The organism is Paraburkholderia sp. J76, assembly GCF_905220295.1.
In the GTDB taxonomy this organism is placed as follows: Bacteria; Pseudomonadota; Gammaproteobacteria; order Burkholderiales; family Burkholderiaceae; genus Paraburkholderia.
Map to the genome: position 1 here is coordinate 228470 of NZ_CAJMZJ010000004.1, position 230686 is coordinate 459155.

Here is a 230686-nt window from a genome sequence, read left to right on the forward strand (position 1 = left end):
GTCGCGCTTCGTCGCGCTGCTCGAAGAGAACAAGGCGCCGCTCGAACCCGCCACATTCCGCGCGATGCTGGCCGCGATGCTCGCGAAGCTCGAATCGCAGGCGGGCCGTATCGAAGTCACGTTTCCGTATTTCGTGAAGAAAGTGGCGCCGGTGTCGGGCGTGGAAAGTCTGCTGGACTACGAAGTGACGCTCACGGGCGACGCGCGCAACGGTCAAACGCGCCTCTTCCTCGAGGTGCTCGTGCCGGTGACGAGCCTGTGCCCGTGCTCGAAGAAGATTTCGCAATACGGCGCGCACAACCAGCGTTCGCACGTGACGATGAACGTCGAGTTCGAAGGCGATCTGCCGGTTGAACACCTCATTCGCATTGCCGAAGAAGAAGCGTCGTGCGAACTGTGGGGCCTGCTCAAGCGCCCGGACGAGAAGTTCGTGACCGAGCGCGCGTACGAGAACCCGAAGTTCGTCGAAGACCTCGTGCGCGACGTGGCCGTGCGCCTGAACGCCGACGCGCGCGTGATCGCCTATACGCTCGAAGCCGAGAATTTCGAGTCGATCCACAATCACAGCGCTTACGCCGTGATCGAGCACGACAAGCGCGTGGGTTGAACCTGCGCGCCTCGTTGCGCCGTCAACAAAATAGCCGCCCGTGGGCGGCTATTTTGCTTTTGCGACGGCGGCGTCTTATTGCTGCGCGAGCGACGTCAGGTCCCAGCGCGGCTTCACCGTGAACGCGTAATCGCGCGTGGCTTGCTCGGGCCAGCGTTGGAGACGCAGCGCGCCCGCGAGCGCGATCATCGCGCCGTTGTCGGTGCACAGCGAGAGGTCGGGATAATGCACCTCGAAGCCGCGTTTTTGCGCCGCCGCCGAAAGCGTCTCGCGCAACTGCTTGTTCGCGCCCACGCCGCCCGCCACCACGAGGCGCTTCATCTTCGTGCGCTTGAGCGCCGCGAGCGACTTCGCGGCCAGCACCTCGACGGCGGCATCGACGAAACCGCGCGCGATATCGGCTTTGCCCTGCTCGCAGATGTTCGTGCCGAGCTTCTTCACTTGCGTGAGCACGGCCGTTTTCAGGCCGCTGAAGCTGAAGTCGAGATCGCCCGAATGCAGCATCGGGCGCGGCAGTTCCACCGCGCCTGGCGTGCCGAACTCCGCGAGACGCGAGACTTCCGGGCCGCCCGGGTAGCCAAGGCCAAGCAGCTTGGCCGTTTTGTCGAAGGCTTCGCCCGCGGCGTCGTCAAGTGTTTCGCCCAGGGTTTCGTACACGCCCACGTCGGTTACGCGCATCAGTTGCGTGTGGCCGCCCGACACCAGCAGCGCGACGAACGGAAACGGCGGCGGCGCGTCGACGAGCAGCGGCGACAGCAGGTGCCCTTCGAGGTGGTGAATCCCTACGGTCGGCCGATTCCAGGCCATGGCGAGCGCGTTGGCGATGCTCGCGCCCACGAGCAGCGCGCCCGCGAGACCGGGGCCTTGCGTGAACGCGATGGCGTCGATGTCGCTTTTCGCCGCGCCGCTCTTCGCGAGCACTTCCTCGAGCAACGGCAGCGCGCGGCGGATATGGTCGCGCGAGGCCAGTTCGGGCACGACGCCACCGTACTCGCGGTGCATGGCGATCTGCGAGTGCAGCGCGTGCGCGAGCAGGCCGCGCTCGCTGTCGTAGAGCGCGAGGCCGGTTTCGTCGCAGGAACTTTCGATGCCGAGAACGAGCATGGTGTGGAGCGCGGCGAGCTTTTTGTCGTGCCTGTCGAGCAGGAAGCGGCCAAAAACCGTCGCTAAATCAAGAATCAAGGGAACATAAAAGTATAGCAGCGCGCGTCGAGGCCGGCTGAAGGCGAAGGGCGCAGCCTCCCGCGGACAAGCCCCGCCGCCGCGCAGGTAGAATGCGCGCCATGGAATCTTTCGACATCGCCGTGATCGGCGCAGGGGCGGCCGGCATGATGTGCGCGGCGGTGGCGGGCCAGCAGGGCCGCCGCGTGGCGCTCATCGACCACGCGCCGCGCCTCGCGGAAAAAATCCGCATCTCGGGCGGCGGACGCTGCAACTTCACGAACCTGCACGCGAGCCCGGCCAACTATCTCTCGAACAACCCGCATTTCTGCCGCTCGGCGCTCGCGCGCTACACGCCGCGCGATTTTCTCGCGCTGCTGCGCCAGCATCGCGTGACCTGGCACGAAAAGCACAAGGGCCAGCTTTTCTGCGATCAATCGAGCGAAGCGATCATCGACGTCCTGCGCGCCGAATGCGACGCGGGCCAGGTGGCGTGGCGCCGCCCGCTGCCCGTGGAAGCGGTGAGCCATGCCGATGGCGCGGGCTTCACGCTCGGCACGCCGCAGGGCGAGATTCGCGCGAAAGCGCTCGTGATCGCGACGGGCGGCCTGTCGATCCCGAAGATCGGCGCCACCGACTTCGCGTATCGCGTGGCGAAGCAGTTCGGCCACAAGCTCATCGACACGCGCCCGGCGCTCGTCCCGCTCACGTTCGCGCAGGACGAGTGGGCGCCGTATGTGCCGCTCGCGGGCGTGTCGCTCGACGTGCACGTGGCGACGGGCGAGCGCAAGAGCGGCGGCGCCTTCGACGAAGACCTGCTTTTCACGCATCGCGGCCTTTCCGGCCCCGGCGTCCTGCAGATTTCGAGCTTCTGGCAGCCGGGGCAGCCGATCCGCGTGAACCTGCTGCCCGAACACGATCCGGCCGCGGCGCTGATCGAAGCCAAGGGCGCGACGAAACGGCAGATCGGCAATCTGCTCGCCGAATGGGTGCCGGCGCGCCTGGCGCACGTGTGGCTGGAGGCGCATGAGGTGAAGGCCGACGCGCGCATCGCCGATCTGCCCGACAAAACGCTGCGCAAGATCGGCGAAGGGCTCGCGCAATGGACGCTCACGCCCACGGGCACCGAAGGCTACAAGAAAGCCGAAGTCACGCGCGGCGGCGTGGACACGCGCGAGCTTTCCTCGGCGACGCTGATGAGCCAGCGCGTGCCGGGTCTGTATTTCGTGGGCGAAGCCGTGGACGTGACGGGCTGGCTGGGCGGCTACAACTTCCAGTGGGCCTGGGCCTCGGGCGTCGCGGCCGGCGAGGCCGCCGCTCACTATGCGGCGAGCGCGGGCTGATTTCCTGATCGATATGAACCGCCGAATCTCTCCCGGTTGACGCCAGTCATTGTTGGCCCGGCGCCCGAGGTTCACGCTTGAATGCCTGACCACGAGGAAAAGGTACGAAACGTGAATCAAGAGGAAAAGCTGCCCACGGGGCCGCTGCGGCGGGTCATGATTGCGGTGGACGATTCGAAGGCATCGACGCAGGCCCTGCGTTTTGCGTCGCGCGTGGTGCCGCGCGACGCCCACGTGCGCATCGCGTGCGCGGTCGAGCAGCCGCGCGCCTGGAATGCGGGCGGCGCATACACCGCGGGCGACGCGTGGATGACGGACGCGCTCAACGCGGCGCGCGGCGAGTATCTGGATGCCGCCAGGAGAACGCTCGAGCAGGCGATGACGGCGTTCAACGGACAAGCCGCCCAGGTCGAAGGGCAGGTGGTCGGCCTTTCCGCGGAGGCCGGCGCGGTCGTGCCGGCACTGGCCGATGCGGCGCGGGAGTGGCGGGCCGACCTGCTGATCGTCGGCACGCGGCACCAGGGGCGCATGAAGCGCTGGGTCGACGGTTCGGTTTCGGGCGCGCTCGCGGTTTGCGCGCCTTGTCCGCTGCTGGTAGTGCCCGTGGAATACGACGAAACGCGCGGTGACGCGCCGCTCGCTCGCATCCTGGCGGCGGCGGACGGCAGCCCGGCCTCGGCCCACGCGATCGGCGCGGCGGTGCGGCTGGCCGAACCGCAAACCGCGTTGCGCGCCGTGTATGTCGTGGACCGCAGCAGTGTGGCCGGCGACCCGGTGCCGGGCTCGGTGCTCGAAGACGCCCTCGCCGAGCTTGGCCGCAAGGCGCTGGCAGGCGCGCATGAGCAACTCGACGCGTCGGGTCACACCTATGAGACGGCGCTTGTGGCCACGGCGCGCTTGCGCGACGACATCGCGCACACCGTTTTGCGCGACGCGCAGGATTGGCAAGCCGACCTCGTCGCGCTCGGTACGCAGGGGCGGCGCGGCGTCGCGCGATGGCTGCTCGGCAGCGTGGCGCAGCGCGCCATCGAGATCACGCAGGTGCCGTTGCTGCTGGTCGGGCCAGGCGCTGCCGAGGCCGCTGTGTAATCCCGGCGTGGAAACTCCCGCAGCCCCGCCAGTGAAGGCTCCCGGCGCGGTCGGACCCGTTGCCGGGATTGGGGTTTCCCCGCCAGGCAGGCGGGCGATGCGCAAATCCGGAACTGCTATACTCAACTCTCTTTACCCCCGATCCGTTATTGGAAAATGACGACCATCCGCGTAAAAGAAAACGAACCCTTTGAAGTCGCCATGCGCCGCTTCAAGCGCACGATCGAGAAGAACGGTCTGTTGACCGAACTTCGCGCGCGCGAGTTCTACGAGAAGCCCACGGCTGAACGCAAGCGCAAGAAGGCGGCGGCGGTGAAGCGCCACTTCAAGCGGCTGCGCAGCCAGATGTTGCCGAAGAAGATGTACTGATTCCGGCGTCGCCGCGGTGCGTGGCCTCGCGGTTCCAGCGTGGTCCTCGCGTCGGTTTCGCGGCGACTTGGGCAGCCGGTTCGCGGCCTCTGGTTTTTTCGCGCAACGCGAACCGCCGCTGTCCTCTGGTGTGGCCGCAACCATGTCGAATTTGCGCCAACCCGCCTGGAAGCGTTTCCAGGCGGGTTTTTGCATTCCAGCAACCCCAACGTATTTCAGGTGAGTGATGAGTCTCAAAGACCAGATCAACGACGACATGAAAACCGCGATGCGCGCGCGCGAAAGCGAACGCCTCGCCACGATTCGTCTGCTGCTCGCCGCTATCAAGCAACGTGAAGTCGACGATCGCGTGACGCTCGACGACGCGGGCATCACGGCTGTGATCGACAAGATGATCAAGCAGCGCAAGGACTCGATCAGCCAGTTCGAAGCTGCGGGCCGCACCGATCTCGTCGAGAAGGAAGCCGCCGAGCTGACCGTCCTGACCGCCTACATGCCCGCACAGCTTTCGGACGCCGAGATCGCCGCCGAAGTGCAGGCCGCCGTCGCCCAGGTGGGCGCAGCCGGTCCGCAGGACATGGGCAAGGTGATGGGCGTGCTCAAGCCGAAGCTCGCGGGGCGCGCCGACATGACGGCCGTCTCGGGCCTCGTCAAAGCGGCGCTTTCGAAGTAAACGCATCCGGCTCGCACGCGGCGCCCGCCCGGCCGAGGGGCGACGCCGCGAGGCCCGCACGTCGCGCGCATGTGACGCGCGTACGCCACGGAGTAGGCCGCGCGAGCCCGGTTGACCAAGCACGTTCGCTCCGATGATTCCGCATTCGTTCCTGCAAGACCTGCTGAACCGCGTCGATATCGTCGACGTGGTGGGTCGCTACGTGCAGCTCAAAAAGGGCGGCGCGAACTTCATGGGCTTGTGTCCGTTCCACAACGAGAAGAGCCCTTCGTTCACGGTCAGCCCAACCAAGCAGTTCTATCACTGCTTCGGCTGCGGGGCGCACGGCACCGCCATCGGCTTCCTCATGGAGCACGCGGGACTGACGTTCCCCGAAGCCGTCGAGCAACTCGCGCAGTCGGTCGGCCTCGCCGTGCCGCAGGAGCCTTCGCCCCTGCGCGGCGGGGCTGGCGCCGCGGGCGGCTACGCCCCGGCGGTCTCCAAGGCCGTCTCCACCGCGCTTTCCGACGTCATGCAGACCGCTTGCGACTACTACCGCAAGCAGTTGCGCGGCGCGCCCAACGCCATTCAGTACCTCAAGAAGCGCGGCCTCACCGGCGAGATCGCCGCGCGGTTCGGCCTGGGCTACGCGCCCGATGGATGGCAGAACCTCGAAACCGCCTTTGCCAGCTATCGCGACGACGCGCTGGTCGAGGCGGGCCTCGTCATCGTCAGCGAAAAGCAGGACGCGCAAGGCCAGGCGCGCCGGTACGACCGGTTCCGCGACCGCGTGATGTTCCCGATCCGCAACGTGAAGGGCCAGGTCATCGGCTTTGGCGGCCGGGTGCTCGACGGCGGCGAACCCAAGTATTTGAATTCCCCGGAAACGCCGCTATTTAACAAGGGCAGCGAACTGTACGGGTTGTTCGAGGCGCGCCTCGCGATCCGGGAACAGCGCTATGTTCTGGTGGTCGAGGGATATATGGACGTCGTCGCGCTCGCGCAACTGGGTTTCCAGAACGCCGTGGCGACGCTCGGCACCGCGTGCACGCCGATCCACGTGCAGAAGCTCATGCGTCAGACCGACACCGTGATCTTCAGCTTCGACGGCGACTCGGCGGGCCGCCGCGCCGCGCGCCGCGCGCTCGATGCGTGCCTGCCGCACGCGGCCGACAACCGTACGATCCGCTTCCTGTTCCTGCCCCAGGAGCACGACCCGGACAGCTACGTGCGCGAATTCGGCGCCGAGGCGTTTTCGGAGCAGGTGGAGCGGGCCATGCCGCTGTCCCAGTTCATGCTCAACGAGGTGCTGGCGGACAAGGAGCTGGACCAGCCGGAAGGCCGCGCCCGGGCGCTGTTCGACGCGAAGCCGCTGCTTCAGGCACTGCCGGCGAACGCCCTGCGCGCGCAGATCATGCACATGTTCGCGGACCGTCTGGACGTGCCGTTCGAGGAAGTGGCGGCGCTGTGCGAAGTCGACGCGCGCATTGCCCAGGCGGCGCGCCACGCGCCCGCGCGCAAGGACCGGCACCTCGTGACCGGTATCGAGCGCAAGGCGCTGCGCAATCTCGTAATGCATCCGCGCATTGCGTCGCAACTCGACGAGGAGGCCGAAAAGGCGCTCATCGGAATGACACGCCACGGCGAGCTGTTCGAGGAAGTGACGACGCACGCGCGGGCGCTGGGCGACGCGGCGGAATTTCAGCTTCTTTCAGACCTGTTGAGAAATGGGGCCAATGCTCCAACCTTCGAGGAGATTTTTCGCGAAATTCTGGACTATGATGAAAACGTTCGGGATTTGCTGATGAAAAACCCGGAAGACGGCGCTGTAGCGGAGGAGCGTCGCGAGCAGGAGCGGCTTGTGAGCGAGGAATTGACAGCGGCCATTCTGAAGATGCGCTACGACGCCTGTTGCGATCGCCTGGACGCGCTTTCGCGGCAGTCGCGGCATACGCCTGAAGAACTTGCCGAATTGATGTCGTTGAATCAGACGCGCGCTGACATGAAACGTCAGCTCGGTTTGTAAGAGTAAGGGAAGGACCGCACAGGGGGATGAATGCCCTGCGTGGTAAAATAACAGGTTTTCAGCGGTTTGTTTTTGTTTTTTCCGGGCGGACATAATGGGTTGGGGTAACCCGTGAATGTCCAGTTTTCCAGCAAGGGGCGGAATGGCAATGGCAAAGACTACAGGCGGAAAAAAGGCAACCGGCAGGGGCTCGACGGAGCCGGCCAGCAAGGTCACAGAGGCCGCAGTTGCCCCTTCTTCCGCCCGGTCGTCGGGCAGTGAGTCCACTAACCGTTCTGAACCGGCTACCCGGAAGAGGTCGACGATTGTTTCGGCTGCGCGAGCAGCGCCTGCGCGTGCGGCGAAAGCCGCCACGCAGCCGGCAACGAAGCGGTCCGGTTCGAGAAGTGCAAGGGAAGTGCCTGCCGTCGAGGACGATGCGGCAGCGCGCGAGGCTCAAGCATCCACGGTTCAAGAGGCTGTTGTCCAGCAGCCGCGAGTCGAGACACTAGCCGGTACGGCGAACTCCATGACGAAAAAGCTGAATGAAGTACCCGTCGATGACGACGCAAACCAGAGCGAAGACAGCCCCCCCGCCGCAGGCAAGGTCGAAAAGACCACCCGCGCGCGCGACCGGCGAGCGAAGGAAAAGGCGCTGCTGAAAGACGCGTTCGCGTCGTCGCAGCCCGGCACCGTCGAAGAGCTGGAGGAGCGCCGCACGAAGCTGCGTGCGCTCATCAAGCTCGGCAAGGAGCGCGGCTTCCTCACCTATGCGGAAATCAACGATCACCTCCCGGACAACTTCACGGAAACCGAGGCGATCGAAGGCATCATCAGCACGTTCAACGACATGGGCGTGGCCGTCTACGAGCAGGCGCCCGACGCCGAAACGCTGCTGCTCAACGACAACGCGCCGAACGCTTCTTCGGACGACGAAGTAGAAGAAGAAGCGGAAGTCGCGCTCTCCACCGTCGATTCCGAATTTGGCCGCACGACCGACCCGGTGCGTATGTACATGCGCGAAATGGGCACGGTCGAACTCCTCACGCGCGAAGGCGAAATCGAAATCGCCAAGCGCATTGAAGACGGCCTCAAGCACATGGTCATGGCGATCTCCGCCTGCCCGACCACCATTGCCGACATCCTCGCCATGGCCGAGCGCGTGGCGAACGACGAGATTCGCGTGGACGAACTCGTCGACGGCCTGATCGATCCCAACGCCGAAGACACCGACGGCTTCAACGCCAAGGAAGCGGAAGAGATCGAAAACGAGGACGAAGAGGAAGAAGCCGAAGAGGAAGAAGAAGAGGAGGAGGAAGAGGACGACGGCGCGGCGCAGGCGACGGCCAACGCGGCGCAGCTCGAAGCCCTCAAGCGTGCCTCGCTCGAGAAGTTCGCGCTTATCAGCGAATGGTTCGACAAGATGCGCCGCGCGTTCGAGAAGGAAGGCTACAAGTCGAAGTCCTATCTCAAGGCGCAGGAAACCATCCAGAACGAGCTGATGTCGATCCGCTTCACGGCGCGCACGGTGGAGCGTTTGTGCGACACGCTGCGCGCGCAGGTGGACGAAGTGCGCCAGGTCGAACGCCAGATTCTTCACACGGTCGTGGACAAGTGCGGCATGCCGCGCTCGGAGTTCATCGCGCGCTTCCCGGGCAATGAAACCGACCTCGAATGGTCGGAGAAGATCGTCGGCGAAAGCCACGCGTATAGCGGCATTCTCTCGCGCAACATCCCGGCCATTCGCGAGCAGCAGCAGCGCCTGCTCGACCTGCAGGCGCGCGTGGTGCTGCCGCTCAAGGACCTGAAGGAAACCAACCGTCAGATGGCGGCCGGCGAACTGAAGGCGCGCCAGGCGAAGCGCGAGATGACCGAGGCCAACCTGCGTCTCGTGATCTCGATTGCGAAGAAGTACACGAACCGCGGCCTGCAATTCCTCGACCTGATCCAGGAAGGCAACATCGGCCTGATGAAGGCGGTGGACAAGTTCGAATATCGCCGCGGCTACAAGTTCTCGACCTACGCGACGTGGTGGATCCGTCAGGCCATCACGCGATCGATCGCGGACCAGGCGCGCACGATCCGCATTCCGGTTCACATGATCGAGACGATCAACAAGATGAACCGCATCTCGCGGCAGATTTTGCAGGAAACCGGACTCGAGCCGGATCCGGCAACGCTTGCCGAGAAGATGGAAATGCCGGAGGACAAGATCCGCAAGATCATGAAGATCGCGAAGGAACCGATCTCCATGGAAACGCCGATCGGCGACGACGACGATTCGCATCTGGGCGACTTCATCGAGGACAACAACACGGTGGCGCCCGCGGATGCGGCGCTCCACGCCTCGATGCGCGACGTCGTGAAGGACGTGCTCGACTCGCTCACGCCGCGCGAGGCGAAGGTGCTGCGCATGCGTTTCGGTATCGAGATGAGCACCGATCACACGCTCGAAGAAGTGGGCAAGCAGTTCGACGTGACGCGCGAGCGCATTCGCCAGATCGAAGCGAAGGCGCTGCGCAAGCTGCGCCACCCGAGCCGTTCGGACAAGCTCAAGTCTTTCCTTGAAGGGAATTGAGCCTGGTTAGTTTTAATGCACGGAAGTCACGTGCAAGATGGCCAGGCCGGCCTGCTTTCGTGTAGTATATCGGCCTGTCGTCGAAAAGCCCGGCCTTTGGGTAGACCGGGCTTTTTTGTTGACGCGCTGTTGACGCTTTATTGCTGCTGTTCTTCTGTTCTCGCTACGCTTCGTAGCTTCGTGGGCCGGACGCCGTGTTGGTTGCAGGCAGCGGACTCATAATCCGCCTCCGAAAGGACGTCGTCGGTTCGAACCCGACCCGGCCCACCATTCATCCCCTCTAGTGCGCAAGATCGAAGCCGCATTGGCTTTCTCGAATGCCGCACGAATCATCCACAACTTCCCGCAATCCAGCGCAAGCCGATCCTGGATCTTAGCGAGGACCCGACACGCGTCGGTGCCGTTGCATCTCGATGAATCGTGCGCAGAGCAGTTCGTAGAGGGCGCTGCGAACTCGGCTGATGGAGAACATGACGGGCTGCTCCGGGAAAAGGAGAAAGCCTTCTTGCAACAGCCATGCCATCCACATATGCGCCGTGTCTGCCTGTATTCGGCGCCTTTTCCGCACGCTTCCGCACGCACATAGTGCCGCCGCATTGCTTTGGGGCAGTGAGCGCCCCACGACCGGGCGAGAGCGCGCCTCGGTTGCAACGGCACCCCTCGTACTCGAGGCTCCGGTTAATCGCAGCCGCGCGGGCGGCCGCACGCTTTCCTTTGCTCCGAAACCTCCGTTACGCGTGGCTGGCACGACTCTCGCTTAGCCTTGTACCGAGAGGTGCGAAGCAATTTGCATCATCTTAGGATCGCTAGGGTTCCGGTCGGCGCAACGGCTATGTCCATGCCGTGCGTTCGATGCCTGGTCCGAGAGCAATCCGGTCTTGTCTCCCACCTTGCCAGCAAGGCGGCGACGAGGCTCCACGGAGGGATAAAAGCCCGGGAGGTCGCGATGTCGTTCGGTCGCCCTCTCACGTGCCATCCCTACGCAACCAGGAGCCTCCATGCCGTCCAGCTTCTCTTCAGCTACCGCGCAGCCTGACCTTCCGCATGTCGACGTGCTTTGGGAAACCGTGATTCCTGCGGGCACGCACTGGTCGGGCATCCTCCGCCGCGGCCTCGCGCTGCGTGTCATCGACCTCGAAGGCGGCGCGAACCTCGCCGCCGTATTTCATCGCCAGGAAGAACCCCTCGAACGCTACAACATGGCCGACACGCTCAAGGCTCAGCACACGGCCCATCTCACGCGCGGCCACGCGCTCTACACCGACATGGGCCGCGTGATCGCCTCGATCACGGCGGACACGCTCGGCTGGCACGATCCGCTCGGCGGCGTGGGCGACGCAGCGCTCTTTGCGCGCAAATACGGTGAGAAGCGCTATCAGGCCCACCGCAACGAAATGATCCGTAATGGCCGCGACAGCCTCGTGCTCGAACTCGCGAAGCACGGGCTCGGCGCGCGCGATCTCGTGGCCAACGTGAACTTCTTCAGCAAGGTGGCGGTGGGCGACGACGGCGCGCTCGAATTTGTGCCGCGCCATTCGCGCGCGGGAGCAGCGTTCGACCTGCGCTTCGAGATGAACACGCTCGCGGCGTTCTCCACGGCGCCGCATCCGCTCGATCCGCACGGCGAGTACGCGCCGAAGCCGGTGAAGCTCGTTGCCTGGCGCGCCTATGCGGCCGATGCCGCCGCTTGCGCCGACGACCTTTGCCGCACGGCGTGCGCCGAGAACGAGCGCGGCTTCATCAACACCGACCGTTTGTTCGCCTGAGCGCAAGGGGAGCCATCATGCCGATCATCGAAAGCGCGCTCGACGAGCGCAATGCCCATACCGATTTCACGTTGCCCGCGGGCGAGCCGTGGCTGCACGACATGAAGCGCGGCGAGACGCTGCGCATCGTCGACCTCGAAGGCAATCAGGCCGTGGACACGCTGTTCTACAGCAGCGCCGATCCCACCGAGCGGTATAGCGCGCAGGACACCATCCGCGCTCAGCGCAACCTCTACCTGAGCGCAGGCAGCGTGTTGATGTCGAACCGCGGCGCGCCGTTGCTCACCATCGTGGCCGATACCTGCGGCCGTCACGACACGCTCGGCGGCGCCTGCGCGGCCGAGAGCAACACGGTGCGCTACGCGCTCGAAAGGCGCTACATGCACAACTGCCGCGACAGCTACCTCAATGCGCTCGCCCAGTGCGGCTGCGGCGCGGGCGCGCTGCTGGGCAAGCGCGACATCGTCAGCAACATCAACTTCTTTATGAATGTGCCCGTTACGCCATCCGGCAAGCTGACGTTCGAAGACGGCATCTCAGCGCCCGGGAAATACGTGGAAGTGCGCGCGGAACAGGACGTGACGGTGCTGATCTCGAACTGCCCGCAACTGAACAATCCGTGCAACGGCTATAACCCGACGCCCGTGCGCCTGCTTGTCTGGGGAGCGTGACGATGGCGTTCAACAAGGTACTCATTGCCAACCGCGGCGAGATTGCGTGCCGCGTCATCCGTACGCTCAAGCGCCTTGGCATCGCATCGGTGGCCGTCTATTCGGAAGCGGACCGCCACGCCATGCATGTGACGCTCGCGGACGAAGCCGTATGCATCGGGCCGGCGCCCGTCGCGCAGAGCTATCTGAATGCCGACGCCATACTCGCGGCCGTGCGGAGCACGGGTGCGCAGGCCGTGCATCCGGGTTACGGTTTTCTCTCGGAGAACGCCGCGTTCGCTGGTGCCTGCGAGTGCGCCGGCATCGCCTTCATCGGGCCTCGCGCCGAACAGATGACGGCTTTTGGGCTCAAGCACACGGCTCGTGAAATCGCACGCGCCAACGAAGTCGCGCTGCTGCCCGGCACGGGCCTGTTGCCCGACGTGGCGGCGGCGCTCGAAGCGGCGACTGCGCTCGGTTATCCGGTGATGCTCAAGAGCACGGCGGGCGGAGGTGGCATCGGCATGTCGCTGTGCCAGGACGCCGCGCAACTCGAAGCCGCGTTTGCAACGGTGGTGCGCCTTGGCGAAAGCAACTTCGCGAATGCGGGCGTGTACCTGGAAAAGTTCGTCGAGCACGCGCGCCATATCGAAGTGCAGGTGTTCGGCGACGGCCGGGGCAACGTGATTTCGCTCGGCGAGCGCGACTGTTCGGTGCAGCGGCGCAACCAGAAGGTGATCGAGGAAACGCCCGCGCCGGGCCTGACCGACGAAGAACGCCGCGCGTTGCACGCCACCGCCGTGCGCCTTGCGAAAGCAGTGAGCTATGCGAGCGCGGGCACGGTGGAATTCGTGTTCGACACGCAAACGCGCGCGTTCTACTTCCTCGAAGTGAACACGCGGCTCCAGGTGGAGCACGGCGTGACGGAAGAGGTCTACGGCGTCGATCTCGTGGAATGGATGATCCGCCAGGCCGAAGGCACGCTGGCGCCGCTCGATACGCTTGCACCGGCCAATACGCTTGCGCCTCGCGCGGCGAGCATTCAGGTGCGCGTCTACGCCGAAGATCCAAACCGCCAGTTCCAGCCGAGTTCGGGCCTCCTCACGCACGTGGCGTTTCCGGCCGATGTCCGCGTGGACTCATGGATCGAAGCGGGCACCGAGGTCAGTGCGTTCTACGATCCGCTGCTCGCGAAGATCATCGCCACGGGCGCGACGCGCGATGCCGCGCTCGCGAAACTGGGCGACGCGCTTTCCCGCGCGCAACTCTACGGCATCGAAACGAATCTCGACTACCTGCGCGCGATCGTTGGCTCCGCAACGTTCGCCGCTGGTGAGCAGACCACGGGTTTTCTCGGTCGCTTCCTGTTCGCGCCGCACACGATCGACGTCCTGGACGGCGGCGTGCAGACCACCGTCCAGCAAACGCCGGGCCGCCTCGGCTACTGGGACGTGGGCGTGCCGCCCTCGGGCCCGATGGACGACCGCTCGTTCAATCTCGCCAACGAACTGCTCGGCAACGCAAGTGATGCGGCCGGGCTCGAATTCACGATGATGGGCGCGACGCTGCGCTTCAACACGGAAACGCTGTTCGTGCTGGGCGGCGCGCCGCTCGCCGCGACGCTCGACCGCGAGCCGGTGCCGTATTGGCAGGTGGTGCGCGCGAGCGCGGGCATGGTGCTCAAACTCGGCGGCGTGACGGATGCGGGCATGCGCGCGTGCCTCGCGGTGAAGGGCGGCCTGCAGGTGCCCGATTATCTCGGCAGCAAGGCGACTTTCACGCTCGGCCAATTCGGCGGCCATGCGGGCCGCGCACTGCGCAAGGGCGACGTGCTGCATCTCGCTCCGGGAGCGGGCAAAAGCGCGGCGTGCGAGGCGGGCGCGAGACTCGCGGTGGAGCGCCTGCCGGTGCTCACGCACGACTGGGAGCTGGCGGTGCTCGACGGCCCGCACGGCGCGCCCGACTTTCTCACGGCCGAAGACATTGCGATGCTCTACGACGTGCGCTGGACCGTGCACTACAACTCCAGCCGCACGGGGGTGCGCCTGATTGGCCCGAAGCCGCGCTGGGCGCGCGCGGACGGCGGCGAGGCAGGCCTGCATCCGTCGAATATTCACGACAACGCCTATGCGATCGGGGCCGTGGACTTCACGGGCGACATGCCCGTGATTCTCGGCCCGGACGGTCCGAGTCTGGGTGGTTTTGTGTGTCCGGTCACGGTGATCGGCGAGGAGTTGTGGAAACTCGGCCAACTGCGTCCAGGCGATACGGTACGGTTCGTGCCCGCTGCGGGCGCGCTCGCGAACGCGAGCGGGCACGAATGCGTGCTCTATCGCGACGAACAGACGAGCGAAGGCGCAGGCGTGGTCTACCGCCGCTCGGGCGACCGCAACCTGCTGATCGAATACGGACCGGCGGTGCTCGACCTGAAGCTGCGCTTGCGTGTGCACGCGCTGATGAGCTGGCTCGAAGCGCACCGTCTGCCCGGCATCATCGATCTCACGCCGGGCATCCGCTCGCTGCAGGTGCATTTCGATCCCGCGGTGCTCACGCTCGACGCGCTCGTTGCGCATCTTAAGGAAGCCGAAGCAATGCTGCCAGCCGTCGATGCGATACGCGTGCCGAATCGCATCGTGCATTTACCGCTTTCGTGGGACGATCCGTCCACCCGTGTGGCCATCGAGCGCTACATGCAGTCGGTACGCCCCGACGCGCCGTGGTGCCCGAGCAATATCGAATTCATCCGCCGCATCAACGGTCTTGCGAGCATCGACGACGTGAAGCGCATCGTATTCGACGCGCGCTATCTCGTGCTCGGCCTCGGCGACGTCTATCTCGGCGCACCCGTGGCCACGCCTGTCGATCCGCGCCACCGGCTCGTCACCACCAAGTACAACCCGGCGCGCACGTGGACGCCCGAGAACGCCGTGGGCATCGGCGGCGCTTACATGTGCGTGTACGGCATGGAAGGCCCCGGCGGCTATCAGTTCGTGGGCCGCACCGTGCAGATGTGGAACCGCTATCGCACGACGAAGGAGTTCGCGCCGGGCAAGCCGTGGCTGCTGCGCTTCTTCGACGAAATCCGCTTCTTCGAGGTGAGCGAGGCCGAACTCGCGGAGTGGCGCAGCGAATTTCTCGCGGGGCGCCGCAGCGTTCGTATCGAGGAGTCCGTGTTCGACCTCGGCGAATACGAGCGCTTCCTGCACGACGAAGCCGCGTCGATCGCCGCGTTCAAGCACACCCAGCAAGCCTCTTTCGAAGCCGAGCGGGAACGTTGGCGCGAGGCGGGCCAGGCCGAATACGTGGCTGAAGGCGCGGCGGACGAAGCGGCAAGCGCCGCGCGCGAGGCTGAAGCCCTCGCCGAGGACTGCCGTGCGATTGGCGCGGACGTTTCGGGCAGCGTGTGGAAGGTGCTGGTCGAAGCGGGCGAGCGCGTCGAGGAGGGCCAGGATCTTGCGATTCTCGAATCGATGAAGATGGAAGTAACCGTGAGCGCCAGCGCAAGCGGTGTGATCGAAATACTCGATTGCGCGCCTGGCGACGCCGTCACCGCGGGCCAGCGCCTGATGGTGATTCGTTTGGTATCCGAAGCATCGGGTGAGACCGCACAAGCCGCCGCCGTGAGCGGCGAGGAGGCCGCATGCCAATGAATCCGCGCAACGACGACCTGCCCATGACGATCGAGGCGCTGCGTGCGCGCTATCTGGAAGGCAGCCTCACGCCGGCGCAACTCGTCGAGCATATTGCCGCGCGTACCGCCGGCGACGATCCGCATCGCGTGTGGATCCATGCGCTCACGCGCGACGAGATGATGCGTTACGCCGATGCGCTGTCGCAACGCGACCCCGCGACGCTGCCGCTCTACGGCGTACCGTTCGCGATCAAGGACAACATCGATCTCGCGGGCGTGCCGACCACGGCCGGCTGTCCTGCTTACGCGTACACGCCGGCGCGCAGCGCGCCTGTGGTCGAGCGGTTGATCGCGGCGGGCGGGATTCCCGTGGGCAAAACCAACCTCGACCAGTTCGCCACGGGGCTCTCGGGGCAGCGCTCGCCCTATGGCGCGTGCCGCAACGCGCTCGATCCGGAATATGCCTCGGGCGGTTCCAGTTCGGGTTCGGCGGTGGCCGTGGCGCTCGGTCTCGCCGCGTTCTCGCTGGGCACGGACACCGCGGGTTCGGGGCGTGTGCCGGCGGCGTTTCACGGACTCGTCGGACTTAAGCCGACTAAAGGTGTGCTGAGCACGCTTGGCGTCGTGCCGGCTTGCCGTTCGCTCGATTGCGTCTCGATCTTCGCGCATTCGGCAAACGACGCGCGGCGCGTGTTCGAATGCGCGCGCGGCGTGACCGCAGGCGATCCGTACGCGCGCGCCTGGCAGCCGGGCGGCCGTGAATGCGCAACGCTTGCGGGCATGCGCTTTGGCGTGCCGCGCGCGGCGCAACTGAACTTCTACGGCGACGACTCGTACGCGGCCGCGTTCGACGCAGCGCTGGCGAAGCTGCGCGCGGCCGGTGCGCAGCTTGTGGAGATCGATTTCGAGCCGTTCCTCGCCACGGCGCGGCTGCTCTACGAAGGCCCGTTCGTGGCCGAGCGTCTCGCTGCGATCCGCCCGTTCTTCGAAGCGCAGCCTGAGGCGCTGCATGCCGTCACGCGCGAGATCATCGGCGGCGCGGCGCGCTGGAGCGCAGCCGACACCTTCGCCGCGTTCGACCGTCTCGCCGCGTTGCGCATGGAAAGCGAGCGCGTGTGGCCGCACATCGACGCGCTCGTCACGCCGACTTCGCCGACCACGTCCACGGTGGCCGAACTCGAAGCGGATCCTCTCGGCGTCAACGCGCGCTTCGGTTACTACACGAACTTCGTGAATCTGCTCGACCTCAGCGCGATTGCCGTGCCCGCCGGCGAATGCGCGGCGCTCCCGCACGCGGGCAAGCCGTTCGGCATCACGTTCGTTGCGCGCGCAAACGACGATGCGTTCCTGCTGGCGCTCGCCAGTGCCTGGCTCGGCGAACGCGGGCTCGACGCAACGGCGGGCGCGCCGGAAAGCGCCGAAAGCGACGAAAGCGCCGAAAGCGCCGAAAGCGCCGAAAGCGCCGTGCGCGTCGCCGTCGTGGGCGCGCATCTGAGCGGCGAGCCGCTCAACGCGCAATTGACGACGCGCGGTGCGCGCCTCATCGAAACCACGACGACCGCGAGCGCGTATCGCCTTTACGCGCTTGCGCAGACGCACGCGCAAGCGCTGGCCAAGCCCGGCCTCGCGCGAGTCAACGAGGGCGGCGCGGCGATCGAAGTCGAAGTCTGGGAGATGCCGATGGCTGCGTTCGGTTCGTTCGTCGCGGCCATTCCGGCGCCGCTTGGCATCGGCACGCTCGAACTCGCCAGCGGGCAAACGGTGCCCGGCTTTCTATGCGAGAGCGCCGCGCTCGCGAACGCGCGCGACATCAGCGCTTACGGCGGCTGGCGCGCGTATCGCGCGGCGCTGGCCCAGGCGGGTTCGCAAGGGAAAGCCGAGAGCACAGAAGCATGAAATCGCCGCTCATTACGTCACGAAAACCGTTGCACCTTTACTCCTGGAGATTCGCCATGAAGACGACGTCCGTTCCGTTCGCAATCGAGGCAGACGAGGCACACCGCGCCAAACCCTCCGCATCGCTGCCCGGCTGGGCGCTTCGCGCCGCCCGCGCGCTCGCGCTCGCCACCGGCCTCTTCGCAGCCGGCGCGCACGCCGCGAACGCCGCACCGCTGCGTATCGGCTATAGCGACTGGCCGGGCTGGGTGGCGTGGCAGGTTGCGATCGACAAGGGATGGTTCAAGGAAGCGGGCCTCGACGTGAAGTTCGACTGGTTCGACTACACGGCCTCGATGGACGCCTACGCTGCGAACAAGCTGGACGCCGTGCTCGTCACCAACGGCGACGCGCTCACGATGGGCGCGAATGGCGCGAAGAACGTGATGGCGCTCATCACCGACTATTCGAACGGCAACGACATGGTCATCGCCAAACCGCCCGCGCGCAAGATTCAGGATCTCAAAGGCAAGAAGATCGGCGTGGAGTTCGGCGTGGTCGATCACCTGCTGCTGCTCGACGCGCTCCAGCGCGCGGGCATGAAGGAGACCGACGTCACGCTCGTGAACGCGAAGACCAACGAAACGCCGCAGGTGCTGGCGTCTTCCGATGTCTCGGCTATCGCCGCATGGCAGCCAAACGCGGGTGAGGCGCAGCGCGCAGTGCCCGGCGCGCGCCCCGTGTTCACTTCCGCCGACGAGCCGGGCCTCATCTATGACGTGCTCGCGGTGAATCCTGTGAGCCTCGCCGCGCACAAGGCGGACTACGAAAAGCTCGCGCAGGTCTGGTATCGCGTGGTGAAGTACATCGACGACCCGGCCACGCAGCCCGACGCCGTGAAGATCATGGCCGCGCGCGTGGGCCTCACGCCGGCGCAGTATCTGCCGCTCCTCAAGGGCACGAAGCTGCTCACGCTGCCCGAGGCGCAGCAGGCCTACGTGAAGGCCGACGGCTTTCGCTCGCTGTACGGTTCGAGCCGCGCCGCCGACGCGTTCAACGTGAAGTACCAGGTCTACAAGACCTCGCAGGACGTGAGCGCCTATCTGGACCCGTCGCTCACCAGCACGCTGAAATAAGGCCGCATTTCGTCGACTGTCGTCATCAAGCAGGAGTACAACATGGCCGGAATCAGCCAGACCGGATGGTTGGCCGTACGTCGCGAGCTTTCGCCACGCGGCAAGTGGATGCTGGGTATCGGCTCGTTTCTGTTGCCGGTGCTCGTGTGGTGCGTGGTGAGTTACGTGCCGTTCGTCTGGCATCCGCAGGTGCTGATCGTGCAGCCGGGCAGCGTGGACTACTTCCAGCCCGGCATGCGGATCGACAAGGCCGTGTTTGCCGACGAGTTCGACCATGCGCGCGAGACCCGCGCCGCCTTGCCGGCGGGCGTGCCCGCGAACCCGGTGTATCTGCCCGCGCCGCACGAGGTGCTGCGCGCGTTCTACACCGCGTTCACGACGCCGCCCGCCGCGCAGGACGGCGTCTGGCTGCATCAGAGCCTCTGGCACAGCGTGCAGATCATTTTCTGGGGCTTCGTGGTCTCGTCGATCATAGGTGTGCCGCTTGGCATCGTGTGCGGCACGTATAGCGTGCTTGCGCGGCTGCAGGAGCCGTTCTTCGAGTTCTTTCGCTATTTGCCCGCGCCGGCGTTCGGCGCGCTGATGGTGGCCGTGCTCGGCATATACGATGCGCCCAAGATCGCCATCATTGTGATCGGCACGCTGTTCCAGCAGGTGCTCATCATCGCCAACACCACGCGCAAGCTCGAATACGGCCTGCTCGAAGCGGCGATGACGCTCGGCACCAGCCGCATGAGGCTGCTCACGCATGTGGTCGTGCCCGGCATCCTGCCCGACCTCTACCGCGACCAGCGCATCCTGCTGGGCTGGGCGTGGACCTACCTGATCGTCGCGGAACTGGTGGGCACGAGTTCGGGCATTACCTGGTACATCACGCAGCAGGCGCGCTACCAGCATTTCGACAACGTCTACGCGGCGATCATGATGATCGGCATCATCGGCCTCGGCACCGATCTCGTGCTCGCATACCTCGGGCGCAAGTTGTTTCCATGGGACCGCACGCTCAAAGCCTGAGGCGTTCGCCGCCCGGCATCATGCGCTCGTATCGCGCCGTAGTACACCGCACCTAAAGGATCGCATCATGTTCAATCCGCAAGCCGTTCCCGACTATCTCCTCCAGTCCGATGCGGTACGTGCGCGCTTCGAGCGCCTGAAAGCGCGCGAGCCGATTCTCGAAGTGCGCAATCTCACGAAGCGCTTCGTCACGCCGCAAGGCGCCCACACGGCGCTTGCCGACGTGAGCTTCACCACGCACCGGCGCGAGTTCGTCTGCGTGATCGGGCCTTCGGGCTGCGGCAAGTCCACGTTGATCCGTATTCTGGCAGGCCTCGAAGCGCAAACCTCGGGCGAGGTGCGCGTGAACGGCAAGACGGTGACAGGCCCCGGCGCCGACCGCGGCATGGTGTTCCAGGGCTATACGCTTTTTCCATGGCTTACGGTCAAGAAGAACGTGATGTTCGGACTCCGAATGAATGGCCAGGGCAACGCGCAGGCTGAGCGCGAGGCGTTGCAATGGCTTGACCTCGTGGGTCTCGAAAAATTCGCCGATGCGTATCCGCACCAGCTTTCGGGCGGCATGAAGCAGCGCGTGGCGATTGCGCGCGCGCTCGCAAACCGGCCCGGCATCTTGTTGATGGACGAGCCCTTCGGCGCGCTCGATGCGCAAACCCGGGCGAAGATGCAGGCGCATCTGCTCGACATCTGGCGCAACGTCGACGTCACGATCTTCTTCATCACGCACGATCTCGACGAGGCGATCTATCTCGCCGATCGTATCCTCGTGCTAAAGGCGCATCCCGGCGCGGTGCAGGAGTTGATCGAGGTGCCGGTGCCGAGGCCGCGCAGCTACGCACAGTTCAATTCGCCGGAATTTCTCGCGACGCGTGCGCGGCTGGATGCGCTCATTCACCCACCTGAACAGCGCTCCCAGGACGACGAAACGGTCCACCCGCATATGATTCGACTCACGGATGTCGACGATACGGTCGAGTAAACGAACGAATTCGGAGACCGGGTGTGTCGTCACCCGTGCGTGGTGCCGTTCAGGAAGCCTTTGAGCATGCCGAGCGTATCCGCGTCCTCGACTGACTTGTCGGTGCGCCATCTGAGCATTCGGGGAAAGCGCACCGCGATGCCCGACTTGTGCCGCGGGCTCGCCTGAATTCCCTCGAAGCCGATTTCGAATACCAGCGTCGGCGTGACGCTGTGCACGGGTCCGAACTTCTCGATCGTCGTTTTGCGCACGATTGCGTCGACTTTGCGGATTTCTTCGTCGGTGAGTCCCGAATAGGCCTTGGCGAACGGCACGAGGGTACGCGCGCCGTCTGCTTCGTCCCAGACCGCAAACGTGTAATCCGTGAAGAGACTTGCCCGCCGGCCGTGACCGCGTTGGGCGTAGAGCAGCACGGCGTCGATCGAATAGGGGTCGATCTTCCATTTCCACCACGTGCCCGATGCCTTGGTGCGTCCGACGCCGTACATCGACGCGCGCTGTTTCAGCATCAACCCTTCCACGCCGCGCGCGCGGCTTTCCTCGCGCAATTGCGCGATCGCGTTCCAGTCTTCGGCGACGACCACCGGCGACACGCGCAGCAATTCCGCCCCGGCCGTCTGCGATAACGGCTGAACGAGCGCATCGAGCCGCGCACGCCGTATCGCGAGCGGTTCCGTGCGCAGATCGCGGCCTTCGGCTTCGAGCAGGTCGTAGGCGACCATGGCAGCCGGCGACTCGCTGAGCACTTTTTTCGTGAGCGACTTGCGCGTGATGCGCGGCTGCAGACGCGCGAACGGCAGCGGCGCGCTGGCGCCAGGTTCCCAGGCGAGAATTTCCCCGTCGATGACGAGTCCGTCCGGCAAGGCAGCGCCCATCGCCGCCAGTTCCGGAAAACGCTCGGTCACGAGGTCTTCGCCGCGCGACCAGATCCAGACGCGTCCCGCGCGTTTGACGAATTGCGCGCGAATGCCGTCCCACTTCCATTCGACGATCCAGTCCGCGACCGGGCCGAGCGTCGCGGGGTCGGCCTGCAACGGATGCGCGAGAAAGAACGGATAGGGCAGGCCAACGTCGCTTGCGTGCGGCCTCTCTGCGTCGTCGGGCTGGTCTGCGTCGGCTGGCGGGGCGATCAGCCGAAGATAGCCGGCGGCGTCCGGCGATTTGCTCGAATGCGTCCAGCCGACGATGCGCTGCGCGATGCGTTTGTGGTCGATGCCCGCTACCTGCGCGAGCGCGCGCACGACGAGCTGCCGCGACACGCCTACGCGAAATCCGCCGCCGATGAGCTTGGTGAGCAAAAACCGCTCGCTCCAGTTCAGTTCGTCCCAGTAAGCGACCAGCCGCTCGCGCACGGCGTCGGGCTCGCTGCCCCGCAACGTCAACAGGCGCTGCTCGACCCATTGCGCCAGACCGAGTTCCGACTCGCGCAAAGCGGGCGGCAGCACGTGGGCGATCGTCTCCGCAAGATCCCCGACTGCCTCGTACGATTCGTCGAACAGCCATTGCGGCAGGCCGGCCCGATCGCGCGCGCATTCGATCAGCACGCGGGTAGGCACCGACTGGCGAGGCTTGCCGCCCGCGAGGAAGTACGAGGCCCACGCCGCGTCTTCGGGTTCCGCGGCGCGGAAATAGGCCACCAGGGCGTCGAGCTTGTCGTTGATGGACGTCGTCGCGTCCAGCGCTGCGTAGAGGGCCGCGAATCGTTTCATTTCTGCGCATTCTCCGCGGAGGGCGCTTCGGTGTCCGCCTCGATCGCGTCGCCGCCATATTCGGTCGCGAAGGTGCCGGCATCGTAGCCCTGTTCGCGGAGCCATCGCACCATCGGCTCGATCTGACCATGCGTGACGATCACGCGTTGCGCGCCCGTTGCTTCGATGGCTTGCTGGAGGCCCGGCCAGTCCGCATGATCCGACAAGACGAATCCGCGATCGACGCCGCGCCTGCGTCTCGCGCCGCGCAAGCGCATCCAGCCCGACGCCAATGCGTCGCGATACTCGCCGAAGCGCCGCATCCACGCACTGCCTTGCGCGGACGGCGGCGCGACGATGAGCGCGTTCCTGAACGCGGTCTTCTCGTGCGCGGGGATTTCGCCAGTGGGCCGCGTAGCGGGCAAGTCGACGACGGCGTCGCGATAGAGGCGATTCACTGCCTCCACCGCGCCGTGGCAGAAGATCGGGCCGATGCCCCGGTCCACGCCCGCGAGGACGCGCTGCGCCTTGCCGAGGGAATAGCAGAACAGCACCGAGGCGAGCCCCGCGGCCGCGTTGTGCCGCCACCACGCATTGATGCTGTCGAATATGGCCTGCGAGGGCTCCCAACGGTAGACAGGCAGGCCGAAAGTCGATTCCGTGATGAACGTCTGGCAACGCACGGGTTCGAACGGCGCGCAGGTCGGGTCGGGTTCGATCTTGTAATCGCCGGAAGCCACCCATACGCGCCCCGCGTGCTCGACCCGCACCTGCGCCGAACCGAGCACGTGCCCCGCCGGATGCAGCGACACGCGCACGCCGTTGATATCGATCCGTTCGCCATACGGCAAACCCTGCGCCGCGATGCCGGGCAATCGGGCCAGCAGCACGCCGAGTCCCGCCTGCGCCGTCAGGTAGTGGCCGTGGCCCATGCGTGCATGGTCGGAGTGCGCATGCGTAATGATTGCCCGCTCGACCGGCCGCCACGGATCGATGTAAAACGCGCCCGCCGGGCAGTACAGTCCCTCGGGAAGGGCAATGATCAGGTCGGAGGCGTTGTCCACGTGTCTGGCAAGGGTTGATCGTCGCGATTGGTCTGCGTGTCGTCCGTCAAGATGATCGAGCCGGTCTTGTTCGCTGTGTCGCCGAGCGCCGTGACGCTTCTGTTCAGGCAGCCCTCGGCCTCCCTCACAGTCGCGATCAGCGCGTCGACCAGGATCTCGTTGACATGCCCCCAGTATGCGGCAGCTTTCGCCGTGCCTGCGAGGGCGAAGCTCGCCTGAAGGCGCCAGGCGTCGAACGGGGATCGCTCGCCGGCCGTTTCCAGGGCCACCGCGCGTTGCTCGTCGAGGGTCGCGTCGATTGCGCGGCTATTGAGTTCGGTTATGCGCTGTGCCGCCCCCAGATAAATCTGCATGAGGTCGCTCGTTTCGGCGGGGAGCCGGAACGTCTGCAACGGGTCTTTGGCAGAGGCGGAGTAGGGCAAGGCGATGGTGCTTTCGGTCATGGTCGGCTCCTGTGCGGTTCGTGCTGGCTGACTGGCGCTGCGATGCGGATGCGAGGCGCTCCCCGTTGGGGCATCGTTCTGCTGCGTTGCCGCAACGGCCATTCCCGTGACCTCGCATTCGCTGTGGAACGGCGCTTGCGCTGCAACGGACCACTGCAACGGAGGCTCATATGGCGACGAAGGCGAAGGAACAAAAAAGCGCAACGCAAAAGTCGGAAACCAGAATAGACGACGCGGTCGAGGACACCTTTCCGGCGAGCGATCCCCCGGCAATCGGCGGCACGACGAGGGTGGAGCCGGCGTCCGCCGAAAACGACCGCGAACAGCGCATCCGCCAGCGCGCATACGAGTTGTGGGAAAAAGCGGGGGCGCCCGACGACCATACCGACGAATATTGGCATCAGGCGGAGGCAGAAATTGCCGGGGGCAATTCCGGGGAGGAGAAGTCGCCCGAGCGGTCTTAGGCCGCGCGCGGTGTGTCCCCGGGCGTTCGTTTGAACATCGAAATGAACGCGCTCGCGCTCCGAGAGCCGGATTCGGCAGCAATCGCCGTAACCGGCACGTCGAGCGCGAGCCTGGCCATCGCTGGGGCGTGCGGCGAGCGTGGATCCTGCTCCTTAATAGATTTAGAACATCACGCGCATGCCCACGTTGGCGCCGAAGGTCGTACCCGCCGGCAGGCCCGCGTTGCCGATCGGCTTCATGGCGCCCACGCCGCTGCCAAGACTCTCCACGGTGAGGCCGGAACCGAGGCACGTTCCATTGGCCGAACAGGTGTTGTGGACGAGTCCCACCTGCGCGTACAGCGCCGTGCGCCGCGAGAGCAAATACTGCGCTCCGAGCGCCGCCGTCAGCGAGTGAACCCCCGAATTCACCCGGTCATCCTGGTAGTACATGCCGAGGTTCACGTCGAGTTGCGGCAGAACGAAGTAGTCGGCGCCCGCGCTGTACAGGTTGACATTTGTGTTCGTACTACTGACGGTTGTCGGCTGGCCGCCTTCGTTGGCCCGGAAGTTCGTGAATGAAGCCTTCACCGTCAGGCTGCCGAACTTGTAGCTGCCGCCTGCCGTCCACGCGCGAACGTTGGCGAGGAGCAGTGGAAATATATCGGGCGGGAGGGTGGGGTTCAGCGCGTTGTTGACGCTGAGATACGCGGTTGTCAGCAGCACGGTGCCGTTCGTATAGCGCGCGCTGAGCGAGTACGAGCGGCCGTTCTGGAACGAGCCGGCCACGCCGCCCAGGCCGAACAGGCCGCTCGCTTCGAAGCCGCCGAGGTTGGGCGTGGTGTACGACACCGCATTGGGCATGATGATGGCCGCGACGAGGCTGTTGTCGAGCAGCGGCGTCAGCACGCTGCCGAACTGGGCCACGCCTCGCGGGTCGAGGTCGTACATCGCATTGAAGAACGGCGAATACTGCAGGCCCGCCGAAAGCGTGCCGAAGCCGCCTTTCAGGCCGACATAGGCGAGGCGGTTGAACAGGCTGTTGTTGGCCGGGCTGTCATGGCCGCCGTTGCCCACGCTGAAGCCGCTTTCCAGGTTGAAGACGGCTTTCATGCCGCCGCCAAGGTCCTCCTCGCCCTTGATGCCCCACAGCGAAGGCAGGTAGCCGCCATTGGTGAGCGAAACCTGGCTTTTGGTGCTGGTCGCCGTGCCGTTGAAACCCGGCGTGGAGCGGCTGAGATACATCAGCCCCGCGTCGACGATACCGTAGAGCGTCACGCTGCTCTGCGCATAAGCAGCGCCCACCTGGCACAGCATGGCCGCTGCCGCGCAAGCTCCGATAGAAAGCTTCTTCCTTGACATTCCGTAAGTCTCCTTTCCTTTTTTATTTCGATCAGGACTGCAAAAGTTATTTATGTAGTGGTCGCGGCGGCTCAGACGACGTTCGTCGTCGCAACGGACTCGATGCGCGCCGGCGCTGTTTCCCTGAGCGCGAGCACGATCAGCAGACCCGCGCCCATGGCCCCGATCGCCAGGTACGGGACGCATTGAATGCCGAAGTGCATGGCAAAATGGCCGCCGATTGCTGGGGCAACGCCGCCTCCGAAAATTTCGCCGATGCCGATTACCGAACCCGATGCGGCGGTCGCGAGATGCGGCGGCACGGACTCGGTGCTGGCCGGCCCCACGGTGAGCGTGGTCAGGCTCATGAGGCAGAACACCGCCGCGAACATCAAGCCGTACAGGAGCGTCACGTCGGCGCCCGAGCGGGCGAACACCACGAAAGCGGCCAGCGCGCCGAGCACGGACACGATCATTACGGGCCTGCGGCCGAACCGGTCGGAGAGCGCCGGCATCACGGCGGTTCCCAGCGCGCCGCCCGCGCCGATCGCCGAGAGCACGTAGCCGATCTGGGGAAGATCGAGATGCAGGTAGTCCGAAAGATAGTTCGGCAGGAAGGCGCCGATCACGGTGATGGCCATCATCCAGCAGAGCATGGCGAGCATGCCGAGGCGCACGTTACGGTAGCCAAGGACCTCCCGCCACGACGCCTCGCTCGCGCGGGTGGAAACCGGCTGCGGTTGTGGGGCACGGGTTTGCGGAGCGGCGTTGCGCAGCACTCGCCACATCAGGAATGCGAGCACGAATCCCGGTACGGACATGATCGCGAAGACCGCGTGCCACGGCACCCAGCGCAACAGTTGCATGACGGCAATGGGCGCGAGGCACAGACCGAACAGCGGTCCCGCCGCCTGCTGGAGGCCGATATTGAGGCCATGCCGGCTTGGGCGCGATGCGTTGAGGGTGGCGGTGATGGAGGCGGGCACATAGGCGCCTTCGGCGAACCCCATGAGGGCGCGGATCATGAGCAGGCTGGCCACGCCTCCCGCGAGTCCGCTCGTGCCGACGAGCAGCGAGAACGCGAGAAGCGCGGGAATGACGACCTTGCGATGCCCGTAACGATCCGAAAGGCGGCCGGTGAACATTGCGGAAAGTCCCCACGCCACCGAGAGGATGCCCGTGAGATAACCGAGGTCGCTGTAGTCGAGCCCCATGTCCTTCATCATCACCGGGAAGAGCGGCATGATCAGGAAGCGGTCGGCCGTGACGAGGCCGAAGCCGATCGCGAGCAGCGCGACGACGCGCCATTCGTACCGCGTGTCCCACCCGTCTTTCGAGTCCATCATCTTGTCTCCGTGAATTGTTGCGGTGTCCGTCTACGGCGGACGACGAAATTGCGTCATGCGTTATTGCTTAGTATTACTATTGATTGATGCGAGCATTGGGCCACGCGGTCGAACCGCGTGGCGGGGCGTCAGGTCGAGCGGTGCGCCGTGCCGGGCTGGAATCCCTGGAACGCGACCACGCGCCACGCGTCTGCCGCGCGCACCCAGACGACTTCGTAGTGACTTGCCACGCTAAGCGTGCGCTCGGGCGTCCTGACGCGGGCGGTCATGCTCCCTCGCAACAGCGCGAAGCGTTCGCGCACCGCGATTTCGACGACCTCGGTCGACAGTTCCTCATAGCGCACAGCCCCCTCGTCGAGCTTGCCGAGGTAGCTGGCGCGGCTATCGCGCGTTCCTGTCGAATGCACATAGACGAGGCCTTCGTCGAGCATATCGCGCAAGGCCGCCGTGTCCGCCGCGAGCATCGCAAGCCGGCGCCGTTCTTCCAGCGCCCGCAGTTCTTCGGCTACGCGCCGTGTATCGTTCATCGAACTCTCCGTCTTGCCTGGCGTTGCCGGATGCGAAGGCCCGGGGCGCGCAGCCCGGGACGCCCGGCCCCGGGCCTTCGTTCGGCGCGTTTAGAGTCGAACCTTGTCCCGGCCCTTGAGGCCAAGCATCTGGCGCGCTTCGTCGGGCGTGGCAATTTCAAAGCCGAGCCGCGTGAGGATGTCGCGAATCAGCGTGACCTGTTCGGCATTCGAGGTGGCGAGCCGACCCGGGCCGATTGTGAGGGAGTCCTCAAGACCCACGCGCACGTTGCCGCCCATCAGCGCCGCCTGGGTAATCAGCGGCAGTTGATGCTTGCCCGCGCCCAGCACCGACCACTGGTAGCCGTCGCCGAAAAGCTTGTCGGCAATGCGCTTCATATGGACGAGATTTTCGGGGTCCGCGCCCATTCCGCCGAGAATGCCGAAGATGAACTGCAGGAAGATCGGGCCTTTCACGAGCCCGCGATCGACGAAGTGCTTGAGGTTGTACAGGTGACCGACGTCGTAGCACTCGAATTCGAAGCGCGTGCCGTGCACCTGCCCGAGCCGCGTGAACACTTCCTCGATATCGGCAAACGTGTTGCGGAAAATCGCGTGGCGCGTGCCCTCGATGAATTGCCGCTCCCATTCGTGCTTGAACGTCTTGAGCTTGTCGAGCACAGGAAAGATCGCGAAGTTCATCGAGCCCATGTTGCACGAGGCCATTTCCGACGACACGTCGAGCGCGCCGGCGAGGCGCTCGTCGAGCGTCATGTTGACCGCGCCGCCCGTGGTGATGTTGATCACGGCGTCGGTTGCCGCGTGGATCTTCGGGAGGAATTGCCGGTAGGCCTCGGGAGAAAAAGCCGGGCGCCCGTCCTCGCCGTTGCGCGCATGCAGGTGCAGAATCGCCGCGCCGGCCTGCGCGGCGGCGATCGCTTCGCGCGCGATGTCCTCCGGCGTGGCGGGCAGATACGGCGACATGCTGGGCGTGTGGATCGAGCCCGTGATTGCGCAGGTAATGATGACTTTTCGTGCCACAGTGTTGCTCCTTGTTCAGACGGGTTCCGCGACGACGACGTTCTCGATGTGACCCACGCCGTCGATCTCGACGCGCATCACGTCGCCGATATTCAGGAAACGCGGCGGCTTGTGCGCGCCGCCGACACCCGAAGGCGTACCCGTTGCGAGCACGTCGCCCGGTTCGAGCGTCATCACGGTCGAAAGGCAGGCGATCTGCTGCCAGATGTTGTAGATCATCTCGCCGGTGCTCACTTCCTGCCGGCATTCGCCGTTCACCAGCATGCGCATCTTGAGCGCGTGCGGGTCGGCGATTTCGTCGGGGGTCACGAGCCAGGGGCCGAACGGGCCGTGCGTATTGAACGACTTGCCGAGCATCATCGTCGGCGAGCGCATCTGCCAGTCGCGCACGGAAACATCGTTGCAGACCACGTAGCCCGCAACGACCGAAGCTGCTTCGGCCTCCGAAACATGTCGGCAGCGGCGGCCGATCACGACCCCGAGTTCCGCTTCGTAATCGAGCTTGTCCGACACCTTCGGCATATGCACGGGATCGAACGGGCCGTTCACGCAGGACACTTGCTTGTTGAACCAGACCTGGCTGTCCGGCACCTGAATTCCGGCCGCCTTCGCTTCTTCCACGTGACGGCGATAGTTCATGCCGATCGCGAGAAATTTCGACGGATTCGGCACAGGCGCTTCGAGGCGCACGTCCGCGAGCGGGTAGGTCACGGCGTCGGCGAGGCGGATCGCTTTCGCGCGCTGCATCAGGGCCGCACCGCCCTGGAGCAGTTCGAGCATCGTGCCGGGCAGCGTGCGGTCGCTGGCCGGCAGGTCGATTACCTGGTCGCCTTCGATCTTGCCGATCGACTGGCGACCGCGACATTGAAATGTAACGAGCTTCATTGCAGTTTTCCTGGAAGGGTGAGAATGGCGATCGCCATGACGGCGCCTCAGGCGCCCTGTTCCGAGTTTTCGACGAAGATGGCGGGCAGGTCCGGGCCCCACAGGTACATGGAATCCTCCGGCGCGTGGTCCTGCGCGATCCAGTCCGCCGCGGCCGGGATGTAATCCATCGTCGCGCTGTATTCGGAGAAACTGCCCCACGGGTCCTGCACGTAATAGAAGTAGTTCGAGCCCAGCACGTGACGGCCGATGCCCCAGCCGTTCTGGTAGCCGGCCGCTTTCATCTGCATGTAGCCCAGGCCGACTTCCTCGACCGTCGGCACGTCCCAGCTCAGGTGATGCAGCGCGGGGCCGGAGCTTGCGGCAAGCGCGATCAGGTGATGATCGCCGCCGTGCGGCGCATGAATGAAGGCCACGCCGTCGCCGGAGCGGTCCGAGAGGCGCAGGCCCAGCACGCGCTCGCAGAAGTCGATTTGCGCGGGCACGCTCGACGTGGCGAACGCGATATGCGAAAGACGCGTGGGCCGCACCGCCTGCGTATTGCGCCGGTACGGTGCGCAGCGCACGCCGTCTACCGGCAGCGGCGGGTTCGCATGCGCCGCTTCGTCGAGCGTCGTCTTCACGCCGGCGCGAATCTGCAGCGGCATGCCATCGGGATTGCGAATCCAGAAGCCCGATGCATCCGCGCCGGGCGGCGGCGCGATCGTTTCCGCGCCGGCGGCAAGCGCCTGGGTGCGCAACGCTTCCAGCTCGTCTTCGAAACAGTGCAGCGTGAGCCATTCGAATTTCTTGCGCGCGCCCTCACGCAGACGGCCCCATACGTGAGGCGAGCCGAACGTGCGAATCAGCAGACCCGTTTCGCCGTCGGGCTGCACGTCCAGTCCGAATGCGGTATAGAAGCGGCTTGCCTCGTCGAGCGAAGGCACCGTCATGCGGAACTCGCCGATGGAGTGGATGCCGAGGCGGTCGCGCCGGCGATTTTGCGTCATGTCGTTCTCCTTATTGAATGCGAGGCCGCTCAGCATGCGGGTTCCATTGCGTGGCGCCACGCATCGACGAGCGGATTGAGATCCTCGACGGTGCGGGCCGCGCCATAGCTGTAAAAGTCGGGACGGGCGAGCACGGCGAGCGCGTTGTGTTGCGCGAAGTATTCGCCGTAAACGCCGTCGACATCGGTAAAGCCGTCCGCGCCGAACTGCGCGACGATCGCGCCGTGCTCGCTCAAGGCCTGCCGGTTCTCGCGGCTCAGGCCATCGAGTGTGGCCTGGTCGCGTGCGATCAGCGCAAAGCCATGTCCGAACACGTCGTCGAACAAACCCCGCTTGCCTTCGAACTCCACCACCCCCTGGGGCGTGAGCCACCCGCCGCCTGGCGCGCGCGGGTCGTAAAGTCCCGCGCCCAGGCGCGGCTGCGGCGCTTCGGGCGGCTGGAAGCCGGGCGTGGCCTGCGCGGCGAGCATCTCGCGGTCGCGTGCGGCGGCGGCCTCGGGATCGGTGATGCAGATCACCTTGCCGAGCCCGATCGAGAAGTCGATGATTTCGCGCACGTGATTCAGACGCTCTGGGCCGTAGCTTTCCAGCAGCCGGTCGCTGCCGTTGCCCCGCAGAATCGCGTTCAGGCGCCAGGCGAGCGAGGCCGCGTCGCGCAGCCCGCTGCACATGCCCTGGCCCGCGAACGGAGGCATCAGATGGGCGGCGTCGCCCGCGAGCAGCACCTTGCCCACACGCCACTGGCGCGCCCAGCGCCCGCGGAAGGTGTAGACGGCGTGGCGCTCGAGCGTAGCGTTACGGGGCGTGACGTCCCAGCGCGAGAGCAGGTCCCATGCTACGGAGTCCTGATTCATCTGCTCCGCGGTTTCGCCGGGCAGCAGCATGAACTCCCAGCGCCGGCGGCCCGGGCCGCCCGGAACGATGGTGGTGGGGCGCGCCGGATCGCAGAGCTGCCAGGTTTTGGGCAGCCATTCCCTCGGCTCGGTTGGCTGGACGTCCACCACGAGCCAGTCGAATGCAAAGCCCAGGTCCTCGAATTCGATGCCCGCCGCGCCGCGCACGACCGAATTCGCGCCATCGGCTCCGATTACATATCGCGCGTGGACTGCGCCGGTTTCGCCGGTCGCTGTCCATTTGCCGTTCTCGATGCGGCCCGCCTCGATCTGAAGCTGCACGCCTTCGGCGTCCTCGTGCAGCGCGGTGGCCGACCAGCCCTGGCGCACGCAGACGTTGGGCAGCTTCCTCACGTGCGTATCGAGCACGCGTTCGAGCTGCGGCTGGGAAAACATGCTGGAAGCGGGCCAGCCGCACAGGCCGCGGCCGCTCCAGTTGAAGTCCATGAGGACCTCGTGCCGCGCGTTGAGCCACTGATAGCGGTCGGCGATCTCGGCGATGAGCTTGATATCATCTATGACACCGGAGGCCTGAAACAGGCGGGCAATCTCATGGTCGTAGTGGACCGCGCGCGGCAGCGGGTACAGATCGGGCCAGCGTTCGATCACGGTAACGCTGTGCCCCGCACGTCCGAGCATCAGGGCGAGCAGTTGTCCCGTCGGGCCGTAACCGACGATCGCCACATCGACGCGTGTGCCTGCCTCCATTTCTTCTCCTTGATCGAGATTCTTTAAAATGACAAAGTCGTATAAATTGGATTGTATTGTCAACGTGACGAAGCAGTCCAGGCAAATGGGGGAAACCCGGGGAGGGGCGTTGGCGGCGAAGAATTCGAAGGCGCGGCACGCGGTGAGCGAGGCCGCGCCGGAAGATCACCGCGTGCGCACGGGCGCCGTGCGGCGGGAGGCGACGCGCCGCAAGCTGCTGAGCGCGGCGGTCGAGGTGTTCGCGCAGAAAGGGCCGGATGGCGTGTCGATCGACGATTTCCTGGCGGCGGCAGGTGTTGCCCGGGGCACGTTCTACAACTACTTCAAGACGACGAGCGAATTGCTCGATGCCGTGACCGCCGAACTCAACGACGAAGTCATCCTGGCGATCGAGCATTGCGTAGAGAAAATCGACAACCCCGTCGAGCGGGTCTGGACTGGCTGCCTGATTTTCGTCCACGTGGCGGTGATGCACCCGGCGTGGGGAGCGTTCATCACGCGTACGGGGGTGCGCGAGGCGGCAAGCGGGCGGCTGACGGACATTTATCTGCCGCGCGATCTGGCGACCGCGCAGGAGCGCGGAATGGCGAAATATACGAACGCGCGCGCCGCGAAGGACCTATTGCTCGGCGCGATTCACCAGAGCATCGAGACGGTGCTCTCCGGCGCGGCGTCTGCGGAGCATCCGCGCGCCGTCCTGCGGCTTGCGCTCGGTGCGCTGGGGGTCGCGCGCGCTACGCTCGACCGGCTTGGCAAACAACCGCTTCCGGCCATCGAGCTGCCTGAGGGGCTGAAGTCGCTCGAGGCCGCGGCGGGTCAGACGGGTTGACGGAGTGGTTCGCACGGCATGGAGCGCCTCACATTGCCGCGCTCACGGGCCGCGCAGGCGTTTCGCACTGCACACCAAAGGGCGCGCCGCATTCCGCGAGCAACGCTTCGAAGTGCGCCGGTTCGAGCGGCGAGGGCGGCCCGAGCCGCGGCTTCAACCGCGCGAGTGCATGACCGTATCGCTCGAACGTGGCGAAATCGCGCGGAAAGCGTTCGGTATCGACGCCCGCGAAACGCCCCTCGCGAACCGCGTGCGCCAGTAACGCCTGCCAGCGCGGGATCGGCGCAAGCCCGATGCTTTGCGTGCCGTGCGAGAACAATGTCATGTCGATGTACTCGAACGCGCTCGCGCTTTCCAGGAAGCGTTGCAGCGCGTCGGCCGAGGGCTCGACGCCGAACAGCAGCCAGAACGGTATGGCGTGAAGCTCGAGCGTCGTGAGCGGGTCGATCAGCATGAAAGAGCCGACCAGAAGACGTCGCGTTTCGATCACGTTTTCCTCATACCAGCGCAGATAAACAGCCGCGGTCGCGAAGCTCAATGCTTCGGGGTCCTGAAATCGGATCTCGACGATACGCCATTGCATGGGCCCGGCCAGTTCGGCGAGGTCGTCGCGCAAGGCCGGGTCGAAGCCCCACTCGGCTTCCGGGCACCGCGCATCGGGAGCGGGCGGCTCCCAGCGCGTACGCGCACTGCGGTACTGCGCGAGAAATGCGCGCACGCGCTCGCCGCCGTGCAGATATGCGTCCTCGGTCGCGCCGCCTGGGGCGCCGAACTGAAAGACCGAACGCTCGCTCGTGCGCGTGACCGCCCAATCGCGCGTGCAGTTCACCACGTAAAGCGTCCCGCCGCGCTCCAGATTGGCGAGCAGGAACCCACGAAAGGCGGGCGGCAGGCGTCGATGTTTCAGACGGAAATAGCGCATGCCGTGCAACATCAGCCGGTCCTGGTTGGGATCGTGCATATGGTGAACGGCAATGCGCGCGTCGGCGGCGAGCAGTGCGTCGACGATGCGCCGGCCCGTGTCGAAGGCGCGTTGGGCGTCGTCAGGATCGCTGAACGGCGCGCGCACGGGACACAGGAACGTTTGCGGCAGCCAGGGTGCGCGCAGCGCGGCCGCGAGGTGGATCATCGCGCCGTTCGACGCGCCCACGAACGCGCAGCGCCGCGGCACCCTCGGATAAAGGTCCGCTATCCACTGCGCGATGCGCTCGACGTCGAGGTTCTTCGCGCGGCGTGGATCGATGCCCTCGCTCATGCCGCCCAGAATATAGGCCCATTCGCGCTGACGTTTCGGCAGCGCATTGATGGCTGGCATGAAGCGGTCAAGGAGCGCCGACTGGCTCGGGCTTGAAAAACGCCTCCCATGCAACAGGCTTGCAAGCGCCTGGGCCATGGCGGCGGCGGAGTCGAAACGGGCGATGCCGGGCGGCGGCTTGTTCATTGAAGCGCTCCCTGCCAAACGCCAACGGCCCGGCCGTGAGAGAACAGTAGGATCGCGAAAGCGAAGGGCTCCATCCCGTCTCGAAAGCAACCGGGCCAGCCCGATTCGATGGGCGCAAATCGTGTGCCGTGGCTTCGTGCTGTTTTGAATGCGGCGGGCCGGTCTTACGAGTGGGATTTCCCACCGCTTCGGTTAGCGCTGCCGACGACTATCGTGTTTGGCTCAGCGCGGCCTGATTCGTGACGGCAAGTAAAAACCGCCTCGTGGCCGAGGCGGTTTTCGAAGCGAAGCACCGGACATCGATCAGATATCGGTCGGATTGTTGGGATTGGTCGGCGACACCACGCTGCCGGTGCCGAGCGGATCGGTCGCAGTCCTGCCTAGCGGATCACTCGCCGCGCCGGTGCCTGCCCAGTAGGGGCGGCGGTTGTAATAGCCGTGTAGCTGGGTTCCCCACGAGGCGTCCGCCATGGACGGCCAGTGGTCCTTGTCGAAGCCGGGGTCGTCCTTGATCCGTTGCGCGGGCAGATCGACGCGGAAGCATTTTTCCGCGGTGTCGAGCGTGAGCGCATTCCACGGAATGGCATGGAGCGTATTGCCCATGCCCAGAAAACCTCCTTCAGACAAAACGGCATAAGCGACGCGGCCGCTGCGGACGTCGATCATGATGTCGGAGATCTTGCCGACATGTTCGCCGTCCGACGAAACGACCTTGTTGCCGTCGAGCGTAGCGGCCGCCATGACCTCCGGTCCGGGACCGTCGCCGTAACCGCCGCCGGTGATCTGCGCACCCGAGGCGGGCGACTGGGGATCGAGCATAGTCATTTGATAGCTCCATTTGGTTGTGGGCAATCCACCTACAGCATTTGCCATGCCGTGCGGTGGGATGCCTCGCGCAAGCGCAGGGGAACGCCGCTTGCGCTCCCGCAGCCGTGAATGGAAGCGATGGGCCTACGGTGGGTGAATAGCGCTCATCGCGTACACGGGAGCGTGCAAGATGTCTCGCTACGACGAATGCACTGACGCGCCGGAGTCGGCGCAACGGCGCGCCGTGCTCACGGCAGCGGTCGCGGGCGGCGCGGCGATGTTTGCCACAGGCGCGGCGCCCGCCGTTGCGCAAACGGCGCAAACGCGGGATTCGCGCGGACAGCCCGCGGATCGCCAGCATCAACCGCAGTTCGATCCCGCAAGCGATGCGACGACCGCCGACGTCATTGTGGAAACACTGCTCGCATGGGATGTCGATTACGTGTTCGGCATTGTCGGCGACGGCATCAACCCGCTCATCGAAGCGCTGCGCAAGCGCCAGAACCAGATCCGCTTCATTGGCGTGCGGCACGAGGAAGCAGCGGCTTTCATGGCGTCGGGCTGGGCGAAGGCCACCGGGCGGCTGGGCGTGTGCCTCGCCACCACGGGCCCGGGCGCGGTTCACCTCATGAACGGCCTCTACGACGCGCACATGGACGGCGCGCCGGTGCTCGCCATTACCGGGCTCACGTTCCACGATCTGCTCGGCACGCGCTTTCAGCAAGGCGTGGAAACCACCGCGTTGATGCAGGACGTCGCGCTGTATAACGTGGCTGTGTCGGGGCCGCGCCATGCGTTGACGGTGACCGACATCGCCTGCCGTCATGCGCTCGGCCATCGCGGCGTGGCGCATCTCGCCGTGCCGAAGGACGTGCAGACCTACCGCCTCGCGGACGACAGGCCTTCGATGGAGAACCACGGCATCCGCACTTCAGCCGCCTGGAGCGCGGCGGCTCCGACGCCTTCGCGCGACGATCTGCGCGCCGCCGCCGACCTCATTAATGCCGGCAATCGCGTCGCGATTATCGCGGGGCAGGGGGCGCTCGGCGCGAGGGCCGAACTGCAGCAACTGGCGGCGCGCCTGAACGCGCCGGTCGCGAAGGCGCTGCTTGGGCGCGCGGTCATGCCAGACGATTCGCCGTATTGCACGGGCGGCATCGGGCATCTCGGCACGTTGCCCTCCGAAGAAGCGATGCAGCGCTGCGATACGGTGCTCATTGTCGGCACGACCATGCCTTGGGTCGATTCGTATCCGAAGCCCGGCGCGGCGCGTGGCGTGCAGATCGACATGAACGCGGGGCGAATCGGCTTGCGCTTTCCTGTCGAGGTCGGGCTTGTCGGCGACACGCAGCAAACGCTGGCAGCGCTGCTGCCGATGCTGCGCCCGAAGGACCCCGCTTTCCTGCACGACATCCAGGTACGCGTGACGCAATGGAATGCGCTCCTCGATCGTGTGGCGGCGGTGGAGCGCACGCCCTTGCGGCCACAATCCGTCATTCGCGCGGTCAACGACGCACTCGCGCCCAATGCGCTGATCTGTCTGGATTGCGGCGCGAACACGCACTTCGCCGCGCGTTTTCTCACGATACGCGAGGGCCAGCAACTGGTCGCCACAGGCATGCTTGCGACGATGGCGCCCGGGCTGCCGTTCGCCATCGCGGCGCAGCTTGCCTACCCGGGGCGGCAGGTGGTGGCGATCGTGGGCGACGGCGGCTTCGCCATGCTGATGGCGGAACTCTCCACCGCCGTACAGCACGCGCTGCCCGTGAAAGTCGTCGTGCTGCGCAACGACATGCTTGCCGAGGTCGTATTCGAACAGAAAGCGCTTGGGAATCCGCCGTACGGTTGCGAACTCGGCGGAATCGACTTCGCGCAGGTTGCCGTGGCATGCGGCGCGCAAGGCTTCCGGTGCGCGCAGCCCGCGGACTTGCGGCCCGCAATCGATTCGCTGCTGCGCGCGCCCGGCGCGGCCGTGCTCGAAGTCCGCGTCGATCCGAACGAGCCGATCACCACGCCGGACAAGCTCGTCGCGTAACGCCGCATCGCTCCCGCGCGACCGCCACCAAGGTGAACCTGGCGAGCCGCCGCGCCGCCGCAATCGCGCCCGCCCGGTGAAGTTGTCGTAATATATCCACCGATATAACGGAGAAAGGCCCGCGAGCGTGCGGCCCTCCGATTCCCGAGGCAAGCGATGTTCATCCGTCAACTCAGCTACCTGGTCACGCTGGCCAGGGAGCAGCATTTCGCGCGCGCCGCGGAGCTTTGCAACGTCACGCAGCCGGCGCTTTCGTCCGCGATACGCAGCCTCGAAAACGAACTGGGGCTCGTGATCGTCCGGCGCGGCCGCCGCTTTCTCGGCCTCACCGAGGAGGGCGAACGCGTGCTGGGTTGGGCGCGCCAGACCATTGCGGCGCTCGATCACATGAGGCAGGACGTGTCCGCTTCGAACCTGCTGACCGGCACGGTCAAAATCGGCGTGATTCCCACGACGATGCCCGTCGTGAGCGCGCTCATCGCGACCTGTCGCGAAGCGCATCCCATGCTCAGCTTCTCGGTGCGCTCGCTGAGTTCGGACGCCATCCTGCGCCAACTCGACGACTACGAACTGGACATCGGCTTCACTTATCTCGACGATCGCACCCAGGCCGGCTTCGAAGTGCTCCCGCTTTACCGCGAACGGTATGTCCTCGTTTCGCCGTCCGGATCGGGGCAGAGCGTGTGCTCCGGCGCGGGCCGCTGGGATGCGCTGGGCAATCTGCACTTTGGCCTGCTCGATTCGTCGATGCAGAACCGTCAGGTCATCAACGCCGCGTTCCGCCGCGCGGGCATTCAGCCCAAAGTCGTGCTCGAAGCCGACTCGTTGCTCACGTTGATGTCGAACGTGCAGCATGCGGGGCTTCACACGGTGTTGCCGCATAGCGTGCTGAGCGTCATGGACAGCGCGCGCCGGGATGCGGTCACGCCGCTCGAGCCCGAACTCACGCGTGAGATCGGCCTGATTGCGCGCGATCTTCCCTCTCGTCCGCCGCTGGTGGCTGCCTTGTGGAAGGCCGCGAAACATCTCGATCTGCAAACGCGTTTCGACGCGTTCCTCGATCGAACCGGCGCGCCGGTGGAGGCATCGACGGCCGCTTCATAAGCACGACTTATCAGGTAATTCGTCGAAACGATTGGATCTGCATCGAGCTTCTCGTCGACACTCTGTCCGTCGATCGGCCGCAACGGCGCGATCGTACAGCCGGCGGCTCCCCAAGGCGGCCGGATTCCCGAAAATCAGAGTGGAGACACATCGTGGCAAAAATTGTTTGTGTGCTGTACGACGATCCGGTCAACGGTATGCCGAAGCAGTACGCTCGCGACACGCTGCCTGAAATCACGCGCTATCCCGACGGGCAAACCACGCCGACGCCGAAGGCCATCGATTTCACGCCTGGCCATTTGCTAGGTTGTGTCTCGGGCGAACTGGGTCTGCGTAAATATCTGGAATCGAACGATCATCAACTGGTGGTCACGTCCAGCAAGGACGGCGCCGACAGCGTCCTCGACCGCGAACTGCACGACGCCGAAATCGTGATCTCGCAACCGTTCTGGCCGGCCTACATGACGGCCGAGCGGATCGCGAAGGCGCCGAAACTCAAGATGATCGTCACCGCGGGCATCGGTTCCGACCATACCGATTTGCAGGCCGCGATGGACCGCGGCATCACCGTGGCGGAAGTGACCTATTGCAACAGCAATAGCGTGGCGGAGCATGTCGTGATGACGACGTTGGCGCTCGTGCGCAACTATATTCCGTCGCACAACTGGGCCAACGAAGGCGGCTGGAACATCGCCGATTGCGTCGAGCGTTCGTATGACATCGAGGGCATGCACGTGGGCACCGTGGCCGCCGGCCGGATCGGTCTGCGCGTGCTGCGACTGCTCAAGCCGTTCGACATGAAGCTGCACTACCTCGATCGTCACCGTTTGCCCGAGTCGGTGGAGAAGGAACTGAATCTCACGCATCACACGAGCCTCGAAAGCCTGACCCGCGTATGCGACGTGGTGACGTTGAATTGTCCGCTGCATCCCGAAACCGAACACATGATCAACGCCCGGACGCTGAAGAACTTCAAGCGCGGCGCGTATCTGATCAACACCGCTCGCGGCAAGCTGTGCGACCGCGACGCCATTGTCGACGCGCTGAAAAGCGGCCAACTGGCGGGCTACGGCGGCGACGTGTGGTTCCCTCAGCCGGCGCCGGCGGATCATCCGTGGCGCAGCATGCCGCACCAGGGAATGACGCCTCACATCTCCGGCACGAGCCTCTCCGCGCAGGCCCGTTATGCCGCGGGAACGCGCGAAATCCTCGAGTGCTACTTCGAAGGGCGCCCGATCCGCGACGAATATCTCATCGTGCAGGGCGGCAAGCTCGCGGGCGTGGGCGCGCACTCGTACAGCGCGGGCAATGTGACCAAGGGTTCGGAAGAAGCGGCCCGCTTCAAGACGGCCTGACGGCCCCTTGCCCCGCTTCCGCTTGCGCTAACGGGCGGCATCGACGCGGCGTGCCCGGGCTTGCGGCATTCTGCTTGCCGGCCTGGGTGGGGATTCCCGGTTCATTCCGTGCCACCAGGGCTCCGCAACCCTGGTTTGCTAATGTTCAGGCGAGCAGCTTCGTGCGGCACGACGATTGCTGTCCCGGGTTACCGATGCACGAGGGCTTCGACGGAGCCGGAAGGCATGGCCGCAGGGTGCGGGAAAGCGCAGCAATGGGCCGGGAGAACACCATGTCAGTGCGTACGAAACTCGATAGCTGGCGCAACGTTGGGAGTTTCGCCGTACGTCGGCTGGCTGACTACGCGGAATTGTTGACGATTGAAATGGCGGAAACGCGCTCGCGCCTGCTGCGCGAGTTCATCGCGCTCGTTGCGTTGACGGTCTGCGCCCTGTTCACCGTGTCGTTCTTCTGCATTGCCGTGATCGCCTCCGCGTTGAACAAGCCATATTTTCTTTACGTGGTTTGGGGTGTCGCGATCGCCTGGCTGTTACTCTCGCTGATCGCGCTGCTGGCTTGTCGGGCGCTGCGTCCGATCCATTCGTTCGATGTCCTGAAAGACGAGTTGCAGGCCGATCTCCAGTCTTTGCGCGAGGCCCTCAAATGAGACACGAATTCGATCTTCGGCGCGCGCACGAAGCCGCTGTGCTGGAACGCATGCATATGACCCGGGAGCAGTTTCGCGCGGTAGACAGCGCGTTGCGAACCACGAGCGCCCGCCGCTCCGCCGCGCGGCGCGCCCCGAATCCGCAGGCGTTGACCCTGACGAACGTAGGCCGGGCGCTGTACGACGCTCCGCATGTGACGCTGCTGGGATCGATCGCACTGGCGGCGCTGGTGCTCGGCCCGAAGCGGGTCGTGCCCCTGGTCGTGCGCACGGGCCTCACCACCTGGGTTTCGCGCAACGTTCGCGCGGTCGTAGGGCGGCATTAGTGCAATCGAAGTGCGCTGGCGGTGCGCCGGGCCATGCCCGCGCCTCGGGAGCGACGCTTGCGCTCTCGCGGATTGCCTCAACACGAAGGCATCAATTGACGGGAGAGTGACGATGGGCAAGCCTCATTTTTTGATGGTCGCGGCGGTAGCCGCTCTTTCCATCGCGCTCGCGCCGGGAATGGCCGGCGCGCAAACGAGCGCGTCCGACGTTTCGGGTAGCGGCAGCATGTCGAAGGCGCAGCGCAAGGAAGCGCGCAAGGAAGCTCGCGACCAAAAGAACGCAGAACTAAAGAAACTCGAAAAGAACGGATATAACCCTGCGGCGGGAAACGATTCGAATTACCCCAATGATATTCAGAATGCCGAGAAAAAGGCGGCTTCGCCTGGCGCGGCGAGTCAGTAAGGAAAGCGGAATAGTTATCGCGCGCCCACTATCATGGCCATTCGACCGAGGCTAGCCGTGGCGAGAAATCAGACAAGTACAAAAAACGGGAACCGCGCGGCGGGAGCGAGCGGGGCATCCGCCACGGACTCCTTGCCGCCGGGACTGCGCTATGTCGACGACTCGCGGCGCGGCTACACGCGCGAGCGCACCGGCGCAGCGTTCGTCTACTTCAATACGCAAGGCGAGCGCATCAAGGACGAAGCGGAGATTTGCCGCATCAACGCCCTCGCGATTCCTCCCGCCTATACCGATGTGTGGATCTGCCCTGACGCGCGCGGCCATCTGCAGGCCACGGGCCGCGATGCGCGAGGGCGCAAGCAATATCGCTATCACCCGCGCTGGCGCGAAACGCGCGACGCCACGAAGTACGAGCGCATGCTCGCGTTCGGCACCGCGTTGCCGGGACTGCGCGCGCGGCTCACGCGCGATCTCGCGCTCGACGGCATGCCGCGGGACAAGGTATTGGCGACCGTCGTGCGCCTGCTCGACGTCACGCTGATTCGCGTCGGCAGCGAGGAGTACGCGCGGGAGAACCGCTCATATGGTCTGACGACGCTGCGCAAGCGGCATCTGAAAGTGTCGTCGGATGGGTTGCACTTCAAGTTTCGCGGCAAGAGCGGCGTCGAGCATGACGTTGCCGTGAACGATGCGCGCGTCGCGCGGATCGTGAGGCGCTGCATGGAACTGCCTGGCCAGGATCTCTTCCAGTATCTCGACGCCGACGGTACGAGGCATGCGGTCAATTCCTCCGACATCAACGATTATCTGCGCGAGGTCACCGGGGCCGATTTCACGGCGAAGGACTATCGCACGTGGGCGGGCAGTGTCTTCGCGCTGGCGGCGCTGCGCAAGCTGGAATGGGAGACGGTGACGCAGGCGCACAAGCATGTCGTCGGCACCATCAAGGAGATTTCGCAGCTACTGCGCAACACGCCGGCGGTGTGCCGCAAGTGCTACATCCATCCGGCCGTGATCGAGGCGTTCGAGGCGGGCGCCCTCGCGCAGGCGCTTCCCGCCGCGCGCCGCCGCGGACTCAAGGCCGACGAAACCGCCCTCGTGATCTTTTTGAAGAGCGATGCGAAGCGCCGGGCGCGCGAGGCGTCGCGCCGCGAGCGCGAAGGCACGACAGGCGATGCGCGCCTCATTCGCCTGCTCGCGCAATCCAGCCGCGACGCGCGTGCGAACGCAAGGAAGACCGCGGGGTCCGCTCGCACGTCCGCTGCGAAAAAATCCCGCGCTGCCGCCTGAGCCTGCCGCCTGAGCCGCCTGTTCGCCCCGATCCCGCGCTGAAACCCGCCGCTTGCGGCTGGCGGCCCATTCATTCTTCCGCTTCTCGCGTCACGATTTCGTGCGCGGCCCTTCCGTTACGGCGTCCCACGTCCGCTTGACGATACGCTGCACGTCGGCCTTGAAAGCTTTTTCGTCTTCCGCGCTATCGATGAGGAGCGCCGCCTCGCAAACCATGCGGCCGATCATCCGCGCCGCGAGCGCCACGTTCTTCGCCGCAGCGCTGCCGCGCGGCGCCTGCGCCTGGAGCGCGGTGGTCAGGAGACCGAACGTGCTCGCTTCCTCGATTTCGCGACAGCGGTCCGAGCCCAGCACCGCGGTTGCAGTTTCGAGCACGAGGTGCCGGTAGGCCGGCTCCGAGCACACGTCGAGGAACGCCGCGATGCCAGCGCTTACCCGCTGCGCCGGCGTCGCGGCTGCGGAAGCGGCGCGTACGCGCGCCGTGGCCTCGGCCTGCAGCGCGACGACGAGCGCATCCAGCAGTTCCGGTTTGCCGGAGAAGTGATGGTAGAACGCGCCGCGCGTCACGCGGGCCTTTTGCGCGATCGCCTCCAGACTGACCTGCGGATAGCCCTGAGACGTGAACAGTTCGCGCGCGGCAACAAGCAGCGCTTCGCGGGTGGCGTCCGCATATTCGGCGCGGCGGGTTTTGAATGCTTCTGTCATGAGACGAGGAAGGTTGACTTTTCACAGACGCATCGTAGTATACATACGCGATGTATGTGAAAGTCGCAATGTATGTCATCCCCTTTGTGGTGCAAATCAACCTTCACGAGGTGAGTCCATGACGGATTCCAGCCATGCAGAGATGAAGTACGTCCCGCCCACCGCCGAGCAGTTGCACGCGGCGCAAGATATCGTGCACCGCTTCGCGCAGCGGTGGCGGCGCCCGGTTGCGGAAGAGTTGCGCGACCTGATGCATCCGGACACGCAGAACCTGATTCCGCCGATGACCGTTCCCGCCAATCGCGAAGGCGTGATCGAGCATTTCCGGCAAGTCCTGCAACAGTTGCCCGATCTCGAAGTCGAGGTGATCCGCTGGGCGCCGACCGAGGATGCAGTGCTGATCGAATGGCGCGCACACGCCAGCGTCGCGGGAGAATCGCTCGAATGGCAAGGCGTCGATCGCTTCAACGTACGCGGCGACCGCATCTACCAGGGGCAGGTGTATTGGGACACGCGCGGCGTGGCGGAGCGGATCGCCGGCGCCGTGCAGCGCGCGCAAGCGGGGGCCGCCGCGCGGGGCTAGCGCCTGTGCGCGATCTGCACCTCACCGACCTGCGGGTCGTCCACCATCCTCCATAGCCAACCCAGCGTTGCCGCCGGTCGAGCCGGGAAAACCGTCCCGCCGTCGACACGCTGGCTCCCCGCACCAGGGACATTCCTGGGGCGGCTTTCTGGCTTCCGGCTTGACCTCTAGCATTCCTGTGTGTGAATATTCATTCATCACGGTGAATTTTACCCCGTGGCTCGCGTGAGCCGAGGCGGGACGACCCGAAGGTTCTCCGACAACAGAGACGTGTTGGCAGCGCATCCGCCGCCCCGGCGTCGCATGGGCGATTCTTTGGCGTTTCCAGTTCCCATCAGTCAGTACTGCATATCAAATGGACATTCCTTCACCTCACATGGCAGGATCGCTGCACGGCTTGCGCGTTGTGGACCTGTCCCGCGTGCTCGGCGGCCCGTACTGCACGCAGATTCTTGCCGACCACGGCGCGCAGGTCATCAAGATCGAACCGCCGGGCGGCGACGAGACGCGCGGCTGGGGGCCGCCGTTCGACGGCGAAACCGCTTCGTACTTCCAGGGCGTCAATCGCAACAAGCTGGGCGTCGTGCTGGATCTCACGCAGCCGGCGGAACGCGAGCGTCTGCTCGCGCTACTCGAAACGGCCGACGTACTGGTGGAGAACTTCAAGGTTGGCACGCTCGAGCGATGGGGGCTCGGTTACGACACCGTGCTGGCCGCGCGCTTTCCGCGGCTCGTGCATTGCCGCGTGTCCGGATTCGGCGCGGACGGCCCGCTCGGCGCGTTGCCCGGCTATGACGCGGCGATTCAGGCGATGACCGGCCTCATGAGTGTGAACGGGGAGGCGGGCGGTGCGCCGCTACGTATCGGCGTGCCGATCGTCGATCTCGTGACGGGACTCAATGCGGCCCTCGGCGTGCTGATGGCGATACGCGAGCGCGAGGTCAGCGGGCGCGGCCAGTTCGTCGAATCGACGCTGTTCGATTGCGCGCTCTCGATCCTCCACCCGCACACGCCCAATTATTTCTACTCGGGCAAGGAACCGCAGCGCACTGGCAACGCCCATCCGAACATTACGCCTTACGACATGTTCCACACCGGCAGCGGCGACATCTTTCTCGCGGTCGGCAACAACACGCAGTTCGCGGCGCTGTGCCGACTGATCGATGCGGCGCATCTCGCCGACGATCCGCGCTTTGCCGACAACCGCTCGCGCAGTCAGCACCGCGACGCACTGCGCGCGGCGCTCGAACAACGTTTCGCCGACTGGGACGGCCCGCAGCTTGCCGACAGGCTCGTGCGCCATGGCGTGCCATGCGCGCCGGTGCTCGGCGTGGGCGCGGCGCTCGCGCATCCTCACGTCGATCATCGCGCAATGAAGGTCGAGATGGGTTCCTACCGCGGAATCGCGTCGCCGATCAAGCTGGGTCGCACGCCGGCCACGTACCGAAGCGCGCCGCCCGCGCTCGGCGAACACGCGGCGCAGGTCTTCGGCGAACCGCCGCGCGAGGCGTAGCCGTCGCATCGAAAGCCATCCGGTAGAACCACAACAGCGGCCCACGCAGCGCCGCGCAGGAGACAGCAATGGCATCTGGCAACGAGGCAAGCAGCAGGGCGCACACGGAGACCGAATCATGCTCGCGCTAATCGGCACGCTCGCGATTATCGCCCTGTTCACGCTGATCATCACGAAGCGGCTTTCGCCGCTCGTCGCCCTGATCGCGGTGCCCATCGTCGCCGCGCTCGCTGCGGGATTCGGGCTCTCCACGGCGAAGTTCATCGTCCACGGCGTGCAGAACATCGGCCCGGTCGCGGGCATGTTCGTTTTTGCCATTCTTTTCTTCGGTATCCTGACTGATGCGGGGATGCTCGATCCGATCATCAACGGCGTGCTGCGCGTGGTGGGTTGCCATCCGCCGCGCATCGTCATGGGCTCCGCACTGCTTGCGCTGCTGATCCACCTGGACGGTTCGGGCGCGGTCACGTTCCTTGTCACGCTGCCCGCGATGATGCCGCTCTACACCCGCCTCGGTCTCGACCGCCGCATTCTGGCGTGCGTCGCCTCGATGGCGGCGGGCGTCAACTTTCTTCCGTGGGTCGGGCCGATGTTGCGCGCTTCGGCGGCACTGCATATTCCGGGCACCGTCATTTTCTATCCGATGATTCCCGTGCAGATCGTCGGCCTTGTTTTTGTGTTCGGCACGGCCTACCTGCTCGGAAAGCGCGAGGAAAAGCGCCTCGGTCTCACGCGCGAACATGCCGCGAGCATCGCCGCGACGCCGCGTGTACTCACGCCCGAGGAGCTGGCGCTGCGCCGGCCCCATCGCTTCTGGATCAACCTCGTGCTGACGCTCGTCGTGCTCGTGACGCTCGTTTCGGGCATTGTCGATCCCATGGTCATGTTCATGATCGGCACCGTGCTAGCGCTCGTCATCAACTATCCCGACGTGAACCAGCAGCGCGAACGCGTCGATGCCCATGCGAAGGCGGCGCTGATGATGGCGAGCGTGCTGCTTGCGGCGGGCGCTTTCACCGGCATCATGACCGGCACCGGCATGCTCAATGCCATGGCCGAGGTCGTCGTGCGTCACGTGCCCGCCGATCACGCGCGCCATATGCCGTTCGTGCTGGGGCTCTTTTCGATGCCGCTCAGCCTGCTTTTCGATCCCGATTCGTTTTACTTCGGCATCCTGCCTGTTCTGGCGAAGAGCGGGGAACTGCTCGGCGTGCCGCCCGTGCAGATGGCGCAGGCGGCGCTTCTCGGCCAGATGACGACGGGCTTTCCCGTTAGCCCGCTCACGCCGGCGACGTTCCTGATTGTCGGCTTGACCGGTGTGGAACTCGCCGAGCATCAAAAGTTCACGATTCCGTTTCTGTTCGCCGCCACGGTGCTGATGGTGTTTACGGCGGTGTTAGTGGGCGTGTTCCCGCTGTAATAGCGAATTCGTTTAGCCTCAAGAGGAAGTCCGTTATGAATTTCAACCTCAATGAAGACCAGCAGTCGATCGTCGCTGCCATCGAAAAGATCTGCGAGCGTTTCGACGATAGCTACTGGCTGGAACGCGACCGCGAAGGCGGCTTCCCGCACGACCTTCACCGCGCGCTTGCGGACGCCGGCTGGCTTGGCATTGCGATGTCGCCCGACTACGGCGGCTCCGGGCTCGGCATGACCGAGGCCGCGCTGATGATGCGCACGATCAGCGCATCCGGCGCCGGACTTTCGGGTGCATCGGCCGTGCATATGAACATCTTCGGACTCAATCCGGTGCAGGTGTTCGGCAGCGAAGCGCAGAAGCAGCGATTTCTTCCGCCGCTCATCGCGGGCCGCGACAAAGCGTGTTTCGCCGTGACCGAGCCCGACGCGGGACTCGACACGACGCACCTGAAAACGCAGGCCGTGCGCGATGGCGATCACTATGTGCTCACGGGCCGCAAGATCTGGATCTCGACGGCGCAGGTCGCGAACAAGATGCTCATCATCGCGCGCACCACGCCGCTGGACCAGGTGGCGAAGCCTACCGACGGCCTGAGTCTTTTCTATACCGACCTCGACCGCACGCGCGTGGAAGTTCGCGAAATCGAAAAGATGGGCCGCAAGGCGGTCGATTCGAACATGCTCTTTATCGACGGCCTGCGCGTGCCCGTCGAGGACCGCATTGGGGAGGAGGGCAAGGGCTTCCACTATCTGCTGCACGGGTTGAATCCGGAGCGCATCTTGATCGCGTCGGAAGCGGTGGGGCTCGGCCAGGCGGCGTTGCGGCACGCCACGCAGTACGCGAAGGACCGTGTCGTGTTCGGGCGTCCCATTGGGCAGAATCAGGCGATCCAGCATCCGCTCGCGCAGGCGTGGATGGCGCTCGAAGCCGCGAACCTGATGGTGATGAAGGCCGCCACGTTGTACGACGCGGGCGAGCCATGCGGCGCCGAAGCCAACGCCGGGAAATACCTCGCCGCCGAAGCCGCGTTCCAGGCGTGCCAGACGGCCATCGCCACGTTGGGCGGCATGGGCTACGCGAAGGAATACCACGTCGAACGCTATCTGCGGGAGTGTATGATTCCAAGGCTCGCGCCCGTCAGCCCGCAAATGATCATGTGCTTCATCGCGGAAAAGGTGCTCGGGCTGCCGAAGTCTTACTGAACACCGCAAGGGGCGTCGCGCCGCCTTGCGACCCACTGCCCGACTCATGGACGTCAAACTCGTAGCCCGCACACTCGACGTGTTCGAACTCTTCGCCGCCGAACAGAGGCCGCTGGCGCTCGCCGAAATGGCGCGGCTGCTGGATGTGCCCTCGTCGAGTTGCCTCGCGCTTGCCCGCACGCTCGTGAGCCGCGGCTATCTGTACGAGGTGCGCAAGCGCGGAGGCTACTATCCCACGCGACGTCTGCAACTGCTCGCCAACGCGATCAACGCAGTCGATCCGGTGGTCCAGATGTTGCACCCGCGCCTTGTCGAATTGCGCGACGCGACAGGCGAAACCATCGTGCTGGGCAAGATTCACGGCGTACAGGTCGTCTATCTCGACGTGGTCGAATCGGAGAAGGCGGTGCGTTATGCGTGCGCGCCCGGTTCGCTGCGCCCCTTGCATGCGAACTCGATTGGCAAGGTGATTTGCGGCGAACTCGATGCGCCGGCGCGCGACGCACTCTGCGCAAAGCTTGATTTCGAGCGATTCACGGGCGCGACCGTCGCGGATCGTGCCGCGTTCCTCGATCAGGTGAGCGCCGCGCATGAGCGAGGCTGGTACGCGAATATTGGCGAGAGCGCGCCCGAACTTTCGGCGGTGGCCGTCGCTCTCGATTTCGGCGGCGACCTTTACGGACTCTCGATTGGCGGCCCGACCGAGCGAATTCGCGAACAACTCAACGAGCACGTGGCGACATTGACCGCGGCAAAACAGCAGATTCTTCTGACCTGGCAAAAGAGCGAGACCGACTAAGCTTCGCTTTTCCCGCGCACCATCCTCTTCCCACGCTCGATCGTTCGATGCCAAAACCCTGGTTGACAAGGGTCGATCGTTTAATTAACGTACGTTAACTAAACGATCGTTCGCTACAGGAGACGGCATGCGGATCGACAATGGACAACCGAAAGTCGTGCTGGTGATTGGGGCAGGAGACGCCACCGGGGGCGCCATCGCGGCGCGTTTCGCGCGCGAAGGCTACATTGCCTGTGTGAGCCGCCGCTCGGCGGACAAGCTGGAGCCGCTGATTGCACGCATTCGCGAAGCCGGCGGCGAGGCTTATGGCTATGGCAGCGACGCGCGCAAGGAAGAGGATGTGGTGGCGTTGATCGAGCGTGTCGAGGCGGAGCACGGACCAATCGAGGTCATGGTGTTCAACATCGGCGCGAACGTGCCGTGCAGCATTCTCGACGAGACGGCGAAGAAGTATTTCAAGATCTGGGAGATGGCCTGCTTTAGTGCGTTTCTCAACGGCCGCGAGGTGGCGAAGCGAATGGTCGCGCGCGGGCGCGGCACGATTCTCTTCACGGGCGCAACCGCGAGCGTCCGCGGCTCGGCTAATTTCGGTGCGTTTGCCGGCGCCAAGCATGCGCTTCGGGCACTCGCGCAAAGCATGGCCCGCGAACTTGGGCCGCGCAACGTTCACGTTGCCCACGTTATTGTCGACGGCGCCATCGACACCGATTTCATTCGCACGACGTTCCCGGAGCGCTACGCCCTGAAGGAAAAGGACGGCATCCTGAACCCGGACCACATCGCCGAGAACTACTGGTATCTGCACCAGCAGCCGCGTGACGCGTGGACGTTCGAACTGGATCTGCGTCCGTATATGGAGCGCTGGTAAAGCGTTACTTCAAGGTCTCGATGTCGAGCGCTTCGCCGAGAAGTCGCCGGCTGGACGCGAGAATTTCGCGCCTCGTGCGCTCGCTTTCCACCGTGCGCGCGAGCAGAAGGGCGCCGACGCATTGCGCCATGACGGCCCACGCGGTGTCCTTGTCGTCGAGGTGGGCGCTCCAGCTCTTCTGGATGCGCTTGAGCGATTTTTCGACCTCGCCGCGTGCGTTGGGCGTGCTTCGCGCGATTTCCGGGCCGATCGCGGGCAGCGCACAACCCGATTCGGGATGCAGAACGTGATACGTGCTCAGGTAGCTTCTCAGGCGCTTGCCTAGATCGGCGCCGGGCGCGTCCTTGTCCACCGCCAGCAGATCGGCGCTGTTGGACGCCTCTTCGCCGACGAGGGCGTCGAAAAGCGCCTGCTTGGAGGGGAAATGATTGTAGAACGCGGCACCCGTGAGCCCGATCGACGCCATCAGCGCGTCGATTCCGGTGGAGGCAAAACCGCCTTCCTTCGCAATGGCGCGGCTGCTTTCGATAAGCCGGCGTCGCGTTTCTTCTTTGTGCGAGCTTGAATAGCGCATGGTCAAAAAGCTGGTCGGAATATTGAATGAGAATAGCATAACGGTCGTTCAGTGAACGACCGCTTATCAATCAGAACGTATCAGGAGAAAGAAATGGCGAAAACCGTAGAGTTCTATTTTGACTTCGGCAGCCCGGCGAGCTATCTCGCGTGGACACAGGTGCCGGCCATCGCTGCGCAAAGCGGGGCTGAACTCGTGTATCGGCCGGTCCTGCTGGGAGGCATTCACAAGGCGACGAACAATGTGTCGCCGGCGACCATTCCCGCGAAGGGCGCCTGGATGCAGATCGATCTCGCGCGTTTTGCCAGGCGCTATGGCGTCACGTACACGCATAATCCGCATTTTCCGATCAACACGCTGCTGCTCATGCGGGCCGCAACCGGTGCGCAGATGCATGACGAGCAACTGTTCCTGCGCTATGTCAGCACGGTGTTTCGCGCGATGTGGGAGCACCCTCGCAACATGGGCGATCTACCGACCGTGCAAGCCGTTCTGGAGGACGCCGGCCTGGATGGCGAGTTTCTGTTGCAGCGCGCCCAGGACCCGGCGGTGAAGGAGCGGCTCAAGCACGATACCGAAGCCGCCGTTGCGCGAGGTCTGTTTGGCGCGCCGACAATATTCGTGGGCGACGAGATGTTCTTCGGGCAAGACCGGCTCGATTTCGTCAAGGAAGCCTTGCGTTAGGCATATCGCTATCCCTTCGCCCGCTCCGCTGCCTGCGCGATACGATCGCGCACGACGCCGATTGCCTGCTTGAGCGCATAGACGTCCTGGAAATAGCGATAGGGAATTCGTATCCGGCTCGCATTCGCGTCGATGTTTTCGATTTCTTCGCGCCATTGTGCGATCTGCGAGTGAGTTGGCTCGCGGCTATTCCACACCTCGTCTTCCAGTGCCTTGATTTCTCGATACCAGACGACGAAGCGCTTTTTCATCCGCGCTTCGACGAGGCGCGGCAACGCCTGAATCAAACCGAAGAGAAGCGCCGCGAACGGCACGAGTATCAGCAGCCGCCGCTCAATCAGACTCGCAAGCCAGAATGGCAGATAGCGATAGAGAAACGGCTGGCCCGATTTGAAGTAGCGCGCGCTTTCGTCGGAGATGGGAAATTCTTCCGTCTTCAGGTTTGGAAACGTGCCGAGCGGCGTGAAGTAGTCCTCGCCGCCGTGAACGGCGTGGGCCGCTTCGAGCAGCAGATAGACGAGCGCCGGATGCATCGTGTCTTTCGATACGAGCAGCGCCGTCGCCGCGAGCAGTGTGACGTCGGTGCGCGGCAAATCGTCGGCGACGCTCGTGGATGCGCGCGGCAAGACGATCTTCGAAAGCGATGGAAATTTCTGCACCAGCGCATCGGCCTGCGAGAAACTCATCAGCTTGAGCTTGCTGTTGAGCAGCGTCTTTTGCATGTCCGCGTCGGGCCTGCCGATGAAAAACGCGGCGTCGATCTGGCCGCTTTCGAGTCCTTCATAGGCTGCGGGCGCATCCATTTGCAGCAGCGTGGAGTTCTGGCTCGTGATGCCGCTATAGCCGAGCAGCACCTGCGCCACGTTGAGCAGGCCGCTGCCGGGCACGCCCATCGAAATCCTCTTTCCGCGCAGTTGCGATAGCCGGTCGACCGTGGCGTCGCCGCGATAGAACACCCAGATCGGTTCGTACGACACGGCGGCGATCGTTTGCAGATGATCGGTTTCCTTCGGGCGGGTGGTGCCCGACTGGATGAAACCGACTTCGTAGGCGCTATTCGGGTCTCGCAGTCGCTCGTAATTTTCCACCGAGCCGGACGAACTGCGAATATCGAGCTTGATGCCCGCGCGCTTCAAAATGGGCGCATAGCGATCCGCGAACCCGCGATAAATGCCGTTGTCCGCGCCGCTGGTCATGACGATGGTGCGCTGGAACGCGGGTTGAACGACGATCGCGAGGAGCCAGCCGAGCGCGGCTAACAGAACGATTACGCCGATGAACAGCAGTCGCCGCTTCGCGCGGGTCATGGGCGCCTTCTGGCTGCGGTGCAGGGCGGGATTGTGTCTGGGCATCGTTATCGGCCGCTTGTATGAACTCACATGATAATGGATCGCTTTTAAGGAGATCGCCGATTACGCACCCGATTTGACGGCGCCGCAACGCGGCGGTTAGGCTCCTCCCATGCGCCCATCCAAAGTCGATCTCAATCTTTTCGTTGTTTTCGAAGCCGTCTATCGAACGCGCAATCTCACGCGCGCGGCGGAGATGCTTTTCATCACCCAACCCGCCGTGAGTAACGCGCTCGCACGCATGCGCAAGGCGTTCGACGATCCTTTGTTCGTTAGCACTCCAGCGGGCATGATGCCCACGCCCGTTTCCGAGAACATCATCGGGCGCGTGCGTGAGGCGCTTCAGTTGCTCGATTCGAGCACTCACGCGGGCGAGCGTTTCGATCCTGCCTCGTCGCAGCGAACCTTCCGGCTCAGCATGAACGACCTGACCGAGGCGCTGCTGCTGCCCGCGCTCGAAGACGTGCTGCAACGCCGCGCGCCCGGCATTCGCATTGAGAGCTACTTCACGACGCGCCGCGACGTTCCCGAAGCGCTCGCGAGCGGCGCCGTGCATCTCGCGATCGACGCACCGCTTATCGACGATCCGCACCTGGAGCAGGAGCCGCTGGGCCGCGACCGTTACGCGTGCATGGTGCGCCACGAGCATCCGTTTGCGAAGAAGAAACTCACCACCGGCGACTATCTGCGCTTCGGCCATATTCACGTGTCCAGCCGGCGGCAGGGGCCCGGTCTCGTCGATACGGAACTCAACAAGCTGGGCCTGCGGCGCACCATCCAGACACGCGTTCAGCATTATCTCGTCGCACCCTTGATCGCGATGCGCACCGATCTCGTCCTGACTGCGCCGCTCATGCTGCTCAAGCGCTACGACGCGCGCATTCTGGCGCTGCCGTTCGATCTCCCCGATCTGGAGACGCATGGCTACTGGCACCGCAGCGTGACGGCGGACCCCGCGCATCGCTGGCTGCGCGAGCAGATCGGGCGCCTCATGCGCAAGCAGCGGGGATAGCCCATGCGCATCACCGTTTGTTATGACGCGGTATCACGAGAATAAATTTCCTGAATACTGCGCGCGCCGGTATTGTTTCGGTCATGTTCAGACGAGGTTGGCATGGCGGAACTCTATCTGGTGAGGCATGGGCAGGCGTCGTTCGGCGCGGAAAACTATGACGAGCTTTCATCCTCAGGCAGCGTCCAGTCGCGCTGGCTGGGCGAATACTACGCGCAATCGGGCCTCACGTTCGACCGCATCGTGACGGGCACGATGCGCCGTCACGCACAAACCGCCGACGCGTTGCTCGCCGCAATGGGCGGCGCGCCCGTGGAAATCGCGCAGGACGCCGATCTGAACGAGTACGATTTTCACGCGCTCTTTTCCGCGCTCGAAGAAAGCGGACCCGCGCCGGGCACAACGGCCGAAGGCTCGATGAAACACTTTTACAAGGAACTCAAGCGGGTCTTGCAGCTTTGGTCCGAAGATAAGCTGCCCGGCCGCGTGCCCGAGACCTGGGCGCAGTTTCAGGCGCGTGTGGAGCGTGCGCGTCGCGCCATTCAGCGCTCAGGCGGCAAGCGCGTGCTGGTAGTGAGTTCTGGCGGCCCGATTGCCGTCTTTACCCAGCAGGTTCTTCAGGCGCCCGCCGCGGCCGCTATCGCGCTCAACACGCAGATTCGCAACAGCAGCGTGAGCCAGTACGTCTTCAACGAGAGCGCCATGTCGCTCGTCACCTTCAACACCTTGCCGCATCTCGAACAGGCCGGGCGGCGCGAACTCGTCACCTATGGCTGATTCCAATCCGGATTCCCGCTCCATGATGAATGCAAGTCTTCAGTTCGATGCCGATGCGCTCACGCGCTATCTGGCCGCGCACGTGCCCGGTTTTCAGGGGCCGATGTCCGTCGCGAAGTTCGCGGGCGGACAGTCGAACCCCACGTTTCTTCTAGACGCGCAAAGCGGCCGCTATGTGCTGCGGCGTCAGCCGGCGGGCGAACTGCTCAAGTCCGCGCATGCCGTGGACCGCGAATTCCGCGTGCTGAGCGCGCTTGCCGGCACGCCGGTTCCCGTTGCGCGGGCCTTGCATCTTTGTGAGGATCGCGAAGTAATCGGAGGCCTGTTCTATGTGATGAGCTTCGAGGAAGGCGAAATCTACTGGGACCCGTCGTTGCCCGCGTTGCCGCCTGAAGAACGCGGCGCCGTGTACGACTCGCTGATCGGCACGATGGCGGCCTTGCACGACGTGGATGTCGAGGCCGTCGGTCTTGCCGGCTATGGCCGCGCGGGCAACTATTTCGCACGGCAGATCGACGTGTGGACCAAACAATATCGCGTGTCGCAGACCGATGAGCTTGACGCGATGGAAGCGCTGATCGACTGGCTGCCGGCGCATTGCCCCGCCGAAGCGGGCCAGCCGTCGCTCGTGCACGGCGACTTTCGCATCGACAACTTCATCTTCCATCGCGGCACGCCGAAAGTTCGCGCGGTGCTGGACTGGGAACTCTCCACGCTCGGCAATCCGCTCGCCGATCTCGCGTACTTCTGCATGTGCCTGCGGCTTCCGCCCAAAGGCCATATGGGCGGTCTCGCGGGGCTGGACAGGGCAGCGCTTGGCGTGCCGGACGAGGCCGCAATTGTCGAGCGGTATTGCAGCTTGCGCGGCATCGCGTCGATCGGGCACTGGAATTTTTACCTCGCGTTCAGCTTCTTCCGGCTCGCCGCTATCGCGCAGGGCGTGAAAAAGCGCGCGCTCGGCGGCAACGCATCGAATGAGAAGGCGCGCCAGGTCGGCGAAATGGCCGGTGCGCTGGCGACAATGGGCGTCGACGTCATTTGACGACTGACGCTCCGCGCGCCAGCACGAATATTCGAAGGAGACAGTTGTGACTACTAATTTATTTGATCTGAATGGAAAGATTGCATTGGTCACGGGCGCGAGCCGCGGCATTGGCGAAGAAATCGCCCGGCTGCTTGCAGGGCAGGGCGCGCATGTGATCGTGTCGAGCCGCAAGCGCGACGACTGCGAGAGCGTCGCGCGCGGGATCCGGGAAGCAGGCGGCAGCGCCGAGGCATATCCATGCCATGTGGGACGTCTGGACGACATTCAGGGCGTTTTCCAGCACATCCGCGCGAAACATGGCCGGCTCGACATACTCGTGAACAACGCAGCGGCGAATCCCTATTTCGGCCACATTCTCGACACCGATCTTTCGTCCTTCGAAAAGACGGTGGAAGTCAACCTGCGCGGCTACTTCTTCATGTCGGTCGAAGCGGGCAAGCTGATGCGCGAGCACGGTGGCGGCGCGATCGTCAACACGGCTTCCGTCAACGCGCTGCAACCCGGCGACAAGCAAGGCATCTATTCGATCACGAAGGCCGCCGTGGTCAACATGACGCGCGCGTTCGCCAAGGAGTGCGGGCCCTTCGGCATCCGCGTGAACGCCTTGCTGCCGGGCCTGACCAAAACGAAATTAGCTGGAGCCCTGTTCGAAGACCGGGCCCTGTACGAAAGCTGGATAGCGAAGATTCCGCTGCGCCGCCATGCGCAGCCGCGCGAGATGGCCGGCACCGTGCTGTACCTCGTCTCCGATGCGGCGAGCTACACCAACGGCGAGTGCATCGTCGTCGACGGCGGTTTGACGATCTGACCATGGGTGCGGCGCGCGCGACCAGCGCTCGCGCCGCACGACATTCACCCGGATTCAAGGAACAGCAAAATGAACTTTGCCTATAGCCCGAAAGTCGCCGCGCTTTGCACGCAGGTGCAGGCGTTCATGGACACGCATATCGTGCCGCGCATTCACCGGTGGCACGAGGAAGTGAACGCGGGACAGTATCCCGTTTCCTTCATGGAGGAACTGAAAGAGAAGGCGCGAGCCGAGGGCCTCTGGAACCTGTTCCTGCCGCATCTGCGCGATGACGAGCCGGGCACGCGACTCACCAATCTCGAGTATGCGCCGCTCGCGGAAATCATGGGGCGCGTTGCCTGGGCCTCCGAAGTATTCAACTGCAATGCGCCGGATACGGGCAACATGGAGTTGCTCCACCTGGTCGCCACGCCGTCGCAACGCAAGAAGTGGCTCGCACCGCTGCTCGACGGCAAGATTCGTTCGGCGTTTGCGATGACGGAACCCGCGGTTGCTTCCTCGGACGCAACCAACATCACCACGTCCATTCGCCTCGACGGCGACGACTATGTGATCGACGGCCGCAAGTGGTTCATCACGAACGCCGCGCACCCGAATTGCCAGTTGTTCATCGTCATGGGGAAAACGGACCCGGACGCGCCCGCGCACCGTCAGCAAAGCATGATTCTGGTGCCGCGCGACACGCCGGGCGTGGATATCATTCGCAATATCACCGTGGTCAATCACACCGCGCCGGAAGGCCACTGCGAGATCGAATTCAGGAACGTGCGGGTACCGCGCTCGAATCTGCTCGGCGAAGAAGGCAGCGGTTTCGCGCTCGCTCAGGCTCGTCTGGGACCGGGCCGCATTCACCACTGCATGCGTTCCATCGGCGCCGCCGAAGTGGCGCTCGAACTGATGATCGAACGCGCGCAGGCGCGCACGGCATTCGGCAAGAAGCTCTATGAGCATGGCCCGGTTGCGGAATGGATCGCGAAGTCGCGTATCGAAATCGACCAGGCCAGGCTTTTGGTGCTGAAGGCCGCGTGGATGATCGACAACGTGGGCGCGAAGCAAGCGCACAAGGAAATCGCCATGATCAAGGCCCTCGTGCCGAACGTGCACACCGCCGTGTGCGAGCGGGCGATCCAGACCTTCGGCGCAATGGGTCTGAGCCCCGACACGCCGCTCGCGGATAGCTGGACGTGGGGCCGCGCATTGAAGTTCGCCGATGGCCCGGACGAGGTGCATCTGCAGAGCATTGCGCGCATGGAGATCAAGGCGCGGCCCTATGAGCCGGGCCATGAGAATCCCTACTTGACGCGCTAGCGAGACGAGGCGAGACGAACCGGCCGCCCCGAACTTCACCTTGAATCGGGCGGCAGTTAGTCTCGCTGAAATTCCCTGTTCCAGAAAAACGAATTCCCCTCTCCCTGTATTGCGCGCAGTCTGGCAGCCAATTCCGGCTGCGCAAAGCGATGCGTCCCGCGCGCGATGCGAAACGCATCGACCCGCTTTGCGGCCCGCCAGATCCAATACAGGAGACAGCATGGCAATCGTCAATTCCGGCGCCCGCCTCGACAGGCTACCTATCGGCCGGTTCCACTGGAAGATACTGGGCCTGATCAGCGCGGGCGCGTTTCTCGATGCCTTCGACATCTATCTCGCCAATGGCGCATTGGCGGCGATGGTCAAGACCGGCTTCGCCGATTTGCGCGTCGGCTCGTTCTTTCTGTCCGCTACATTCCTTGGCATGATGATCGGCGCGGGTCTTTCGGGCTACCTGGGCGACCGCTTCGGGCGCCGCTTCTCGTACCAGGCCAACCTCGCGATTTTCGGCGGTGCGTCGTTCATTGCCGCGTTCGCGCCGAATATCGAATGGCTGATCCTGCTGCGCTTCATCATGGGCGTCGGCCTCGGCGCCGAACTGGTGGTCGCGGCCGGCACGCTGTGCGAATTCGTGCCGCCGGGCAGCCGCGGGCGCTGGACGTCGCTGCTCGCGCTCATCACCAATTCGGGGCTGCTCGCGGCCACCGCCGTGGGCTACTGGGTCATTCCTCATCTCGGCTGGCGTTATATGTTCGCGATTGCGGGCGTAGGCGCGATCGTCGTTTGGGCGCTGCGTCATCGCATGCCGGAGTCGCCGCGCTGGCTGGAAACCGTGGGCCGGCTGGAGGAAGCCGAGCGGACGGTTTCCGCCATCGAACAGGAGGTCGAGCGGCACAACGGCGGCGCGCTGCCGCCTGTGGCCCGTGTCATGAGCCACGAGACGACTGCCGCGCCGTTTTCCGCGCTCTTTGCCGCCGGCATGAAAGGCCGAACCTTCGTGGCGGCGCTCACCGCCATCGCCGTGAACGTTTCCCTTTATGGTTTCGTGGCATGGCTGCCCGCGTTCTTCGTCAATGAAGGGCTGAGCATCACGCGTTCGCTCGGGTTCGTGTTCCTCATGTCGTTTGGCGCACCGGCGGGCGCCGTGGTGGGCTTTGCCATTGCCGATCGCCTTGGCCGCCGCAGGGCATTGATCGCCGGAGCGCTGGTCTCCATCGTGCTCGGATACTTCTACGTGCAGATGCGCGATCCCGCCGCTATCTCCGTGATGGGATTCGCGCTGGTGACCGCGCTCTACACCGTTTGCACGATCGGTTTGTTCGTCTATATCCCCGAGTTGTTTCCGACCACGCATCGTCTTCGCGGCACCGGCGTGGCGGGCACATGCGGGCGCGCTGCGTCGATGTGCACGCCTTATCTGGCGGTGCTGCTTTATTCGCGCTTTGGCGTGTCGGGTGTGGTAGCGATGGTCGCGTGCGTGCTGGTGGCGCTGTGCGTCGCGTTGCTGTTCCTTCGCGTCGAGGCGAGCGGGCAGACGCTGGAGGCCGTGTCCGCGCCGGACCCGCAGGAAGAAGCGATCAAGCAGCCCGACAGTCACGCGGCCTTTTGACTGCGCTTGCTCTTGGCGAGCGCCTTAATTGTCAGACCCGTTGCCAGACCCGCTCGAACAATAGCGTGCGAACTGTTCCTGGGATACGGCAAAGCCCTTCTGTTTTGCCAGTTCCCAGGGCCGTTCGCAGCGCTGCGTGGCTGCGCACCACGAATAGCCGGCCGAACCGATGCACCCGTGCGCATCGCGGTCGGCGCCAGGCTGAATCGATGACGCAGTGGAAGAAGCCGTTGACGAGGAATTCGCGCAGGCGGCAAGCGAACTTGCCATTGCAATAGCGAGGAGAAAAGCAGAAGAAAAATTTAGACGCATGGAACGTGCCTCCCGAAGAGGTCTCACCGTACCACGCCCGAGCTTGCACATGGAGTCAATACCGGTTGTGCCTTGACCGAAAACCAGAACCGGATCGTCCCCGTTTTTTCTTTCTGCATTTCCACGCCATTGCCCCTAAAATTCCATGATCCTGCTGCACCGGAGCACCACCATGGAACGAAAGAAAGCTGAACACATCCTGCTCGAAGCCGACGAGATCGCCGGTCTGGTTCTCAACGGTTTCGACATGACAATGGAAACCGACGCCGGGCGCGCGCTTTACGATCGCGCGTTCACCGCGTATATCCACAATGAAATTGGCGACTCGCCCGTCGCGGAACTGTACGACGCGTTGAACGGTTCGCCCGAAGCGTTTGCTGCAACCGCGCCGCAGTAAGTACGCGCCCCGTTTGAACAATCACGAATGAGGCCATGCACGCGAGCGCATGGCCTCGTTTCATCTTTACGCGTTCACTTCACATCGAACGCGTAATGTCCGGTCGTGCGATGCCCATCGGCGGCCACGGCAACCCATACCACCGAATACTTCCCCGGCGTCAATGCATTGAGCGCGACCGACATGCGCTTGCTGTTGTTCGCATCGACTCTGGCTTTCTCGCGAATCACGGACTTGCCCTGCGCGTTCGTCACGTCGATGGAACTGAACGCGGGTTCGAGCCCATCGTCGAAGTCGATGACGACGGCGTTGAGCGTGGCGGGCGCGGTCGATCCCGCGGGCGGTTCCTGATGCGTCGGATAAGCATGGGCCCATGCGAGATGGGCGGCCAGCAGCGCCGCCGTGGCGACAGCCGTGCGCAAAGTAGCGAGTTTCATGGCGATATTCCTGTGTGTCGTGTGTGTCCGCGTGAATACGCGGGCTTACTGGAAAAGCGGCTTGCCGATCGTGCGCGGCGCGACATCGTCGAAGAAGATGTGCACCTGCGCGAGGATGCCGACGTGCGAGCCGCTTGCGCGGTTGATCGGTATCTGCGCTTCGATGCCGAGCTGGCCGTAGCGGTTCATCCAGATGAAGCCGGGATTGACGGTGCCGGTCGTTTGCCCCTGGCTGCGCGAGAGAGGCACTTCGACCAGCGGGATGAGGCTCGAAAACGGCTGCGGCAAGCCGAGATCGTGAACGTGCTGTTGCAGATAGGGCAGGCTGTACTGGAACGTGAAGCCGTAGTCGAACGAATTCGGCTGGCCGCTGCCGGTCGTGAACGACGGTCCCGCTTCGCCGGTGATGGCGATGGGCCGCAGCCACGCGAGCGAGTCCGGCAGGTCGCCCATGCCCTTGCCCGCGAAGATGGTGGGCGAGATCGTGGAGAAGTTGTCGGCGATCGCGCGGCTGCCCGTGCCGCCGAGTTCGGCGTCCACGCCCACCGACGTCATGAATTCGTGCGCGTCGTTCACGTAGAGCAGATACTTCAGGCCCACGCCGAAGTTGTCGAAGCCGCGCGCGGTCGGGTTGTTCTGCATGACGTAGCCGCCGTCTACCGAGAACGCCAGCCTCGGCGTGATGAGCTTGTCGTATTCGAAGCTGAAGGTGTTGATGCTCTGGTCGCCGGCGTCGCCGGGCACGCGCTGGTGTCCGAATTCGAGGTTGGCTTCGTCGCCTACGCCGGGGTCGTCGACGGAAAGCGTGGAGGGAAATACGCGGTCGCCCGCGATGGCGTGCGCATGGGCCGCGCATGGCCCGAGCAGCAGCGCGCAGCCGATTACAGGAGCGGCGATGCGGTTCAGCGCGCGAGTGCGTGCAGGCACGCCCGGCGCGGCGTGGCTGGACGGCGATTGGTCAGACATGGGTTGTCCTGTCGGAGAACGAGGCACGCGCGCGAGCCGAAGCGGCGCGCGTACAGGCCCGGCGACACGCGGGGCGTATCGTCCGGGATTGGCAAGATCGATCGGGTCAGGACAGGGGTGGGGCGCGTGCGTGGATGTGGCTCGCGGGCGCGACGAGGCGAACGCTTTCGAACCGCGCCTCGATGCGCGCCTGCACGAGCCGGCCGACGACAAAGAGAGCCACGGGTACGCCGGAGACGGCGGGCAGGTGCGCGAAGAAGCTGCAATAGCCGCAGTCCTGCATGTCGCCCGGCGTTGCGTGCGTGTTTGCTGTGCCGCTTACGCCGTGAACGTGACGCGCCATCGAAGGCATGCCGCAGGGCGCGCGTTCCACCGTGCCGGGCGTCATCTGCATGGCCTGGGCGGCTAGCAGATGCGAAACCACAGGTGCGAGCGTTGCCATGAGGAGCGCGAACGTCCCCAATAGACTGCCCAGCCTGAGATGGAATCGGCGCACGGCGAAAAGCGGAAAGTGGCGGAAATATTGCGTGGATTATGCCACGCGAGCCCTAAGCTTCGCCGCGCGCCTCTACAGCGGATATCAACAGCGGATAACAGGCGATCAGCCGCGTAAGCCGACCGTATGACGCAATTCCTGGTAGCTGCGCAATCCCGCGACGCCCAGCTCGCGGCCGATGCCGCTCAGGCCGAAGCCGCCCCAGCATACCTGCGGAAAGATCAGTTGCGGAGTATTGACCCACACGAGCCCGGCGCGAAGCTGCGTCTTGTAACGTCGCGCGGCTTTTTCGTCGCTCGTTACGACCGTGGCGACCAGTCCGTAGCGCGTGTCGTTGGCGAGCGCGATTGCTTCGTCGTCCGAACGGAACGATTTCACGCAGGCCACAGGGCCGAAGATTTCGTCGGTCCACAGCACATTGTCCGCCGCCGGTTCCGCAATGACGATGGGCGCCATGAAAAAGCCGTCGGCGCATGCGGGATCGAGCTGGCCCGCGAACGCAATCTGCGCGCCCGCTTCCACGCCCTGCGCCACGAGCGCGGCCACGCGCGCGTGCTGTGCGGCGCTGATGAGCGGCCCCATCGCCGCGTCCGCGCCCTGGGGCGGCGCGACGACGACGGCGCGCACCGCGGTTTCGAACGCGGCCATGAACTTGCGATACACGTCGTCGTGCACGAGTATGCGCGACGTGGCCGAGCACATTTGCCCGGCGTTGGCGAACGCGCCGCCCACCGCGAGCGAAACGGCCTGCGCCACGTCGGCGTCTTCGCGCACGATGAGCGCGGACTTGCCGCCCAGTTCGAGCGTGAGGCGCTTCATGTCCTGCGCGGCGGCCTGCATGACCTTGCGGCCCGAGCCCGTGCTGCCCGTGAAAGAAATCTTGTCGACGAGCGGATGCGCCGTGAGCCATGCGCCGACTTCGCCGCCGCCGTTGACCACGTTCACCACGCCGTCGGGCACGCCGGCTTCGCTTACGATCTGCGCGAGCATGTGCTCGGTGGGCGAGGTGAGTTCCGAAGGCTTGATGACGACCGTGCAGCCCGCGGCCAGCGCGGGCGCGAGTTTCCATGCGGTCGTGACCATGGGGAAATTCCACGGCACGATGAGCGCCGCCACGCCAACCGGTTCGTGCAGGCGTTCGGCAAAGAGCGCGTCGTCCGGCAGCTCGACGGGTTCGGCGGCGAACACCGACGCGTCTTCGCACAGTCCCGCGTAGTAGCCGAATGTGGCGATGGCGTCGCTCACGTCGAGGTCCGCTTCGAACGGCGGCTTGCCGCTCACCTGCATCTGCATGGCGCCAAGGCGCGCGCGGTCGGCTTCCAGCAATTCGGCGATCTTGCGCAGCAGTTTGCCGCGCGCGGCGGGCGTCGTGTGCCGCCAGGCGATGAGCGCATCGTGTGCGGCGTGTACGGCGCGATCGACCATTTCGGCCGTGGCGTGCTCCTGCCATCCGATCGTTTCGCCCGTGGCTGCATTGCAGATGCGCGTGCACACTTCCTTTTCCGCGGCGCAGAAGGTTGCGCCCGCAATCAACGCGGCGGGCAGCACAAAGGCCTCGCCGTCGATCTCGCGTTCGGCGATTTGACGCCGGTTATCCGTAGCCATGATGTTTCTCCTTGCTTCCCAGGTTCTAGCGGTAAGCCACGCCGGGCATGATGCAAAGCATTTCGAATGCGAGATTCGCGCCCACGAGCGCGGTGGTGCCCGCCTGGTCGTATGGGGGCGAGACTTCGACGAGATCGGCGCCCACCACGTTGAGCCCCTTCATGCCGCGCACGATTTCGAGGCCCTGCTGCACGGTGAGCCCGCCCACCTCGGGCGTGCCGGTGCCGGGTGCGAACGCGGGATCGAGCCCGTCGATATCGAAGCTCAGGTACACGGGCGTATTGCCCACGCGTGCGCGCACTTCTTCCATGAGCGGCGCGAGCGAGCGGTTCCAGCAGGCTTCGGCCTGTACCACGGTGAAACCCTGCTTGCGGCACCAGTCGAAATCTTCTGCGTGATAGCCGGTGCCGCGCAGGCCGATTTGCGTGACCTTGTCGCATTGCAGTAGACCGTCTTCCACGGCGCGGCGAAACGGCGTGCCGTGCGCGATTTTTTCGCCGAACATGGTGTCGTTCACGTCCGCGTGCGCGTCGATATGGACGACGGCGACCTTGCCGTATTTCTTGTGCAACGAGCGCAGGATCGGCCATGCGATCGTGTGGTCGCCGCCGAGCGTGATCGGGCGGCAGCCGGTTTCGACGATGCGGTCGTACGCGGCTTCGATCAGACGAATCGAATCCTTCAGGTCATAAGGATTCGTTGCGACGTCGCCGATATCGGCCACTTGCAGCGAATCGAACGGCGCGGCGCGCGTGGCCATGTTGTACGGCCGCAGCAGCACCGATTCTGAACGGATCTGGCGCGGCCCGAAGCGCGCGCCGGAGCGGTTGGAAGTGCCGATATCGAGCGGCACGCCCACGAAGCAGGCGTCGAGTCCCTCGGTGGTTTCGGCTTGCGGCAGGCGCATCATGGTGGCGATGCCGCCGAATCGGGGCATCTCGTTGCCGCCTTGCGGCTGGTTGAACTGGCGCTCCATGTGGTGTGTCTCCGATCGTTAGAGTCAAATCGATCGGGCGATGGTAGGGGAGATGCCGCGCGGCCAAATATTGAAGTTGGAATGTTTACATCGATGGAAATCGATGTATGCGCGCTCCTGAGCGGGTGAGCGACAGGCTTAAACCGCGGCGTGGCCCCACGCGATCAGTTCGCGCTTGGTGCGCACGCCCAGCTTCGCGAAGGCGCGCTTCACGTACGACTCGGCGGTCGCTACCTGCACGCCCTGAATCTGCGCGGCTTCGGGCACGGTCTTGCCCGTGATGAGATGCGCGCAGGTTTCGTATTCGCGTTTGGAAAGGCGCACGTTGTCTGCCGCAATGCGCGCATCGAACTGCGCGAGCGGATGCATGAACGGCGCCGCGTGGGCAATGCGCCGGGCCGCGCTCGTGGAGGCGTGCAATTCGAGCAGCGGAAACAGAAACTCGCTCACGCTGCGAAAACGGTTCATTTCCACGAGCGTAAACGGCGGTTCGCGCAGCCCGCGTTCGAGCGCGATGGAATCTTGCGCGTGGCGCGTGCCGCGTGCGAGGACGCATTCGTGGGCAATGCGGGCTTCGTCGAAAAGACGCTGGCGGAATTCGCCCGGCGGTATCGCGCCGATGTCGCGCACCACGAGCATCGTGCCGAGCTTGCCGCGAATGCCCGCGAAAAGCGGGTCGCTTTCGTAGAAGCGGTCGTAATAAAGCGTCATCACGTCCGAAATCGCGCCGGAATCGATTCCGACCCCGCCACTGCCGATCCATTCGCAGCGATAGCCGGTCGGCATCGTGCTGTCCGCGCGCGAACGCTCGATATGCACGACGTTGACGGGCACCACCTCGTTCACCAGCAGCGTGAGACGCGGCACGAAGTCAGGCGTGCCGACGGCCTCGATCACATTGCCGAGGGTCTTGAACGAGAGCGGAAAGTTCGGTTGATCGCGGTTGAGCGGGGGTACGTTGAGCAGCATGGCGCGCCCCTTCGTGATGGCCAATCGATTATAGCCGATGGGTATTCGCCGCCAAAAATGCGGGAAACCCATGCCTGAGCCGGCTAACAAAACACCGCTTGTCCCCCCTGAGGGGGGGCATACCGCGGCCGCGCCAGTCGGTAACTTTGGCGTTACTCAATCAACCGGAAGCAACGCAAATGAGCAAACTGATTCAGGACATCGTGCCGCTGGGCGCCGGCATCGGCGAATTCACCAAGCTGGAATACGGCATGGACGAAAGCGACTGGCGCGCCACGGTGGGCAAGAACAACAACTACGTGATCGGCTGGTGGGAAGGCAAGGTCGGCGCGGTGGACTTTCCGGCCACGACCGCCGACGAAGCCGTGTGGCTCGTGGAAGGCAAGATCGCCCTGACCGATGCGAACGGCGGCCGCAAGGAATTCGCGGCAGGCGAGGGCTATCTCCTGCCCGCCGGCTTTGCGGGCCGCTGGGAAACCATCGAGGACGCGAAGAAGTTCTACGTCGTGCTCGAACAGGCCTGAGGACCCAGGCGAGCCGGCTCCCGCGCGAGGCGGCTCGCTTCATCCCGATCCTTTATCCCGATCCATGCAGTGAAGGCAATGATGAGTACCCCTGCAGAAATTGAAGTCGAGTCGCGCCCGCCCGTCACGCTCAGCGTGCAGGAGGCGCTTTCGCGCACGCGGTTCTTCCCGTACTGGCTCGATAACCCCGCCGAACCGCCGACCGAACCCAAACTCACTGCGAATGTCGAGGCCGACCTGCTGATCGTCGGCGGCGGCTTTACCGGGCTCTGGGCCGCGGTGCAGGCCAAGGAGCAGATGCCGCATCTGAACGTCGTGCTGATCGAGGCGGGCAAGGTCGCGCATGGCGCGTCGGGCCGCGCGGGCGGCATCATCTCGACTTCGGTCATGCACGGCTTGCCCAATGCGGTGCGGGTATTCCCCAACGACATTGCGCAGCTCGAAGAATTCGGCCATCACAATCTCGACGGCTTCGAGGCCACGCTCAAGCGTTACGGCATCGACGCCGATGTCGAGTGGAACGGCGAGATGACCGTGGCGGTCGATCCCGGGCATATCGAGCTGTTGCGCGGCGATTACGACCTTCACAAACGCTACGGGCACGACGTCGTGCTGCTCGACGGCGAAGCGACGCGCGAGCAACTGGATTCGCCGTTGTTCGCAGGCGCGCTGTGGTCGCGCAATCGCAGCGGCATCGTGCATCCGGCCAAGCTCGCATGGGGGCTCAAGCGCGCGGCGCTCGCGCTGGGCGTGAAGCTCTACGAGCACACCGCGCTGATCGACGTGATCGACGAAGGCCAGACCGTGTACGTGAAGACGCCCGAGGGCAGCGTGCGCGCGCCGCGCGTGGTGTTCGGCAGCGGGACGGCAAAGGTTGGCATTCCTGACATCAACCGCCGCGTGCTCCAGGTGCGCGACCATGTGCTCGCCACCGAACCGCTGACCGACGAGCAGCTTGCGCGCATCGGCTGGAAAAATCGCCAGGGTATTTACGACACGCGCACGCAGCTCAATTACTTCCGCCTCACGAAGAACAACAACATTATCTTCGGCGGTCTCGTGAGCTATCACTTCGACGGCGATCCGAATCCGCCGCAGGACGAAAAGGCCGAAACCTACTATCGGCTCGCGCAGGCGTTTTACCGCACGTTCCCGCAGCTTGCCGACGTGCGCTTCTCGCACGCGTGGGGCGGTCCGATCGACTACTGCTCGCGCGGCTCCGTGTTCGCGAAGCGCTATCTGAACGGCAAAGCCGTGTTCGTGGCGGGCTACACGGGCTTCGGCGTGGCGGCGAGCCGCTTCGGCGCCTTCATGGGCCTGAACATCCTGTTCGATCGCGCGAGCCCCGAGCGCACGCTCGATATCGCCAGGCAGAGCCCGACTTATATCCCGCCGGAACCCGTGCGCTGGCTGGCCGCCAAGGTCACGTTCCACGCATTCGACGGCGCCGATGCCGAAGGCGGCTGGAAGCGCGCGTGGATCAAGGGTATCAAGGCAATGGGCTTTCCCATGTGAGCGATGAGCGGCATGTTCTCCAATACCTCCGATCTCGACCTGCGGCTCATCCGCGTGTTTCTCGCCGTGGTGGACGCGCGCGGCATCACGGCCGCCGAAGCCACGCTGGGCGTGCGCCAGTCCACCATCAGCACGCAGCTTTCGGCGCTCGAAGCCCGCGTGGGCTTCAAGCTCTGCGAGCGCGGGCGCGGCGGCTTTCGCCTCACCTCGAAGGGCGAACGCTTCGTGCCTTCGGCGCGCGCGCTCGTTGCGGCCACAACCGATTTCGTCGCGCGCGTGCGCGATATCGACCGCAAGCTCGTCGGCACGCTCGGCATTGGCCTGATCGGGCAGGCTTCGCATGTCGAAAACGCGCGTCTCGCCGAAGCGATCGGCGTGTTTCGAAAACGCGATCAGGCCGTGCGCTTCACGATGAAGGTGGCCGCGCCGCAGGAACTCGAAGAAAGTCTCGTCAACAATCAGCTCGACATTGCGATTGGTTACTTCTGGCATCGCGTGGCGGGCCTCGACTACACCGAACTGTTCAGCGAGCGCCAGGTGTTGTGCTGCGGACGCGGGCACGCGCTTTTCCATGGCGCGCCGCACGTCAACGTCGACGGCCTGCGCGAGCACGACTGGGTCTGGCGCAGCTATCCGATACCGGAAGAGCTTGCGGGTATCGGCGACCGGCAGGTGACGGCGATTGCAGACAGCATCGATGCGGCCACGGTCCTGATCCTCTCGGGCAGCCACATCGGCTATCTGCCCGCGCATCATGCCGAGCCGTTCGAACAGCGCGGCCTCATCCGGGCGCTCGGGCGCACGACGTTCGGCTTCGACGTGCCGATGCATCTGGCCGTCAAGCGCAGCGCCGCGGAAAAGCCCATCGTGCGCGCGTTTTGCGACGATCTGCTCAACGTTTATGGCCAGCATGCCGCCGTGCCCGAATCGCTGGCCGAATAAAGAAGCGGTGCGCGCCATACATCGGTTGCGCATGATGTGAACGTATGGAATGCAGAATAAATAGCCCGCATCGATCGATTACAGTGGGCGAGAGACATTGAAAGTGCGTTGACCGGCGGTTTGCACAAACAACCGGATCGGCGCTGCAAGGAGCGAGACAATGAGCGATAACAGCATTACGCAGATCGAAACATTCGGTTTCGAACGCATTCCCGATGCATCGCGCTATGCGCGGCCCATCGATCTTTTCCGGCTGCTGTTCGGCGGCTGCAATACCTTCTCCACGTCGGTGCTGGGCAGTTTTCCGGTGCTCGTGGGCCTTTCGTTCAAGGCAGGTCTGTGGTCCATCGTGCTCGGCGTGCTCGCGGGCACGTGCATTCTCGCGCCGATGAGTCTGTTCGGTCCGCGCAACGGCACCAGCGATCCGGTTTCGTCGGGCGCGCACTTCGGCATACATGGGCGCATTGTCGGCTCGTTCCTCGCGCTGCTCACGTCCATCGCGTTCTTCGCGCTGGCCGTGTGGAGTTCGGGCGACGCGCTCGTGGGCGGCGCGCACGACATGGTCGGCGTGCCGGTCAATACGTGGACGCTCGGCGGCGCCTATATGGTGTTCGCGGTGCTCGTGGTGGTGGTGTGCATCTACGGTTTTCGTTTCATGCTGTGGGTGAACAAGATTGCCGTGTGGGCGGCGAGCCTCATGTTCGTGGTGGGCGCCTTCGCGTTTGCCGGCGCGTTCGACCCGGGTTACGCGGGCACGCTGCACGAAGGCGGCGCGGGCTTCTGGGTGGCGTTCGTGAGCGCCGTCCTCGTGGCCTTGAGCAACCCGGTCTCGTTCGCCTCCACGCTGGGCGACTGGGCGCGCTACATTCCGCAGCACACGCCGCGCCGCCGCGTGATGGGCGCCGTATTCGCCGCGCAAATCGCGACGTTCGTGCCGTTCTTCTTCGGCCTCGTCACGGCCACGCTCATCGCGACGAAGGCGCCCAGCTACATCGCCTCGAACGATTACGTGGGCGGACTGCTGGCCGTGTCGCCGCGCTGGTTCCTGCTGCCTACGTGTCTCATTGCGATCATCGGCGGCATGTCCACCGGCACCACCGCGCTCTACGGCACCGGCCTCGACATGTCCAGCATGTTCCCCCGGCTGCTTAACCGCGTGCGCGCGACCATGCTGATCGGTACGCTCGCCATCGGCTTCATTTTCGTGGGGCGCTTCGCGTTCAATCTCGTGGAAAGCGTCTCGACGTTTTCCACGCTGATCTGCACGTTCAGTTGCCCGTGGATGGCGATCATGGTGATCGGCTTCGTCACCCGCCGCGGCTACTATCTCGCCGACGACCTCCAGATCTTCAATCGCGGCGGCCGCGGCGGGCATTACTGGTTCACGCACGGCTGGAATCTGCGCGCGATGGGCGCCTGGTTGCCAGCGGCGTTCCTCGGTCTGTCGTTCGTGAATCTGCCGGGGCAGTTCGTGGGTCCGCTTGGATCGCTGGCCGGCGGGCTCGACTTGAGCGTACCGGTTTCGCTGGCGGTGGGCGGCATGATCTACGTCGTACTGCTTACGATATTCCCCGAAGCCGACGCGGTGTATGGCCGGGAAGGGCGCCGCTTCGTGCGCGGCGGCGGCCGCAAGCAGGCCGCGACGCCCGTGCATGTGTCGCGAACGCGCGAAGGGCGCGCCGCTGGCGGCGTGAGCGAGCTTCAGCGCAGCCCGGAGTATGCCGAGTGAGTGTGTGAATGAGGGTCGTCCCGCCGGGACGACCGCGCGTGTGCGGCGCCGCACACAGCGCGCGCCGGCATTGGCGCACCATGTCGCGATGCTTCGACACGTCGAACGGCGCGAGGTCTCTGGATTCGAATGGAAGCCGGTTAAGATCACGCCTTTGCGCACCGCGTAAGGAGTCGATCTTGGTTCGTTCATTCGTAAGGGTCTGTGCCGGCGTTCTCGTCGTAGCCGTCGCCCTGATTCGTCCCGCCTTAAGCGCGGAAACCGCCACCAGCGGCGACGCGGAAATACGCGAAGCCGCGCTCGCGTTCATGCGCGAGAACGGCATTCCCGGTCTCGCGATCGGCGTCGCGGTGAACGGCACGGAGCGGTTCTACAACTTCGGCGTCGCGTCGAAGGAAACGGGCGAGCCCGTCACGAGCGAAACGCTCTTCGAACTCGGGTCGATGAGCAAGACCTTCGCCGCCACGCTCGCGGGCCTCGCGCAGGTGAACGGCAAGCTCGCGCTCGATGCGCCGGTGAGCACCTGGTTGCCCGACATGCGCGGGACGCCGTTCGGCGCGCTAACGCTCATCAATCTGGGCACGCACACGGGCGGCGGTTTCCCGCTGCAGGTGCCCGACGAAGTCACGAACGACGCCCAACTGACCGCGTGGCTCAAGGCGTGGCGTCCGCGCTACCAGGCGGGCACGCAGCGCACCTATGCGAACCCGAGCATCGGCATGTTCGCGCGCATCACGGCGCAGCAACTCGGCATGAGTTACGCCGATGCCGTCGAGAAAACACTGTTCCCGAAGCTGGGACTCACGCATACGTTCATTCGCGTGCCCGCAGCCGAGCGCGGGGCCTATGCCCAGGGCTACAACAGCAAAGACGCGCCGGTGCGGCTGAGTCCCGGCGTGCTCGCCGACGAAGCCTACGGCGTGAAATCGGATACGCGCGACATGCTGCGCTTTCTCGAAGCGAACATGGGTCAGGTCGAAGTAGAGCCGGAACTGCAGCGCGCGCTGGAGGCGACGCACGTGGGCTATTTCCGCGCGGGCCCGTTCGTTCAGGACCTCGTGTGGGAGCAGTACGCGCAGCCGGTAAGCCTGAACGATCTCGTCAAGGGCAACGCGAACCTCATGGTGCTGGAGGACAACCCGGCCACGGCGCTGGTCCCGCCGCTGCCGCCGCAGCCCGATACGTTGCTCGACAAGACGGGCGCGACCAACGGCTTCGGCGGCTATCTCGCGTTCGAGCCTTCCCGCAAGACGGCCATCGTCATTCTCGCCAACCGCAATCACCCTACGGAGTCGCGCGTGCGGTTCGCGTATCGCGTGCTGGAACTGGTGCAGCAGGGCGAATCCGCGCAATGATGCGCGGCTAAAGCGTTACGTCACGCTGAATCGCTCGTCGCCCGCGCGGGTCTGGCGGCCGTCGTGGTCGTCGTACCGGGCGCAGGCCCGTCGTGCGGCCGCAGACCGCTCACCGCAGCCGTGAGCCCGCGGCCGCCCGGGTTGTTGCGCAGCGTGAACGTCAAGCCTTGCCGCTGCGCGATGCGCGCCACGATCGAAAGGCCGAGCCCGCTGCCCGTGCCCTGCGCATGATCGCCGCGAAAGAAGCGGTCGAGCACGCGGTCGAGATCGCCTTCGGGAATGCCGGGCCCGTTATCGACAACTTCGAAGCCGAGCGTCTCCTGCGAGCGCGTGAGCACGAGGTCGATCTTGCCGCCGGCGGGCGTGTAGCGGATCGCATTGTCGAGCAGGTTGTTCAGCAAGGTGTTCAGGCCGTGCGCGTCGGCGCCCACGTTGCAGATGCACTCGGGCGTCACGGGCGGGCGCGACTCCAGACCCAGATCGATGCCTTTTTCCTCCGCGAGCAGCGAGAAGTCGCCGATGGCCTGCTCGCCGAGCCGCCGCAGACTCACGACAGTCGCGGGAGCGCTTGCCTGCGCATCTTCGCGCGCGAGCGTGAGCAACTGCTGCACGAGGCGGATGGTGCGGTTCAGACGCGTTTGCATGCGCTCGAGCGTGCGCGGCTCGCCGTTCAGCGTGCCGTCGTGCAGCGCGGCCTGCCATTGCAGCTTGAGCGCGGCGAGCGGCGAGCGCAACTCGTGCGCGGCGTCGGCGATGAAAGTGCGCTGCGCCTGCGAAGCCGCGTTCAAACGGTCCAGCAGATCGTTGAGCGCGACGACGAGCGGCCGCAGTTCGAGGGGTACCGACCCGTCGAGGCGCAACGGCTCCAGCGCATGCGCCGAGCGCGAAGCGAGCAGCGCCGACAGCGCGCGCACGGGCGCGAGCCCGCGCGTCACCACGAACAGCACGAGCACGATGGCCACTGGCACGAGCAGCGCGAGCGGCCACAGCGTATGCAGCGCGAGATGCAGCGCCAGCGCGTCGCGCACGGAAATGGGCTGCGCGACCTGAACGAAGCGCTCCGGCTGCGCGATGCCGTACACGCGCCAAAGCACTTCCTCATGCTCGATCGTGCGAAAGCCCGTGGCCTCGCGCGGCAACACGGGCGTTTCCTGCGAACGGTAAATGAGCTTGCCGTCGCGGTCCCAGATCTGGATGAGAATGCGGTCGTCGGCGATCTCGTCGAAGCCGGGGCCAGACGGCTCGACCGCGCGCGCCATCGCGAGGTTCGCGGGCATGGACAGCGCCACGGCATGCAGCTCGTAGTCGAACAGTTCGCCCGCTTCTTCGCGAGCGGTATGAAAAATGCCGAAGCCCGCCACGAGGGAAGCGGCCGCGAATCCGCAGATGAGCCATGCCAGCAGGCGGCGCCGGATCGAATTCATTCGGGTCTCTTGAGCCGGTAGCCCACGCCGCGCACGGTCACGATCTGCTCCGTGCCGATCTTGCGGCGCAAGCTATGCACATGCACTTCGATCGCGTTGCTGCCGACTTCCTCGCCCCAGCCGTACATGCGCTCTTCGAGTTCCGCCTTCGTGAACACGCGCGCGGGCTGTTCGATCAGCACGCGCAGCAGCGCGAATTCGCGCGGCACGAGCGCGACGCTTTCACCGTTTTTCGTCACCTCGTGCGCGGCGGGGTCGAGCGCGAGACCGCTGTGCGTGTAGACGGGCTGCTTCTGGCCCGTGCGGCGGCGTAGCATGGCGCGCGTGCGGGCCGCCAGTTCGTCGAGGTCGAAAGGTTTGATCAGGTAGTCGTCGGCACCCGCGTCGAGGCCCGCGATGCGATCCGTCACCGAGTCGCGCGCCGTGAGGATCAGCACGGCCGCTTCGCCGCCCTTGCGGCGGTACGCGGCCAGCACCTCGATACCATCCTTCTTCGGCAGCCCGAGATCGAGCAGCACGAGGTCGTACACGTCGTTGTCGAGCGAAAGCTCCGCTTGCCGTCCGTCGCGCGCCCAGTCGACGGCATGACCCTCGCGGCGCATCGAGTCGAGCACCGTTTCGGCGATCATTTCGTCGTCTTCCACCAGCAGCAGGCGCATCGCTCGCTCCCCCAATTTCAGCCTTCCATTGTCGCCCATCCCGGCTTAACGCGGGCTTAAGCGGCATTTCAGGAAAGCGGCCGGGAAATCAGTCGAGCAGTTTGAGCACGTCGTCGTAAAGCGCGCGCGGCACCTTTACGCCGTCGCGTTCGCTGCGCTCTCTCGCCTCGAACCGGCGCTGCGACGGCAAACGCGCGCCTTGTGCCGTGATGGCCGCGAATAGCCGTTCCGCGCGCGCCTGACCGGCTTCGTAGCCGTCGCCACCGCTATTGCCGCCAAAGCGCCGTGGATCGACGGCGATGACGAGTTCGCCGTGACAAGGGCTCGCGCCCGCGCCCCCGTCGAAGGCCTGCGACTCCATGCTCGTAAGATCGCCGATCAACGCGCCGGCAAGCAACTCGATCATGGCCGCGAGCGCCGAGCCCTTGTGGCCGCCGAATGTTTGCATCGCGCCTTCCAGCGCGGCGCGTGCGTCCGTGGTGGGCTCGCCGTCGCTGTCGAGCGCCCAATGCGGCGGAATGGGCTTGCCTTCGCGCGCATGCAGCTCGATGTCGCCGCGAGCGATGGCGCTCGTGGCGAAGTCGAACACGAACGGCAGGCCGCCTTCGCGCGGCCACGCGAACGCGAGCGGATTCGTGCCGAACACGCCGCGCGTGCCGCCCGCCGGCGCGACCCAGCTATGGCTCGGGTTCATGGCGATGCCCACGAGCCCTTGGGCCGCGACGGCTTCGACCTCGGGCCAGAGCGCCGAAAAATGAAAGCAGCGGTTGATGGCCATCGCCGCGATGCCCTGGCTGCGCGCTTTCTGCGCGAGCACGGGCAGGCCGGTTTCGAACGCGAGCAGCGAAAAGCCATAATGCGCATCCACGGCGAGCACGCCGGGCGCGACGTCGCGCAGTGTGGGCTCGGCGCGCGCATCGACCTTGCCGCTCCTGAGCGAACGCGCGCAGACGAGCAGCCGGTAGATGCCGTGCGAATGGCATTCGTCGCGCTGGCCTTGCGTAATGACGCGCGCGATCGCATCGGCGTGCGCCTCGGACATGCCGTGCCGCAGCAGCACGTTGCGCGAGAGCGCGAAGACTTCGTCGAGTGTGAGGACGACTGGAGCGGGCGTGTCGTTCGTCTCGGTGGTGGACATGGCATCCCGTGTAAAAAGACAAACCGGGCCAACGTGGCCCGGTTTCGGCGCTTCGAATAAAGCGTGCGAGGGAGGCGCGCTTAGTGCTTCACGCGGCGAGACCGACGTCCGGCAGGGCGGGGCGCGTGGCAAGCGCCTTCTCGACTACGGCCTTCACGTGCGCGAGCGCTTCGCCTTCGAGCGGCAGGCGCGGGGCACGCGTGAGCGCGCTGCCGCGGCCCACCAGTTCTTCGCACAGCTTGATGCATTGCACGAGGTCGGGGCGCGCGTCGAGATGCAGCAGCGGCATGAACCAGCGATAGAGCGAAAGTGCTTCATCAAAGCGCTTTTGCTTCGCGAGACGGAAGAGCGTTTCGCCCTCCTTGGGAAACACGTTCGACATGCCCGAGACCCAGCCCTGCGCGCCCACGGCCACGCTTTCGACCACCACGTCGTCGAGGCCCGCGAACAGCACGAAGCGCTCGCCCACGGCATTGCGCAGATCGATGAAACGGCGCGTATCGCCCGACGAATCCTTGAAGCAGACGATATTTTCGCAATCCTGAAGAGCGATCAGGATGTCGGGCGTGACGTCGTTCTTGTAGATCGGCGGGTTGTTGTAGACCATCACCGGCAGGTCGGTGCTCGACGCCACGGCGCGGAAATGCGCGGCCGTTTCGTGCGGCTTGGCCGAATACACGAGCGCGGGCATGACCATCACGCCGTCCACGCCCACGCGCGCCGCTTCCTTCACGGTCTGACGCGCGAACTCGGTGGTGAATTCGGCAATGCCTGCGATCACCGGCACCTTGCCGCCGGCGGCGTCGCGCGCGGCTTCGATCACGGCGATCTTTTCCTTCGTCGCGAGCGAGGTATTCTCGCCGACGGTGCCGCACACCACGAGGCCCGACACGCCGTCCTTGACGAGATTGCTCACCACCCGGTGCGTGGCGTCGATATCGACCGAGAAGTCCGCCTTGAACTGCGTGCTGACGGCGGGAAATACCCCGCTCCACTGGATAGCGCTCACTGTGACTCACTCCTTGTATGCGTAGCGGCTCGCGCCGGTACGTGTTGAATATGAGTGAAGTATCGCTGTCCAGAACGATTGGCGCTTGGGGCCTTTCGCGCTTCGGAAAGACGAAATCTGCATAGTCGCGTGCGGGTCAGGGAGAACCCTGGACCCTGCGCGCCCGGGTCACGCGCCCGGCGTGTGCGCGCTTTCGGGCGTTTGCAGCAACGCGCGATACTGGCTTGGCGTCACGCCCACGGTGGCCTTGAATTGCCGCGTGAACGCGCTGTGATCGTTGTAGCCGCATTGCGTGGCGATGTCGGTGATGCTCAGGTCGCTCGCAAGCAGCACGGAAGCTGCGTCCAGGCGCGTTTTCAGCAGCATCTGGCGCGGCGTGAGGTGAAAGATCTTGTGGAAGTAGCGCTCGATCTGCGCCACCGACATATTGATGAGTTTCGCCAGGTGCGCGAGCTTGAGCGGTTGCGCATAGTTGTCCTGGATGTACTTCGCGGCCACCGCGAGCCGCTGGTAAGCGGGGTGGGTGCCTTCGGCGGCCTGCAGGTCGCGCGAAATGCCCGCCACGCCCAGCACGCGGCCGCGCGCGTCGTGCAGCGGGACTTTCGAGGTGAGGCACCAGCCCGGTTGCCGCCCCGGGTACAGATGCAGTTCCAGTTGATCGATGAGTCTGCTGTCCAGCCGCACCACGGCCTGGTCCTGCGCCGTATAGCTGTGGCCGAAGCGCGAGGGAAACACCTGTTCGGCCGTCTTGCCGAGCAGCGCGCGCTTCTCCTTGAAGCCGCAGCGCGCGGCGAGCGTGGTGTTGGCGATCACGTAGCGCGCCTCGTCGTCCTTCACGAAGAACACCACGTCGGGCATGGCGTCGAACAGCGGTTCGAGCATGGCGAAATGCGCGACTATCTGCGCAAACGTGGCGTTTTCGAGGGCGGCGGGAAGAACCAGTTCGGGCATCGCGAGGCGCTGGGGCGGGATCGGCGGGAAGACATCATTGTGCCGATTTACGCACGCGCGCGCATCTGCGATCAAAAAAGCGGGCGGTGTTATTGCACCGTTTCCGCGTGCAGCAACGTGTCGATGCGCGCGGGCGAGAACGGCGGGCGCTGGCCGGTTTGCGGCCAGCCAAAGCAGAACGCCGCCGCCTCGCCGCAAATTTTGCCCTGGCACGGGCCCATGCCGCAGCGCGTTTGCAGCCTGGCGTCGCGCCATGAAGCGTGGCGGGCCACGTCGCGATACGCGACGTCCTCGCAGCGGCAAAACACGGTGTCGGGTTGAGGCAGCGCGCGCAGCGCGGGAGCGAGTTCGAACGCCGCGTGCAGGCGCGCCGCGAATTGGCGGTAGCGTTCGCGTTCAGCGAACAGGCGTTGGGCGTTCGCGTTGTCGTCAAGCGCGGCGTAGGCCGCGATGCGTCCTTCCACCGTCGCGAGTTCCATGCCGCCCACGCCCGTGCATTCGCCAGCCGCGTAGATGGCTTCCGCGGAAGTCCGTTGCCATTCGTTCACGGCGATGGCGGCCGAGCCCGCCCGCGCTTCGAGCCGGCACCCCAGCGCCGCGCCGAGGCCCGTATTGGGCACGAGGCCATAGGCGCACGCGAGCCGGTCGCAATCGACGCGCACTTCGCTTTCGCCGCGCCGCACGCGCACTTGCGTCACGCGTGTCGCGCCGCTGGCTTCGGTCACGTAGGCATCGCACCAGTAAGGCGTGGCGCGCAGATCGAAGCGCATGCGCAGCGCCTGTGCGAGTTTCGCGGGCGTGTGGACGAGACCAGCCGCGAAGCGGCGCACCGCTTGTGGCGGCGCCTGTTCGACAATGGCGGCGATGGTCGCGCCATGCTGCCGCGCGGTCACGGCGGCCGCCCAGAGCAACGGCCCGCTGCCCGCGACGACGACGCGCTCGCCGCGCACCGGCATGCCGCCTTTGACGAGCGCCTGCAAGCCGCCCGCGCCCGTGACGCCCGGCAAGGTCCAGCCCGGATAGGGCAGGAAGCGCTCGCGTGCGCCCGAGGCGACGATGAGTTTGCCGTAGGCGAGCGTGAGCGCACGGTCCGCGCTTTCGGCAAGCAGTTGCCGCCCCGGCAGCGCCTGCACGATGCGCGTGCCGCTCAGCAGCACGACGTTCGCGCGTGCCGCGAGCGCATCGAGCAGCGCGCGCGCAGGGCCCGTAGCGCGATGCCCCGGACCTTGACGCCAGATCTGGCCGCCTGGCAGCGCATTGTCATCAACGATGCCAACGCTCGCACCAGCTTCGGCGGCGATGCGCGCGGCGTTCAAACCCGCTGGCCCGGCGCCGATGATAAGGATATCGAACTTCATGGCGCTGCATTCCCGGTGACGACGTTCATGCCCTCGGCGCAAACCGTTTGGCACGCAAGCCGGTGCGGCACGCCGTCGATGGTGACGCGGCATTCCTGGCAGACGCCCATGCCGCACAACGGCCCGCGCGGCGCGCCGCTCACCGAGCGCCGCGTGACAGGCGCGGCGTGTTCCGCGTTGGCAGCAACCGCAATGGCCGCGGCCACCGAACTGCCCGGCGCGACGCTTACATTGCGCCCGTCGATCATCAACGTCGTATTCGGTTCAGACATGCACGGCCCCCTGGGCAGCGAAGCGCGCGGGGAGCCAGGGCGTCGCGTCGATTTCGGCGGTGTGTCCCAGCAGCTGCGCGGCAATCAGCTTCGCGGTGCCGAGCGCCGTGGTGACGCCCAGGCCCTCGTGTCCGGTGGCGAGCCACGTGGACGGGTGGCTGTCGTCGTCGGCGAACTGGGCGGCGGGGCCGATGAGCGGCATGCCGTCGCTCGACGCGGGGCGAAAGCCCGTCCATGCGCGAATCGCGTTGAGCGTGGGCAATTGCGGCATATATTCGGCGGCGCGGCGCAGCATGCGCGCGAGAATCGCCGGCTCGACGGCGGGGTCCGTGCTGTCGAACTGGCGCGACGAGCCGATCAGCAATTGCCCGGTCGGCCGCGGCTGCACGTTGAACGCGACCGAGGTGCCGCTCGCGTTGTGCGCGCTCTTGATGTAGCCGAGTTCGAGAATCTGATGGCGGATCGTGCCGGGGTAGCGGTCGGTAATGAGCAGGTGCCCTTTCTTGGGCTGCAGCGGCAGGCGCGGCAGCAAATCGACCGCCTGCAGGCCGTTCGCGATCAAGACCGCGCCAGCGCCGATGACTTCGCCATCGGCGAGATGCACACCCGCGCGGTCGATTCGCGCAACCTGCGTTTGCGTGCGGCAGGAAACGCGGCCGCGAACCGGTTGCTCCAGCAACCATGCCGCGACGGCGGGCGCGTACACCACCGCGTCGTTGTCGACGACCATGCCGCCCGCGAGGCCATTGCGCAGCCCCGGTTCCGCTTCGCGCAACTGACGCGCGTCGAGCATCGAGCACGCTACGCCCTCGCGTTGCAGCGCTTGCTGGCGCGTTTGCGCGAGCATCAGTTCCTCGTCGTCGGCGGCGACCCAGAGCGTGCCGCAGCGCAGGAACGCGTGGCGCGCGTCGAGTCGCGGCGCGAGCGCGTGCCACAGCGCCAGCGACCAGGCGCTCAGGGCGAATTCGGCGGGCGTGTCGTCCATCACGACGAGATGACCCATGCCGGCGGCCGTCACGCCGCCGCCCACGCCCGCGCGCTCGATGACGAGCACGTTCAGCCCTTGCGCCGCGAGTTCATGCGCGCATGCCGCGCCCACGATGCCCGCGCCGATTATGACCACATCGGCGACCACATCAGGCTGACCGCTTGAAACTGGCATCACGCGGGAATGCCCCACGCGAACGGATCGTCGTCGGCGAAAATCAGTTTGGACTCCGCACTGATATGCGCGCTGCCGCGAATGCTCGGGCGCACATGGCCCATGGGGAGTTCGGGCGCGGTTTCATAGCTCGCCTCGAATACGCTGCCGATGATGCTCTCCTGCCGCCATTGCGCGCCCGGTGCGAGCGTGCCGTCCGCGGCGAGGCAGGCGACCTTCGCGCTCGTGCCGGTGCCGCACGGCGAGCGGTCGTAGGCCTTGCCCGGGCACAGTACGAAATTGCGGCTGTCGATGCCCGCGGCGTCGGAGTGCGCGAACAGTTCGATATGGTCGATCAGCGCGCCGTCCGCGCCGGTGATGCCGTTCGCTTCGAGCGCCTGGCGCATGGCCCACGTGGCTTCGGTGAGCGCTTCGACGTTGCCCGCTTCGAGCGCGAGGTTGTGATCGGCGACGAGGAAGAACCAGTTGCCGCCCCAGGCGACGTCGCCGTGCACGCGGCCGTAGCCGGGCACGTCGAGCGGCACGGCCTGGCGGTAGCGATACGCGGGCACGTTGCGCACGGTGACGCTGCCATCGGCGTGCAGTTGGGCTTCCACGTTGCCCACCGGCGTTTCGATGCGATGCACGCCGGGCGCGATGCGCCCCAGATGCGCGAGCGACGCGATGAGGCCGATGGTGCCGTGCCCGCACATGCCGAGAAAACCGACATTGTTGAAGAAGATCACGCCGGCGGTGCAGGACGGGTCGTGCGGCTCGCACAGCAGCGCCCCGACCATCACGTCCGAGCCGCGCGGCTCGTTGACGACGCCCGCGCGCACGCGGTCGAATTCGCGGCGGAAAACGTCGAGGCGTTCGGCGAGCGGGCCGCGGCCAAGCTCGGGGCCGCCTGCGATCACGAGGCGCGTGGGTTCGCCGCCCGTGTGGGAGTCGATAACGGTGAGGGTTTTCATGCCGACAATCGTAGGTCGCCCCATTGGGGCCGTCTTGCTCGAACGGCCCTTGCGCGGTGACGATTTCGGCATAGTGCGCCACGCGTCGATGCGCGACGCTCAGGGTGTTCCCTGGCCCCGGTCTTCCGGCAAAGCCAGTTGCTCCAACTGGCGCACCACTTCTGCGCGCAGGCGCGGCGGCATGTTCTGGTAGCCGAGCAGGTCGGAGATCCAGAGGCCGTCCGCCGCAAGCCGGCAGATCATCAGGCGAGCGGCGTTTTCGAGCGGCAGCGGGTCGGGACGCGTCCACTTGCGCATGGGCGCCGCGTAACGCTCGCGAATCGCGGGGTCGGTCATCATCGCGGCCACGAGCACGCGCAGCACGTTGGTGCTGGCGGCGGGGCTCGTTTCGTCGATCGTGGTGTGCAGATAGGCGCGCGCGGCGGCGCCGTGCTTCGGCGTGCCTTGCGCCACGCCTTCTTCGATGCGCGTGTGCATCTGCTGCTCGAAGCGCGTGAGCGTCTGCTCGAAAAGGGCGTCGAGCAAGCCCTGCTTGTTGGCGAAATGATATTGCAGCGCGCCCTTGGTCACGCCCGCGCGCTCGGCCACGGCGTCGAGCGTGACGGCGGGCACGCCCTGATCGGTGGCGATATCGGAAGCCGCCTGGAGCAACTGCGCGCGCACCTGGGCCGGGGCTTTCTTGCGGCGCGTGCCGGAGGCAGGGGGTGCCGCGTCGGCCGCCGCTTCCACCGCTGCTTCTGCCACCTTCGCGCCGCGCCGTGTCGCGCGCGCGGGCGCCTTGACGGAGGTGTTTTTCATGGCGGCGATCATACCATTGCAGCCTTCCCGGCTAAACATTCCGTACGGATGGTATGATCCGCCGATGAAAAATTCCAACCCGCCCTTTACTGCATCAGCCGCTTCAACGGCTGCCGGCATGGCGGCGCTCGAAGCCTCGATCGTTCGCGGCCGCGAAGCGCTCGTGCGACGGCAGGATGCCGATGGAAGCTGGTGCTTCGAACTCGAATCGGACGCCACGATCACCGCCGAATACATCCTCATGATGCATTTCATGGGCAAGATCGACGGGGTGCGCCAGGAGAAGATGGCGCGCTATCTGCGCGACATCCAGCGCCTGCAAACGCATGGCGCGTGGGACCTTTACGTGGATGGCGCGCCCGACGTCTCGTGCAGCGTGAAGGCGTACTTCGCGCTGAAGGCGGCGGGCGATCCGGCGAACGCGCCGCACATGGCGCGCGCGCGGGAAACCATTTTGAAGCTCGGCGGCGCGGCCAGGTCGAACGTGTTCACGCGCATTCTGCTCGCGACCTTCGGGCAGGTGCCGTGGCGCGCCACGCCGTTCATGCCGGTCGAATTCGTGCTGTTCCCGAAGTGGGTGCCCATCTCGATGTACAAGGTCGCGTACTGGGCGCGCACGACCATGGTGCCGCTGCTCGCGCTCTGCTCGCTGAAGGCGCGCGCCGCGAATCCGCACGATGTATCGATTGCCGAGTTGTTCGTTACGCCGCCCGAGGAAGAGCGCGAATACTTCCCACGCGGCAAGGGCATTCGCCGGCTCTTTCTCGCGGCCGACCGCGTGCTGCGCCGCGTCGAACCGTTGCTGCCGCGCGCGCTGCGCCAGCGCGCGATGAAACACGCCGAGGCCTGGTGCGCCGAGCGCATGAACGGCGAGGACGGCATGGGCGGCATCTTTCCGCCTGTCGTCTACAGCTATCAGATGATGCAGGTGCTTGGGTATCCTGAAGATCATCCGCTGCGCCGCGATTGCGAGAATGCGCTTGAGAAGCTGCTCGTCGAGCGGCCGGACGGCAGCATGTATTGCCAGCCTTGTCTCTCGCCGGTATGGGACACGGCGTGGAGCACGATGGCGCTCGAACAGGCGCGCTGGGTCGTGCCCGCCGATCCGGCGTCGGCGGCGTTCAGCGACCAGGAATTGCAGCAGCGTATTACGCGTGCGTACGACTGGCTCGCCCGGCGTCAGGTGGACGACGTGCGCGGCGACTGGATCGAGAACGCGCAGCCCGACACGCCTCCCGGCGGTTGGGCCTTCCAGTACGAGAACCCGTACTACCCCGACATCGACGACACCGCTGTTGTCGCTGCCATGCTCCATCGTCGCGGCCGGTCGCATGCGCGCGAAACGGGCGTGGACCCCTACGCCGCGCGTGTGACGCGAGCGCTCGACTGGATGCGCGGTCTGCAATCGCGCAACGGCGGCTTCGCGGCTTTCGACGCCGATTGCGACCGCCTCTATCTGAACGCGATTCCCTTTGCCGATCACGGCGCGTTGCTCGACCCGCCAACCGAAGACGTATCGGGCCGCGTGCTCCTGTGCTTCGGCGTGACGGGCCGCGCCGAGGACAAGGCGGCGCTCGCGCGCGCCATCGAATATGTGAAGGCCACGCAGCAACCGGATGGCAGTTGGTGGGGCCGCTGGGGCACCAACTACATTTACGGCACGTGGAGCGTGCTCGCGGGTCTCGCGCTCGCGGGCGAGGACCCGGGGCAGCCGTACATCGCACGCGCGCTCGCTTGGCTGCGCGCGCGCCAGCACGCCGATGGCGGCTGGGGCGAGACCAACGACAGCTATATCGACCCGCGCCTTGCCGGCACCAACGGCGGCGAAAGCGCGTCGAACTTCACCGCGTGGGCGCTGCTCGCGCAAATGGCGTTCGGTGATTGGGAATCCGAATCGGTTCGGCGCGGCGTGGCGTATCTGCTATCCGTGCAGCAGGACGATGGATTCTGGTGGCATCGCTCCCATAATGCGCCGGGATTCCCGCGTATTTACTACCTCAAGTATCACGGGTATACAGCGTATTTTCCGCTGTGGGCGCTGTCACGGTATCGGCGGCTGGCGGCGAGTGCGAGTGCGAATCCGCACGCGAGCGAAGTCGCCGTGCGCGAAGTGGAAGAAGCCGCGCTGGCGGACTGATTTCGAAGCGGGGCGCATGCGCCCCGCGTGGTCGCTTTAACGCGACTTTTCCAACGTAATCGTTTCGAACAACTCATAATTTGCGGTCGGCGTTCGATCGGCGCCCGGCGCGTGATAGTAGTTCATCGTGATCATCGTCTTGCCGCCGGGCGTGCCGGGATCGACGTCGAACACCGCGATGCCGTAGCCCGTGCCGGTGTCGCGCTGCGCCGACCAGATCGCGTCTTCGAGCGCATCGGCGATGGGGCGCGCGAAGGTGCCCGCTGTCGCGCCCGGCACCGGACGGTTGGCCTTCGTGAACACCTGGGCCTGCGGATAGCCGTTGCCGGCGTCCACGCCATAGACGTCGAGCGGCGCGCTCGTGCCCCCGCCGCCCAGGATCAGGTGAATCGTGCCGTGGCTCGTGTCGAAGGTGTTGCCGGCACCTTGATCGTGCGCGACGGGACGCGGTTGAAGCGTGTCGACGCTCGCGCCCGTTTTCGCATCGATGCCCGCGTGACGATTGCAGCCGCGCACCGGGTAGCTGCGCTCGTAGTCGTGATCGTGGCCGCACAGCACGAGGTCCACCCCATAGCGGTCGAACAAGGGCAGCCACGCCTCGCGTATGCCCTTGTCGGAGCCGTTGCCCGTTTTCGACGAACTGAGCGCGTCCTGATGCATCTGCACCACGATCCAGTCGATGTCGTCGTCGTCCTTTGCCTGCTTCAGCGTTTGTTCGAGCCAGTGCGTCTGCACGCCGTTGCTGTAGCCGCGCACGTAAAACGACGTGCCCGGCGCGATGGGCGCGTTGCCCGTGCTTGCGGCCGGCACGAGCGGCGCGGGGCCGCCCACGAAAGCGGCGGAATCCTGATAGACCACGTCGTCGGCATCGAGCGAGACGAACAGTACGTTGCTCACGCGAAAGCTGTACCAGCGGCCCGGGAAATGCGTGCCGTTATCGGGCAGCGTATAGCGCGTGAGATAGGAACTCAGACCTTGCGGGCCGTTGCAGAACTCGATTTCGTGATTGCCGGGGCACGGCATCCACGGACGGTTCGCCGACGAAGTCTGATTGTTGTTGCCGAAGTCGCGCCATACATCGGTCTGGTGCGCGGGATTCAGGTTCGCGTAGCAAAGGTCGCCATTAATCAGATGAAAGAGCGGCTGGAAACGCTCGACGGCCTCCACGGCGAAGCGGCTTTGCGGCGACGACAGCACCCAGCCTGTGTTCGGCGTGGCGAGGTCGCCGTAGCTCGTGAAGCGGAACCTTGCACGCCCGCGCGGCGCCGTGGTGAAGCTCGAACCAAACGGGTTGCCCGCGTGGCTGTCGTTATCGGCGGTGACTTCGTAGCGGTAGGTCGTGGCCGGTTCCAGGCCGCGCAGCCGCGCGTGATACGTGAACACGACGACGCCCGTGAGGCCGTCGGTATACGTGCGCTGGATGGCGTGAACCGTTTCGCGCTTGCCGCGATCGGCGCTGTAGACGACGCGCGGATTCGTGGACGAAGCGAGCGACGCCCACGACACGACGACTTCGCGCGCCGGGTCTTCGCCCCAGGTGAGGTGGATCTGCTCGGGCGTGCCGTCGGGCGCGGCGGCGCCGGCTTTCGCGCTGCCCGCGAAAGCGCTGGCCGCGCTCGCGAAGCCGGAAGCGCCCGCAAGCTTGAGGAAGCCGCGGCGCGAGACACTGGCGCCGCTTTCGGTGGATGCATTCTCGGGGATGTCTTTTTTTGTCATGTCGTCTCGCCTTGCGAGCAGTGGGCGAAGCCAGCGCTAGCGGACTCGCATGACCGGCGCGCGCGGGAGCGAGCATCGCACGGTGAGTGTCCGCGCAACGATGGCGCGCCCGCATGACGTAGCGATGACATCGCCCTTATTTTACGCAGCGCAACGGGCCGCGCCACCGAACTTGCCGGAGCCTTCGAAAAACTATCGGATTTGATGATGACTGGTATCCGCAATGCAAAGTGGAGGACTCAATCACATAGGCCTACCATTTCAAACGCATGGATGGCGTGCCAAGGCGGTTGCCGGACACCCGTCCGTCGTAATGGAGGCCTTCAGTGGACCACGGCGCCCGAACTCAAGACGAAAAGCTCGAAATCAAGACCACGACCTGCTATATGTGCGCGTGCCGCTGCGGCATTCGCGTGCATCTGCGGGAAGGGGAAGTCCGTTATATCGACGGCAACCCGGAACATCCGCTGAACCAGGGGGTAATCTGCGCGAAAGGTTCGTCAGGAATCATGAAGCAGTATTCGCCCGCGCGCCTCACGCAGCCGCTCATGCGCAAGCAGGGCGCCGAGCGCGGCGAAGCGCAGTTCGAGCCCGTTTCGTGGGACGTGGCGCTCGAAACGCTGGAAAAGCGCCTCGCCCATCTGCGTGCAACCGACCCCAAAAAATTCGCGCTCTTTACGGGCCGCGACCAGATGCAGGCGCTCACTGGCCTCTTCGCGAAACAGTTCGGCACGCCTAACTACGCCGCGCACGGCGGCTTTTGCTCGGCGAACATGGCCGCGGGCATGATCTACACGATCGGCGGTTCGTTCTGGGAGTTCGGCGGCCCGGACCTCGACCGCGCGAAACTTTTCATCATGATCGGCACGGCGGAAGATCACCACTCGAATCCGCTCAAGATCGCCATTTCGAAGTTCAAGCGCGCGGGCGGCCGTTTCATTGCGATCAACCCGATTCGCACCGGCTACGCGGCCATTGCCGACGAATGGGTGCCCATTCGTCCAGGCACGGACGGCGCGCTGTTCATGGCGCTGATTCACGAGTTGATCGAGGCCGACGCGTACGACCACGAATTCGTCAAGCGCTTCACCAACGCGGGCGAACTGCTGGACATGCGCGCGCAGAGCGATACGTTCGGCCTGTTCGTGAAGGATGCCGGTCTCCCCGTGGGCAACCCGCTGTTCCCGCAAAACCACCTGTGGTGGGACGAGAACACGGGCAAGGCCGTACAGCATCACGCGCCGGGCGCGCAGCCCGCGCTCGACGGCCGCTACGTGCTGGACGACGGCACGCCCGTGGCGCCTTCCTTCGCGCTGCTGCGCGAGCGCTTCAAGGACACGACGCCCGAATGGGCGCAGGAAATCACGGGCATCGCGGCCGAAACGATCCGCCGCCTTGCGCGCGAGATGGCGCAAACGGCGCGCGACCACAAGATCACGCTGCCGGTTCCGTGGACGGACGCCTGGGGCGTGAAGCACGAGAGCGTAACGGGCAACCCCATCGCGTTTCATGCCATGCGGGGACTCGCCGCGCATTCGAACGGCTTTCAGTCGATCCGCGCGCTCGCCGTCCTGATGTCGCTGCTCGGCACGATCGACCGGCCCGGCGGCTTTCGCCACAAATCGCCGTATCCGCGCGCGGTGCCGCCATCGGCCAAACCGCCCAGCAGTCCTGACGATGTCAAGCCCAATACGCCGCTCGCGGCCGGCCCGCTCGGCTGGCCCGCGGCGCCGGGCGATCTCTTCGTGGACGAAGCGGGCGAGCCGGTGCGCATCGACAAGGCCTTCTCGTGGGAATATCCGCTTGCCGTGCACGGCTTGATGCACAACGTCATCACCAACGCGTGGCGAGGCGACCCGTACCCCATCGACACCTTGCTGATCTTCATGGCCAACATGGCATGGAATTCCTCGATGAATACGAGCGAGGTCCGCAAGATGCTGACCGACCGCGGACCGGACGGCGAGTACAAGATTCCGTTTCTCGTAGTGTGCGACGCGTTCCAGTCGGAGATGACGGCATTCGCCGACCTGATTCTGCCCGATACGACTTACCTGGAACGGCACGATGCGATGTCGATGCTCGACCGGCCGATTTCCGAATTCGACGGACCGGTGGATTCCGTGCGCGTGCCGGTGCTCGAACGCACGGGCGAATGCCGACCGTTCCAGGAAGTGCTCGTCGAACTGGGCGGCCGCCTGAAGTTGCCGGCATTCACTACCGCCGAAGGCAAGCGCAAATACAAGGATTATCCGGACTTCATCGTCAACTTCCAGACCGCGCCGGATTCCGGTGTCGGCTTTTTGATTGGCTGGCGCGGCAAGAACGGCGACAAGGCGCTCGTGGGCGAGCCCAATCCCGATCAGTGGGAGCAATACGCAAAGAATAACTGCGTGTTCCATTACACGCTGCCTGAAGAACTTCAGTACATGCGGGGCGTAAATGGGCCGTATCTGCAATTCGCCGTGGAGAAGGGATTCCGTAAATTCGCAGAACCCATCCTGATTCAACTCTATTCGGATGTCATGCAGAAGTTTCGCCTCGCCGCACAGAGCAAGACCGATGCGCGCCAGCCGCCCGAGCATTTGCGCGCGCGCGTGGAGCGTTATTTCGATCCGCTGCCTTTCTGGTACGCGCCGCTGGAACTCGCGGCAACGGATCTCGAACGCTTCCCGCTAGCGGCGGTCACGCAGCGCCCCATGGCGATGTACCACTCATGGGACTCCCAAAACGCGTGGCTGCGGCAGATACACGGCGAGAATTACCTGTACGTGAATCCGCGTATGGCGCGGGAAAACGGCATCGAAGACGGCGGCTGGATCTACGTCGAATCGCAGTGGGGCAAGGTGCGCTGCATGGCGCGCTACAGCGAGGCGGTCGAGCCCGGCACCGTGTGGACGTGGAACGCCATCGGCAAGGCCGCGGGCGCATGGAATCTCGGCCCCCATGCCAACGAGTCGCAGCACGGTTTCCTGCTCAATCACCTGATTACCGAAGAACTGCCTTTCGGCGCTGACCGGCGCGTGTCGAACTCGGACCCTGTGACGGGGCAGGCCGCGTGGTACGACGTGCGCGTGCGCGTGTACCCGGCGGAGGCCGATGCCGACCGAACGCTGCCGCAGTTCGCGCCGATGCAGCCGTTGCCGGGTTCGACCGTAACCGTGGGCCGGATTCAGGCGTATTTCGCGGGCGGCGGCAAATTCGCCGCTCGGCTGCGCAACGCCGTCACAGGCAAGTAAGGAGGACTCCGAAATGACGCAAATGGCGTTGGTGATCGACCTGAACGTCTGTGTGGGGTGCCACGCGTGCGTGACGAGTTGCAAGGAATGGAATACCTCGGGGCAAGCGGGCAGCCTTTCGGATGTGCGCCCCTACGACGCCGATCCGTCCGGCACCTTCTTCAACCGCGTGCAAACCTACGAAGCCGGGGAGTTCCCGGATTCGGACACCATCCACTTTCCGAAATCGTGCCTGCACTGCGAAGACCCGCCGTGCGTGCCGGTCTGTCCCACCGGGGCGAGTTTCAAGCGCAAGGAAGACGGGCTCGTGCTCGTCGACTACGACAAGTGTATTGGCTGCAAGTATTGCGCATGGGCCTGCCCTTATGGCGCGCGCGAACTGGACGAAGCGCGCAAGGAGATGACCAAGTGCACGCTGTGCGCGGACCGCATCTATAACGAGGCGCTTCCCGAGCGCGACCGCAAGCCCGCTTGCGTGCTCGCGTGCCCGACATCGGCGCGCATTTTCGGCGATATTCACGACCCCGAGTCGGAGGCGTCGAAAGCGATTCGCGCGCGAGGCGGGTATCAGTTGATGCCGGAGTGGGACACGAAGCCGTCGAATCACTACCTGCCGCGCGTAAAGACCGCGAGCGGCGCAAGTGGATGTGGCAGCGGTTCGTGCGAGTGCGGCGGCGGCGCATCGGCGGCATCGCCGGCAAACACGCTCGATGCTGGCAAGCCGATCGACCTCGTGAGTCTCGCGACCCAGCGCGGCGCGCCGGCCGTGTCGCGCGATAAACGGGCCGTGGATCATGCGGATTCGGGCAAGCTCAATCTGGCGGCGCTGGCGACGCGCGTGAAGTCGCTGTTCGGGCGCGCACGGCCCGTAGCGACCGGGGAGATTTGAATGAGACCGGCATTTTCCGTTGTTTTTCTGACCACGCTTTCAGGTGCGGGACAAGGTCTGCTGATCGCGCTGTTTGGCGTGGAGTGGCTTTCGCGGCTGCATCCCGAATGGACGGCGTGGCAATTCGTGACACCCGGGTTCTATGTTTGCGGCGCGGCGCTCGCGTTGACGCTGGGTGCGCTGGGGCTACTGGCTTCGTTTTTTCACCTCGGGCACCCGGAGCGCGCGTGGCGCGCCATCGCCATGTGGCGCACTTCGTGGCTTTCGCGCGAATGTCTCGCACTGCCCGCGTTTCTCGCGACGACTTTCCTCTATGGCCTCGCGCACTGGATGCACGCGTCGTGGTCGCTCGCCGTCGGCGCGGTGGCGGTGTTGGCGAGCGCGTGCCTTTTTGTCTGCACGGCCATGATTTATGCGTGCCTGCGTTTTCTTCAGGAGTGGGCCACGCCGCTCACGCTGCTGAATTTCGTGCTGCTTGGCTGCGCGTCGGGCTTTACGATCGCAACGGCGAGCGCGGCGTGGCTCGCGCCCGGCATCGTGCCGGGCCTCGGCATTGCGGCAGTCGCGCTGATCGTGGCCGCTTGCGTGGGCCGCGTCGCCGCGCTCGCGCGCAATCGAAGGTTGCATCCGCGCTCCACATTGCAAAGCGCCACGGGCATTCAGGCTGCGAAAGTCACGCAGATTTCGCGCGGTTTTACCGCAGGCGCCTTCAACTTGCGCGAGTTCTTTCACGGCCAGTCCGACGCGGCGATGCAGTGGATTAAATGGGGATTTCTCGCGGGCGCGTTCGTCGTGCCGCTGGTGCTGCTAGCGTTGGCGTTGCATACGGAGAGTGCCGCGCTGCTCGTTGCGGCGTGCCTCGTTCAGTACGCGGGGCTCGTGGCGGAGCGCTGGTTCTTTTTCGCGCAGGCGCGTCATCCGCAGAACCTGTATTACCAACGCGCCGCTTGATCGGAGTCGGGGCATCGGCGGCGTTAGCCGATGCCCCGCGCGGGGTTTGCCGTGGCTTGCTGCACCGTCAATCGACTACTTTTTTCGCGACCACGAACCCGATCACAAGGAACACCACGCACAGCACAACAAAAATAAAGAACAGGACCTTCGCAATCGCGGCTGCGCCGGCCGCAACACCCGTAAAGCCAAACAGAGCCGCGATGATAGCGATCACCGCAAAGAACAGGGCCATCTTCAACATGGTCGATTTCCTCCTCGCGTGAAGGCGCGGCCACGTGGGCTGCGCTGCTTGATGAACTAACAGCGCATCTGCCCAGCAATCAGCGTGCCCGGCGGCACGAGCGCGGGCGATTTACAGGTACGAGGTTCCGCCGAGATACGCCTTGCGCCAGCGAACGATCTTCACGCTTTCGAACAGCCCGGCATGCGTGAACGGGTCCTGCGCGATGAAGCGCTCGGCTTCCTCGCGGGTTTCGAGGTCGACGATATAGATACCGCCGCCCGCGCTGCTGCCGTCGTCGTTGAGCTTCGCGCCGCAGGCGAGCAGCAGTTCCTTGTTGCTCGCGAGAAATTCCAGATGCGCGTCGCGCTCGCGCGTGCGCACGTCGGCGTGACCGGGCTTGTCGAATGTTTCGATCAGAAAAGGCATGGTGCGTTTCTCTTAGTTGGGGGCGATGGCCGACGGATGTTGCGCGAGCGGCGTCACGCTGACCTTCATGAACGGGAAAAGCGGCAACGCGGAAAGCAGCGTATGGAGTTCGTCGTTCGATTCGACGTCGAACACGCTGTAATTAGCGTATTCGCCGGCCACGCGCCACAGGTGGCGCCATTTGCCTTCCCGTTGCAGCTTCTGCGAGAACGCTTTTTCTTCGGCCTTCAGGGCGTCGGCGAACGCGGCGTCGGTGCCGTGCGGAATCTGCACCTGCATATGCACGAGATACAGCATGAATGGTCTCCGTTAAAGGTACGGGTTCAAGGTGATATCGGGCCGCTCAGCCCCAGGCGAGAATCGCAACCGAATACACGATGCCGATCCAGAACATCATGATGACCGTATAGCCCATGATGTCCTTGAGTTTGAGCTTCGAAAGCGCGAGGGCCGGCAGGATCCAGAACGGCTGCACGAGATCGTTCCACGCGTTGCCGAGCATGACGGCCGTCGAGGTATGGCCCACGGAAGCGCCGATAGTCTTTGCCGCCTCGATCATGAAAGGCCCTTGAATGACCCAGTGGCCGCCGCCCGAAGGCGCGAAGAAGTTGATGACGAACGAACTGATCAAGCCCCAGAACGGCAGCGTGCCGGGCGTGGCGACCTTCACAAATGCTTCGGATAACGTATTGACGAGCCCCGAAGACGCCATGATCGCCATGATGCCCGCGTAGAACGGGTACTGCAGAATGATGCCGCTAATGGTGCGAATGCCTTCGTTGAGCTTCTCCACATAGCGGATCGGCGTGCCGAGCAGCAGGATGCCGAGAAACAGAATGAAGAAGTTGATGAGGTTCAGGTCGATCGAGCCGCCCTGCACGAAGTGCAGCGCGACATAGCCCATGCCGATCAGGCCGATCACATAGCTCAGAATGCGGCTGTTGTTCAGCCGGTTGGCGAGCGTATTGCCTTCGTCGAGATCCACGCCGAGTGCGGCCGCCTTCTGCTGCTTGTCTTCCTGCGCGCGGTCGATTTCCTTGATCGGCTGACCGGGCTTCGGGTGCAGCCATGCGTTCAGGAGCGGCAGCGTGATAATGGTCACGAGGCTCGTGATGAGCATGGTGGGCGAAAAAATCGTTTCGGAGAGCGGAATAACGCCCATCTGGGCTTCTAGCGGATGCCCCTTCGTCGAGATCAGTACGGGAATGCTCGCCGAAAGGCCGAGGCCGTAAAGCGTAAAGCCGCTATACGCCGAAGCGATGATGAGCGGATAGTGCACGCCCTTCACGCGCAGCGCGAGCTTGCGCGCGACGATCCCGCCCACCACGAGGCCGAAGCCCCAGTTCAGATAGCTGCCGATGCCGCCCACCAGCGTCGCGACGATGATCGCCATGCGCGGATCGTTCACGCGCGCGACCACGCGATTGAGAAAGCGGTCGGTGAGCGGCGCCGTCGCCAGCACATAGCCCATCGCGAGAATCACCGCCATTTGCGTGGTGAACGCGAGCAGCGCCCAGAAGCCCTTGCCCCAGCTCGTGGTGAGCGCCGTGACGGCTTGTCCCTGCACGATCACGGCAAGCGCCATCGTGAGCAGCGTGAGGCCGATCGCGAACACGAACGGGTCGGGCAAATACCGACGCATCAGCTCGGTAAAGAAAGCGGTGACTTTCTGCATGGATTTGTCTCTGTCTGAATCGTAATAGTTGTCGGGTCTCTTCGCGTCTTGCGGCGCGCGCATTCGAGGCGCTTATGAGTCGTCGTGGTGCAGGGTCTTGCGATGGCGGGCGAGATGCATGAGCTGGCGGTCGCGCCAGCCCACACGCTCGTCCCATTGTTCGAGCGGCAGCGCCGCGCGTCTGGCCGCTTCGACCTGCGCGACGAGTTCGGGCGTCCACGGGTCGTGCTGGCCGCGCTCGGCGCCCATGCGCGCGTACGATGGGCCCATCTTCTGCGCATGCGAGGCAATGCCGCCGCGCGTGTTCAGATCGACGGTTTCGAACGGGCCGATCACGGACCAGCGCGGGCCGAGACCTTCGCGCATCACGGTGTCGATGTCTTCCACCGACGCCACGCCGTCGCGCACGAGGCAATACGCTTCGCGCAGCACGGCGCCTTGCAGCCGGTTGAAGATGAAGCCTTCCACTTCGTGCTTCACGCGCACGGGCTTCATGCCCGCTTCGGCGTAGAGCGCGATCGCGCGTGCGGAAGCGGCTTCGGAGGTGAAGGGCGCGGGCACGACCTCGATCACGGGCACGAGGTAGGGCGGATTGCCGGGATGCGCGACGAGGCATCGGGCGCGGCCCGGCAGCGTCTCGTCGACGAATTTCGAAGCCGCGAGAAACGACGAAGCGCTCGCGAGTATCGCTTCGAGCGGCGCGGCGCGGTCGAGCTGCGCGAAGATCTCGCGCTTGAGTTCGGCGCGCTCGGGCGCGCATTCCTGTACGAGATCGGCTTCGAGCGCGGCAGCTTCGAGCGTATCGACAATCGCGACGCGCGCGGCGATCTCGCTCGCGCTTTCGTCGAGCAGGGCGTATTGCGTGAGATCGCCCAAGCGTTGTGCGATTTCAGCGGGCGCGGCGGCGCGGCGCGCGGCGTCGGGATCGTAAAGACGCACGCGCCAGCCAGCCCGCGCGAAGCAGATCGCAAACGCCACGCCGATGCTGCCCGCACCCACGATGCCCGCGCGGCGAGGTTTGACTGCTTGCGTGAGCGTTTCGAGGGCCGCCATCGTCAGACTCCCGCGACGCCGACGGTCATGCCGCCGCACACGTAGAGCACCTGGCCGGTCACGAAGCCGCTGCGCGCGTCGAGCAGATACGAGGCCGCGTGCGCGACGTCGTCGGGCGTGCCGACGCGCTTCACGGGCACGGCATTGATGATCGCTTCGGTGCGCGGTGCGCCGGGCGGATTGGCGCGATCGAACAGTTCGGTGCGGATCGGGCCCGGGCCGATGGCGTTCGCGGTCACGCCGAACGCGCCGAGTTCGAGCGCCCATACGCGCGTCATGCCGATAAGCGCGGCCTTGGTGGCCGAATAGGCCGTGCGCAGTTCCTTGCCGAGCGCGGCGCGCGACGACATGTTGACGATGCGCCCGAAGCCCGCGGCCTTCATGCCGGGCAACAGAGCCTGCATGCACTGCTGCGCGCAGCGCACGTTGAGCGCCCAGGCGCGTTCGAGTTCTTCGAGCGACTGGTGCTCGGCGTCGTTGGGCACAACCACGCCCACGTTGTTGATGAGGCGCGTGATGGGGCCGCCTTCCAGCGCGCGGGCCAGCGCCGCCGCGGTTGCCTGGGTATCCGAAAGATCGGCGACGATGCCGTCGCCCACGCGGTCGATCACGACCGCTTCGTAGCCGTCGGCCTCGCAGCGCGCGGCGCACGCGGCGCCGATGCCTGCCGCGCCGCCCGTAATCAGAACTCGTTCTTTAGCCATGTTTTCTCAGGATTGCGAATAAAGCAGAGGATTGCGAATGGGTTCGTCAAACCGTCGCGACCGGCGTGACGGGCGACCCCATCGCGCCCGGCAGGCGCAGCGGCGGCGCGGTGAGCATGAAACGCGAACGCCCGTGCTCGCGCAGCCACAATGCGAGATCGCGCAAATACCAAAGCTCGCCCAGCGGCAGGCCGAGCTTGAAGAGACAGTGGTGATGCAGCGGCATGAGCGGGTGCTCGCCAGGCGAGGCGGGCGCGCGCGCGGGATAGCGTTCGACGGCGTAGTTGTCGGCCGCGAGCGCGGCGATGCCCGAATCGGTGATCCACTGGAGCAGGCGTTCGTCGCGCCCGTCGAGTGCGCTGCAGTGGCTCGACAACACGGCTTCGTCGGGTTGGCGGTTCATGTCGAGCACCATCTCCGCGAAGCCGGTGCGCAACACGAGCATGTCGCCGCGCTCGACTTCCACGCGGTCCGCCTCGATCACGCGCATCAGATCGTCGTAGCCTACGGTGCGCAATTCGCGGCCAAAATGCGCGGCCAGATCGATCAGCACGCCGCGGCCCTGCATGCCCTTCACGGCAAGATGCTCGATGCCGAGCACGTCGGCGTGGCTATGCTCGCCGCCGCACGCGTGGGGCGCGAAGTTGTCTACCGCGCGATATTCCATCGGGCCCACCACGTCCACGTTCGCGCGATAGCCGTTGTAGTACACGCTCTCGGCCACGCCGTCGCCGTTGGCGTCGAAGCGCGCGCCCACGTGCGCGAGCGAATCCCACTGCGTCGAATATTGCAGCGAGAGGAGCACCTGGTCGTCGCTCACGACGTCGGTCGCGCCCGCTTCGTTGCGCGCGAACGGAAAGTTCACATAGGGCAGGCCATCGCGGAAGGTCGGGCGCAGCACGGGCGGATGGCGGCGCACGTTGAGCTTGCTGTCGCCGGGAAAGTCGAGCGGCAGCGAGAGCGTGAACGTGAGCCCCGCGCGAATTTCCTGCGCGCCCTTGAGCACCTGCTCCGCGCCGATGAGATTGGGGCGGCCCAATTGATCGTCGGGACCGAATTCGCCCCAGTTCGAGCCTTCAGGCCGGTTCTTCCAACGCATGCTTTACCTCCACTTCAGGAATTCCGCGCTTGTTCCATGCTTGCGCGCAGCGACATCGATAGCCTGATGCGTTCAGGCGGCGAGCAGCGTTGGCGGAATTTGTGCGTACACCTCGAGCAGCGCTTTCACGGCGTTCTGCTCGTTCTTGAAAAGCCGCGCCTTGGGCGCGCCGATGACGAGCGCAAACGCCTCGCCGTGAATCAGGAAACCGCGCGCAAGGCCCGCTACGTCCTCCACGCTTTCGCCCGTCGATCGATGCCATCCGTGCGCCACGCCTTGCTCGACCTCGTGCTCGAATGCGGCGCGGTCGATGACCTCGCCGCTGGCCGCGTGCAATTGCGGCGCGAAACTGTCGAGCAGTTTGCTGCGCGCGGCCGGATCGAGCGCGCCGAGCAGCGCCTTGCCGGCCGCGCTCGCGATGGTCATGAAGCCGCCCGGCTCGTCGCTGTAGCGGATCTTCTGGCGCGATTCCATCACGTCGAGATAGACCACGCGGTTGCCCGCGAGCGTGGCGAGCGCGGCGGTTTCGCCGGTGGCGTCGCGCAACGCGGAAAGCAGCGGCTGGAACATCAGCGTGAGCGGGTCCTCGCTGCAGATGTCGCGCGCTACGTGCAACAGACGCTGCGTGGGGTAGTAGCCCGCCTTCACGCCCGGCGCGTACAGATAGCCTTTGGCCACCATCGTCTGCAACAGCGCGTGGCAGCTCGACAGCGGGATCTCGGTTCGACGCGCAATCTCGCTGTAGATCATCGGTTGCCTGACTTCGGCAAAGAGGTTGATCACGTCGAAGACGCGCACTGCAGTTTTCACATCCATGAGAGCATTATCGGCATACCGATAACAGCCTGACAATATGGTTACGGGTAAACACCTAAATCGCCGCAATCGCGGTGCGCTCGGGCGGCGGCCGCGATGAGGGTTATCCCTTGGTTGACGCTAATGAACGACCGTTCCATAGTCCGCACCTTCCGGCGCTTTGTTCGCTAAATGAAAGGTGGTTCGCAAAGCGAACGTTTGGGCGAATCGCCTTTCACGCGGAAAACTTCCGGAAAAAACGGCGCGTTTCGCTTGGGAAACCGCCGCTCGAAATCGAAATCTGGAGACGTCCCTTGGCAGCAACCTCTCTCGACACCCAGCATCGTCAGGCTCGCAAGGCGGGCATTGCGTCGTTCGTCGGCACGACGATCGAGTGGTACGACTTTTACGCGTACAGCACGGCGGCCGCGCTTGTGCTCGGCAAGCTCTTTTTCCCCTCGACGAATGCGCTGATCGGCACGCTGGCGGCCTTCGCCTCGTTCTGGGTCGGCTTCCTCGCGCGTCCGATTGGCGGCATCGTGTTCGGCCATCTCGGCGACAAGGTGGGCCGCAAGAAAACGCTGATCGTCACGCTCATGCTGATGGGCGGCTGCACGACGCTCATGGGCCTGCTGCCCACGTACAGCCAGGTGGGCGTGCTCGCGCCGGTGCTGCTCATCTTGCTGCGCCTCACGCAGGGCATTGCGATGGGCGGCGAATGGGGCGGCGCGGTCGTGCTTTCCTCGGAACATGCGCCCAAGGGCAAGGAAATTTTCTATTCGGCGTTCGCGCAGCAGGGCTCGCCCGCGGGCAATCTGCTCGCCACGGTAGCGTTTCTCGTGATTTCCATGCTGCCCGATCACCAGTTCATGACCTGGGGCTGGCGCGTGCCGTTCCTGATGTCGGCGGCGCTGGTGGCCGTGGGGCTTTTCATTCGCATGAGCGTGGACGAGTCGCCGGCCATGAAGGAGCTGCAGGCGAAGAACAAAGTGGCGAAGCTGCCGATTGCCGAAGTGCTGCGCGATCACAAGGCGCTCGTGGCGATGGGCGTGGGGGCCTGCGTGATCGCGCTGTCGGCCACGTACTTCAAGACCACGTTCGCACTGTCGTGGGCCGTGACCTCGATCGGCTTCGACCGCACGCAGTTCCTGAGCGTCATCACGTTTGCGATTGTCGTGCAGTTGATCGTGCAACCGTTCGGCGCGGTGCTCGCCACGAAGATGGACCTCAAGAAGGCGATCATCTACATGCTCGTGCCCGAGATCGTCGCGCTGCCGCTGATGTTCTCGATGATCGCCACCGGCTCCGTGAAGCTCGCGATGATCGGCATGGCGCTCGCCTCGATTCCGCATTCGCTCTACTACGCGGCCATGGCGGGCATGCTCGCGAAAGCTTTCCCGGCGCAGGTGCGTTACACCGGCATTTCGCTCGCTTACCAGATTTGCGGGATGGTGTTCGCAGGCACGACGCCGATTCTCGGCCAGTACCTGCTGAGCGCCACGGGCAGCATTCTTTCTGTGGTGGCGCTGGGCGTGGCGCACGTGCTCATCACGCTGGTTTGCGCGCTGATGCTGGTGGCCCGCATGCAGGGCGAGGGCGCGCTTCAGGCGCAGAGGGCGGTGACGGCGCGGGTGTGATATCGCTTGCATTGCCGTGAATCGTAACGTATCGTTTTGATACGTTACGATTTGATCCATTAGGAGGCAATGTGCATTCACGCTTCGACCGTTTCAAGGCCACGCCGCTCGCCAGCCAGCTGGAAGCCTTGATCGACGCGCCTGGGCGCTACATGGAGTACGCCGTGCTTTCCCGCGTCGGCATGGCCGCAATTGCGGCGGTGGCCGAGGAAATCGCGCAGAAGTTTCCGGAAATCGGCGAGGACGCCACTGCGCGCCAGTACTGCGGCGCGCTGGTGGCGGAGGTCATGCGCCGCCACGGCCACGAAGTCGCGCAGGCGCGCGGCCGTGTGAGCGGCGCGCTTTTCAGCTACGGCGCGGTGTTCAGCGCGCAGCCGGTCGTCTTGTCGTTTGAAGCGGTGATCGAAGCGCTTGCCGCCATGCCGGACCGCTTTGCGGCGCTCGTCAAGCGCGTGCCCATGAACCTGTGGGTGCGCCGCCCGCATGGCACGGGTTTTTCGTTGCTCGAGCACGCCTGCCACCTACGCGATCTGGACGCCGTTTTCGCGGAACGATTCAGCGTCGTGCGCAAGATCCAGCTTCCGGAAATCGCCTCCGTGAACGGCACGGCGCTCGCTGAAGAACGCGAATATCTGCGCCAGGATCTCGTCGCCGCGATGGGCGAATTCAGCGAAGGGCGGCGCCGTCTTTGCGCTTCGCTCAAACGCCTCACGCCCGAACAAAGATTGCGCTGCGGGCTGCGCGACGGCGTACGGCGCATGACGCTCGAAGAACTCGTGCGCGAACTGCTCGACCACGATCGCACGCACGGCCTCGAACTGGAAGAACTCGAAAGCGAGTTGCAGGAAAAGGCTCACCCGCGCGCCTTTTCCGCCTCCTGATACCACTCGCGCAGCGACTGCCCGAAGGTGGCGTCGACGTCGCGCAGCGCTCCCGCGCGCGTGAACATCGCAACGGGCGGCAGCGTCCAGTCGAGCGTGTACGGCACGATGGCCACGCCCGCGAAGTGCACGAGTTCCTCGGCGATATCGGCGGGCACGATCGACACGGCGTTCTCGTTCGTGCTGATCATCTCGCCGATCAGCCGCGACGTATAGCTCTCCACGATAGGCACGGGCGGCGCCACGCCCGCGTGCAGGAACAGATCGGAAATCTGCTCGCGGATAGGCGTGTGCGGCGCGCCCAGTATCCAGTCCAGCTCGACCAGTTTTTCCCAGTCGAGCTTGCCGCGCGCAAGGCGCGCCGCCAGGCGCCGGCTCGCGATGAGCCGCGGCTTTTGCTGATGCAGCACCTCGAAGCGCAACTGCGAGACATCGACCGCCGATGAGGCGCGCCCGATCACGATATCGAGCGTATGGTCGCGAAGCTGCGGCAGGAGCGCGTCGCTCGTGCCTTCGTGAATCGTCATGGTGACGCGTTGCGGCAGCCGCGACTGCGTGAGGCGAATGGCCGCCGCGAGCGTGCGCCCCGAGATGAACGGAATGACGCCCACGTGCACGCGCGTGGCATGGCCGGCCACCACGGCTTCGATGTCGCGCGCAAGGTGGTCGAGGTCGTGCAGCATGGCCTGCGCGCGCGCGAGCACCACGTTGCCGAGCGCCGTGGGCGTCATGCCGCGCGGCGTACGGTCGAACAGCGGCGCGCCGAACATGCTCTCCATTTCAGCGAGCGCGTTCGTGACGGCGGGCTGGCTCGTCGCCATGTGTTCCGCCACGCGCGTGAGCGACCCGTGCTGGCGGATCTGCAGGAGCAGAACCAGATGGCGCATTTTCAGGCGCGTATTCAACCGCCTCGTCACGTCGTCGATGCTGAAAGACACGATTCCCCAGGGTATTACCAAAAAATGATGGCCCCATACTAAATCAAAATGGGCACGTTATGAGGGCTCTCTAGAATCGCCTCATTCGAACACGCCGGGCCGCGCCAGCGAGCCGGCACATCCAAATCGAGTGAGGAACATGAACAAGACCGATCGTCAGGCCGCTCTGGAATATCACGAATTTCCCACCCCGGGCAAGATTTCGGTGACGGCCAGCAAGCCGCTCGTCACCCAGCGCGACCTCGCGCTCGCCTATACGCCGGGCGTGGCCGTGGCCTGCGAGGAGATCGTCGCCGATCCGCAGAACTCGTTCCGCTACACCGCTCGCGGCAACCTGGTGGGCGTGATCACGAACGGCACGGCCGTGCTCGGTCTCGGCAACATCGGCGCGCTGGCCTCCAAGCCGGTCATGGAAGGCAAGGCGGTGCTGTTCAAGAAGTTCGCGGGCATCGACGTGTTCGACATCGAAGTGACCGAAAGCGACCCGGACAAGCTCGTGGACATCATTGCGAGCCTCGAAGCCACGTTCGGCGGCATCAATCTGGAAGACATCAAGGCCCCCGACTGCTTCACGGTCGAGCGCAAGCTGCGCGAGCGCATGAAGATTCCGGTCTTCCACGACGATCAGCACGGCACCGCCATCACCGTTTCGGCCGCGTTCATGAATGGCCTGAAAGTGATCGGCAAGGACATTACGAAGGTCAAGGTCGTGACCTCGGGCGCGGGCGCGGCGGCGCTCGCGTGTCTGGACCTCATGGTGGATCTGGGCCTGCCGCTCAAGAACATCTGGGTGACCGACATCGACGGCGTGGTCTATCAAGGCCGCACCACGCTCATGGACCCGGACAAGGAACGCTTCGCGCAGGACACCTCCGCGCGTTCGCTTTCCGAGGTGATCGAAGGCGCGGACGTGTTCCTCGGTCTTTCGGCGGGCGGCGTGCTCAAGGCCGAAATGGTCAGGAAGATGGCCGACAAGCCGCTCATTCTCGCGCTCGCCAACCCCACGCCGGAAATCTTCCCCGAGGTCGCGCTCGAAGCGCGCCCGGACGCGGTGATCGCCACGGGCCGTTCGGACTTCCCGAACCAGGTCAACAACGTACTGTGCTTCCCGTATATTTTCCGCGGCGCACTCGATGTGGGCGCAACGACCATCACGCGCAACATGGAAATCGCGGCGGTGCACGCGATCGCCAAGCTCGCGGAAGAAGAGCTGAACGATTCGGTCGCGGCCGCCTATGGCGCATACGATTTGCGTTTCGGCCCGAAGTATCTGATTCCGAAGCCGTTCGATTCGCGTCTCATCGTGCGCATCGCGCCGGCTGTGGCGAAGGCCGCGATGGAAGACGGCGTGGCTACGCGTCCCATCGACGATTTCAGCGCCTATACGAACGAGCTTCAGCAGTTCGTGTATCACTCGGGCGCGTTCATGAAGCCGATTTTCGCGGCCGCGAAACAGTTCGTGCGTGACGGCGGCAAGTCGCGCATCGTGTTCGCCGAAGGCGAGGAAGAGCGCGTGCTGCGCGCGGTGCAGGTGATCGTCGACGAGAAGCTCGCGCGTCCGATCCTGATCGGCCGCCCCGAAGTGCTGCTTGCCCGCATCGAGAAGTTCGGCCTGCGCCTGAAGCTCGGCGAAGACGTGGAAGTCACGAACCCTGAGTACGACGAACGATTCCATCAATACTGGACGACGTATTGGGAACTGCGCTGCCGCGACGGCATTTCGAAGGAAATGGCGCGCGTGGAAATGCGCCGCCGCCTCACGCTGATCGGCGCGATGATGGTGCGCCTGGGCGACGCGGACGGCATGGTGTGCGGCACGGTGGGCGCGTATCACGACCACCTGCGCTTCGTTGACGAAGCCATCGGCATGCATCCCAATGCGAATACGTATGCGGCGATGAACATCCTGCTGCTCGACAAGCGCACGGTCGCGATCGTCGACACGCACGTGAACGACAACCCGAACGCCGAGCAGATCGCCGAATTCACGCTGGCGGCGGCGCGTCAGATGGAATGGCTGAATCTGCAGCCGAAGGTCGCATTGCTCTCGCGTTCGAACTTCGGCTCGGGCAGTTCGGCTTCGGGCACGAAGATGCGCGAAGTGCTCAAGCTCGTGACGCAGAAGAATCCCGATCTGGAAATCGACGGGGAAATGCATGGCGACTGCGCGCTGGACGAGGCACTGCGCCTGCGTATCCTGCCGCATTCGAAGCTCAAGGGCGCGGCGAACCTGCTCGTGTGCCCGAACGTGGACTCGGGCAACATCGCCTATAACCTGCTCAAGACGGGCGCGGGCAGCAACGTGGCGGTGGGCCCGTTCCTGCTCGGCGTGAATGCGCCGGTGAACGTGCTGACGTCCAGTTCGACGGTGCGACGCATCATCAACATGGCCGCGCTGACCGTGTTGCAGGCGAACCGCGACTAAATGTAGTGACAGGACGCACGCGTTGAGTCCTGGTGACAAACGCGCGATGGCTTCGGCTCTCGCGCGTTTTTTATTTCAAGCTTGCGCTTGAACGGAGGCTGGACGAAAGACGTTGAAAGGCGCTGGTTAGTAAGGTAAGCGAAGGATTATCGTCCGACGAAAAAGGCCTGCTCGCAGGTGCTTATTCTTAAGGTTCTCTTCAGCTAGCCGCAGGCACGATCTCATCACCTGCGCAGCGTTGCCATGCGCCTGACATTCGCGAGGCGCAGGATAAAACCGGTCAGACTGCCTGTCGTTGGCCGCGCAACTTTCTGGAGTGCAGCCCCATGAAGCCGCCGCCCGATCGCCTGCAAGCGTACCTGTTCGTTGCTTCGCTTTCGGCGCTCGTCATTCAAGCCGCCGTGTTCGTAGCGATTCTGCTGCTGCACGTGCCGGAACGCGCCTTCGAGTCGTCGGCGTTTCGCGTGGCCGTGCTCGCGGCAACAGGCTGTGCGCTCGTCGTGGTGCGCAGGCAGGCGCGGCGCGCCACACGAGAGGCCGGGTCACGCAACCGCAGTCCAGCGAGGCTGCGGGCCGCGTGTAAGGCGTGCGCCTCGAAGCGCGCGGACCGTGCAAACTTCAGCCATCCACCGGCGGTTCGGGCATCTCGAGATTAAGCTGGTAGAAAGCGGCGTCGAGCCAGTGTCCGAACTTGAATCCCGCTTCCTTGATCGTGCCGGAGTGCGTGAACCCGAGCTTGGTATGCAGGGCAATGCTGCCGGCGTTGGTGGCGTCGATGCAGCCTACGAGCACGTGAATCTGCTGCTCGCGGGCGCGGCGAATCAATTCGAGCAGCAGGCGTTCTCCGAGCCCGCGGCCGCGCTGGTCGCGATGCACGTAGACGCTGTGTTCGACCGTGTACTTGTTGGCGGGAAACGCGCGAAACGTGCCCCAGCTCGCAAAGCCGAGCAGGGTGCCGGCTTCGTCGACGGCGCCCACCACCGGAAAGCCGTTCGCGCGCTTGGCGCCGAACCACGTGGCCATCGCCTCGGGCGGCCGCGGCTTGTAGTCGTAGAGCGCGGTTGAGTTGACGATGGCGTCGTTGAGGATTTCGAGAATCGCCGACGCATGGTCCGCTTCGTTGCAATCGATGAAGCGCACGCCATCGTTCCGTGAGTTCGAATTCATTGGGAATCCTCTTTAATTGAAAAGGGTGAGGTGCATGGAGCGCGCTCAAATTCCGCTTAAGTCGCAAATGGCGACGACGTAGCGCGCGGCCTGCGAGCCCGGATTGCTGAAGATCAGCGGCTGATCGAGCCGCATGGCGAGGCAATCGCCCGCATGAAGCGAATGCCGTTCGCTGCCCAGCTCCACGTCGATGCGTCCTTCGAGCACCCAGACTTGCTGGTGAATCACATTCTCGCGGCCGCCCGTTTCATAGGCTACGCGTGCGCCGGCCGGGAAATCCACTTCGACAAGCTGGATCGGCGAAGGCCAGTTGGGCGGGGAGACGCTGCGGCGCGTATAGCCCGATTGCGGGTCGCGCCACTGTGCCTGCCGTTCGCGGCGCGCGAGGGGATCGGCGGGCGCGCTCTCGCTGCCTGCGCCGAAAAGGCTCGCCATCGAAACCGATAGCCCCGCCGCGAGCTTTTCGAGCACCACGGCGGTGGGGCTGGCGGCGCCGCGCTCGATCATCGAGATCATCGAGCGGCTCACGCCGCTGCGCGTGGCCAGCGCGTCCAGCGTCAGACCGCGCGTGGCGCGCAGGTCGCGTACGCAGCGGGCGATGCGCTCGTTAATGCCGGCGTCGGTCGGGCTATCCATTTTGCTTGTTTCCAAGATGATGGAGCTATTATCCAGTAACCTGGAAATTGGCGTCAATAAAAAAGCGCGCGGCCCGCTATGAGGGGCCGGGCGCTCAGCAAGGTTATTGCTTTTCCGGCAGGAACCAGTTCATCACGAGCGCGCAGATGCCGCCCGTCGCGACGCCCGATTCCAGCACGTTCTTGAGCGCATGCGGGAGGCTAGCAAGAATCTCCGGCACCTGCGAGACGCCCAGGCCCAGCGCAAGCGACACCGCGATAATGAGCAGCGCGCGGCGGTCGAGGCGGGTGCCCGCGAGAATGTTGATGCCCGAAGCGGCCACCGCGCCGAACATCACCATGGCCGCGCCGCCCAGCACGGGTTCGGGCACGGCCTGCAGCACGCCGGCCACGGGCGGGAAGAGGCCCAGCACGACGAGCATGCCCGCGATCCAGAGGCCCACGTGGCGGCTGGCGATGCCGGTCAACTGGATTACGCCGTTGTTCTGCGCGAACACGGAACTCGGGAACGTGTTGAAGAAACCGGCCAGCAGCGAATTGAAACCGTTCACGAGCACGCCGCCCTTGATGCGCCGCATCCAGACGGGGCCTTCCACGGGCTCTTTCGAGACCTTGCTGGTGGCGGTGACGTCGCCGATCGCTTCGAGCGAGGTCACGAGGTAGATGATCAGCATCGGCACGAAGAGCGACCACGAAAAGCCGAGGCCGAAATGCAGCGGGGTCGGAATCTGGAACAGGGCAGCTTCGCGCGCGCCCGTGAAGTCGAGCCGGCCCATTGCGCCCGCAACGATATAGCCGATGGCGAGCGCGATGACGAGCGCCGTGCTGCGCACCCAGACGATGGGCACGCGGTTGAGCACGATGATGGTGCCGAGCACGAGGCCCGAGAGCGTGAGGTTCTGCACGCTCGCGAAATTGCCCTTGGCGATGGCGCCGTAGCCGCCGCCCATGCTGATGAGGCCGACCTTGATGAGCGTGAGGCCGATCAGCAGCACGACGATGCCCGTGACGAGCGGCGTGATGAGGCGCTTGATGAAGGGCAGGATGCGCGACACGGCCATTTCGACGAACGAGCCCGCGATCACGACGCCGAAGATGGCGGCCATCACGGTAACGACCGGCGTGCCCTGCTTGACCATGAGGCTGCCGCCCGCGATGAGCGGCCCGACGAAGTTGAAGCTCGTGCCCTGCACGATGAGCAGGCCAGCGCCGAGCGGCCCGACGCGCTTGCATTGCAGGAACGTGGCGATGCCGGAAATGACGAGCGACATCGAGACGATCAGCGTGGTGTCGCGGCTGGAAACGCCCAGCGCCTGGCAGATCAGCAGGCCCGGCGTGACGATGGGCACGAGGATCGCGAGCAAGTGCTGGAGCGCGGCCACGAAGGCGATGGTCGGCGCGGGGCGGTCGTTGGGGCCGTAGACGAGGTCGTGGGTGGTTTGCGTGTCGTCCGCGCCGTGCGTTGCGGCGCGTGTAGTCGATGAGGCGGATGGCATCGGGAGCGGCGGATGAGCAGGGAAAGCGCAGCATTTTAACGGAAGCTCAGGGGGAACCCTGGGCGCGCGGGAAGCGGCGCGCCCGCGACCGCTTATTTGCCGTTGCGCGCGCGTGCCTGCTCGGCGAGCGCCTTGTAGTCGTAAGTGGGATAGAACTCGGTGCGATAGCCGCCCCACGCGGTTTCCTCGATGGCGCGATTCACGTCGCGCAGGCGGTCGGCGGGCACGCGCAGCGTCACGACCTGGCCGATTCCCATCATCACGTACCACGACACCACTTCGATGCCGGGCGGCGGAAAGGCCTTGTAGAAGCCCTGTTCCGCGAGTTGCTGATTGATCTTCGGCAGCGGCTTCGATTCGTCGTGCTTCAGGAAGATCGTCAGCAGGAACGTGCCGTCGCCGGCGGGCTTTGCGGAGGCGGTGGGCGCGGCAGGAGGCGTATCGGCGGGATTGGCTTGCGCGGCGGCGGGCAGCGGGATCAACAACGGGATCAACAGCGGGATCAACGGCGCGGCCGGCATGGCGGCGGCCGCGGTCAAGGCGGCGCGGGCTGTCCATTTGCGTAGGGCATGCATCGGCTTTCTCCTGAATGGGGTGGGCGAGCCCTTACAATAGGCCGGTCCTCACTTGCCTGCCAGACGAGCCAATGACACGAGATCCTCGCCTCACCCTGAACGCGCGCCAGCAGGAAATGCTCGAATGGGTGCAACGCGACGGCTTCGTCACGGTGGACGATCTCGCCTCGCATTTCGACGTCACGCCGCAAACCATCCGCCGCGACGTGAACTGGCTCGCCGACATGAATCTGCTGCGCCGCTATCACGGCGGCGCGAGCTTGCCCACGAGTTCGGAAAACGTCTCGTACAGCGCGCGGCAGCACATGTTCCATGAGGAAAAGCGCCGTATCGCGGCGCTCGCCGCCCAGCACATTCCCGATCAGGCGTCGCTCTTCATCAACCTCGGCACCACGACCGAGGAGGTCGCGCGCGCGCTCAATCATCATCAGGGCCTGCGCGTCGTCACGAACAACCTCAACGTGGCGAGCATGATGAGCGGCTATCCCGACTGCGAAGTGATGATCACGGGCGGCGTGGTGCGGCCGTGGGACAAAGGCATTGTTGGCGAGCACACCATCGACTTCATCCGCCAGTTCAAGGTGGATTACGCGATCATCGGCACCTCGGCCATCGAAACCGACGGCACGCTGCGCGACTTCGACACGCGCGAGGTGCGCGTGGCGCAGGCCATCATCGAGCATGCGCGCACGGTCTATCTCGTGGCCGACCACTCCAAGGTCGGCCGCCCGGCGCTCGTGCGCCAGGGTCATCTGAGCCAGGTGCACGCGCTCTTCACCGACCAGCCGCTGCCCGAGGACATGAACGAAGCCGTTCTCGCGGCGGGCACGCAGGTCCACGTCGCCACGTAGGCCGTGTAAGTCGCGGATTGCGCCCGCGCGTTTTCTCCCTTTCCGATCCGAAAGGCGCTGCGTTGAGCGCCCGTTTTCGTTCGCGCATGCAGAATGCGCGATGCATGTTCGAACCGTGTTCGTTTGTGCGCTGCTTTCGTTCGTTTTCCCAAAATTCGAACCTTTACTTTTTCGTTCATGTTCGATAAATTTCGAATTCGAACATTTCAAGGTTCGTTTTTCTTTCGGGGACATAGCAGGGTGACTCAACACAACCGGTACGATCTGCTCGTCGTGGGCGGCGGGATCAACGGCGCGGGCATCGCGCGCGACGCGGCCGGCCGCGGGTTGTCGGTGCTCCTTTGCGAGCAGGACGACCTTGCTTCCCATACGTCGTCGTCGAGCACCAAGCTGATACACGGCGGTCTGCGCTATCTCGAGTACAAGGAATTCGGACTCGTGCGCAAGGCGCTGCAGGAGCGCGAAACGCTGCTGCGCGCCGCGCCCCACATCATGTGGCCGCTGCGTTTCGTCATGCCCCACATGCCGGACCTGCGTCCCGCGTGGCTCATTCGCATGGGCCTGTTCCTTTACGATCATCTGGCTAAGCGCGAATTGCTGCCGGGCTCGCGCGGCATCGACATGCGCCGCCATGCGGCGGGCGAGCCGCTCGTCGACTCGATCCGGCGCGGCTTCGTGTATTCGGACGGCTGGGTCGACGACGCACGCCTGGTTGTCCTGAATGCGCTCGACGCGCAGGAGCGCGGCGCACAAATCCTCACGCGCACGAAGCTCGTTTCCGCCGTGCGCACGCACGTCGCGAACGGTGCGAACGGCGAGGACAACGAATGGCAGGCGCTCTTGCGCCGCCCGGACGGCAGCACCTTCGACGTGCGCGCGCGCGCCATCGCCAACGCGGCCGGCCCGTGGGTGGGCGAGGTGCTGCACGGCGCGCTCGGGCGCGGCGCGCAGCACAGCGTGCGGCTCGTGAAGGGCAGCCATATCGTGACGAAGCGCCTGTTCGATCACGATCACGCGTACATCTTCCAGAACCCGGACAAGCGCATCATCTTCGCGATTCCGTACGAGCACGACTTCACGCTCATCGGCACGACCGACGTGGAGTATCGCAACGACCCCGCGAGGGTGTCGATCGACGGCGACGAAACGCGCTATCTGTGCGAGTCGATCAACCGCTATTTCAAACGCAAGATCGCGCCTGCCGATGTGCAATGGAGCTACTCGGGCGTGCGCCCGCTGCTCGAGGAAGAGGGCGCGGCGAATGCGTCCGCCGTCACGCGCGACTACAAGCTCGAACTCGACGAAACCGCTGGCGCGCCGCTGCTTTCGGTGTTCGGCGGCAAGATCACGACCTTCCGCAAGCTCGCCGAAGAGGCGTCGGACACGCTGTGCCGCGTGCTCGGCCACGCCGCGCCTTCGTGGACCGCAGGCGTGCCGTTGCCGGGCGGCGATATGGCGAATGCGCGTTTCGAGCCCTTTGCGCAAGACTTCGTGAGGCGCCATGCGTGGCTGCCGGCCGCGCTTGCGCGCCGTTACGCGCGGGCGTATGGCACGCGCGCCGAACGGCTCGTGGGCCGCGCGCAATCGCTCGCGGACCTCGGCGCCGAAATCGCGCCCGGCGTCCACGAAGCCGAATTGCGCTATCTGCGCGCCGCCGAGTGGGCCACGCGGGCCGAAGACGTACTGTGGCGCCGCTCAAAATTGGGCCTGCATGTGGCGCCGGGCACGCTCGACGACGTGACCGCCGCGATCGACCGCTGGTTTGCCGCATCGAACGCGACGGCGGCCGCGCAGCACTGAAGCCCGCCGGCGTCGTGCAAGCGGTTTTACGCAACGCCGCAGAAATACCCCTCACGCGCCGTCTCCTGCGGCGCACAATCACAACTAGTACAGAAGGAGATGAGAGACATGCAGGAACAGTACATTCTTGCGCTGGACCAGGGCACCACGAGTTCGCGCGCCATGCTTTTCGATCGCCAGGGCAACATCGTTTCGGTTGCCCAGAAGGAGTTCGAACAGATTTATCCGCAGCCGGGCTGGGTCGAGCACGATCCGCAGGAAATCTGGTCGACGCAAGCGGGCGTGGCCGCCGAGGCCGTGACGCGTGCGGGCATGAACGGCACGAATATCGCAGCGATTGGCATTACTAACCAGCGCGAGACGACCATCGTCTGGGACCGCGAGACGGGCCACCCCGTCTATAACGCCATTGTGTGGCAGGACCGCCGCACGGCCGACTTCTGCGACTCGCTCAAGGCGCGCGGCCTCGAAGAGACAGTTCGCGCGAAGACCGGCCTGCCGATCGATTCGTATTTCTCGGCCACCAAGATCCGCTGGATTCTCGACAACGTGCCTGGCGCGCGCGAAAAAGCGCGTCAGGGCAAGCTGGCGTTCGGCACCGTGGATAGCTGGCTCGTGTGGAACTTCACGAAGCACGAACTGCACGTGACCGACGTGACGAACGCGTCGCGCACCATGCTCTTCAATATCCACACGCGCCAATGGGACGACGAGCTGCTCGACGCGCTCGAAATTCCGCGCAGCATGCTGCCCGAAGTCCGTTCGTCGTCCGAAGTTTATGGTCCGACGAAGACCACGGTGTTCGCTTCGAAGATTCCGCTGGCCGGCATCGCGGGCGACCAGCAGGCCGCCATGTTCGGCCAGATGTGCACGAGCACTGGCATGGTGAAGAACACCTACGGCACGGGCTGCTTCCTGATGATGAACACGGGCGCGAAGCCCATCGAGTCGAAGAACAATCTCGTCACGACGATCGCCTGGCAGATCGGCGACGAAGTGAACTACGCGCTCGAAGGCAGCATCTTCATTGCGGGCGCGGTGGTGCAGTGGCTGCGCGACGGCTTGGGGATCATCAAGAGCGCGCCGGAAATCGAGGCGCTCGCCGCGAGCGTGCCGCATACGGATGGCGTGTACCTCGTGCCGGCCTTCGCGGGCCTCGGCGCGCCGCACTGGAATGCGCGCGCGCGGGGCACGCTGTTCGGCGTGACGCGCGGCACGACTTCGGCGCATCTCGCGCGCGCGGCGCTCGATTCCATTGCGTACCAGTCGCTCGACGTGCTGGCCGCGATGGAAGCGGATTCGGGTATCAGCGTGGGCGAACTGCGTGTGGACGGCGGCGCGAGCGCGAACAATCTGCTCATGCAGTTTCAGGCGGATTTGCTCGGCGTGGATGCCGTGCGCCCGAAGATCACCGAAACCACGGCGCTCGGCGCGGCTTATCTCGCGGGTCTCGCCACCGGCTACTGGCAGAACGTGGGCGAACTGCAGAGCCAGTGGAAGCTCGGCCAGCGTTTCTCGCCGTCGATGCAGGCCGCGCAGGTCGACGCCTGCCGCGCAGGCTGGCAGCGCGCGGTGCGTGCGGCCAAGGCCTGGGCCGACGACTCGCGCTGAGCCGCGCGGCGAGTTTTGATAACAAGCAAGCATAACTAACTAACGTGACCCGACGACGGCTTGCGTGCGCCACGGGCGCACGCACCGCGCGGGCAGAGAGACTACGGCAATCATGTCACCCTATATTGCGGAATTCATCGGCACGGCCATTCTCGTGCTGCTAGGCAACGGCGCCGTCGCCAACGTGCTGCTGGCGAAAACGAAGGGCAAGGGCGCCGACCTCATCGTCATCGTGATGGGCTGGGCCATGGCCGTGTTCGTGGCGGTCTACGTGACCGCCTCGTTCAGCGGCGCGCACCTCAACCCCATCGTCACGATCAGCCTCGCGCTCGCGGGCAAGTTCGCGTGGTCGAAGGTCGGCGGTTATGTCGCGGCGCAGATGCTCGGCGGCATGGCCGGCGCGCTGCTCGTATGGCTCGCCTATCGACAGCACTTCGCGAACGAAGCCGACCCGGACATCAAGCTCGCGGTGTTTTGCACGGCGCCCGCCATTCGCAGCAGGCGGCACAACGTGCTCACGGAAGCGATCTGCACCTTCGTGCTGATTCTCGGCGTGCTCTATCTGGCCTCGCCGCAAGTGGGACTCGGCGCGCTCGACGCGCTGCCGGTGGGCCTGCTCGTGCTCGGCATCGGCATTTCGCTCGGCGGCCCGACCGGCTACGCGATGAGCCCGGCGCGCGATCTCTCGCCGCGCATCATGCATGCACTGCTGCCGATTCCGGGTAAACGTGACAGCGACTGGCGCTATGCCTGGATTCCCGTGTTCGGGCCGCTTGCGGGCGGCGCTGCCGCAGCCGGTCTCTATCACTATCTGCACGCGATGCGCTGAACTTCGATTGCGCCTTCGACAAGGCGCGCTGCACTGCACAAAGCCCGCGAACGTCAAGGCGTTCGCGGGCTTTCGTTTATCTGCGCACTCATGGCGCATAACGTAACAAAGGTGACAAAGGGCGCGATCCGGTTTCGTTATCGCCCCATGCGGCTTTCGGATTGTCCGGCTATCGCGGCGCCCCTATATTGGCTGTCAACGATGGCGGAACAAGGAGACAGGCGCAATGAATCAACTGGATCTGAAGAATCGCGTGATGGTCGTGACGGGCGGCGCGCGCGGCCTGGGTTATGCGGTGGCGCAACGGGCGCTGCGTTCGGGCGCGGCGGTCGCGCTATGGGACATCGACGCCGAACGGCTTGAGCGCGCGCGCAGCGAGTTGTCGGAGCTAGGCAACGTTTCGGTGGCGACCGTCGAACTGACCGACGAGGCCTCGGTCGAGGCCGCCGCGCAGCAAACCGTGAACACGCACGGCGCGATACACGCGCTCGTGAACAGCGCGGGCATTACGGGCGGCAACGGCCTCACGTGGGAACTGCCCGTGGACGTGTGGCGCCGCGTGATCGAAGTGAATCTGATCGGCAGCTACCTCACTTGCCGCGCCGTGGTGCCGCGCATGATCGAGCAGGGCTATGGGCGCATCGTCAATATCGCTTCCGTGGCGGGCAAGGAAGGCAATCCGAATGCTTCGCACTACAGCGCATCGAAGGCGGGTGTCATCGGGCTGACGAAGTCGCTCGGTAAGGAGCTTGCCACGAAGGGCGTGCTCGTCAATGCCGTGACGCCAGCGGCGGCCAAGACCGAGATTTTCGATTCGATGTCGCAGCAGCATATCGATTACATGCTCTCGAAGATACCGATGAACCGCTTTCTCATGCCGGACGAGGCGGCCTCGATGATCGTGTGGCTCACGACGGAAGACTGCGCCTTCAGCACGGGCTCCGTGTTCGATCTTTCGGGCGGGCGCGCGACGTATTGAGGCGCGGCAACACGATAACGGCGCAGCGGCAATAAAAAAGCGCCGACAGGAGACATCGATGTCGATCACGGCACCTAACCTGGCATCTACGTTTGCAGAAGCCGCCGGCCGCAAGGCCATGCGCCGCCTCTTGCCCTTCCTGCTCCTGATGTACGTGCTCGCGTTTCTCGACCGCGCGAACATCGGCTTCGCACAAAAGGCGCTGCAGCACGATACGGGCCTTTCGGACGCGGCATTCGCGTTCGGCGCAGGCGTGTTCTTCGTCGGCTACGCGCTCTTCGAAGTGCCGAGCAATCTTGCGCTGCACCGCGTGGGCGCGCGTATCTGGATGTGCCGCATCATGGTCACATGGGGCCTGATTTCCGCGGCCATGGCGTGGGTGCAGTCGCCCACATCGTTCTACGTGCTGCGATTCCTGCTGGGCGCGGCCGAAGCGGGCTTCTTTCCCGGCATCATCTATTACCTCACGCAGTGGTTTCCGCAGTCCTCGCGTGCGCGCGCCATCGGCGTGTTTTATTTCGGCGCGCCGCTGGCGTTCATCTTCGGCGGTCCATTATCAGGACTTCTGATCGATATGCACGGCACCTTCGGGCTGGCGGGCTGGAAATGGCTCTTTCTCGTGGAGGGCGCGCTGGCCTCGGCCGTGGGCGTGTGGGCTTTCTGGTATCTCGTCGACAAGCCCGAGGACGCGCGCTGGTTGAGCGCCGATGAACGCCGCGCGCTTTCCAGTGCAATCCAGCTCGACGCACGCGCGGCAGCCGCGCACGGCCCGCGCGATGCGCTCGCCGCGCTGTTCGACCGCCGCGTGCTCGCGTATGCCGGCATCTATGCGCTGATCCAGATGAGCGTGTATGGCGTGATCTTCTTTCTGCCGCAGCAGGTGGCGTCGCTCGTGGGCGCCTCGGTGGGATTGAAGGTGGGCCTGCTCGCCGCCGTGCCGTGGCTGTGCGCCGTGGCGCTCACGTGGATCGTGCCGCGCCGTGCGGATCGCCTGGGCGGTCATCGCGCATGGGCGGCGCGTTTGCTCGTGATGTCCGGCGCGGGCATCGCGGTCTCGGGGCTGGCGGCGGGGCTTGGCGGCACCGCGGGCGCGATCGTCGCCATGGTCGGCCTGTGTTGTGCCGCGAGCGGCTTCATTGCGGCCCAGCCGCTCTTCTGGACCTTCCCGGCGCGCGACCTTGCGGGCGCGGCTTCGGCCAGCGGCATCGCGCTCATCAATTCGCTCGGCGGCCTGGGCGGCTTCGTCGCGCCGATGCTGCGCGCCGCCGCGGACCGCAATTTTGCCTCACACGCGGCGGGGCTCGAATTGCTCGGTCTTGCGAGCGTTTTTGCCGCGCTGCTCATTCTTATTGTCGCCCCGCGCGCCGTTACGCCGGCGGCTCGTGCATTCGAGCCGCCCGTGCGGCGCGCGCGTTAATCCACTACCCAGGAGCTACGTCACATGGCCATGCCAACCATCAAACACGTGCGAGCCTTCACCGTGCGCGGCGGCGGCGCCGATTATCACGATCAACCCGACGGCCACTGGATCGACGATCATATTTCCACGCCCATGGCGCGTTACCCTGAGTATCGTCAGAGCCGCCGCTCGTTCGGCATCGACGTGCTCGGCACGCTCGTGGTGGAAGTGGAGGCGAGCGACGGCACCGTGGGTTTTGCCGTGACCACGGGCGGCGAGATTGGCGCGTTCATCGTCGAGAAGCATCTCGCGCGCTTTCTGGAAGGGCAGCGCGTGACCGACATCGAGAAGATGTGGGATCAGATGTACTACGCCACGCTCTACTACGGCCGCAAGGGCGTCGTGCTCAACACCATTTCGGGCGTCGATCTCGCGCTGTGGGATTTGCTCGGGCAGATCCGCAAGGAGCCGGTTTATCAATTGCTCGGCGGCCCGGTGCGCGACGAGTTGATGTTCTACGCGACCGGCGCGCGCCCCGATCTCGCCAAGGAAATGGGTTTCATCGGCGGCAAACTGCCACTGCTCCATGGTCCGGCCGAAGGTGAAGAGGGCCTCAGAAAGAACATCGAACTGCTCGCCACCATGCGCGAGCGTGTGGGCGACGACTTCTGGCTCATGTACGACTGCTGGATGAGCCTCGACGTGCGATATGCCACGCGGCTTGCGCAAGCGGCGAAAGAATACGACCTGAAGTGGATCGAGGAATGCCTGCCGCCCGACGACTATTGGGGCTATGCCGAACTGCGCCGCAACGTGCCGCGCGGCATGATGGTCTCGACGGGCGAGCACGAAGCCACGCGCTGGGGCTTTCGCATGCTGCTCGAAATGGGCTGCTGCGACCTGATCCAGCCCGACGTGAACTGGTGCGGCGGCATGACCGAACTCATCAAGATTTCCGCGCTCGCCGACGCGCACAACGTGCTGGTCGTGCCGCATGGCTCCTCGGTGTACAGCTATCACTTCGTCGTCACGCGCCACAACTCGCCGTTCGCGGAATTTCTCATGATGGCGCCGAAGGCCGACAAGGTGGTGCCGATGTTCACGCCGCTTTTGCTCGACGAACCGGTGCCGTTAAAGGGCCGGCTCAAGGTGCCGGACGCGCCGGGCTTCGGCGTGCGTCTTAATCCGGACTGCAAACTATCGCGGCCTTACACGCACTGAGCGCACCAGGCGCAGCCGGCGCACTGGGCGCATCGGGCAAGGCTCATCAAAAGCGACGAGGAGAAACACGTGCTGCTCAAGGACAAGGTGGTGATCGTCACCGGCGGTTCGCGCGGCATTGGCCGCGCCATTGCGATTGCGAGCGCCCGCGAGGGCGCCGACGTCGCGATCAACTACTGGGGCGACAACGACGCTTCGTACGGCCGCCGCTCGGCGATCGACGAGGTGCTGGGCGAGATCGAGCGCCTGGGGCGCCGCGCGATCGCGCTGGAAGGCAACGTGGCCGCGCCGCAAACGGGTGTGGACCTCGTGCGCCAGACGGTGGAGCGCTTCGGCAAGGTCGATGTGCTCGCCAGCAATGCGGGCATCTGCCCGTTTCACTCGTTTCTCGACATGCCGCCCGCCGTGCTCGAACGCACGATAGGCGTGAACCTGAACGGCGCGTTCTACGTGACCCAGGCCGTCGCACGGCAAATGAAGGAACAGGGCACGGGCGGCGCGATCGTGGCGACGAGTTCGATCAGCGCGCTCGTGGGCGGCGGCATGCAGACCCACTACACGCCCACGAAAGCGGGTGTGCATTCGCTCATGCAGTCGTGCGCGATTGCGCTCGGGCCTTATGGCATACGCTGCAATTCGGTGTTGCCGGGCACCATCGCCACCGACCTGAACGCCGAGGACCTGAGCGACGCGAGCAAGCGCGCGTACTTCGAAAAGCGCATTCCGCTCGGGCGGCTGGGCGCGCCCGACGATGTGGCCGAATGCGTGGTGTTTCTCGCCTCGGACCGCGCGCGCTATGTGACGGGCGCGGCGCTGCTCGTGGATGGCGGGCTCTTCGTGAATCTGCAGTGAAGAAGCCTTTGGCGAATGGATCAATGAGGCGCGAGCGCGGCCGCGTGCGAACCACTGTGAGCGATATCGTCCATCTTGAAGGGTTGCGAAAAGCGCCGCAGCAAGCCCACGAAATGCTCGGCGGGCTCGGCAAGCGGCTCGTTCTTGCGCGTGAGCACGCCGTAGCCCGGCAGGCTCTTGCCGATTTCGAGCGGCAGCACGACGAGCAGCTTGCCGCGCACGTGATCGCGCACGACCGGTTCGGGCAGCATGGCCACGGCGTCGAAGCTTTCGAGCAGTTGCAGCGTGGCGAAGATCGAAGCCGATTCCGTGAGATTGGGGGGCGTGCCGAGACCGGCGCGCGCGAGTTCGCCTTCGAACAACTCGCGCGCGGGGCTCGTAATGGGCTGCGCCACCCACGGCCAGTCCATCAGTTCCGCGAGCGTGACCTGCTCGCGCCGCGCGAGCGGATGGCGCGCGCGCACCACGAGCACGAGCGTTTCGCGCGCGATGGGCTCGAAGCTGAAATCGTTGTGCTGGAGCGGCGTGGTGAGGCGCCCGAGCGCGAGATCGACTTCGCGGCGATGCAGCAACTGCACGACCTGGTCGCTCGTTTCGCCGAGAATGCGCACGTGCAGCAGCGGCCGTTCGGTCTTGAGCGTGGCGACGGCTTGCGCGAGCAAATCGGGCGCGGCGCCCATGATCGCGCCCACGGTGAGCTGGCCGTGGCCGCCGCGGCGCTTCACGTCGAGATCCTCGGCAAAGCGCGTGAGTTCGGCGAGCGCGCGGCGCGCGTAGGCGAGCGTGACGACGCCGAGCGCGGTGGGCTGCATGCCGCGCGCGTTGCGCTCGAACAGACGGAAGCCGAACGCTTCCTCGATGTCGCTCAGCATGCGGCTCGCGCTGGGCTGGGCGACGTTGATGGCGTCGGCGGCTTGATGAACGTTGCGCGCGTCGTCGAGCGCGACGAGCAGGGCGAGGTGTTTGAATCTGAGCCGGTTGACGAGCGCGACGACAGCAGTTTGATGATTCATGGAGCGATCCGGTTTGTGCATCGCCCGATCCCAACATCGGATTGGTTGGCTATCGATGCGGGAATTATAGTCGGATCACCACGCCGGTAACTACGTAATAACGCCACGTAAAAGCGCGTGCCGCCGCGCGGCGAAGCCAGGGCAAATACCGAGGCAACGCGCGTACCAACGACATAAGCGCACGCCGAAACAAAGCTGGACGGAGACACGATCATGGAGACAATTGCGTTTCGCATGCAGCTCGATCCCGGCAAGCGGGACGAATACGAGCGGCGTCACCGCGAAATCTGGCCCGAGCTGGCGAGCGCGCTGCGCGAGGCGGGCGTGAAGCAATACCGCATCTTTCTCGACGAAGCGACGCATCATCTATTTGCCGTGCTCGAACGCCGCGACGATCACACCATGGACGCGCTACCCGCGTTGCCCGTCATGCGCAAATGGTGGGATTACATGGCCGACATCATGCAGACGGATGCGCACAACGCGCCGCTGCAACAGCCGCTCGTGCAGGTCTTCCATTTGCCTTGAGCACACGCGAGGAACATGCCATGCAGGTCGTCGATCCGCACGTCCACTTCTGGAACCTCGATACGCATCATTACCCGTGGCTCGCGAATCCGGGCACGTCGTTCGTGGGCGATGCGCGCGAACTCAAGCACAACTATCTACCCGAGGACTTGCTGCGCGAGGCCGGCGACATCGACGTGCTCAAGGTCGTGCACGTCGAGGCGAATCACGATCCCGACGATCCCGTGGAAGAAACGCGCTGGCTCGAGTCGATTGCGGATAACGCAGCGAACGCAGGCGCGGCGTGCGCGTTTCCCGATGCCATCGTCGCCGCGTGCGACCTGACCGCGCCCAACGCTGCGGCGGTGCTCGAAGCGCACGCGGCTTTTGCGCGTACGCGCGGCATTCGCCAGATTCTCAACGTTCACGAGAACACGCTCTACGACTATGTGGGCCGGCACTACATGCGCGAGGCAACGTGGCGCGAGAATTTCGCGCTGCTGGAAACACACGGCCTGTCGTTCGACCTGCAGCTTTATCCCTCGCAGATGGAAGAAGCGGCCGCGCTCGCGCGTGCGCATCCCGGCATTGCGCTCGTGATCAACCACGCGGGCATGTTCGTCGACCGCAACAGCGTGGCGGGTTATCGCGCATGGCGCGACGGCTTGCGCCTGCTTGCGGCATGCCCGAACGTGAGCGTGAAAATCAGCGGACTGGCGATGTTCGACCATGAGTGGAGCGTCGAGAGCCTGCGCCCTTATGTGCTCGAAACGATCGACGCGTTCGGCGCCCAGCGCGCGATGTTCGCCTCGAACTTTCCGGTGGACCGTCTCTTTGGCGGTTATTCGAAGCTTTGGCACGCGTATGCGTCGATTGTGAGCGGCGCGAGCGAAATTGAACAAGCGGCGCTGTTTCGCGGCAACGCCGAACGTATCTACCGCATCTGAGTGTGCGCGCAACGACATGGAGACAGGCGTGGAAGCAGAAGCAAAAGTCGGGGCCGGCAATACTCCGCGGCTCGAACTGCGTAACGCGAGCAAGTCGTTCGGGCGCGTGCGCGCGCTCATCGACGGCAGCTTGAGGCTCATGCCCGGCGAGGTGCACGCGCTGCTCGGCGAAAACGGTGCGGGCAAGTCGACGCTCGTGAAGATACTCGCGGGCGTATACCGGCCCGATGCCGGTGAAATGCTTGTCGACGGCGTGGCGCGCGAATTCTCGACGCCCGCCCAGGCGCGCGACGCGGGTATCGCGGTGATCTATCAGGAGCCCACACTGTTCTTCGATCTTTCGATTGCGGAGAACATCTACATGGGCCGTCAGCCTGTGGATCGCGTGGGACGCATCGACTATGTCTCGATGCATCGCGAAGTGGCGGCGCTGCTCGAATCGCTAGGCGTCGAACTGAAGCCCGAGCGGCTCGTGCGGGGGCTTTCGATCGCGGACCAGCAGGTGATCGAGATTGCCAAGGCGCTTTCGCTCAACGCGAACGTGCTGATCATGGACGAGCCCACGGCCGCGCTTTCGCTGCCGGAGGTCGAGCGGCTCTTTACGATTGCACGCACGTTGCGCGACCGCGGCGTGGCGATTCTCTTCATCACGCACCGGCTCGAAGAAGTGTTCGCGCTCACGCAGCACGTGACGATCATGCGCGACGGCGCCAAGGTGTTCGACGCGCCCACGGCCACGCTCAAGACTCAGGACATCGTCGCGAAGATGGTGGGGCGCGACCTCGCCACGTTCTATCCGAAGGCCGACGTGCAGCCAGGCGAGGCGATGCTGCGCGTACGCGGCCTGACGCGGCGCGGCGTATTCAAGGACATTTCGTTCGACGTGCGCGCGGGCGAGATCGTCGCGCTCGCGGGACTCGTGGGCGCGGGGCGCAGCGAGGTGGCGCGCGCGATATTCGGCATCGACCCATGCGATGCGGGGCAGGTGCAAATAGCAGGCAAGCTCCTCGCGTCAGGCAAGCCAGCCGCCGCCGTGAAAGCGGGGCTTGCGCTCGTGCCGGAGGACCGGCGTCAGCAGGGTCTCGCGCTCGAACTGAGCATTGCGCGCAATGCGTCGCTCACCGTTCTCGGGCGGCTCGTGCGCTTCGGTCTCATTTCCGCGGGGCGCGAAGCGCAGCTTGCGGGGCGGTGGGGCACGCGCCTGCGCCTGAAAGCGAGCGATCTGAACGCACCCGTCGGCACGCTTTCGGGCGGCAACCAGCAGAAGGTCGTGCTCGGCAAGTGGCTCGCCACGGGGCCGAAAGTGCTCATCATCGACGAACCGACGCGCGGCATCGACGTGGGCGCGAAGGCGGAAGTCTACGGCGCGCTCGCGGAACTCGTAAAAGAAGGCATGGCCGTGCTGATGATTTCCAGCGAACTGCCCGAAGTGCTCGGCATGGCCGACCGCGTGCTCGTCATGCACGAAGGCCGCATTACCGCCGACATTGCGCGTGCCGATGCCAACGAAGAGCGCATCATGAGCGCGGCGCTTGGCGAAACCAACATTCATCTGGGGCACGCCGCATGATGCGCCATTCCACTTCTCCTCATTCCCTGCGCGGCGGCGAGCCGAATGCGCGGCGGCAGCGGCACAACGCGGGCGCGTGGGCCGAAGCGCTGGCGCGCAGCCGCGAGAGCACGCTTTTTGTGGTTCTGCTGCTGATCGTGGGCGGTACGGCGCTCGCGCGGCCGCAATTCCTCAATCTGCAAAATCTGCGCGACGTGTTGCTCAATGTTTCCATTGTGAGCTTGCTCACGGCGGGCATGACGATCGTGATCCTCATGCGCCATATCGATCTATCGATCGGGTCGACGGTTGGCGTCAGCGCCTACGGCGTGGGCAGTCTGTACGTAGCGTTCCCGCATATGCCGGTGCTCGTGGCGTTGGTGGCGGGGCTCGCCATCGGACTCGTTGCGGGCGCAATCAATGCGCTGCTCGTGGCCGTGGGGCGTGTGCCATCGCTAGTCGCGACGCTTTCCACGCTCTACATTTTCCGGGGCGCCGATTACGCGTGGGTGCACGGCGGCCAGATCAACGCAACGAGCCTGCCCGACGCGTTTTCGCGCCTCGCCACAGGCTCCGTGCTCGGCATTCCGGTGCTGGCGCTCATCGCGCTCGTGCTGCTCGCTGCGCTTTCGGTCTATCTCAAGCAGTTCCGGCCCGGCCGCGAGTACTACGCCATCGGCTCGAATCCGGAGGCCGCGCGCCTTGCCGGCATCAACGTGGAACGCCGCGTGGCGACGGGCTTTTTGATCAGCGGCGCGATTGCGGGCCTCGCGGGCGCACTATGGCTCGCCCGCTTCGGCACCGTGGATGCGAGCACGGCGAAAGGCATCGAGCTGCAGGTGGTCGCGGCCGCCGTGGTCGGCAGCGTGGCGATCACGGGCGGCGTGGGCACGATACTCGGCGCGACGCTCGGCGCGCTCGTGCTGGGCGTGATCAGCATCGCGCTCGTGGTGCTGCACGTTTCGCCGTTCTGGGAACAGGCGATTCAGGGCGCGCTGATCGTGGCCGCCATCGCCGCCGATACGCTGCTCGCCCGCTCCGTGGCAAAACGCATGATGAGGAAACGCGACCATGGCTAAGAACGCCCCGAAACCCGACGCCGCGCTGCTCACGCGCAAGCCCGGCTTGCCGCTGAGCTGGGAGGCGCTGCTCGTTGTCATTCTCATCGCGTCGCTGGCGGTGGGGCGCGTGCTCTCGCCCGTGTTTCTCACGGGCGCGAACATCAGCAACGTACTCGCCGATCTCACCGAAGTCGCGCTCATGGCCTTGCCGATGACGCTCATCATCGTCGCCGCCGAAATCGATCTTTCGGTGGCCTCGGTGCTCGGCGCCTCGAGCGCGTTGCTGGGCGTGCTCTGGCACATGGGCTTGCCGATGCCCCTCGCCATGGTGCTCGTGCTCGTGGCGGGCGGCCTCGCGGGCCTCTTCAACGGGCTCGTGATCGTGAAGCTCAATCTGCCTTCGCTCGCGGTCACGATCGGCACGCTGGCGCTCTTCCGCGGGCTGGCTTACGTGCTGCTCGGCGACCAGGCGATTGCCGATTTTCCGCCGGGCTACACGCTATTCGGCATGAGCAACCTGGGCAGCACCTTCATTCCGTTGCCGTTCCTGATCGTCGCGGCGGCCGCCGTCGTGTTCACCATTCTGCTGCAAGCTACGGCGTTTGGCCGAAGCCTGTACGCCATCGGCGCCAATAGCACGGCGGCGTCGTTCTCGGGCATCGACGTGCCGAAGATCAAACTGCGCCTGTTCGTGATGTCGGGCGTGATGAGCGCGCTCGCCGGTATTGTCTATACGCTGCGCTTCACGAGCGCGCGCGGCGACAACGGCGAGGGCTTCGAGCTTTCGGTGATCGCGGCCGTGCTGTTCGGCGGCGTGAGTATTTTCGGTGGGCGCGGGTCGATGTACGGCGTGCTGCTCTCGCTCCTGATCGTAGGTGTCCTGAAGAATGCGCTCACGCTTGTCGATGTGTCGAGCGAAACGCTCACGATCGTGACGGGCGCGCTGCTGCTGGCTTCAGTGCTCATTCCGAATCTCGCGGCGCGCTGGCGCACTCTGCGCGACCGGCGCGCGCTTGCGCGGGCGGCTTGAACGCGGTGTGAAAGAAGGCAAGGAAGCAGAAGGGAAAAAAGCAGGCAGTCAATCAGCCGGAAGCGTCCGGTACCCATCGAGGAGACGATTCATGAAAAAGCCAGTACGTCACGTGTGCACGGCCCTGCTGTGCGCGATGCTAGTGGGAGGCGCAGTTGCGGCGAATGCGGCCGGCATCAAGGACGGATTGAAGATCGCGTTCGTGCCCAAGCAGATCAACAACCCTTACGAGGTGATCGCCGATAACGGCGGCATGGAAGCGATCAAGGAGTTCAAGGGCGACGGCAAGGTGGTCGGGCCATCGGACGCGGGCGCGTCTTCGCAGGTCTCGTACATCAATACGCTCACCACGCAGCACCAGGATGCCATCGTGATCGCGGCCAACGATGCGAATGCGCTCGTGCCGTATTTGAAGCGCGCGATGGACCAGGGCATCAAGGTTGTCACGTTCGACTCGGACACGGCGCCGGAGGGGCGGCAGATCTTCGTGAACCAAGCGAATGCGGAGAGCATTGGGCGCGGCCAGATCCAGCTCGTTTCGAAGCTGATGGGCGGCGAGGGCGAGTTCGCGATTCTCTCGGCCACGCCTAACGCGACGAACCAGAACACCTGGATCAAGTGGATGCAGGAGGAACTGAAGAAGCCCGAGTATTCGAAGATGAAGCTCGTGAAGATCGCGTACGGCAACGACGACGACCAGAAGTCCTTCGTCGAAACGCAGGGCTTGCTGCAGGCCTATCCGAACCTGAAGGCGATCGTTGCGCCCACATCGGTCGGCATCGCCGCGGCGGCGCGCTATATCTCCTCGTCGCCGAGCAAGGGGAAGGTGGTGGTGACGGGCCTTGGCACGCCTAACCAGATGCGCGCGTTCGTGAAGAACGGCACCGTGAAGGCGTTCCAGCTTTGGGACCCGGGTGCGCTCGGTTACCTCGCCGCGTATGCGGCAGCCAATCTCGCATCGGGCACGATCACGGGCAAGGAAGGCGAGTCGTTCGATGCGGGCAAGCTCGGCAAGCGTACGATCGGCAAGAGCGGTGAAGTGATTCTCGGGCCGCCCACGACGTTCGATGCTTCGAATATCGATAAATTCAACTTCTGATTGGCGCCGCTGCGCTGCCTGACGCGGCGTGCGGAACGATCTGGCGACCCGGCTTTGCCGGGTCGTTTGCCATTGGCCGCCCAAACGGGACACGCTGAAATTTGTCTGTAAGTAGCGCTTGTTAGAGTCCGTGAAAGCAGTGGCTTTCGCGGCCGTCAACACAAGGGCGACTTCTCATGGCTATTGTCCGCGCATGCGCGTTCTTTCTGGCGCTGCTTCTCGGTGCGCCCGTCTGGGCCTACCAGACGCGTGTCGTCTCGATCCCCAGCGCCGCGATGCAGCGCTCGTTCGACGCGACCGTCGTCTTGCCCGACGATTACGCGCGCGGCAACCGCGCCGCGCGCTTTCCCGTGGTCTACGTGCTGCACGGCTCGGGCGGCAGTTATGCCGACTGGACTTCGAACACCCGCATCGGCAAGCTCGCCGATCGCTATCACGTGGTGCTGGTGATGCCGGACGGCGGGCACGAGAGCTGGTATATCGACAGTCCGTTCGATCGGAACAGTCGTTATGAAACGTATGTGGGTAGCGAGGTCGTGTCGTATATCGACATGCATTTCCGCACGATCGCCACGCGCGAGGCGCGCGCGATCACAGGCTTGAGCATGGGCGGCTTCGGCGCGCTGCGTATTGCGCTGGACCGCCAGGAAACTTTCGGTGCGGCGGGCAGCATCAGCGGCGCAGTCGATCCGCGCAACTGCGAAGACGAACCCGGCATCGATCACGTATTCGGCGATCCCGCGCGGCACGCGTCGTTCTGGAACAGCAATGCGATCGTGGATAGCGCGCAGGACTTCGAGCACGCGCATATCGCGCTTACCATCGACTGCGGCGTAAGCGACTTCTTCGTGCAGTCGAACCGCGCGCTGCACGAAAAGCTCGTCGAACTGGGCGTGCCCCACGACTACGCGGAACGCCCCGGCGGCCATACGTGGTCGTACTGGTCGAACTCGATCCGCTACCAGGTGCTTTTCTTCGCCACAGCGTTCCAGCACGCCGGCTGGCATCCGCAGGCAGCGTGACGCGGCGCGTGCCCGTGATGGGCGCGCGTTTGCCATCGTCCTTCCGTCACACGATTGCCGCCGGCGAGTGTCCAGTGCGCGTCGTCCGATGCGTGTCCGATATCAGGCACCGCGCTTGCTACCATCATTCGGCAGGGGCGGGCGCGGGAATCCGCCCCGCTCAATAGAGGCCGGGCATCGAGCGACCGCATGCGGCGCCGGAGCGCGGCCACCACCCCAGAGCCGAATTACACAAGATGCAGGAGGACGTCATGCTTCAATACGCTGTCATTTTCTTTATTATCGCGATCATCGCTGCCGTGTTCGGTTTCGGTGGCATCGCGGCGGGTGCGGCATCGATCGCCAAGATCCTGTTCTTCATTTTCCTCGTGGTTTTCCTCGTTACGTTGCTGCTCGGCGTCGTGCGCAGGGGCTAACCGGCGAGTTACGCGCGTTGCAATGTAATTGCAGCCCGCCTGCGCGGGCTGCTTTTTTGCGTTCCGCGCCAGCGCTTCGGCCATCGATTCGTATTGCGAATTAAATGCGTGCGCTGACGGGAAACGGAATCAGGCGATGGTGTCCACCACGCCGCCATCCACGCGCAGCGCCGCGCCCGTCGTGGCGGATGCCTCTTTCGAGCACGCGTAGACAATCATGTTCGCCACTTCCTCCACGCTCGCTGCGCGGCGGATGATGGAAGACGCCCGATGCGTCTGCACGAACTCGGCCGCGACTTCCTCGACGCTTTTACCCGATGCGGCCACTTCGTCCTTGAGCATTTGCGTTACGCCATCCGAAAGCGTCGGCCCCGGCAGCACGGAATTGACCGTGACGCCCGTACCCGCGAGACGCTTGGCAAGGCCGCGCGCGAGCCCGAGTTGCGCGGTTTTTGTCATGCCGTAGTGGATCATGTCGGCGGGAATGTTCAGCCCCGATTCCGATGAAATAAACACGATGCGCCCCCAGCCGCGCTTGACCATTGCATTGGCGTAAGCACGCGAGAGCCGCACGCCCGACATCACGTTCGTTTCGAAGAAGCGCAGCCATTCGGCATCCGGAATCTCGAAGAAGTCCTGCTGCTGGAACACGCCGAGATTGTTCACGAGGATGTCCACCTGCGGATGCGCCTTCACCAGCGCGTCGCATCCTTGAGCATTGGAAAGATCGCCGACGAAGCCCAGCACCCGCGCGCCGGGCGCCGCGGTGCGCAGCGCGGCCTCGGCTTCGCGCACGCTTTCGGTGTGACGGCTGCTGACGATCACGTCCGCGCCCGCAAGCGCGAGGCCCCTGGCTGCGGCGAGACCGATGCCGGCCGCCGAGCCGGTGACGAGCGCGAGTTTTCCAGTCAGATCGATTTTCATGCGGGCTCCTTGAGGGGGGGCTTTTCATCGTGAGAGGAACGGGCAGTGTACTGCGCGGCCGCGTTGGACGCGCCTTGGACACGCGTTGCACATTCTATTGCACGCTTCAGGCTCCCATCGCGGGATCGCTCACGCTGTCCCTGCCCGTTTCCACGCGGCCCGCGAAGCGCCGTATCACGCCGTTTTCGGCGCTTATCGTGAAGTCGTACCAGCCGCCGGAATCCGCGAGCGGCCAGTTCGACTGAACCTGTTCGCCGGCGCGCAACGCGTAATTCCAGGGGCCGTCGCCGCGGTACGCGTTGGCCGTCATGGTCACGCGCGAAGCCGTGCTTGCGCGATTGGCGATGCTCAGAACGAGCCCATTGGCCGCGGTGTCGTAACGCACGAGCACTTCCGGATTCGGCTCGTGCGCCGCCGCATGCACGTTGCCCTCGAACGCGCGATGAAAGCCGTTCGGCCCGAGCACCCATAGACGGTATGCGCCGTCGTCAGCGGCGGTGGGCGTCCACGTGTCGCGCAGTGTCTTGCCGGCCTCTACTGTGTAGCGGCGCGGCGTCCTGTCGAGATGAAGCTGGTCGTACACGTGAAATACCGCGCCGGCCTTTCCCTCGTTGCCGAACGTCAGTTCAATCTTGTGACCACGCCCTTCGACGCCCGCATCCACGTTGAGACGGTACGGCAGCGCGCGAGAAGGCCGCGTCTCGCGCGCCTGCTGCGGCGCGGTCTGCGTGTCGGGGTGCGGCGCAGGCACGGGCTTCAGGGTGCTCTGTTGCTTGTTTTGCGCATCGGCATCGGCTTTCGTGGGCGCGGAAAACGCGTGCACGAGATTTTCGTTCGGTGTGCTGAAGTTGAATGCCGAGGTGAGATCGCCGAATACCGCGCGCCGCCACGGTCCGATATTCGGCTCGCGCACGCCGAAGCGCTTTTCGATGAAGCGCAGCACCGATGTGTGATCGAAGACTTCGGAGTTCACATAGCCGCCCGTGCTCCACGGCGAGACGACGATCATCGGCACGCGCGGCCCGGGCCCGAACGGCAAGCCGTCCGGCGCGACCGGCTTGCTGTCGCCGGGCGGGTTCGGCATGGTGAAGTATTCGTGGCGCGTGCTGACGGTGGATTGGCCCGCATACTCTCCGTTGCCGACAGGCGAGGGCGGGCAAGGCGGCGGCATGTGATCGAAGAAGCAATCGTTCTCGTCGAAGTTCACGAAGAGCACGGTCTTGCTCCAGACTTCCGGGTTGCGCGTGAGCGCTTCGAGCAGTTTTTGCAGGTAATACGCGCCTTGACCTGGCGTCGAAACGTCGGGGTGTTCGGTATAGGCCTGCGGTGCGACGATCCAGCTTACCTGCGGCAACTGGTTCGCCGCGATGTCGTCGTTGAGCGCCTGCAGGAAGCCGCCGTCGGCCATCGTATTGCCGACGCCTTTATAGAGCGGCTCCCGCGCGTCGAGCGCCGGAGTCCACGGCACGTTGGGCGAGCCTTCGATTGCCTCGAGCGCCTTGCGATAGCTCGCGAACCCGACGAGCGGATTGTCCGTGTAATTGTCGGGCTGATTCTCGTACACCTTCCACGTCACTCCCGCGGCCTGCAAGCGCTCGGGATAGGTGGTCCATTTCAGGCCCGTGGCCGGTGCGCCGATGTTGTCCCAGCCGTTGTTGTCGACCACCGCAGACGGGCCGGCCGTGGGCCCGTTGGTGCCGGTGAACAGAAAGAGCCGGTTCGAGTTGGTGCCGCCGTGCAGCGAGCAATAGAAGGCGTCGCAGATCGTGAAGGCATTAGCGAGCGCGAAATGAAACGGCAGGTCGGACGCCTGAAAATAGCCCATCGACCCATCGCCCTTGAACTTCGGCCACTGTGTCATGCGGCCGTGGTCCCAGGCCTCGTGCGCGTCGGCCCAGGTGTGCGCGCCGCCCGCGAGCAATGCGTTTCCCTGGCGGCGGTCGAGGTGGAACGGCAGCAGCCTCCGGGAGCCGTCGCTCTGGTGCCATATCTTCGCGTCTTCGTCGCCGCCAGGCGGCAACGGTATCGTGATGCGGTCGGAAAAGCCCCGCACGCCGGGCAGCGTGCCGAAATAGTGATCGAACCCGCGGTTTTCCTGCATGAAAACGACGATATGCTGAACGTCCTCGATCGTGCCGGTTGCAGTGTTCGCGGGAATAGCCAGCGCCCGCTGGATAGCGGGCGAAACGAGGCTGAGCGTCGCGCCCGCGGCGGCGGCGCGAAGGAAATCACGGCGGTCCATCGAAGTCATGGTGTGTTCGCGTTTTTCTCGTTGTACTTGCGGGCACTAGCATGACACGTTGTGGCGCCGCCGCGGGCGCTCGATGAACCGCTGTCCAGCGAACGAACCCGCGTGTCAGAGCTTCACACCGCCGGCTTCCGGCGGTTCGCGACCCGGATCGTCGAGCGGCAGGCTCGTGGCGTCGTCGCCCCAATAGGGCTCGCGGCCATAGTACTGATACACGGAACTGGCCCACGTGCGATCGGCCATCGCGGGCCATGAGTCCTTGTCGAAGCCCGGGGCATTTTTCACGCGCTCGGAGTTGAGTGCGATCACGAAGCATTTGCGGGCGGCGTCGAGCGTGAGCGCATTCCACGGCACGGCCAACAGCTTGTCGCCAATGCCGAGAAAGCCGCCGCTCGACATCACCATATAGGCGATGCGGCCGCTTTCCACGTCGAGCATGATCTCCTTGACCTTGCCGACCTCGTCGCCGTCCGAGCTGTACACGCTGTCGCTTTCGAGCGTGCTGGCGGCCATCACGTCAGGGCCCGGGCCGTGCGCGCCAGAGCGGTCGCGGCCGACAATGCGGGCGCCGTCGCCGCTCGGCGGCATTGAACCGGGGGGAGTTTGCGAGTAGGCCATGCTGTTCTCCTTGTCCATGATGAAGCGGGGAAGATTTCAGAACGTGAACGTGCGACGGCGCGTGCTAACTGCGCGCAGCAATCAGCCGCTCTTGCCGCCGCCGTCCAGACCTGCGCCTTTGCGCCACACGTCCTTGCCTTGCTCCGAAAGTTCGCCGCTGCTGTGGGTGGCGTCGGGTTCGGTGCCGTGCACCGCCATATCGCCGCCCGGCGGCTGCGTGGCGCCCTTTTTCTCGCGCTTGCGTTGTGCTACGCGTTCGTCGTGCGAACGACCTGCGTATTCGCCCATTTCGACCTCCCTTGACTGTGCCCATCGCATGACGATGCGATGCGGCTTGAGGGTTCGATCCCAAGCCGGCCCGAAACAGGCCGGCCACACCGATTGATCAGCATGGGCCATGCCGGGCCGTCCACGCGCAGGTACTCGTCAGGATGCCGAATCATTAAAGGTCGATATCAGCAGACGATTTGCGCGCTCCCGTGCGCCCTATCAGCCGCTACACCGATGATGTAAATCGTTCATGCGGTGCATCAGTTTCACGCCTCTCAAGGCGTAGCGAGCCGGTGCAGGATGTCGAGGAGTTGCGAAACCGCGAAGGGCTTGCGGAGAAAACCCACGACGTCGGCGTCGGCGGGCGGGGTGACGAGCGCGGAGACGAGCACAAGCGGCACGCTCGCGAGCCTGCTGCTGCGCTTCATTTCGCGCATGAGGGAGAGGCCGTCCATGCGCGGCATCATGCAGTCGGAGATCACGACATCCGGAGGATCGTCGAGCGCGCTTTGCAGCGCATCCGAACCGTCCGAGGCGGTTCGCACCCGATACCCTTCCTGTCCGACCAGTTCCTTGAGCGCGGCGAGCGCGTTGGTGTCGTCGTCGACCAGTAATACGGTAGTCATACGTTTCTTGCGTGAGCGGCCCGGCCAATCGTGGCGGCCGTGCCTTTGTTCTTCGCGATTGCGTTGCGGGCCGAAGGTATCCGGCACTCCTTCCGGAGCACGCAATTTCCGTTCCCGCACCGAAAAGACGGGAGTGTATTCGGTTTCGTTCGTCATCGTTGCGGCGCCTCGCGCGGTTGAGCGGCGCGCAGTTGCGCCGCGACGATGAGCGCCGACACTTCGGGGAAGCTGCCAAACGCCTCGTCGGGCAGCTCGCGCAGCGCCTCGATCACATCGGGCGCCGCGGCGCGGCGCTCGGCGTTTTCGATCAGCGTGGCGGGGTGCGCCGGCCACGTGACGCATTCGAGCGCGTGCAGCACGCGCTCGCTCAGCGCCTCGGCGTTCCCGCGGGTTTGCGCAAGAGTGGCAGTTCGGGTGGCCTCGCAAGCGGAAGCAGGCTTCATCGGCTTCTCCTTCGAAGATCGCGAGTCCCTCCCGCAGGTGCCATTCCCGGCGTTTTCCTATGAGGATTCGAATCGACCCTCTATTCGAGATCGGGACCAACGATTTTCGGGCGCGATGCCGGAAGCTGAGGCGCCTGATTCCGGTTTCGTTGTGCTCGCAACAGGTAGGGTGTCTCGCGCGAACTATGCGTCGTGAATCAACGCTCGCGCCCTTTGGCGGCGCAACCGACACTCCGTGTCGAAACTCCATGCGCCACGCATAGTTGCGCACCGTGAAGGGCTTAACAGCGCTGTTTTTAAACGATAATTATCAATGGCGCGACTGACGTTGCGTGCAGCGTGAAGGCGCTTTCGCTGCACGACGTGCGGGGCCTGTGGTCTCTCGTGGCGCGCCAGAAAAAATTTTCGGGCGGGCGTTTCTTCCCTTGTAACCAGTGGCGATCACGCGATGCGGGATTCGTGCGGATATGAAGGCGCCTGCTCCCGGCGCCCCGCGCCCGCATTGGTTGTCGAATTCGCTCCGCTTTCAAGCGCGCTCTGGCGCCGCCGGCCTGGGCCGCTCATTCGCTCCCCGCCGCGCGCCGCGACTCACGCGCTCGCCAGTCATTGCATCACCCACATTCAAAAGTCCGCTGCCGGAACGCGCACGTTATGCCTCATCGCGCGTGCTGTTTCGCTGCGGGCACATTACGGCCTGCTTCCCGGCAACCATCCTGACCAGACGCGTCGTCTCCGGGAGCGGGCTTTAACCACAAGGAGCCTGAGATGAAAGTTGGCAGCAACTGGCGTAGCGCACATAACAACGACGCGGCATTGCCCGCATTCCTCGCAGCACGTGTCGATCGGTACTACACCGAGCGCGTGCAGGAAAGCTGGGCCGGGGGGCACATCATGAAGGGCCGTGTGGCCGATGCCGATGCCTTGCACCTTTCGAGCAACGATTACCTTTCGATTGCGCGCCACCCCGAGATTCTCGATGCGATGTGCATGAGCATCCGCTCGGAGGGCAACGGGCTTTTGATGTCGGGTGTTTTCCTGCACGGCGACGACTGCCCGCAACTCGCGCTCGAAGACCGCTTCGCGTCGTACATGGGTGCCGAAGCGAGCGTGCTGTGCCAGTCGGGTTTTGCCGCCAACACGGGGTTGATCCAGTCGATCGCCAATGCGCAGACGCCGGTGTACGTCGACATGATGGCGCATATGTCGCTGTGGGAAGGCATACGCAGCGCCGGCGCGCGCGCGATCAGCTTCTTCCACAACGATGTCGATCACCTCGAGCAGCGCATTCAACGCTACGGGGCAGGTATCGTGATCGTCGATTCCGTCTACAGCACCAATGGCAGCGTGGCGCCGCTCGCGGCGATCGCCGAAGTGTGCGCCGAACACGACTGCGTGCTGGTCGTCGACGAGTCGCATTCGCTCGGCACGCACGGGCCGCATGGCGCGGGCATGGTGGCCGAACTCGGGCTCGTCGACCGCGTGCATTTCCGTACCGCGAGTCTGGCGAAGGCGTTTGCGGGGCGCGCGGGCATCATCAGTTGTTCGCGGCGCTTCCAGGAGTATTTCAAGTGCGAGGCGCTCCCCGCCATTTTCAGTTCGACGCTGCTGCCGCACGAAACGGCGGGTCTCGCGGCCACGCTCGATGTGATCGAGCGCGAAGACTGGCGACGCACGCGCGTCGCGGCCAACGCGCGTTACGTGCGCGGCCGGCTCGCCGAACTCGGCTACAACCTGAACGGCAGCGAAACGCAGATCATCGCGCTCGAAGCCGGGCCGGAGCCGCAGACCATCGTTTTGCGCGACGCGCTCGAAGCGCGCGGCATTTTCGGTTCGGTGTTCTGTGCGCCCGCCACGGCGCAGAACCGCTCGCTCGTACGGCTTTCGCTCAATGCGGCGCTGTGCGAGGAAGAACTGGAACGGCTCGTGGATGTGTGCGCCGAGATTCGCGACGAGGTGCAGATGTGGAACTGGCCGTCTACGCGTCGCAACGAGCGCCATGCGGGCCGCGCGCGCGCGCGTGTGCCGCAGGCGGTGGTGAATATGCCGATGGTGGCGGTGGCGGCTTGAAGGGGCGTGGGATGGAGCGGCGGTGAGGGGGCACCCGATTTACGGCTTGCGGAAAACCTCACGCAAATCCACCGTAAATCAGGGTGAATCCCACGCCGCCTGGATCTCGCGGTCAAGCTGGTCGAGATGCTGGTCGTAGGGCAGCACGTTGTCGAGCGCGAGCCCCGCCGGCTTCTTCACTACTGCGTAGAGATAGCGGCGGTCGCCATGAAATTCGGATGCGGGGTGCATATAGGGCTGCCATTCCGCGCACTGCGCCGGGTAGTAGCCTTCCGTTCGCCAGAAATAGGGCAAGCTGCGGCGGCTGTCCAGCTCGGCGAGGAAGCTTGCGGGCGCACCTTGTTCGACGGCGATTTCGCGCACGCCGCGCAGCGATTCGTCGGTGTGAATGACGAGCAGATAAGCGGTGCCGACACCGTCGAACATCAGGAGTCCGTGCGGTTGGTACGAAAGATAATGCTCGACAATGCCCAATGAATCGGCAATGCCTTTCACGTGCGCCGCGAGCGCGTGATCCTTGAGAAATGCGTATTCGGAAACGGAGAGCGCGTCGAGCACCGTACCGCAGCAGCGGTCGAAATATGCGCGCTGCATGTCGCCGATCGCCTGATTCAGCGTTTCCACCGCGTCGACTTCATGCTTGCGGATGAAGCGGTCGATCAGCCCTTCGTTGAAGCTTTTTACGGCCACGTGCTCGTCCGCTTTGCCCGTCAGCACGATTTTCCTGATCGACGGATCGGTAATGCGGCGGCAAAACTCCATGCCGTTGAGTTCGGGCATGTCGTAATCGACCACCACGACCGAAACCGATTCGAAGCGCGCCGCGTTATGTACGAGACTGCGTATCGCATCGACGCGCATGGCGATGACCTGGTGCGCATCGTTTTCTTCGGTGCGGTCCAGATAGGGGCTGAAGATCGGTTCCGAGGCGCGGTCCGAACCGGAGCGGCCATTGAGAAACTTCAGCGCCTCGCCGGGCGAACTGAACAGGCGGAAGGCCAGGTCGGGGTCGAGTTGCAGGCTCAGGTTCGAAAGGAACGCGGCGCTGTCGTCGACGAATGCGACGGTGGTCGGATAGGAGAACGGCTGAATGGCTTTCGTCATGGCGCAGGGAATGTCAAAACGAACTCGGTGTATTCGCCTTTTACGGAAGAGCAGGTAATTGCTCCACCCATCGCTTGCATGACATCGCGGCAGAATGCCAGCCCGATTCCTGCTCCGAGCGTCACGTCATCGGTGGCGGTTGTCGAAGTATAAAAGCGCGTGAAGATGTGCGGCAATACCTCCGGGGAAATACCGGTGCCTGTGTCGCTGAAAATCAAACGATTGGCCCGTTGCCCCGATTCAAGACGAATCGAAATCTGCGCGTCTTCGATGCTGCCCATATGCCGGAAGGCATTTTTCAGCAGATTGAAGAGCACGTGGACGGTCAGCATTTCAGATCCGTGGAATTCGAAATCGGGGCGCAGATTGCAGATTACCCGACGCCGGTCGCCTTCGCGAAACGGAAAACGCGCGAGCGCGGTTTCCACGCAATGGACGATCGAACACGTCGTTGCGTTTTGCATGTTGCCGCCCGTGAAGCGCGCCGTGGCGAGCAGCATGTCGATGATCGCGTTCGAATGCAGCGCTTCCTGTTCGATGCGGCCCACCACGCCTTGCAGCGAATGCAGATGCGCCACGCGTATTTTGGGCACGGTCAAGCGGCTGCGCTGCGCGAGTTGATAGGTGTCGAGCAGCGCGGGCAAATAACGCATCAGGCCGGCCGCGCCCACGCGTATCGCCACGAGCGGCGTACGCAATTCATGCGCCACGCTGCCCGCCGTGGCGAGCATCGCGCGCTCCTGTTCGATCTGAATGCGGTCCTGGTCGTAGTTGGCCAGCGCGCCAATGGCCACGGCAAACGAAAAAATCGCCAGATGGGTGAGGTAATTCGGCCCGAGCACGATGGGGTACGTGGTGAGGCAGTACGCGATCACCGCGAGGCTGATGCCCACGAGAAACTGCAGCACGAGCATGAGCCAGTCGAGTAGCAACACCATCACGAACGCCGCGATCAGCGCGCTCTCCACCCACACTTCGTTGCCGTTGTTCTTGAGCAGCATGAACGTGAAAAAGAACGGCAATGCGTAGAGTGTGCAGAAGTACCAGTACCACGGCAGCAGTTTTTTCAGCGCGGCGGGCCAGCGCTCGAACGCCAGAATCGGCAGGAACAGCAGCGAGCCGATCAGGCGCAGCGTGAGATTTTCGTACGGCTGCGGAAAGAGGTCTTTCCAGACGTAGTAGTAAAGCGGAAAGCCCACGCCCGCCACGACGGCGAGCGGGCGCATGCGCCGCTTCACGTATTGCAGGTTGCGCAGCGCGGGCGCGAAGGCGTGCACGAAGCGCGGACGCATCGACGCCCAGGCTCGCCTCAGTCGCACCGAGGTTCTTGAAACGTTCATCAGGATGGAATCGCTCATCGTTCTGGCCGGCGCGCGCGGTTCGCGCCGGTCTTCTTGCGTCTCGCTTTTCTGGTTCCCCGGAGTGCGGCTTTCCTGCCGTGGGGCTCGGCTGGTCGGACCCCGCCGCCACCCGGCAAAGAAAGACAATATCACCAAAGGATTGCGGCGATGAGGCGTGTTTGGGCGCGCGCTGCGTTCGCGCAGGAGTGCTATGCGCAGTGCATCGATTCGCCCCTCTTTGAGCGTATTCGAGAGGCGCTATGCGCAGCCTTTAGCCCTCGGGCTTGCGTTGCGCGGAAATGAACTGCTCGATGGCGTCGTCGAGCGGCTGCGGCGCGTCGCGATGGGGAGAATGGCCGCCCCGCGCGAGCGCGTGGACGCGCGCATGGGGCACGGCTGCGCCAATCGCCTCGACCTGCGCCATGGTGCCGTAGTGGTCGTCTACGGCCTGAACGGCAAGCAGCGGCGCGCGAATGGACGCCAGATCGCCGACGATGTTCCAGGCCCGGAAGGCGGGATCGAGCCAGATGTCGTTCCAGCCGTAGAACGCGGAATCGACGTCGTCGTGATAGCGCGCGAGTTTTTCGCGCAGTCGGGTCGTTTCGTACGCAACCTTCGCCTCGCCGATGCTTTCGACAGAAATATCTTCGACGAACACGTGCGGCGCAATCGCCACCGCGCCCGCGAGTGCCGCGGGAAAAGCGGCGGCATAGAGCAGGGCGATGGACCCGCCGTCGCTATGGCCGATCAACCACATGCGCGCGCGTTCGGCGGGGCTTACATCGAGTGCATCGAGCAGCCCGGGCAGCACGTCGCACGCCTGCCCGACCATGAAATCGACGGGCCATTTCACGCCGGGCGCGCGCGGCGTGGAGCGCCCATAACCGGGACGCGAATAAACGAGCCCGCGCATGCCGAGGCGCTCGCAAAGCGCGGCGGGCCAGTCCTTCCACATCGCGATCGAGCCGAGCCCCTCGTGCAGGAACACGGCGAGCGGCGCGTCGCTGGCGGCGTTGCCGATCCAGCGGTATTCGATGCGCAGCGCATCGTGCGTGGCGGTGGCGGGCAAATCGGCAAATTCGCTTTCGTTCATGGTGGCGATCATTCTCGTGACTGAAACTGCTGACGCAGCCGGAAACGCTGGATTTTACCGGTCGCCGTTTTCGGCAGATCGTCCACGAAAAGAATGTCACGCGGATACTTGTGCGGCGCGAGGCGCGTTTTGACGAACGCCTTTAATTGCCGGGCCAATACGTCGTGCGAAGTTTCGGCCGCCGCCTGCTTGAGGACGACGAACGCGCAGGTCTTCACGAGCCCGCCCTGATCCACGCCGATCACGGCCGCTTCGAGCACCGCGTCGTGCTGCATGAGCACCATTTCCACTTCGATGGGCGAAACGTACTGGCCGCTCACCTTGAGCATGTCGTCGCTGCGGCCCGCATAGACGTAAGCGCCGCCCGGAAGGCGCCGGTACTTGTCGCCGCTTCTCACCCAGTCGCCGAGGAAGGTTGCGCGCGACTTCTCGCGATTGCACCAGTACATCACGGCCGCGCTCGGGCCGCGAATGAAGAGGTCGCCGATTTCGCCGTCGGCCACGGGCGCGCCGGTCTCGTCGCGCAGTTCGATTTCGTAGCCGGGCACGGGGTGCCCCGTGGTGCCGTACTCGACCGCGCCCGGCCGGTTCGAGAGGAAGATGTGCAGCATTTCCGTGGAACCCAGTCCGTCGAGAATGTCGCTGCCGAAGTGCGCCCTGAAGCGCTCGCCAAGTTCGCGCGGCAGCGCTTCGCCGGCGGACGTGCACACGCGCAACGCGACGTCGGCGCGTGCGGGCAGATCGGGCGAAGCCATCATGCTCGCGTAGAGCGTGGGCACGCCGTAGAACACCGTGGGCCGATGCTGCACGAGGCGCGCGAATACGGCGTTCGCGGTGGGGCGCTCGGCCATCAGGATCGTGGTCGCGCCTACCGAGAGCGGAAACGAAAGGCCGTTGCCGAGGCCATAAGCGAAGAACAGCTTGGCCGCCGAAAACACGATGTCGCTCTCGAGTATGCCGAGAATGGGCTTCGCGTAGGTTTCGACGGTCCAGTAGAGATTGGCGTGCGTATGCACTGTGCCTTTGGGTTTGCCCGTCGATCCCGAGGAATAGAGCCAGAACGCGATGTCGTCGCAGCCCGTTCGCGCGGCGCGCGGGGCGGGCTCGGCGCGCGCGATCAGATCGGCGAGAACGTGTTGCGGTTCATGCGAAGGTGATCCGGAAGCAGGCCGGGAAACGATTAGATGGCAGTCCTCACATTGTGCCTCGGCCAGTGCCGCGCTCACGGCGGGCAGCACGGCGCCCGACGCGATCGCCACGCGCGCGCGGCTGTGCGTGAGCATATAGATGTAGTCAGCGGGCGTAAGCAGCGTATTGACGACCACGGGAACGATGCCGGCAAAGAGCGCGCCGAGAAACGCAATGGGCAACTCGACGGTGTCGAGCATCACGAGCAGCACGCGTTCTTCGGCGTGAACGCCGAGCGCGCGCATGGCGGACGCGAAGCGGCGCGCCTGCGCTTCGAGTTCGCCGTAATTCAGCGCAAGGGTGTCGTCGATATAAGCGGTCTTGGCGGCGCGCGCGGCATTGAGCGAGAACAGGTGCGCGGCGAAATTGAATTGCGCGGGCGGCGGCACCGCCGCGGCGTGTACTGGCGAGACTGCCGGGTTTTGCACGATGTTGTCTCCGCTCTGTCTGCCTCGACAGGATTTGTCGTCGACCGACCTTTTCGCGGAAAATTAGCGGTTAGCAAAATGCATGTCAAGCACTATAGTACATAAACGCAGTTTCCGAGATTGCCAGAGATGAAGCAAACTTACATTGCCGAGCTTCCCGCGGAGGCCGCCGACGACCCCGCGCGCGGCGAGCGCGCCGAACGCGATCCGTTCCTGACCGCCATGGGCGAGCGCGTGCGCATGCTGCGCGCGCGGCGCGGCATGACGCGCAAGACGCTGGCGGCGGAAACCGGGCTTTCGGAGCGGCATCTGGCGAATCTCGAATCCGGGGTGGGGAATGCATCCGTGCTGGTATTGCGGCAGATCGCGAACACGCTGAACTGCCCGCTCGCGGAGGTGATCGGCGACGTCACGACCTCGTCGGCGGAATGGCTCCTGATCCGCGAGTTGCTCCAGGGGCGCGACCCGGCTTCGTTGCAGCGCGCGCGCGTGGCGCTTTCGGAGATGTTTTCGCAAGCTCACGCCGATCCGCATCGCAACGAGCGCATCGCGCTCATCGGCCTGCGCGGCGCGGGCAAGTCGACGCTCGGGCGCATGCTCGCGCAGGAAATGAAGGTGCCGTTCGTCGAACTGACGCGCGTGATCGAACAACTGGCGGGTTGTCCGCCCTCGGAGATTCACTCGCTGTATGGCGCGAGCGCTTACCGCCGCTACGAGCACCGGGCGCTGGAGGCCGTGGTGGCGGAGCACCCGCGCGCCGTGATCGCCTCGCCGGGCGGTCTCGTTTCCGAGGCCGCCACCTTCAACGTGCTGCTCGCACACTGCTTCACGGTCTGGCTGCAGGCGGCGCCCGAGGAACACATGCGCCGCGTCGTGGCGCAGGGCGACCTGCGCCCCATGTCGGGCAATGCCGGCAACAGCGAGGCGATGGACGACCTCAAACGCATTCTGGCCGGGCGCAGCGAACTGTATGGCCGTGCCGACATGACGTTCGACACCAGCGAAAAAACGCTCGCCGACGCTTATCTGCAACTGCGCGATCGCCTCGCCGCGCGGCTGGCGGCCGAGGCGCCTGGCGTGGAGTAACCGGAGCGGGTTACCCAGGGTTTTACCCGTTGCATGCATTAAAATGCATTAACACGCTTTACATGGGTATTCCATTGCACTATCGTTCAGTGAAACGAAGTGCAAAGGAGACGCTCATGGCCGAAACCGCCGTCGCCCCGCAGCGGGTCGATTACCGTACCGAACCCTCGCAATACCGGCACTGGAAGCTGACGTTCGACGGCGCGGTCGCGACGCTCGGCATGGATATCGCCGAGGACGGCGGCATTCGCGACGGCTACAAGCTGAAGCTGAATTCGTACGACCTTGGCGTCGATATCGAACTGCACGACGCGCTCCAGCGCGTCCGCTTCGAGCATCCGGAAGTGCGCACGGTCGTGCTGACGAGCCTGAAGGACCGCGTGTTCTGCTCGGGCGCCAACATCTTCATGCTCGGCCTTTCCACGCACGCGTGGAAGGTCAACTTCTGCAAGTTCACCAACGAAACGCGCAACGGCATGGAAGATTCGTCGCGCCATTCGGGCCTGAAATTCATTGCCGCCGTGAATGGCGCCTGTGCCGGCGGCGGCTACGAACTGGCGCTCGCCTGCGACGAGATCATGCTCGTGGACGACCGGTCCTCATCGGTCGCGCTGCCGGAAGTGCCGCTGCTCGGTGTGCTGCCGGGCACGGGTGGGCTCACGCGCCTCACCGACAAACGCAAGGTGCGCCACGACCGCGCCGACATTTTCTGCACCGTGGTGGAAGGCATTCGCGGCGAGCGCGCGAAAGCGTGGCGTCTCGTGGATGACGTCGTGAAGCCGAACCGGTTCGGCCAGGCCGTGCAGGCGCGCGCGCTCGAACTGGCGGCCGCGAGCGATCGCCCGGCGAGTGCGAAGGGCGTTGCGCTCACGCGCATCGAGCGCGTGGAGCACGAGCATGGCCTGAGCTATGCAACCGTCGATATCGCGATCGATCGCGCGAAGCGCACCGCGACACTCACGGCGAAAGCGCCCGCCACCGCGCCTGCTTCGGACATCGAAGCAATTATGCAAGCCGGCGCCTCGTGGTGGCCGCTGCAGTTCGCGCGCGAGCTGGACGACGCCATTCTCTGCCTGCGCACGAACGAACTCGATATCGGCACGTGGATCCTCAAGACCCAAGGCGACGCGCGCACCGTGCTCGCCGCCGACGCCGCACTGCTCGCGCACCGCGACCACTGGTTCGTGCGCGAGACCATCGGCATGCTGCGCCGCACGCTGGCGCGCATCGACGTTTCTTCGCGTTCGCTGTTCGCGCTGATCGAGCCGGGTTCGTGTTTTGCCGGCACTTTCGCCGAACTCGCCTTTGCTGCGGACCGTTCCTACATGGCCGCGCTGCCCGCGAACGAAGACGAAGAACCGGCCATCACGCTTTCGGAAGCGAATTTCGGCCTCTATCCAATGGTGACGCACCAGTCGCGTCTCGCGCGGCGATTTTATGAGGAAACCGAACCACTCGACGCCGTGCGCGCGAAAACAGGCGCAGCCGTCAAGCCGGTCGAGGCCGAGCGTCTGGGTCTCGTGACGGCCTCGCCCGACGACATCGACTGGGCCGACGAAATCCGCCTGGCGCTGGAGGAGCGCGCGGTCATGTCGCCCGACGCGCTCACGGGCCTCGAAGCGAACCTGCGCTTCAACGGCCCGGAGACGATGGAAACGCGTATTTTCGGGCGACTTTCCGCGTGGCAGAACTGGATCTTCAACCGTCCCAACGCCGTGGGCGAGAAGGGCGCGCTCAAGGTGTACGGCAAGGGCAGCAAGGCGCAATTCGACGTTGCCCGCGTTTGATATCCGTATCCGCCGAAGCCGAACATGCCGCAAGGAACCCAAATGTCCACGATCAATTACAGCGAAAAGATTCCGAACAACGTCAATCTCGCCGACGACCGCGCGTTGCAGCGCGCTCTCGAACAGTGGCAGCCCAACTTCCTCTCGTGGTGGGGCGATATGGGTCCGGACGGTTCGCACGGCTACGACGTTTATCTGCGCACGGCGGTGAGCGTCGACGCGGGCGGCTGGGCGCACTTCGATCACGTGAAGATGCCCGACTATCGCTGGGGCATCTTCCTCACGCCCGGCGATGCGGATCGCAAGATCCATTTCGGCGCGCACAAGGGTGAGGCCGCATGGCAGGACGTGCCGGGCGAGCATCGCGCGAACCTGCGCCGCATCATCGTCACGCAGGGCGACACGGAGCCCGCTTCCGTCGAGCAGCAGCGCCATCTCGGCCTCACCGCGCCCTCCATGTACGACCTGCGCAACCTGTTCCAGGTGAACGTGGAGGAAGGGCGGCACCTTTGGGCGATGGTGTATCTGCTGCATCGCTATTTCGGCCGCGACGGTCGTGAGGAAGCCGAAGCATTGCTGGAGCGCCGCTCGGGCGACGACGACAACCCGCGCATTCTCGGCGCGTTCAATGAGAAGACGCCCGACTGGCTGGCGTTCTTCATGTTCACGTATTTCACCGACCGCGACGGCAAGTTCCAGCTTTCGGCGCTTTCCGAATCCGGCTTCGACCCGCTCGCGCGCACGACGAAGTTCATGCTGACCGAGGAAGCGCATCACATGTTCGTCGGCGAATCGGGTATCTCGCGGGTCGTGCAACGTACCGCGCAGATCATGAACGAACTCAGGACCGACGACGTGAACCGCCTGCGCGCCGCGGGAGTGATCGACCTCGAAACGATCCAGCGCTACCTGAATTTTCATTACTCGGTGACGATCGACCTGTTCGGCGCCGATCATTCGTCGAATGCCGCGACTTTCTATAGTTCAGGCTTGAAGGGCCGCTATGAAGAAACGAAGCGCGACGACGACCACCAGCTCGAAGGCCGGCAATATCGTCTGCTCGACGTGCAGGAAGGCAAGCTCGTCGAGCGCGAAGTGCCGATGCTCAATGCGATGAACGAAGTGCTGCGCGACGACTACATCAAGGACTCGATTGCGGGCGTGAATCGCTGGAACAAGGTGCTGGAAAAGGCCGGCATCGATGGCCGTCTCACGGTGCCGCACAAGGCGTTCAATCGTCAGATCGGCACCTTTGCGGGCGTGCGCGTGTCGCCGGACGGCCGCGTGATCGGCGAGGCCGAATGGGCCGCGAACGAAGCGAAATGGCTGCCCACGGCGGAAGACCGCGCCTACGTGGCCTCGCTGATGGGCCGCGTGATCGAGCCGGGCAAGTTCGCCAACTGGATCGCGCCGCCGGCCATGGGCATCAACCGGCAGCCAATTGACTTTGAATACGTGCGCTTTAACTGAGCGGAGCGGCGGCGCGTAGGAGCGAATTCGCGCGCCGCGGTGGGAGACAATCATGAACGGTCCGCTACCCGTGGAAATTCTCAGGCAACACCTGATCGATCCGGAAATCTGCATACGCTGCAATACGTGCGAGGAAACGTGTCCCATCGACGCGATCACGCACGACGGCACCAACTATGTCGTGAAGGGCGATGTCTGCAACGCGTGCATGGCCTGCGTGCCGCCATGCCCGACTGGCGCGATCGACAACTGGCGCAACGTGCTCAAGGCCGAGGCGTACAGCATTGACGAGCAATTCACGTGGGACGAACTGCCCGCGCAGAATCCAACGGTGGGCGCGCCGGTTGTCGCACAGGAATCGGGCGATGGGATCAACGACGCGCAAGCGGCGCCGAGTGCGGCCGATGCGCCCGTCGGCGGCTCCGACATGGTGCGCGGCTCGATCGTGCCGCCATGGTCGGCGGCGCGCCCCTATGTCCAGCTATACACGCACAAGGCGCCCACCACGGCGACGGTGGTCGGCAACTATCGCCTCACTGACGACGCCACCGAAAGCGACATCCATCATATCGTGCTCGACTTCGGCGCCATGCCGTTCCCGGTGCTGGAGGGCCAGTCGATCGGCATCTTGCCGCCGGGCGCGACCATGGAAGGACGCGCCCATCATGCGCGCCAGTATTCGATTGCGAGCCCGCGCGACGGCGAGCGCCCCGGCTACAACAACGTTTCGCTCACGGTGAAGCGCGTGACGCGCGATCACAGCGGCAACGCCACCGACGGCGTTTGCTCGAACTATCTGTGCGATCTGAAGAAGGGCGAAGTCGTGACCGTGATCGGGCCATTCGGCAATACGTTCCTGATGCCGAATCATCCGAATTCGCATTTGCTGATGATCTGCACGGGCACGGGTTCCGCGCCCATGCGCGCGATGACCGAATATCGCCGCCGCCGCAGGCTCAAAGGCGCGACCGGCAAGCTCATGCTTTTTTTCGGCGCACGCACGCAGCAGGAATTACCCTACTTCGGACCCCTGATGAATCTGCCGAAGGATTTCATCGACACGAACCTGGCCTTTTCGCGCACGCCGGGCGAGCCGAGGCGCTATGTTCAGGACGCCATGCGCGAGCGCGCCGTGGACGTCGCTCAACTGCTTAAGGACGGCAACACGCACGTGTACGTTTGCGGCCTGAAGGGCATGGAAGACGGCGTGCTGCAGGCGCTTCAGGAGATCGCCGAGAAGCACGGCGTGGGCTGGGAGGCGCTGTGGGATCGCCTCAAGCGGGAAGGGCGGCTGCATCTCGAGACGTATTGAACGCCTGTTGAAACCGATGCCATCCGCCGCTTCCGCGTGGTTGACTAGATCGCCGAGCGCGCCTTGTCCTCGATGAGACGCACCAGCGTTTGCAGCATGCGATTCGCAGGCGTGGGCACGCCGAGCGCCACGCCGCGTTTCACGACATAGCCGTTGAGGTGATCGATTTCGCTGAGCTTGCCGCGCGCGAGATCTTGCGCCGTGGACGAGTATTGGCCCGGCATGGTCTGCGCGATGCGTGGCACCGCGCTGTCGATGTCCGGCGGCAGCGTCACGCCGTCGGCCCGCGCAACCGCCACGCATTCGCCGACGATGTCGTGCATCGTCTCGCTCACGCCCGCGCCCTTCACGAGGCGCCCATAGGGCAATTGCGTGATCGCGGAGAGTGCGTTGTACGCGCAATTCACGATCAGCTTGGCCCAGAGCGCGCCGCGCACGTTGGGCGAGATTTCCGTGGGCACGCCCGCCTCGATGAGCGCGCGCGCGGCGGCGTCGCTCGCGCGCGAAGGTTCGATCACCAGTTCGCCGCGGCCGTGATGGCGCACGTGGCCCGGCCCCGCCATTTCAGTGGCCACGTAGACCACGGCGGCCGCTACGTCTTGCGGGATCACGCTGCGCAGACGCTCCGCATTATCGGCGCCGTTCTGCAGCGTGAGCACGAGCGTATCGGCGCGCAGATGCGACTGGATCGCGGCGCCCGCGCTTTCGGTGTCGGTGGACTTCACGCAGAACAGCACGAGGTCCGCGCCCGCGACCGCCGAGGCGTTGGTGCTCGCCGTGAGATGCGGCGCGCCGATGCGTTCGTCGAACTGCTGGGCTTCGAGGCGCAGCCCGTCGCGCGTAATAGCCTCGACATGCTGGGGCCGGCCGATCAGGACCACATCGTGTCCCGCGCGCGCGAGCATGCCGCCGTAAAAGCAGCCTACCGCGCCTGCGCCCATGACGGCGACTTTCATTTGCGTTTCTCCTGTGTGGCGTACCTATTCCGTTGTCCTTGCCAGTTAGCGGCGTCGTTCAGCGCAGCTCGAAGCCGAGCGCGTTAAGCGCGTCGCGCAGACGGTCGCGGCCGTGCAGCGATTCTCGGCTGCGCCAGCGCGCGAGCGAGCGAGCCGTCCAGCCGGCGGCGCCCAATCCCTGGGCGGTCTGGAAGCCGCCCATTACTTCGTCATACTGAGCAATGGCTCCCACTTGCGAAGCCGCATCGTATTGTTCGCGATGGAGCACGACCTCTTGCGGCAAGCGCGGCTTCACATCGGCGGGGCGCGTTTCGTCGGGATATCCCACGCACAGGCCGAACACGGGCATAACGCGCGGCGGCAGGCCCAGTTCCGCGGCGACCTGTTCAGGCTGATTGCGGATGCCGCCGATATACACGGCGCTCATGCCGAGCGATTCGAGCGCGACCACGGCGTTTTGCGCGGCGAGGGCCGCATCGATCATGCCGACGACCAGCGTCTCCATGTAGTGCAGACCTTCGACGCTCGCGCCACTGCGCCCGCCCGCTGCTTCGAGCCGCGAGAGGTCCGCGAGCCACACGAGAAAGAGCGGTGCGGCGCGAACGTGCGACTGCCCGCCCGCAAGCTCGGCGAGGCGCGCGCGGCGCTCGGGATTCTCGATGGCGACCACGCTCCACGTTTGCAGATTCGACGAGGTCGAGGCCGATTGCGCGGCGGCGATCAGCGTTTCGAGCGTGCCTTCCGGCAGCGGACGGTCCGCGTAATTGCGCACGGAGCGGTGCGCGAGCAGCGTGTCGAGCGTATCGTTCCAGGCCGGCAGCGGCGCGGACCACGGCGTGCCGTAGCGCGTTTCGAGGGCGCGCATGGCATCGGCAATATCGGCGGCGGGTTGTGCGGGCGTGGTGACGGTAGACATCGGTTTTCTTCTCCGGCAAATGACGTTGTATCGGGCCGCGCTGAAATTCGGGGCGCCAGGCGCCGTATGGTACATGGGTCGGGCGATTGGCGCAGGGCGGCCATCGACGGAGCCCCGAGGCGCGCCAGCAGAGTTCGCGCGTGACCGGTATCATCTGAGCCTGCGCGTTCCCCTGCTTTCGGCAGCGTTGTCTGCCCCTTCTTTCGCGAGGCCGTCCCATGTCCGTTGATTCTCCGAATGCGTCGCCGGTCTGGTTCGTGACCGGCTGTTCGACCGGCTTTGGCCGCGAGCTTGCCCGCGCCGTGCTCGCGCGCGGCTGGCGCTGCGTAGCCACGGCGCGCGACAAGGCGGCGCTCGACGATCTCGCGCCCGATGCCGGCGATCGCTTGCTGCCCGTTTCGCTCGACGTGATCGACGCCGCGCAGATCGACGCTGCCGTCGCGGCCGCCCAGAAGCAGTTCGGCGCGATCGACGTGCTCGTCAACAACGCGGGCTACGGCTATCAGAGTTCGATCGAAGAGGGCGAGGAGCACGAGATTCGCGCGCAGTTCGATGCCAACGCATTCGGTCTGTTCGCGCTCACGCGCGCGGTGCTGCCGGGCATGCGCGCGCGCCGCAAGGGCCACGTCATCAACATTACGTCGGTAGCGGGACTCGCGGGTTTTCCGGGCTCGGGTTACTACGCGGCCTCGAAACATGCCGTCGAAGGATTCTCCGATGCGCTGCTGGCGGAAGTCGGCCCGCTCGGCATCAAGGTGACCTGCGTGGAGCCGGGGCCGTTTCGCACGGACTGGGCGGGCCGCTCGCTCGTGCAAACGCCGAACCATATCGACGACTACGCAGAAACGGCGGGCGCGCGCATGAAGCGCACGGCGCAAGGCAGCGGGCAACAACCGGGCGATCCGGCGCGCGCGGCGCAGGCGATGATACGCATCGCTGAAACGGAAAAGCCGCCGCGCCATCTCGTGCTCGGCGCGTTCGGCGTGGATGCGGTGGCGAACCGCTTGCGCGCGGCGCTGGCCGATATCGAGGCGTGGCGCGAACTGAGCCTTGGCACGGACTATCCGGCCGGGAGCTGAGCCGGCGGCTCACGCCGTCGCGATCATCAACGTGCCGGTTGCCACCAGCGCCCCGCGCCAGAGCCAGTCGAAGTTGATCCAGCCGCGCCGCAGCACGCCAAGGCCGAGATACTCGTAGGCGAGCAGCGCGATCGCGGCAGTGGTGGCGAGCGTCGTGAGCGTATGCAGCGCGGTGAACGCGAGTGAAAGCGCAAGCGGGTTCGCAACGCTCGCCGCGCCGCTTGCGCCACCGCACAGCGGCAGCAGGGCGGGCATCAGCATGAGTCCCGCGCCGTGCATCGTGGCCATCAACGCCGACCATGCCGCGAGCCCGGCGAACCCCACGGTCATGCCCACGCGCGCGCGGTGCCGGTGCCCATACGCGTGCTGCCACGCTGCCCAAGCGATCAGCAGCGCGCCCAGCCCCCAGTGCAGCGCCGCACCCGGCAGATGCGCGCCTAGCGCCGCCGTGGAACTCGTGAACAACAGAATCGAAGCCGCATGGCCGAGCGCGATAGGCGGCAACGCGAGCAGCAGCGCCGCGCGGCTGCCGCGCTGCAAGCCGAGCGCGGTCGCGAAGAGCCAACCCATCGCCGGGTTCACGCCGTGAAAGACGCCGCTGCCCACCACGGCCGCCCAGGCGCCCCAGTGCACGCCGAAGACTTCCTCCATACGACGCTCCGCGCTTATGGATAGCAGTACGAATCAGACGAGCAATCGCCGCCTTCGAGCCGTATCTGATGCGGCCGGTGCGACTTCGGCCATTCGACGAAGAAGCGCTCGTCGAATTCGAGGCCGCCTTCGGGCGCGGCGTCGAGTTTCACCATCCAGCCGTCGATGCCTTCGGGATAGAACTGCGGGTCGATGGCGCCATACAGCGAGTTGCTGAAATACACGCGCCGGCCGTCGCGGCTCACTTCCACCATTTGCGGGCCGCCGTTCAGCGCCCGTTCGGGCGCGAGAGGATGCGCCGCGCGCGCGGCAATGCCGCCGATGCGTACGCAGCCCGTCAAGCGCGCATTCTCCGGGTCCGACACATCGTACTGGCGCAGGTCGCCCGTTCCCCAGCACGCCACATAGAGGAAGCGATCGTCGAGCGAGAGCGCGATGTCGGTGACGAGCGGCGGCACGGCCGCAAAACCCTTGAGCAGGGGCGGCAGATGCTCGGGATCGGCCGGCTCGGCGGGAATTTCGATGATCTTGCGCGCGGCCCACTGGTCGCCGTCGAGATACCACTGCCAGATCGAGGCCGAGAGGTCCTTCAGGCTGATGACGGAATTCACGAAACCATAGGGCCGCGTGGGGTTGTGCGCGGGGCGCAGTTCGAACACGAGCTGGTTTTCCGCGCCGAAATCGAGCACCTGTTTGTGCTGGCGCGTGTGCAGGTCCCAGAAGTGCAGGCGATGCCCGTACTGTCCGCCGAGCAGGACTTCGGGCACGAGACCGTTCTCGAAGGTCGCGGGCAGGCCCCATTCGCTCGTCACGAGCGTGTCGTAGCCAAGGTGCCACCAGCCGTCGTAGGCAAGCTGTTGCGGACCGCGGTCGATCTCCCACTGGCCGAGAATGTCGAAGCTCTCGTGATCCATCAGGAAAACGCCGCCCGGCGCCTCGCCCTGCGCGTTCGCAAGCGAGGTCACATAAATGCCGTCCGGTCCGCAATGCACGGTGTGGGGGCGCGTGTAGCCCGCGCGCTGCGCCACGGTTTCGGGTTCGTGCACGCGCGCGATGTGCGGTTGGCGTGCGTCGGGCTTCGTGTCGACAATGTGAATGCGCGAGGAGCGCAGGCCGGGCACGATGAGATAGCGGCGCTCCGAATGCGCGTGCGGGGCGTTGGGGCACAGGCACGAACTACAGGCATTCCAGCCGAAGTGATGGAGTTCGTCGCCGACGTTGGGCATCGCGAGCCGGTGCACGATGCGTCCGAAGTCCGGCGAGCGCGGGTCCAGATCGACCACGTCGAGCGAATCGGGTACGCTGCGCGTGGGGTCGAAGCTGGCGACGTACGCCAGGGTTTCCGGCGGGGCGTCGCCTGCCATGCGCGCGGACGGGTAGAAGGTCGGGTCTGGTTGCCAGGTCGCCATTGCTGCCCCCTCAAACGAAGATATTCGGAAGATTCGCAACAGCCCCTATCATGCATCAGAGCGAAACAGTGCGTTGCACAGATGCTCCATATTCCATCTGGATAGAAGCTTATGCATTGCAGCAATGAAGCGATTATCTGCGCAACGAGAATAGTCAATTCGCTTTTGCAGCATTTATTCGCAAGGCTAACGTTCCTAGACTTGTACTCAACGGATGCAGACAAGCAACTGCGCCGATTCGATCAAGTTACTGGAGGTGAGTCATGAGAACGCTAATCAAGGCCGTTGCGATTGCTGCCGTGCTTGCAGCGCCGGCCATTTCATTCGCGCAGTCGCAAGGCGGCAATGGTCCTGTCACGCGTGCGCAGGTACGCGGTGAGCTGGTGCAACTCGAAGCCGCAGGTTATCGTCCTTCTGTAAACGATCTGTATTACCCCGACGATCTGCAACGCGCCCAGGCGCGCGTGCACGCGCAGGACGGCGGCGGATACGGACCGGCCACGAGCGGCTCCTCGCAAAGCGGCTCGCGTACCGATGGCGCGGTGAGCAGCTATTCGCCGCCCGTGTATAACGCGCATTGAGGTGATCGACCGCAGTATGAATCCGCTTTGTGCCGCACAGTGAATATCAGCCCGCGATGGCGCGAAAGCGCCGCGCGGGCTGAATCATTTTCCGCTTGCTCGCGTTTCGCGCTCGCCAATCCATGCCCGTGTGGATTCGAGGATTTCATTCGATAGCGCGGGATCGTCGCTCAGCCGCGCAAGCACGACCGCGCCCACCATGGCGGCCCAGCCGCCTATCGCAGCCCGGCGCGCCGCCGCGGCGCCGGCGCCATTCGCGCCCCCGCTCAAGCGCTCGATTTGACGCTCCAGGCCTGCCGTCATGACGGCGCGCGCCTCGGGCGTTTGCCGCGCCGTTTCCGTAGCGAGCGCGGCAGTCGGGCAGCCGCCCGCGACATTGTCCCGATGCTGGGCGGACAGATAGCGCGAAGCATAGCGCGCCAGATCGGAATCGCCGCTTTCGCCCTGCGCGAAGACGTGGGCGAGCGTTTGCGCGATCAACTCGTCCTTCGACTTGAAATAGCCGTAAAACCCGCCGTGCGTGAGCCCCGCGGCGTTCATCACGTCGGCGACGGTCACCGCATCGTAGCCGTGCTCGCGAAAGAGCCGGCCAGCGGCTTCCAGAATCTGCTGGCGGTTTAACTCCACCTGTTCGCGACTGACCCGCATGGTTCTCTCCGTTTTCCTTCCATCGACGCTTGACATTATACATGTTGATCATCATGATTCCGTTTACATGACGTTCATCATGTAAACGGAATTCTCAAGGAGAAGTGTCGATGTCTGCTAAACCTGTTGTCCTGATCACTGGCGCGTCCACGGGCATCGGCGCCGTGTACGCCGACCGCTTTGCGAAGCGCGGGCATGACCTCGTGCTGGTAGCGCGCGATCGCGCCCGTATGGAAGCGCTCGCCGCGCGCCTGCGCGAGCGCGATGGCGTCAACGTGGAAATCGTTCGCGCCGATCTGGCCTCGCATGCCGACCTCGCGCTGCTGGAAACGCGCCTTGCCGAAGACGAACGAATCGGAGTGCTGATCAATAACGCGGGTGCGAGCCTGCCGGGCACGTTCGTCGAGCAGGCGCCGCACGCCGTGGGCGGCCTCGTCGATCTGAACGTCACGGCGGTTGCGCGCCTCGCGTCGGCCGTGGCGCCCCGTTTCGCGCGCCAGGGCAACGGGGCGATTGTGAATGTCGCGTCGGTCATCGGGCTTGCGCCTGAGTTTCGTTCGAGCGTGTACGGCGCGACGAAAGCATTCGTGCTGTACTTTTCGCAGGCGCTGAATCTCGAACTCGGCGGCAGCGGCGTGTACGTACAGGCCGTCGTGCCGGGCGCCACCCGTACCGAAATCTGGGAGCGCTCGGGCAGGGACGTGAACGCATTGGCGGCCGTGATGGAAGTGGACGACCTCGTCGACGCGGCGCTCGTGGGCTATGACCGGCGCGAGACGGTGACGATTCCGCCGCTGCCCGATGCGCAGCAATGGGACGCTTACGAAACCGCGCGGTTAGCGATGTTTGCGAACTTTGGCCAGTCCCAGCCCGCGGCGCGGTATCGCGAAGCCACATAGTTCGACGCTTAGCCCGGCGTATTGCGAGCGGCATCTGGCCGCTCGCGTTTTTATTCTGCCTTTACCTCGCATTTTTCCGGCTCGCGTCCGTGAGCCCGGTTGGCGTATTCCCGCAGTCCTCGTTTGCCCGGACCCATCTGCAAATTCAGCGATTTCCGATATCGCCCATTGCCGGGTCGCGGCATGCTGCCGCGTCGGCGCCCGCTTTGGGCGCGGGCGGCCATTCCCGGCGCGCGAGCGCCCGGCGCACTGTACCATTCACCGCACGCCGCCCGGCGCTGGCCGGGGCGGCGCGCGCGCAAACGAGGACCGGTCGATGCAGCGAATAACACGAAAAACTGGCGGTTGGTGGACGTTGGCGCTTGCCCTGGTGCTGGGCTTATGCATGGCGTGGGCATGGCGCGCTTATGCCGCGCGGGCGGTGAGCGTGTCGCCCCAGGGGACCGTGGCGCAGGTGCGTCAAGTGGTGGTGAAGTTCGACGAAGCCATGGTGGCGTTCGGCGCACCCGATGCGAAAGACCCCGCGCGCCTGCAATGCAGCAGCGCGGCGGCCAGCGCGGGCCAGGGCCGCTGGATCGACGGCAAGACGTGGGCCTACGATTTCGCGGCGGATCTGCCGCCCGACGTGCAGTGCAGCGTCACGCTCGTCGACGGCCTCAAGTCGCAGGCGGGCAACGCAGTTACGGGCTCGTCCCGTTTCACGTTCTCCACAGGCGGTCCGTTTCCAGTGAGCGTGCGGCCCTATGGTGGAGAAATTGAGGAAAACCAGGTATTCGTGCTGAAGCTCAATGGCCCCGCCACGCCGGCTTCCGTGCGCGAACACGTGTGGTGCGAGTCGGGTGGACTCGGCAACCGCATTCCGGTGCAGCCTGTCGATACGGCTACGCGCGCCGCGCTGCTCAAACATTTCCGGCTCGATAAAGAGAGCGCGAGCGTGCTCACGCTCGCCTGCCAGCAAACGCTGCCCGCGAGCGCGAAGATGCAGCTCGTGTACGGAAAGGGCGTGGCAGGACCGAACGGCACGCCCAACGACGTGGAGCGCCGCTTCGATTTCACGGTGCGCGCGCCGTTCACCGCGAGTATGAGTTGCGAGCGCGAGAATGCGAAGGCGCCCTGCACGCCGCTGCGGCCCGTGCGCATCGATCTGAGCGCGCCCATTGCGCGCGCCGACGCGCAGAAGTTCCGTCTGCAAGGACCGAAGGGCGAAGTCGCGCCGACTTTCACGGCCAATGACAAGGACAACGAAGTCAGTTCGATTTCGTTCGCCGCGCCTTTGCCCGACCATGCGGCGCTCACGATCGCCGCGCCCGCCGGCCTCAAGGACGTGAGCGGGCGCGCGCTCGCCAACGCCGATCTTTTCCCGCTGCATACGGCCACCGCGCCGATGCCGCCGCTCGCGAAATTCCCGTCGTCGACCTTCGGCATCATCGAGCGCTATGCGGAGCCGGGCGTGCCGCCGCTCGTGCCGGTCACGCTGCGCAACGTCGAGGCCGATCTGCACGTGCAGGGACTCAACGCGGGCGAGGCGAAGTTCGCCAGACTCGCGGTGCAGTCCGATGCCGACATGCGCCGCTGGATGCGCCTCGTCGATCAATTCGACAGCTACGGCATGAGCGCCGCGTCGATCGACAGGCTGATGCCGGGGCTGCTCGCGCGCGCGAAGTCGCCCGTGGTGATTCCGCGCACGACTGGCGAAGCAGATGACGGGAACGCACGCGTCATCGACGTGCGCTCGCTTTCGCTGCTCGACGGCCAGCCCGGCGTGCAGACGCTCGCGCTGCCCAAAGCCGATCCCAAGGCGTTGCGGCCTTTCGAGGTGGTGGGCATTCCGGTGCCGAAGCCGGGTTTCTACGTGATCGAACTCGCTTCGCCTTCGCTCGGCGCTTCCCTGCTTGGCAAGCCCGCGCCGATGTACGTGCGCACGACCGTACTCGTCACCAATCTCGGCGTGCACTTCAAGCAGGGCCGCGAAAACAGCGTGGTGTGGGTTACGACACTCGACAAGGGCGAGCCGGTGGCGGGCGCCGACGTGCACGTATCGGATTGCAATGGCGAAACGCTCGCCAGGGGAAAAACGGATTCTCATGGACTCCTGATGATCAACGGTCCGCTTTCGAATCGCGGCGATTGCGGCGAAAACAGTTACGGCGGCTTGTTCGTTTCGGCGCGCATCGACGATCCGAAAACGGGCCCCGACATGGCGTTCGTGCAGTCGGACTGGAATCGCGGCATCGAATCGTGGCGTTTCAACGTGCCGACCGACACGAGCATCGAGCCCACGGTGCGCGCGCATACGGTGTTCGACCGCACGCTGCTGCGCGCGGGCGAAACGGTGTCGATGAAACACTTCATCCGCGCGCAGACGATGCATGGCTTCGCCCTCCCGCAGCAGTACCCCACGCGCGTGACGATACGTCATGCGGGCAGCGGGCAGACCTGGCATCTGCCGCTCAATTGGGCCGCCGACCATACGGCGGATTCGACCTTCACGTTGCCGCCCGAAGCGAAGCTTGGCGAATACGATGTATCGCTCGACGACGGCAACGCAAACGCGGGCACGCCAGCCGAAAGCAGCGATGACGCGGACAACAGTGCGGACAACAGCGCCGACACGATCCACATGAGCTACGACAGCGGCAGCTTCCGTGTGGAAGCGTTCCGCCTGCCGGTGCTCAAGGGCACGATCGCCGTGCAAAACGAGAAGACGTCGCCGCTCGTTGCCGCCACGCAGGCGAGCGTCGCGGTGCAGATCGATTATGTGTCGGGCGGCGCGGCGTCGAGTCTGCCGGTGCAGGTTTCGGCGCTCGTGAAGGACACGACGCCGTCGTTCGCAAGCACCTATGGCGATTTCAGTTTCGCGCCGTACGTGAAGGGCAGCCAGGCCGACAACGCGTCCGACGACGAGGAAAGCGGCCCGCAGGAGGACAACGAGGTCGCGAAGCTCGTGGCCGACAAGGAGCCCCTCACGCTCGACCGCAACGGCGCGGGCACGCTCGTGCTGAAGAACCTGCCGGGCGTGGAGGCACCGAGGCGCCTTGCGCTCGAAGCGACCTTCGCGGACCCGAACGGCGAAGTGCAGACCATCAGCGGCGCGGCCACGCTCTGGCCGGCGGCCGTGGCGGCGGGCATCAAGGCCGGGCAGTGGGTTTCGGTGGGCAAGACGGTTCCCGTCACCGCGATTGCGCTCGACCTCCAGGGCAAGCCGCACGCGGGCGTGAAGCTCGAGGTGCGCGGCGTCGCGAAGATCACGACCACTTCGCGCAAGCGCATGGTGGGCGGCTTCTACGCCTACGACAACCACACCGAAACGCGCGATCTCGGCACGCTGTGCAGCGGCACGAGCGACGATCGCGGCTTGCTCACGTGCGACGCGAAGCTCAAGGAAGCGGGCAACATCCAGCTCGTGGCCACGGCGCGCGACGGTGACGGCCATGCGTCCACGGCAACCACCTCGGTCTGGGTCACGCGCGAGGACGAACTCTGGTTCGGCAGCGAAAACACGGACCGGATCGACGTGCTGCCGGAAAAAACGAGCTACGAACCCGGCGAGACCGCGCGCTTCCAGGTGCGCATGCCGTTCCGCTTCGCGACGGCGCTCGTGGCCGTGGAACGCGAGGGCATTATCGAAACGCATGTGGTCCAGATCGACGGGCGCGACCCGACCATCGAACTGAAAGTGAGCGACACGTGGGGGCCGAACGTCTACGTTTCGGTGCTCGCGCTGCGCGGGCGCATTCATGAAGTGCCGTGGTATTCGTTCTTCACGTGGGGCTGGAAAGCGCCGCTCGAATGGGCGCGTGCGTTCTGGTACGAAGGCCGCCAGTACGAGGCGCCCACGCCGCTCGTCGATCTGTCGAAGCCCGCTTTCCGCTATGGTCTCGCGCAAATCCGCGTGGGCGACGCGGCGCACCGCCTTGCCGTGACCGTGACGCCCGACGCGAAACGCTATGCGGTTCGCTCGACGTCGCACGTACAGTTGCGCGTGCAACTTCCGGGCGGCCAGCCGGTGCCCGCGGGTACGCAGATCGCCGTGGCGGCCGTGGATGAAGCGCTGCTCGAACTCATGCCCAACCGTAGCTGGGACTTGCTCGACGCCATGCTGCAGCAGCGCGCCTACGGCGTGGAAACGGCCACGGCGCAGATGGAAATCGTCGGACGCCGCCACTTCGGGCGCAAGGCGGTCCCCGCGGGCGGCGGCGGCGGACGCGGCGCGACGCGCGAACTCTTCGACACGCTTCTCTACTGGAATCCGCGCGTCACGCTCGATGCGAAGGGCATGGCGCAAGTCGACGTGCCGCTGAACGACTCGATCACGCGTTTTCGCATCGTCGCGATCGCGGCGAGCGGAGTCGCGCGCTTCGGCACGGGTAGCGCGAGCATCGAGAGTACGCAAGACCTGCAACTGATCCCGGGCCTGCCGCCGCAGGTGCGCGAGGGCGACACTTTCCGCGCGCAATTCACGCTGCGCAACACGACCCCGCGCGCGATGAAAGTGCTGGTCACGCCTAACGTGCCGCCGCTCGCGCTCGCGGCGCAGACCGTGGAGGTCGCGCCCAACTCGTCGCGCGAGATTGCGTGGACCGTCGCGGTCCCTGACGATCTCGCCGAAGCGCAGCGGCCCGCGCTCGTGTGGAACGTGAACGCGGCGGAGCAGGGCGGCCCGCATGCCGCGGACGCGGTGAAGCTCGCGCAACAGGTGAGCGCGGCGATACCCGTGACGGTGCAGCAGGCCACGCTCGCACAGGTGGACGGCACGCTGTCGATTCCCGTCGCGCCGCCGGCCAATGCGAGCGCGACGCATGCAGGCGCCGTGCGCGGCGGCATTGCGGTGTCGCTGCAGCCGAAGCTCGCGGACGGCCTGCCTGGCGTGCGCCGCTGGCTCACGCGCTATCCGTATTCCTGCCTCGAGCAGCAGACGTCGACTGCAATCGGTCTGCGCGACGCCGCCCGCTGGCAGGCGGAGCTTGCGCGCATGCCGGTGTATCTGGATCGCGACGGCCTCGCGAACTATTTCCCGCCCGCCGACGACAGCGCGAGCCGTGGCAGCACCGCGCTCACCGCGTATCTGCTCACGGCGAGCGACGAGGCGTCGAAGCTCGACCCGCGCTTCGCGCTTCCCGACGCCTTGCGCAGCCGCATGGTGGAAGGCCTCACGCGTTTCGTGGAAGGCCGTATCGAGCGCGACTCGTGGGCACCGCGCCGCGACCTCGATCTGCGCAAGCTCGCCGCCATCGACGCGCTTTCGCGCTACGGCGCGGCGAACGCACGCCAGTTCGGCTCCATCGAAATCGCGCCGAACCAGTGGCCCACTTCGGCGGTGATCGACTACGCGGAAAGTCTCGCGCGCATGCGCGACGTACCGGATCGCGCGGAGAAGCTGGCGCAGCTCGATCAGATCCTGCGTGCGCGTCTCACGTGGCAGGGCACGCAGCTTACGTTCTCCACCGCAGCCGAAGACGACTTGTGGTGGCTCATGACGGGCAGCGAAGTCAACGCGGCGCGCCTCGCGCTGGCGTTTGTCGATAACCCGGCGTGGAAGGAGGAAATGCCGCGGCTCGTGGCGGGGCTGCTAGCGATGCAACGCAACGGCGCATGGAGTACGACAACGGCGAACGCCTATGGGTCGCTCGCGGTCGAGCGCTTTTCGCGTGCGTTCGAGCGCGATCCGGTGACGGGCGCGACGAAGCTCCAGCTTGGCGATAGCTCTCTCCTCGTCGATTGGAACGCCGCAGCGCAACCGGCGTCGAGCGCGAGCGGCGCCACGGCGGCGACGCGAAACGCGCCTGCGCGCAGCACGCTGCTCGCATGGCCGGCGCAGAACGGCGCCGCGACCCTCACGCTGACTCAGGAGGGAACCGGCAAACCTTGGGCCACCGTGGAAAGCCTCGCGGCGGTCGCGCTGCGCGCGCCGTTCGCGGCGGGCTATCGCATCGCGAAGACCGTCACGCCGGTGAGCGCCGCGGTGAAGGGCGTGTACTCGCGCGGCGACGTCGTGCGCGTGCGTCTGGACATCGACGCGCAGACCGACATGACGTGGGTCGTGGTGAACGATCCGGTTCCCGCGGGCGCGACGATTCTCGGTTCAGGGCTCGGGCGCGATTCGGCCGTGGCGACGCAGGGCGAGAAGCAGGACGAGAACGGCCCGTGGCCCGCATTCATCGAGCGCGGCTTCGACGGTTATCGCGCGTATTACGAGTTCCTGCCGAAGGGCAAGATTTCGGTGGAGTACACAGTGCGCCTGAACAACGTCGGCACGTTCGGAATGCCGCCCACGCGCGTCGAGGCGCTTTACGCGCCGGCCACGTTCGGCGTCGCGCCGAATGCCGCCGTGGTCGTGAAGGCGGCGCAATGAACGGCGCGATCGCGCTGCGGCATCGCACGAGGAAGGCGCTCGGCGTTGCCGCGCTGTGCGTCGTGCTGATGCCGCTGCCCGCGTTCGCACTGCCGGCTTTCGACGACGTGCGCGGGCAGTGGCAAAGCTCCGACTGGGTGCTGCTCGCGCGCGACGGCACGCCGCTGCAGCGCACGCGCGTGGAGCACAGCGCGAGGCGCGGCGACTGGATTGCGCTTGCCGATGTCTCGCCTGCGCTACGCGAGGCGATCGTTGTTTCGGAGGACAAACGATTCTACGAACACAGCGGCGTGGACTGGCGCGGGGCGGCTGCGGCGGCGTGGGGGAATCTGTGGAATACGCGCACGCGTGGCGCATCCACGGTCACGATGCAGCTTACGGGCCTGCTCGACGACGACCCGAAGCATTCCGGCCAACGCTCGCTCGCGCAAAAGGCCGTGCAAGCCGTGGACGCGCTGCGGCTCGAACGCAGTTGGCGCAAGGACCAGATTCTCGAAGCGTATTTGAACCTCGTGCCGTTTCGGGGCGAAACGGTAGGGCTTTCCGCGCTTTCGCAGACGTTGTTGGGCAAGGCGCCATCGGGGCTCGACGAACGCGAATCGGCCGTTGCCGCCGCGCTGATCCGCGCGCCCAATGCGCCTTATACGAAGGTCGCCGCGCGCGCGTGCCGCATTCTGCGCGACATGCACGCCGCGAATGCCGCGAATGCCGCGAATGCCAATAGCGGCTGCCCGAATCTAGACGCCTTCGTGCAGATGGCCTTCGCGCGCCCGGCCATCGCCGCCGACGATCCCTCGTTCGACAGCCGCAGCGAAGACTCGCCGCAGCTTGCGCCGCACTTCGCACGCCAGATCGCGAACGCCGTGCATCCCGCGCCCGGCATGCGCGTGCGCTCGACGCTCGACGCGAACCTGCAACGCTATGCGCGCGACACGCTCACGCGCACGCTCATCGAACTCAATGCGCGCGCGCACCCGCGCAACGTGCAGGACGGCGCGGTGGTCGTGCTCGACAACGCAACGGGCGAAGTTCTCGCGTGGGTCGGGTCGTCAGGAGGCCTGTCGAAAGCGCGCGAGGTCGATGCGGCGCTCGCGCTGCGCCAGGCGGGCTCGACGCTCAAGCCGTTTCTCTATGCCGAGGCCATCGACGAGCGCCGCGTGACGACCGCCTCGCTGCTCGACGACGCGCCGCTCGATCTCGCGGCAGGCGGCGGCCTCTACATGCCGCAGAACTACGACAAAGGCTTCAAGGGCTGGGTGAGCGTGCGTACCGCGCTCGGCTCGTCGCTGAACGTGCCGGCCGTGCGTACGCTCGTGATGGTCACGCCGCACCGTTTCGCGAGGACGCTCACGGCGCTCGGTCTGCCGCTCACGCAAGCGGGCGATTACTACGGCTTCAGCCTCGCGCTGGGCAGCGCGGATGTGAGCCTCGTCACGCTCACGAATGCGTACCGCGCACTGGCAAACGGCGGCGTGGCGAGCCCGATCGCCGAAGTGCCTGCGCCCGCGAAGGCCGCATCGAACAGCGCCTCGAATAGCGCAACGAATAGCGCAACGAAGCGCGTATTCAGCCGCGAGTCCGCGTTCATCGTCACCGACGTGCTCGCCGACAACAATGCGCGCACGCGAACTTTCGATTTCGACAGTCCGCTCGACACGCGCATGTTTTCCGCGGTCAAGACGGGCACGAGCAAGGACATGCGCGACAACTGGACCGTCGGCTTCACGTCGCGCTATACGGTGGGCGTGTGGGTCGGCAACGCCGATGGCTCGCCCATGTGGGACGTTTCCGGCGTGAGCGGCGCGGCGCCGGTATGGGCCGCCGTTGTCGGCTATCTGCATTGGCGCGTGCCGAGCGTCGCGCCTGCCGCGCCGCCTGGCGTCGAGCGCGTGCGCGTGCAGTTCGCCGATGCCGTGGAGCCTGCGCGCAACGAGTGGTTCATCGCGGGAACGGCTACGCCGCTAGTCGGCCTGGCGTCGAATGCAGCCGATCTCGCGCGCGGGCCCGCGCAGATAGGCAGCCCCGTGGACGGCACGATCTTCGCGCTCGATCCCGACATTCCCGCGCAGCGTCAGCGCGTCTGGTTCGAACGCGCGACGGGTTCCAGCGCGCGCGTGAACTGGCGGCTGGACGGCAAGGCATTGGGCGGCGCGGCGCGCGTGGCGTGGCTGCCCTGGCCGGGCAAGCACACGCTCGAACTTGTCGATGCGCGAGGGCAGGTGACCGATACGGTGCGCTTCGAGGTACGCGGCGCGACGGCAAAGCCGCAGAAGTCCATGCGCGCCGACGCCGCGCAAGGCGGCATGGCGCACTGAACCACGGCGCCACGCAACCACGCACCATGAAGCGGTTTAATTCGCGGGCGTAGGCTCGGCCTGGGCCCCTTGCGCCCCTTGCTGACGCAGCGTTTGCTGATTCCCTTCCCAGCCGCCGCCCAGCGCGAGGAACAGGCGCACCTGGTCGAGCGCGACCTGCCCTTCGGCTGCGGCCACCTGCGCATGCGCGCTGGTAAGCGTGCGCGTGGCGTCGAGATCGGAGAGGAACGCTTCGCGGCCCGCCGCATAGAGGCGATGCGTTTCGTCCGCCGACTGCTGCGCGGACTTGTAGGCCGTGCGCAGCGAATCGGCGCGCTGATCGTCGGCGGCGTAGGTCGCGAGGCTCGACTGCGTTTCGCGCAGCGCGTTGAGCACCACGCCGTCGAAATGCGCTAGCGCGCCGCCCGTCGCGGCCTCCGCTGCGCGCACGCGGGCGCGCTGGCCGTTGGCGGGGAAGGTCCAGTTGATCAGGGGTCCGAACGACCAGGCGTTGGTCGCCGGGGTGAACAGATCGCTCGTCAGGCCGATCGTGCCCACGCCCGCGCCGAACGTGATGTCGGGGTACATCTGCGCGACTGCCACGCCGATGCGCGCCGTCGACGCCGCAAGCTGGCGCTCGGCCTCGCGCACGTCGGGGCGGCGCTTGAGAAGCGCGGCGCCGTCGCCCACGGGAATCGGCTGCTTGAGCCTGGGCAGGCGGTTGCACGCGAGCGCGGCGGGCGGCAGGTCTTTGGGCGCGCGCGCGAGCAGCATGGCGAGCTGATACTGGGCCACGCGGCGGCGTCCCTCGAAGCGCGGGATATCGGCGGCGAGCGTGTCGGCCTGGGTTTGCCCGCGCGTCACATCGGGCTGGTTGCCGCGGCCCGCGTCGCGCAGCCGTTTCGCGAGCGCCACGCGTTGTTTCTGCAGCTTGAGCGATTCCTGCGCGATCTCCAGTTCCTCGGCGGCCGAGCACGATTCCACGTAAGCCTGCGCCACGTTGGCGACCACGGTGATGCGCGCTAGATCGGCGGCGGCTTGCACGGCCGCGTCGTCGGCGTTCGCGGCTTCCACGCCGCGCCGCAGTTTGCCGAACAGATCGAATTCGTACGACACGTTAATGCCGAGATCGCCCAAAGTCGCGACGGGCACCTTCTCGAACAGCAGATACTGCTCGCCCGACACCTGCGCGCGCTCGACGGCGGCATGCGCGCTGCCCGAAAAACCGCCCTGCGCGTTGGCGACGTCGACCGCCGCGCGCGAACGCGCGAGATTGGCGGCCGCCACGCGCAGGTCCGCGTTCGACGCCAGCGCTTCCTGCACGAGTTCGTTGAGTGTGGGGTCGTCGTAGAGTTGCCACCAGTTCGCGGGCACGCCCTGTTGCGAGACGGGCGCACGGTCCGCGCCTTCGATCGGTCCTTGCGCGAGCGGTGCATTGATCGCGGCTTCCTGCGGCACGTGGTAATCCGGTCCGAGCGTGATGCACGCGCCCAGCGCGAGCGTGAGCGGCGTAACGGCGAGGTTGGGCCAAACGCTGCGCCAGAGACTGCGGCGTGTCATTGCGAAGCTCCGGCGGGCTGTGAAGCGGGCTGCGAAGCCGGCTCTGAAGCGACCGCGCCGCTTGCGCCGTTCGCGCCGTTCGCACGTGTTGCCGCGCGGTCGTCGGCCGCAGCGGTGCGCACGGCCACCGTTGCCGTGCGGCCCGCGATCATGCGGAAATCGGCGGGCACTTCGTCGAGCGCCACGCGCACCGGAATGCGCTGCGCAAGGCGCACCCAGCTAAACGCGGGATTCACGTTGGGCAGCAGGTTCGGGGCCGCCTGGCGGTCGCGGTCCTCGATTGCCGCGACGATGCTTTGCACATGACCGCGCAGCGGACGCGACTCGCCCATCACCGTGATCTCCACGGGTTGGCCGATCTGAATGCCGTGCAGGCGCGTTTCCTCGAAGTAGCCGTCCACGCGGAACGAATGCATGTCCACCACGGCGACCACCGCGCGGCCCGCCGTGACGTACTCGCCAACACGCGGCGCGCGGTCGTTCAAATAGCCGTCCACGGGGCTCACGATCGTCGTGCGCTGAAGATTGAGCTTTGCGGTGTCGACCTGGACCTGCGCGTCGGCAGCCGCGGCTTCGCCTTGATCGACGCGCGTGCGGCTTTCTTCCAGCGATTCCGCCGCCACGAGATTGCCTAGCGCGATATTGCGCGCGTATTCGCGCTTTGCCTGCGCGAGCGTGGCCTTGCGCTGCTCGAGCGCGGCCTGGGCGAGACGCAGCGCGAGCGTGTAGCGCGCCTGGTCGATCACGAACAGCACCTGGCCCTGCTTGACCTGCTGGTTGTCGACGACGTTGACGCCGGTGATGAGGCCGCCCACGTCGGGCGCGACCTGGATCACGTCGGCGCGCACGCGGCCGTCGCGCGTCCACGGCGAGAACATGTAGTAGTTGACGATGCGCCACAACACGAGGGCGGCGACCACGACGACGATGAGCGTCAGCAGGATCTGTCCTGCGGAGAACCAGGTTTTTTTCACGTTTGCGTTAATTCACGAAGCGATGCGACACGATGACGACGGCAGCCAGCACAAAGACATAAATGCCGAGATCGAAAATGGAACGATGCCACACGAGCCGGTAAAAGCCGACGCGCGTGAGCACCTTGCCGATCACGACGTTGATGAGGTACGCAATCAGCATCAACACAAGCACGGCTGGCACGAACACGCCAAAAATATCGATTTCGCCGATCATGATGCGGGTTTCGAAAAAGGATAAAAGGGCTGCGCGCTCATACCGTGGCCTCCGGGTTGGACGGCGACTGCGCCGACATGGCCGGATAGAGCGCGAGCCGCATGCCCACTAGCGCGTGCAGCGTGTTGCTCAACCAGCGCTGCGAAACCAGCGCACGCGGCGCGGGTTGCGCAGCGGCGTCGGCATCGGTGGCGGCGGCGGGCGGCAGTTGCGCGCGCGCGTGAGCCGCGACGCGGCGCATGGCGTCGTCGATGTTCTCGCGCAGCGCGGGCGGCGCTTCCTGGCGCACGCTTTCGCGCGCGCAACGCGCGTAGTGGTCGCTCACGCCGGCGAGCACGCGGTCGATCGCATCGGTCACGTCGCGGTCGAGCCTGCGCAGCGAGCGGCGCAAATCGAGCGCATTGAGCGCGATGCGCAAGTCGCGAAAGCTTTCGACCGACGGATGGCGATGCTCGTCGGAGGCAGCGAGACGCGGAATGATCTGCATGAGCCGGTCGAGCATGCGCGAGGTGAGATTGCGCTGATCCGCGATGGGCGTGGGCGAGGCCGAGAGCGCGACATCGCTCCAGCTCGATCGCAACAGGCGCTTCGCCGCGAGTTCGGCGCCGAACGGGCGTGTTGCGCGCGTCCACAGGTAGGCGAACAGCAGGCCCGCCACGCCGGCGATGTTGCTGTTGAGGAACACGAGGAAGTCGGCCTCGTAGGCGCTTTGCACGCTGATGAAGGTCGCCGTGTTCACGGCCACGAGCATCGTCACCATATTGAACGCCGGGCGTGGAATGAGTGTGCCGATCAGGATGAAGGGCCCCGCGAACAGCAGCACGAGCATGGCGAAATCGTGCACCTTGGGCAGCACGACGAACACGTACAGGCCCGCGAATACCACGCTTGCCGCCGTGGCGAGGAAGAACCGGAAAACGAGGGGCGCGGGCTCGTCGGTGGCCGCGAAGAAGCAGCAGGCCACGGCCGCGAGCGTCACCGCGCCCGCGCCGTCGTGCCAGCCCGAACTCACCCACAGCCAGCAGGCCACGAGAATCGCGCCCACGGGCACGAGGCACGAGAACAGCATGAGGCCGCGGTCGTAGAAGCGCTCCGTGCCGCCCAGCCGCCAGTGGCGATAGCGCGGCCGCCAGTCGCCGCCCGCTTCGTGCGCGATGAGCGCGCGCAGCGCGCGGCAGTCCTGCCATACGTCGATCACCTGGCCGAGGCGCCAGAGCGCGTTGGAGAGCAAGGCGCCTTGCCAGTTTGCGAGCGCGTCGCGCGCGGGCTGCAGCGCCGCGATGCGCCTGCGCAGGCTGTCCGCGGTCGCGTCGCCCATGTCGTCGTGCATGTCGGCCGCGCGCGTGGGCAGCGGCTCGCCGAACCAGCGGGCCGCATCGTCCAGCAGAGCGTCGAGGCCTTCGGGCCACACGTGCAGGTCGCGGCGCAGCGCGATGAGCGGATCGGCGAGCGCGGAAATCATCGGCAGAAAGAGCAGCATGCGCCCGCGCAGCGATTCGGCGCGCGCGAGGATTTCGGGGTGCGTATGGTCGTAGCTCAACTGGCTCAGCAGGAATTCGAGCTGGTTCACCGCGGCCGCCATGCGCTGGCGGCAGGCCGAAAGCGCATTACCCACGATATGGCCCGAGAGCGTTTCGCTGCCGTACCAGGCGGCGTCGCGGAACCACGCGTCGGCGCGTTCGATCAGCGTGGGGGCGAGGCGGCTCGGCAAAATGGTGCTGCCCACCACGCTCGCGCAAATGATGCCGAGCGTGATTTCCTGCGTGCGCGCGATGGCCACGTCGAAGATCGTGGTGGGATCGGTCACGGTGGGCAGTGCGATGAGCGGCATGGTGTAGCCCGCGAGCATGAACACATAACTGCGCGCGGTGCGGTCCGAGATCGCCAGATAGAGCAGCGTGCCGGTCCATGTGGCGACGATCGCGCTGAAAAGCAGCGGTGTTTCCACAAAGGGCGGCACGAGCAGGATCGCCGCGGCCGCGCCGAGCGCCGTGCCGAGCGCGCGGTAAAGCGCCTTCGAGCGCGTGGCGCCCACGAAGGGGTTCGAAACGATGTACACGCTCGCCATCGCCCAGTAGGGGCGCGGCAACTGGAAAACGAGCGCGAGATAAAGCGCGAGCATCGACGCGGCGAAGGTCTTGACCGAAAAGAGCCAGTCGCGGATGGAGGGGTAGGTCATGGGTCCGCTTTGTGCTTTCAGTCGTGTAAGGCCCGGTCAGCCTGATCTGCGGGCGTGCCCGCATTGAACGCATTGAGCACGCGCAGCGTCGCTTCGAGATCGGCGCGGCTCACGCCCTTGAGCACGCGCGCGCGCAGCGAGCGCAGTTCGTCCTCCATGCGTTCGGTCACGGCGTGGCCTTCGCGCGTCAGCGAAATCGTTTTGGCGCGGCGGTCTTCGGGGTCCTCGTCGCGGCGCACGAGGCCGGCGGCGCAAAGCTGGTCGAGCAGGCGCACGAGCGAAGGGCCTTCAATGCCCACGTGCTCCGCGAGCGTCACCTGGCGCACGGCTTCGCCAAGGCGGCCGGCGGTGAGAAGGGGCGCCGCGCACGCTTCGGAAACGTTGTAGGCGGTGAGAGCGCCATGCGTGGTGCGCCGCCATTTGCGCGCCGCCACGACGAGCGTGCTGCTGACCGCAAGGCGTAAGGTATGAAGATTCGACATCGGCGGATGATAGCCCAAAGCGATTCGATAGCAAACTATCTTTCTCTTTCGCGGCGCCACGACTCGGATGGTAGGCGAGTCGCGGGAGGGCTGCTTTCTATCTGGTGCGCGGTGATGCGCGGGGCCAACAGTGCGGGCGCTTTGCGGTAGTGGTTCGCGGTGTTTGTCTTTAGGCGCTTAACGATTAATCCAGCCCGCGAGCAGCCCAGGTAGCTTGACCATGTCGGTGAACACCTGCGCGACGCCCACTTCACGCAGCGCCTGCGCGCTGCTATGGCCGGGCTCGGCCGGGCTGTAGCCGAACACGGTGGCGCCCGCGGCGAGGCCGGCTCGCGCGCCCGTGACCGTGTCCTCGATCACGGCGCAGCGGCCCGCTTCCACGCCCAGACCGGCCGCCGCCGCGAGATAGACGTCGGGATGCGGCTTGCTGCGCGGCGTTTCGTGGCCGCTATAGATGTGTCCGTCGAAGCAGTCGAGCAGGTTCACCTTGCGCAGTTGAAGCTCGACCTTGCGCCTGTCCGCCCCGGAGGCGACGGCGATGCGCCCGTTCATTGCCGCGTGCACCGCGCGCACGGCCGCGCCCGCGCCCGGAATCTCGACGAGATCGCGCTCCAGCGCCTCGTTGCGGCGCGCGCGAAAGCCTTCGAGCCAGGCGTCGGTCATCGCGAAGCCGGTATGCGCCTCGATGCGCGCGGCTTCGTCTTTCACGGCCTTGCCGACGAAAATGCCCATGGCTTCGTCCACGGAGAGCGTCCAGCCGAGTTCGCCCAGCATCTGCGTGAGCACGACGTGCGTAATGCGTTCCGAGTCGACGAGAACGCCGTCGCAGTCGAAGAGAATGGCGTCGAAGGGGATGGAGGACATCGGTTGCCTGCGGTTGTTTTCAGTTGCCTGCGATTGCGCGTGCTTGCCCGTGTTTGCCCGTGTTTGCGCGGCCGCCAGGGGCGGCGCGCAGCGGGATTGCGCACGCAAGACCGCGATGATAACCGGGCTCGCATTTGTGCGGGCTTTTCGCGGGCAAAGGACGGAGGCAGGCGGGGCGGTCCATGGCGGGCCGCCCCCGCAATGGGATCGCCTCAACGGGGTTCGATGACGATGCGGCGCCAGCCGCCCATGCGTTCGTCCGCGACGATGCGGCCCGCGGCCGCGGCCGCGGCCACGCTACGCGTTTCGCTTGCGGGCAAGAGGATTTCCGCTGAACTGTGCTCACCAGGCATGGACCCGGTCGCCTCGACGGCAAGCGTGAGCGTGTTCGCGTCGCCTTGCGCGCAGACGCTCCACTCGCCGAACGCCCCGTGCCGCCACGCCTCGGTTTCGCCGTCGTCTTCCACGTAGCGGCGGCACAAGCGCTCGCCGCCCGCGAAAGGCACGACGATGAATGCGCGCCGGTCGGCGCGATGCCCGAACCGCTGCTCGGCGACGTTCAGCGCGATCACGCTGCCTTCGCGCACCAGCATGACGGGCCGGTCCCACGGCGCGGGCAGCGTCACGCTCTGGCCGCCCTCGAATGGCTCGCCGCTCCAGTAGCAGGTCCAGCGCGCCCCGGCCGGAAGCCACACCTCGCGCTCGGTTTGCCCCGGCTCGACCACGGGCGCCGCGAGCAGCGAAGCGCCGACCATCATGTCGTCGCATTCGGCGTAGCAGCGCGCGTCGTCGGGAAACTCGGCGAAAGTCGGGCGCAGCACGGGCTCGTAGTGCATCGTCGAGTCCCAGAGCAACTGGTACAGATAAGGCAGCAGCCGGTAGCGCAGCTTGAGCAGCGCCGAAACCTGGGACGTGCACTGCGGGTGCATCCACGGTTCGTTGACCGTGCCGTCGTCGTTCCAGGAGTGAATGGAAAAGCGCGGCATCCACACGCCGAACTGTATCCAGCGCAGGAACAGCTCCGGCTCGGGCGCGGGCCCCGAAAATCCGCCGATATCGTGGCCGATGTTCGACACGCCGGAAAGCGCCAGCCCCAGGCCCATTTTCAGGTTGTAGCGCAGCGTTTCCCAGGAGGTGGAGTTGTCGCCCGACCAGGTCTGCACGTAGCGATGCATACCCACGCCACCGGAGCGCGAGACGAGGAAGGGGCGCGTATTGGGCGCGTGCTCGCGCTGTGCGTCTCGCGAGGCGCGCATCATCAGCAACGTTTGCAGGACCTTCGTTTCGCGCGCGGGCCACGGCGTGCCGAAACCGTGGGCCATGGCGCCAGGCGACCAGATCTCGAACTCGTTGTTGTCGTTCCACGTAGCGGCGATGCCGTGGCGCAGCAGTGTGTCTTTCACGTGCGCTTTCCACCAGCGCACCGCGGCCGGGTTCGTGAAGTCGAGATACGCGCCCGCGTCGTCCCAAAACTGCACCCACGCCGGTTCGCCGTTGCGGTCCTCGATCAGCAAGCGCTCGCGTGCGGCCTGCTCGAACTCCGGATGATCGCGCAGCAAGCACGGTTTGATATTCGCGCACAGCTTGACGCCATTTTCCAGGTAGTCCTGAACGAAGCGCGGTATGTCGGGAAACTTGTCGTGATTCCAGTTGAACACATAGCGCTTCGCACCGATCGACGTATAGCCCGAGGACAGGTGAAACGAATCGCAAAGCATATCGTGCTCGCGGCAACGCTCGAGGAATTCGCCCATGCGGTGCTGCGCGTCGGGCGCGTCGGTATAGCTCATGGTCGAGCCCGAGTAGCCGAGGCCCCACTTCGGCATGAGCGCCGGGCGGCCCGTGAGCCACGTGAAGCGCCGCACGGCCGCAAGCGGCGTTTGCGGCGAGGCGATGAAGTAGTAGTCGAGATCGCCGTGATCGGCAACGAAGTGGCGGTAGGGGCCGTGATAGTTGTCCAGCTCGCGGCCCATATCGAAGGTGCAGTCCGCGAGGGTGTCGTAAAAGAGGCCGAAACCAAGGCGCGTTTCGCGTTGCCAGGTCAGGTAAAACGGAATGTGCTTGTAGAGCGGATCGGTCGTTTTCGCGCTGTAGCCCATCGCATCGACATTGGTCATGCGGTAGCTCTGGTTCGCGCGGTCGAGCGAACCGGCGCGTTCGCCTAGCCCCAGATACATTTCGCCCGGCTGGCGGCGCACGTAATGGTAGACGCGTTCGTCCCACCAGCCGAAGTTATAGGCCTGCGTCGCGCGGTCCTCCAGCACGCGGTGCCATCGGCCGTCGCGATACATCTCCCAGGTGCAGCGGCCGCCCGCCAGTGCGATGGTAAGACGGACCTGTGAAGTCTCGACGCGGATCTCGTCCGGATTCGAAAGGAGACCGAACGAAGGCAGCGCGAAGCCGGTCGCATCGAGCCGGTCCCGGCCTTCGTACGGAACGTCGTCGAGCCCCGGCGCGATGGCCCACGTGCGCGGCCCATGCGCGCGGCCATCCGGCAACACGCGTACGCGCACGATGTCTTCTTCGAGCACGAACACGTCGATCGTGGCGCCTTGCGCGCTTTCGAGGCGCAGGTGGTGCCCGTCGTGCTTCGCGAGCCTGAAGCTGGGGGGATGGAGGAGCGTCGTCATGGTTATTCCTTGTTTGTCGTGTCGTGCGCGGTCATGCGCGCGCCAGCCTGTAGTTGCTGCGGGACTGCCCGCGGATGAGCCACACGAGCAGCGCGGCGCCGATCAGGTCGAATACGCCGAGGCTCGCGAACAGCGGGCCGTAGCCCACCTTGTCGGCGAGCGCGCCGACCACGAGCGAGAAGCTCAAGCCGCCAATCCATGCGGCCATGCCCGCGAAGCCGCTTGCCGTGCCGACTTCGCGCGGATCGAACACGTCGGCGGCGAGCGTGTTGACGAGCGCCGAGATCATCTGGTGGGCGAAGCCGCCGACGCAAAAGAGCGCGATGGCCATATACGGCGAGGCGACGAGGCCGATGCACGCAGGCCCGATCATCATGAACGCGCCGAGCACGACGCCCGCCACGCGCGACCACAGCAGCGGCAAACGGAAATGGCGCATCAGGAAGGGTGAGAGGTAGCCGCCCAGAATGCCGCCCAGGTCCGCGGCGACGAACGGCAGCCATGCGAACGCGGCGATCTGCTTGAGGTCCATATGGCGTTCCGTGGCCAGATAGAGCGGGATCCAGAAACTGAAAGTCTGCCAGGCCGGCTCCGCGAAGAAACGCGGCAGTGCGATCGCCCAGAATCGCCGCGAGGTCACGACCTCGCGCGTGCTCGCCTTGCCTTGCGCCTGTGGCCGGTGTTGTCCGTCCATGATGAACGCGCGCTCTCCTTCGCTGATGCGCGGATGAGCGCTGGGCGCGCGGTAGAGCGCGTACCACGCGGCGGCCCAGATGAACCCGACCGCGCCAGTCACGACAAAGGCCGTTTGCCAGCCAAAGCGCAGCGAAAAGAAAATGACGACGGGCGGCGCAAGTACGGCGCCGAGCGACGTGCCCGCGTTGAAGTAGCCGACCGCCACGGACTTTTGCCGGTCGGGAAACCATTCCGCAACGGCTTTCATGCCCGATGGAATGGCGGCGGCTTCGAACAGGCCGAGCAGGCCGCGCATGGCGCCAAGCGTTACCCAGCCCGTGGCGAAGCCGTGCATGACGCCCGCGGCGGACCACAATGCGGCGAACAGCGTGAAGCCGATGCGCAGCCCGAGCAGGTCGACGATGATGCCGCACACCGGCTGCATGATCGTGTAGCCAATCTGGAACGCGGCGACGATATACGAATATTGCTGCGTGCTGAAATTCAGCACGTGCCGCAGTTCGGGCGCGAGCACCGCCAACGAATTGCGTGCGAGGTAGTTCAGGATGGTGCCCGCGCAAACGAGGGCAATGATCCACCAGCGCAGGCCTCTGACTGTTCTCAAGTTTTGTCTCCTCCCGGTTCCGGGCGCCGTGCTGCGTTGCGCTCCGAAATCAGTTCACTGTACTAATTAATAGGGTTTCCTCAGGCGACCGATGCAGAGTGCTTATCTTAAGTTATACGATGACGCACATCTAAGGATGGGACGATGCTAAATTTGCGCCCGATGAGTGTCAAGATGCGCGGCCCAGGTGGGTGACGTCATCGCGCGCCCTGGTCGCTTTATGTTCCTTAAATTTGAGGGAAATCACATTTCCGTTAAGGAGGACTCGTCTGACGAGGAAGGGGCGCTTGACGCCGTGTATGTGGCTTCGCCTTTTCATGATATCGGTTGTCGGATGACATTAGGGGGCCTGCGACCCGTTGGTCGATTTATCCAATAACATAAGGAGACCTGATGAAAAAGCACGCCACGCTGCGCGCCTTCCTGCTTGCGGCTGCCATCTGCGAGGTGACGCCCGTTCAGGCGCAATCGAACGTGACGCTATACGGCGTTGTCGACGACGCGATCAGCTATGCCGACAACCAGAACGGCCGCGCGAACGTCTCCCTGCGGCAAGGCAACCTCTACGCCTCCAAGTTCGGACTTCGCGGCAACGAAGCGCTGGGCGGCGGCACCCGCGCTATCTTCGATCTTCAGGCGGGCTTCGACGCGAACACGGGCGCCGCGTCGTCGGCGGGGCTGCTTTTCAACCGTCAGGCCTACGTGGGGCTTGCCAACGACACCTATGGCACCTTGACCATGGGACGCCAGTACACGCCCTATATGCTCTTCGTCGGGCCGCTCGCCTCCAGCAACTGGCTCACGGGCGCGACCGGCGCTCACCCCGGCGACTTTGACGGCCTCGACACGACGGTGCGCATCAACAATGCGCTCACGTATACGTCGCCGGTCTTCAAGGGCGTGAGCGCGAGCTTGCTGTATGGATTCAGCGGCATAGCCGGCAGCCCCGGCGCGGGGCAAAGCCTCAGCGCCGCGCTGCGCTATACGTCGGGCCCGCTGAGTCTCGCGGCCGGTTATCTACGCCTGAATAACACGGGCCGCACGCCGAATTTCGATCCGAACGCATCGGGCTCGTTTGCCGTTTCGGCGGTGAATCGCGGCTATGCGTCGGCGCGCGCGGTGCAGAACATCGCCGCCGCTGGCAACTACGCGCTGGGCGATTTCACGTTCGGCCTGAACTACACCAACGTGCAGTATCTGGCGGGAGGCACCGCGGCGTTCGCGAATACCGCCGTGTTCAACACCTATGGCGCGCTGGCGGCATGGCGCGCGACCCCGGCGTTCGACTTCGCGGGCGCGTTCTCGTACACCATGGCCGCGAAGGCGAACGGCATCGCGAACGCCGCGCGCTACCAGCAATACTCGCTGCGCGAGTCGTGGCATCTTTCGAAGCGCACTACGCTCTATGCGTTGCAGGCGTATCAGCGCGCAAACGGTCAGACGCTCGGCGCCACGGGCGCTATCGCAGGCGCAGTGGCGACCGTGGGCGACTCCCAGAACGCGACGCCTTCTTCGACGAATGCGCAATTCGTCGGCATGGCGGGCATTTCGGTGCTGTTCTAGTCCGGCCGGGCAGGTCCCGCCGGTGGTCCGCCCGAGCGAAACGGTGGACAATAGCGCACCCAATCGCCACAAAACCGCTCTCATGTCCACCGACGACAAGATCCCCGCCGCAACGCCCAGCGAACTTCCCGGCCGCGCGAGCTACACGCAGTTCGCGGACCGCTACGCCGAGCAGGCTCCCGTCAAGCCGCACAACGCGCTCTACGAACGGCCCGCCACGCGCTCGCTGCTTGGCGCGGTGGCGGGCCTCGACGTGCTCGATGCGGGCTGCGGGCCCGGCATCGTGAGCGCGGAACTGGCGGGCGAGGGCGCGCGCGTACAAGCCTTCGACGTCACGCCGGCAATGGTCGAACTGGCCAGGACGCGTTGCGCGGGTCTCGCGGTCGAGATCGCGCAGGGCGACCTCGCGCAGCCGCTCGAATGGCTCGCGGGCGCATCGGTCGACCGCATCGTGTGCTCGCTCGCGCTCGACTATGTCGAGCACCTCGCGCCGACGTTTCGCGAATTTCACAGCGTGGCGCGCCCTGGCGCGCTGCTGGTGTTTTCCATGGCGCATCCCATGCGCGACTGGATCGACACGCGCACGCGCGGTTCGCGCACCTACTTCGAGACCACGCGGTTCGGCCTGCATTGGGGCGGCTTCGGCGAGCCGAAGCCGTGGGTGGAAGCGTTCCGGCGCCCGCTTGCCGATATTTTCAACGCGCTCATCGAAACGGGTTGGGCCCTCGAGCGCGTACTCGAGCCCGTGCCGCAGCCGGAAATGAAGGCGGTGTCGCCGGCGCTGCACGCGGAACTGGCGCAGGCCCCGGCGTTCATCTGCGTGCGCGCGCGGCGCGTGTGAGTTTTTCGGGCGGCCGCCCGGCGCTGAAATCGCTTAGCGCCGCGCTTCGCGCGAGCCCGCGGAGAGCGACTCTTCGAGCGCGGCAACCCCGGCGGGCAGATCGACCTTCACGCCGAGATCGCTCATCGTGCGGCCCAGCGCGTGCACGGTACGAAAGAGATTGTGCTCGCGGCACTGCTCGCCCATCTGCCCGATGCGAACGATCGGGAGACCGAACGATCCGGCAATCTCCACCTGGTATTGCTGCGAGATGTGATTGCAGACCTCGCGCGCGCTCACGCCATCGGGCAACTCGATGCCGACAACGGAATTCAGGCGGCACGTTTGCGGCGTATAAAGCGCAAGGCCCAGCGCGCTCACGCCGTTTTGCAGCGCGAGCGAGCAGCGCAGGTGGCGCGCAAAGCGCTTTTCGAGCGTTTCGGTGCAGACGAGGCGCAGCGCCTCGTGCAGCGCGAGTACGCCGGAAACCGGGGCGGTGTAGTGGTAGCCCGCGTTGTGCCAGAAGTTTTCGGCGAGCATGGCGTCGAGGCACCAGTGCGTGTTCGGCGCGGTGCGCGTGCGCACGCGCTCCCATGCGGCGTCCGAGAAGGCAATCAGCGAGACGCCGGGAATTGACGAAAGTCCTTTTTGGCCGCCCGTAATCACGACGTCGATGCCCCACGCGTCCATTTCCAGCGGCATGGTGCTCAGCGTGCACACGGCGTCCACCACCACGAGCGCGCCCGCAGCCTTGGCAAGCTGCACGATTTCCTTGAGTTCGCGATTCCAGACCGTGTTCGACGTCTCGCCGTGCACGATCGTGACGACAGCCGGGCGCGTGCGTTCGATAGCCTGCGCCACGGCTTCGAGCGAGGCGATTTCGCCGTTGGCGACGTCGAGCGTCGTGACTTCGGCGCCCACGCGGCCCGCCATTTCGGCCATGCGCTGGCTGAAGAAGCCGTTGACGATGGAGAGCACGCGCGTGCCTGGCCACGCGAGGTTCGAGATCGCCATTTCCATGGCCGCCGAGCCCGGGCCGGCCACGCCGAGCACCCAGTTCGAGTGCGTCTGGAACACGTAGCGCGCCATCGTCTTCACCTGGTGAATGACGCGCGCCATGGTGTCGCCGAGGTGATTGATGACGACGGTGTTGGCCTTGGCCACCGCGTCGGGAATCGGCACGGGGCCCGCGCCCATCATGAGGAGCGGCTCCTCGGGCAGGATGCGGTCGAGCGTATCGACCGTCGGGCAAGGCACGGGCGCGGCCCCGGCCGCTGCTGCCGCCGCCGCAGTGCGCGAAGGGGTCGGCGGAGCGGAGTGGAGCGCGTTGTCGTTCATCTTGGGTACCTTGATTGACCGGGAAAGAGGGGCGTGAAGGGTGCGATTGCGGCGCCCTCATGCATTGTTCACGCAGTGTTGTGCGGCGCGGTAGCGCTGGCCATGTACAGTTGCGCGGAATTTTGCTGAACAGTCGCCTCGCCGGCGCCGCGTGGTGTTGCGGCGCTGCGGCATCGCGACCGCCACCCTATAATCGATCGCATCGCCCGATAATGCAAGGAAGATAGCGTATGTCGCAATTTGCCGTGGACAATCCGTTTCTCGAAACGCTCGGCGTGAGCGTCGCGCAGTGGCGCGAGGGTTACGCCGAGCTTGTCATGCCCATCGACGCTTCGAAGCTCAATCGCCAGGGCGTGCTGCAAGGCGGCGCAATCGCCACGCTGCTCGATGCCGCAGCCGGGTACGCCGGGCTCTTCGCGCCGGTTGGCGACCCGGCGCGCCACGGCTTCACGCTCTCGCTCACCACCAATTACCTCGACAAGGGGCTGGGCCAGTTCGTGCGTGCGAAGGGGTTTCTGGAGCGCGGCGGCCGCTCGATTTTCTTTGCGCGCGCGGAAGCCTGGGTGGATGACCGCCTGCTGATTGCAAGCGCCCAGGGCACGTTCAAGTATTCAAAAACGGCCTGATGCCAGCGTTGCCGTTTTGAATCGGAATCCGAAGTAATTTCGTAAAAAAACGCAAGCCCGCCGCCTCGCGGGAGGCGGCGGGCTCTTCTGACGCGTCTTTAGCCCAGCAGCAGCGCGTCGTCGTCGAGCTTCTCGTGGCGGTTCTGCTCGAACATGCGCAGCAGATCCGGCACGTCGAGGCCGCGGCGCGCATTGCCCGAAACGTCGAGCACGACCTGGCCCTGGTGCAGCATCACCGTGCGCTGGCCGTAATCGAGCGCCTGGCGCATGCTGTGCGTGACCATCATGGTCGTGAGCTTCGCCTCTTCCACGATACGCGCCGTCAACTCCAGCACGAACGCCGCCGTTTTCGGATCGAGCGCCGCCGTGTGCTCGTCGAGCAGCAGGATGCGCGAGGGCTGCAGCGACGCCATCAGCAGGCTGACCGCCTGGCGCTGGCCGCCCGAAAGCAGCCCGATGCGATCGGTCAGACGATTTTCGAGGCCCAGATTCAGGAGGCGCAGCTTCGCGCGAAATAGTTCGCGGTCCTGCCTTTTCAGCGCGGGACCGAAGCCGCGGCGCTTGCCGCGCGCCATCGCGAGCGCCATGTTTTCCTCGATGGTGAGCGCCTCGCAGGTGCCGGCCATCGGGTCCTGAAACACGCGGGCGACGAGATGCGCGCGGTCCCATGCCTGTTTCTTCGTGACGTCCTCGCCGTCGATGGTGATCGTGCCGCTATCCACCCGCTGGTCGCCGCTGATCGCGTTGAGGAAGGTGGACTTGCCCGCGCCGTTCGAGCCGATCACGGCCACGAACTGGCCGCTCGGGATGTCGAGCGTGAGGCCGCGCAGCGCGCGCGTTTCGATCGGCGTGCCGGGGTTGAAAGTCAGTTTGAGGTCTTTGGCGCTGAGCATCTCATGCCCTCCCGTTCTTGCGGCCAAACAGCTTTTTGCGCGTGGCGGGCAGCACGAGCGCGATGGTCACCAGTACGGCGGTGACGAGATTCAGGTCCTGCGCCTTGAGGCCGATGAAGTCGCTGTTGAGCGCGAGCGCAATGAAGAACCGGTAAAGAATCGCGCCGAGCACGGCGGCGAGCGTCGTGAACACGAGCCGGCGCGCGGGCAGGATGCTTTCGCCGATGATCACGGCCGCAAGCCCGATCACGATGGTGCCGATGCCCATCGAAATGTCCGAGCCGCCCTGCGTCTGCGCGAACAGGGCGCCGGCCAACGCGACGAGCGCGTTGGAGAGCGCCATGCCGGCCAGCGTCGCGCGGCCCGTGGCGATGCCCTGCGCGCGAGCCATACGCGGGTTCGCGCCCGTGGCGCGCAGCGCGAGGCCGTATTGCGACGAGAAGAACCAGTCCAGACCGAACTTCGCGGCCAGCACGACGACGAAAAGCGCGAGCGGGCGCAGCACGTAGTCGGGCAGCCACGCGGGCTGGATGATCGTGAAGACCGTGGCTTCGGAAATGAGCGGCACGTTCGGCGCGCCCATCACGCGCAGGTTGATCGAATAGAGCGCGATCATCATGAGGATGCTCGCGAGCAGATCCATGATTTTGAGGCGCACGTTGAGCCAGCCGGTAATGAAGCCGGCGATTGCGCCCGCAACGATCGCACATGCGGTGGCGAGAAACGGGTCGTGACCCGCCGCGATGAGCGTGGCGGCCACTGCGCCGCCCAGCGGAAAGCTGCCGTCGACGGTAAGGTCGGGGAAGTTGAGGATGCGAAACGAGATCAGCACCCCGAGGGCCACGAGGCTGAAGATCAAACCGATCTCGAGCGCACCCAGAAGCGAGTAGAGGGACATGAAAGGAATCCTGTTGCGGTGCGCGGCGGCGCGCCGGAATCGGCGCGCGTGCAACTTGCTTGACTGGCTTACTTCACGACCGTGGTCGCGTCCTTGAGCAGGTCGGCCGAGAGCGTCACGCCTTGCTTTTGCGCGGCGGCCGGATTCACGAACAGTTGCAGCCTGCTGCTGGTTTCCGAAGCGATCGCGCCCGGCTTTTCGCCCTTGAGAATACGCACGACGACCTTGCCCGTTTGATGGCCGAGGTCGCTGTAGTCGATGCCGAGCGCCGCGATGGCGCCGCGCTTCACGCTGTCCGTATCCGCCGCGACGAGCGGGATCTTCGCGTCGTTGGCGACTTTCACGAGTGCTTCGTACGCCGAAACGACATTGTTGTCGGTGTTCGTGTAGATCACGTCGACCTTGCCGATCAGGCTCTTCGCCGCCGGGCCGATGTCCACGGTGCGCGGCGCGGCGGCTTCCTTGAGCGTCATGCCATGCTGCGAGAGCAGTTCCTTGAGCGCCTTCAAGACCACGACCGAATTCGCCTCGCCCGGGTTGTAGACCATGCCGACGGTTTTCGCGTTGGGCACGACGCGCTTGATGAGCGCGACTTGCTTGTCGAGCGGCAGCTTGTCGGAAACGCCGGTCACGTTCGTGCCGCTCGGCGTCCACGTCTTGACGAGTTGCGCGGCCACCGGGTCGGTCACGCCCGAATACACCACGGGCACGGACTTCGTTGCGGCCACAACGGCCTGCGCCGAGGGCGTGGCGATCGCCACGATCGCGCCAGGGTTGTCGCCCACGAACTTGCGCGCGATCTGCGCGGCGGTGCCCGTGTTGCCCTGCGCGCTCTGGTATTCCCACTTGAGATTCTTGCCGGGCTCGTAGCCCGCGGCCTTGAGTTCGTCGCGCACGCCGTCGCGGATCGCGTCGAGCGCGGGATGCTCGACGATCGACAGCACTTCCACGGTCGCGGTTTCGGCGGCGCATGCAGCGCCCGAGGTCAGCGCGAGCGCGGCGGCGCTGGCGATCAGGGAAAGGGTAGCGGCGACGGCTGTCTGCTTGATGTTTTTCATTCTGTTCGATCTCCCCCGAGTGCCGGGTTTTTGCGGTTTTTTCGGATCTGCACGGTGCGGCATCGCCGGCTTCACGCGTGGCGCGAGAGCACGCGGCATGCGCTTAAGTGGTGCATGCGGGCCCGGCGAGGGAGCGAGGATACCACCGACTCTTGCGGGGCTGGAACGCGCTGGCGATCAGTGAGGCGGCCGCGCGACGGTGTCGCGGAGATTAATTCGAGATTGCACGATCCGATTATGAGAAAACTCCTGCCTTTCGTGAAAGTTTTCCCGTTTTTGGAGTGGAAAGCGGATGATGGGGCGCGCGGTAGGTTTATACGGGAAATGAGGGCGGCGTAGTAATTCGGTTTTAAGGCTAACGTAATTTTTATCCTTGCAAATCATGGATTTGGCGTAATTTGCATTTAGGGTATTCCCGGTATCTCAATAAAGAGCCGGAAAATTTATTGACGACTTTCTAGTCGATTTTGAATTTTCTCATTTACGATTATCCAGCCCCCGGATTCTCTTAAAACTAAAGCGATGGTCGGCAACGCTTAAAATCAAAAAATCTACTTTTCCCCATGCCCGCATCCGATGGCCTATCCAGCCCGCGTAGCAGCCCTCCGGCCGTCCAAAAGCTCAGTTTCCCAAGCATTTTCAAGCGCTTTACGGCGCTCCCCTAAATTGACTAATGTCAAAACTCAAGTCGATATCCGAAAAAACCCTTAGTTGCCGTGAAAATGGATTATTGATAGCATCCGCGGGTCGCTGATTCAGGCCGGTCCACCTTTCCGGTACGAATTGCAGCGAACGGGGCAGGCGGATCGCTTGCGCAACAGAGTCTGTAACTCAGCAGTCTCTCCGAACTCAGCCGCCTACCAGGGCGCTGATACACGCCGGGCCCCGTCACGTCTTATTTCTGGTGCTCGTCGTGGTTGTTCCCCATTGAAGGTCATGGGGCGCTGTTCGTTTGCGCAGGTCATTCCGACTGACCGGTTGACCCGAAAACAATCGAGGAGCTCCTGATGACGCCGCTGTTCTCTCTTAACCGTCTTACCTCCGTTTCTCTCGCCGCCGCGCTGCTCGCTTTTGGTGCATCCGCAAACGCCGACACCGTGAAGATCGCCATTGCCGGCCCGTTCAGCGGCCCCGTTGCCCAGTACGGCGACATGGTCAAGGCGGGCGCGCTGACTGCCATCGAGCAGATCAACGCCGCCGGCGGCGCGAACGGCAACAAGCTCGAAGCCGTGCTGATGGACGACTCGTGCGAGCCGAAGCAGGCTGTCGCCGTCGCCAACAAGATCGTTTCGCAGCACATCCAGTACGTGGTCGGCCACGTCTGCTCGGGCTCGACGATTCCCGCTTCGGACATCTACGAGAACGAAGGCGTGGTGATGGTCACGCCCTCGGCCACCGCGCCGCAACTGACCGAAGGCAAGAAGCGCCAGTTCATCTTCCGCACCATCGGCCGCGACGACCAGCAAGGTCCGGCAGCCGCCGCCTACATCATCAACAAGGTCAAGCCGAAGAAGGTCGCGATCCTGCACGACAAGCAGTCGTACGGTCAGGGCATCGCCACGTCGGTCAAGGCCGCGCTCGACAAGGCGCACATTCCCGTCGTGGTGTTCGAAGGCATCAACGCCGGTGATTCGGACTACTCGGCAGTCGTCACGAAGCTCAAGTCGCAGGGCGTGGACTTTGTCTACTTCGGCGGCTATCACCCGGAAATGGGCTTGCTCATGCGCCAGTCGCGTGAACAGGGCGTGAAGGCCACGTTCATGGGTCCGGAAGGCGTGGGCAACAAGGACGTGACGGCGATTGCCGGCCCGGCTTCGGAAGGCATGCTCGTCACGCTGCCCGCCGACTTCGCCTCGGACCCTGCCAACGCGAAGCTCGTGAAGGCTTTCGCCGACGCGAAGCGCGACGCCAATGGTCCGTTCCAGATGCCGTCGTACGCCGCAGTCGAAGTGATCGCCGACGGCATTGCCGGCGCGAAGAGCACGGACCCGACCAAGGTCGCGGCCTACCTGCACAAGAATGGGTTCAACACGCCGATCGGCAAGGTCGAATACGACGCGCAGGGCGACCTGAAGTCGTTCCGCTTCGTCGTCTACACGTGGCACAAGGACGCCACCAAGACCGCCGCGAACTGATCCCGGCGCTGCACGCCGCAAACGCCCCGCCTTGACTCGCGGCGGGGCGCTTTTATAGCGGTTGTGCGCGCAACGAAAGCTCACAGGTCAGTTTCAAAGGTCCCTCCTCAAAGGTCTCTCATCGGCTTCACGGCCGCGGGGCTTACGCATGAATGATTTTCTTCCTCAGTTCACCCAGCAGCTCGTCAACGGGCTCACGCTGGGTGCGATCTATGCGCTGATCGCCATCGGCTACACGATGGTCTACGGCATCATCGGCATGATCAACTTCGCTCACGGCGAGATCTACATGATCGGCGCCTATGTGGGCCTCGTCACGCTCACGGCCATCGGCACCTCGGCGGGTTATCCGCTGCCGCTCGTGCTGGGCGCGGCGCTCATCGTCTCGGTGCTCGTCACCGGGCTCTACGGTTTCGCGGTCGAGCGCGTGGCGTATCGGCCGCTGCGCGGCGGCCCGCGCCTCGTGCCGCTCATTTCCGCCATCGGCATGTCGATCTTTCTGCAGAACTACGTGCAGATCGGGCAGGGCGCGCGCGACGTGTCCGTGCCGATGCTCATTTCCGGCGCGCTCGACTTCAACATGGGCGGCAACTTCGAAGTGACGATTCCGTACGCGCGCATGCTGATCGTGGGCGTGACGCTCGTGCTGATGATCGCGCTCACGCTGTTCATCTCGCGCTCGCGCATGGGCCGCGCGTGCCGCGCCTGCGCCGAAGACATGAAGATGGCCAACCTGCTCGGCATCGACACGAACCGCGTGATCTCGTTCACGTTCGTGCTCGGCGCGATGCTCGCGGCCGTGGGCGGCGTGCTCATCGGGCTCACGATCGGCAAGCTCAATCCGTACATCGGCTTTATTGCGGGCATCAAGGCGTTTACGGCCGCGGTGCTGGGCGGTATCGGCAGCATTCCTGGCGCGATGCTCGGCGGCGTGCTGCTCGGCCTCGCCGAAACCTTCGCCTCGGGCTACATGCCCGCGGAGTACAAGGACGTCGTGGCCTTCGGCCTGCTCGTGCTCGTGCTGCTCTTCCGTCCCACCGGCCTGCTCGGCAAGCCGGACGTCGAAAAGGTGTGAGGTCGAAATGAGTCAGACTGTTTCGGTTCGTATGGCTTCAAAAGGTGGCCAAGGCCAGTCCTCGTCGCAAACGGTGAAGGGTGCGTTTGCCGCCGCCGTGGCGACCATCATCCTCACCGCGCCCATTCTCGGGCTGCAACTCACGCTGGACGGCTATCAGGTCGTGCTGCAGCAGCACTGGCGCCCGGTGTGGATCGCGGCCGCCGTGGTGTTCGTGTTCCAGCTCGTCAAGCCGATATTTGCGCGCGCAACGAGTAACGTGCGTTTGCCCAAGGCGCCCGCGCTCGGCGCGCGCCAGCAGCGCGTGGCGATCTGGGTGCTGCTCGCGTTCGGCGCGGTGTTTCCGTTCATGGGTTCGCGCGGCTCGATCGACGTCGCGACGCTCGCGCTCATCTACGTGATTCTCGGCCTCGGCCTGAATATCGTGGTCGGCTTCGCGGGTCTGCTCGACCTCGGTTACGTGGGCTTCTACGCGGTGGGCGGCTACACGTATGCGCTGCTCAACCAGTACTTCGGCTTCACGTTCTGGGAATGCCTGCCGCTTGCGGCGCTCGCTGCCGCGACGTTCGGTTTCGTGCTCGGCTTTCCGGTGCTGCGACTGCGCGGCGACTATCTCGCCATCGTCACGCTCGGCTTCGGCGAGATCATCCGTCTGCTGCTCAACAACCTCACGAGCATCACGGGCGGCCCGGACGGCATCTCCAGCATTCCCAAGCCCACCGTGTTCGGCTTCGAAATAGCCCGTCACGCGAGCGTGGAAGGCGCGAAGACGTTCAACGACCTGATCGGCATCGAGTACAACGGCGAGCACATGGTGATCTTCCTGTACCTGCTCGCGCTCGTGCTCGTGGCGTTCACGCTGTTCGTCACGAGCCGCCTGTTGCGCATGCCGATGGGCCGCGCCTGGGAAGCGCTGCGCGAAGACGAGATCGCATGCCGCTCGCTCGGTTTGAATCCCACGCGCATCAAGCTCTCGGCGTTCACGCTGGGCGCGTCGTTCGCGGGTCTCGCGGGCGCGTTTTTCGCGGCGCGCCAGGGGCTCGTCACGCCCGAATCGTTTACGTTCATCGAGTCGGCGCTGATTCTCGCCGTGGTCGTGCTCGGCGGCATGGGTTCGCAACTGGGCGTAGTGCTCGCCGCAATCCTGCTCACGGCGCTGCCCGAAGTGGCGCGCGGCTTTGCCGAGTACCGCATGCTGATCTTCGGTCTGGTGATGGTGCTGATGATGATGTGGCGTCCGCAGGGCCTCCTGCCCGCGAGCCGCCCGCACGTGGAGTTGCCGCAATGAGCGCACAGGCGTTGTTGAAAGTAGCGGGCTTGCAGATGCGCTTTGGCGGTCTGCTGGCCGTGGACGGCATCGACTTCGACGTGCGTCCGAACGAGGTGTTCGCGATCATCGGGCCGAACGGCGCGGGCAAAACGACGGTGTTCAACTGCGTGGGCGGCTTCTACAAGCCGACCGCCGGCGACATCGTGCTGGAAGGCCACGCCATTACCGGCCAGCCGAGCCACCAGGTCGCGCGTCGCGGCCTCGTGCGCACGTTCCAGAATATTCGTCTGTTCAAGCAGTTGACGGTGCTGGAAAACCTCATGGTCGCGCAGCACCTGAAGGTGAACCGCAACGTGCTGAGCGGCCTGTTCGCGACGCCTGCGTATCGCCGCGCCGAGCGTGCCGCGCTTGAGCGCGCCGCGTACTGGCTCGAACGCGTGGGCCTCAAGCAGGTGGCCAATCGCGAGGCGGGCACGCTCTCATACGGCCATCAACGCCGGCTCGAAATCGCGCGCTGCATGATCACGGACCCACGTCTGTTGATGCTCGACGAACCTGCCGCCGGTTTGAACCCGCAGGAGAAGGTCGAATTGCAGCAGATGGTGGATGGCCTACGCAACGAGTTCAGAATCTCCGTACTCCTGATCGAACACGACATGAGCCTCGTGATGGGCGTGTCGGACCGCATTCTGGTGATGGAGCACGGCAAGCCGATCATGATCGGCAAACCCGGCGAAGTGCGCAACGACCCGCGCGTGATCAAAGCCTATCTCGGAGAGGACTGATGCTGAAGCTGGAAAAGGTCCATACCCATTACGGCGCGGTGGAAGCGCTGGCGGGCGTGTCGATCGAAGTGAACAAGGGCGAGATCGTCACGCTGATCGGCAGCAACGGCGCCGGCAAGACCACGCTCATGATGACCGTGTGCGGCACGCCGCGCGCTTCCGCCGGGAAGGTGACGTTCGAAGGCGAGGACATCACGCGCATGCCCACGCACGACATCATGCGCAAGGGCATGGCGATTTCGCCGGAAGGCCGTCGCGTGTTCCCGAGCCTCACCGTGCTGGAAAACCTGCAGATGGGCGGCTTCTTCGCCTCGCAGCACGAGATCGATGCGGGCGTCGAGCACGTGTTCAAGCTGTTTCCGCGTTTGAACCAGCGTGCGAAGCAGCGCGCGGGCACGATGTCGGGCGGCGAGCAGCAGATGCTCGCCATCGGCCGCGCGCTCATGAGCAAGCCGCGTTTGCTGCTGCTCGACGAGCCCACGCTCGGTCTCGCGCCGCTCGTGATCGCGCAGATCTTCGACATCATCCGCACGATTCGCGAGGAAGGCGTGACGGTGTTCCTCGTCGAGCAGAACGCGAACAAGGCGCTGCACGTGGCCGATCGCGGCTATGTGCTGGAAACCGGGCGCGTGGTGCTCGCCGACAGCGCCGACAACCTGCTCGCCAACGACAATATCAAGCGCGCCTATCTGGGCGGTTGACCGGCGCAAGTCCGCTCTGCGGCCCGCGCAATTCGCGTTCATTGGACGTGGGTTTGCGCGGGCCGCTTCGTTTCTGAATGAACGGCTAGCAATAAACCTACGATTCGCTTTCGTCTGAACCCGTTTGCGAGCTTCGTTACATCCGATGCATTTCGGCTACTGGACAAGCGCGCCGCGCTCACGATAATTGAGCGTCTCAAATGAAAGTCAGATAAAAGCGGAGAGTCTTTGGATGTCTGAAGAGTACGAAGTGCATGGGCCGCACGACCACGCGGTGGAACACGCCGCGGCGGCCCATGGCGCTCATGGCGAGAGCGATGCGCTTCCGGGCCGCATGGCGGTGATGACGGCGATCCTCGCTTCCATCGGCGCCATTTTTGCGTACCAGAGCGGCAACAGCGAGAACCTGGCGCTCTATTACAAGAACGAGGCGGCGATTCGCAAGACCGAGGCGGCGAATCAATGGGCGTATTATCAGGCGAAAGGCGAGAAGCAGAATCTCGCGGAACTGGGCGCGCAACTCTCCGCGCTCGCGGCGAATTCCGACGCGGCGCAGAAGCGCTTTACCGCGGACGCCGACCGCTATCGCCAGCAAAAAGAGCCGATCCGCGCCAAGGCGGAGGCGCTCGAAAAAGCCGTCGAGCAGGACGACGCGCTGAGCGAGCAGGTGCTGCACGGCCATCATCGCTGGGCGCAGGCTACGACGCTCATCCAGATTTCGATCGCGCTCACGGCGATCACGCTGCTTACGCGGCGCCGCTGGCTCCTCAATACGTCGGTGGGTGTGGCTATCGCGGGCGTGAGCCTGGGCGCGGTGGCGTTCTTCGGCGGATGAACGCGGGCCAGTTCTACCCGCCGTTCTACCCGCCGCACACGATGGCCGTGAGCACCATCGGCACGACCGATTGCACGGTGGCGTCGCTGTTGGCTTCGCGCACGCGCGAGCGCACCTTCTCCGCGGGCGCGGATACGACGACGCCATAAAGCGGCGACGCGATCTCCTTGCCCGCGCCGCGCTTGAAAAGCGTGTCGTCGCGGTCGTAGCCGAGCACCACGTAAATGGGAAAGCCGAATGCGCTCAGGCGGGCGCCGTGCACGGGCTTGAACGCGTTGACCGAATTCGCTTCGACGCGGCTCGGCTCGGGGTTGATGGATTTATCGTCGATGAGCGCCGAAATGAACGTATGGGGATCGGACTTGCAGTCGAACTGCTGGTCGCGCGCGCTGGATTGCGCGTGCGCGGGCATCGGCCCCGACAGGGCGGCAAAAACCGCGAGGCCGCTAAGCGCGGCCCGCAACGTAGTGGCCGGGAACGCGAATATCACGGGAGTATGGCGCTTGGTCATAGCTACGAGCGGCAATGCCGGGAGAGGATCGGTCGACGCGATTCGACACCCAGACTGATTCGTGTTCAAAGCTTACGGCACATAAATTGCGCACCGGCGTGCGCCTGCGCACGTCCGCATGCGGGTTCATCGCCGTTACAGCATCGATTTTGCCTGAGTCAGAATCTTGTCGCAGACCTGCTTCGTGGCTTCCTCCTTGAGGCCGCCGCCTGTAAGGTCGAGCTTCTGTCCATTGCCGGCCGTGAGGATGCCGCTCGAACCCTGCGTATAGCCGCTATCCGTGGTGTTCGCGCCGCCGGGCAGTTTGCCGAGCAGCGAGTCTTTCACGTTGCTCGCGGCGTCGGCGTTCAGGTAATTGTTCTTGATGCAGTATTGCAGCAAGCCGGTGACGTTGCCGAGACTGTTCGAGGTGAGCGAGGGCGCGGAAAGCGAACTGCCAAGGCCGCCCAGATTCCCGAGCGCGCCCTGTGCCGAACCGCTGTTGCTGCCGCCCTGGTTGAGCAGGTTGCCGAGCTGCGCCTGCGTGGCGCCCCACGGCGCGAGCAGCGCAAGGGTCAAGGTGGCCATCAGCGCCTTGGCGACGCGCGACTTAGCGACGCCCGGCGTAGCGACGCCCGGCGTGGCGACACCCGGCGTGGCGACGCCCGAAACAGAGGTTTGCATACACGAATCTCCGTGGTGGTTCAAGTGCGCTCTTACTATAGACGGATTCGTTTGCGCGGCTTCGCTGCGTGACGCCGCGCGGGCGTTTGGTCGGCGGTGGGCAAGCGGGCGAAGCGCGAATGCGGCGTTCGCCGTGAACGTTTCGTGTTTCATTGGACGATTTCATCCGCATGTCATTTGTTGCGGGCACAACGATAACGTTGCAGGAGCGTGGTTTGGTAGTGGTATGCATGCGCTCGGAATCGTGTAGAACGCACGTGACTCGCCGGCGACGCAATGAATGAACGTGTTACAACTGTATCGACGCTGTAAAACACCACGTTTACAGGGCTTTTTTAGCAGTATTCCCGCCGTTTCAAGGTGGAGATTGTTTCTAACCGTAACACTTATTACGGCCCTCCTCATCGGCTGGTTTCAGGTGGTATGCTTCCTGCACAAATTCTCCCCTGCACGAGTGAGACCCCGTGTATTGCGTCAATACAGTGAAAGAACGCACTGCCAGAGTGCGCGTCGCGACGCAAATGAACACGTCATATAAGCATATGGTGCAACCGAGCTAGCCAACGCGGACAAGAAGATCCGCACAAGCCAATGCTCCGTCACTGCAGCCCCGGTCCGGCTGCGTGGAGAACAGCATGAATTTCGAAGAACTGAGCGACGACGAGTGGATGCAGGTGTCCTCGCTCGTGTCGGATGAACCTCCTATCAGACTTAACCGGCGCGGCCGCCCCCGCGCCGAGCCGCGTGTCGTGGCTAATGCCGTCCTCTGGATTCTTACCACCGGTGAGTCGTGGTCGCGCCTGCCCGCGCGTTATCCGTCCGGGCCGACTTGCCGTCGCCGTTTCGAGGAATGGCACGGCAGCGGCACGCTGGTCGAACTCGTCGAGCTGCTTTCGCAGCGCGGGCGCAAATTCGTTTATGTGCCCCAGCCTCCGCAGGCCGATGCGCAACCCGTTGCGGTCGCAGTCGAGGAAGTCGCCGAGGACGATGGCCAGCCGGCCGTGTTCTGGAAGAGCCCCGAAGCCTGGCAGGCGCCCACCGCGCTCGCCGACGCGCCGCTTGCCGATCCCATGGAAAGCATGATGCGTCAGCTCGCCGGCGGCGAACCGGTATTGCCCGCTTCGATCGAAGCGCCGCGCGTGTCGACCGCATCCACCGTTGCGAGCGCCACGCGTTCGCAAACCGAATCGCCGTTCGCGCCGTTTTCGCCTGCCCGCGTGAGCAAGCCGGTTGCGACTCGCGCGATGCCGCGCGACCCCTCGCATCGCAGCGCGCATCCGGCGGGCGGCGTGGTGCAGGTCGCGGAATGGCGCGGCTATACGATGAGCCTGACCGTGCAGCCCGTGCGCAACCGCATGTTTCGCGGCGCGGTGGAAATTCTCAAGGATGGCAGGCGCATCGAGCGCTCGGGCCTGATCGGGCCGCCGTTCCAGGATCGCGAATCCGCACGGAATTTCGCCTTCGACTGGGCGCGCGAATGGCTCGATCGCGAAGGCTCGGACGAGTCCGCTTCCGCATCCACTTCGTGGCCGGGTTCGCATACCGCCAAGCTTGCCGCCGCGCAAAGCGGTGCGAAGGCGGCGTTGCCGCACGCATCCGTCCAGAGCGCAGCCGTGACGCGCGGCGATCCGTCGAATGCCGCCGCCGCACGCGCGTTGCCGCCGGCCGTGCCGGGCAGCGTGCGTCTCGCGCCGCTGCACGCGCCGGGGCAGCCGTCCGTGCAGCCGCCGGTTCAACGCTATACCGCCGCGGGCGCGCTGCTTCCGGGCAGCGAGGCTTCCTGCGAGGCCGCTGCGGCGCCTTCCGGCAGCGCCGAACGCCGCACGGCCGCCACTACCGGCACGCGCTACCGCATGCTCTCGCGCTGATCTTTCAAGGTTGCGCGCGCGGTGCGCGCAGCCTTGTCTCCTCGTCTCTACTGCTTTGTTCACTGTCTGCCGTACTGATCGTCCAGACGCACGATATCGTCCTCGCCGAGATACGAGCCCGATTGCACCTCGATGATTTCGAGCGGCATCTTGCCCGGGTTTTCCAGCCGATGCGACACGCCAAGCGGGATATACGCTGATTCGTTCTCCGAAACGATGAAGCGTTCCTCGCCGCGCGTGACGAGCGCCGTGCCGCGTACGACGACCCAATGCTCGGCGCGATGGTGATGCATCTGCAGCGAGAGGCGCGCGCCCGGTTCGACCACGATGCGTTTGACCTGGAAGCGCTCGCCGCTGTCCACGCTGTCGTAGTGCCCCCACGGGCGATGCACGAGGCGGTGCGCCACGGCTTCAGTGCGGCGTTCCTCCTTCAGGCGTTGCACGATCTTCTTCACGTCCTGGGCGCGCGAGCGGTCGGCGACGAGCACGGCGTCGGGCGTTTCGACCACCACGAGGTCCTTCGTGCCGAGGCAGGCGACGAGCCGGCCGTCCGAATGCGCAAAAGTGTCGCTTGCGCCTTCGAACATCACGCGGCCGTGCGCGACGTTGCCTTCATCGTCCTTCGGCGAAACTTGCCAGACGGTGTCCCACGAGCCGAGGTCGGTCCAGCCCGCCGTGAGCGGCACGACCACGCCGCTTGCGACCGAGGGGTCGCCCGCGAGCGGTTCCATCACGGCATAGTCGATGGAGTTCGAGGGCGAGCTTGCGAACGCTTCGCTGTCTACGCGGAAGAAGTCGCCGTCCGCCTTGCCGTGCTCGAACGACTTCGCGCAGGCGGCATGGATGGCCGGATGGAAATGGCGGATCGCCTTGAGCCAGGTCGACGCGCGCACGATGAAAATGCCGCTGTTCCACCAGTAGCGCTGCGAAGCGACGTATTGCTGCGCCAGTTCGAAATAGGGCTTCTCGACGAAACCGTTCAGACGCCGCGCGCCGTGGGGTTCGGCGTTCGCGAGCGGTTCGCCCACGTGAATGTAGCCGTAGCCCACTTCGGGACGCGTGGGCACGATGCCCATGGTCACGATCTGGCCGTTCGCCGCGTGACGCACGCCTTCGGCGACGGCGTTCTGGAACGCTTCGAGGTCGGCGAGCGCGTGGTCGGCGGGCATCACCACGAGAACACCGTCTTCGTGCGAGGCCGCCACCGACATCGCGGCGAGGGTGAGCGCGGGCGCCGTATCGCGGCCCACGGGCTCGAGTATCAGACGTGCGCGCTTGCCTGCCGCGCGAACCTGGTCGGCGGTGGTGAAGCGATGCTCTTCATTACAGACGATCAGCAATTCCTCTGCGAGCGTCACGCGCTCGGCGAGCGCGTCGAGGCGCCCCGCGGTGTTGGCAAGCAGCGACTGTTCGCCCACGAGGTTGATCATCTGTTTCGGATATTGCTCGCGCGACAGTGGCCACAACCGCGAGCCCGCGCCGCCCGCAAGCACCACAGGGCACACCTGCAATGCACTGCGCGTTTCGGCACGCGTCTGGGACGCTTTTGCCGATGCCGTAACGGAACCCGTATCCGTCATCTCGCTCTCCTGTAAAAGGTATCGGTGATGCGATTTGTAGCATGCTTAAAATCGTCATAAATAGATTCGTAAAGAAGAAAACGGAAAATATTCGAATTAAATTTAAATCGCATCAGCGCGGCATAGAAAAGTCGATAAAAAATTCGATGAAAATTCCATGCGGGATCGCCAAAAATCTCCGTCGAAACCCTAAATTCCGCATACAGGCAGGAAAAAACTGCCGGAATTCGCGGCCGCATGCGCTTTATTCCATGCGGATGCCGGCAATCTTTGCCGACAAAATTCGCCAAAAAGCGGCCCGAAACGGGCGAAACAATTGGAGATACTTTTGAGGCTTGCAGCCGGAATTTTTATCGCGCTTTATTAGGGTTTATTCGGATCCGAATTCGCGCCGCGTTGCGTTTTTTTGCGGCGACGCAGTCCCAGAAACTTTTGAAGAGAACGGCCATGAGTTGCAGCGCGTGGCCGCGATTCTTTTTTTAAACCCGAGGTGCCGGACATGCTCAGCGTTCTAGCCAGAATTTTCGACGTTGCCGCCATCGCTGCTGGAGCGTTGCTCGCGGCCGCCTTGCATCGGGGCCAGCTCGTGCCGCTTACGGACGCCCAGAGCGTGGCGCTCGCGTTCAACTGCGTGCTCGCCATCTGGATGTTCCCGGCGTTCGGCATCTACAAGTCGTGGCGCGGCAAGTCGCTGTACGCGCTCTTTGCGCGCCTGTGCGCCGCGTGGCTCGCCGTGGAGGGCACGGGCATCCTGCTGAGCTTCAGTCTGCACCGCGCCGATTCGCTCTCGCGCCTGTGGCTCGCATACTGGGTCGTCGCCTCGGTGGCGATGCTGATTCTTTCGAAGGCGCTCGTGCACATGGTGCTGCGCGGCATTCGCCGCGAGGGCTACAACCAGAAAGCCGTGGCCGTCGTGGGCGGCCCGCGCTACGGGCGCTTCCTGATCGAGCACATGCGCTTTCATCCGGAAGCGGGCTTTCACCCGGCCATCGTGTTCGACGAGGACAGCGACGCGGACGGCGCCGCCGCAATCGACGGCGTGCCCGTGGAGCGCAATCTCCAGGCCATGCTCGCGTTCGTGCGCGAGAACGACGTGCGCGAACTGTGGCTCGCGTTGCCGATCACCAAGGAGCGCACGATTCACCGCATCGTCACGGCCTTGCGCAACGACTTCGTGAACATCCGCTTCATTCCGGACGTGCGCAGCCTTTCGTTCTTCAGCCAGCCCGTGGTCGATCTGCTCGGCGTGCCGGCCATCAATCTCGCGGCTTCGCCGGTTACGGACCTGAGCGTGCTACCCAAGCGCGTGTTCGACATCGTGTTCGCGGGCGGCGTGCTGGTTGCGCTCTCGCCGTTGCTTGCCGCGATCGCGCTCGCCGTGAAGCTCACGTCGAAGGGTCCCGTGTTCTTCAAGCAGCGCCGCAAAGGGCTGGACGGCAACGAGTTCGAGATCTACAAGTTCCGCTCGATGAAGGTTCACGCGGAAGTCGCGGGGCAGATCACGCAGGCGCGCCGCAACGATCCGCGCGTGACGCGCGTGGGCGCGTTCCTGCGCCGTACGAGCCTCGACGAGCTGCCGCAATTCATCAACGTGCTCAAGGGCGAGATGTCGGTGGTGGGGCCGCGCCCGCACGCGCTTGCGCACGACGACATCTACAAGGACCTCGTGCGCGGCTACATGGCGCGCTATCGCATCAAGCCGGGCATTACGGGCTGGGCGCAGGTCAACGGCTTTCGCGGCGAAACCGATCGCGTGGAGAAGATGCGCGACCGCGTGCGCTTCGATCTGCACTACATGCAGCACTGGAGCTTCGCGCTCGACCTGCGCATCGTGGCGATGACCATGTGGAAGGGGTTCGCCGGCCAGAACGCCTATTGAGGCGAAGCAAGTGCGCGTACTGATTGTGCGCGCAACGTTTCGCATGACACGAAGAACCAATCACTTTTGAGGTGGGCATGAATCTGACGATCATTGGCAGCGGTTATGTGGGTCTCGTGACGGGCGCTTGTCTTGCCGACATCGGCAACGACGTGTTCTGTCTCGACGTGGACCAGCGCAAGATCGACCTGCTCAATCAAGGCGTGGTGCCGATTCACGAGCCGGGCCTGAAGGAAATCATCGAGCGCAACGTGCGCGCGCGCCGGCTCAAATTCTCGACCGACGTGGAAGCGGCAGTCGCGCACGGCGACGTGCAGTTCATCGCCGTGGGCACACCGCCCGACGAAGACGGCTCCGCCGACCTGCAATACGTGCTGGCGGCCGCGCGCAATATCGGCCGCCACATGACCGGGTTCAAGGTGGTGGTGGACAAATCCACGGTGCCCGTGGGCACGGCGGCGCTCGTGCACGACGCGATCGCCTCCGAATGCGCCAAGCGCAGCGAGAGCCACATGTTCTCGGTGGTCTCGAACCCCGAGTTCCTCAAGGAAGGCGCGGCCGTCGATGACTTCGCGCGGCCCGACCGCATCGTGCTCGGCTGCAACGACGACGTGCCCGGCGAGCGCGCGAAAGAGGTCATGAAACGGCTCTATGCGCCGTTCAACCGCAATCACGAGCGCACGCTCTACATGGACGTGCATTCGGCGGAATTCACCAAGTACGCGGCCAACGCCATGCTCGCCACGCGCATTTCGTTCATGAACGAACTCGCGAATCTGGCCGACCGCGTGGGCGCCGACATCGAAGCCGTGCGCCGCGGCGTGGGCTCGGACCCGCGCATCGGCTACGACTTTCTCTATGCGGGCTGCGGCTATGGCGGCTCGTGCTTTCCGAAAGATGTGAAGGCGCTCATGCGCACTGCCGAAGATTTCGGCGAACCGCTGCAGATCCTGCGCGCCGTGGAGTCCGTCAATGAAGCGCAGAAGCAGGTGCTCGCGCAGAAGATCGTTACGCGCTTCGGCTCCGACCTCACGGGCCGCACGTTCGGCGTCTGGGGGCTCGCGTTCAAGCCGAATACGGACGACATGCGCGAGGCGCCGAGCCGCACGCTCATCGCCGAACTGCTCGCGCGCGGCGCCACGGTCAAGGCTTACGACCCGGTTGCGACCGCCGAGGCCAGGCGTGTTCTCGCGATCGATCTCGCGCACGCGCCGGAACACCAGACGCGGCTGTCGTTCGTGAACGACGCGATGGAAGCCGCAAGCGAAGCGGATGCCGTTGTGGTCGCAACGGAATGGAAGGTGTTCAAGGCGCCCGATTTCGAAACCTTGAAGTCACAACTGAAGATGCCGATCGTGTTCGACGGCCGCAATCTCTACGATCCGTCCGCGCTTCAGGAACTTGGCATCGAGTACCACGCAGTGGGCCGCGCGAGCGCGACGCAGGCAAGCCGCGCGCGCGCCGAAAGCGCCGCAACGCAGGCGCTGGCCTGAGCGTTTCGGGGCCACGCATTGCGCATGTCAAGGAAGGGAGTCACGCGACCATGATCAAGAACGTGCTCATCGTTTGCCACGCCAACGTCTGCCGCTCGCCGGCGGCGGAGCAGCTTTTTCGCGAGCGTCTGTGCGAACAGAAAGGCTCGCGCGAGGAATCGTTTCAATCGGCGGGCCTGCGTGCGCGCGACGGCGACGACATGGACCCCGTGATGCAGTGGCTGCTTGCCGAGCGCGGCATGAAGGTGGGCGGCCATCACTCGCGTCGCCTCACGAGCCGCCTCGTGCGCTCGGCCGACCTCGTGCTCGTGACCGAGCGCCGCCAGGTCGCCGCCGTCGAGCGCATCGAACCCACCGCGCGCGGCAAGGTATACGCGCTCGGTAACTGGGAAAACTCTGATGTCAGCGATCCGCACGGGCTCCACGAGTCCAGGTATCGCCAGAGTCTTGAATTGATGGATCGCATGGTAAAGGGATGGTTGAGCCGAATATGCCAATGACAAAACTGAAACTGACGGCGGTGGTCGCGTTGAGCGTCTTCGTTTCCGCGTGCGCGACAGCGCCCGGCAACTATCTCGACACGTCCAGCCTGAAAGAACAGCCGAACAACCAGCCGCAGCAGCAATTCAACGTGCAGCTCATCACGCAGCAAGTCGTGCTGCAGCAGGCGCAGGCGGCCGCGGCCGCGCCCAAAGCGCCGCTGCCGCCCGCGAAGTTCGCGAGCGCTGCCGACTACGTCTATCACATCGCGCCGCAGGACATTCTCGGCGTGACCGTGTTCGATCACCCCGAACTTTCGACGCCGCAGGGCTCGACGTTCTCCACGGGCGGCAACACCACGCAGACGGTGGGGCAGGCGCTCACGCAGCCCTACACGAACGCGCTGCCCGGTCAGGCCGATCCGTACGGACAGACGGTAGCGAGAGACGGCACGATCTTCTTCCCGTTCGTGGGCCGCATCATGGCCGCGGGCAAGACGCCTGGCCAGATCCGCGACCAGCTTGCGGCAGGCCTCGGCCCGTACGTGAAGAACCCGCAGGTGGACGTGCGCGTGCTCGCGTACCGCAGCCAGAAAGTGCAGATCACGGGCGACGTGAAGACGCCGGGCCCGCTTTCCATGAGCGACGTGCCGCTCACGCTCGTGGACGCCATCACGCGTTCGGGCGGCACGACCGACGGCGCCGACATCAACCGCGTGCGCCTCACGCGCAACGGCAAGCTCTACATCCTCGACGCGAACCGCATGCTCGACGGCGGCGATTCGACCCAGGACGTGCTGCTGCAGAACGGCGACGTCATCAATATTCCCGATCGTTCGGATAGCAGAATATTCGTGATGGGCGAGGTGAAGACGCCCACGCAGACGAGCCTCATTCGCGGCAACCTCACGATCGCCGATGCGCTCACCCAGGCGGGCGGCATTCTCGACACCGACGCGAACCCGCGCCAGATCTTCGTGATGCGCGGCATGAAGGACAACCCGACGCAGCCCGAAATTTACCGCCTCGACATGACCCAACCCGACGCGATCATGCTTTCGTCGCAGTTCCAGCTCAAGCCGCTGGATGTGGTGTACGTGGGCACGGCCGCTTCGACGACCTTCAACCGTGTGTTGCAGCAGGTGCTGCCGACCATCCAGACCGTCTTCTATCTGAAGCAGATCGCGAAGTAATTGCGCGATCAACAAGCTTCGAAAAAAGACGCAGGAGCAACACCTAATAAACAACGGGATTGAATCGTGACCATACAAGCCAATAGCCACGCGGCCCCGGCGGTCCGCACCGAGGAAGAGGACGTCGTCCTCGGCCAGTTGCTGCGCGTCATCATCGACGACATCGGCTGGCTCATCGCGATCGCGGCGGCGGTGATCGCCATGGCCGTGTTCTACTGCTTCATCGCCAAGCCGGTCTATACCGCTGACACCCAGGTGCGCGTGGAGCCTTCCGACTACACGTCGCAGGCCCTCACGCAAACGCAAACGGGCGCGAACATCAGTTCCGGCTCGTCGACGGGCAGTTTGCCCACCGACGCCGAGATCCAGATGATCAAGAGCCGCAGCGTGGTCGAGCCCGTGGTGCAGCAGTTCAAGCTGAACACCACCGTCACGCCGGTCATGCTGCCCTTGATCGGCAGCCTTTCCGCGCGGCTCGCCACGCCGGGCACGCCCGCGCGGCCGTGGTTCGGCTTGAGCAACTGGCTCAGCAGCTATGCGTGGGGCGGCGAAGTCATCGACATCGATTCGGTCGAAGTCACGCCCGAACTCGAGGGCAGGAAACTCACGCTCACGGCGCTGGACGACGACCGCTACGTGGTCTCGACGCCGGACGGCGCGCGTCTGCTCGAAGGCACGGTCGGCCAGATGGAACAGGGCGGCGGCGTGAAGCTGCTCGTGAGCAAGCTCGTTGCGCGTCCCGGCACGCGCTTCCAGGTCGTGCGCCTGAACGATCTCGACGCGATCAGCGGCTTCCAGAATGCGATCCAGGTGCAGGAGCAGGGCAAGCAGACGGGCGTGATCGACATCTCGCTCGAAGACAACGATCCGGGCCACGCGGCGGCGATTGCAAACGCGGTGGCGCAGTCGTATCTGCGCGAGCACGTGGCGACCAAGCAGGCCGACGCGAGCAAGATGCTCGACTTCCTGCGCAGCGAACAGCCGCGCCTGAAGTCGGACCTCGAAAACGCGGAAGCCGCGCTCACGGCTTACCAGAGCAAGTCGGGCTCGATCAACGCGAGCGACGAAGCGAAGATTTATCTCGACGGCAGCGTGCAATACGAGCAGCAGATTTCGGCGTTGCAACTGCAGATCGCCTCGCTCCAGCAACGTTTTGGCGACCAGCACCCGGTGCTGATCGCGGCGCGCCAGCAACTCGCGCAACTGCAAGGCGAGCGAGCGAAGTACGACACGAAATTCCGCGACCTGCCGGCCACGGAAGTGAAGGCCGTACAGTTGCAGCGTGACGCCAAGGTGGCCGAGGACATCTACGTGCTGCTGCTCAACCGCATTCAGGAGCTTTCGGTTCAGCGCGTGGGCACGGGCGGCAACGTACATATCGTCGATCCGGCGCTGCGTCCGGGCAAGCCGTCGAAGCCGAAGAAGCTGTTGATCGTCTCGGCGGCGTCGCTGCTCGGCATCATTCTCGGCACGGGCTTCGTGCTCATGCGCCGCAACCTGTTCAAGGGCATTGTCGATCCGGACCAGATCGAGCGCTCGTTCCAGTTGCCCGTGTACGGTCTCGTGCCGCTTTCGCCGGAGCAACTGGCGCTCGAAAAGCGCGGCCCGGTGCGCGGCGGCTCGCGCCTGCAGGAAGTGCTCGCGAATGCGCGTCCCAAGGATCTCACGGTCGAAAGCCTGCGCAGCCTGCGCACGTCGCTGCAGTTCAGCGTGATGGACGCGCGTAATCGCGTAGTCATGCTAACGGGTTCGGTGCCGGGCGTCGGCAAGAGTTTCCTCACCGCCAATCTCGCCGTGCTGCTCGCGCACTCGGGTAAGCGCGTGCTGTTGATCGACGGCGACATGCGCCGCGGCGCGCTCGAACGCTATCTGGGCGGCCCGCAGGAAAACGGCTTCTCCGAACTGCTTTCGGGGCAGATTGCGCTGGACGAGGCGATTCGCGCGACCGAAGTGGACAACCTGCACTTCATCTCGTGCGGCCGTCGTCCGCCCAACCCCTCCGAGTTGCTGATGTCGCCGCGTCTGGGACAGTACCTCGAAGGACTGTCGAACCGCTACGACGTGCTGCTGATCGACACGCCGCCGGTGCTTGCCGTTACCGACGCCGCGATCATCGGCGGCCATGCGGGCTCGACGTTCCTCGTGCTGCGCTCGGGCATGCACACCGACGGCGAAATCGCCGAGGCGCTCAAGCGCCTGCGCAACGCGGGCGTGCGCGTGCAGGGCGGCGTGTTCAACGGCGTGCCGGCGCGCACGCGCGGCAGCTACGGCTATGGCTACGCGAACGTGCGCGAGTACCTGAGCGCATGACGCCTGCGCACTCATCCAGCAAAGAAGGAGAACTCGCGATGAAAGTGACCGTGCTCGTGCCGACATATCGGCGTCCTGAAGATTTGTCGCGCTGCCTTTCGGCGCTTCTGCGCCAGCAGCGCGCGCCCGATGAAATCGTGGTGGTCGCACGCGCCGATGACGAAGCAACGCATGCATGCCTCGCCGAACACGTGACGCCGCATGTGCTCAACGTGCGAGTCGCCATCGTCGAGGAGCCGGGTCAGGTGGCGGCGCTCAATCGCGGCATCGAGGCCGCTGCCGGCGACGTGATCGCCATCACCGACGACGACGCCGCGCCGCGCGCCGACTGGGTTTCGCGCATTGCGGCGGCCTTCGAATCCGACCCGAAGCTTGGCGCGCTGGGCGGCCGCGACTGGGTGCATGAGGGCGGCCGCATGATCGACGGCGAGCGGACGCTCGTGGGCAAGTTGCAGCGTTCGGGCCGCATTGTCGGCAACCATCATCTGGGCGCGGGCGGCGCGCGCGAAGTCGACCTGCTCAAGGGCGCGAACATGAGCTATCGCCGCGCGGCAATCGGCGATTTGCGCTTCGACCGGCGCCTGCGGGGCACCGGCGCGCAAACGCATAACGACATGGCGTTCAGCATGAGCGTGAAACGCGCGGGCTGGAAGCTCGTGTACGACCCGCTCGTGGCCGTGGACCATTACCCCGCGCCGCGCCCGGGCGAAGACCCGCGCAACGCGCAGACGCTCGCCTCGATCCGCAACGCCGCCTACAACCTGCATCTGATCCTGCTCGGCCATCTCACGCCGCTGCGCCGCGAAACCGCCTGGTGGTGGTACGCGCTCGTCGGCACGCGCGTGTATCCGGGCCTCGTGCATACGGGCCTGAGCGCCGTGCGCGGCGATTCCGCGCTCGCGGCGTTCGCACGCTGGCGCGCGGTGCGCGGCGGCGCACGAGAGGCACGCCGCGCGCTCGTTTGAGCGGCGTGCCCCACGACTACACGGAGGACCCCGAATGAGCGGTACGCAAGTCCACGTCCACCTTTTCTACGGCGCCGATCCGCGCCGCTATCGCAAAGGCGAGAACATCGGCAGCCTCTACGGCTACCATCACGCGGAATCTGCGGAATTCGCCCTCGATTACGCGCAGGATGCGAGCGAGCGCACGCCCATGCGCTTCATTCGCCGCGGCCTGAAAGCCGCACTCGGTTTCGACTTTATTCATGCATGGCGCAATCGACGGGCTATTCTGGAGTCCGACGTAATCTGGACGCACACCGAGCAGGAGCATCTGGCCGTGGCGCTGGTGCTGCTGATGCACGCGAAGAAGGGCGGCGCGCGCCCGCTGCTGCTCGCGCAAAGCGTGTGGCTGCTCGACCGCTGGCCGGGATACGGGGCGCTGCGCCGAGCGATCTACAAGCGTCTGCTCAAGCGTGCCGATCTGCTCACGACGCTCGCGAGCGAAAACGCCGCGTTGTGCGGCGAGTATTTCGGGCGCGAAGCGCGTCACGTGCTCTACGGTCTCAATACCGACGACTTTCCGCTGCGTCTGCCTTCGGAATGGAAGCCGCATGCGCCGGTGCGCGTGGCCGCGATCGGCAACGACCGCGACCGCGACTGGACCACGCTCGTAAGCGCGCTCGGCAACGATTCGCGCTACCAGGTGCGCATTGCCACGCGGCGGCGCATGCCGGCGTCGGCGCGCGCGGACAACGTCGAAATCGTGCGCGTTTCGGGCATCAAGCAACAGCACGCGCTTTATGACTGGGCGGACATCGTCGTCGTGCCGCTGCGTCCCAACACGCACGCTTCGGGTATCACCGTCATGCTGGAAGCCGCGGCGCTCGGCAAGCCGATGATCGCGACGAAGGTGGGCGCGCTCGAAGACTACTTCGACGACAAGGCGGCGTCGTATATCGAACCGTTCAATGCCCAGCAGTTGCGCGCCGCGGCCGATGCGCTCGCGGCCGATCCGGCGCGCGCGCTCGAACAGGCGCGCGAAGCGTGCGAGCAGTTGCGCACGCGCGATCTCACGACGCAGCACTTCGCACGCCAGCACGCGCAGCTCACGCGCGACATGCTGCGCGAGCGCGACGCGCGCCATGGCGAAGCGGTCGCGAGCGAACCCCGGGGCCGGGGCGTCGCCGCGCGCGGGATGTGATCATGGACGTCACGACCGCTTTCCCGGCACCGGCCCCCAAACCGGGTGCGCAATCGGGCCCGCAACCGGGCCCGCAGCGTACACGCGGCGGCCTGCGTGGCCTGCTTGGCCGCGATACGCTGCCGCCGCTCGCGTTGTGGCTGTTCACGGCGCTGCTGATCGGCGCGCATCAGGGCACGGTGCTCACGCTGGCGTTTCCCGTGCTATCGATCGCGGTGGGCTTCTGGCTCTACTTCGTGAATCCGGTGCGCTATATCGGCTTCATGTGGTGGCTGTGGTTCCTGAGCCCGGAAGTCCGCCGTCTCGCGGATTACGGCAAGGGCGGCTTCACGCCCACCAGTCTCATCCAGGTCGCGCCGCTCGCCGTCACGATGATCAGCGGCATTTCGCTGCTGCGCTATTACCCGATTCTCGGGCAGCGGCGCGGCCTGCCGCTGCTGCTCGCGCTGCTCGGCATCGGCTATGCGTTCGCGGTGGGCGTCGTGGCGAGCGGCCCCGCTGCGGCTGTGTACGACCTCGCCAACTGGATCTATCCGTTCCTGATCGGCTTTCACATCATGGTGCTCACGCGCCAGTATCCCGAGTGCAGCAAGACGATCATCAACACCTTCATCTACGGCATGCTCGTGATGGGCGCCTATGGTCTCGTGCAGTTTTTCATCATGCCGCCGTGGGACGCCATGTGGATGATCGGCTCGGACATGAATTCGCAGGGCGACCCCGTGCCGCTCGGTGTGCGCGTATTCAGCACGATGAACTCGTCGGGCCCGTTCGCGTTCGCGATGATGGGCGCGATGGTGTTCGTGATGGCCGCGCAGCATCGCGTGCGCTGGATCGCAGCGGCGTTCGGCTTCTTCTCGTTCGCGCTCTCGCTCGTGCGCTCCACGTGGGGCGGCTGGGCAATCGCCATGGTCATCCAGTTGATGAAATCGAGCAACAAGGTGCGCATTCGCATCGTCGTCAGCGCGGTCGTGCTGGCGGGCGTGTGCGTGCCGCTGCTCACGTTCGGCCCCGTGGCGGACCGTATGCAGCAGCGCCTGAATACGCTCGTGAACCTAAAAGACGACCAGAGCTACGAGGCGCGTAACCAGTTCTACGCCGACTTCGCGAAAAAGGCCTTCACGGACGTGACAGGCGAGGGCCTGGGCGCTACCGGTGCATCGACCAAGCTGTCGAGCAATAACGGTCAGCTCGGCCAGTACGGCAGCTTCGACAGCGGCGTGATGAACATTCCGTTCGTGCTGGGCTGGCCTGGCACGCTGCTCTATATGTCCGGCGTGCTGTGGCTGCTCGTGCGCGCGGTGCGCGTGTCGTTCCGCCTGCAAGAGGACCGCTACGTTTGCGCCTGCCTGAGCCTCGCGATATCGATTTTCGCCATGCTCGTCTTCACCAACTCGCTCGTGGGCACCGGCGGCCTGCTGCTCTTTTCGAGTGTGTTTTCCATTCTCAGCGCGGGGCATTGGACGAAGCTGCAACGCCAGTCCCGTGTCCGTACCACGGAGGTCTCCGATTGAGAGTCGCAATCGTCACGCATGTCGTGCGCCACAATGACGGCCAGGGCCGCGTCAATCATGAAATCGCGCGCGCCGCGCTCGACGAAGGGTTCGAGGTGACGCTGGTCGCCTCGCACGTCGCGCCCGAACTGCTTGCCCACCCGAAGGTGAGATGGGTGCGCGTGCAACCTTCGCGCGCGTGGCCTACCAATCTGCTGCGTCAGCAGGTGTTTGCGTTCAAGAGCGCGATGTGGCTGCGCCGCAACCGGCACGAATACGACGTGCTTCATGTGAACGGCTTCATCACCTGGGCGCACGCCGACGTCAACACCGCGCACTTCGTGCATGGCGGCTGGGCGCGCAGCAAGTACTACCCGTTCGGCCTCACGGGCGGCGTGTGGTCGGCGTATCAGTTTGTCTACACGCGCGCGAACGCCGTGCTGGAGCGGTGGGCGTACCGGCGATCGCGCGTGATCGCCGCGGTGTCGCGCAAGGTCGCCGACGAAATCCGCGCCTCGGGCGGCAACCCCGTGGAGCGCCTGGACGTGATCTACAACGGTGTGGACACGCGCGGCTTCTCGGCCGCGAGTGCGGACCGCGCGAAGTTCTCGCTGCCGGCCGATGCGTTTTTGCTGCTTTTCGTGGGCGATTTGCGCACGCCGCGCAAGAACCTCGGTACGGTGCTGCACGCGCTCAAGCAGATGCCGGAGAACGTGCATCTCGCCGTGGCCGGCTATCTGCCGGGCAGTCCGTATCCGGATCTCGCGCGAGAACTCGGCATCGAGAAGCGCGTGCATTTTCTCGGCCTCGTGCGCGAGATGCCCACGCTCATGCGCTCCGTCGATACCTACGTATTTCCTTCGCGCTACGAAGCAATGAGCCTGTCGCTGCTCGAAGCGATGGCGGCGGGCTTGCCCGTGGTGACGGCGCGCACGGCGGGCGGCGCGGAGATCATCACGCCCGAGTGCGGCATCGTGCTCGAAGACCCCGACGACGTGCCCGCGCTCGCCAACGCCGTAAAAACGCTCGCCGCCGAAGCGCCGCGCCGCCTTGCGATGGGCGAGGCCGCGGCGGAGCTTGCCACGCAGTTCGGCTGGGCGCGCATGGCCGCGCAGTACATCGCCCTCTACCGGCAACTGGCCGGCGACGCGAGCGAGGCCGTGCGCCGCGAAGAACCCGCGTTCGCCGCTGCGACGCTGCCGGGCGGCCAACCGCTCCGGCGCGCAGAAACCCCCTGATAACCGCACACGTGCAGAATAAGGACACGCGATGACCACACAATCCATTCAATCGCTGCAGATCGGCATGCACTGGTTTCCCGAGCGCGCAGGCGGGCTCGACCGTATGTATTACTCGCTCGTGGGCGCGCTGCCCGGCGCGGGCGTGCGCGTGCGCGGCGTCGTGGCCGGCTCGCCCAAGGTGGCTGAGGACAGCGGCGGCGCGATCAACGGCTTCGGCTCCGCTTCGCGCTCGCTGCCGTTCCGTCTCATGGACGCGCGCCGCGCGCTGCGCAGCGAAATTCGCCGCCATCGCCCCGACGTGGTCTCCTCGCACTTTGCGCTATACACCTTCCCCGGGCTCGACGTCACGCGCGGCATCCCGCAGGTTTCGCACTTCCAGGGACCGTGGGCCGACGAAAGTCTGGTCGAAGGCGCGGCCACGCTGAGCCAGCGCGTCAAGCACTCGCTGGAACAGTCGGTCTATGAGCGCTCGTCGCGGCTCATCGTGCTTTCGAAGGCATTTGGCGAGATTCTCACGCGCCGCTACGGCATTTCGCCCGAGCGCGTGCGCATCGTGCCGGGCTGCGTGGATACGGCGCATTTCGACCCGGCGTGCACGATGGCCGAAGCGCGCCTGAAGCTTCAGTTGCCCCAGGGCCGCCCGATCATCCTGGCCGTGCGCCGCCTCGTGCGCCGCATGGGCCTGGAGGATCTGATCGACGCTATCAAGATGGTGAAGCAGCGTCATCCGGACGTGCTCCTGCTGATCGCGGGGCGAGGTCGTCTGGAGTCCGAACTTCAGCAGCGCGTCGACGAAGCGGGCCTCGCCGACAACGTGAAACTGCTCGGCTTCGTGCCCGACGCGCATCTGCCCTCGCTCTATCGCGCGGCCACGCTGAGCGTGGTGCCGACGGTCGCGCTGGAAGGCTTCGGTTTGATTACGGTGGAGTCGCTTTCCGCCGGCACGCCGGTTCTGGTGACGCCGGTGGGCGGACTGCCGGAAGCGGTGGCGGGTCTTTCGCAGGATCTCGTGCTGCCGGGCACGGGTGCGAACGCGATTGCCGATGGCATCGACGGCGCGCTTTCGGGCCGCATCAAGCTCCCGGACGAAGCCGCGTGCAAGGCGTATGCGCGCGAGCACTTCGATAACGCCGTGATCGCGAAACGCGTGGCCGGCGTTTACGCGGAAGCCATTGCGGCACAGTAAAGCGTTTTTATCGGCCAAAAGGAAACCGCCGCTCTGAGGAGCGGCGGTTGATCGGTAGTCCAGAGGAAAATCGCGCTATTGCGTTTCGACCACGCGCTCGCGGGCTTCTTCGTACATCCAGCGCAACGTGTCTTCCAGGCGCCTGCGCGAGCTGTCGCCGACGAGGGAGCGCAGCTTCGCGTTCGAGCCGATCAACTGGCGCACTTCGTTGGCGCGCACGAAACGCGGATCGACATGCACCTCGATCTCGTAGCCGGCGATGCGCGCAAGCATGCCGAGCAGCGCGCCAAGCGTCTGGCCGCTGCCCGAGCACACGTTGACGGTGACGCCGCGCGGCGAGGCTTCGATCAGCCGCGCATAGGCGTTCACCACGTCGCGCACGTCGGAGAAGTCGCGGGCCACGTGCAGGTTGCCAAGCGAAATCTGCTTTTGGCCGCGTGCGTAGTGATCGACGATCTTCGGGATCAGGAAGTCCGGCGATTGACCCACGCCCGTGTAGTTGAACGGGCGCGCCACGATGATCGGCAATTGCGGCTGAAAACGCTTTGCGACGTATTCCATCGCGAGCTTGCTCACGGCGTAGTCGTTGGCGGGCTGCGGTTCGACTTTTTCGTCGATCACGCCGTTCGTGGCGTTGCCGTAGACATTCGCGCTGCTGGCGAGCAGCACGGCGCGCGGGACATGCTTCTGATGCGCGAGCGCATCGAGCAGATTGCGCGTGCCGACCACGTTCACGACGTAGGTGCGCGCAACGTCGCTGTCGGCCACGTGGGCCACCGCGGCCAGATGCACGACCACGTCGGGCCGCACGGATTCGAGCGCGTGGGCGATGGCTTCTCGTTCGAGCAGATCGGCTTCGATCGCCGTGGCGCCGAAGGGGAACGCCTCCGCGTTCAGCGACTCGCCGGCCCGCACGGTGCCCCACACGCGGTAGCCGTCCGCCGCGAGGCGGGCGGCCATGTAGCGGCCCGTAAAGCCGCCTATGCCCGTGATGAGCGCGCGCGGACGGCTTGCGGAATCAGAATGTGTCATGGCGTTCGTTGCGCGCAAGATCGGCTGTGACCATCATCTGGCACAGTTGCTCGAGCGAGGTCTGCGGCTTCCAGCCGAGTTTTTCCTGCGCCTTGGTCGGGTCGCCGATCAGCAGATCGACTTCGGCGGGGCGGTAGTAGCGCGGGCTCACACGCACGAGCGTGCGGCCTGTGGCGACGCAAATGCCGGTTTCGCGTTCGCCTTTGCCCGACCATTCGAGCTGGATGCCGGCCGCCGTGAAGGCCATTTTCACGAAGTCGCGCACGGTTTCGGTGCGGCCCGTGGCGAGCACGTAGGTGTCGGGTTCATCGGCCTGCAGCATGCGCCACATGCCTTCTACATACTCGGAGGCGTAGCCCCAGTCGCGCTTGGCGTCGAGGTTGCCGAGTTCGAGCATGTTGAGCTTGCCGAGCTTGATCTTGGCGACGCTGTCCGTGATCTTGCGTGTGACGAATTCGCGCCCGCGCAGCGGCGATTCGTGGTTGAAGAGAATGCCGCTCGTCGCGAAGATGTCGTAAGACTCGCGATAGTTGACGGTGGACCAGTGCGCGAATAGCTTGGCCACGCCATAAGGGCTGCGCGGATAAAACGGCGTTTGTTCGCATTGCGGAATGGCTTGGACCTTGCCGAACATTTCGGAGGTCGAAGCTTGATAGAAGCGCGCTTTTGGATTCACCACGCGAATCGCTTCGAGCATGTTGAGCACGCCGATGCCGGTCACTTCGGCGGTCGTGGCGGGCTGATCGAACGACACGCCCACGAAGCTTTGCGCCGCCAGGTTGTAGACCTCCTGCGCTTGCGCGCGTTCGACGAGACGCAGCGTCGAACCCGCATCGGTGAGGTCGTGCTCGACGAGTTCGAGCGAGGGATGATCGAGGATGCCCAGCTCGCTCATGCGCCAGAAGTTCACGGAACTGGTGCGGCGATAGGTGCCGGTGACGTTATAGCCCTTGTCGAGCAGAAGGCGCGTGAGGTAGGCGCCGTCCTGGCCGGAAACACCGGTGATGATCGCTTTGCGACGTTCGTTCATGTGATGTGCCTTTGAAGTAGCGAAAGGGATTCGGGGATTCGGGAATTACGATTGCGGGCTCGACTGGCTCACGGGCGCGGCGATGTCCACCGGCTCGGCCGCCGTGCGGCGGCGTGGGCCGCGCGTGAGGCGGCGTTCGAAGAGGAACCAGCTCGCGCTTGCATAAGCGAGCGTGAGGACGAGCGCAATCGCGGCGCTCTCGATGCGGCTGTAATGCAGAGGCCACACGGCATAGAGAATCGTGAGGTGAATGAGGTAAATGGTGTAGCTGATCGTGCCGATATACACGAGCGCCGGATTGGACAGCAGGCGCCGCACGATGCCTTTCGACTGCAGCGCGAACACCACGATGGAGGTGCAGAGCACAAGCGAAACGCTGTAGAGCATCGCGTTCGAGAGCGGCGTGTTCATGGCGCGAAAGCGCGGATAGTGCAGATGCAGCCAGGCCAGCACGCCAAGCGCCGCGAAAAACAGCACGGCGGCAGGCCATTTGAAGGGCTCGAGCGCATTGCGGTCGCGGCGCACCAGCACGGCGAGCAGTGCGCCTGCGGCCAGCAGGTCCATGCGGAACGGCGTGAGGTAGTAAATGGGCCAGTACGTGTCGAACCACGGCGTTGCGACGGCGCGCAGCAGGGGCACGAGAACGATGAGCGCGGCGGCCACGACGGCCATGAATCGCTGCGGCAGAAGCAGCACGACGAACGGCCACACGATGTAGAACTGTTCTTCCACCGCGAGCGACCAGAGGATGTTGAGGCTGTCGTGGCCGCTCTGGCCGAGCGCGTCGCCGATATTGGTCGCGAAAAACGCATACCAGGGCCAGTAGTGCGCCCACCCGAAGCCGAACAGCAGCGACGAGACGACGAGCAGCAGCACGTACGGCGGCAGAATGCGGCGCACGCGTCGCGCATAGAAGTAGCTGAAATACGATTGCCCGCGCGCCTTGCGTTCGAGCAGGATGCCGGTGATCAGAAAGCCGCTCAGCACGAAGAACAGGTCGACGCCCATCCATAGCGGCGCGCGCAACGCGTGCTGCGCGAACACGGCGAGCACGGCGAAAGCACGCAGACCATCCAGTTGGACGATGCGATGGGAATGGTCGGCGGGGCCTTGTTGATTGACCAGGCGGCTAACGGTCATCGGTTCTCCGGTGGGTTAATGCATGCGCGATGGCTTCGCGAATCATTCTAGAAAGAATTAAATGTTCAAAAAGCCGAAATATATTTGAATCGGAATTTTTGAATTTAATTGGCGGAATTTGCGCGATGTGAAATGCGGATTGCGGCATGAGAGACCGGAGAAGGCCAGATAACAGGGCCTTCGAAGAGATTTCCCGTGCCGCGAAATTTATTCGTGGAGCATTCAGAAATGGGTCATAAATACTGAATTTTTTTGAATTATTTTCCGATTTTTAGAGGCGATTTTTTCACACGGTTTGTACGGCATGATCCTGGGCAGATTGCCGTCATCAGACTGGAGGAATTGCCTTGCCGTTATCGAATCCCGATCGCCGCTTGCGCAGGACGCTGGCGCTGGCCGCGATGTGCACGTTCATCTGCACGTCGTCGGTTCAGACCATCGCCGCGCCGCCGCTCAGCGTGACGACCTCGTGGATCGGCAACACTTTCGGCAACGGCCAGGGCACGTGGATGCAGATCAACGTCACGGCCATCGCCGTTACGCCCGACGGCAAGGTCTTCACCAACGCGCCGTGGGACGAGAGCGGCGCCGAGATCAGCGCGTACCAGGACGGCAAGCCGCTGGGCTTCGCGGGTGGCACGCATGGCTGGGGCGGCGCCGGCGGCGATGCCGTGGCCGTGAATCGTCGCTATCTGTATGCGGCGGTCGGCGTGGGCAACGAGAAGGGCCATCTCGTCGGCAGCGGCATCTGGCCGGCGAAGGGCAGTCAGTGGTATGGCGTCACGCGCCGGCCGCTGGACGAGCCCAAACGCGCCGCCGCGTTCCAGGCTTCGCCCGATCCGCTCAATCCGCATGCGCAGCTTTGCGCAGCATTCCTGAAGATCAACGAAGTGCCGACGGGCACGCATGCCGGCATTGGCGGACTCGCCGCGACCGATTCGACGCTCTACGTCAGCAACACGTCGATGAACCGCATCGAGGTGTACGACGCGAACTCGATGCAGCGCAAGACGCAATGGGACGTGCCGGCGCCGGGCCGTATCGCGCTCGCGGCCGATGGGTCGGTGTGGGTGTTGACCGGCGCGCGTCCACGCGGGGAGCCGCATGTGGAGCATTATTCGGCGGATGGCAAGCGTCTGGACGACACGCTCGCGCTGCCCGCCGATTCGGTGCCCGTGGATCTCGCCTTCGATCCGCAACAACGCCTGCTGATCGCCGATAACGGGCCGCGCCAGCAGATCCTCATCTTCGCGCGCAACGGCAAGACGTGGGCGCAGAGCGCGACGCTCGGCGAGCGCGGTGGCATTTTTTCGGGCGTAGCGGGGCGGCCAGGGCCGGGCCGATTCAACGGACTCACCGGCGTCGGCACCGATGCGCGCGGGAACATCTATGTCTCGACCAATGGCGTCGGGCCGCAACACGAAGACACCATCGGCGCGGGGCTCGGCGCGACGCTGGAGGCGTATACGCCCGCGGGCAAGCGCCTGTGGAACCTCGAAGGCCTGCTTTTCGTCGATGGCGCGTGGGTGGACCCGCAGCGCCCGAACAGCGTTTATACCGGCAACAAGCGTTTCGAACTGGATTTGTCGAAGCCGCCGGGACAGGACTGGAAATATGTCGGATTCCTGTCTAATCGTTTTCGCTATCCCGACGATCCGGTTTTTCATACCGATCAGTGGCCGGGACTGCCGACCGCGCGCGCGTTGGACGGCCACACGTTCCTGTTCCTCACCGACATGTACGCGGACCATCTGAAGATCTATCGCTTCGACGCGCAGCACGACGGCGAGACCGCGATTCCCTCGGGCTTTATCGCGGGGCGTGGGCGCGGCGTGCAGAACGTGCCGAACGTGCCGCAAGCGCCGAACGCGGCGGCTGCCGGCGACTGGATCTGGCGCGACATGAACGGCAATGGCGCCTTCGACGCCAGCGAATTCACGCGCAATCCGGGCCGCGACCATCTGGCCGGCGGCTGGGGCTGGTGGATCGACACGCGCGGCGACATCTGGCGCGCGCGCGACGACAAGGGCATCTGGCGCTTCCGCTTCGGCGGGCTGGATGCGAAGGGCAACCCGATCTACTCGTACGACAAGCTCGACAAGTACGCGATTCCCGCGCCGTTTACGGAGGTCCATCGCGCGATCTACGAGCCGCAGACGGACACGCTCTACGTGACGGGCTACACGGCCGACGCGCCGCACGAACCCGGCTTCTGGAAGGAAGCGGGGCGCGTGCTGGTGCGCTACGACAAGTGGTCGAGCGGCCACCCCGAGCAGCGCTACATGCTGCGCCTGCCCTGGGACCCGAAAGCGAAGCCGCCGGTCACGCCCGCGGGGCTCACCGTGGAAGGACAGTACGTGTTCGTGGTCGAGCCGGCGGGCAACGTGCATGTGTACGACAAGGACAGCGCGAACGAGATCGGCACGTTCGGGCCCGGCGCGCAAGTGGGCAATACCTCGGGTTGGGTAGACGTGCCGTTCGGGATTACCGCGCATCGCGAAGCGAACGGCGAATACCTCGTGTTCGTCGAGGAAGACGCGCGCGGCAAGGTCCTCATGTATCGCTGGAAACCGGCCTGACCCTCACGGGCCACGCAACTGGATACCCAATGGATAAAGGAATACTGCGCAACGTCGCAATCAATCTGTTCGGTCTCGTGCTGCCGACCTTTGTGTCGCTCGTCACGGTGCCTTCGTATATCCGTCTGCTGGGCGTGGAGCGCTATGGCGTGATCGCGCTCGTGTGGACCTTGATCGGCTACTTCAGCGTGCTCGATCTCGGCATGAGCATGGCCGCGCAGAACCAGATCTCGAAGGCGTATGCGTCGAAAGACGCCGGCGCCTGCGAGCGCGTGTTCTGGAGCGCCTTCTGGCTGAACTTCACGACCGGCGCGATTGGCGGGCTGCTGATCTATTCGGGCGGTGCGCTTTATACGGCGTATTTCACGCATGTCACGCCCGAATTGCGGCATGAAGTCTATCTCGCGCTACCCTGGCTCGCCGTGGCGATTCCGGTGGCGAACGTCTCGTGGGTGTTCGCGGGCGCGATCAACGGCGCGGAGCGCTTCGGCATCTACAACACGAACCAGACGCTCGGCACGTTCCTGTTCCAGTTGCTGCCGCTCGCGGCTGCCTGGTTGTACGAACCGAATCTGCAGACGGTGCTGGCCGCTGCCGTGTTCGCGCGTGTCGCGGCGGCGATACTGCTCGGCCGCTCCGCGCTGCGCGTGCTCGGCATTCGCAAGGTGCGCGGGCCGCGCCTCGATACCTCGAAGGCGCTCTTCAATTTCGGCGGCTGGATGCTGGTTGCGAGCGTCACGACGATGGTCGCGGATTCGCTCGACCGCATGATGCTGGGCGCGGGCCTCGGCGCGCGCTTCGTCACCTACTACACAGTGCCGCAGAACCTTGTCACGCGTTTGAACATGGTGCCCAACGCGCTCGTGCGCACGCTGTTTCCGCGCCTTTCCGCGCTGGGCCGCGAGCATGCGGATGAAATTGCGTCGCAGTCGCTGCAATTTCTCAATGCCGTATTCACGCCCGTCGCCATCGGCGCGATCGTCGTGCTCGGGCCCTTCCTGCATGCGTGGGTCGGGCCCGTGATCGCCGAACACGGCGCGCCGGTTGGACGCGTGCTGATCATCGCCGTGTGGCTCGTCGGGCAGGCGGGCGTGACGCGCATTCTCATCCAGTCGCAAAACAACCCGGCCGCCGCCGCGCGCGTGGGGCTCGTGGAATTGCCGCTCTTCGCGGGGCTCCTGTGGCTCGGCATCTCGCGCTTCGGCTTGCCGGGCGCGGCCGCCGCCGTGCTGTTTCGCGCGCTGTTCGACTACGTCGTTCTGCTGTGGCTTTCGCGCATTCACAGCCGCACGATCATCGTCGATATGTTTGCACACCTGAGTTTTCTCGCCGCCGCGCTCGGTCTTGCGTGGTGGCTGCCGGACGCGTTGTATGCGATCGGCGCCGGTGTCGTGCTCGCGCTCGCCAACGTGGTGTGGTCCGTTGCGACCACGCCGATGCTGCGCGGCTACGCCCGTTCCCTTCTCTTTCGACTGAATTCACGGAAAAGCGCATGAGTCATGAACTGATCGACGAAGCGGCGCCGTCCGAAAGCGCCGCCGCGCCCCTTCAACGGCGCGACGCCACCCAACCTCGACGCGCCGAAACAGGCGCGGTCATGCCGCTGCGCGCTTCGCGGCCGGCGCTTGCCGCAGGCCGTGCGCCACGCGTGGCCATCGTGCACGACTGGCTCGTGACCTACGCGGGCGCGGAGCGCGTGCTCGAGCAGATCCTTGCTTGCTTCCCGGACGCGGACCTGTTTTCGGTTGTCGACTTCGTCGATTCGAAGGACCGCGCTTTCCTGCGCGGCAAGCGCCCCACGACCTCGTTCATCCAGAAGCTGCCGGGCGCGCGCAAGCGCTATCGCGCGTACCTGCCGTTCATGCCGCTCGCTATCGAGCAACTCGACGTGTCGAGCTACGACGTGGTGATTTCGAGCAGCCACGCGGTGGCCAAGGGCGTGCTCACGGGACCGGACCAGTTCCATATCAGCTACGTGCATTCGCCGATTCGCTACGCGTGGGACCTCCAGCATCAGTATCTGCAGGAGTCGAGCCTCACGCGCGGGCCGAAGTCGATGCTTGCGCGTCTGATCCTGCACTACATCCGCAACTGGGACGTGCGTACGGCGAATTCGGTGGACCAGTTCGTCGCCAATTCGGAGTTCATCGCGCGGCGCATCCAGAAGGTGTATCAGCGCCAGGCGGAAGTGGTGTATCCGCCCGTGGATATCGACGCGTTCGAGCTGGAAATGCAGAAGGAAAACTTCTATGTGACGGCCTCGCGGCTCGTGCCGTACAAGAAGATCGACCTGATCGTCGAGGCGTTCGCGCGCATGCCTGGGCGGCGCCTCGTGGTGATCGGCGACGGTCCCGATATGCATAAGGTGCGTGCGAAGGCGACGCCTAACGTGGAAGTGCTGGGTTATCAGCCGTTTGCCGTGCTGCACGACCGCATGCGGCGAGCGAAGGCCTTCGTGTTCGCGGCGGAAGAAGATTTCGGCATTTCGGTGGTCGAGGCGCAGGCGTGCGGCACGCCGGTAATTGCATTCGGCAAAGGCGGCGCGCTCGAAACGGTGCGCGACACTGGCCCGCGCGCGACGGGTATCTTTTTCGAAGAGCAGAACGCGGACGCGATCATCGAGGCTGTCGAATCGTTCGAAAGCGATCCCGGCCGGTTCCGCGCCGAAGATTGCCGCGCGAACGCGGAGCGCTTTTCGTCGCGGCATTTCCGCGAGCAGTTTTTTGCACGCGTGGCGAAGGCGGTGCCGGCGATTTCGCGAGCAGGGTCCGCTCACGGCGCGCCGCCGTTCGAGAACGATGCGGACGCAGCGCAAGCGCCGCGCGTGCTCGCCATCGACCAGAGCGGCGTGCTGGGCGGCGCCGAGCTATCGCTGCTGGAAGTGGTGAAGGGCTTGCGCTCGCGCATCGACGTGCTGCTGTTCAACGACGGACCGTTCAGGGAGGCGCTCGACAAGGCCGGCGCGCGCGTGGAGGTGCTCGATTCGGGCGCGTTGAGCAACGTGCGCCGCGATGGCGGGGCCGCGCCGCGTCTTGGCGTGCTCGCGGGCATTGCCGCGCTCGTGCGCGAGACGCGCCGCCGCGCGCGCGAAGCCGACGTGCTTTATGCCAACACGCAGCGCGCCATGGTGATCGGCGTGCTTGCCGGCAAGCTTGCGCGCAAGCCGGTGGTCTGGCATTTACGCGACATCGTGAGCGACGCGCATTTTGGCCGCGTGCAGCGCGCGGTGATCAAGGGCTGCGCGAAGCTTGGGCTTGCGCATGTGATCGCCAACTCGCACGCATCGGCGAAGGTGTTTGCGCAACTCACGCGCTTTGACGCGAAGCGCATCGACGTCGTGCATAACGGCGTGGACGAATCGCCGTTCCGTGCGCTCGCGCGCGTGCCGCAGGCGCAGTTGCGCGCGCAGATCGGGTTGCCCGAGGACGCGTTTCTCGTTGGGGCGTTTAGCCGCCTCGCGCGGTGGAAGGGGCAGCACGTGCTGCTTGAAGCGTTGCTCGATGAGCCGCGGGCGCATGCTGTTTTTGTGGGAGCGCCGCTGTTTGGTGAGGACGCCTATGCGGCTGAGTTGCGGGATTTCGTCGAGGCTAACGGGTTGCAGGAGCGGGTGCATTTTCTTGGCTTCCGGCATGATATTGCGGCGTGCATGCGCGCTGTTGATGTTATTGCGCATACGTCGATTACGCCTGAGCCGTTTGGGCGGGTGGTGGTTGAGGGCATGCTGGCGCAGCGGCCTGTTGTCGCTTCGCGCGACGGTGGAGTGACCGAGATTGTCGAGCATGGCAGGAGCGGGTTGCTGTGTACGCCTGGGGATGCCAGGGAACTGGCCGCTACGATCGCACGGTTGCATGATGATGCTTCGCTGCGGGAAGGGCTTGCTGTGCAAGGGCTTGCTACTGCTCGGGAGAGGTTTGGGAGGCAGCAGTATGTTGAGGCCGTCGGGCGGGTGTTGGATGGGGTTGTTGCTCGGGGGAAGTAAATGTCTTGTTGCGGGGGCCTTGCTGGTTTGGGCCTTTCCTGTTTTCGCGGTGGTATGCAAGCGTTGCCCCTGTGCGGGGCGGCACCTACTTTTCTTTGCAGCGGCAAAGAAAAGTAGGCAAAAGAAAGCCGCTCAAACCGCCAGCGCCCGCCACCATTCACCTCTGGCGGTTACAGACAGTGGCTCCGGAGCGTCTGTCACCACGCGCCCACAAACGGAGTGACAAGGCGCTCATCCTTCCGGTGGCGCTACGCGCCCCGAAGGGCATAACCAAATCGTGCCGCCCTGGCATCAGACCGGTTTCCCACGCAGACCCGACCGCAGCGAGCGTAGCGAGCAGCGGAAACGAATGAGTGCTTTGTCACTAACGAGAATGGTGCGAGGTGACAGACGCTCCGGAGCCACAAGCTGTAACGGCCAGGGGTGAATGGTGGCGGGCATTGGCGGTTTGAGCGGCTTTCTTTGCCTACTTTCTTTGCCGCTGCAAAGAAAGTAGGTGCCGCCCCGCACAGGGGCAACGCTTGCATACCGACACGAAAACAAGAAAACCTCCAAACCCCAAAGCGCCGCACTCATCCAGCGGCCCGCCTCCTAAGCCTGCCAGCGGCATCAACCGCAGGCCGCTCGAACACCCGATAGAACACCCATGCAACGGGAATCACGCCGAGCGTGAACCCAAACGACGGCCAGATCGAAGTCTGGAGCGCGGAGCGAAACAAGAGCGACCCGAGCATCACGAAGAGCGGCAAGTGGATGAGATAGAGCGAGTAGCTGAAATCCCCGACCTTGGAAAACAGTGCGTGCAGCACACCAGGAGAAGCAGCAGCCCGCGAAAGCGCCTTGACGAGATAGCAGGCAAACGCACAAGCCCAGAGCTGAAACGCCCCAAACTGCCCAAAGTGGAAAGCCACGCACCCGGCCACGGCAAAAAGCGCAGCAGCGAGGTACGCAAAGCGAAAACCGGAGGACCCACGCAGACGCACTTCAGCGATCCACGCACCGAGCATCCAGGAAAACCAGTACGACGTGAAGACGACGATGCCATGTCGCTCCAGCGTCAACGCGGAAACGACATTAACGAGCGCCACAGCAGCGAGCACGACATTAAAGCCAAACCGCCGGCGCACAGCGAAGAGCAGCGGATACAGCAGATAGAACTGCACTTCGAGCGAAAGCGTCCAGAGCGCGCCATTCGAGCCATACGTCTTACCGGCCACTCCTTGCAACGAAAGCAGATTCACGAAGAAGTCACGCGCGCCGATGCCGTTGATCTTGTGGCTCACCGGCACCAGCGAAAGGCTGATGGAATCCACTGCCAGCGTGAGCAGCAACGCAGCGAGCAGCACCGGATAAATACGCACGAATCGGCGCAGCCAGAACTGCCGCGCGTCGAGCCGGAAATCGGGGTTGGCATTCAGCCGCGCAGCGCCGCTGCGGTGAATGCAATAGCCGCTGATCACGAAAAAAATCGGCACGCCCGCCGATCCCCACGCTACGGGTAACGTCAACCATGCCGCTATGGCGCCCGGGCTCGCGAGGCTCGCGTGCAACTGGTGAAACGCGCCCATGCCGATCCATGTAACCTGGCGGCAATGGAAGTAGGCCACCAGCAGGGCCGCAAAGCCGCGCAGCGCCTCGATCAACTGGTCGCCGGCAAGCTCGCGGGCCGCCGCCGCGGGCCGCGCTGCGGTAACTGCTGCGGCGGGCAGCGCGGATGCGGGCGGCATGGCGGTTTGGAGTACGGGATCGCTCATCGGTGTCGGCCGGTCCTTGGGAGAGTACCCGGCGATCTTAGGGGCGCGCGCGCGAGGGAAGTAAGCAAAAGATTTTCAAAATGTATTCGCACCCATCAGAGAAATGGAGAAATAAATGGATTGAAAATCAAAGCGGTTTATTTACGGAATTTGGAATGCTAGTTTGAGTGCGATCGACTATGGTCGCTGGAGAATCCGATGAACCTGCACTTGCTGGCCGGCGTGGCCGTGCTGTTGATACTCGTGGCGGTGTCCGCGTATCGTGAGGCCCTGCGCAATGAGCCTATCCGGCGCGCCCGCTCGCGCTCGGGTGCGTTGCCGCCCGCCGATGAGGCGGAGTAGCCCGCGCCCGAACGCAACACGTCGTTGATACAAAACCGGGACAGGAAATTCATGCCGATCCCCTTGAAATTATTCGATATGAATGGGAATAATTTACGGTGTGACGCGGGAATCAAAAAATCTGGTGTGAATGGCTTTTTTTATTCATGAAAAGACGGTAAACAATCCTGTTCAATACAAGACTCTGCCAAGGCAGAACCTCGGGGAAGTCGGCTTGCCTCGCTGCAAGACCGAGATTCAAACGAACGATCTGGGAATGAACATCATGCTCAAAGTAACCAAAGCGGTATTTCCTGTTGCAGGCCTTGGGACGCGCTTTTTGCCCGCCACCAAGGCGAGCCCCAAGGAAATGCTGCCGATCGTCGACAAGCCGCTCATTCAGTACGCAGTGGAAGAGGCGATCGCTGCGGGGATTACCGAAATGATCTTCGTGACCGGCCGCAGCAAGCGCGCGATCGAAGATCATTTCGACAAGTCGTACGAGATCGAATGCGAACTCGAAGCCCGCAACAAGCAAAAGCTGCTCGACCTCGTTCGCAGCATCAAGCCGGCCAATGTGGACTGCTTCTACGTGCGCCAGGCCGAGGCGCTCGGTCTCGGTCACGCCGTGCTGTGCGCGGAAAAGCTCGTGGGCGGCTCGCCGTTCGCCGTCATTCTCGCGGACGATCTGCTCTACAGCCCCACGCCCGTCATGAAGCAGCTCGTGAACACGTTCAATCACTATCACAGCTCGGTGATCGGCGTGGAATCGATTGCTCGCGAACACAGCGCGTCGTACGGCATCGTCGATGGCCGCGAGTGGGAAGAAGATGTGTTCAAGCTTTCCGGCATCGTCGAGAAGCCGGCGCCCGAAGTCGCGCCCTCGAATCTCGGCGTGGTGGGCCGCTACGTGTTGATGCCCACGGTATTCGACCATCTGCGCGCGCTGAAGCCGGGTGCGGGCGGCGAGTTGCAGCTTACCGACGCATTGCAGTCGCTCCTCACCGAAGAGCAGGTGCTTGCGTATCGCTACATGGGCACGCGTTTCGATTGCGGCAGCAAGCTCGGTTACCTCAAGGCGACGGTCGAGTTCGCGCTGCGCCATCCCGAGGTGAAGGATGAGTTCGAGGCCTATCTGCAAACGCATCTGCCGGCCGCGCTGGCCGCGGCGGCTTAACACGCCACGGCGGTAAAACCACGCTACGGGTTGTGAACAAGCGCGCGGGCTCGATGCCCGCGCGCTTTTTTATTCATCCGTCGCCGGGAGCGCTTTGCAAGCGTGCCGGGTGTATAACGATTGTGTTGGGCACGCGGAATGCGCACTGCGCTTCGTTTGCGCTCGCGCCGCGCTGCCGGCCGCTCCTGCGGCGGCGATGCGGCGTGGATGCGGCGTAACCAGGGCGCCAGGATTCCGGCACAGGCAAGCGATTCAAGAAGGAGATACGGGTTATGACCAGGCACCTTCCCGTGGCAGGCAGTGAACATCCCGCGCCCGCTGGCGCACAGTGCGTCGGGGCTTGCGACCCGGCGGAAAGCTTCAAGATCGTGCTGATCCTGCGGCGTCAGGCAGCGGCCGAATTTCACGATCTGGTGGATCGGCTTACCGCAAACGATCCCGCCGCAAAACCGGTTTCCCGCGAGGACTACGAACGGCGCTTCGGCGCGAGCGCGGCGGACATCAAGCGCGTCGAGCAATTCGCGAGCGCGCATGGGCTCGCGGTGGACGCGGCCGACGCCTCGGCGCGCCGCGTCGTGCTCTCGGGCACGGTGCAGCAGTACAACGCCGCCTTCGGCATCGACCTCCAGCGTTTCGAGCATCAGATCGGCAAAATCACGCATCGCTTTCACCAGCCGAACGGCCCGCTGCATTTGCCCGACGACATGCACGAGGTCGTCACCGCCGTGGTGGGGCTCGACAATCGCGCGAAGGCGCGCCCGCACTTTCGCATCGTGCCGCCTTCGGTGGCAACTTCAGCGACGCAGGAAGCGCGAGACGCACCCATCCATCCGCCGATCCGCGCCGCGCGCGCGGTGAGCAAATCGTTCACGCCGTTGCAACTCGCGGACCTTTACAGCTTTCCCCCGGGCGACGGCAACGGCCAATGCATCGCGCTCATCGAAATGGGCGGCGGCTATGACACGGCGGACCTCCACGCGTATTTCAATGAGTTGGGCGTAAGCGCGCCGCGCGTGGAGAACGTTTCCGTCGATCAGGTGACGAACGCGCCGACCGGCGACCCCAACGGCCCCGACGCCGAAGTCACGCTCGACGTGGAGATCGCGGGCGCGCTGGCGCCGCGCGCGCTCATCGCCGTGTATTTCGCGCCCAACAGCGAAGCCGGTTTCGTGGATGCCGTGAGCGCCGCGCTGCACGACAGCCAGCGCAAGCCTTCGGTCATCTCGATCAGTTGGGGCGCGCCGGAATCGGCGTGGTCGAAGCAAACGCTCGGCGCGCTGAACGACGCGATGCGGACGGCCGTTGCGCTCGGCGTGACGGTGTGCGCGGCTTCGGGCGACAGCGGCTCGTCGGACGGCGTGGGCGACGGCGCCGATCACGTCGACTTTCCCGCGTCGAGCCCGTATGCGCTCGGCTGCGGCGGCACGCGCATCGCGGCGTCGAACGGACGCATCTCGCAGGAAACCGTGTGGAGCGAAGGCGACGACGGCGCGACGGGCGGCGGCGTGAGCGCGACGTTCGCGCTGCCGGCCTGGCAAAAAGGCTTGCGCGTGGTGCGTGGCAGCGGCGGCGCCGGCGCGCTGGTGCGGCGCGGCGTGCCCGATGTCGCCGCCGACGCCGACCCGGCCACCGGTTACGAGGTGCGCGTGGCCGGCACGGATACGGTGGTGGGCGGCACGAGCGCCGTCGCGCCGCTGTGGGCTGCGCTGATTGCGCGCATCAACGCGGCGCGCGGCACGCCGGTCGGCTTCGCGAACGCAAAGCTCTATGCGCAGCCCAGCGCGTTCAACGACGTCACGAGCGGCAGCAACGGCGACTTCTCCGCGGCGCCCGGCTGGGACGCCTGCACGGGCCTCGGCACGCCGGTGGGCACCAAGGTGGCAAGCGCGCTCGGCTCGGCGTAGGATGAGCGCGGCGCGCTGCTACGAAAAAGCTGCGACGGGAAGTAAGCGGAACCAAAGCGGAACCAAGCGGCAGGCGCGATGCGGGTTGCATGAGAGGTTGCATTCGAAGTTGCCTTCACTGTCTCAAACGCGAACACAGAATGGGGAGACGACATGAACGACGAAGCGCAGTCCACCAGCGGTAACGGCGGCGCTCAAGGGGGCAGCCCCGCGAGCGGAAACGGCAAGCATCGCTCACAGGCCGACCAGCCGTGCTTCGATCCCACCGCTTACGGCAACGGTCCGGACGACTTCGTGACCGACATGACCGAGAACGCGGCGATCACGCATCACGCCATTCAGATCGGTAAGGAAGTCATTACCTACACGGCAACGGCGGGCCATCTCGTGACCGTCGATCCGAGCAGCTCGCAGCCCAACGCCAAGATGTTCTACGTGGCGTTCACGAAGGACGGCGTGCAGGCGCAGGATCGCCCCGTCACGTTCTTCTATAACGGCGGCCCGGGTTCGTCTTCCGTGTTCGTGCTGCTCGGCTCGTTCGCACCCAAGCGCATCAAGACTTCGATGCCGGGCTTCACGCCGCCCGCGCCCTATGCGCTCGAAGACAATCCGGACAGTCTGCTCGACAAGAGCGACCTCATCTTCATCAATCCGGTGGGCACGGGCTATTCGGCCGCGATCGCGCCGCACCACAACCGCGACTTCTGGGGCGTCGATCAGGACGCGGATTCGCTCAAGCAATTCATCAAGCGCTACCTTACGGCGAACGATCGCTGGAATTCGCCGAAGTTTCTCTACGGCGAATCGTATGGCACGGCGCGCAGTTGCGTGCTCGCGTACCGGCTGCACGAGGACGGCGTGGATCTGAACGGCATCACGCTGCAGTCGTCGATACTCGATTACACGCAAAGCGGCAATCCGGTGGGCGCGCTGCCCACGGCGGCCGCCGACGCGTGGTATCACAAGCGCCTGGGTGTGACGCCCGCGCCGAAGAACCTGGAGGCGTTCGCCGCGCAGGTCGCGCAATTCGCGCGCACCGGTTATCTCCAGGCGCTTGCGAAGTTCCCCGATCCCAAGGACAAGAGCATCGCCGCGACGCTCAAGACGCTGTCGCAATACACGGGCATCGACACGCAAACGCTGGAGTCGTGGAATCTCGACATCGCCGCTTACGACAGCCGCGGCAACTCGCTTTTTCTCACCACGCTCATGAAGGACAAGGGCGTGGCGCTCGGCTCGTACGACGGCCGCGTGACCGCCATCGACACGGGCATTGCCGGCAACATCGACCCGAACTCGGGCGGCAACGATCCGACCATGACGGCGGTGAGCGGCGTGTACACGGCGATGTGGAACAGCTACCTGAACGAGCAGCTCAAGTTCCGCACGAATTCGTCGTTCACGGACCTGAACGACCAGGCGTTCCAGAACTGGAACTTCAGCCATATCGACCCGACGGGCGCGCAAAAAGGCATCGATGCGCAAGGCAACATCGTGCTCTATACGGCGGGCGATCTGGCGGCGGTAATGGCGCTGAATCCCGATTTGCGCGTGCTTTCGGCAAATGGCTTTTACGACTTCGTCACGCCGTTCTACCAGACGGTGATCGACTTGCAGAAGATGCCGCTTCTCGACCAGAAGGTGCGCAACAATCTGAGCGCGCGTTTCTATCCCTCGGGGCACATGGTGTATCTAGACGCGGGCTCACGCACGGCGCTCAAGGCCGACCTCGCGAAGCTCTATCAGGTCGCCGTGACGGACCGCCCCGCGGTGGCGCGCATTCGCGCGCTCCAGCGTATGAGCACGATGAGCGCCATGCATCATTGATTCCCTGGTTCGCTCTGGCGCACGCGCTTATGGCGTGCGCCCCTGCGCCATCGCTTCGAGACACGCGCGCGCGTCGCCCTGCACGAGGCGCGCCGCGCACGCGATCATCAGGTTGCGGGTCAGGCCGAAATCTTCCACGAGATAGCCGCGTTCGCACACGCGCCCATGCGCGTCGGGCGCGGAAGGCACGCGTTCGATGAGCGTGCCTTCGTCGGACATGTAAGCCCAGATTTCCTTGCCCAGCGCGGCCGCATAGCCGATTTCGAATGCGGTGCCGGAGTCGGGTTCGCCGGGGCCGCGAAAATCGTTGACATTCGCCATCACGATATCGGCGGCGCGGATCGCTTCGACGTTCGCGCGGTAGATCCATGCGGCCTGGCGCGGGCCGTCGAGGTCGGCGGGCGCCTGCGCGTCGAGCGGATACACGCCCTCGAAGCCATATTCGGCACACGCGGCGACGAGGCGCGCGCCGTGTTCGAGCGCGTCGCGCCGGAACACATCGAAGCCGGCGAGATACACGCGCGGGCGGCGGGGCAGCGGGGTGGAATTCATGGCGCGCGGTCCTCCATGCAGGGGTTTCGTCGAGAATGAATTCGACGATTCTAGCGCGCGGCCCCGCCGCAGCGCCGTTTCGGGCGGCTGCCAGGCGCTTACAAACGGTTGACAGCCCTTGTCGCGCCTCGCTACGATGATGCGCTTTGCATGCAGCCGTGCGGGAGTGACGAGACGCGGGCGCGTGCAATTCGTTGTGGGCGCAACATAGTGGGGAAGGACCCTCGGGACAGTTCCTTATGGAAGCATCCCGCCCATGCGCCCTCGTTTTCCTTGGCCTTTGCCCGCGCGGCACTGGCTTTGCACCATGTTGGAGACCATGAATACGATCGCCGGCGGCCAGTCGAAGGCCGCACTACACAACCTCGAGACGCGGGCCTATTCCAGGGCTACGTTGCGTCTGCTGCCGTTTCTCTTCCTCTGCTATGTGGCCGCGTATCTCGACCGCGTCAACGTAGGCTTCGCCAAGCTGCAGATGCTGAGCGACCTGCAATTCAGCGAAACCGTTTACGGTCTCGGCGCGGGCATTTTCTTTATCGGCTACTTTTTCTTCGAAGTCCCAAGCAATATCCTCATGCACCGCGTGGGCGCGCGCGTGTGGATCGCGCGCATCATGATTACGTGGGCCGTGCTATCGGCGGCCACGCTGCTCGTGCGCACGCCCACGCAGTTCTATTTCGTGCGGTTTTTGCTGGGCGTGGCCGAGGCGGGCTTCTTCCCCGGCATCGTGCTTTATCTCACCTACTGGTTTCCGGCTCCGCGCCGCAGCCGCATGAATGCGCTTTTCATGATCGGCATTCCCATCGCGGGCGTGCTGGGCGGCCCGCTTTCGGGCTGGATTCTCTCGGCTTTCAGCGGCACGAACGGCTGGACGGGCTGGCAATGGCTCTTCCTCATCGAGGCGGTGCCTTCGCTCGTGCTGGGCGTGATTACGCTGTTCTATCTGCCTAACGGCATTCGCGCGGCGAAGTGGCTTTCGGAAGACGAGAAGGCCGTGCTCGAACGCAATATCGCGCAGGACCAGGCCGGCAAGGGCCACGCATCGATCGGCTCGGTATTCGCCAATGGCCGCGTGTGGCTCATGGCCGTGATTTACTTCTGCTGCATGATGGGCCTCTACGGCATCAGTTTTTATTTGCCCACGCTCATCAAGGCGAGCGGTGTGAAGAGCGCGCTCGACGTGGGCCTGCTCACCGCCATTCCGTACGCATGCGCCGTGTTCAGCATGCTGTTCGTGGCGAAGAGCGCCGACCGCACGGGCGAGCGCCGCTGGCACTTCGCCATCGCCTCGCTGGCTTCGGCAATCGGCCTGTATTTCAGCACCGTGTTCGGCAACAACGTGCCGCTCGCCATGCTCGCGCTCTCCGTGGGCGCGGCCGGCATGCTCGCCACGATGCCCGTGTTCTGGACCTGGCCGAGCGCGATTCTCGCGGGCGGTTCGGCGGCCGCCGCCATCGGCATGATCAACTCGATCGGCAATCTCGCGGGCTTCGTGAGCCCGTCCATCATCGGCTGGATGAAGGACGTGACGCAAAGCACGAACGCGGGCATGTACTGCGTTTCGGCCGCCATGGCGCTGGGCGCGGTGCTGGCGTTGCTGCAGCCGAAGAAACTCGTCAACGGCTGACGGCATTGGCTGCGAAGTGCAGCGTTGAACAGGAAAAGCAGCGGCCAGGTCCGCTGCTTTTTTTTAATCGACGGATTAATCTCCCTGCGAACCTTGGTATTTCCCGCATGTTGCGCGATGATCGATTGTGGCGGCATATGTAGGCTTTGACCGCGCAAGACAACGACAAGAGAAGAAGAGGATCCGCCCATGAACCGAGTGAAGTGGCTGTCGCTGGCGTGCCAGGCCATCGTGCCGTGCCTCGCGCTGCTGCAACCGGCGGCCGCCCAGATCGCGCAGCCCACGCTCGACAAGGTCCGCTCGGCGAACAGCATCGCCATTGGATATCGCGAGATGTCGGTGCCGTTCTCTTACGTGGTCGGCGACAACCAGGTGATCGGCTTTTCGCAGGACATCTGCGACAAGGTGATCGACGCCGTCAAGGTGCGGACAAAGCGCCCGAACCTGCAGGTGCGTTTTATCCCCGTTACTTCGCAAAACCGCATTCCGCTCGTGCAGAACGGCACTGTGGATCTCGAATGCGGCGTCACAACGAACCTGAAGGCGCGCGAGGCCGAGGTGAGTTTCTCCGATACGTTTTTTGTCGCGACCACGCGTTTGCTCACGCGCAGGAATTCGGGCATTCGCGACTTTCCCGATCTCGCGGGCAAGACGGTGCTCACGAACCAGGGCACGACGTCCGAGCGCATTCTACGGCGCATGAACATCGAGAAGCAGATGAACATGCGCATCATCAGCGCGCGCGACTACGGCGAGGGGCGCGCCGCGCTCGAATCGGGCCGCGCCGTGGCCTACATGATGGACGACGTGCTGCTCGCGGGCACGCGCTCGCTCACGGCAGCGCCCGCCGAATGGGTGATCGTGGGCACGCCGCAATCATCGGAAGCGTATGGCTTAGTGATGCGCAACGGCGACCCGGAATTCCGCCAGCTCGTGAACGATACGATGGCGAGAGTCATGAAAAGCGGCGAAATCAACGCGATGTACGCGAAATGGTTCGAAAAGCCGGTGCCGCCCAAAGGCGTGAATTTCGACTTTCCGATGAGCGGGCAATTGCGTGCGCTCTATGCCGCGCCGAACGACCGCGCTTTCGACTAACGCATCGTGTGCGCGCGAACCGTGAGATGATCTCGTTCCTGGCGCGGCGGCCGGCGTGGATTGAAGTATGCGTATGAGCCCTCGCCGCCGATGCGCGCAATGAATCAATCAACGCTGCACACAGCGAGGAAAAAGCGGGAGCGGACATGCAAGAAGACGGCAGCACAGTGGTGATCGTTGGGGCAGGGCACGCGGGCGGCAACGCCGCGGCGCTGCTGCGGCAATATGGATTCGGCGGCCGCGTCGTGCTGGTCGGCGAAGAACCGGTGCCGCCGTATCACCGGCCGCCGCTCAGCAAGGCCTATTTGAAGGGCGAGTCCGACGTCGAGCGCCTGTGGCTGAAGCCGCGCGCGTTCTACGACGAGCAGCGCATCGAGCTGAAACTCGGCGCGAGCGCGCAGTCGCTCGACCGCGCGAGCCGCACGCTCACGCTCGCGGACGGCAGCCAGGTTCAATACGACAAGCTGATTCTCGCCACCGGTTCGACGCCGCGCGCGCTGACGGTGCCGGGCCACGATCTCGCGGGCGTGATCGCGCTGCGCTCGCTGGCGGACGCAGATGTGCTGCGCGAGCGCGTGAAGCCGGGCGAGAAGCTCGTCGTGATCGGCGCCGGTTATATCGGCCTCGAAGCGGCCGCGGCGGCGCGCCAGCTCGGCCACGAGGTCACGGTGCTCGAAGCCGCGCCGCGCGTGCTGGGCCGCGTGACGGGCGAGACCGTTTCCACGTTCTACGCGAACGAGCATCGCGCGCAGGGCGTGGAACTGCGCCTGAACGCAAAGATCGAGGCGCTCGTGGGCGAGAGCGGCAAGCTGACCGGCGTGAAGCTGGCCGGCGGCGAGATCGTGCCCGCCACGCTCGCGCTGGTCGGCATCGGCATTCTGCCGAACGAGGCGCTCGCGAAAGCGGCGGGCATCGTCTGCGCCAACGGCATTCAGGTGGACGACGACGCGCGCACGAGCGACCCCGATGTGTTCGCCATCGGCGATTGCGCGCACCGGCCGCTTGCACATTATGGCCGCGCGGGGCGCCTGGAAAGCGTGCACAACGCGGTGGAGCAGGCGAAGCTCGCGGCGGCGGCGATCGTCGGCAAGCCGCGTCCCGCGTGCGACGCGCCGTGGTTCTGGTCCGATCAGTACGATCTCAAGCTGCAGACCGTGGGCCTGCTCGAAGGCTACGACGAGGCCATCGTGCGCGGCGACCCTGCCGCGCGCCGCTTCGCCGTGTACTACCTGAAGGACCGCGTGCTGCTCGCGGTCGACGCCGTCAATTCGATGCCCGATTTCCTGTGCGGCAAGAAGCTCGTGGGCAAGGGCGTGAAGCTCGACGTCGATGCGCTGCGCGATCCGGCCACCGACATGGGCAAATTCGCCGCGGCGGCGCTGGGTTAAGCCGTGAAGCGGGGGGCGTGACGCCCCCGTTATTTTCGCGACCGGGATACGCTGCGCGTCGGATCAACCGTCCCCGCATCCCGATCGCCTCATGAATTCCACCGTCAATCCCGCCTCCGGCGCCCAGCGCGGCCTGCAGTCCGCCACTTTCGCGCAGCCCGGCGCGCCCGCGCTGGCGGGCCCGGAGGGCATTCGCTACGACTTCAACTTCGGCTGCCGCGTGCAGGTGCCGAAAGACGGCTGGCGCGTGCGCATGCACGATCTCGACACGGCCAATACGCTGTTCGACGAGGTCATGAACGCGGGCGAGATCGCCGCGAGCCGCCGAAAATACTACGTTCGCTTTCTGCTGGAAGTGTTCGACGGCGCGCGCCTCGTTTTTTCGCATTCTTTCGATGCGGCGGGGCGTCGCGTGCGCGTGGAAGTGGGATCGAATGCGATTGGCGACGCGATTGCCTGGATGCCGGCATTCGAGGCGTTTCGCGCGCAGCATGACTGCGCGCTGACCGTGTGGATGGCGGCCTCGCTGCATGCGCTGTTCGCGGCGAGTTATCCCGCCATCGTATTCACGACGGGCGCCGTGGAAGAAACCGGCGAGCCCGTCTACGCGACTTACCGCGTGGGCGCCTACCGGCCGCTTTCCGACCGCGACCACCAGCCTACCGACCTGCGCGTGAGCAATCTTCAGGACTTTGCCTCGTACATGCTGGGCGTACCGGCGCTCGAACGGCGCCCGCGCGTTTCGGTTGCGAATCCGGAGCGTACGATTGCCGGGCGCTATGTGTGCATCGCGACCCAGGCCTCGTCGCAGTGCAAATACTGGAACAATCCGCACGGCTGGCCCACGCTCGTCGCGCACCTGAAGGCGCGTGGCTACCGGGTGCTGTGTATCGACCGCGACCGCGAATACGGTTTGCCGGGTGAGCTGAACGTGATGCCCGCGGGCGCGGAGGATTTCACGGGCGCGCGGCCGTTGGAGGAACGCGCGAGCCTGCTCGCCCATGCCGACTTTTTCGTGGGACTCGGCAGCGGCCTTTCGTGGCTCGCATGGGCCGTGGGCGTGCCCGTCGTGCTGATCAGCGGCTTCTCGCACCCCAAGGCCGAATTCCACACGCCGTGGCGCGTGATCAATTTTCACGCCTGCAATAGCTGCTACAACGACACCCGCTACGAGTCCGACGACAGCGACTTCGGCTGGTGCCCGCGCCATGCGGGCGACGCGTTCCGCTACCAGTGCACGAAGGCCATCACGCCGGCCCATGTGACCGGCGTGGTGGACCGGGTTATCGCGGCGCTGGGGGCGGCGCATCAAGACGAATAAAGTCTCGTTCCGTGCCTCGTTCCGCGCTTTGATTCGCACAGCCTGCAGTCTCGGCTAGAATGCGAACGCGGCGCCACCCTCCGGGCGGCCAAACCAGCGACTCAATCCGATAAACAAGCCGCGCCAAACCGGCGTTCGCGTCCAGCCGAACGCCGCCACTCGAGGAGAGTGACGCAATGGAACAACGCTCCCGCTTTGGGGCGAGCCTGCTGCCGTACCTGCTCGTCGGCCCGCAGCTTGCGGTGACCGTGATCTTTTTCCTGTGGCCGGCCGGGGTCGCGCTCCTGCAGTCCACGCAGGCTCAGGACGCCTTCGGCACGTCGTCCGTGTTCGTCGGCTTCGACAACTTCACGCGGCTGCTGCACGATCCGCTCTATCTGGCCTCCGTCCAGACAACGCTGGTTTTCACGGCCCTCGTCACGGTCGGCGGCCTCGCCATCTCGCTGTTTCTGGCGGCCATGGCGCATCATGTGACGCGCGGCAAGCGCTTCTATCAAACGTTTCTCATCTGGCCGTATGCGGTCGCGCCCGTCATCGCCGCCGTGCTGTGGGGCTTTCTGTTCAACCCGAGTATCGGGCTCGTGACGTTCGCGCTCGCGCGCTTCGGCGTGACGTGGAATCACGCGCTCAATCCCGGTCAGGCCATGGCGCTCGTGGTGATCGCCTCGGTCTGGCAGCAGATCAGCTATAACTTCCTGTTTTTCTACGCGGGCCTGCAGTCCATTCCGCCATCGCTTTTCGAAGCGGCCGCCATCGACGGCGCGGGCCCCGTGCGGCGTTTCTTCGGCATTGCGTTTCCGCTGCTTTCGCCCACGAGCTTTTTCCTGCTCGTCGTGAACGTGGTCTATGCGCTCTTCGACACCTTCCCCGTCATCGACGCCGCAACGGGCGGCGGCCCCGGCCAGGCCACGCGCACGCTCGTATACAAGATCTTCGACGAAGGCTTTCGCGGCCTCGACATCGGCAGTTCGGGCGCGCAGTCGGTGGTGCTGATGCTGATCGTCACGGCGCTCACGATCTTCCAGTTCCGCTTTATCGAACGCCGGGTGCAGTACTAAGGGTTGCTAACCAATGGTCGAGAACCGCAAATACTTCAACCTGTTCTGCCACGTCATGCTGCTGCTCGGCGTGGCGGTGGTGGCCTTTCCCGTGTACGTGGCGTTTTGCGCGGCCACGATGAACGAGAAGGAAGTCTTCACGGTGCCGCTCTCGCTCGTGCCGGGCACGCATCTGTTCGAGAACGCGGCGACTGTGTGGAACACGGGTACGGGCAGCGCGGCGAGCCCGTTCAGCACGATGCTCATGAACAGCGTCATCACGGCGTTTGTGATCTCCGTGGGCAAGATCGCCATTTCGATCATCTCGGCCTATGCGATCGTGTTCTTCCGCTTTCCGTTCCGGCGCCTCACGTTCTGGCTGATCTTCGTGACGCTCATGCTGCCCGTGGAAGTGCGCATTTTCCCCACGGTGCAGGTCGCGGCCACGCTGCATCTTCCGAACACGTATGCGGGTCTCACGCTGCCGCTCATCGCCTCGGCTACGGCCACGTTCCTGTTCCGCCAGTTCTTCCTCACGCTGCCCAACGAGCTGGTCGAGGCGGCGCGTATCGACGGCGCGGGGCCGCTGCGTTTCTTCTGGGACGTGGTGCTGCCGCTGTCTAAAACGAATATCGCGTCGCTGTTCGTCATCACGTTCATTTACGGCTGGAATCAGTATCTGTGGCCGATCCTTATGTCGAGCACGGCCTCGATGACGACCGCCGTGGTGGGCATCAAGAGCATGATTTCGAGCGGCGACGCAGCCACGCAATGGCATCTCGTGATGTGCGCGACGATGATCGCCATGCTGCCGCCGCTCGTGGTGGTGCTGGCCATGCAGCGCTGGTTCGTGCGCGGCCTCGTGGACGTGGAGAAGTAAGCATGGGTGCAATTGGGGAGACGGCATGGCGGCATTGAGCATAAGGGGCGTCACGAAGTCGTACGACGGCGCGCGACAGGTGTTGCACGGCATCGACGTGGACGTGGCGGACGGCGAATTCATGGTGCTCGTCGGCCCTTCGGGCTGCGGGAAATCCACGCTGCTGCGCATGGTGGCGGGGCTGGAGACCATCACGTCGGGCGAGATCGCCATCGGCGAGAAAGTGGTCAATCGCGTGGAGCCGAAAGATCGCGACATCGCGATGGTGTTCCAGAACTACGCGCTGTATCCGCACATGACGGTCGCGCGCAACATGGGCTACAGCCTCAAATTGCAGGGGCTCGACCGCGCGACCGTCGATTCGCGCGTGGCGGCGGCCGCCGAAATTCTGGAGCTGGGCAAGCTGCTGGAGCGCAAGCCGCGCGAGCTTTCGGGCGGCCAGCGCCAGCGCGTGGCGATGGGCCGCGCGATTGTGCGCGAGCCTTCGGTGTTCCTGTTCGACGAGCCGCTTTCGAACCTCGACGCGAAGCTGCGCGTGCAGATGCGCCTCGAAATCCAGCGTCTGCATGCGCGTCTGCGCACGACGAGCCTGTACGTCACCCACGACCAGATCGAGGCGATGACGCTCGCGCAGCGCGTGATGGTGCTCAACGGCGGCCGCGCCGAGCAGATCGGCACGCCGAGCGACGTGTACGACCGGCCCGCTTCGATGTTCGTCGCGAGCTTCATCGGCTCGCCGGCCATGAACCTGCTGCGCGGGCGCGTGAGCGACGATGGCCGGCGCTTCGAAATCGCCGGCAACGGGCCGCATCTGCCGCTCGGTGACGCACCGGCCTGGCTGCCGAAGGGCGTGGAATGCGTGCTGGGCGTGCGGCCCGAGCATATGCACGCGCGCGGCGCCAACGAGGCGGTCACGCTCGAAGTCGAGACCTGCGAACTGCTCGGCGCGGACAACCTCGCGCACGGCCGCTGGGGCAGCGCGGACGTGGTGGTGCGCCTGCCGCACGAAACGCGGCCCACGCCCGGCGAGCGCCTGGCGGTGTATTTGCCGCCGGCGCGCCTGCATTTCTTCGATCCGGCTACGGGGCGGCGTCTGGGCTAGGGCGTCCCGATTGTCGTAAACTGTCGCATCGCGCGGGCGCAATTCCGCCCGCGCATTTCGTATCGGTAAGTACCGGCATCGAACACGAACACGCGACATGGCCGCAACTCCTTTTCTCCGCTTTCCCGCCCGATTTACCCAACCCGTGCCTGACGTGCGTCCCGCGCGCCGGAGCCTCGCTTGAGCGCGCGCGAACTGCCCACGGGGCTGATGCTCGTTCACGGCAATCAGCCCGAGCGCCTGCGCGACCTGATCGTGAACTGGATCGGCCAGAATCCGGTTGCGCCGCTCGAAAAGGAAATGTTCCTCGTGCAGAGCAACGGCATCGCGCAGTGGCTCAAGCTCGCGTTTGCCGCCGACCCCGGGGAGGGCGGCTGCGGTATCGCGGCGGCGTTCGAAATGTCGCTGCCGTCGCGCTTCCTGTGGCAGGTGTATCGTGCCGTGCTCGGCAACGACGCAGTGCCCGCGGTCTCGCCGTTCGACAAGTCGCGCCTTACCTGGCGTCTCATGCGCATGCTGCCCGCGCTGCTCGACCAGCCGGGTTACGAGCCGCTCAAACGCTTCATGGCCAGCGACGAGGACCAGCGCAAGTGCTTCCAGCTCGCGCAACGCGTGGCCGATCTGCTCGACCAGTACCAGGTTTATCGCGCGGACTGGCTCGCCGCCTGGGCCGCGAACGACGACGTGCTGATCGACGCGCGCAACGCTCGCACGCCGTTGCCGGAGGAGGCGCGCTGGCAGGCGGCGCTCTGGCGCGCGCTGCTCGCGGACGTGAGCGCGCAGGCGCAGGACGGCATCGGCCTGCGCGACACGGGCCGCGCCGCCGTGCACGAGGCGTTCATGGCGCGCGCGCAGTCGTGGCAGGAGGGCGACGCGCGACCGCAAGGCTTGCCGCGGCGGCTCGTCGTCTTCGGCATTTCGAGCCTCGCGCGGCAGTCGGTCGAAGTGCTCGCGGCGCTCGCGCGCTGGAGCCAGGTGCTGATGTGCGTGCACAATCCTTGCATGCACTATTGGGCCGACATCGTCGCCGATCAGGATTTGCTGCGCGCGCGCCACGCGCGTCAGCGCCGCCGCGCGGGCGCGCCGGACCAGCTCGACGAGGCTCAGTTGCATCTGCATTCGCAGCCGCTGCTCGCCGCATGGGGCAAGCAAGGGCGCGACTTCATCGGCCTGCTCGACGAATACGACAGCGACGAAGCGCGCGAGACGTACACGCCGCATTTCACGCGCATCGGCCAGCGTATCGATCTGTTCGACGGCGAAGAAGCGCTCACGCTGCTCTCGCAGTTGCAGGACGACATTCGCGACCTGCGGCCGCTCGGCGAGACGCGCGAGCACTGGGAGCCCGTGAATGCGCAGGAGGACGAATCGATTCGCTTTCACGTTGCGCACAGCGCGCAGCGCGAAGTGGAGATCCTGCACGATCGACTGCTTGCCGCGTTCGCGGAGGACCCTACATTGCGCCCGCGCGACGTGATCGTGATGGTGCCCGACATCGAGGTCTACGCGCCGCATATTCAGGCCGTGTTCGGCCTGCTTGACGCAAACGACCCGCGCAGCATTCCCTTCAGCGTGGCCGACCGCGCGCAACGCGCGTTCGACCCGCTCGTCGGCGCGCTGGAAATGCTGCTCTCGCTGCCGTATTCGCGCGTGACGGTGAGCGACGTGCTCGACCTGCTCGAAGTGCCGGCCGTGCGCGCGCGCTTCGGCATAGACGTCGAAGACGTGCCCACGCTGCGCCACTGGATCGACGGCGCGAACATCCGCTGGGGCCTGCATGCGGGGCAGCGCGCGAGCCTCGGGCTGCCGCAGGCCGACGAACTGAGCGCGCCCAACAGTTGGGCGTTCGGTCTGCGGCGCATGCTGCTGGGTTACGCCGCTGGCGAGCGCGCGGGTGCGTGGCGCGGCATCGAGCCGTACAGCGAAATCGGCGGCCTGGACGCCGCGTTGCTGGGCCCGCTCACGCGCCTCGTCGATGCGCTCGACCACGCGTGGCGCACGCTGCGCGAGCCGGCCACGGTTGAAGTGTGGTGCGAACGCCTGCGCGCGCTGAAAGCGGCCTTTTTCAAGGCGCAGGACGAAGACGCGTATACGCTCGACCGCCTCGACGGCGCGCTCGAAACGTGGCGAGAAGCGTGCGAAGAAGCCGCGCTGACGGACACGCTGCCGCTCGCCATCGTCGCGGAGAACTGGCTTGCGGCGCTCGAAGGCGGCGGCCTCTCGCAGCGCTTTTTCGCGGGCGCGGTGACGTTCGCCACGCTCATGCCGATGCGGGCCATTCCGTTCCGGCGCGTGTGCCTGCTCGGCATGAACGATGGCGATTATCCGCGCAGCCGCACGCCGCTCGACTTCGACCTCATGCGCCGCGATTATCGACCCGGCGACCGCTCGCGCCGCGAAGACGACCGCTATCTGTTCCTCGAAGCGCTGCTTTCCGCGCGCGACCATCTGCATGTTTCGTGGATCGGGCGCAGCGTGACGGACAACACGCCGCGTCCGCCCTCGGTGCTGGTGGGACAGTTGCGCGATCACCTGAAGGCCGGCTGGCGGCTCGAAGGCGCGGACGATGCCGATGGCGAAGCGCTGCTCGACGCGTTGACCATCGAGCATCGCTTGCAGCCGTTCAGCGCCGACTATTTTCCGCCGCGCCCGGAAGAGGCGAGGCTTTACACGTATGCGCACGAGTGGAGCAAGTCCGCTGACGTGCAGCCTGCGGATGCAGGCAACGGGGATCAGCTTGACCCGCCCGAACGCGACGAGCCGCTTTCGATACGCGAGCTTGGCGAATTCCTGCGCGAACCGGTGCGCGGTTTCTTCCGGCAGCGTCTGCGCGTGGCCTTCGAAAGCGAAGACGCCGCGAGTGAAAATCACGAGCCCTTCGAGGTGGATGCCTTGCAGGCGTGGCAGTTGCAAGGCGAACTGATCCGCGCGCAGGTGCTGGCGATGGAGCGCGGCGAGGACGATCTCGAACCGGCCGCGCTGGCGCGCCTCGAGCGCATGCATCGCAGCGGCGATCTCGCGACCGGCGGCTTTGGCGAAGTGATCGGCGAAGAACTGCTCGCGCCCATGCCCGAGCTTTTCGCCGAATATCGCAAGGCGCTCGCGCGCTGGCCCGAGCCGCTCGAGCATCAATACGAAATTCGTCTCGATGCGACGCTGGACGGCCGCGTCGTTTCGCTCGACGACTGGCTCGACGATTTGCGCGCGGGCCCGGATGGCGCGCTCGGCCGCGTGATTCTGGAGCCCGGCACGCTCGTGAAGGACAGCCGCTACCGGAGCGATCGTCTCGTGCCTTATTGGGTCGCGCACGCGGCCGCGCAGATCGCGGCCGGCCCGGTGACCACGGTGATCGTGAGCAAGGTGGGCGTGGCGGAGTTCTCGCCTCTTGACTCGCAGGTTGCGCGCGACTATCTGCTCGCATTGCTCGCCGCATGGCACGACGGCGCGCGCCGGCCCTTGCCCCTCGCGGTGAAAACCGCGTTTGCGTGGCTGCGCAAGTTGCCGGATGCATTCGACGGCGCGCGCGCCACGGTGCCGGCCGAAGCGTGGGAAGCCGCGCGCGCGGCCTATGAGGGCAATGGGCGCACGCCCGGCGAGCGCGAGACGAATGCCTATTTGCGCCGCGCGTTCCCCGATTTCGACGCGCTCGCCGCTCACGACGCATTCATCACGCTCGCCACGACGCTGCTGCTGCCGATAAGCCGCGCGCCGCTCGCGTCGTCGCGTGCGAAGCGGGCCGCGAGCGAGGGGGGAGAAACGGCATGAATGCGCCCGAAAACATGGACGCCCAGGTACTGGAGCCGCTGCGCTTTCCGCTTTACGGCAGCCGTCTGATCGAAGCGAGCGCGGGCACGGGCAAAACCTTCACGATCGCCATGCTGTACGTGCGCCTCGTGCTGGGTCATGGCGCGCTTAATGCCTTGCGCGACGATCCGGACATCGGCAGCGAGTCGCGCACGGCAGGCCGCGCACTCACGCCGCCGGAAATCCTCGTCGTGACGTTCACCGACGCGGCGACAAAAGAACTGCGCGAGCGCATTCGTGCGCGCCTCATCGAGGCCGCCGAATGCTTTCGCGCCGACCCCGCAGACGTGCCTGGGCGCGAGCCGGGCGAAGACTTGCTGCATGACCTGCGCGAGGACTACTCGCCGGAACAATGGCCTGCTTGCGCGCGCCGCCTGCAACTCGCAGCCGAATGGATGGACGAGGCCGCCGTTTCGACGATCCACGGCTGGTGCAACCGCATGCTGAGCGAGCACGCGTTCGACAGCGACAGCCTCTTTTCGCAGACGCTCGAAGCCGATCAAACGGAATTGCGCGCCGAAGTCGTGCGCGACTACTGGCGCACCTTCATGGCGCCTCTCGACGCGGCGAGCGCCGCCGAAGTGAGGACGTGGTTCGCGAGTCCCGACGAATTGCACGACGCGATACGCGGGTTGCTCGCGCACGCCGATCTTTTGCCGGATGCGTGCTTGCCCGAAGCGGCGCTCGCAGATGCACGGAGGCGCGCCCGCGACGAACTCGAAACGCTGAAAGCGCCGTGGCGCGTGTGGATCGACGAAGTCGAGGCATTGCTCAATGCGGCGCGCGCGGCAAAGCAGTTCGACGCCAGAAAGCTCAATTCGAAGCACTCCGAAACATGGATCGGCAAGTTGCGCGACTGGGCCAACGATCCCGAATCCGCGCGTCCGGGCTTCGACGCGAAGGCGGCCGTGTGGACGCGCCTCACGCCCGCGGGTCTCGCCGAAATCTGGGTGAACGGCGAGCCGCCCGAGCATGCCGCCTTCATGGCGATGGAAACCCTGCGCGAGTCGCTCGCATCGCCGCCCGTGGCCAAACAGGACTTGCTGTGCCACGCGGCGCGCTGGATTGCGAAGCGCTTCGAAGAGGAAGAGGCGCGCCGTTCGCAAATGGGCTTCGACGATCTGCTCACGCGGCTGCGCGCGGCGTTGCAGCGCGAGAACGGTCCGCGTCTCGCGGAAATCATCCGCAAGCAGTATCCGGTCGCGCTGATCGACGAGTTTCAGGACACCGACCCGGTTCAGTACCAGATTTTCGACGCGGTGTACCGCATCGCCGAAAACGATACGGGGACGGCAATCGTCCTGATTGGCGACCCCAAGCAGGCAATCTATGCGTTTCGCGGCGCGGACATCTATACCTACCTGCGCGCGCGGCGTGCCTGTGAAGGACGGCTCTATACGCTCAAGAAGAACTTCCGCTCCACGCGTGCGATGGTCGATGCGGTGAACCGCTGTTTCGAGGCGGCAGAGTCGCGGCCCGAGGGAAGTGGGGCGTTTTTGTTTCGTAGTGCCGATGGAAGCGGGAACGCATTGCCGTTCGTGGCCGCCGATGCGCACGGACGGCCCGAGAAGCTCGTCGCCGCCGGCGCGGCGCTGCCCGCGCTCAACGTCTG

Annotated in this window: 194 protein-coding genes, 1 tRNA gene and 1 riboswitch (2 of these 196 cut by a window edge); of the genes, 112 read left to right on the forward strand and 83 right to left on the reverse strand. The window is 65.0% G+C overall.

The genetic code is table 11. The features are described 5' to 3' along the window. A protein-coding gene (gene folE2 / locus U5768_RS10195; protein ID WP_322030260.1) for a GTP cyclohydrolase FolE2 crosses the window boundary here: on the forward strand, nucleotides 1-607 show its 3' portion. The gene continues 200 nt to the left of window position 1, outside the view; the window shows 607 of its 807 coding nt (coding positions 201-807); its start codon lies beyond the left edge, outside the window; the stop codon is at nucleotides 605-607. Between the two features lie 75 nt (nucleotides 608-682). Here folE2 and tsaD read toward each other — a convergent pair whose 3' ends face one another. Then, nucleotides 683-1711: a tRNA (adenosine(37)-N6)-threonylcarbamoyltransferase complex transferase subunit TsaD gene (tsaD, locus tag U5768_RS10200; RefSeq protein WP_322030476.1), complete on the reverse strand. Its 1029-nt coding sequence runs from the start codon at nucleotides 1709-1711 to the stop codon at nucleotides 683-685. Between the two features lie 179 nt (nucleotides 1712-1890). Between tsaD and U5768_RS10205 the strand changes: the two genes are divergently transcribed. The 14 genes from U5768_RS10205 (at nucleotide 1891) to U5768_RS10270 (ending at nucleotide 20855) form a co-directional block, all read left to right on the forward strand. Then, a complete protein-coding gene (locus U5768_RS10205; protein ID WP_322030261.1) occupies nucleotides 1891-3111 on the forward strand; it encodes an NAD(P)/FAD-dependent oxidoreductase in 1221 nt (406 codons plus the stop codon). Nucleotides 3112-3222: 111 nt separating this feature from the next. After that, nucleotides 3223-4200 (forward strand): universal stress protein, encoded by a 978-nt coding sequence (locus tag U5768_RS10210; protein WP_322030262.1) that lies wholly within the window; start codon nucleotides 3223-3225, stop codon nucleotides 4198-4200. 156 nt (nucleotides 4201-4356) lie between these two features. Next, on the forward strand, nucleotides 4357-4569 hold the full coding sequence (rpsU, locus tag U5768_RS10215) for a 30S ribosomal protein S21 (protein ID WP_065059953.1): 213 nt from the start codon (nucleotides 4357-4359) through the stop codon (nucleotides 4567-4569). A gap of 226 nt (nucleotides 4570-4795) precedes the next feature. Next, entirely contained in the window at nucleotides 4796-5242 is a 447-nt protein-coding gene (locus U5768_RS10220; protein WP_322030263.1) for a GatB/YqeY domain-containing protein, read from the forward strand. Nucleotides 5243-5375: 133 nt separating this feature from the next. Further along, nucleotides 5376-7247: a DNA primase gene (gene dnaG, locus U5768_RS10225; protein WP_322030264.1), complete on the forward strand. Its 1872-nt coding sequence runs from the start codon at nucleotides 5376-5378 to the stop codon at nucleotides 7245-7247. A 148-nt stretch (nucleotides 7248-7395) separates the two neighbouring features. After that, on the forward strand, nucleotides 7396-9804 hold the full coding sequence (rpoD, locus tag U5768_RS10230) for an RNA polymerase sigma factor RpoD (protein WP_322030265.1): 2409 nt from the start codon (nucleotides 7396-7398) through the stop codon (nucleotides 9802-9804). Nucleotides 9805-9986: 182 nt separating this feature from the next. Next, nucleotides 9987-10074 (forward strand) — tRNA-Ile (locus U5768_RS10235). 525 nt (nucleotides 10075-10599) lie between these two features. Beyond that, a riboswitch (guanidine-I (ykkC/yxkD leader) is annotated at nucleotides 10600-10746 on the forward strand. A gap of 56 nt (nucleotides 10747-10802) precedes the next feature. Further along, a complete protein-coding gene (locus tag U5768_RS10240; protein ID WP_322030266.1) occupies nucleotides 10803-11570 on the forward strand; it encodes an urea amidolyase associated protein UAAP1 in 768 nt (255 codons plus the stop codon). Between the two features lie 17 nt (nucleotides 11571-11587). Beyond that, nucleotides 11588-12241: an urea amidolyase associated protein UAAP2 gene (locus U5768_RS10245; RefSeq protein WP_322030267.1), complete on the forward strand. Its 654-nt coding sequence runs from the start codon at nucleotides 11588-11590 to the stop codon at nucleotides 12239-12241. A 2-nt stretch (nucleotides 12242-12243) separates the two neighbouring features. Further along, the gene (locus U5768_RS10250; RefSeq protein ID WP_322030268.1) at nucleotides 12244-15870 is read left to right on the forward strand and encodes a 5-oxoprolinase/urea amidolyase family protein; all 3627 of its coding nucleotides are present in this window, start codon (nucleotides 12244-12246) and stop codon (nucleotides 15868-15870) included. After that, nucleotides 15861-17747 carry an allophanate hydrolase gene (gene atzF, locus U5768_RS10255; RefSeq protein WP_322030269.1) on the forward strand — a complete coding sequence of 629 codons (1887 nt, stop codon included), beginning with the start codon at nucleotides 15861-15863 and terminating at the stop codon, nucleotides 17745-17747. Before U5768_RS10250 ends, atzF begins: the two co-directional genes overlap by 10 nt. A gap of 56 nt (nucleotides 17748-17803) precedes the next feature. Beyond that, nucleotides 17804-18862 (forward strand): ABC transporter substrate-binding protein, encoded by a 1059-nt coding sequence (locus tag U5768_RS10260; protein ID WP_322030270.1) that lies wholly within the window; start codon nucleotides 17804-17806, stop codon nucleotides 18860-18862. 42 nt (nucleotides 18863-18904) lie between these two features. Next, nucleotides 18905-19876: an ABC transporter permease gene (locus U5768_RS10265; protein ID WP_322030271.1), complete on the forward strand. Its 972-nt coding sequence runs from the start codon at nucleotides 18905-18907 to the stop codon at nucleotides 19874-19876. Nucleotides 19877-19943: 67 nt separating this feature from the next. Further along, complete coding sequence (locus U5768_RS10270; RefSeq protein ID WP_322030272.1) at nucleotides 19944-20855, forward strand: ABC transporter ATP-binding protein; 912 nt, start codon at nucleotides 19944-19946, stop codon at nucleotides 20853-20855. Between the two features lie 29 nt (nucleotides 20856-20884). Here U5768_RS10270 and U5768_RS10275 read toward each other — a convergent pair whose 3' ends face one another. Genes U5768_RS10275 through phaP form a run of 3 tightly spaced genes read right to left on the reverse strand, consistent with a single transcriptional unit; the run spans nucleotide 20885 to nucleotide 24050 of the window. Next, entirely contained in the window at nucleotides 20885-22564 is a 1680-nt protein-coding gene (locus U5768_RS10275) for an ATP-dependent DNA ligase (RefSeq protein WP_322030273.1), read from the reverse strand. Next, nucleotides 22561-23607 carry a ligase-associated DNA damage response exonuclease gene (locus U5768_RS10280; RefSeq protein WP_322030274.1) on the reverse strand — a complete coding sequence of 349 codons (1047 nt, stop codon included), beginning with the start codon at nucleotides 23605-23607 and terminating at the stop codon, nucleotides 22561-22563. The genes U5768_RS10275 and U5768_RS10280 overlap by 4 nt, the downstream gene beginning before the upstream one ends. Further along, nucleotides 23586-24050, reverse strand: coding sequence for a TIGR01841 family phasin (phaP, locus tag U5768_RS10285; RefSeq protein WP_322030275.1), 465 nt, complete (start codon nucleotides 24048-24050; stop codon nucleotides 23586-23588). Before phaP ends, U5768_RS10280 begins: the two co-directional genes overlap by 22 nt. Before the next feature lie 170 nt (nucleotides 24051-24220). Here phaP and U5768_RS10290 point away from each other — a divergent pair, with 170 nt between their 5' ends. Beyond that, a complete protein-coding gene (locus tag U5768_RS10290; protein ID WP_322030276.1) occupies nucleotides 24221-24514 on the forward strand; it encodes a DUF2934 domain-containing protein in 294 nt (97 codons plus the stop codon). A 162-nt stretch (nucleotides 24515-24676) separates the two neighbouring features. On the opposite strand, the gene U5768_RS10295 is transcribed toward U5768_RS10290, so the two are convergent. The 7 genes from U5768_RS10295 to U5768_RS10325 all read right to left on the reverse strand — a co-directional run bounded on the left by U5768_RS10295 (nucleotide 24677) and on the right by U5768_RS10325 (nucleotide 32202). Beyond that, a complete protein-coding gene (locus U5768_RS10295) occupies nucleotides 24677-25855 on the reverse strand; it encodes a porin (RefSeq protein ID WP_322030277.1) in 1179 nt (392 codons plus the stop codon). Nucleotides 25856-25926: 71 nt separating this feature from the next. Beyond that, nucleotides 25927-27180, reverse strand: coding sequence for an MFS transporter (locus tag U5768_RS10300; RefSeq protein WP_322030278.1), 1254 nt, complete (start codon nucleotides 27178-27180; stop codon nucleotides 25927-25929). Nucleotides 27181-27308: 128 nt separating this feature from the next. Continuing rightward, nucleotides 27309-27707 (reverse strand): nuclear transport factor 2 family protein, encoded by a 399-nt coding sequence (locus tag U5768_RS10305; RefSeq protein WP_322030279.1) that lies wholly within the window; start codon nucleotides 27705-27707, stop codon nucleotides 27309-27311. Nucleotides 27708-27797: 90 nt separating this feature from the next. Beyond that, nucleotides 27798-28727, reverse strand: a complete 930-nt coding sequence (locus tag U5768_RS10310; RefSeq protein ID WP_322030280.1) for a 3-keto-5-aminohexanoate cleavage protein — start codon at nucleotides 28725-28727, stop codon at nucleotides 27798-27800. 15 nt (nucleotides 28728-28742) lie between these two features. Next, on the reverse strand, nucleotides 28743-29612 hold the full coding sequence (locus U5768_RS10315; protein WP_322030281.1) for a fumarylacetoacetate hydrolase family protein: 870 nt from the start codon (nucleotides 29610-29612) through the stop codon (nucleotides 28743-28745). A gap of 47 nt (nucleotides 29613-29659) precedes the next feature. Beyond that, nucleotides 29660-30601: a VOC family protein gene (locus U5768_RS10320; protein WP_322030282.1), complete on the reverse strand. Its 942-nt coding sequence runs from the start codon at nucleotides 30599-30601 to the stop codon at nucleotides 29660-29662. 29 nt (nucleotides 30602-30630) lie between these two features. Next, entirely contained in the window at nucleotides 30631-32202 is a 1572-nt protein-coding gene (locus U5768_RS10325) for a bifunctional 3-(3-hydroxy-phenyl)propionate/3-hydroxycinnamic acid hydroxylase (protein ID WP_322030283.1), read from the reverse strand. A 142-nt stretch (nucleotides 32203-32344) separates the two neighbouring features. On the opposite strand from U5768_RS10325, the gene U5768_RS10330 reads away from it, so the two are divergent. Next, nucleotides 32345-33031: a TetR/AcrR family transcriptional regulator gene (locus U5768_RS10330; RefSeq protein WP_322030284.1), complete on the forward strand. Its 687-nt coding sequence runs from the start codon at nucleotides 32345-32347 to the stop codon at nucleotides 33029-33031. Between the two features lie 28 nt (nucleotides 33032-33059). Here the strand turns inward: U5768_RS10330 and U5768_RS10335 are convergent, their stop codons facing one another. Next, nucleotides 33060-34472 (reverse strand): hypothetical protein, encoded by a 1413-nt coding sequence (locus U5768_RS10335; RefSeq protein ID WP_322030285.1) that lies wholly within the window; start codon nucleotides 34470-34472, stop codon nucleotides 33060-33062. 303 nt (nucleotides 34473-34775) lie between these two features. Next, a complete protein-coding gene (locus U5768_RS10340; protein ID WP_322030286.1) occupies nucleotides 34776-35297 on the reverse strand; it encodes a PRC-barrel domain-containing protein in 522 nt (173 codons plus the stop codon). Nucleotides 35298-35469: 172 nt separating this feature from the next. Here U5768_RS10340 and U5768_RS10345 point away from each other — a divergent pair, with 172 nt between their 5' ends. The 7 genes from U5768_RS10345 to U5768_RS10375 all read left to right on the forward strand — a co-directional run bounded on the left by U5768_RS10345 (nucleotide 35470) and on the right by U5768_RS10375 (nucleotide 42439). Further along, nucleotides 35470-37314, forward strand: a complete 1845-nt coding sequence (locus U5768_RS10345; RefSeq protein ID WP_322030287.1) for a thiamine pyrophosphate-binding protein — start codon at nucleotides 35470-35472, stop codon at nucleotides 37312-37314. 156 nt (nucleotides 37315-37470) lie between these two features. Continuing rightward, nucleotides 37471-38418: a LysR family transcriptional regulator gene (locus U5768_RS10350; RefSeq protein WP_322030288.1), complete on the forward strand. Its 948-nt coding sequence runs from the start codon at nucleotides 37471-37473 to the stop codon at nucleotides 38416-38418. A 152-nt stretch (nucleotides 38419-38570) separates the two neighbouring features. After that, nucleotides 38571-39773 carry an NAD-dependent formate dehydrogenase gene (locus U5768_RS10355; RefSeq protein ID WP_322030289.1) on the forward strand — a complete coding sequence of 401 codons (1203 nt, stop codon included), beginning with the start codon at nucleotides 38571-38573 and terminating at the stop codon, nucleotides 39771-39773. A gap of 161 nt (nucleotides 39774-39934) precedes the next feature. Further along, nucleotides 39935-40420 (forward strand): phage holin family protein, encoded by a 486-nt coding sequence (locus U5768_RS10360; RefSeq protein WP_322030290.1) that lies wholly within the window; start codon nucleotides 39935-39937, stop codon nucleotides 40418-40420. Then, complete coding sequence (locus U5768_RS10365; RefSeq protein WP_322030291.1) at nucleotides 40417-40746, forward strand: hypothetical protein; 330 nt, start codon at nucleotides 40417-40419, stop codon at nucleotides 40744-40746. Before U5768_RS10360 ends, U5768_RS10365 begins: the two co-directional genes overlap by 4 nt. 112 nt (nucleotides 40747-40858) lie before the next feature. Next, nucleotides 40859-41149 (forward strand): DUF4148 domain-containing protein, encoded by a 291-nt coding sequence (locus U5768_RS10370; protein ID WP_322030477.1) that lies wholly within the window; start codon nucleotides 40859-40861, stop codon nucleotides 41147-41149. A gap of 33 nt (nucleotides 41150-41182) precedes the next feature. Further along, nucleotides 41183-42439 (forward strand): DNA topoisomerase IB, encoded by a 1257-nt coding sequence (locus U5768_RS10375; protein WP_322030292.1) that lies wholly within the window; start codon nucleotides 41183-41185, stop codon nucleotides 42437-42439. Between the two features lie 90 nt (nucleotides 42440-42529). Here the strand turns inward: U5768_RS10375 and U5768_RS10380 are convergent, their stop codons facing one another. Beyond that, nucleotides 42530-43144, reverse strand: a complete 615-nt coding sequence (locus U5768_RS10380) for a helix-turn-helix domain-containing protein (RefSeq protein WP_322030293.1) — start codon at nucleotides 43142-43144, stop codon at nucleotides 42530-42532. A 118-nt stretch (nucleotides 43145-43262) separates the two neighbouring features. Between U5768_RS10380 and U5768_RS10385 the strand changes: the two genes are divergently transcribed. The 6 genes from U5768_RS10385 (at nucleotide 43263) to U5768_RS10410 (ending at nucleotide 49529) form a co-directional block, all read left to right on the forward strand. Continuing rightward, nucleotides 43263-43727 carry a nuclear transport factor 2 family protein gene (locus tag U5768_RS10385; protein ID WP_322030294.1) on the forward strand — a complete coding sequence of 155 codons (465 nt, stop codon included), beginning with the start codon at nucleotides 43263-43265 and terminating at the stop codon, nucleotides 43725-43727. Nucleotides 43728-44082: 355 nt separating this feature from the next. Beyond that, a complete protein-coding gene (locus U5768_RS10390) occupies nucleotides 44083-45240 on the forward strand; it encodes a CoA transferase (RefSeq protein WP_322030295.1) in 1158 nt (385 codons plus the stop codon). Between the two features lie 118 nt (nucleotides 45241-45358). Beyond that, nucleotides 45359-46660 carry a citrate:proton symporter gene (locus U5768_RS10395; RefSeq protein ID WP_322030296.1) on the forward strand — a complete coding sequence of 434 codons (1302 nt, stop codon included), beginning with the start codon at nucleotides 45359-45361 and terminating at the stop codon, nucleotides 46658-46660. A gap of 35 nt (nucleotides 46661-46695) precedes the next feature. Further along, nucleotides 46696-47862, forward strand: coding sequence for an acyl-CoA dehydrogenase family protein (locus U5768_RS10400; protein ID WP_322030297.1), 1167 nt, complete (start codon nucleotides 46696-46698; stop codon nucleotides 47860-47862). Between the two features lie 46 nt (nucleotides 47863-47908). Beyond that, a complete protein-coding gene (locus tag U5768_RS10405) occupies nucleotides 47909-48661 on the forward strand; it encodes an IclR family transcriptional regulator (RefSeq protein ID WP_322030298.1) in 753 nt (250 codons plus the stop codon). A gap of 127 nt (nucleotides 48662-48788) precedes the next feature. Continuing rightward, on the forward strand, nucleotides 48789-49529 hold the full coding sequence (locus U5768_RS10410) for an SDR family oxidoreductase (protein WP_322030299.1): 741 nt from the start codon (nucleotides 48789-48791) through the stop codon (nucleotides 49527-49529). 4 nt (nucleotides 49530-49533) lie between these two features. Here the strand turns inward: U5768_RS10410 and U5768_RS10415 are convergent, their stop codons facing one another. Further along, on the reverse strand, nucleotides 49534-50103 hold the full coding sequence (locus tag U5768_RS10415; RefSeq protein WP_322030300.1) for a TetR/AcrR family transcriptional regulator: 570 nt from the start codon (nucleotides 50101-50103) through the stop codon (nucleotides 49534-49536). A 93-nt stretch (nucleotides 50104-50196) separates the two neighbouring features. Between U5768_RS10415 and U5768_RS10420 the strand changes: the two genes are divergently transcribed. After that, entirely contained in the window at nucleotides 50197-50787 is a 591-nt protein-coding gene (locus U5768_RS10420; RefSeq protein WP_322030301.1) for a 2-hydroxychromene-2-carboxylate isomerase, read from the forward strand. 8 nt (nucleotides 50788-50795) lie between these two features. Here the strand turns inward: U5768_RS10420 and U5768_RS10425 are convergent, their stop codons facing one another. Continuing rightward, on the reverse strand, nucleotides 50796-52094 hold the full coding sequence (locus U5768_RS10425) for a TAXI family TRAP transporter solute-binding subunit (protein ID WP_322030302.1): 1299 nt from the start codon (nucleotides 52092-52094) through the stop codon (nucleotides 50796-50798). Between the two features lie 154 nt (nucleotides 52095-52248). On the opposite strand from U5768_RS10425, the gene U5768_RS10430 reads away from it, so the two are divergent. From U5768_RS10430 to U5768_RS10455, 6 genes are all read left to right on the forward strand, one after another. Beyond that, nucleotides 52249-53148, forward strand: a complete 900-nt coding sequence (locus tag U5768_RS10430; protein ID WP_322030303.1) for a LysR family transcriptional regulator — start codon at nucleotides 52249-52251, stop codon at nucleotides 53146-53148. A 102-nt stretch (nucleotides 53149-53250) separates the two neighbouring features. Then, the gene (locus tag U5768_RS10435; RefSeq protein ID WP_322030304.1) at nucleotides 53251-53925 is read left to right on the forward strand and encodes a histidine phosphatase family protein; all 675 of its coding nucleotides are present in this window, start codon (nucleotides 53251-53253) and stop codon (nucleotides 53923-53925) included. Nucleotides 53926-53947: 22 nt separating this feature from the next. Beyond that, complete coding sequence (locus tag U5768_RS10440; RefSeq protein ID WP_322030305.1) at nucleotides 53948-54967, forward strand: phosphotransferase; 1020 nt, start codon at nucleotides 53948-53950, stop codon at nucleotides 54965-54967. 46 nt (nucleotides 54968-55013) lie between these two features. Further along, nucleotides 55014-55778: an SDR family oxidoreductase gene (locus U5768_RS10445; protein WP_322030306.1), complete on the forward strand. Its 765-nt coding sequence runs from the start codon at nucleotides 55014-55016 to the stop codon at nucleotides 55776-55778. Between the two features lie 69 nt (nucleotides 55779-55847). Continuing rightward, nucleotides 55848-57086, forward strand: coding sequence for an acyl-CoA dehydrogenase family protein (locus U5768_RS10450; protein WP_322030307.1), 1239 nt, complete (start codon nucleotides 55848-55850; stop codon nucleotides 57084-57086). Nucleotides 57087-57306: 220 nt separating this feature from the next. Continuing rightward, entirely contained in the window at nucleotides 57307-58695 is a 1389-nt protein-coding gene (locus tag U5768_RS10455; RefSeq protein ID WP_322030308.1) for an MFS transporter, read from the forward strand. 24 nt (nucleotides 58696-58719) lie between these two features. Here the strand turns inward: U5768_RS10455 and U5768_RS10460 are convergent, their stop codons facing one another. Further along, complete coding sequence (locus U5768_RS10460; protein ID WP_322030309.1) at nucleotides 58720-59007, reverse strand: hypothetical protein; 288 nt, start codon at nucleotides 59005-59007, stop codon at nucleotides 58720-58722. Nucleotides 59008-59152: 145 nt separating this feature from the next. On the opposite strand from U5768_RS10460, the gene U5768_RS10465 reads away from it, so the two are divergent. Then, complete coding sequence (locus U5768_RS10465) at nucleotides 59153-59404, forward strand: hypothetical protein (protein WP_322030310.1); 252 nt, start codon at nucleotides 59153-59155, stop codon at nucleotides 59402-59404. 74 nt (nucleotides 59405-59478) lie between these two features. Here U5768_RS10465 and U5768_RS10470 read toward each other — a convergent pair whose 3' ends face one another. From U5768_RS10470 to U5768_RS10495, 6 genes are all read right to left on the reverse strand, one after another. Next, the gene (locus tag U5768_RS10470) at nucleotides 59479-59841 is read right to left on the reverse strand and encodes a copper resistance protein CopC (protein WP_322030311.1); all 363 of its coding nucleotides are present in this window, start codon (nucleotides 59839-59841) and stop codon (nucleotides 59479-59481) included. A gap of 45 nt (nucleotides 59842-59886) precedes the next feature. Further along, nucleotides 59887-60807, reverse strand: coding sequence for a hypothetical protein (locus U5768_RS10475; RefSeq protein ID WP_322030312.1), 921 nt, complete (start codon nucleotides 60805-60807; stop codon nucleotides 59887-59889). A gap of 106 nt (nucleotides 60808-60913) precedes the next feature. Then, the gene (locus U5768_RS10480; RefSeq protein ID WP_322030313.1) at nucleotides 60914-61303 is read right to left on the reverse strand and encodes a DUF2946 domain-containing protein; all 390 of its coding nucleotides are present in this window, start codon (nucleotides 61301-61303) and stop codon (nucleotides 60914-60916) included. Nucleotides 61304-61408: 105 nt separating this feature from the next. Beyond that, on the reverse strand, nucleotides 61409-62908 hold the full coding sequence (locus U5768_RS10485) for an aldehyde dehydrogenase family protein (RefSeq protein WP_322030314.1): 1500 nt from the start codon (nucleotides 62906-62908) through the stop codon (nucleotides 61409-61411). 25 nt (nucleotides 62909-62933) lie between these two features. After that, nucleotides 62934-63884 (reverse strand): agmatinase, encoded by a 951-nt coding sequence (gene speB, locus U5768_RS10490; RefSeq protein WP_322030315.1) that lies wholly within the window; start codon nucleotides 63882-63884, stop codon nucleotides 62934-62936. A gap of 138 nt (nucleotides 63885-64022) precedes the next feature. Then, nucleotides 64023-64853, reverse strand: a complete 831-nt coding sequence (locus U5768_RS10495) for a helix-turn-helix transcriptional regulator (protein WP_322030316.1) — start codon at nucleotides 64851-64853, stop codon at nucleotides 64023-64025. 179 nt (nucleotides 64854-65032) lie between these two features. Here U5768_RS10495 and U5768_RS10500 point away from each other — a divergent pair, with 179 nt between their 5' ends. The 5 genes from U5768_RS10500 to ampC all read left to right on the forward strand — a co-directional run bounded on the left by U5768_RS10500 (nucleotide 65033) and on the right by ampC (nucleotide 70918). After that, on the forward strand, nucleotides 65033-65377 hold the full coding sequence (locus U5768_RS10500; protein ID WP_322030317.1) for a cupin domain-containing protein: 345 nt from the start codon (nucleotides 65033-65035) through the stop codon (nucleotides 65375-65377). 78 nt (nucleotides 65378-65455) lie between these two features. Further along, nucleotides 65456-66892, forward strand: coding sequence for an NAD(P)/FAD-dependent oxidoreductase (locus U5768_RS10505; RefSeq protein WP_415913876.1), 1437 nt, complete (start codon nucleotides 65456-65458; stop codon nucleotides 66890-66892). A 12-nt stretch (nucleotides 66893-66904) separates the two neighbouring features. Continuing rightward, entirely contained in the window at nucleotides 66905-67834 is a 930-nt protein-coding gene (locus U5768_RS10510) for a LysR family transcriptional regulator (protein WP_322030319.1), read from the forward strand. Nucleotides 67835-67994: 160 nt separating this feature from the next. Then, complete coding sequence (locus U5768_RS10515) at nucleotides 67995-69563, forward strand: purine-cytosine permease family protein (RefSeq protein ID WP_322030320.1); 1569 nt, start codon at nucleotides 67995-67997, stop codon at nucleotides 69561-69563. 179 nt (nucleotides 69564-69742) lie between these two features. Next, nucleotides 69743-70918, forward strand: a complete 1176-nt coding sequence (gene ampC / locus U5768_RS10520; RefSeq protein WP_322030321.1) for a class C beta-lactamase — start codon at nucleotides 69743-69745, stop codon at nucleotides 70916-70918. A gap of 20 nt (nucleotides 70919-70938) precedes the next feature. Here the strand turns inward: ampC and U5768_RS10525 are convergent, their stop codons facing one another. From U5768_RS10525 to U5768_RS10570, 10 genes are all read right to left on the reverse strand, one after another. Beyond that, complete coding sequence (locus tag U5768_RS10525; protein ID WP_322030322.1) at nucleotides 70939-72342, reverse strand: ATP-binding protein; 1404 nt, start codon at nucleotides 72340-72342, stop codon at nucleotides 70939-70941. After that, entirely contained in the window at nucleotides 72339-73001 is a 663-nt protein-coding gene (locus U5768_RS10530; protein WP_322030323.1) for a response regulator, read from the reverse strand. Before U5768_RS10530 ends, U5768_RS10525 begins: the two co-directional genes overlap by 4 nt. Before the next feature lie 88 nt (nucleotides 73002-73089). Continuing rightward, complete coding sequence (locus U5768_RS10535; protein ID WP_322030324.1) at nucleotides 73090-74139, reverse strand: Ldh family oxidoreductase; 1050 nt, start codon at nucleotides 74137-74139, stop codon at nucleotides 73090-73092. A gap of 88 nt (nucleotides 74140-74227) precedes the next feature. Then, nucleotides 74228-75148: a dihydrodipicolinate synthase family protein gene (locus U5768_RS10540; protein ID WP_322030325.1), complete on the reverse strand. Its 921-nt coding sequence runs from the start codon at nucleotides 75146-75148 to the stop codon at nucleotides 74228-74230. A 168-nt stretch (nucleotides 75149-75316) separates the two neighbouring features. Next, complete coding sequence (locus U5768_RS10545; RefSeq protein ID WP_322030326.1) at nucleotides 75317-76099, reverse strand: AraC family transcriptional regulator; 783 nt, start codon at nucleotides 76097-76099, stop codon at nucleotides 75317-75319. An 89-nt stretch (nucleotides 76100-76188) separates the two neighbouring features. Continuing rightward, nucleotides 76189-77457 carry an FAD/NAD(P)-binding oxidoreductase gene (locus tag U5768_RS10550; protein WP_322030327.1) on the reverse strand — a complete coding sequence of 423 codons (1269 nt, stop codon included), beginning with the start codon at nucleotides 77455-77457 and terminating at the stop codon, nucleotides 76189-76191. Beyond that, nucleotides 77454-77729 (reverse strand): 2Fe-2S iron-sulfur cluster-binding protein, encoded by a 276-nt coding sequence (locus tag U5768_RS10555; RefSeq protein ID WP_322030328.1) that lies wholly within the window; start codon nucleotides 77727-77729, stop codon nucleotides 77454-77456. The genes U5768_RS10550 and U5768_RS10555 overlap by 4 nt, the downstream gene beginning before the upstream one ends. Next, nucleotides 77722-78891, reverse strand: a complete 1170-nt coding sequence (locus U5768_RS10560; RefSeq protein ID WP_415913884.1) for an NAD(P)/FAD-dependent oxidoreductase — start codon at nucleotides 78889-78891, stop codon at nucleotides 77722-77724. The genes U5768_RS10555 and U5768_RS10560 overlap by 8 nt, the downstream gene beginning before the upstream one ends. Next, nucleotides 78891-79850, reverse strand: a complete 960-nt coding sequence (locus U5768_RS10565; protein ID WP_322030479.1) for a 4-hydroxyproline epimerase — start codon at nucleotides 79848-79850, stop codon at nucleotides 78891-78893. Before U5768_RS10565 ends, U5768_RS10560 begins: the two co-directional genes overlap by 1 nt. Before the next feature lie 90 nt (nucleotides 79851-79940). Further along, a complete protein-coding gene (locus tag U5768_RS10570; RefSeq protein WP_322030329.1) occupies nucleotides 79941-80639 on the reverse strand; it encodes a TetR/AcrR family transcriptional regulator in 699 nt (232 codons plus the stop codon). 64 nt (nucleotides 80640-80703) lie between these two features. On the opposite strand from U5768_RS10570, the gene shc reads away from it, so the two are divergent. Continuing rightward, the gene (shc, locus tag U5768_RS10575) at nucleotides 80704-82776 is read left to right on the forward strand and encodes a squalene--hopene cyclase (RefSeq protein WP_415913877.1); all 2073 of its coding nucleotides are present in this window, start codon (nucleotides 80704-80706) and stop codon (nucleotides 82774-82776) included. Between the two features lie 36 nt (nucleotides 82777-82812). Here shc and U5768_RS10580 read toward each other — a convergent pair whose 3' ends face one another. After that, a complete protein-coding gene (locus U5768_RS10580) occupies nucleotides 82813-84492 on the reverse strand; it encodes a metallophosphoesterase family protein (protein ID WP_322030330.1) in 1680 nt (559 codons plus the stop codon). Between the two features lie 326 nt (nucleotides 84493-84818). On the opposite strand from U5768_RS10580, the gene U5768_RS10585 reads away from it, so the two are divergent. The 3 genes from U5768_RS10585 to U5768_RS10595 are packed head-to-tail and all read left to right on the forward strand — an operon-like array spanning nucleotide 84819 to nucleotide 89571. After that, nucleotides 84819-87731 (forward strand): molybdopterin oxidoreductase family protein, encoded by a 2913-nt coding sequence (locus U5768_RS10585; RefSeq protein ID WP_322030331.1) that lies wholly within the window; start codon nucleotides 84819-84821, stop codon nucleotides 87729-87731. Between the two features lie 13 nt (nucleotides 87732-87744). Then, nucleotides 87745-88620 carry a 4Fe-4S dicluster domain-containing protein gene (locus tag U5768_RS10590; RefSeq protein ID WP_322030332.1) on the forward strand — a complete coding sequence of 292 codons (876 nt, stop codon included), beginning with the start codon at nucleotides 87745-87747 and terminating at the stop codon, nucleotides 88618-88620. Continuing rightward, complete coding sequence (locus U5768_RS10595; protein ID WP_322030333.1) at nucleotides 88621-89571, forward strand: dimethyl sulfoxide reductase anchor subunit family protein; 951 nt, start codon at nucleotides 88621-88623, stop codon at nucleotides 89569-89571. It begins immediately after the preceding gene. 67 nt (nucleotides 89572-89638) lie between these two features. Here the strand turns inward: U5768_RS10595 and U5768_RS10600 are convergent, their stop codons facing one another. The 8 genes from U5768_RS10600 to U5768_RS10635 form a co-directional block, all read right to left on the reverse strand. Further along, on the reverse strand, nucleotides 89639-89815 hold the full coding sequence (locus U5768_RS10600; protein ID WP_322030334.1) for a DUF1328 domain-containing protein: 177 nt from the start codon (nucleotides 89813-89815) through the stop codon (nucleotides 89639-89641). Nucleotides 89816-89926: 111 nt separating this feature from the next. Beyond that, a complete protein-coding gene (locus U5768_RS10605; protein WP_322030335.1) occupies nucleotides 89927-90223 on the reverse strand; it encodes a YciI family protein in 297 nt (98 codons plus the stop codon). Nucleotides 90224-90235: 12 nt separating this feature from the next. Then, nucleotides 90236-90520 carry a muconolactone Delta-isomerase gene (gene catC, locus U5768_RS10610; protein WP_112169644.1) on the reverse strand — a complete coding sequence of 95 codons (285 nt, stop codon included), beginning with the start codon at nucleotides 90518-90520 and terminating at the stop codon, nucleotides 90236-90238. A 46-nt stretch (nucleotides 90521-90566) separates the two neighbouring features. Continuing rightward, on the reverse strand, nucleotides 90567-91898 hold the full coding sequence (locus tag U5768_RS10615) for a short-chain fatty acid transporter (protein WP_322030336.1): 1332 nt from the start codon (nucleotides 91896-91898) through the stop codon (nucleotides 90567-90569). A gap of 72 nt (nucleotides 91899-91970) precedes the next feature. Next, nucleotides 91971-92951: a 3-hydroxyacyl-CoA dehydrogenase gene (locus U5768_RS10620; protein ID WP_322030337.1), complete on the reverse strand. Its 981-nt coding sequence runs from the start codon at nucleotides 92949-92951 to the stop codon at nucleotides 91971-91973. Nucleotides 92952-92953: 2 nt separating this feature from the next. Beyond that, nucleotides 92954-93655 (reverse strand): SDR family oxidoreductase, encoded by a 702-nt coding sequence (locus tag U5768_RS10625; protein WP_322030338.1) that lies wholly within the window; start codon nucleotides 93653-93655, stop codon nucleotides 92954-92956. Nucleotides 93656-93701: 46 nt separating this feature from the next. Beyond that, entirely contained in the window at nucleotides 93702-94754 is a 1053-nt protein-coding gene (locus U5768_RS10630; RefSeq protein ID WP_322030339.1) for a cyclase family protein, read from the reverse strand. A gap of 72 nt (nucleotides 94755-94826) precedes the next feature. After that, complete coding sequence (locus tag U5768_RS10635; RefSeq protein WP_322030340.1) at nucleotides 94827-95570, reverse strand: IclR family transcriptional regulator; 744 nt, start codon at nucleotides 95568-95570, stop codon at nucleotides 94827-94829. Nucleotides 95571-95863: 293 nt separating this feature from the next. On the opposite strand from U5768_RS10635, the gene U5768_RS10640 reads away from it, so the two are divergent. Both U5768_RS10640 and U5768_RS10645 read left to right on the forward strand, forming a co-directional pair. Then, nucleotides 95864-97186, forward strand: a complete 1323-nt coding sequence (locus U5768_RS10640; RefSeq protein WP_322030341.1) for an MFS transporter — start codon at nucleotides 95864-95866, stop codon at nucleotides 97184-97186. A gap of 71 nt (nucleotides 97187-97257) precedes the next feature. Further along, a complete protein-coding gene (locus tag U5768_RS10645) occupies nucleotides 97258-98067 on the forward strand; it encodes a DinB family protein (protein ID WP_322030342.1) in 810 nt (269 codons plus the stop codon). Here U5768_RS10645 and U5768_RS10650 read toward each other — a convergent pair. Beyond that, complete coding sequence (locus U5768_RS10650) at nucleotides 98040-99005, reverse strand: LysR family transcriptional regulator (protein ID WP_322030343.1); 966 nt, start codon at nucleotides 99003-99005, stop codon at nucleotides 98040-98042. The genes U5768_RS10645 and U5768_RS10650 overlap by 28 nt on opposite strands. A 139-nt stretch (nucleotides 99006-99144) precedes the next feature. Between U5768_RS10650 and U5768_RS10655 the strand changes: the two genes are divergently transcribed. Beyond that, nucleotides 99145-101430, forward strand: a complete 2286-nt coding sequence (locus U5768_RS10655) for an NADP-dependent malic enzyme (protein WP_322030344.1) — start codon at nucleotides 99145-99147, stop codon at nucleotides 101428-101430. Nucleotides 101431-102048: 618 nt separating this feature from the next. Here U5768_RS10655 and U5768_RS10660 read toward each other — a convergent pair. The 4 genes from U5768_RS10660 to U5768_RS10675 form a co-directional block, all read right to left on the reverse strand. Continuing rightward, nucleotides 102049-102597 (reverse strand): N-acetyltransferase family protein, encoded by a 549-nt coding sequence (locus U5768_RS10660; protein WP_322030345.1) that lies wholly within the window; start codon nucleotides 102595-102597, stop codon nucleotides 102049-102051. Nucleotides 102598-102642: 45 nt separating this feature from the next. After that, a complete protein-coding gene (locus U5768_RS10665) occupies nucleotides 102643-103233 on the reverse strand; it encodes an XRE family transcriptional regulator (protein ID WP_322030346.1) in 591 nt (196 codons plus the stop codon). A 103-nt stretch (nucleotides 103234-103336) separates the two neighbouring features. Further along, on the reverse strand, nucleotides 103337-104728 hold the full coding sequence (locus tag U5768_RS10670) for a nucleobase:cation symporter-2 family protein (protein WP_322030347.1): 1392 nt from the start codon (nucleotides 104726-104728) through the stop codon (nucleotides 103337-103339). A 92-nt stretch (nucleotides 104729-104820) separates the two neighbouring features. Then, nucleotides 104821-105303, reverse strand: coding sequence for a hypothetical protein (locus tag U5768_RS10675; RefSeq protein WP_322030348.1), 483 nt, complete (start codon nucleotides 105301-105303; stop codon nucleotides 104821-104823). 71 nt (nucleotides 105304-105374) lie between these two features. On the opposite strand from U5768_RS10675, the gene U5768_RS10680 reads away from it, so the two are divergent. The 8 genes from U5768_RS10680 to U5768_RS10715 all read left to right on the forward strand — a co-directional run bounded on the left by U5768_RS10680 (nucleotide 105375) and on the right by U5768_RS10715 (nucleotide 114845). After that, nucleotides 105375-106154, forward strand: coding sequence for a DeoR/GlpR family DNA-binding transcription regulator (locus tag U5768_RS10680; RefSeq protein WP_322030349.1), 780 nt, complete (start codon nucleotides 105375-105377; stop codon nucleotides 106152-106154). Nucleotides 106155-106394: 240 nt separating this feature from the next. Continuing rightward, nucleotides 106395-107954 carry a glycerol-3-phosphate dehydrogenase gene (gene glpD / locus U5768_RS10685; RefSeq protein ID WP_322030350.1) on the forward strand — a complete coding sequence of 520 codons (1560 nt, stop codon included), beginning with the start codon at nucleotides 106395-106397 and terminating at the stop codon, nucleotides 107952-107954. A 108-nt stretch (nucleotides 107955-108062) separates the two neighbouring features. Next, nucleotides 108063-109565 carry a glycerol kinase GlpK gene (gene glpK / locus U5768_RS10690; RefSeq protein WP_322030351.1) on the forward strand — a complete coding sequence of 501 codons (1503 nt, stop codon included), beginning with the start codon at nucleotides 108063-108065 and terminating at the stop codon, nucleotides 109563-109565. A gap of 112 nt (nucleotides 109566-109677) precedes the next feature. Further along, nucleotides 109678-110394, forward strand: coding sequence for an MIP/aquaporin family protein (locus tag U5768_RS10695; RefSeq protein WP_322030352.1), 717 nt, complete (start codon nucleotides 109678-109680; stop codon nucleotides 110392-110394). Between the two features lie 226 nt (nucleotides 110395-110620). Further along, the gene (locus tag U5768_RS10700) at nucleotides 110621-111373 is read left to right on the forward strand and encodes an SDR family NAD(P)-dependent oxidoreductase (RefSeq protein ID WP_322030353.1); all 753 of its coding nucleotides are present in this window, start codon (nucleotides 110621-110623) and stop codon (nucleotides 111371-111373) included. Between the two features lie 58 nt (nucleotides 111374-111431). After that, nucleotides 111432-112790 carry an MFS transporter gene (locus tag U5768_RS10705; protein WP_322030354.1) on the forward strand — a complete coding sequence of 453 codons (1359 nt, stop codon included), beginning with the start codon at nucleotides 111432-111434 and terminating at the stop codon, nucleotides 112788-112790. Nucleotides 112791-112814: 24 nt separating this feature from the next. After that, the gene (gene rhmD / locus U5768_RS10710) at nucleotides 112815-113993 is read left to right on the forward strand and encodes an L-rhamnonate dehydratase (RefSeq protein ID WP_322030355.1); all 1179 of its coding nucleotides are present in this window, start codon (nucleotides 112815-112817) and stop codon (nucleotides 113991-113993) included. A 69-nt stretch (nucleotides 113994-114062) separates the two neighbouring features. Continuing rightward, on the forward strand, nucleotides 114063-114845 hold the full coding sequence (locus U5768_RS10715) for an SDR family NAD(P)-dependent oxidoreductase (protein WP_322030356.1): 783 nt from the start codon (nucleotides 114063-114065) through the stop codon (nucleotides 114843-114845). Nucleotides 114846-114865: 20 nt separating this feature from the next. Here the strand turns inward: U5768_RS10715 and U5768_RS10720 are convergent, their stop codons facing one another. Then, on the reverse strand, nucleotides 114866-115858 hold the full coding sequence (locus U5768_RS10720) for a LysR family transcriptional regulator (RefSeq protein WP_322030357.1): 993 nt from the start codon (nucleotides 115856-115858) through the stop codon (nucleotides 114866-114868). A 213-nt stretch (nucleotides 115859-116071) separates the two neighbouring features. Between U5768_RS10720 and rhaM the strand changes: the two genes are divergently transcribed. The 8 genes from rhaM to U5768_RS10760 all read left to right on the forward strand — a co-directional run bounded on the left by rhaM (nucleotide 116072) and on the right by U5768_RS10760 (nucleotide 123489). After that, nucleotides 116072-116386 (forward strand): L-rhamnose mutarotase, encoded by a 315-nt coding sequence (gene rhaM / locus U5768_RS10725; RefSeq protein ID WP_322030358.1) that lies wholly within the window; start codon nucleotides 116072-116074, stop codon nucleotides 116384-116386. A 20-nt stretch (nucleotides 116387-116406) separates the two neighbouring features. Continuing rightward, on the forward strand, nucleotides 116407-117312 hold the full coding sequence (locus U5768_RS10730) for an amidohydrolase family protein (RefSeq protein ID WP_322030359.1): 906 nt from the start codon (nucleotides 116407-116409) through the stop codon (nucleotides 117310-117312). 28 nt (nucleotides 117313-117340) lie between these two features. Beyond that, nucleotides 117341-118882, forward strand: coding sequence for a sugar ABC transporter ATP-binding protein (locus U5768_RS10735; RefSeq protein WP_322030360.1), 1542 nt, complete (start codon nucleotides 117341-117343; stop codon nucleotides 118880-118882). Further along, nucleotides 118879-119940 (forward strand): ABC transporter permease, encoded by a 1062-nt coding sequence (locus U5768_RS10740; protein ID WP_322030361.1) that lies wholly within the window; start codon nucleotides 118879-118881, stop codon nucleotides 119938-119940. The genes U5768_RS10735 and U5768_RS10740 overlap by 4 nt, the downstream gene beginning before the upstream one ends. Continuing rightward, nucleotides 119933-120952 (forward strand): ABC transporter permease, encoded by a 1020-nt coding sequence (locus tag U5768_RS10745; protein ID WP_322030362.1) that lies wholly within the window; start codon nucleotides 119933-119935, stop codon nucleotides 120950-120952. The genes U5768_RS10740 and U5768_RS10745 overlap by 8 nt, the downstream gene beginning before the upstream one ends. A gap of 91 nt (nucleotides 120953-121043) precedes the next feature. Further along, nucleotides 121044-122051 carry a rhamnose ABC transporter substrate-binding protein gene (gene rhaS, locus U5768_RS10750; protein WP_322030363.1) on the forward strand — a complete coding sequence of 336 codons (1008 nt, stop codon included), beginning with the start codon at nucleotides 121044-121046 and terminating at the stop codon, nucleotides 122049-122051. A 176-nt stretch (nucleotides 122052-122227) separates the two neighbouring features. Beyond that, nucleotides 122228-123073, forward strand: a complete 846-nt coding sequence (locus tag U5768_RS10755) for an alpha/beta hydrolase family protein (protein WP_322030364.1) — start codon at nucleotides 122228-122230, stop codon at nucleotides 123071-123073. 251 nt (nucleotides 123074-123324) lie between these two features. Beyond that, nucleotides 123325-123489, forward strand: a complete 165-nt coding sequence (locus U5768_RS10760; protein WP_027820439.1) for a DUF1328 family protein — start codon at nucleotides 123325-123327, stop codon at nucleotides 123487-123489. Between the two features lie 129 nt (nucleotides 123490-123618). Here the strand turns inward: U5768_RS10760 and U5768_RS10765 are convergent, their stop codons facing one another. The 6 genes from U5768_RS10765 to U5768_RS10790 all read right to left on the reverse strand — a co-directional run bounded on the left by U5768_RS10765 (nucleotide 123619) and on the right by U5768_RS10790 (nucleotide 128618). After that, nucleotides 123619-124413, reverse strand: coding sequence for an SDR family oxidoreductase (locus tag U5768_RS10765; RefSeq protein WP_322030365.1), 795 nt, complete (start codon nucleotides 124411-124413; stop codon nucleotides 123619-123621). Nucleotides 124414-124519: 106 nt separating this feature from the next. Further along, a complete protein-coding gene (locus tag U5768_RS10770; RefSeq protein ID WP_322030366.1) occupies nucleotides 124520-126664 on the reverse strand; it encodes a phosphocholine-specific phospholipase C in 2145 nt (714 codons plus the stop codon). Nucleotides 126665-126769: 105 nt separating this feature from the next. Beyond that, nucleotides 126770-127279, reverse strand: coding sequence for a PRC-barrel domain-containing protein (locus U5768_RS10775; RefSeq protein ID WP_322030367.1), 510 nt, complete (start codon nucleotides 127277-127279; stop codon nucleotides 126770-126772). An 81-nt stretch (nucleotides 127280-127360) separates the two neighbouring features. Next, nucleotides 127361-127567, reverse strand: coding sequence for a hypothetical protein (locus U5768_RS10780; RefSeq protein ID WP_322030368.1), 207 nt, complete (start codon nucleotides 127565-127567; stop codon nucleotides 127361-127363). 257 nt (nucleotides 127568-127824) lie between these two features. Next, nucleotides 127825-128175, reverse strand: a complete 351-nt coding sequence (locus U5768_RS10785) for a response regulator (RefSeq protein WP_322030369.1) — start codon at nucleotides 128173-128175, stop codon at nucleotides 127825-127827. A 152-nt stretch (nucleotides 128176-128327) separates the two neighbouring features. Then, nucleotides 128328-128618 (reverse strand): DUF2795 domain-containing protein, encoded by a 291-nt coding sequence (locus tag U5768_RS10790; protein WP_322030370.1) that lies wholly within the window; start codon nucleotides 128616-128618, stop codon nucleotides 128328-128330. A gap of 765 nt (nucleotides 128619-129383) precedes the next feature. Between U5768_RS10790 and cqsA the strand changes: the two genes are divergently transcribed. Next, nucleotides 129384-130685, forward strand: coding sequence for an alpha-hydroxyketone-type quorum-sensing autoinducer synthase (gene cqsA, locus U5768_RS10795; RefSeq protein WP_322030371.1), 1302 nt, complete (start codon nucleotides 129384-129386; stop codon nucleotides 130683-130685). A 78-nt stretch (nucleotides 130686-130763) separates the two neighbouring features. Here the strand turns inward: cqsA and U5768_RS10800 are convergent, their stop codons facing one another. The 4 genes from U5768_RS10800 to U5768_RS10815 all read right to left on the reverse strand — a co-directional run bounded on the left by U5768_RS10800 (nucleotide 130764) and on the right by U5768_RS10815 (nucleotide 135838). Then, on the reverse strand, nucleotides 130764-131789 hold the full coding sequence (locus U5768_RS10800; protein ID WP_322030372.1) for a response regulator: 1026 nt from the start codon (nucleotides 131787-131789) through the stop codon (nucleotides 130764-130766). After that, on the reverse strand, nucleotides 131786-133147 hold the full coding sequence (locus tag U5768_RS10805; protein WP_322030373.1) for a HAMP domain-containing sensor histidine kinase: 1362 nt from the start codon (nucleotides 133145-133147) through the stop codon (nucleotides 131786-131788). Before U5768_RS10805 ends, U5768_RS10800 begins: the two co-directional genes overlap by 4 nt. Before the next feature lie 253 nt (nucleotides 133148-133400). Then, nucleotides 133401-134222, reverse strand: coding sequence for an alpha/beta hydrolase (locus U5768_RS10810; protein ID WP_322030374.1), 822 nt, complete (start codon nucleotides 134220-134222; stop codon nucleotides 133401-133403). Nucleotides 134223-134230: 8 nt separating this feature from the next. Beyond that, a complete protein-coding gene (locus tag U5768_RS10815) occupies nucleotides 134231-135838 on the reverse strand; it encodes a benzoate-CoA ligase family protein (protein WP_322030375.1) in 1608 nt (535 codons plus the stop codon). Between the two features lie 129 nt (nucleotides 135839-135967). Between U5768_RS10815 and U5768_RS10820 the strand changes: the two genes are divergently transcribed. The 4 genes from U5768_RS10820 (at nucleotide 135968) to boxA (ending at nucleotide 141493) form a co-directional block, all read left to right on the forward strand. Then, nucleotides 135968-136924, forward strand: a complete 957-nt coding sequence (locus U5768_RS10820) for a helix-turn-helix transcriptional regulator (protein WP_322030376.1) — start codon at nucleotides 135968-135970, stop codon at nucleotides 136922-136924. Nucleotides 136925-137040: 116 nt separating this feature from the next. Next, nucleotides 137041-138711, forward strand: a complete 1671-nt coding sequence (boxC, locus tag U5768_RS10825; protein ID WP_322030377.1) for a 2,3-epoxybenzoyl-CoA dihydrolase — start codon at nucleotides 137041-137043, stop codon at nucleotides 138709-138711. Nucleotides 138712-138753: 42 nt separating this feature from the next. Next, complete coding sequence (gene boxB, locus U5768_RS10830; protein WP_322030378.1) at nucleotides 138754-140181, forward strand: benzoyl-CoA 2,3-epoxidase subunit BoxB; 1428 nt, start codon at nucleotides 138754-138756, stop codon at nucleotides 140179-140181. Between the two features lie 52 nt (nucleotides 140182-140233). Further along, entirely contained in the window at nucleotides 140234-141493 is a 1260-nt protein-coding gene (gene boxA / locus U5768_RS10835; protein ID WP_322030379.1) for a benzoyl-CoA 2,3-epoxidase subunit BoxA, read from the forward strand. A 44-nt stretch (nucleotides 141494-141537) separates the two neighbouring features. Here the strand turns inward: boxA and U5768_RS10840 are convergent, their stop codons facing one another. Both U5768_RS10840 and U5768_RS10845 read right to left on the reverse strand, forming a co-directional pair. Then, complete coding sequence (locus U5768_RS10840; RefSeq protein WP_322030380.1) at nucleotides 141538-142449, reverse strand: 2-dehydropantoate 2-reductase; 912 nt, start codon at nucleotides 142447-142449, stop codon at nucleotides 141538-141540. A 58-nt stretch (nucleotides 142450-142507) separates the two neighbouring features. Further along, nucleotides 142508-143365, reverse strand: coding sequence for an NADPH-dependent oxidoreductase (locus U5768_RS10845; protein ID WP_322030381.1), 858 nt, complete (start codon nucleotides 143363-143365; stop codon nucleotides 142508-142510). A 218-nt stretch (nucleotides 143366-143583) separates the two neighbouring features. Between U5768_RS10845 and U5768_RS10850 the strand changes: the two genes are divergently transcribed. Then, on the forward strand, nucleotides 143584-144444 hold the full coding sequence (locus tag U5768_RS10850; RefSeq protein WP_322030382.1) for an oxidoreductase: 861 nt from the start codon (nucleotides 143584-143586) through the stop codon (nucleotides 144442-144444). Between the two features lie 9 nt (nucleotides 144445-144453). Here U5768_RS10850 and U5768_RS10855 read toward each other — a convergent pair whose 3' ends face one another. Together U5768_RS10855 and U5768_RS10860 are read right to left on the reverse strand one after the other, a co-directional pair. Continuing rightward, nucleotides 144454-145095, reverse strand: coding sequence for a hypothetical protein (locus U5768_RS10855; RefSeq protein ID WP_322030383.1), 642 nt, complete (start codon nucleotides 145093-145095; stop codon nucleotides 144454-144456). 14 nt (nucleotides 145096-145109) lie between these two features. Next, nucleotides 145110-146504 (reverse strand): selenium-binding family protein, encoded by a 1395-nt coding sequence (locus U5768_RS10860; protein WP_322030384.1) that lies wholly within the window; start codon nucleotides 146502-146504, stop codon nucleotides 145110-145112. A gap of 263 nt (nucleotides 146505-146767) precedes the next feature. Between U5768_RS10860 and U5768_RS10865 the strand changes: the two genes are divergently transcribed. After that, nucleotides 146768-147085 carry a DUF4148 domain-containing protein gene (locus U5768_RS10865; protein ID WP_322030385.1) on the forward strand — a complete coding sequence of 106 codons (318 nt, stop codon included), beginning with the start codon at nucleotides 146768-146770 and terminating at the stop codon, nucleotides 147083-147085. Nucleotides 147086-147169: 84 nt separating this feature from the next. Here U5768_RS10865 and U5768_RS10870 read toward each other — a convergent pair whose 3' ends face one another. Next, nucleotides 147170-147733 (reverse strand): TetR/AcrR family transcriptional regulator, encoded by a 564-nt coding sequence (locus U5768_RS10870; protein ID WP_322030386.1) that lies wholly within the window; start codon nucleotides 147731-147733, stop codon nucleotides 147170-147172. Between the two features lie 110 nt (nucleotides 147734-147843). Here U5768_RS10870 and U5768_RS10875 point away from each other — a divergent pair, with 110 nt between their 5' ends. From U5768_RS10875 to pbpC, 3 genes are all read left to right on the forward strand, one after another. Next, nucleotides 147844-148632 carry an SDR family oxidoreductase gene (locus U5768_RS10875; protein WP_322030387.1) on the forward strand — a complete coding sequence of 263 codons (789 nt, stop codon included), beginning with the start codon at nucleotides 147844-147846 and terminating at the stop codon, nucleotides 148630-148632. 316 nt (nucleotides 148633-148948) lie between these two features. After that, nucleotides 148949-154984 (forward strand): MG2 domain-containing protein, encoded by a 6036-nt coding sequence (locus U5768_RS10880; RefSeq protein WP_415913878.1) that lies wholly within the window; start codon nucleotides 148949-148951, stop codon nucleotides 154982-154984. A 68-nt stretch (nucleotides 154985-155052) separates the two neighbouring features. Continuing rightward, nucleotides 155053-157299 (forward strand): penicillin-binding protein 1C, encoded by a 2247-nt coding sequence (gene pbpC, locus U5768_RS10885; RefSeq protein ID WP_322030481.1) that lies wholly within the window; start codon nucleotides 155053-155055, stop codon nucleotides 157297-157299. A gap of 36 nt (nucleotides 157300-157335) precedes the next feature. Here the strand turns inward: pbpC and U5768_RS10890 are convergent, their stop codons facing one another. The 8 genes from U5768_RS10890 to U5768_RS10925 form a co-directional block, all read right to left on the reverse strand. Continuing rightward, on the reverse strand, nucleotides 157336-158838 hold the full coding sequence (locus U5768_RS10890) for an efflux transporter outer membrane subunit (RefSeq protein WP_322030389.1): 1503 nt from the start codon (nucleotides 158836-158838) through the stop codon (nucleotides 157336-157338). Next, a complete protein-coding gene (locus U5768_RS10895) occupies nucleotides 158835-159812 on the reverse strand; it encodes an HlyD family secretion protein (RefSeq protein ID WP_322030390.1) in 978 nt (325 codons plus the stop codon). The genes U5768_RS10890 and U5768_RS10895 overlap by 4 nt, the downstream gene beginning before the upstream one ends. Before the next feature lie 7 nt (nucleotides 159813-159819). Next, nucleotides 159820-160029, reverse strand: a complete 210-nt coding sequence (locus tag U5768_RS10900; RefSeq protein ID WP_322030391.1) for a DUF1656 domain-containing protein — start codon at nucleotides 160027-160029, stop codon at nucleotides 159820-159822. Nucleotides 160030-160066: 37 nt separating this feature from the next. Further along, nucleotides 160067-162208, reverse strand: a complete 2142-nt coding sequence (locus tag U5768_RS10905) for an FUSC family protein (protein WP_322030392.1) — start codon at nucleotides 162206-162208, stop codon at nucleotides 160067-160069. Between the two features lie 17 nt (nucleotides 162209-162225). After that, the gene (locus U5768_RS10910) at nucleotides 162226-162690 is read right to left on the reverse strand and encodes a MarR family winged helix-turn-helix transcriptional regulator (RefSeq protein ID WP_322030393.1); all 465 of its coding nucleotides are present in this window, start codon (nucleotides 162688-162690) and stop codon (nucleotides 162226-162228) included. Nucleotides 162691-162867: 177 nt separating this feature from the next. Further along, nucleotides 162868-163554 carry an HAD family phosphatase gene (locus tag U5768_RS10915; RefSeq protein WP_322030394.1) on the reverse strand — a complete coding sequence of 229 codons (687 nt, stop codon included), beginning with the start codon at nucleotides 163552-163554 and terminating at the stop codon, nucleotides 162868-162870. 212 nt (nucleotides 163555-163766) lie between these two features. Next, nucleotides 163767-166184 carry a glycoside hydrolase family 31 protein gene (locus U5768_RS10920; protein WP_322030395.1) on the reverse strand — a complete coding sequence of 806 codons (2418 nt, stop codon included), beginning with the start codon at nucleotides 166182-166184 and terminating at the stop codon, nucleotides 163767-163769. Between the two features lie 31 nt (nucleotides 166185-166215). Further along, a complete protein-coding gene (locus tag U5768_RS10925) occupies nucleotides 166216-167484 on the reverse strand; it encodes an MFS transporter (RefSeq protein ID WP_322030396.1) in 1269 nt (422 codons plus the stop codon). 393 nt (nucleotides 167485-167877) lie between these two features. Between U5768_RS10925 and U5768_RS10930 the strand changes: the two genes are divergently transcribed. After that, nucleotides 167878-169047, forward strand: a complete 1170-nt coding sequence (locus tag U5768_RS10930; RefSeq protein ID WP_322030397.1) for a porin — start codon at nucleotides 167878-167880, stop codon at nucleotides 169045-169047. An 82-nt stretch (nucleotides 169048-169129) separates the two neighbouring features. Next, complete coding sequence (locus U5768_RS10935) at nucleotides 169130-169888, forward strand: class I SAM-dependent methyltransferase (protein ID WP_322030398.1); 759 nt, start codon at nucleotides 169130-169132, stop codon at nucleotides 169886-169888. 33 nt (nucleotides 169889-169921) lie between these two features. On the opposite strand, the gene U5768_RS10940 is transcribed toward U5768_RS10935, so the two are convergent. Beyond that, the gene (locus U5768_RS10940; RefSeq protein WP_322030482.1) at nucleotides 169922-171067 is read right to left on the reverse strand and encodes an alanine--glyoxylate aminotransferase family protein; all 1146 of its coding nucleotides are present in this window, start codon (nucleotides 171065-171067) and stop codon (nucleotides 169922-169924) included. 368 nt (nucleotides 171068-171435) lie between these two features. Between U5768_RS10940 and U5768_RS10945 the strand changes: the two genes are divergently transcribed. Beyond that, entirely contained in the window at nucleotides 171436-171831 is a 396-nt protein-coding gene (locus tag U5768_RS10945; RefSeq protein WP_322030399.1) for a PaaI family thioesterase, read from the forward strand. A gap of 98 nt (nucleotides 171832-171929) precedes the next feature. Here U5768_RS10945 and U5768_RS10950 read toward each other — a convergent pair whose 3' ends face one another. The 3 genes from U5768_RS10950 to U5768_RS10960 form a co-directional block, all read right to left on the reverse strand. Then, nucleotides 171930-172724: an ABC transporter ATP-binding protein gene (locus U5768_RS10950; RefSeq protein ID WP_322030400.1), complete on the reverse strand. Its 795-nt coding sequence runs from the start codon at nucleotides 172722-172724 to the stop codon at nucleotides 171930-171932. 1 nt (nucleotide 172725) lies between these two features. Further along, the gene (locus tag U5768_RS10955) at nucleotides 172726-173622 is read right to left on the reverse strand and encodes an ABC transporter permease (protein ID WP_322030401.1); all 897 of its coding nucleotides are present in this window, start codon (nucleotides 173620-173622) and stop codon (nucleotides 172726-172728) included. 68 nt (nucleotides 173623-173690) lie between these two features. Further along, nucleotides 173691-174680: an ABC transporter substrate-binding protein gene (locus tag U5768_RS10960; RefSeq protein WP_322030402.1), complete on the reverse strand. Its 990-nt coding sequence runs from the start codon at nucleotides 174678-174680 to the stop codon at nucleotides 173691-173693. 1007 nt (nucleotides 174681-175687) lie between these two features. On the opposite strand from U5768_RS10960, the gene U5768_RS10965 reads away from it, so the two are divergent. The 6 genes from U5768_RS10965 (at nucleotide 175688) to U5768_RS10990 (ending at nucleotide 181481) form a co-directional block, all read left to right on the forward strand. Further along, nucleotides 175688-176815 (forward strand): branched-chain amino acid ABC transporter substrate-binding protein, encoded by a 1128-nt coding sequence (locus U5768_RS10965; RefSeq protein ID WP_322030403.1) that lies wholly within the window; start codon nucleotides 175688-175690, stop codon nucleotides 176813-176815. A gap of 148 nt (nucleotides 176816-176963) precedes the next feature. Beyond that, nucleotides 176964-177890: a high-affinity branched-chain amino acid ABC transporter permease LivH gene (gene livH, locus U5768_RS10970; protein WP_158760308.1), complete on the forward strand. Its 927-nt coding sequence runs from the start codon at nucleotides 176964-176966 to the stop codon at nucleotides 177888-177890. A gap of 7 nt (nucleotides 177891-177897) precedes the next feature. Then, nucleotides 177898-179178 (forward strand): high-affinity branched-chain amino acid ABC transporter permease LivM, encoded by a 1281-nt coding sequence (locus U5768_RS10975; RefSeq protein WP_322030404.1) that lies wholly within the window; start codon nucleotides 177898-177900, stop codon nucleotides 179176-179178. After that, on the forward strand, nucleotides 179175-179945 hold the full coding sequence (gene livG / locus U5768_RS10980) for a high-affinity branched-chain amino acid ABC transporter ATP-binding protein LivG (RefSeq protein WP_322030405.1): 771 nt from the start codon (nucleotides 179175-179177) through the stop codon (nucleotides 179943-179945). Before U5768_RS10975 ends, livG begins: the two co-directional genes overlap by 4 nt. Then, nucleotides 179945-180646 carry an ABC transporter ATP-binding protein gene (locus U5768_RS10985; protein WP_322030406.1) on the forward strand — a complete coding sequence of 234 codons (702 nt, stop codon included), beginning with the start codon at nucleotides 179945-179947 and terminating at the stop codon, nucleotides 180644-180646. Before livG ends, U5768_RS10985 begins: the two co-directional genes overlap by 1 nt. Nucleotides 180647-180878: 232 nt before the next feature. Beyond that, nucleotides 180879-181481 carry a DUF4337 domain-containing protein gene (locus tag U5768_RS10990; RefSeq protein WP_322030407.1) on the forward strand — a complete coding sequence of 201 codons (603 nt, stop codon included), beginning with the start codon at nucleotides 180879-180881 and terminating at the stop codon, nucleotides 181479-181481. Nucleotides 181482-181506: 25 nt separating this feature from the next. Here the strand turns inward: U5768_RS10990 and U5768_RS10995 are convergent, their stop codons facing one another. Both U5768_RS10995 and U5768_RS11000 read right to left on the reverse strand, forming a co-directional pair. Next, nucleotides 181507-181992, reverse strand: a complete 486-nt coding sequence (locus tag U5768_RS10995; protein WP_322030408.1) for a hypothetical protein — start codon at nucleotides 181990-181992, stop codon at nucleotides 181507-181509. A 135-nt stretch (nucleotides 181993-182127) separates the two neighbouring features. Continuing rightward, nucleotides 182128-182559 (reverse strand): DUF2501 domain-containing protein, encoded by a 432-nt coding sequence (locus U5768_RS11000; RefSeq protein ID WP_322030483.1) that lies wholly within the window; start codon nucleotides 182557-182559, stop codon nucleotides 182128-182130. 731 nt (nucleotides 182560-183290) lie between these two features. Here U5768_RS11000 and U5768_RS11005 point away from each other — a divergent pair. Beyond that, nucleotides 183291-184523, forward strand: coding sequence for a transposase (locus tag U5768_RS11005; protein WP_322030409.1), 1233 nt, complete (start codon nucleotides 183291-183293; stop codon nucleotides 184521-184523). 59 nt (nucleotides 184524-184582) lie between these two features. On the opposite strand, the gene U5768_RS11010 is transcribed toward U5768_RS11005, so the two are convergent. Next, nucleotides 184583-186103, reverse strand: coding sequence for a mannose-1-phosphate guanylyltransferase/mannose-6-phosphate isomerase (locus U5768_RS11010; RefSeq protein ID WP_322030410.1), 1521 nt, complete (start codon nucleotides 186101-186103; stop codon nucleotides 184583-184585). 499 nt (nucleotides 186104-186602) lie between these two features. On the opposite strand from U5768_RS11010, the gene U5768_RS11015 reads away from it, so the two are divergent. The 10 genes from U5768_RS11015 (at nucleotide 186603) to U5768_RS11060 (ending at nucleotide 199522) form a co-directional block, all read left to right on the forward strand. After that, the gene (locus tag U5768_RS11015; RefSeq protein WP_322030411.1) at nucleotides 186603-187982 is read left to right on the forward strand and encodes an undecaprenyl-phosphate glucose phosphotransferase; all 1380 of its coding nucleotides are present in this window, start codon (nucleotides 186603-186605) and stop codon (nucleotides 187980-187982) included. A 77-nt stretch (nucleotides 187983-188059) separates the two neighbouring features. Beyond that, nucleotides 188060-189475: a UDP-glucose/GDP-mannose dehydrogenase family protein gene (locus U5768_RS11020; protein ID WP_322030412.1), complete on the forward strand. Its 1416-nt coding sequence runs from the start codon at nucleotides 188060-188062 to the stop codon at nucleotides 189473-189475. A 50-nt stretch (nucleotides 189476-189525) separates the two neighbouring features. Continuing rightward, nucleotides 189526-189975, forward strand: coding sequence for a low molecular weight phosphotyrosine protein phosphatase (locus U5768_RS11025; protein WP_322030413.1), 450 nt, complete (start codon nucleotides 189526-189528; stop codon nucleotides 189973-189975). Continuing rightward, entirely contained in the window at nucleotides 189972-191147 is a 1176-nt protein-coding gene (locus U5768_RS11030) for a polysaccharide biosynthesis/export family protein (protein ID WP_322030414.1), read from the forward strand. Before U5768_RS11025 ends, U5768_RS11030 begins: the two co-directional genes overlap by 4 nt. 63 nt (nucleotides 191148-191210) lie before the next feature. Next, nucleotides 191211-193457, forward strand: coding sequence for a polysaccharide biosynthesis tyrosine autokinase (locus U5768_RS11035; RefSeq protein WP_322030484.1), 2247 nt, complete (start codon nucleotides 191211-191213; stop codon nucleotides 193455-193457). 38 nt (nucleotides 193458-193495) lie between these two features. After that, complete coding sequence (locus tag U5768_RS11040) at nucleotides 193496-194422, forward strand: glycosyltransferase family 2 protein (protein ID WP_322030415.1); 927 nt, start codon at nucleotides 193496-193498, stop codon at nucleotides 194420-194422. Between the two features lie 34 nt (nucleotides 194423-194456). Next, complete coding sequence (locus U5768_RS11045; RefSeq protein ID WP_322030416.1) at nucleotides 194457-195602, forward strand: glycosyltransferase; 1146 nt, start codon at nucleotides 194457-194459, stop codon at nucleotides 195600-195602. A gap of 2 nt (nucleotides 195603-195604) precedes the next feature. Beyond that, nucleotides 195605-197116, forward strand: a complete 1512-nt coding sequence (locus U5768_RS11050; RefSeq protein WP_322030417.1) for a glucose-6-phosphate isomerase — start codon at nucleotides 195605-195607, stop codon at nucleotides 197114-197116. Beyond that, the gene (locus U5768_RS11055; RefSeq protein WP_322030418.1) at nucleotides 197113-198333 is read left to right on the forward strand and encodes a glycosyltransferase family 4 protein; all 1221 of its coding nucleotides are present in this window, start codon (nucleotides 197113-197115) and stop codon (nucleotides 198331-198333) included. Before U5768_RS11050 ends, U5768_RS11055 begins: the two co-directional genes overlap by 4 nt. 31 nt (nucleotides 198334-198364) lie before the next feature. Next, a complete protein-coding gene (locus U5768_RS11060) occupies nucleotides 198365-199522 on the forward strand; it encodes a glycosyltransferase family 4 protein (protein WP_322030419.1) in 1158 nt (385 codons plus the stop codon). A gap of 75 nt (nucleotides 199523-199597) precedes the next feature. Here the strand turns inward: U5768_RS11060 and U5768_RS11065 are convergent, their stop codons facing one another. From U5768_RS11065 to U5768_RS11075, 3 genes are read right to left on the reverse strand one after another with little or no spacing between them, the layout of a single operon-like run. Next, complete coding sequence (locus tag U5768_RS11065; RefSeq protein WP_322030420.1) at nucleotides 199598-200554, reverse strand: GDP-mannose 4,6-dehydratase; 957 nt, start codon at nucleotides 200552-200554, stop codon at nucleotides 199598-199600. Further along, complete coding sequence (gmd, locus tag U5768_RS11070) at nucleotides 200541-201584, reverse strand: GDP-mannose 4,6-dehydratase (protein WP_322030421.1); 1044 nt, start codon at nucleotides 201582-201584, stop codon at nucleotides 200541-200543. Before gmd ends, U5768_RS11065 begins: the two co-directional genes overlap by 14 nt. 45 nt (nucleotides 201585-201629) lie before the next feature. Beyond that, a complete protein-coding gene (locus U5768_RS11075; RefSeq protein WP_322030422.1) occupies nucleotides 201630-202724 on the reverse strand; it encodes an acyltransferase in 1095 nt (364 codons plus the stop codon). Between the two features lie 401 nt (nucleotides 202725-203125). Here U5768_RS11075 and U5768_RS11080 point away from each other — a divergent pair, with 401 nt between their 5' ends. From U5768_RS11080 to U5768_RS11090, 3 genes are read left to right on the forward strand one after another with little or no spacing between them, the layout of a single operon-like run. Continuing rightward, nucleotides 203126-205303, forward strand: a complete 2178-nt coding sequence (locus tag U5768_RS11080) for a hypothetical protein (protein ID WP_322030485.1) — start codon at nucleotides 203126-203128, stop codon at nucleotides 205301-205303. A gap of 29 nt (nucleotides 205304-205332) precedes the next feature. Further along, nucleotides 205333-206799 carry a flippase gene (locus tag U5768_RS11085; protein WP_322030423.1) on the forward strand — a complete coding sequence of 489 codons (1467 nt, stop codon included), beginning with the start codon at nucleotides 205333-205335 and terminating at the stop codon, nucleotides 206797-206799. Continuing rightward, the gene (locus U5768_RS11090) at nucleotides 206796-209282 is read left to right on the forward strand and encodes a glycosyltransferase family 4 protein (RefSeq protein WP_322030424.1); all 2487 of its coding nucleotides are present in this window, start codon (nucleotides 206796-206798) and stop codon (nucleotides 209280-209282) included. Before U5768_RS11085 ends, U5768_RS11090 begins: the two co-directional genes overlap by 4 nt. 572 nt (nucleotides 209283-209854) lie before the next feature. Here U5768_RS11090 and U5768_RS11095 read toward each other — a convergent pair. Further along, on the reverse strand, nucleotides 209855-211036 hold the full coding sequence (locus U5768_RS11095; RefSeq protein ID WP_322030425.1) for an acyltransferase: 1182 nt from the start codon (nucleotides 211034-211036) through the stop codon (nucleotides 209855-209857). A 198-nt stretch (nucleotides 211037-211234) separates the two neighbouring features. Between U5768_RS11095 and U5768_RS11100 the strand changes: the two genes are divergently transcribed. From U5768_RS11100 to U5768_RS11115, 4 genes are all read left to right on the forward strand, one after another. Further along, complete coding sequence (locus U5768_RS11100; RefSeq protein WP_322030426.1) at nucleotides 211235-211378, forward strand: hypothetical protein; 144 nt, start codon at nucleotides 211235-211237, stop codon at nucleotides 211376-211378. Between the two features lie 265 nt (nucleotides 211379-211643). Then, on the forward strand, nucleotides 211644-212534 hold the full coding sequence (galU, locus tag U5768_RS11105; protein ID WP_322030427.1) for a UTP--glucose-1-phosphate uridylyltransferase GalU: 891 nt from the start codon (nucleotides 211644-211646) through the stop codon (nucleotides 212532-212534). A 272-nt stretch (nucleotides 212535-212806) separates the two neighbouring features. Further along, nucleotides 212807-214438 carry a S53 family peptidase gene (locus tag U5768_RS11110; protein ID WP_322030428.1) on the forward strand — a complete coding sequence of 544 codons (1632 nt, stop codon included), beginning with the start codon at nucleotides 212807-212809 and terminating at the stop codon, nucleotides 214436-214438. A 153-nt stretch (nucleotides 214439-214591) separates the two neighbouring features. Next, on the forward strand, nucleotides 214592-216265 hold the full coding sequence (locus U5768_RS11115) for a S10 family serine carboxypeptidase-like protein (protein WP_322030429.1): 1674 nt from the start codon (nucleotides 214592-214594) through the stop codon (nucleotides 216263-216265). Between the two features lie 27 nt (nucleotides 216266-216292). Here U5768_RS11115 and U5768_RS11120 read toward each other — a convergent pair whose 3' ends face one another. Beyond that, the gene (locus U5768_RS11120; RefSeq protein WP_322030430.1) at nucleotides 216293-216817 is read right to left on the reverse strand and encodes a nucleoside 2-deoxyribosyltransferase; all 525 of its coding nucleotides are present in this window, start codon (nucleotides 216815-216817) and stop codon (nucleotides 216293-216295) included. A 319-nt stretch (nucleotides 216818-217136) separates the two neighbouring features. On the opposite strand from U5768_RS11120, the gene U5768_RS11125 reads away from it, so the two are divergent. From U5768_RS11125 to recB, 9 genes are all read left to right on the forward strand, one after another. Beyond that, on the forward strand, nucleotides 217137-218444 hold the full coding sequence (locus tag U5768_RS11125) for an MFS transporter (protein ID WP_322030431.1): 1308 nt from the start codon (nucleotides 217137-217139) through the stop codon (nucleotides 218442-218444). A gap of 189 nt (nucleotides 218445-218633) precedes the next feature. Then, a complete protein-coding gene (locus U5768_RS11130; RefSeq protein WP_322030432.1) occupies nucleotides 218634-219542 on the forward strand; it encodes a transporter substrate-binding domain-containing protein in 909 nt (302 codons plus the stop codon). A 146-nt stretch (nucleotides 219543-219688) separates the two neighbouring features. Beyond that, nucleotides 219689-220930, forward strand: coding sequence for an NAD(P)/FAD-dependent oxidoreductase (locus U5768_RS11135; RefSeq protein ID WP_322030433.1), 1242 nt, complete (start codon nucleotides 219689-219691; stop codon nucleotides 220928-220930). Between the two features lie 91 nt (nucleotides 220931-221021). Then, nucleotides 221022-222251 (forward strand): autotransporter strand-loop-strand O-heptosyltransferase, encoded by a 1230-nt coding sequence (locus U5768_RS11140; RefSeq protein ID WP_322030434.1) that lies wholly within the window; start codon nucleotides 221022-221024, stop codon nucleotides 222249-222251. Between the two features lie 176 nt (nucleotides 222252-222427). Continuing rightward, a complete protein-coding gene (gene ugpA, locus U5768_RS11145) occupies nucleotides 222428-223309 on the forward strand; it encodes a sn-glycerol-3-phosphate ABC transporter permease UgpA (RefSeq protein WP_322030435.1) in 882 nt (293 codons plus the stop codon). Between the two features lie 13 nt (nucleotides 223310-223322). After that, complete coding sequence (ugpE, locus tag U5768_RS11150; RefSeq protein WP_322030436.1) at nucleotides 223323-224168, forward strand: sn-glycerol-3-phosphate ABC transporter permease UgpE; 846 nt, start codon at nucleotides 223323-223325, stop codon at nucleotides 224166-224168. A 25-nt stretch (nucleotides 224169-224193) separates the two neighbouring features. Further along, entirely contained in the window at nucleotides 224194-225270 is a 1077-nt protein-coding gene (locus U5768_RS11155; protein WP_322030437.1) for a sn-glycerol-3-phosphate import ATP-binding protein UgpC, read from the forward strand. A 180-nt stretch (nucleotides 225271-225450) separates the two neighbouring features. Next, a complete protein-coding gene (gene recC, locus U5768_RS11160) occupies nucleotides 225451-229035 on the forward strand; it encodes an exodeoxyribonuclease V subunit gamma (RefSeq protein ID WP_322030438.1) in 3585 nt (1194 codons plus the stop codon). Next, nucleotides 229032-230686 carry the beginning of an exodeoxyribonuclease V subunit beta gene (recB, locus tag U5768_RS11165; protein ID WP_322030439.1) on the forward strand. It continues 2182 nt past the right edge of the window, so 1655 of the gene's 3837 nt are visible here — the first part of the coding sequence; the start codon lies at nucleotides 229032-229034; the stop codon falls past the right edge of the window. The genes recC and recB overlap by 4 nt, the downstream gene beginning before the upstream one ends.

Coding starts and splice junctions, on each gene's coding strand:
- tsaD (WP_322030476.1), bottom strand. CDS start 1,711: ATGCTCGTTCTCGGCATCGAAAGTTCCTGCGACGAAACCGGCCTCGCG.
- U5768_RS10930 (WP_322030397.1), top strand. CDS start 167,878: ATGAAAAAGCACGCCACGCTGCGCGCCTTCCTGCTTGCGGCTGCCATC.
- U5768_RS10950 (WP_322030400.1), bottom strand. CDS start 172,724: ATGCTCAGCGCCAAAGACCTCAAACTGACTTTCAACCCCGGCACGCCG.
- U5768_RS10845 (WP_322030381.1), bottom strand. CDS start 143,365: ATGTCTACCGTCACCACGCCCGCACAACCCGCCGCCGATATTGCCGAT.
- U5768_RS11075 (WP_322030422.1), bottom strand. CDS start 202,724: ATGACCGTTAGCCGCCTGGTCAATCAACAAGGCCCCGCCGACCATTCC.
- U5768_RS10530 (WP_322030323.1), bottom strand. CDS start 73,001: ATGCGCCTGCTGCTGGTGGAAGACGACGAAATGATCGCCGAAACGGTG.
- U5768_RS11155 (WP_322030437.1), top strand. CDS start 224,194: ATGGCGGCATTGAGCATAAGGGGCGTCACGAAGTCGTACGACGGCGCG.
- U5768_RS10370 (WP_322030477.1), top strand. CDS start 40,859: ATGGGCAAGCCTCATTTTTTGATGGTCGCGGCGGTAGCCGCTCTTTCC.
- U5768_RS10400 (WP_322030297.1), top strand. CDS start 46,696: ATGAATTTCAACCTCAATGAAGACCAGCAGTCGATCGTCGCTGCCATC.
- U5768_RS11015 (WP_322030411.1), top strand. CDS start 186,603: ATGCTCAGCGTTCTAGCCAGAATTTTCGACGTTGCCGCCATCGCTGCT.
- U5768_RS10630 (WP_322030339.1), bottom strand. CDS start 94,754: ATGCGTTGGAAGAACCGGCCTGAAGGCTCGAACTGGGGCGAATTCGGT.
- U5768_RS10570 (WP_322030329.1), bottom strand. CDS start 80,639: ATGAAAAACACCTCCGTCAAGGCGCCCGCGCGCGCGACACGGCGCGGC.
- livH (WP_158760308.1), top strand. CDS start 176,964: ATGAATGATTTTCTTCCTCAGTTCACCCAGCAGCTCGTCAACGGGCTC.
- U5768_RS10670 (WP_322030347.1), bottom strand. CDS start 104,728: ATGCCATCCGCCTCATCGACTACACGCGCCGCAACGCACGGCGCGGAC.
- U5768_RS10945 (WP_322030399.1), top strand. CDS start 171,436: ATGTCGCAATTTGCCGTGGACAATCCGTTTCTCGAAACGCTCGGCGTG.
- U5768_RS10375 (WP_322030292.1), top strand. CDS start 41,183: ATGGCCATTCGACCGAGGCTAGCCGTGGCGAGAAATCAGACAAGTACA.
- catC (WP_112169644.1), bottom strand. CDS start 90,520: ATGCTGTATCTCGTGCATATGCAGGTGCAGATTCCGCACGGCACCGAC.
- U5768_RS10440 (WP_322030305.1), top strand. CDS start 53,948: ATGATGAATGCAAGTCTTCAGTTCGATGCCGATGCGCTCACGCGCTAT.
- U5768_RS10335 (WP_322030285.1), bottom strand. CDS start 34,472: ATGAACAAGCCGCCGCCCGGCATCGCCCGTTTCGACTCCGCCGCCGCC.
- U5768_RS10940 (WP_322030482.1), bottom strand. CDS start 171,067: ATGATGGGCGCGGGCCCCGTGCCGATTCCCGACGCGGTGGCCAAGGCC.
- U5768_RS10600 (WP_322030334.1), bottom strand. CDS start 89,815: ATGTTGAAGATGGCCCTGTTCTTTGCGGTGATCGCTATCATCGCGGCT.
- pbpC (WP_322030481.1), top strand. CDS start 155,053: ATGCCGCTGCCCGCGTTCGCACTGCCGGCTTTCGACGACGTGCGCGGG.
- rhaS (WP_322030363.1), top strand. CDS start 121,044: ATGAAAAAGCCAGTACGTCACGTGTGCACGGCCCTGCTGTGCGCGATG.
- U5768_RS10390 (WP_322030295.1), top strand. CDS start 44,083: ATGGACATTCCTTCACCTCACATGGCAGGATCGCTGCACGGCTTGCGC.
- U5768_RS10740 (WP_322030361.1), top strand. CDS start 118,879: ATGATGCGCCATTCCACTTCTCCTCATTCCCTGCGCGGCGGCGAGCCG.
- U5768_RS11120 (WP_322030430.1), bottom strand. CDS start 216,817: ATGAATTCCACCCCGCTGCCCCGCCGCCCGCGCGTGTATCTCGCCGGC.
- U5768_RS10880 (WP_415913878.1), top strand. CDS start 148,949: ATGCAGCGAATAACACGAAAAACTGGCGGTTGGTGGACGTTGGCGCTT.
- U5768_RS10870 (WP_322030386.1), bottom strand. CDS start 147,733: ATGCGGGTCAGTCGCGAACAGGTGGAGTTAAACCGCCAGCAGATTCTG.
- U5768_RS11110 (WP_322030428.1), top strand. CDS start 212,807: ATGACCAGGCACCTTCCCGTGGCAGGCAGTGAACATCCCGCGCCCGCT.
- U5768_RS10385 (WP_322030294.1), top strand. CDS start 43,263: ATGACGGATTCCAGCCATGCAGAGATGAAGTACGTCCCGCCCACCGCC.
- U5768_RS10960 (WP_322030402.1), bottom strand. CDS start 174,680: ATGAAAAACATCAAGCAGACAGCCGTCGCCGCTACCCTTTCCCTGATC.
- U5768_RS11140 (WP_322030434.1), top strand. CDS start 221,022: ATGAATTCCACCGTCAATCCCGCCTCCGGCGCCCAGCGCGGCCTGCAG.
- U5768_RS10910 (WP_322030393.1), bottom strand. CDS start 162,690: ATGTCGAATCTTCATACCTTACGCCTTGCGGTCAGCAGCACGCTCGTC.
- U5768_RS10320 (WP_322030282.1), bottom strand. CDS start 30,601: ATGACGCAAAATCGCCGGCGCGACCGCCTCGGCATCCACTCCATCGGC.
- U5768_RS10720 (WP_322030357.1), bottom strand. CDS start 115,858: ATGAATCATCAAACTGCTGTCGTCGCGCTCGTCAACCGGCTCAGATTC.
- U5768_RS10220 (WP_322030263.1), top strand. CDS start 4,796: ATGAGTCTCAAAGACCAGATCAACGACGACATGAAAACCGCGATGCGC.
- U5768_RS10920 (WP_322030395.1), bottom strand. CDS start 166,184: ATGACGACGCTCCTCCATCCCCCCAGCTTCAGGCTCGCGAAGCACGAC.
- U5768_RS10475 (WP_322030312.1), bottom strand. CDS start 60,807: ATGTCTGACCAATCGCCGTCCAGCCACGCCGCGCCGGGCGTGCCTGCA.
- U5768_RS10485 (WP_322030314.1), bottom strand. CDS start 62,908: ATGGCTACGGATAACCGGCGTCAAATCGCCGAACGCGAGATCGACGGC.
- U5768_RS10465 (WP_322030310.1), top strand. CDS start 59,153: ATGATCCTGCTGCACCGGAGCACCACCATGGAACGAAAGAAAGCTGAA.
- livG (WP_322030405.1), top strand. CDS start 179,175: ATGAGCGCACAGGCGTTGTTGAAAGTAGCGGGCTTGCAGATGCGCTTT.
- U5768_RS11125 (WP_322030431.1), top strand. CDS start 217,137: ATGAATACGATCGCCGGCGGCCAGTCGAAGGCCGCACTACACAACCTC.
- U5768_RS10890 (WP_322030389.1), bottom strand. CDS start 158,838: ATGACACGCCGCAGTCTCTGGCGCAGCGTTTGGCCCAACCTCGCCGTT.
- U5768_RS10935 (WP_322030398.1), top strand. CDS start 169,130: ATGTCCACCGACGACAAGATCCCCGCCGCAACGCCCAGCGAACTTCCC.
- U5768_RS10620 (WP_322030337.1), bottom strand. CDS start 92,951: ATGGCGGCCCTCGAAACGCTCACGCAAGCAGTCAAACCTCGCCGCGCG.
- U5768_RS11130 (WP_322030432.1), top strand. CDS start 218,634: ATGAACCGAGTGAAGTGGCTGTCGCTGGCGTGCCAGGCCATCGTGCCG.
- U5768_RS10275 (WP_322030273.1), bottom strand. CDS start 22,564: ATGAAACGATTCGCGGCCCTCTACGCAGCGCTGGACGCGACGACGTCC.
- U5768_RS10615 (WP_322030336.1), bottom strand. CDS start 91,898: ATGCAGAAAGTCACCGCTTTCTTTACCGAGCTGATGCGTCGGTATTTG.
- U5768_RS10840 (WP_322030380.1), bottom strand. CDS start 142,449: ATGAAAGTCGCCGTCATGGGCGCAGGCGCGGTAGGCTGCTTTTACGGC.
- U5768_RS10700 (WP_322030353.1), top strand. CDS start 110,621: ATGAATCAACTGGATCTGAAGAATCGCGTGATGGTCGTGACGGGCGGC.
- U5768_RS10755 (WP_322030364.1), top strand. CDS start 122,228: ATGGCTATTGTCCGCGCATGCGCGTTCTTTCTGGCGCTGCTTCTCGGT.
- U5768_RS10495 (WP_322030316.1), bottom strand. CDS start 64,853: ATGCTGCTCAACGTACCCCCGCTCAACCGCGATCAACCGAACTTTCCG.
- U5768_RS10395 (WP_322030296.1), top strand. CDS start 45,359: ATGCTCGCGCTAATCGGCACGCTCGCGATTATCGCCCTGTTCACGCTG.
- U5768_RS11065 (WP_322030420.1), bottom strand. CDS start 200,554: ATGACACATTCTGATTCCGCAAGCCGTCCGCGCGCGCTCATCACGGGC.
- U5768_RS11080 (WP_322030485.1), top strand. CDS start 203,126: ATGTGCACGTTCATCTGCACGTCGTCGGTTCAGACCATCGCCGCGCCG.
- U5768_RS10450 (WP_322030307.1), top strand. CDS start 55,848: ATGAACTTTGCCTATAGCCCGAAAGTCGCCGCGCTTTGCACGCAGGTG.
- U5768_RS11020 (WP_322030412.1), top strand. CDS start 188,060: ATGAATCTGACGATCATTGGCAGCGGTTATGTGGGTCTCGTGACGGGC.
- U5768_RS11045 (WP_322030416.1), top strand. CDS start 194,457: ATGAGCGGTACGCAAGTCCACGTCCACCTTTTCTACGGCGCCGATCCG.
- U5768_RS10990 (WP_322030407.1), top strand. CDS start 180,879: ATGTCTGAAGAGTACGAAGTGCATGGGCCGCACGACCACGCGGTGGAA.
- U5768_RS10245 (WP_322030267.1), top strand. CDS start 11,588: ATGCCGATCATCGAAAGCGCGCTCGACGAGCGCAATGCCCATACCGAT.
- U5768_RS10745 (WP_322030362.1), top strand. CDS start 119,933: ATGGCTAAGAACGCCCCGAAACCCGACGCCGCGCTGCTCACGCGCAAG.
- U5768_RS10545 (WP_322030326.1), bottom strand. CDS start 76,099: ATGCCCGAACTGGTTCTTCCCGCCGCCCTCGAAAACGCCACGTTTGCG.
- U5768_RS10875 (WP_322030387.1), top strand. CDS start 147,844: ATGTCTGCTAAACCTGTTGTCCTGATCACTGGCGCGTCCACGGGCATC.
- galU (WP_322030427.1), top strand. CDS start 211,644: ATGCTCAAAGTAACCAAAGCGGTATTTCCTGTTGCAGGCCTTGGGACG.
- U5768_RS10290 (WP_322030276.1), top strand. CDS start 24,221: ATGGCGACGAAGGCGAAGGAACAAAAAAGCGCAACGCAAAAGTCGGAA.
- U5768_RS11095 (WP_322030425.1), bottom strand. CDS start 211,036: ATGAGCGATCCCGTACTCCAAACCGCCATGCCGCCCGCATCCGCGCTG.
- U5768_RS10555 (WP_322030328.1), bottom strand. CDS start 77,729: ATGTCTGAACCGAATACGACGTTGATGATCGACGGGCGCAATGTAAGC.
- U5768_RS10500 (WP_322030317.1), top strand. CDS start 65,033: ATGAGCAAACTGATTCAGGACATCGTGCCGCTGGGCGCCGGCATCGGC.
- U5768_RS10675 (WP_322030348.1), bottom strand. CDS start 105,303: ATGCATGCCCTACGCAAATGGACAGCCCGCGCCGCCTTGACCGCGGCC.
- U5768_RS10775 (WP_322030367.1), bottom strand. CDS start 127,279: ATGGCCTACTCGCAAACTCCCCCCGGTTCAATGCCGCCGAGCGGCGAC.
- U5768_RS10590 (WP_322030332.1), top strand. CDS start 87,745: ATGACGCAAATGGCGTTGGTGATCGACCTGAACGTCTGTGTGGGGTGC.
- U5768_RS10430 (WP_322030303.1), top strand. CDS start 52,249: ATGCGCCCATCCAAAGTCGATCTCAATCTTTTCGTTGTTTTCGAAGCC.
- U5768_RS10345 (WP_322030287.1), top strand. CDS start 35,470: ATGTCTCGCTACGACGAATGCACTGACGCGCCGGAGTCGGCGCAACGG.
- U5768_RS10790 (WP_322030370.1), bottom strand. CDS start 128,618: ATGAAGCCTGCTTCCGCTTGCGAGGCCACCCGAACTGCCACTCTTGCG.
- U5768_RS10340 (WP_322030286.1), bottom strand. CDS start 35,297: ATGACTATGCTCGATCCCCAGTCGCCCGCCTCGGGTGCGCAGATCACC.
- U5768_RS10855 (WP_322030383.1), bottom strand. CDS start 145,095: ATGGAGGAAGTCTTCGGCGTGCACTGGGGCGCCTGGGCGGCCGTGGTG.
- U5768_RS11085 (WP_322030423.1), top strand. CDS start 205,333: ATGGATAAAGGAATACTGCGCAACGTCGCAATCAATCTGTTCGGTCTC.
- U5768_RS10535 (WP_322030324.1), bottom strand. CDS start 74,139: ATGTCCACCACCGAGACGAACGACACGCCCGCTCCAGTCGTCCTCACA.
- U5768_RS10995 (WP_322030408.1), bottom strand. CDS start 181,992: ATGACCAAGCGCCATACTCCCGTGATATTCGCGTTCCCGGCCACTACG.
- U5768_RS10425 (WP_322030302.1), bottom strand. CDS start 52,094: ATGACCCGCGCGAAGCGGCGACTGCTGTTCATCGGCGTAATCGTTCTG.
- U5768_RS10595 (WP_322030333.1), top strand. CDS start 88,621: ATGAGACCGGCATTTTCCGTTGTTTTTCTGACCACGCTTTCAGGTGCG.
- gmd (WP_322030421.1), bottom strand. CDS start 201,584: ATGAACGAACGTCGCAAAGCGATCATCACCGGTGTTTCCGGCCAGGAC.
- U5768_RS11025 (WP_322030413.1), top strand. CDS start 189,526: ATGATCAAGAACGTGCTCATCGTTTGCCACGCCAACGTCTGCCGCTCG.
- U5768_RS10205 (WP_322030261.1), top strand. CDS start 1,891: ATGGAATCTTTCGACATCGCCGTGATCGGCGCAGGGGCGGCCGGCATG.
- rhaM (WP_322030358.1), top strand. CDS start 116,072: ATGGAGACAATTGCGTTTCGCATGCAGCTCGATCCCGGCAAGCGGGAC.
- U5768_RS10515 (WP_322030320.1), top strand. CDS start 67,995: ATGAGCGATAACAGCATTACGCAGATCGAAACATTCGGTTTCGAACGC.
- U5768_RS10810 (WP_322030374.1), bottom strand. CDS start 134,222: ATGAACGAAAGCGAATTTGCCGATTTGCCCGCCACCGCCACGCACGAT.
- U5768_RS10860 (WP_322030384.1), bottom strand. CDS start 146,504: ATGGCGACCTGGCAACCAGACCCGACCTTCTACCCGTCCGCGCGCATG.
- phaP (WP_322030275.1), bottom strand. CDS start 24,050: ATGACCGAAAGCACCATCGCCTTGCCCTACTCCGCCTCTGCCAAAGAC.
- U5768_RS10580 (WP_322030330.1), bottom strand. CDS start 84,492: ATGACAAAAAAAGACATCCCCGAGAATGCATCCACCGAAAGCGGCGCC.
- U5768_RS11135 (WP_322030433.1), top strand. CDS start 219,689: ATGCAAGAAGACGGCAGCACAGTGGTGATCGTTGGGGCAGGGCACGCG.
- U5768_RS10705 (WP_322030354.1), top strand. CDS start 111,432: ATGTCGATCACGGCACCTAACCTGGCATCTACGTTTGCAGAAGCCGCC.
- U5768_RS10420 (WP_322030301.1), top strand. CDS start 50,197: ATGGCGAAAACCGTAGAGTTCTATTTTGACTTCGGCAGCCCGGCGAGC.
- U5768_RS11090 (WP_322030424.1), top strand. CDS start 206,796: ATGAGTCATGAACTGATCGACGAAGCGGCGCCGTCCGAAAGCGCCGCC.
- U5768_RS11010 (WP_322030410.1), bottom strand. CDS start 186,103: ATGACGGATACGGGTTCCGTTACGGCATCGGCAAAAGCGTCCCAGACG.
- U5768_RS10635 (WP_322030340.1), bottom strand. CDS start 95,570: ATGGATGTGAAAACTGCAGTGCGCGTCTTCGACGTGATCAACCTCTTT.
- U5768_RS10240 (WP_322030266.1), top strand. CDS start 10,803: ATGCCGTCCAGCTTCTCTTCAGCTACCGCGCAGCCTGACCTTCCGCAT.
- U5768_RS10905 (WP_322030392.1), bottom strand. CDS start 162,208: ATGACCTACCCCTCCATCCGCGACTGGCTCTTTTCGGTCAAGACCTTC.
- U5768_RS10525 (WP_322030322.1), bottom strand. CDS start 72,342: ATGAATTCGATCCGGCGCCGCCTGCTGGCATGGCTCATCTGCGGATTC.
- U5768_RS11115 (WP_322030429.1), top strand. CDS start 214,592: ATGAACGACGAAGCGCAGTCCACCAGCGGTAACGGCGGCGCTCAAGGG.
- U5768_RS10380 (WP_322030293.1), bottom strand. CDS start 43,144: ATGACAGAAGCATTCAAAACCCGCCGCGCCGAATATGCGGACGCCACC.
- U5768_RS11050 (WP_322030417.1), top strand. CDS start 195,605: ATGGACGTCACGACCGCTTTCCCGGCACCGGCCCCCAAACCGGGTGCG.
- U5768_RS10770 (WP_322030366.1), bottom strand. CDS start 126,664: ATGACTTCGATGGACCGCCGTGATTTCCTTCGCGCCGCCGCCGCGGGC.
- U5768_RS10655 (WP_322030344.1), top strand. CDS start 99,145: ATGAACAAGACCGATCGTCAGGCCGCTCTGGAATATCACGAATTTCCC.
- U5768_RS11030 (WP_322030414.1), top strand. CDS start 189,972: ATGACAAAACTGAAACTGACGGCGGTGGTCGCGTTGAGCGTCTTCGTT.
- glpK (WP_322030351.1), top strand. CDS start 108,063: ATGCAGGAACAGTACATTCTTGCGCTGGACCAGGGCACCACGAGTTCG.
- U5768_RS10765 (WP_322030365.1), bottom strand. CDS start 124,413: ATGAAAATCGATCTGACTGGAAAACTCGCGCTCGTCACCGGCTCGGCG.
- U5768_RS10695 (WP_322030352.1), top strand. CDS start 109,678: ATGTCACCCTATATTGCGGAATTCATCGGCACGGCCATTCTCGTGCTG.
- U5768_RS10365 (WP_322030291.1), top strand. CDS start 40,417: ATGAGACACGAATTCGATCTTCGGCGCGCGCACGAAGCCGCTGTGCTG.
- U5768_RS10510 (WP_322030319.1), top strand. CDS start 66,905: ATGTTCTCCAATACCTCCGATCTCGACCTGCGGCTCATCCGCGTGTTT.
- U5768_RS10660 (WP_322030345.1), bottom strand. CDS start 102,597: ATGAATTCGAACTCACGGAACGATGGCGTGCGCTTCATCGATTGCAAC.
- U5768_RS10295 (WP_322030277.1), bottom strand. CDS start 25,855: ATGTCAAGGAAGAAGCTTTCTATCGGAGCTTGCGCGGCAGCGGCCATG.
- U5768_RS10800 (WP_322030372.1), bottom strand. CDS start 131,789: ATGACGAAAGCCATTCAGCCGTTCTCCTATCCGACCACCGTCGCATTC.
- U5768_RS10325 (WP_322030283.1), bottom strand. CDS start 32,202: ATGGAGGCAGGCACACGCGTCGATGTGGCGATCGTCGGTTACGGCCCG.
- U5768_RS11060 (WP_322030419.1), top strand. CDS start 198,365: ATGACCACACAATCCATTCAATCGCTGCAGATCGGCATGCACTGGTTT.
- rhmD (WP_322030355.1), top strand. CDS start 112,815: ATGGCCATGCCAACCATCAAACACGTGCGAGCCTTCACCGTGCGCGGC.
- U5768_RS10625 (WP_322030338.1), bottom strand. CDS start 93,655: ATGGCTAAAGAACGAGTTCTGATTACGGGCGGCGCGGCAGGCATCGGC.
- atzF (WP_322030269.1), top strand. CDS start 15,861: ATGCCAATGAATCCGCGCAACGACGACCTGCCCATGACGATCGAGGCG.
- U5768_RS10505 (WP_415913876.1), top strand. CDS start 65,456: ATGATGAGTACCCCTGCAGAAATTGAAGTCGAGTCGCGCCCGCCCGTC.
- cqsA (WP_322030371.1), top strand. CDS start 129,384: ATGAAAGTTGGCAGCAACTGGCGTAGCGCACATAACAACGACGCGGCA.
- U5768_RS10605 (WP_322030335.1), bottom strand. CDS start 90,223: ATGCCTTTTCTGATCGAAACATTCGACAAGCCCGGTCACGCCGACGTG.
- U5768_RS10820 (WP_322030376.1), top strand. CDS start 135,968: ATGAAGCAAACTTACATTGCCGAGCTTCCCGCGGAGGCCGCCGACGAC.
- speB (WP_322030315.1), bottom strand. CDS start 63,884: ATGGAGCGCCAGTTCAACCAGCCGCAAGGCGGCAACGAGATGCCCCGA.
- U5768_RS10305 (WP_322030279.1), bottom strand. CDS start 27,707: ATGAACGATACACGGCGCGTAGCCGAAGAACTGCGGGCGCTGGAAGAA.
- U5768_RS10350 (WP_322030288.1), top strand. CDS start 37,471: ATGTTCATCCGTCAACTCAGCTACCTGGTCACGCTGGCCAGGGAGCAG.
- ugpA (WP_322030435.1), top strand. CDS start 222,428: ATGGAACAACGCTCCCGCTTTGGGGCGAGCCTGCTGCCGTACCTGCTC.
- U5768_RS10805 (WP_322030373.1), bottom strand. CDS start 133,147: ATGAGCGATTCCATCCTGATGAACGTTTCAAGAACCTCGGTGCGACTG.
- U5768_RS10915 (WP_322030394.1), bottom strand. CDS start 163,554: ATGTCCTCCATCCCCTTCGACGCCATTCTCTTCGACTGCGACGGCGTT.
- U5768_RS10265 (WP_322030271.1), top strand. CDS start 18,905: ATGGCCGGAATCAGCCAGACCGGATGGTTGGCCGTACGTCGCGAGCTT.
- U5768_RS10455 (WP_322030308.1), top strand. CDS start 57,307: ATGGCAATCGTCAATTCCGGCGCCCGCCTCGACAGGCTACCTATCGGC.
- boxC (WP_322030377.1), top strand. CDS start 137,041: ATGGCCGAAACCGCCGTCGCCCCGCAGCGGGTCGATTACCGTACCGAA.
- U5768_RS11040 (WP_322030415.1), top strand. CDS start 193,496: ATGAAAGTGACCGTGCTCGTGCCGACATATCGGCGTCCTGAAGATTTG.
- U5768_RS10965 (WP_322030403.1), top strand. CDS start 175,688: ATGACGCCGCTGTTCTCTCTTAACCGTCTTACCTCCGTTTCTCTCGCC.
- rpsU (WP_065059953.1), top strand. CDS start 4,357: ATGACGACCATCCGCGTAAAAGAAAACGAACCCTTTGAAGTCGCCATG.
- U5768_RS10260 (WP_322030270.1), top strand. CDS start 17,804: ATGAAGACGACGTCCGTTCCGTTCGCAATCGAGGCAGACGAGGCACAC.
- U5768_RS10760 (WP_027820439.1), top strand. CDS start 123,325: ATGCTTCAATACGCTGTCATTTTCTTTATTATCGCGATCATCGCTGCC.
- U5768_RS10315 (WP_322030281.1), bottom strand. CDS start 29,612: ATGAAGCTCGTTACATTTCAATGTCGCGGTCGCCAGTCGATCGGCAAG.
- U5768_RS10560 (WP_415913884.1), bottom strand. CDS start 78,891: ATGCCAGTTTCAAGCGGTCAGCCTGATGTGGTCGCCGATGTGGTCATA.
- U5768_RS10250 (WP_322030268.1), top strand. CDS start 12,244: ATGGCGTTCAACAAGGTACTCATTGCCAACCGCGGCGAGATTGCGTGC.
- U5768_RS10415 (WP_322030300.1), bottom strand. CDS start 50,103: ATGCGCTATTCAAGCTCGCACAAAGAAGAAACGCGACGCCGGCTTATC.
- U5768_RS10865 (WP_322030385.1), top strand. CDS start 146,768: ATGAGAACGCTAATCAAGGCCGTTGCGATTGCTGCCGTGCTTGCAGCG.
- U5768_RS10900 (WP_322030391.1), bottom strand. CDS start 160,029: ATGATCGGCGAAATCGATATTTTTGGCGTGTTCGTGCCAGCCGTGCTT.
- U5768_RS10550 (WP_322030327.1), bottom strand. CDS start 77,457: ATGAAGTTCGATATCCTTATCATCGGCGCCGGGCCAGCGGGTTTGAAC.
- U5768_RS10435 (WP_322030304.1), top strand. CDS start 53,251: ATGGCGGAACTCTATCTGGTGAGGCATGGGCAGGCGTCGTTCGGCGCG.
- U5768_RS10680 (WP_322030349.1), top strand. CDS start 105,375: ATGACACGAGATCCTCGCCTCACCCTGAACGCGCGCCAGCAGGAAATG.
- U5768_RS10410 (WP_322030299.1), top strand. CDS start 48,789: ATGCGGATCGACAATGGACAACCGAAAGTCGTGCTGGTGATTGGGGCA.
- rpoD (WP_322030265.1), top strand. CDS start 7,396: ATGGCAAAGACTACAGGCGGAAAAAAGGCAACCGGCAGGGGCTCGACG.
- U5768_RS10270 (WP_322030272.1), top strand. CDS start 19,944: ATGTTCAATCCGCAAGCCGTTCCCGACTATCTCCTCCAGTCCGATGCG.
- ugpE (WP_322030436.1), top strand. CDS start 223,323: ATGGTCGAGAACCGCAAATACTTCAACCTGTTCTGCCACGTCATGCTG.
- U5768_RS10470 (WP_322030311.1), bottom strand. CDS start 59,841: ATGAAACTCGCTACTTTGCGCACGGCTGTCGCCACGGCGGCGCTGCTG.
- U5768_RS11100 (WP_322030426.1), top strand. CDS start 211,235: ATGAACCTGCACTTGCTGGCCGGCGTGGCCGTGCTGTTGATACTCGTG.
- U5768_RS10955 (WP_322030401.1), bottom strand. CDS start 173,622: ATGTCCCTCTACTCGCTTCTGGGTGCGCTCGAGATCGGTTTGATCTTC.
- U5768_RS10780 (WP_322030368.1), bottom strand. CDS start 127,567: ATGGGCGAATACGCAGGTCGTTCGCACGACGAACGCGTAGCACAACGC.
- dnaG (WP_322030264.1), top strand. CDS start 5,376: ATGATTCCGCATTCGTTCCTGCAAGACCTGCTGAACCGCGTCGATATC.
- U5768_RS10850 (WP_322030382.1), top strand. CDS start 143,584: ATGTCCGTTGATTCTCCGAATGCGTCGCCGGTCTGGTTCGTGACCGGC.
- U5768_RS10665 (WP_322030346.1), bottom strand. CDS start 103,233: ATGGATAGCCCGACCGACGCCGGCATTAACGAGCGCATCGCCCGCTGC.
- U5768_RS10985 (WP_322030406.1), top strand. CDS start 179,945: ATGCTGAAGCTGGAAAAGGTCCATACCCATTACGGCGCGGTGGAAGCG.
- U5768_RS10300 (WP_322030278.1), bottom strand. CDS start 27,180: ATGATGGACTCGAAAGACGGGTGGGACACGCGGTACGAATGGCGCGTC.
- U5768_RS10975 (WP_322030404.1), top strand. CDS start 177,898: ATGAGTCAGACTGTTTCGGTTCGTATGGCTTCAAAAGGTGGCCAAGGC.
- boxA (WP_322030379.1), top strand. CDS start 140,234: ATGAACGGTCCGCTACCCGTGGAAATTCTCAGGCAACACCTGATCGAT.
- U5768_RS10730 (WP_322030359.1), top strand. CDS start 116,407: ATGCAGGTCGTCGATCCGCACGTCCACTTCTGGAACCTCGATACGCAT.
- U5768_RS10460 (WP_322030309.1), bottom strand. CDS start 59,007: ATGCGTCTAAATTTTTCTTCTGCTTTTCTCCTCGCTATTGCAATGGCA.
- U5768_RS10405 (WP_322030298.1), top strand. CDS start 47,909: ATGGACGTCAAACTCGTAGCCCGCACACTCGACGTGTTCGAACTCTTC.
- boxB (WP_322030378.1), top strand. CDS start 138,754: ATGTCCACGATCAATTACAGCGAAAAGATTCCGAACAACGTCAATCTC.
- U5768_RS11005 (WP_322030409.1), top strand. CDS start 183,291: ATGAATTTCGAAGAACTGAGCGACGACGAGTGGATGCAGGTGTCCTCG.
- shc (WP_415913877.1), top strand. CDS start 80,704: ATGAAAAATTCCAACCCGCCCTTTACTGCATCAGCCGCTTCAACGGCT.
- U5768_RS10785 (WP_322030369.1), bottom strand. CDS start 128,175: ATGACTACCGTATTACTGGTCGACGACGACACCAACGCGCTCGCCGCG.
- U5768_RS11000 (WP_322030483.1), bottom strand. CDS start 182,559: ATGGCCACCTTGACCCTTGCGCTGCTCGCGCCGTGGGGCGCCACGCAG.